Below are 230,686 nucleotides of genomic sequence, written 5' to 3' on the forward strand. Positions count from 1 at the left end.
ACGGCCTCCTTGGAAATAGTTTTTTTCGACGGCAATCAAAAAATAGCTATTAACTCGGAGGCCGTCCAAGGCCACTTAGGCTAGATGATTATCAGTGACATTGATTTTTAACATGCCGGGGTTACCTTTAACTTCGGGATTTCAGAAAGTAGGTTCGGGGTCAGGCCCTGAATCTTGTCATTTTTAAATATTTAAGGCCTGACCCTGAGATGTATCCAACTGCCTGAAATACTCCTGGAAGAGCTGCAGGCAAGCTACAAGTAAGCTGTGAGACAGGAAATAATTCATTTGTATGAGTATTGCGATGAAAATAGAAGTGTTAGATCACCCCGAGCAAGCATTAATTGACCTGCTGGATCTGAAAATAGCTGAATTTAACTGGGCGAACTGGGAGGTGAAGGAAAGGCTGCCGATAGCGGTGCAAATTAAAGACGATAACGGTGAAGTTATCGCCGGATCGGCTGGCAGGACATTTGGCAATTGGTTGCAAATTAATACGTTGTGGGTATCGGAGACCTTAAGAGGCCAGGATATTGGCAGCAAAATATTGCAGGCGATAGAGCTGGCTGCTAAACAGAGAGGCTGTGTAAATTGCCTGTTAGATACCTTAAATTTTCAAGCCATGCCATTTTATAAAAAGCACGGTTACCACGTGCAGTGGGTGCAGGAAAACTACCCTAAGACCGGTTGTAAATACTTTATGGTAAAACGGCTGTAAGTGATCAAAAGGGTCAGTGACATTAATTTTTAACCAGCTTCAGCCTGCTTGAGTCATTCTGACTCTAGCAGGCTGGGATGGGCCTTGCGGCCAGAAATTAAATTAACGGCTAGCGCTGATACCTATAAGCGTGCCGTTTTCTATTTCTAGCCAAACTTAATCGAACGACTGCTTTGCCCAATATAACGCTCATAGCTATTTCCTTACGCTAGTATTTTTATCGCGCATCACCGTGTCAGTATTTTTTGCATCACTATATAGTAAAAATGAATGCATGGACTTAAATTATTGTTTTAAAGATACAAAAACTATTGGTGTTAATTTTGCTTTCAAAATGTTCTTTAGCCAATTTCCATCACCGCTGCAGACTCCGGCAATAAAACGCCATTAGTTTTGGCTTAACTGCCCTAGGTGGCTATTTGCTCTACCTTGTTTTGTTTAGGTAAGCATTGCAGCCTTAATATCGACGGCAACAAGCACTCCGCTGTGTTTATTTGAAGCTATTTAATTTACTGGACTAAATAAAATGCTTTTTAAGTTGAAACAATGGATTGTCAATACGAATGAAAACACACTGCATGATTCGCAAAACTCGAACACCCACCAGCTTGAACCACAAACAATGGCAGTTCTTAAACTGCTTTTGGAAAATGCCGAAGAAATAGTGCTGCGGGAATCTTTTTTCGAGCAGGTCTGGGGCAAGAAAGTCGTGTTAGACGAAAATCTGTCACGTTGCATCTCGCAACTTCGCAAAGCCTTTGGCGATAATGCCAGGTCGCCGGTATTCATTAAAACCGTACATAAAACAGGCTACAAATTTTTAATCACGCCCTCACCACTGGTGCCTGGTATCAAACCGCAAAACAAAGCTGAAGCTGAACCTATACCTGTTAGTGACTCGCAGCACCTGCCTTCAAAATATGGCTCATCCGCTTTCACTTCATTTGTTTTTGTTTTTATTATTGTTTGTGTGTTTCTGTTCGGCTTTTTTGAATCAAACATCAAAGTGGACAATGAGTCTTCTACTTCTGGTTATTTAGATGGCGTAGAAAGCGCGCGAATACGACAGCTGCTGCTCGATAGTCAGAACAATGAGATATTCATTACCTTGGCCTCGCCGCTGGATGGAAACCAACAATTCGAAGTGAGTCTTAAAGGTATTGAAACTGGAACAGAAAATAGCGCCACTACGTTCGTTATACAGGACCATAATCAACAGACGTTATGGGAATTAAGCCGTCGTCTCAATACCTCTGAAGAGCGCATGTCTGGTGTCAATGATGTAATGCTAATTTTGAATGCTATCGCTATGTCTTATCAACATAGTGCGCCGGGTTCGACATCACTGGCTTCGTTTAAAAAGTATCAACAAGCAATGTATCGCCTGGATAAAAGGGGGGCAGATAATTTAAAAATCGCGATTACATTATTCGATGAGGTATTAAACGATTCCCCCGACTTTGTTGAAGCCACTATATACAAAGCAGTTGCGATAAGAACGCTGAATTACTATCAGCTGGATTTGGAAAATCGAGACCAGAGAATGCTCCAGTATGACCTGTTGCTTAAACAAGCCCTAGCGCTAGATCCAGAGCATCCTGTCGTCAGGGCATTAACCGCTAACTTTGATATAAAACGCAAAAACTGGATTGAATATGAGTCGACCTTGGTTGCCGCTGTGGAAGGTGCACCCGATTGCGCCGTGTGCGTGCGCTTTCTGGCCGATTTTTATGTCAATATTGGTTTATTTCAACGCGCCGCGCAAGCAATCGAAAGTCACATAAATAATTTCCCGTTATCACGTCAAATGCATACGCTACTTGGCGAAATATATACTCGACAAGGAAACCTTCTGGGCGCTAAACGACAGGCTGGTATATTGAAAGCCCTGGGTTCAGAAGAGGCTAGTGATTTGCTGGCGTTAAATTTCAATATTTATTCTCAGCAAGGTGATGTTGATAAGGTAACCGCATTGTTGAATCGATTTCTTGAGCTCTATCCTAATTTTGATTCGCTTAAAGTCGTGCACGATGCGCTGTTAGCCCAAGATTTGGAAGCGGCAACAGCCGCTGTAGAAAAGCTCCCCCGTTTACATTTCAATTTCGCTCTGTCAGTAGGTAAAGTCGACGTCGTGTTTCAGCGTTTAGTTGACAATGTATCATCAGGTAATTTGCGAGACTTAGGTTTGATGCATGGCTGGTTAAATGAACCAACGGAACTAAATCGCTATTACGCTGTACAATTGGTTGCATTGAAAAATCATCCCGATATGCCAAAGTTTTTAGACCGAATTGGATTAATCGATTATTGGATAACAACTGAACGCTGGCCTGATTATTGTGTCGATAACCAATACATAAACCTACGTGCTGACTTCTGCGAATTGTCTTTCCTGGCTGAGAATTTGGCGAAGACCAAAAGCTAACAGAGCTGACGGTATTCGCCATTATGTGAGGCTCGCTTAATTCACCCTTTTTCTATTCTTCAGTCTAAAACCTGCAATTCCTAGTAACGCAGAGGAAAAAAGTAGAAAAGTCGCAGGCTCAGGCACTTCGGTCATCTGTGCCAACGAAGCTGTGCGTTGAACAGAGGGAACAGTCAAGTCAGGCGCTAAAGAGTGGAGTATTCCGCACGGTGCCCCGTTTGAACATGAATTAAGGCTTCCCGAATTGGTTAACATGGTTTCTGTTATTGTCGGAATACCAAAAGGACTGGTTAAAAGTTGACCGAACCCCAAAAAGATAGTTGTTGTACCCATAAATAACGTCTCAAACTCATCGTCCCCTAAGATACCGGGTGAATTGATGTTATAGTTTAATGCAAAAAAGGTGTTGGTAGGTAAAGTACTGCCTGGGGCAGGCGGCGGAGGATTATCTATATCGTGTGTCACCGTGTGAGTGATTAAAGGATCATCCAAATATCCTTCTACGCCCTCAATGAAGGCACCCGTCAGAGTAAAGCTAGCCCACCTGACTTCATTGGCACCAACAAAATTACCAAAGGTGTCAAATATCCCAAAACCTGCATCAACAAGTAATTGCTGGTCTGGATTACTTGCCGAAAAACTATCGGGCGTTAAAAATGAGCTTATATAACCATCTCCGTTTAAGTCCTCACCCACAAAGCTGCCAGTTATTGTAGTGGTAACATCGTTAGTAATGCCGCTGTCGCAAATAGATACAGAACCATACAAGGGATCATTGTTAACACTATCTAAAAATGCTGGATCAGAACATGCATCAGTAAAGCCACCTATGTTGAAATTAAATTTCATCAAACCTGCGCTGGCGGGTGAAGCGGTCGCAGCTAAAATGCATGAGGCCAAAATTAAGGCTGTCTGTTTTTTAAACATGTTTATCTCCATTACTTAATAGAATGGTTGCTGCTTGCTGGTGTACGCTGGCCAGCTAAACCATGTGTGTTTTTCGTACACTTCTAATTGAGCTTTTTGGTTCTCAAAGATCCTTCGGATTTCCTGATTTTTTTATTCGGATTAGTCTCACAAAATATAGAATATAAAAAAAACAATGAGTTGCAGCTAACAAAAAACATGCTGTCAAACGGTCTGCTGACTCGCTTTCACTATCACAAGGGTAAACTTATATTTTCATGGCATTTGGTTGGCAATCAGCTCACAAGCATCAATGGCTGGATCATTAGGGTCAGTGACATTGATTTTTAACCAGCTTCAGGCTACCGGAGACAATCTGACTCTGGCAGCCTGTGATAGCCTTGCGTCCAGTGGTTAAATGTCAGCTCTGTGGTTTGATTAAGAATTTCTCTCCGGTAGCCTGTTTGCCGTAAATCGCTATCGCATCCAGTTGTAAAGCACCGGCCAGCGATACTTCGTGCGTGTAGTGGCTGGCGAAGGTAGTTTTGATCTCGGCGGCTATCCGTTTGCGCATGGCGATGCTGGTTTCCTTACTTAGTTTCCCCAACGCATTAAACAATAAAAAGCCGTTCACACCCCAGGCAAAACCAAAGTTACGATTTAGCGTGATGGGACCGCGATCAAGCCCGCCATAAATATACACCTGTTTATAGATGTCAGAACCATACACGCTGTATTCAGTGATGTTGCGGGAGACGGCGGCTTCCATGCAGGTGAGAATATCACTCGCCAATTTGCCGCCACCGATAGGGTCGAACGCGATGGTCGCGCCGGTTTCGATTAGCGCCCGGGTCAGGTCTGCCATAAAGCTGTCGCTACTGGAGTTAACCACGTATTTGGCTCCCTGGTCGCGCAGCAATGCTTCCTGTTCTGGCTTGCGGACGATATTGACCAGGTCGATACCGTCGGCGATGCAGATGCGGTTAAGCATTTGTCCGAGGTTAGAGGCGGCGGCCGCGTGAACGATAGCCTTGTGACCTTCAGCGCGCATGGTTTCTACCATGGTCAGTGCCGTCAGCGGGTTAACAAAGCTTGAAGCGCCTTCGGCTGCAGTCGTACCGGGCTCCAGTTCAAGACAGCTTTTAACATTGGCACAGAGATATTTGCGGTAGCTACCACCGCCAATTACCGCAACGGTTTTGCCCATCAAGCTTTGTGCAGCGGCTGATGAGCCCGCAGCGACGACGATACCTGCCCCTTCGTTGCCTACGGGTACAGGCTTGCCAACCCGCTTTTTAACGGCAGCCATGAATCTGGCCGGGACATCGGCACTGATGACCGGGCGATCGGCGCTACCGGATTGGCTGGCTGTGGCCATATCGGCCGCGCTGAACATCACACCCAGGTCAGACGGGTTAATAGGGGCTGCTTCAATCCGGATAACTACGTCGTTTTCGCCGGGCTGGGGGATCTCAATCTCGCGCAGAGCAAGTTCCAGTTTGTTGTCTTCGCTAATGGTGGAAATAAGTTCGATGTTAGTGTTCGACATGTTTTTCTCCGTAAAAAGTTAGGTGGTCTGGCACTTTGCTAACCGGTGTTAGCTCATAAAATGAGGGGCAAGGCCTTAGCGCCTGCGTGAACCGGGTCACTGTACTGACTGATCGTATTAGTAAACTGGGGGCAGAAGGGCATTTAACCAAGCATTAAGGTTCATCTGACCCTGGTTACTTATCTGCTGTTCCCGCAACCAGCGCTTTGCCAAACTCCTGATAGAGCTGTTTGTGGACTGTTCCGAGTAATTGCGGATCAATACGGGTATAAAAAGTCAGGGCTTGCGCAGGCTGCTGTTGTTGCAGGCAGATTTCTGTCAGCCGGACAAGATGGATAGCGTGTTGTACCTGATACTCAGGGTGTGAGGTATAAGCCAGCGACTGCTCGTAAAGCTCAAAGGCCGCTTGCAGTTGCCCCAGTAATTGTTGGGTCCGTGCCAGATTACCCATGGCTACAATAATTTTGTTGTTATGCCCCATTGCAATTGCGGCATTCAGAGCCTCGGCGCGATACTGTGCCGCTTCATCAAGCTTATCGCGCTGATGGCTGATAAGCGCTTTATTCGAGTACAGTTCAAACAGATATAGTGAGTCTTTACTTTTTTGATATTTCAGCTGAACCTGGTTAAGCAGTTGCTCGGCCTGCTCCAGCTCGCCCAACGAATATTGTAAGTTCGCTAATTCGATTATTCGAAGCGGATTACCAAAGACGGCATACACTTCCTGTAGCATCAGCATCGCCTTGTCGGCATAGTGCTTTGCGGTCTCGGCTTCGCCGGTGATTAATAGCGTTTTAGCGTAGTAAAAATACACTTGCACTTTTAACATATCGGGTAACGTTTGCTGCTGCAGCAACAATTCAGCTTCCACTTGCAATGCCAGAAACTGATGTTGATCATACATATAATCAAGCTGAAACCCTTTAACCCGATACCAACCGTAGCTAAAGGTGGGGAAGGCAGAGAGTTGTTGCTCCAGATAATATGCACAACTTTTGCTGGCCGCTTGTTGGCATAATTGCTCATGATCGCTTAGATTCTCCGAAGCGCTCAGGTTAAAAGCCAGTAACATAATAAAAACAGCAGCACTACGCATAGCAACACAACTACCGGAAGCAATACAAACGTATCAGCTAAATACTATGCCAATCCGCCACGTCGCCGTCAATTGACAAGTTTCTCATCTATTAACCTGTTTCAACATTGAGTTCTGTGACATTAAACCCAAGATAATAATACGATGTTAAATAAAGCAGGTATGTAATCTCACGAAGCAGGTGCGTGATCTATTCTTTGTATTACTTTATTTCTCAGGGCCATTGAGCCACCAGCAAGGGGTTTGACAATGTTTGCAACGCGGTAGTGTTGGCAAGCGAACAGATAAATCCCTGCAACTGACGGATAATCTTCCAGAGCTAATGCCAACGGCGTTGGCCTGTAACACCCGGAAGGAGCAACCATGTCGACAATCACCACTATTAATCCCGCAACCGAAAAAGAAATCCATACTTACAACCTCATGACCGAAAAGCAGGCGATAGATCGGCTTGAGTCCTGTCATGCGGCGTTTCTTAAATGGCGCGAACTGACCCATAAGCAACGGGCGCCCTACTTGATGAAAATGGGTCAAAAGCTGCGCGACAACGCCGATGAACTGGCGGCGTTGATGACAGCCGAAACCGGCAAACTGCTAAAGGATGGACACACTGAGGTCGAACTTTGTGCAGCGATCTTTGATTACACCGCTGAAAATGGACCCGACGTGCTGGCTGATGAGGATCGTAAGCAAGCAGTTAACGATAAACGCGGCGTTATCAGTTATCAGCCCATCGGCGTTATCTACTCTATACAGCCCTGGAACTTCCCCCTTTATCAGCCGGTTCGTGTGCTGGCAGCTAATCTGATAGCAGGTAATGGCTGTGTTCTGAAGCACGCCAGCATCTGCACCGGGTCTGGTCTTCGTTTGCGTGAATTGTGCATTGAGGCCGGCTTGCCCGAGGACCTGTTCCAGGTGCTGGTGATTGACCACGACACCAGCGACAAGCTGATAGCCCACCCTAAAGTCCGTGGTGTCACGATGACCGGAAGCGACAAGGCAGGGCGACATATCGGTGCCTTAGCCGCCAGGGAGTTAAAGAAAACGGTACTCGAACTGGGGTCGAATGATGCTTACCTGGTGCTTGAAGATGCCGATATTGAAACGGCCGTAAAGTTTTCGGTTATGGGCCGACTTTACAACAACGGAGAAACCTGTGTTTCTGCCAAGCGGTTTATCGTGACCAACAAGGTCTATGATGCCTTTGTCGGGGCTTTTGTCGCTCAAATGCAAAACATCAAGCTGGGCGACCCCACTGATAAGGACACGCAGCTTGGCCCGCTTTCAAGTCAGGCGCAGTTTGACACGGTTAAAAAGCAGGTTGAGGCCAGCGTTGCCAGGGGGGCAAAAATCCTCTGCGGTGGCGAGGTGCCAGAGCGCACGGGTGCTTATTATCCCGCGACAGTGCTGGCAAATCTAACACCCGGCATGCCTGCTTACGACGATGAAATTTTCGGACCCGTCGCGTCGATCATACGTGCTATTGATGATGAGGACGCCATGCGGTTGGCTAACGAAAGTCGCTATGGACTGGGCGGGGGGATCTTTTCAAAGGATGAGGACCGGGCCTTTAAGCTTGCCCGCGATTACTTTGACACCGGCATGATCAGGATCAATTCATTCGGGGCTGCTGATCCGAATATGCCATTTGGCGGCGTCAAAAACTCCGGCTACGGACGTGAACACGGTGGCTTTGGCATGAAAGAGTTCGTCAACATAAAGTCGATTTTATTGCCCTGATCTGGCGTTAAACCCAACATTTTATTCAACATTAAGGATTTCTTTATGAGCATGAACATACTTGTCGCTGGTGCTACCGGCAAAACGGGCCAGCTTCTGGTCCAAAACCTGATAGAACAGGGACACAAGCCCACAGCACTGGTTCGCGAAAGTTCGGATACCGGCTCGCTGCCTCAGGGCACAGAGCTGCGCCATGGTGACCTGACCGATCTGGAAACCGGGGTATGCAACGGCATGGACGCGGTGATCTTTGCCGCAGGCTCTGGCGGAAAAACCGGCCCTGAAATGACCAAAAAAGTGGATCGGGACGGTGCCATGAGACTGATTGATCTGGCGAAAGAGTCGGGCGTGAAACGTTTCGTGATGCTCAGCTCGATAGGCGCAGATCAATCTAACCCCAGTGGCGACCTGGCTCCTTATCTGAGCGCCAAACACGACGCTGACGAATACCTCAAGGTGTCCGGTGTAACTTACTCTATCCTACGGCCCGTAGCATTGACCAACAAGGAGCGCGGCACGGATGTTATTCTGGGCGGAGCCGTCGACAAATCGGCAACGGCATCCAGAGCGGATGTGGCCTATGTGCTGGCGGAGGCTGCCACTACAGGCCGTTACGACGGTATGTCGCAAGATATGCAGTCTGCCTGACCGTCGAGTCGCTGGCTAAGGCGGCGAAGGTAGCGGATGGTCGCATCGACGTACTGGCTAACAACGCTGTTGTAGCTTGACAATCACAAAATTGAGCCATAAAAAAACCCAGCAGCGCTGGGTTTTTACAAAATTAAAATGACTTAAACAATACGGCGGCGACGGATCAGTAATCCACCCATTGCCAGAGTAAACAACGCTATAGTAGAAGGCGCTGATACCACCTGAGCAGCGCCGAGAGTAAATTCAGTTTCAAAAATTGCGTTGCCGCTAAGGTCAAATATTTCTAAATAGCTTAACCCAAACGCATCGTATGTCATATAGTAGCTCCACGTTTCTAGACCAAAGCCGACGTCATCGGCGTCGAATTCGAAAAATTCAATGCCGGCATAGATATTGTCGCTATCGATAACTGCTCCAAAGTCGAAAATATCAAACACGTCACCCCATGACAGTAGATCGCTAAGGTTAATATTTATCAGGGTAATTTCATCGCCAAATGCGGTATCCAGGAAGCCAGTGTTTAACAGGCTTTCGTCTATCTGAACTTGAATAGAACCCAGCTTGAAGCCGTCAAGATCATTGATATCGTGTGTGATATTGATAAGACCGGCATTGGCTGCGAACGAGGTGGCAAACATTAATGTGATAGCCAGCAACGATTTACTAATTAATTTTTTGAGAGATTTCATTATCTTCTTCCTTATTTTTTAAAAATGCCGGGATAGTGCGGCTATCCCGGCGTTCCCCTTATTACGGCTGAACGACTTCCAGCGCTGTTGTGCCTTGTACTTCGCCATTGCCATCAGTAAAGGTAACGGTACCCATGTATAAACCTGAGGCTAAGCCACGTGTTCTGAGGCTGATATTTTGCAGGCGATTTTCAACAGCGCGTGGTGACGCTGAGACGACGGTTGAACTTTCAGCACCCTCTACAATCCAGGTAGGCATTGTGTAATCAACTGAAGCATTACCCAGGGTGTCGACGCCCTGAACAAATACAACGTAAATGTTGCCTGCTCCCGGTGCATTTGGTTCTGGATTCACAAGAACTAAATCTTCATTTGCATCAGGACCAGTAGCAGAATCTACGAAACTACAGCTAAACGCGACACAACGATAAACTAGAATGTCTAAGTTTGTGCCAGGTACGCTTACTAATTCATCACGCAGGCTGAAACGCATTAGCGATACGCCTTCAGGAATCGTCAGGAAAGTAGAGGTAGGTACGTTTGCTCCAAAGTCAAAGGCACCAGGGTTAGAGATTGCTGAGCTTTCAATACCAAAGGCTGGTGTCAGACCCGCATAATCAAAGCTGAAGCTGCCAGAGTATAACGTTTCAACAAAGAACAAAGCGCGTCCTCTGTTTAACTCTAACGACAGCGTTTCAGGTACAACGATAGTGGTTGTTGGTACCTGATTCACCGCAATTGGGCTGCGAACCGTTAAACCATCAGTACGCTCAAGTGTTACCGCACCAAATACCCATTCGTTAGCCGGGAAGCCAGGAGCTGAGTTAAAGGTTAAGCTGTAGCTTGCAGTTCCACCTGGTGCAACTTCCAATAGTCCACTTGGGATAAGGTTGCCACCAGCATCAAAAGTTTCAACTGTAACGGTTGTTCCTTCTGGTGCCTCAACGACGACATTATAAGTACCACCATTACCTGATACGTCAGTGACCGTGCGAGAGATAGTTTCAGTACCAGCCAGTTGGTCAATTGCAATTGAAGGGTAGTTCAACTGACTTGCATCAGTTGCAAAACCCGCGTTAACGATGTCGGTACAATCCGCACCAAACCTGGCAGACGACACTAAGCCCGCTTCGCCCTGGCCGCATAAGAACCCAAGGTAATCACCTAAGTTTGCGCTATAGACTAAGCCCGGATTTAATGACGGAGCAGGCGCAACATGGCCGGCACCAAAATCAAACGGATCAGCAGGCGTTACGTTGTCCTCTTTAACAAGGTCTTGACGCGCTGTGGTCATAATGGCTGATTTGATTTGTGCTGGCGTCCAGGTCGGATACTGACCTGCTAACAGTGCCGCCATACCAGCAATGTGCGGGCTGGACATAGACGTACCTTGCAGGTAGGCAAAGTTTTCACCCTGTGGGTTGCCACCGAACTGCAACTGCTGTGGGCTGGACGCTGCTAAAATACGAACACCAGGCGCAGTAATATCAGGCTTCAGGATGTCGGCAGTTTGGGTATTTACGCCGCGTGACGAGAAAGTCGCCATGATATTACCCACTTCAGTCGCTTCAATTGCAGAACCATTAAGTGACATAGTCACGTTTGTAGTGCCTGCATTTACGCTATCTGCCAAGGCCAGACCGTCAGCATTGAATACCATTACACCCGGAATGTTAATGCCCGGGTCTGTTCCACCCATGGCGATAGGCGTGCCACTTAAGGTGTATACTACTGCACCAATGGCGCCGGCTGCTTCTGCATTCAATAACTTATCAACGAATGGACAACCGCCACGTGCGATAAGTGCAATTTGGCCGGTTAAATCATTACTTAAGGGGCCACAGGCTTCAACTGGACTAGCAAGACCTAAATCTGCTGTCACACCACCTTCAGGAACCGGTGTACCAATTACCGCAGGAACGGAGAAAATTTCGCCCGGCGCTAATGTACCGCTATTTATTGTTAGCTCGTTACCTATAACTGCTGAAGTACCGTCATAAGTAGACGCCGCAACCGTTGCAATCCACGGCGCAATGTTACTGACCGTCGCTGCTGTAGGACCACTGTTACCAGCAGAGGCAGAGAAGAATACACCTGCATTAGCAGCACTAAGTGAAGCGTTATATACCGGAGTGTTAATCGCTTGCGAGTTACCGATTGAGTAGTTTAATACGTCTACACCATCAATAACCGCCTGGTCTATAGCGGCCAGGCTATCTCCAAAGAAACACCCTCTTTCTTCAGCACCTTCCGGAGTAACATAGTTTGCATTCCAGCAAACCTTGTAAGCCGCAACCCGTGCGCGCGGCGCAATACCCGATACAGTACCTACTTCAGCGCCGCTCAACGAAGCGGTTACACCCGCGTTGCCTGCTGCAGTTGACGCTGTGTGGCTGCCGTGACCATCAGCATCTCTTGGCGAAGCAAATTCACCTAAACCAAACTGCATCTCATATACGCTTGAGAAGGTGCTACCGAAATAGCGAGCGCCTATTAATTTATTATTACAGGTAAATTCGTCTGCAGGAGCGGTGGAGTCGTCATAAATCACCACGCCATCTTGCACAAACGAACCAACGCTACCCACGTTACATTCACCAGCCCATCCTTCAGGCGCCGGGCCATAGTTTTGCTCGGTGATTGATGGGTCTGCGCCAAAGGAGGGGTTTTCAGGCCAAATGCCAGAGTCTAGTATGCCAACGATTACGTCTTCGCCGACAATACCGTTATCGTGTAAACCATCACCTGCATTGCTAACTAAACCCAAAAATGTTGGGGTATTAGCGGTTTGGAGTTGATGTACTTCGTCTGGGTAAACGGCTGCAACATCGGGGTGACTGCTTATGGCTTTCAATTGGGTTGGTGATAAACGGGCAGAGAACCCGTTAAAGGTATGTGCGTAATTGTGCAACACATCTACTGCACCAATTTCAGCGGCAACTGCAGCTTGTTTGGCTTTTACTGCCGCAACGTAAGCTTTAATTTTTGGCGAACTGGCATTGTAATTATTGCCTACTACGGCAACCATCTGGTTACTGGGAATAAGTTCACCCAATTGGGTGGCCATGTTAATAGCCGTAGCGCCTTTCAGCTCAACTATGTACATTCCGGACGCTGCGACAGCAGGGGCAGAATTTGTTGCGGTAAGCTTGTCAGCATCAACCTGGACGATATATGGCGATGCATTTGCATATCCATATGTACTCGCCAATGCCGCTGATAACGCAACACCTAGAAGGTATTTATTTGTTTTCATTTGCTTCTCCCGGTTACATCATTTTTGGACTTTAGACTACGCAGCCAAATTATCTTTAAATTCTAACTATACAACGCGGGTTAGCTAGTAATTAGAAGCAGCAAGTTCTGCATACCTAAAGCTTTCTATGAATGTTAATATTTATTTAATTTTATTGTGTTGTTTTTTATTAAGATTAGGGGGGTTGCTGATGGCCAGTGACGCAATAATTGCGCCACATAGTTAAGTGGCTGTTTTTTTTGATTTGTTTAAAATTTTACTATGATTAATATTTAAAACTGTAAAAAAAGCCGACAAATTATTTACCGGAGAATAAGCATGGCACCTTTATTAAACCGGCAATAAGAAGAGTAAAGAAAGAAGATAATATTGCAATTGTGATTTTTTATGAATTATTGGTAAATATATGGTTATTTAAATGATTTGTGTTTCGGTGCTCTTTATATGCTTGGGCTTCCAGGTAATGCTTTCAGGTAATATTGAACAGGCAATTACTGTTTAAATTTAGTTGCAATAAACAGCGCTTCGGTTTTTTCGCGGGCCCAGGGAGTGCGGCGTAAAAACTTCAGGCTGCTTTTTACTGAGGGGGCGGTTTTAAAACAGTTGATATCTATCCGCCTGGCCAGTTCCGGCCAGCCGTAATGGTCGACCAGCGCAGTAACAATTTGCTCCAGCTTAATGCCATGTAGCGGGTTATTTTGTTGTTCGCTCATATTTACTCCTGCGCGACGACAGTTATAAGTTTTGTAACAGCTAAAAAAATAGCCACCAAAAGGCGGCTATTGCTTCCCAAAGAACGATTATAACCGTTCTAACACCGCTGCGGTAAAATCAGTGGTACCAAAGCTGCCACCTAAGTCGCGGGTGGTGCGATCGCCACTGGCAATGACATCGGCCAGTGCTGAGCGGATTTTTTCTGCTTTGTCCTGCATTTGCAGGTATTCCAGCATTTGAATCGACGCCAGAATAACCGAGCTGGGGTTAGCCAGGTTTTTGCCGGCAATATCAGGCGCACTGCCGTGTACAGCCTCGAAAATGGCGCAGTCTTTGCCGATGTTGGCGCCTGGCGCCATACCTAAGCCGCCGACTAAACCCGCACATAAGTCTGACAAAATATCACCAAACAAGTTGGTGGTGACGATCACGTCGAACTGCTGTGGGTTCATCACCAACTGCATGCAAGTGTTATCGACAATCATTTCCTGGGCTTCAATATCCGGGTAACGGGCCGCAACTTCCCGGGCGGTTTTCAGAAATAAACCTGAAGTAGACTTCAGAATATTCGCCTTGTGAACAATGGTCACTTTTTTACGATTTTCGCGCCGGGCAGTTTCAAAGGCAAATACCGCAATACGCTCAGCGCCCTCGCGGGTAATGATGCTGCTGGCTTCGGCTACCAGGCCGTCTTCCGATAATAGCTGGCGGTGGCCGGAGTACATACCTTCAGTATTTTCGCGGATGGTAATAATATCGATATTCTCGTAGCGGGCCTTGGTTCCTTTGAAGGAGATAACCGGCCGCACGTTTGCATATAAACTGAATTGCTTGCGCAGGGTAACGTTAATTGAGGTAAAGCCATCGCCAACCGGTGTGGTTAACGGGCCTTTTAAAGTGATTTTATTGCGGGCAATCGCATCTAAAGTAGCTTGCGGCAACAGCTCACCGGTTTTTTCCAGCGCAGTCAGGCCAGCGTCAACATATTCGTAGTCAAAATCACAACCGGCTTTCGCTAGTACTTCAATGGCAGCCTCGACAATGCTCGGGCCGATGCCATCACCTTTAATCACAGTAATGGTTTGCTTACTCATGTGGAACCTCAGGATTTAAAAGGGGGAATATGGGCAGACGCTAACCGTCTGGAACCGTGGGAATATAGCATTTTCAGGGCCATTTCGCCAGTTTGGAGGAAACTTACAGTAGAAGTAACGCTTATACTGACTATAAGCGGCCTGAATGATGTAATTAAACTACATTTCTGGCAACGGATAGTAACATTGGCTAGCGGCCATCAACTGATTTTGCCAGTATGTTTTGGAGTGCTCGGGCAATTTCAGCCGGACTGCGGCAGCCGCCAGCATTGTACCAAGCCGTTGCTCGTTGGCTGAACCGGCACAGAATACCGCCAGGGTCAGCTGCCAGCTTAGTTTCAGTAATAAAGTCAGTTGAACTGGTTGCTGGCTATGCCAGCTTTGCATGGCGTCATCCCAGCCGGCTTGCTGATAGTGCTGCAGCAGCTGCTGTGCTTGCTCCGGGTAGCGCTGAGCTTGCCAGACATGCTGCTGAATATAAATGCCCAGCAAAAGTTGCTGCTGAGTTTGTCGGGCCAGGCCAGTTTGAGGTAACGCAGAGTGCTGCCATAAACTTGCGGTCGCACAGCGGGCAATAATGCCAGCGCTACCCGCTGCCAGAGGCTGGTTGGCGGCATCACAAAACAGCTGCAATGCATGCTCCAGGCATTGTTGCAGTTGCTGCAGCCATTGCTGATGTGGATGCGACTGCAGCAGGCAATACTGATGCAGTTCAGCCTGGGCAACCCAGTTACTTAATGCGTCTTGCCCCAGCATACTAATGGCATGACGAAGCCGGTTGACCGGCAATTGCTGACGACTGATACTGCCTGCTGCCTGCTGCAAAAAATGGCTTAGCAGCGGCTGGGACTCCAGCATTTGCACTTGTTTATTGATACTGAGCTGACCGAGTTTGTGAAATTGCGACTGACTAAGACACATATCCAGCGAATATTCCGATGGTACCGGCAATAAATCGTCGTCCTGCTCTAATATTGTCAGCCAGCTCAGGTCACGATAATATTGTGGGTTTAATAACGACAGCGCTGCCAGTGCTACCTGTTGCACGTCATTGCCAACTGTCTTGCTGACCGGGTCAAACGGGCGGACGTACACAGCTAAAGCGTGATCCTGCGCCGGCGCAACACCACTGATAAACCAGTAGTGCCGGCTGTTACTATCGCTCTGAGTTTCTTTGGCAAACCGGCCTGGCAGGGCCTGCAGGTCAACCAGTTTTTGTAATTGGCAAAACCATATTGAATTAACGACATCAGGTTGATTGGCCTGGTATTGTGTCAATACTTTTTCAAGGCCTGGCAGGCTGCCTGTTGCCGGTAGCAGCTGCTGCGCCAGGTCGCTAATCAGGCTAAGTAGTGGCGCGTCAGGATGAAGTTGCCACGCAGGTTGCCGTTGTATGTTGCAGGTAGCAATGAGTAACGGTAGCAGTGGATGTTGCTTGTTATGTTGCTGCAATGCCTTTGCTGCATGTACTTTAGCGTGGTGCGCGTTTGCCGCAACTAGCGTATAGGCAGCCGATAACACAATGGTCTGCAGAAATTGCTTACTACGCTGCGGTTGCCAGCCATAATTTCTACTCAGGATCAGGCCCAGCGCCATTGCTTTAACGACCGGGGCAACATTGATCGGCAGGTGTTTCGGGGTCAGATTAAGTTGGGCGATAACGCTGGCAAAATTATCATCTGCCAACTCAAAAAACAGTGCCGTCAGATAGTCGCTCTGCAATAATGCATTGGCAATATCAGGCGCCGTTGTCGTTCCGGATGCTTGCTGGTAAAGCTGCCGGAGGCCCTGATAGAACAGCGACCATCGGTTGTCAGCTATCGCCATTGCTGACATGTTGCTGATACTGATTTACCGCCACGTCGCCTATTGCTACCAGCTGCCGGTCAATAAACAGCAAAGCAGTACATTCATCTTCGGTCGTAATACCATCGGGTAATTTACGATGTGTCCGATAATACATTAATTGCAATATCTGACCATTTAGTTGTACTGCCTGGGTAATATCTGGCCCTCCAAGGCGGCCTGTTACGTCATCCTGCGAGTATTTTCCGCTGAGTTTATAACGGCTGATAACTTTAGCATTAAAATTTTCGCGGTGTTGCCAGCTCATCTGAGCAGGATCATCCTTGTAAAACACTAATACTGCCAGGGTAAGCAGTGCATAAACGACAAAGCCACCAATAAACAGCGCAACAGGCTTTAGTCTCATGAGGGTTCCTGCTCCGGTTCTGGCAGCCTTAATTCTTGTAAATTCAGACCCAGTTCTAGTGTTGTTTGCAGGCTCAGCACCTGCATATAATTGATGATAGCCTCTTTGTGATTAATTATCTTGTCACGGATTTTTTTGGGGCAATCAGGGTGGGCCAGTGCTTCGGTCAGGGTATCTCCCAGAGCCATCAGTTCTAAAGCGGTTTTCGGACCCACCCCGTTAACGCCTGCGATATTATTAGTGCTGTCGCCGGTAAGGCTCCAAAGTCTGACCAGTTGCGCCGGCGCCACGCCAAATTTACTTTCGACGTAGTCTGGATTTAGCTGCTGACGGGCAAAAGGGTCATAAATGTTAATGCCCTGATTTAGCAAAGGCAGAAATCCTTTATCGGTAGAAATAATAGTAACTTGTTGCCGATGCTGACTGAGCTTGCTGGCAATACTGGCAATAACATCATCTGCTTCCAACTTATTATCGACGAAGCAGCGAAAGCCAAGTTGTTGGGCAGCTTGCTCCAGCACTGGCAGCGCTTCTGCCAGTATGGTAGGCATTGGCTTACGGTTTGCTTTGTACTCTGGACAGCGTTGCTGGCGCCACTGGCTGTCGCGGCCATCAAAAACCAGCAATGCATGGCTCGGTGCCAGTTCATGACGCAGCCGCTGCAGTGCTTGCAACAGCATGTTTTGCGTATTATTTATTATTTGTTGCCGGGTACCATCTGTTACTTGTTCTGGTAATGGCAGATAGGGCCTTTCCTGCACCGCATAAAGGCGTCTGATCAGGTTAAGCGCATCAATCAGAACCAGGTGCATCATGTTAACGAATTATCCTGTAGCAAGGCTCATAAGCTGTGCCCGGCAGCTTCATGCGTCCCTGATCAACAAAAGCCTGTAACAAGGTATCCATCATTTGCATCAGTACTGGTTCTCCAGTTAGTTGGAAAGGTCCATGCTGGCGAATTGCCCTGATCCCTTCGTCCTTCACGTTGCCGGCAACAATACCTGAAAATGCCCGCCTTAAATTAGCTGCAAGTTTCGCTTTGTCTTGCTCCAGGTGCAAGTCAAGTGCGGCCATATTCTGATGATTCGGGATAAAAGGCTGCTGAAACTGGGGGTCAATGTCCAAGGTCCAGTTAAAGTGATAAGCATCGCCAACCGATTTCCGATATTGTCTTACGTCAGCGCAGCCTTGTTTTAATTTTCGTGCCACGCCTGCCGGATCATCAATAATGATCTCAACCAATTGCAGTGCTTCGTCACCCAGGGTGTTCTGGATAAAATTAGCAATTTCATTGAAGTAGGCTGCCGACTGCCGGGGGCCAGTAAGGATAATGGGTAATTGTTGTTCAACATTGCTTTTTTTAAGCATAATTCCCAGCAAATACAGCAGTTCTTCTGCTGTGCCTGCGCCACCCGGAAAAACAATAATGCCATGAGCAACCCGGACAAAGGCCTCCAGCCGCTTTTCAATATCTGGCAGGATGACCAGCTCATTGACGATTGGGTTTGGCGGCTCGGCAGCAATAATACTGGGCTCAGTTAACCCCAGATAACGACCACTGCGGATCCGTTGTTTATTATGACCGATGGTTGCGCCCTTCATGGGCCCTTTCATGGCGCCTGGTCCACAACCAGTGCAGATATCCAGACCACGTAAACCTAGCTGGTAACCCACCTCTTTAGTGTAATCGTATTCAACTTCGTTAATAGAATGACCACCCCAGCACACGATCATACTGGGGACATAGGTAGCATCAATAACCCTGGCGTTACGCAGAATATCAAATACGGTATGGGTCAGCTGCCGTGGTTCCTGTTGTTCCCGTGCCTTTGTTTCGGCAGAGCGGCGGGTATGGTAAAACAAAATATCTCTGAGTACCGCAAACAGATGCTCGTGGATCCCTTTAATAATGACGCCATCCACAAATGCACTGGCGGGCGGATTAGTCAGTTCTATTTTAATGCCACGTTCGCGCGCCAGTAGGTTAACGCTAAAGTCTTTATATTGGTCGTATATTTCAGCTGAGCTATCTGTGTGACTACCGACATTAAGTACCGCGAGACAGCAATTGCGAAATAAGGCGAAGGCCTCTGATTCAGTGTTATTTTTTAAACGTTCAACTTCAAGCTGAGACAGTAAATCCATGGCGCCTAACGGGTTTAAATGCACCTGCATCTGTAACTCCAAAACTGATTGTGTGCTGTACCGGGGGTCAGGTTTTTAAAATGACGCGATCGCGGCCGGCCTTTTTAGCTTCATAGAGCGCTTCATCTGCCCGATCAAACACCTGACGGCTGGTATCTTCAGCGGTTAATTGGCTAGCCCCAAAGGAAATGGTGATAGGGACTTTCTGACTTTTAAAAGTAAAGACAATACTCTTAATTTTTTCTCTTAATTTGTTTAATGGTGCGCTAAGTTCTTCCAGTGCTGTTTCCGGAAACAGGATAACAAATTCTTCACCACCGTAACGGGCGATAAAGTCTGTTTCCCGCAAACCTTGCTGCAATGCTTTAGCAATAACTTTCAACGTTTTGTCACCGGCACTATGACCATAATTGTCATTGATGCTTTTAAAGTTATCAACATCGGCCAGTGCAATACATAACGGTTTTTTGTAGCGTTGCCAGCGTTTAATTTCCAGTGCCAGGCGCTCGTCAAACGCGGCCCGGTTAGGAATTTCTGTCAAGGAGTCCTGCAAGCTCCGGAAATTTTGCTCTGCCAGTTTGGTTCTGAAGGTCTGCGCTTCAGCTTCCAGTTCCTTTAAGCGCAGCTCCATACCACTGAGTGTTACCAACATCGCCTGACGTTCTTCAGTTTCCAATTGCTCTTTTGATTTCAGGGCATCGCTGATACTGCCAAGTCGCTGGGTGACTAACTCTTTTAACTGCTCCAGTGAGGTAGCACTTTTGGTGCTTTGTCCCAGTTGGGTAATTTGCTGTTCAATCTGCTGATTAAGGATATCCAGCTTTAAGTGAAGTTTATCAGCATTTTTTAGCGACAGGCTTACCGCTTGCTGCACTGATGACAATGCATCATTCAGTTTCAGCAAAAAGTGTTCTGCTGACAGACGTTCTTCATTAATACTGGCGACGATTATGGTGATAGTCTGCAGGCAAGCGTCCAGCAATGCTTCAATAGACAGGTTACCCAGCAAGCTCTGGCGGATTATTGCAATTTGTGGCGCGCTTTTCTCAGCAAAGGCCAGTTCGCTCAATAAGTTAGTAAGCTCTACGCTAATCTGGCGGCAAATATGGCCATATCTTTCTTCGTCGCTTCCCTGACTGTTTTCAATCTGCTGCTTCGATTGCAAAGCGTTTTGATAAAGGTTAGTCAGGTTGGTTAAATGAGGTAAAAATGCCTGTACCGTTGAGGGGGGCTCGGCAACATTGGTCAGTAATTGCCTCAGGTCCCGGCGTAACTGATCGGGTAACCCTTTTTGTTGCTGTAATAACTTACCTGCCTGATTAAGTTGCTGCTGTATTTCTTTAATATCACGTTGCTGTTTGGCGTCCAGCAGCTGCAGACTTTGATTAGTATCAGATATGAAAGGTATCAGCTTTTCGAGATCGGTACCCTTAGCTAACTCGTTGCGTAATTTGGCCAGCCGGTTATCCAGCTCCAGGTCGACACCTTTGCAGACCAGTGATAAACGTAGAACAAACTGGGCCAAAATCTTGAACTGACTTTCGTAGGCATCTTCTAACGTTTTGCGCGCTTTAATCGCATTGGCCAGTTGCTGCTTGAGATCATCTTGCAAAGGCTGCACCTTAAACATTTAAATGTTAAAAAAGCTGTTTAGATTTAAGTATATCCGTAAACAACGGAAATGCGATCACTGTTTTAAACATTTTAGTACAGGAACTTAAGACAGGTAAAAAAACAGCGAGCCGGAGCTCGCTGGAGGTAGGGGACTTTTTATTGTACCGGGTTAACTTATTTGTACAGGTAATAAGGCAGCCAGGACGTTTCTTCTTCAGTGGTAAGATAAAACATAATTGGCGATCCTTCTTCTGCTACCGCTGCGGGTTAGTCCGTCCAACCCACCGTGATATTAAAGCAGAATCCGCCTGCTATTGAAAGTGTGGTTGTAATAATCCGGGTTAACTTTCATATTTATTAGCTGTATTTGCTTTTTTACGGCAAAAAATCATCGATATGCCCTCATTTTATGAAAGTCATGATGAAAGGTTACAGCTTTATTGCCGGCTTAATCTTAGATTTGGTAGCTTATAGCTGGCACTGGCGCGCACCGGATTAATATCAAGGCCGCCCCTTCTGGTGTAGCGGGCATAAACCAGTAAATACTCTGGGTTGCAACGTTGCCATATATCAAGAAAAATACGCTCGATACATTGTTCATGAAATTCATTATGACTGCGAAAGCTGATCAAATAACGCAGTAAAGCCGCGTGATCAATAGCAGGCCCCCGATAATGAATGTAGACACTGGCCCAGTCTGGTTGCGAGGTGATCAGACAGTTTGATTTCAACAGGTGTGAGTGAACTTTCTCGTCGATTGCCTCAGCAGCGTCAGCCAGTTGCAACAGGCTGGGATCGTATTGGTAGCTATCGATACTGATATCCAGATCATCTATGCAGTGGCCCGGGATCCAGGTTGGTTGAAACGCCATAATTTCATTTACGTTATGCAAGGTCACCTGCACCGGACTGCCTGCACAGCCGGATAGATCCCGCTGCAGCGCCTGATACACCTGGCGTAAGTCAGCAAAACGGCTTTGATTAAAGCTGTTTAAATAGAGTTTGAACGACTTAGACTCAATCAGGTTGGCAGAGGTAACCGGTACCACAAAGGTGGCTAATGCAACCATGGGCTTACCTTTGGCATTAAGCCACGACAGCTCATAGCCGTGCCAGATATCTTCGCCGATAAAAGGCAGAGTAGCCGAATGCTCCAGGCCCAGGCTATCTCTGCCGAGGATGCGGGGTACTGGCTGCAACAGGCTGGGATCATACTGTTCGGCATAAGCTGTGGTTTTGCCGAGGCTTAACCCAGCCATAATTTCTGAGTGGCTTTTTGTCATCTGGCTACTATTCCGGTTAGAATGCGCCCGATCTTAGCATAACTTCATGTCAGAGTAGAGAGGGTGTCCGTGTTGTCATTAGCAGAAAGCTATCAGAATTTTATTACCCAGACCTTAAGCTGGCACCAGCAACATAACCTTACATTGCAGGCTTGGGCGGCAGAGCCTGCCAGGCCGGCACCCGGTCAGTTGGCAGTGTTGGACGATAATACGGTTAGCTGGCAACCGGTCAGACAGCAGCCTGCAGCTGATTTCAGCAATGTCGAACAGGCGCTGGAGCTGGAGTTGCATCCCGATATTAAACAGTTCTACAGTTTATTTTACGGCGCAGGATTAGGTGCCAGCCATAGCCGTGGGCAGTTGCAATTACTGATGATTTGGGATCAGGCAGATCTGGCGCGGTTGCAGGAAAATGTCATTGGCCATATTTTAATGAAACGACGATTGAAACAGCCAGAGACAGTATTTTTTGCACTGACTGATGATGACAGCATAGTACTCTCGGTGTTAAACCGCACCGGTGAAGTCTATCTGGAGTCCGTGGGTAAGGATGTTGGTGAAAAGCTGGCTGATTCATTAGCTGATTTTTTTAGTCAGATTACGCCAGCGGCTTATCAGGGAGTCTGACACTCCCAGGCGATATTGCTGAGTAAATGGCAGTTATCACATTTAAAATCAAATAATGCCAATAACGGTGTATCCAGACGCCAGCTGCCGCCGCAGCCGGGGCAGGGCTTCGATGCCTCGGCCGCACAGTTTTTGCTGCTGCCGCTGTACAAGGCATAATATACGGGCAGCTGATTCCGGCGGCTGATACGGCCGGCCAACTGCCGTCCTTGCTGGTTCAGCACACTCTGGTATTGTTGCAGGCTGTTTTCTGCAGACTTTTTTAATACGCGCTTTTGTTGTTGCTGCACTTCATCCAGTGCCTGAAACTGAATTTGCCAGCGGATCAGGCTTTCATGGTCGACGCCTGAAGCGGGTTGGAACTGGTATAGTGGCAACGGGGCCAAATCGGCCAGATTACGCAGTGGTGAGCAATTATCACTGAAAGTAGTGAACAACACTAAGGCTTCTGCCGCGCTGTTGCTGCTGTGCTGTGACATAATATCCATTCCCAGCACCTGCAGCTTTGGATATGCCAGACCGGCAGCCATTAACTGTTGTTCAGCCTGCAGTGCCCTGGTGCTTAAATGACTTCTGTGCAAGGCATTCTCTGTTGGAATAACCAGCCTGCTGCTAAACCTATCCTGCTGCCAGGCGGTGGGAAATTCCCGGCCAAGCACATTACCATTAAAAATAAGGGCTTCTGTATACAGACGAATTGTGGCTTCAGCACGGCTGAAACTGGTGTCAGCGACGACTTTATAGCTAAGTTCAGCCAGATACATTCTGTTGTTCCAGCAAGGCAAGAATTTTGTCCAGTTTGGTTTCGATTCGTTGCAGTTGACTTGCAACATCAACAGGCCTTGTGATGTCGGGCGCGATATCTGGTGCCTGCAGTTCAACATCTGCAGGTGTTTGTTGGCGCCATTGCTGGTAAGCCGAAAAAAGCGCCGGTGCGGTGAGCTGGCCACCAAGGCGGGCTTTAAATAATGCCAGGCTGGGGGTTTTACCTTCCTGACGTAACCGGGCTGCAGTCTGGTGTAACAGTTCGATTGTCGAGCTCATTAATTGTTGCTCAGTTTTGACTATTATTTGGTTAAATTTAGCATCAGGCTAAGTTGATAGATAGTGCTCTATTACTAATTAATTGATTTTTATATAAAATAAAGTTGGTATCGAATTTGCTAAATTTGATAATGTAGCAGGCAACTCAGCCTGAGCTATGCAAACAAAATTTGTACTAATAGAAAATAAAAATTAACGGAGTAATAAGATGATAATCAGAACCCTGAGCTTGCTGGCTTTAACCGGCTTACTAACTGGTTGTGTTGTGGCGATTGGCGATAAAGATTATGAAGGTTCAGATGGTACTGACAACGAGTGGCGAAAAACTCAGCGTGAAAATCTGAATCAGATTAATCAGTTGCAGCCCGGCGTGGCATTTAATGATGTGGTATCACTACTGGGGAATCCGGACTTTACTGAGTTTCTGGTAAAGGATGAACAGCAAGTTCAGGTGTTGTTTTACCGCACCCAGCACAAGCGCAGTGATGGCAAAACCACTAAAGATGAGTGCACACCGTTGGTGTTTATCAATAGTCAGCTGCATAGCTGGGGTGACAAAGCCTACCAGCAGTTATAACAAATTTTGCCCGGATAAACCGCCCGGCTGGCGCTGAACCTTACTAGCGCAGCTGGGTGCTTAACTCATCAATAATTTCTGCCCAGTCGGCATCTTCTTTAAGTGACTCCCGGATGAAACTGGCCTGAGCCTGACTCCAGAAAGGGGCATCAGCCAGAGCAACATGACCTGGTAATTTGTGTCGGCTGATAAAACGCTCAATAGCATCAGGTTCATTATCCAGGCCCAATTGCATAAATAAATTAGTCATATTGTGCTGCGAGGTATCCATCACTCTCTCCTTATCTTATCTGGCCAACCGGCAATGCTGTTGTTAACTATAAGCATAGACAGTGGTGGCTGAAAAACCTAACAGACAGTTAAGCGGGGCCTGAAAAGTCACTTGGCAACAACTGAGGCGGCTGCTATTGTGGTTGAAAAAACAACAATAAGAGAAAAGTGATGACCGCAATTCTGAATACCTTTAATCCGGATCAATTAAAAGCCGCTTTGCTAAATGGCGAAGAACTGAAGCTTGCAGCCTCACTTTTGTATCAGTCCTACCATGATGACCCACTTTTTTTAACCATTTTTCGTGGCGATTCGCCTGATTATGAACAACGTTTGCGCTCTGCTATCCGCGAAGAGCTTAATACATTCTGGCAGGCACAGCAGCCGCTGGTAGGATTGTTTCATGGTGAGCAGTTGCTGGGCGTAGCCTGTGTTGTTGGCCCGGATTCGGGTATCGGTAGTAACAGACTCTGGCACTGGCGATTAAAGATGTTGTTAACTGCGGGCTTTGTTTCTACCCGGCAAATGCTGGAAAAAGAGCAGCGTATCCACGCTGCCATGCCCTATGATCGTTACCACATGCTGGCTTTTATTGCGGTGTCGCCGAAATATCAGCATCTCGGCCTTGGCCACTACTTAATTCATGCTGTTGATAGCATTGTGGATGAAGATAGCAGCTCCAGTGGTATTGGGGTCTTTGTTACGCTTGCTAAGTATCAGCCATTTTTTGCGGACGATCAGTACCAGAAAGTGACAGAGCTGGCGTTTGGTACCGTCAGTGGCAGTCTGATGTTCAGGCCCCGGCAAAGTCAGGCTGTGCCAGCATAGCGAAAGAAGGCAGCTAATATGGCGCGTTTCAACAGTTTTCAGGAGTTTTACCCATACTACCTCAGCGAGCATCGCCATCCGGTATGCCGGACATTGCATTACATCGGCAGTAGTCTGGTTATTGCCGTACTGCTGTTTTCGCTGCTTACTCAACAATGGCGGTGGTTGTGGCTGCTACCCTTTATTGGCTACGGCTTTGCCTGGCTGGGCCATTTTCTGTTTGAACATAATAAACCTGCTACCTTCAAATATCCGTTTTACAGCCTGGTGGCTGACTGGGTTATGTTGAAAGACTTTTTAACCGGTCAGCTTAAACGTAAAATACCACCGGCTTAGATCCGGTGGGTGGGTAAGTTGAACGCAGCCAGACGCATGCCATTTAACAACAGCTCTGCTGGATAACGGCTCTCACCATCAGCACTGAAATCGACCTGATACTGGGTTATAAAGCGCAGCCGACCATTAATTTTGCGAAAACTGTGACCATTACGGCCACAATCCAGCAGTTGCAGCTGTTGTTGCTGACAAAGCTGTTTCGCCAACAGCCGTGCACGCTCGTCCTGCTTACGCTGCATCCAGAACAAATAACAAATCGTGCTGATCAACAGCAATAGTAAAACGGGACCCATAACACACTCCTGAGGCTATTGGCTGATAATGCTGACTAAATCGCTTTTTTACAAGGGCTGGCTGGCGTTAAAGCTTGTGGTAAACTGCGCACCTTACAATGAGGTCGTTATGTCAGATACAGTTAACTCTCTGCTTATTCAGCTAGAGGCCGAATTAAAACTGCAACAGTTGTGGAGTAAAGAATCTCCCGGCACTTGTGCCCTGGCCAGTAAATTGCCTTTTTGCTGTGATACCTTGCGTCTTGAGCAATGGTTACAATTTGTATTTTTGCCAAGGCTGTGGCAATTGCTGGATACAAGGCAGCCGCTGCCCGCTAAAGTCAGTGTGCTGCCCTATGCGGAAGAAGCGTTTAAAGGGCGGGGAGCCAGCTTGCAGCCGCTATTGCAATTGATTAAACGCCTTGATATCACCCTGACGGGTGCGCCATGAGTTCAGCCCCGCCTTTTGAGCTTAATGCACCACTTAACATTCTGTATCAGGATCAGTACATTGTTGCCGTAGACAAACCCAGTGGTATGCTGGTGCACCGCTCATTTCTGGATAAACACGAAACCGTATTTGTCATGCAAACATTGCGCGATATGCTGGGGCAGCATGTATTCCCGGTGCACCGGCTGGACAGGCCTACCTCGGGTATATTGTTGTTTGCGCTGTCCTCTGAGGTGGCAAGGTTGCTTGGCGAGCAACAGCAGCAACAACTGTGGCGCAAGTATTACCTGGCAGTAGTCCGCGGATTTTTGCCGGCAGGCGGCCAGTTAGATTATCCGTTGAAGGAAGAGCTGGACAAAATCGCTGATAAGTTCAGCCGCACCGATAAAGCACCACAACAAGCAATAACGCGCTATCAGCCGTTGCAACAGATTGAGCTGGCTATTCCGGTCAGTAAATATCCGGCGGCCCGCTATTCACTGGTGGCATTGCAGCCACTGACCGGCCGTAAACATCAGCTTAGACGGCATCTGGCCCATTTACGCTATCCCATTGTTGGCGATACCAGCCATGGTGACGGTAAGCATAATGCGTTATTTAAACAGCATTTTAATTGCCGGCGTTTGCTACTGTTAGCAAAGCAGTTGCAGCTGCCGCATCCGGTATCTGGCGAAACTTTACTATTTTCTGCCGGTCTGAACGAACTTGAACCGCTGTTTGACCACTTTGGTTGGCCGGTGAATGAAGGTTATTATCAGCAGCAATTTGCTGCGCACTTTCTGGAGGAAAAATGGCAAAAATCGCCCTGATTGTGGGTTCTGTTTACGGTGGTGCTCAATATGTTGCCGAGCAGGCTCAGGCGCTGTTAACTGGTATGGGCCATGAGCTGATGTTATACGAAGAGCCGGTGTTAGATGACGTACTGACATTTGGTCCACAGCTGTGGCTGGTTATCACTTCCACTACTGGCCAGGGCGATATTCCTGACAATTTATTGCCATTCTATCTGGACGTTAAAAATCGCTTTCCGCTGTTAACCGGCAAACAGTTTGCGGTGATTGCGTTGGGGGATAGCAGTTACGAAACCTTTTGTGGTGCGGGAGAGCAGCTGCGTGAGCTTCTGTTAGAAATTCAGGGCACAGAACTGGCGCCAATGCTACGGATTGACGCCTGTGAAACACTGGAGCCGGAAAATGTAGCCCTGCCCTGGTTGGAACAGCAGCTTAGAGAAATCTGAGTAAAGCAATACTCACGCCGCCTGTCAGACAAATGAGTACTGTGGCAATAATCAGGCTTCTGGCCAGCGGCTTACTGCCTAAAAACACCACCATTCCGCACTTCACCAGCGTATTGGATAATGCTGCTACGGTCACGGCACCTGCAGCGAGGGTAAGACTCGCAGTGGCGGAGCGGGCATAATCTGCCATTGACAGGGTAATAGCATCGACATCGGTCAGGCCAGCAACCGCTGCTAATAAATATAAGGTTTCACTGGGTGTGTACAGTTGGACAAATTTTACCAGAAGCAGGATGACGGCAAAGAAAAGGCCAAACTTGATTGCTGCAATCAGGCTGAAAGGGTTTTTGACAGTCACTTCACTTTGTTCCGGACGGGCCATTTGCTGTTTACTGCCCCGCCAGTAGTAAATGCCTGCCAACGCAGCCGTAGTAGTGGCCATTGCCCCAAAAGGGATAAGCAGTAAGGGTAACAACGGCTTGAATACGATGGCAATTGTGACCAGCACTCTGATAAACATCACCAGCCAGGCCAGCAAAATTCCGGTTGCCTGAGTGTCAGCAGAGGTGCTGTTGCCCAGGGCCTTACTGTTGCGGGCAAAGCTCAGGGTGGTGGCGGTAGATGATGCCAGACCGCCGGTAATGCCGGTAACCACAGTGCCGTGTGCTTCGCCAAGCCAGCGGACTGCGACATAGCCCAGCAGTGACATCGCTGAAATTAATACCACCAATAACCACAGACGATACAGATTTAAAGCCTGCCAGGGATCAACGGGTTCATTGGGCAGTAACGGCAGGACAATAAAACTGGCGATCAATAACTTCATAATCGCATATAAGTCATCATTGCCAACTTTATCTACCAGGCCGTGCAGTGGCTGCTTAAACGTCAGAATAGCTGAGGTTAAAATGCCCAGCATCACCGCCAGTTCGGTATAACCATACATAACAGCGCCGCCCAGTAAGCATACGGTAATGGCGCTAATCTCACTGGTTAAACCGCTGAATTCGTTGCGGCGCCGGTTTTCCATAATAAATGCTACACTGGCGACGATACCAACAATAAGGACGACCATAATAAACAGCCAGGCAGATTGCAGATGTAACGATAACCAGGCAGATACTGCACCAGCCTGTGCCACCAGAATAAAGGTACGTAAGCCACCAAAACTGCCAGGCTGCTCATTGCGCCGGTGCTTTTCCCGCTCCATTCCCACCAGCGCCCCAAGCAATAGCGCAATCAGAAACTTTTGAACCAGCTCAAAGTCAAATGCATTCATGTCAGAGGGTACTCTTAGCAGTATTTATCCAGTTTACGGTACTGCGCCTGGCCAGGGCGTTGCTGCTCCGGATCATTTTGCAGGGCCAGCTTATCAACCCACATCGCGGTAGCGCCACAAACAGCAATGGGCATAACGAATAAGTTAAACAGTGGTATCATACACGCAATATTTACCATAATGCCAAAGCTATAACTGCTGGCAGGCTGGCGTCGTAATTGCGCCCGCATCGTTTCAAAGTCAATTTTGTGGTTATCAAAGGGGTAGTCAAGATACTGAATGGCCAGTAACCAGCTGGTAAACAGAAACCATAAAATCGGGCCTATTACCGGTATAAACAACAGTAATACAAATAATATGATGGCCCGCGGCAACGAGTATTTCAATTTCTGCCATTCACGGCCAAGCATCCGGGGCATGTCTTTAATAAAACTGCTGATGCTAACGTTGGGTAATGGCTTGCCGGTTAGGTAAGCTTCGACTTTTTCACTGAGCAGACCGTTAAAGGGAGCGGCAATAAAATTGGCAAGCATGGTAAAACTGTAAGCCAGGCCGATGACCAGCGATAACACACCAAGTGGAATAAGCAGGTACTCCAGCCAGTGCAGCCAGGCGGGCAGATACTGTTGTGCTGCCTCTATCATGGCTCTGACTTGTTGCAGCAATACATAAAAAGCCAGAGAGAACAGCAGCAAGTTAATTAGCAATGGAATAAGGGCAAAGCGCTTTAACCCTTTGCTCGCCATTAACGTTACTCCCTGAAAGAAATAATGCATTTATCCTCCATCTGATATAAAAAATCTGTTTCAGGCAGTATAAGGGCTTGTCAGCGAATTAGCGCAGAATGATCGGTTTATTTCGTAACAGAATATAATGGCTGACCCGACAACATTAATGCAGAGAAAGACTGCTGGCCTAACCGCTGGTTTTTTATGCTAGAATGCGCGCTGTTTTTGGTCGCATCGCGGCACAACAGGTTGGCTGATATTTGGTTGTTGGCTGATATTTGGGTGATAGTTTGAGTAATAGTTGGCTGATAAACTAAGGGTGAAAAATGGCAATGTTAGGCTCGGCACTGGTATTTGGGTTAACCACACTTTTTTTACTGACAGGACTAACCTGTCTGATTTCGGCATTGCTGGTGCCGGCTGACAATGGGGCCGAAAAACGTTTTGAAAAACGGCTGGAGTACAGCATTTTTGCTGTCGCCGGGATGGTTGGCTTTACTGTGCTAATGATTTTTGGTTAAACATCAGTTTAGCTAAACATCAGTATTGAATTGTTGCGATAACAAAGGCAGCTTGCGCTGCCTTTGTTTATGTTTCTGACTTTATTCCGTAATGTGCGGCGCTATTCTACGCTGCGTAGCAGGGCATTAATACCCACTTTAGCACGGGTTTGTGTATCTACTTTTTTAACGATAATAGCGGCATATAAGTTGTGGCTGCCGTCTTTAGACGGCAAGGTGCCTGGTACTACCACCGCGCCGGCCGGGACCCGGCCATAGCTTATTTCACCTGTTTCCCGGTCGTAAATCCGGGTGCTCTGGCTGATATACACGCCCATCGACAGCACAGCACCTTCTTCGACAATAACGCCTTCTACCACCTCTGAGCGGGCGCCGATAAAGCAGTTATCTTCAATAATGGTCGGGTTTGCCTGCAAGGGTTCCAATACGCCGCCGATGCCGACACCGCCTGATAAATGGACATTTTTACCAATCTGGGCGCAACTGCCTACTGTAGCCCAGGTATCCACCATAGTACCTTCACCAACATAGGCACCAATATTGACATAACTTGGCATTAAGACGACGTTTCTGCCAATAAAACTGCCCTGACGGGCGGCAGCGGGGGGCACCACCCGCACGCCATCAGCACGGAATTGGGCATCCGTGTAATTAGCATATTTCATTGGTACTTTATCAAAAAAACGATTTTCAGCGCCGTCCATTACCGCGTTGTCGTTGATCCGGAATGACAGTAACACGGCTTTTTTCAACCATTGGTGCACTACCCATTCGCCAGCAATTTTTTCGGCAACCCGCGCCTGGCCGCTGTCAAGCAGCGCTATTACCTGTTGTACCGCTTGTTTGACGTCAGCTGCAACAGTGCTTGGGGTAATATCGGCACGAAGCTCGAACGCATTTTCGATAATGCTTTTTAATTCAGACATGGTGTTAGTTTAGCCTTCTGTTTCCTGTGAGAGTTGTGAAATCAGGACCCGTCTAAGCTGGCTTTGCTCGTCGCTGCTTAACGCCTGGTCCTGTGCATTAGATAACATAAAAAAGTCTTCAGCCCGCTCGCCGATAGTGGTGATTTTTGCCGCATGAATATTGACGCCACAACGCTGAAATACCTGGCCAATGTCAGCCAGTAACCCCGGGGTATCCAGCGCAGCAATTTCAACCATGGTCCGCTGTTTAATGTTGCCGGGTAAAAATACCACCTTGGGCGGCACATTAAACTGGCGCATCTGGCGCGACAGCCGCGGTTTTTGCCGCGATAAGTCTGGCTTGCCAGCAATGTAAAGCTCCAGAGCCCGTTTAATGCTGCTTAAGCGTGATGGTGAGCTGACGGGCTCACCATTTTGTTCCAGAATGACAAAAGTATCCATGGCGAAGCCATCTTTATTGGTCATGATCTGGGCGTCGAAAATATTGACCTTTTTACTGTCGAGCGCCGCAACGAGGCGGGCGAATAAGCCAGCTTGATCCGGGGTATAAATAAAAACCTGAGTCCCGCCACGAATTGGTGTTTTACTGATCAGCACCAAGGGTTCGTTGCGGTTCTTGTGGCGTAAAATATGCTCACAATGCCAGGCAATTTGTTTTGGGCTGTAGCGGGCAAAATAGTCGGCTTTAATCCGGCTCCACAGCTGCTGAATTTCAGATTCAGTAAAGGTTTGTTTCAACAGCAGCGGCATCGCTTCGCTTTGGTTTTCGCGAATTAAGTCGCGCAAATCCATTGGTTTTTCCAGACCACGGCGAAACGCCTTTTGGGTGGCCAGAAATAATTCACGCAGTAGTGACCCTTTCCAGTCATTCCACAGGTTATCATTCGTGGCGCGGATATCGGCCAGGGTTAAGCAATACAGGTAATTAAGCCGGGTTTCATCACGGACTTTCTCGGCAAACTCGGTAACAACAGCCGGGTCGTGGATGTCACGACGCTGAGCCGTAACGGACATCAGTAAATGGCTTTCCACCAGCCAGGCCACCAGTTTACTGTCGAACTCACTTAACTTGTGCAATTTAGCAAATTCGCGCACATCCATGGCACCCAGTTCGGAGTGATCGCCACCGCGACCTTTGGCAATATCATGAAAAATACCGGCCAGGTATAACAACTCTGGCTTCTCCATCCGTTTAACGATATCGGTGCAAAGTGGGAACTCACTCTCGTGCTCCGGCTGGGTGTATTTGTACAGGTTTTTCAGCAAGCGGTGGGTATGTTCATCTACCGTGTAAGCATGAAATAAGTCAAATTGCATCTGGCCGACAATATTGCGCCACTGTGGCAGATAGGCGGCAAGTACGCCGTAACGATGCATCAGGGTAATGGCTTTGTCCATGCCGCGCGGGTGGCGCAGCAGCGCCAGAAATAACTGGCGGCACGCTTCATAATCCTGTAAGTCACCCATTAAACGGCGGCGCACCTGGCGCAGTAAACGTAAAGTAGTGGAGTGAATGCCGGTAATGTTTGAATTGTTAGCAATGTGCCAGAACAAACGCAGCAAGTTGTCACGTCGGGCAAAAATGGCATTATCGCGCGCTTTAATTAAATGACCGCTTAGTTCAAAGTAGTCGTCCAGCTGTTGTATTTTAACCTTACTACCCTGATTCAGAATGCTGCCTTCAAAATGCTGCAGCAACATTTCGTTCAATTCACTTACCCGCTGCACGGTGCGGAAAAAACGCTTCATCATCCGTTCAACCGACGCCTTGCCATCAGCGCCAAAACCCAGACGTGCGGCGGCGGCGGGTTGGTAGTCAAATAATATCCGGTTTTCGTTGCGGCCTGCTTCAATATGCAAGGCAAAACGCATTTGCCACAAGTAAGCCTCGCACTCCATCAGTTCCTGATATTCATCTTCGGTCAGGTACTGGTAAGCCACCAGTTCGCGCATAGTGCGGGTATTAAAGTGCTTCTTGGCAACCCAGCCGATGGTTTGAATATCACGCAGGCCACCCGGGTTGGCTTTAAGGTTAGGCTCCAAATTGTAGGCGGTGCCATGATATTGAGCGTGGCGCTGTTGTTGTTCGTGTCGTTTGGCTTGAAAAAACTGCTGGCTACTCCAGAAGTTGTCACCGCTGATTTGCTGCTGCAGCTGTTCAAATAGCGGCTTATTACCGGTTAGCAGACGCATTTCCAGTAAATTGGTGGCAATAGTAATGTCGTCTTTACCCAGCTTAATGGTTTCTTTTAAGGTGCGGACGCTATGGCCGACTTCCAGACGTAAATCCCACAAACTGGTAATAAAGCTGGCAATAGCTTGCTGCTGCCCGCTGCTTAAGCGCTGGTCAGATAATATTAGTAAGTCTATGTCTGAGTAGGGGTGTAGTTCACCCCGACCGTAGCCACCTACGGCAATTAAACTGAGATTGTGCTCTTTAGCCAGCTCAAAATGATGCCAGAGTTCGCTAAGCACGGTGTCAATGAAGCGGGCGCGGGCTTTAACCAGGCCATTGATAGGTTGATGCTCAAAACTTCGTACCAGCCAGTCATGAAATTCGCTGAAATGTTTTTTATAGCTTTCCAGCGAAAAACTGCTGGGCAGTGACCGGTTAAATTGCAATGCTTGCGTCATGCGACTCCTTGCTGAGCGATAGGTATGCGGTTACTCTGCTATTAAATGTCGTTCCAGTGTTTCATCACTGCGCAACGTCAGGATTTCACAGCCGTCATCGGTTACCAGCAGGGTATGCTCAAACTGGGCCGATAAACTGCGGTCTTTAGTCACCACTGTCCAGCCATCTTTTAACATTTTACTGTGACGGCCACCGGCGTTAATCATTGGCTCAATCGTTAAACACATGCCGGTCTTTAACACTTCGCCGGTGCCAGGCTTACCGTAATGCAGCACTTGCGGGTCCTCATGAAACACCGCACCAATGCCGTGGCCGCAGTATTCGCGTACGACTGAGTAGCTATGTTTTTCAGCATGTTGCTGAATGGCGTGGCCAATGTCGCCCAGCCGTACACCGTTTTTAACCAGCTTTAACGCCAGGTACAGACACTCCTGAGTCACCCTGATCAGGCGGTCAGCCATGATGCTGGGCTTACCCACTACAAACATCTTTGAAGTGTCGCCGTGGTAACCATCTTTGATCACGGTAATATCAATATTAACAATATCGCCGTCTTTTAATGCTTTATCGTTCGGAATGCCATGGCATATAACCTGATTTACCGAGGTGCAAATTGACTTGGGGAAACCATGATAATTCAGTGGTGCCGGGACGGCCTGTTGCTCGTTTACAATGTAGTCGTGGCACAGGGTATTCAGCGTATCAGTGGTGACACCGGCTCTGACATGTGGCCCAATCATTTCCAGCACTTCTGCGGCCAGGCGGCCGGCAATGCGCATTTTTTCAATTTCGGCGGCGGTTTTAATAGTTGCTGTCATCAACACTCTCTCGGTTACTGCAGTTACGGACATTATGACTGCTGGAAAAATACACATTTCGTTGTGTTTGGCAGCTTACTATGGTATAAAGCGCGCCGCAAATTAGCAAATTGCATTGTACTTTTCTTTTCCGGGCACCGAAGCTTATTTTTGATAACTTCTGGTTCTTAGTTATAAAAAAGCCGATGCGCCGGTTTGCGATAACCTAACTTAAATTTTAAATAACACACATGCATCGACACATGTACCGGGGTGCCAGCGCGTAAGCAAAGGTCGGGATATGGGATGCATGGAGGCCTAACCCCTAAACAGGAAATTATAATCATGGCAAAAGTTTCTATGCGCGACATGCTCCAGGCGGGCGTGCACTTCGGTCACCAAACCCGTTACTGGAACCCAAAGATGAAGCCGTTCATTTTTGGTGCCCGTAATAAAGTTCATATCATTAACCTTGAGCAAACCGTACCGATGATGAATGACGCTTTAGCGTTTATTCAACAGGTATCTGCCAAGAAAGGTAAAATTTTATTCGTTGGTACCAAGCGTGCCGCGTCTGAAGCCATCAAAGAAGCGGCAGCTAAAGTTGACCAATTCTATGTTAACCACCGCTGGTTAGGTGGCATGCTGACTAACTGGAAAACCGTTCGTCAGTCAATCAAGCGTTTAAAAGACCTGGAAGCGCAAAGCCAGGATGGTACTTTCGACAAGCTGACCAAGAAAGAAGCTTTAGACCGTACCCGTGAAATGGACAAGCTGGAAAAAAGCTTAGGCGGTATCAAGGACATGGGCGGCTTACCAGACGTACTGTTCGTGATCGACGCTGACCATGAACACATCGCGATCAAAGAAGCCAACAACCTGGGTATCCCGGTAGTATCAGTTGTTGATACTAACTCTGATCCTAAAGGTGTTGACTATGTGATCCCAGGTAACGACGACGCTATCCGCGCCATCCAGTTATATCTGGCAGCGGTAGGTCAGGCTATCCAGGAAGGTCGTGACAAAAACATCGAAGTTCAGGCGGAAGCTGAAAGCTTCGTTGAAGCAGAATAATTTTTCTGTCATTTAAGCCTGTCAGGCTTAATTCAGAAGACCTTTGCAACAGGGGCAACTTTGCCCCTGTTTGTCCAACCGGAATTAACACGAGGAAGCTCCCATGGCTGTAACTGCGGCTCTAGTAAAAGAACTTCGCGAGCGCACTGGCGCTGGCATGATGGATTGTAAAAAAGCATTGGAAGAAACTGGCGGCGATATCGAAGCGGCCATTGATGCGATGCGTAAAAGTGGTTTAGCGAAAGCGGCCAAAAAAGCCGGCCGTATTGCTGCTGAAGGTGTCATCATTACCCGCGTTGCCAATGGTTACGGTTTAGCAGTTGAATTTAACTGTGAAACTGATTTCGTTGCCCGCGATGCCAACTTCCTGGCTTTTGCTAACAGCGTTGCTGATTTAGCCCACGCAAACAAGTTATTTACTGCTGAAGCCATCTTAGCTGCTGATTTAAACGGTACTTCGGTTGAAGATACCCGCGCTACGCTGGTTGCTAAAATTGGTGAAAACATTAATGTCCGCCGTGCAGCTGTAGTTGAAGGCGACGTTATTGGTCAGTATGTTCACTCTGGTCGTATCGGTGTATTAGCGGTGCTGGAAGGTGGTAACGAAGACGTGGCAAAAGATGTTGCTATGCACGTTGCTGCAAACAACCCAAGCTATGTAAACCCGGAAGACGTATCTGCTGAAGTGGTAGAACGTGAACGCCAAATCCAGATCGATATCGCGATTAACAGCGGCAAGCCGAAAGAAATCGCTGAGAAAATGGTAGCCGGCCGGATGAGCAAGTTCACTGGCGAAGTCAGCTTAACTGGCCAGCCTTTTGTTAAAGATCCGTCAATGAATACTGGCGAATTCTTAAAGCAAAATAGTGCCAAAGCAATCTCTTTTATCCGCTTAGAAGTGGGTGAAGGTATTGAAAAGAAAGAAGAAGATTTCGCTGCTGAAGTAGCTGCGCAGATCGCTGCGGCGAAAAAGTAATTTGCGCTTTAGCAAATTGCCAAAACCCGCTAGAATAACCGCGACCTAAGGTCGCGGTTTTTTTATGTCTTTTATCCAGCACGTTTTTCAGCACTAGGGGCACCCATGAGTATCAATCCAAAACCAACCTACCGACGCATCCTGTTAAAATTAAGCGGTGAGGCCCTGATGGGCGACGAAGGCTTTGGTATCGACCCGAAAGTACTGGATCGGATGGCACAGGAAATAAAAGAACTGGTTGAGCTGGGGGTGCAGGTTGGCATCGTGATTGGCGGTGGCAATATTTTCCGCGGTGAGGGTCTGGCAAAAGCCGGTATGAACCGGGTAGTCGGGGACCATATGGGTATGCTGGCGACGGTAATGAATGGCCTGGCGATGCGGGATGCGCTGCACCGTGCTTATGTCAACGCCAGAATGATGAGTGCTATTCCGCTAAATGGCGTCTGTGATAACTACAGCTGGGCAGAAGCAATCAGCTATTTAAAATCGGGCCGGGTGGTTATTTTTTCTGCCGGAACCGGTAATCCGTTTTTTACCACCGACTCCGCAGCGTGTTTGCGAGGTATTGAAATTGAAGCTGACGCCGTATTAAAAGCCACCAAAGTAGAAGGTGTTTATTCAGCCGACCCGGTAAAAGACCCTGCTGCCACGCTTTATAGCCAGTTGACCTATAACGAGGTACTGGATAAAGAATTAAAAGTAATGGATTTAGCGGCTTTTACCCTGGCCCGCGATCATAATTTACAAATTCGGGTATTTAATATGAATAAGCCAGGTGCGTTAAAACGGGTGATAATGGGCGAGCAGGAAGGCACCGTTATCGACCACGCAGAAAATTTACAGTAAACTGGCGGCTATTCTGGCCGTTGCGACATGATATAAAAGGATAACGATCGTGATAAACGACATTATTAAAGACAGTAAAGTAAGAATGGAAAAAAGCGTTGAAGCGCTGAAATCACAATTAAACAAAGTGCGCACCGGTCGCGCGCATCCCAGCTTACTGGATGGAATTCAGGTTTCTTATTACGGAGCTGACACACCGCTGCGTCAGGTGGCCAACGTCTCTATCGAAGACTCCCGCACGTTAAGTATCAGTGTGTTCGATAAGAGTCTGGTGCAGGCTGTTGAGAAGGCCATTATGGCATCGGATTTGGGTTTGAACCCGATGTCTGCCGGCACCAGTATTCGGGTACCATTACCATCACTAACAGAAGAGCGTCGGCGTGACCTGGTCAAAGTGGTTCGGGCCGAAGCTGAAGGCGGCCGGGTTGCTGTGCGTAATATTCGCCGCGATGCCAATGCCGAATTAAAAGCCTTGTTAAAAGATAAAGACATCAGCGAAGATGATGAACGCCGCGCGGCTGATGAAGTACAAAAAGTCACCGATACTTATGTGAAAAAAATCGACGAAGTACTGGCCGATAAAGAAAAGGAACTGATGGAGGTTTAACGTAGTCAACCACTATCAGATAATAGCGCCGTATCGGTTAAGCTGTGCGGCGCTTTTTATTATGGGTTGAGCACATTAATGCAAACCGTACAGCAGTATTAAAGCAATACTAAAGGACAGGTCTTATTCTATGACTGCAGAGTCGCAGATCGGGCAGCAGACGTTACCACGCCATGTCGCCATAATAATGGATGGCAATGGCAGGTGGGCACAACGTCAAGGGAAGCCAAGAGTTTGGGGGCATAAAAAAGGAGCGGAGGCAGTGCGTCGGGCAGTCAGTTTCTGCCGGCAATTAGGCATTCCTTCGCTGACGTTGTTCGCTTTTAGCAGTGAAAACTGGCGTCGTCCGCAAGCGGAAGTTGATACTCTGATGCAGCTGTTTATGCTGGTGCTAAAAAAAGAAGTTAAAAGCTTGCACAAGCATAACGTTAAGTTGCAAATAGTTGGCGATTTGTCGGCATTTGATCAAAAACTCCGGGCAAGCATTACCGCTGCTGAAGAGTTGACCGCTGACAACACCGCTATGACATTAAATATTGCAGCAAACTATGGTGGTCGCTGGGATATGCTGAATGCCGCACGCCAGTTGGCTGTTAAAGTGCAGGCAAATGAGCTGTTACCTGAGGCCATTACCGAGCAGATGCTGGCCGGGCATATACAATTGCACGACCAGCCGGAACTGGATTTACTTATTCGTACCGGTGGTGATTTGCGGATCAGCAACTTTTTATTGTGGCAGGCTGCTTATGCAGAGCTGTGGTTTACCGAAACCCTGTGGCCTGACTTTGATAAAAGCGTGTTTGCTGATGCCATAGCCGCTTTCGTTAACCGGGAGCGACGCTTCGGCTGTACCGGTGAGCAAATTCAGGCAATGCTGCACAATAAAGGATAACGAGTTTGTTTAAACAACGAGTACTAACAGCTTTACTGCTGGCACCTCTGGCTTTACTGGCGGTGTTTTATTTGCCGCTTGGCAGCTTTGCGTTGTTTGTGTCTGTAGCTTTTACGCTTGGTGCCTGGGAGTGGAGTGGTTTTTGTGGCCTGGCCAATCGCACTATGCGGGCGGTATATACGGGTTTAACGGCAGCCATACTCTGCCTGCTTTATTACCTGCAACCGATAGCGCTGCAATACTTATTTGCCGACACCTTTACCCTTACCCTGGTAATGGCCGGGGTGATCTGGTGGCTGCTGGCAGTCGTGCTGGTATTAACTTTCCCTCGTAGCCAGGGTTTCTGGGCAGGCCGAGACTGGTTAAAAGCCTTAATGGGCTGGTTAACATTGTTGCCTGCCTGGAGTGCTATCGTATTTGTCCGCGGTATCGATTACCCGCAGGCCGAGTTTACCGGTGCCTGGCTGTTATTTGGCTTACTTGGTCTGGTTTGGGCTGCGGATATCGGTGGCTATGTTATCGGCAAGCCATTTGGTAAAAATAAACTGTTGCCAAAAGTCAGCCCCGGCAAAACGCTGGAAGGCATGCTGGGCGGCATGCTGTTGGTGCTATTGCTGGTTAGTGCGGTGGGTTACTGGAAAAACTGGCCAGCCCAAATGCCTTACTGGTATTTGGCTGCCATAGTGTTAACCGCATTGTCGGTATTTGGTGATTTAACGGAAAGCATGTTTAAACGCGCCGCCGGCAAGAAAGACAGCGGGGCCTTTTTACCGGGCCATGGTGGCATTCTGGACAGGATTGACAGCCTGACTGCCACCGCGCCGCTGTACGCGTTAATTCTGGCATTATTTGGTGGCTTGAATTGATGCGGCAGGTCGTTATTCTTGGCGCGACCGGCTCTATTGGTTGCAGCACCTTGTCTGTGCTGGCAATGCACCCTCAGCAATTTAAGGTGCTGGCACTGACTGCTGCCACTCAGGTTGATAAGTTATTAGCCCAGTGCCTGGAGTTTCAGCCACGTTTTGCAGCGATGTTGTGTCCAAAAGCCGCCGCAGAGCTAAAAGCAGCATTGGCAAGCCATGCAAGTGCCACCGAAGTTCTGGCAGGTCCTGATGCGCTGGCAGAGCTTGCTGCGCATCCTGATGCTGATATCGTGATGGCGGCTATTGTTGGTGCCGCGGGCTTACTGCCTACTCTGGCCGCAGTGGAGCAGGGCAAAACGGTATTGCTGGCTAATAAAGAAGCGTTGGTCATGTCTGGCGAGTTGTTTATGGATAAAGTACAACGCCATGGTGCGACGTTGCTACCAATAGACAGTGAGCATAATGCTATTTTTCAATGTTTACCTGCAGCATTTCAGCAGGCGAAACAACGCCCTGCGCTCAGTGAAATGGGTATCGCCAAATTACTGCTGACCGGCAGTGGCGGGCCTTTTCTGAGCAGAGATATCAATACTTTTGCAACAGTAACTGTTGCTGAAGCTGTTGCGCATCCGAACTGGAGTATGGGCCAGAAAATATCGGTCGACAGCGCTACCATGATGAACAAAGGCCTGGAGTTTATTGAAGCTCGCTGGTTATTTAATTGTGCCCCGGCTGATATCGAAGTGGTTATTCATCCGCAGAGTATTATCCACTCCATGGTGCAATATACCGACGGGTCAGTGTTGGCGCAGCTTGGCCAGCCGGATATGCGAACGCCAATTGCGCATGCTCTGGCATTCCCAGACCGGATAAGCAGTCCGGTACAACCTCTGGATTTCAGTCAGCTGGCTAATTTCAGCTTCAGCAAGCCTGAGCCTGAACGTTACCCCAATTTGTATCTGGCTATTGCTGCCTGTGCAGCGGGCCAGGGGGCTACCACGGCGCTAAACGCAGCGAATGAAGTGGCGGTGGCCGCTTTTATTACTGAACAGATTCGTTTTACTGACATAACTCGTCTTAATGAAAAATGTCTGGCACATTTCCTTAACTATGCTGCCCGCTCGCTGGATGATATAGTAGCGCTCGATTTTGAAGCCCGCGCCTATGCGCAACAGTTGGTAAGGACCTTAAATTAATGGCGGTATTTTTATGGAATGCCTTTACCTTCGTGGTTGCGCTGGGGTTATTGGTTACCGTACATGAGTTTGGCCATTTCTGGGTTGCCCGAAAAAATGGTGTGCTGGTAAAGCGTTTTTCTATTGGTTTTGGTAAAGCACTGTTCAGCTGGCGCGACAGGCAAGGTACTGAGTTTGTTATTGCGGCTATTCCATTGGGTGGCTACGTGCGGATGTTAGACGAGCGAATTGACCCGGTGTTACCGCAGTTTGCCGATCTGGCCTTTAACCATAAAACAGTGTGGCAGCGCATGGCTATCATTGCTGCTGGCCCTGCGGCTAATTTTATCTTTGCCATTTTCATTTTATGGCTGATGTATTTAATTGGAGTGCAGGAAGCAAAACCGGTTATTGCTGCTGTGCAACCGCAGTCCATTGTTGCCGACGCCGGCGTGCAGGGCAACGAGCAAATAATAAGTATTAATGGTCACACGGCCAGAGACTTGCGCAGCACTAATTTATTGCTGGTTGAACAGCTGGGCCGCGCGCAACTGACGATGGGTTTAGAGGATATTAACTCAGGGCAGCAGCGCCAGGTGCAGCTTAATCTGGCTGACTGGCAGTTTGATCCTGAGCGGCAAACCGTATTTGCCAGTTTGGGTATTGAGCTGATGCAGCCGCAAAGAACTACTGAGCTGGCAGTGGTGGTTCCAGAGTCAGCAGCAGAGCGGGCAGGGTTGCAAAAAGGTGACATTATCAAACGGATTGATGACGAGCTGATAAACGACTGGCCAACGTTAGAGCGGGTTATTCAGCAAAATGCAGAACAAACGCTGCAGCTGGAAATCAGTAGAGCCGGGCAAAACTTACAGCTTACTGCTACTCCTGAGTTACTGACCCGGGACGATGGCTTTAGTCAGGGCATGTTAGGTATTCAACCCGTTGTTACGCCCTGGCCTGAAGGCATTATCTATACGCAGCGATACGGCGTGTTTGGTGCCATTGGTGAAGGGGTAGGCCAAACCTGGCAACTCACCCGGTTAAGTTTTGCGATGGTGGCAAAACTGCTTACCGGTGATGTGTCGGTTAAGCATTTAAGCGGGCCTATCTCGATTGCTCAGGGAGCGGGTGATACGGCCAGCATGGGCCTGATTGCCTTTTTAGCGTTTCTGGCGCTGATTAGCGTCAATCTGGCCGTTATTAATTTATTGCCATTACCCATTTTGGATGGTGGCCATTTAATGTATCTTGTGGTGGAACTAATACGCGGTAAACCTGTCTCTGAAAAGGCGCAGGAAATAGGTTTTCGCTTTGGAGCTTTAGTCCTGCTGATGTTAATGGGAATTGCGCTGCTCAACGATATTTCTCGTTTGTAATAAACTAATCATAAGTAGTTCAAATAATGACAATTAAACGATTAGTAGCTGCGATGTTACTTGCCACTGGTAGTAGCTCGTTGCTAGCTGAAGAATCATTTACCGTTCAGGATATTCAGGTTGAAGGCTTGCAGCGCGTTGCGCTCGGTGCCGCCCTGAATAACCTGCCGTTTACTGTGGGCGACACTGTCACAGAGTACAGTTTGTCTCGTAGTATTAAAACCTTGTATGGTGCTGGCCACTTTGACGATATCAGAGTATTTCGTGATGGTAATACTATTATTTATCGGCTAAAAGAGCGGCCGACTATCAATAGTATTGAATTTGATGGCAATAAAGACATTAAAGAAGAGCAGTTGAACGAAAGCCTTGCCGGAAACCGGGTTCAGGTAGGTGAGCCGTTAGATAAAACGATTCTGAAAAGTATCGAAACCGGTTTAACTGAGTTTTACCACGGTGTCGGTAAATACCAGGCAAAAGTTGAAGCTCAGGTAACGTATCTGCCGCGTAATCGGGTTAACCTGAAACTGGAATTCGATGAAGGCGATGCGGCATCAGTCCGTCAGATCAATATCGTTGGTAATACTATTTTTTCTAATGAAGAGCTGCTGAATCAAATTGAATCAAAACAGGATTTACCCTGGTGGCGCTTTTTAGCCTCTGACCGTTACCAGAAGCAGACGCTGCAAGGCGATTTTGAGACGATCAACAGTTATTATCTTGACCGCGGCTATTTGCGTTTTGATATCGAATCGTCGCAAGTGTCGGTAAGCCCGGACAAAACGGCGGTTTATGTCACCCTCAATGTGGATGAAGGTGAACAATATAACATTCGCGATGTCAGTTTCGTCGGTGATCTGATTGGTCAGGACGCAATAATTGAAGCAATTTTGCCGTTAAAAGAAGGCCAGCTATATAATGGTGCGCTGGTCACTTATACCGAGGAAAGTATTGCCAAGCTGCTGGCCCGTTTTGGCTATGCTAATTCGAAAATCCGGACTATTCCGAAAATTGACGAAGAAAGCAAAGAAGTAGATCTGACAATAAGCGTCGACCCGGGTAAACGGGTATACGTGCGCCGGATTGATGTTAAAGGTAACAGCAATACCCGGGATGAGGTTATCCGCCGCGAACTGCGCCAGATGGAAGGTGCATGGTTATCAAACGATTACCTTGAATTGTCTAAAAACCGGGTCCAGCGTCTGCCTTATATTGAAGATATCAGCTTTGAAACCATGCCGGTTACCGGCAGTGATGACCAGGTTGACGTTCTTTTTACTATGAAAGAACAGCCATCGGGCAGTTTTAATGCTGGTATTTCATATGGTAGCTATCAGGGTTTGTCTTTTGAAGTCGGTGTACAGCAGTCTAACTTTTTCGGTACCGGTAATAGTGCGGGAATCAGTTTAAGCACCAACAAATATCAGAAAAGCGTCAACCTGAGTTATACCGATCCTTATTACACGCTGGACGGGGTCAGTCTCGGTGGTCAGCTGTTTTATTCAGATATCGATTACAGTAGTGCCTCATCTAACCTCGAAGCATACAACCAGCGCCGCTATGGCTTTGGCGCTAATGTGGGGTACCCGATAAATGAGTTCAACAGGCTGAATTTTGGTGCTAACTATGTCGTAAACAAAATTAACTCTATTCAGGAGTATGATCAGCTGCGGCATTTCAGGGCCGTATTGCTGGATGCGCAGAACCCGGACGGCGGTTACAACTTTACCAACTATGAATTCAGCGCGGGCTGGTCGCAAAGTACACTGAACCGGGGCTTGTTCCCGACAGCAGGCCGGATGTTCAATCTGGTGTTAAGAGCGACTACGCCAAACTCAGATTTACAGTATTACAAAGTGCAGTTTGAAGCCCAAAACTATATTCCACTGAGTAATGACCACCGCTGGTCGTTCCGGAGTAAACTGGAGTTGGGTTATGGCAACGGTTATGGTGATAAAGACGGCTATGATTACACTTTACCATTTACCGAAAACTTCTATGCCGGCGGGTCGAATTTGCGTGGTTTTGAAAACCGGATTATCGGGCCACACGCTATTTTCCGCTATCCAGGACAAGTGCCTGGCATTCCCGATCCGATAAATGGTGGCATTACTTATCCACAAAATCCGGATGGTGACAATTATATTGTTTCTGCACGGTCTATTGGTGGTAACGCGATGGGGGTTGTGACATTAGAGCTGATCACCCCAACGCCATTTTTAAGTGATGAATACCGTAACTCAGTTCGAACCAGTCTGTTTGTTGATGCTGGTAATGTCTGGGATACTGAATTTGATATAGACCGTTATGCTAACTTAATTCAGGATAGGACAGCGTCTTCAGGGCGCGGTGTGCAGCCTTTCCTGATTGATTATGCAGACCCTGGTTTGATTCGCGCTTCGGCTGGTGTATCTTTACAATGGATATCGCCGATGGGCCCATTAACGTTTAGTCTTGCCAAGATCATCAAAAAGCAGGAAGGTGATTTGCAGGAAAACTTTAGTTTTAATATTGGTACAACTTTCTAACAAAGGTATAGGGAAAATGATGTTTAAAAATACAGTAACTAAATCCGCAATAGTATTAGTCGCCGCATTGTTCATGGCTGGCACCGCAGTGGCGAAAGAAATGAAAATTGCTTTTGTTGATATCCAGGCGGTTGCTGCTCAGATCCCACAATCTGCAACCATTCAGGAAAATATCCGCACTGAATTTGCGACTAAAATTGACGCAATGAGCCAGTTAGAAAAAGATATCAATTTTAACATCGAAAAATTGCGCCGCGATGGTCCGACGATGAGTGAGCAGCAACAGCAGGAACTCGCTGCAAAAGTACAAGAACAACGCCAGCAATATGAAGCGACGGCACGGCCGTTAGATGAGGAGATTCGTGCCCGTCAGAACGAAGAGCGGAACAAAATTTTAACGATGATTAAAAGCGCTATCGATGTGGTAGCTGAGCGTGAAAAGTTTGATGTAGTGTTAAATGCTGGTGCGGCTGTGTACGCCAAACCAGAGTATGACATTTCTGATGCCGTTGCGGCACAGGTTAGCAAAGCGAAGTAAGTTGGTGAAATTATTAGCTGAACTTGCCGAGCACCTTAATGCTCAGCTAATCGGAGACGCCGCTTGCGGCGTTTCTGCCGTTGCAACGCTTGAAAATGCTGGTAATGGCACTATTAGTTTTCTGGCAAATAGTAAATATCGGAAGTTTCTCAGTCAGACTCAGGCCAGCGCGGTCTTAGTTAAAGCTGACGATCTCGCTTTTGTCGCGCCTGGTGTCAATGCTTTAGTGGTCGCTGACCCTTATGTCGCCTTTGCCCAGATTGCCCGAATGTTAGATAGTACGCCTGATGTTGCCAGCGGTATTCATCCGTCTGCTATAATTGATGCCACTGCGGTGCTTGGTGAGAACTGTGCTATCGGGCCTAACGCAGTGATCAGCGCCGGAGCGGTACTTGGCGCCGGCGTACAGCTTGGCGCGGGGACGGTGATAGGCCAGGGGGCTGAAATTGGAGCAGATAGCAGGCTATGGGCAAACGTCACGGTTTATCACAATGTCATTATTGGTGAAAATTGCTTAATTCATAGTGGTGCCGTGATAGGTTCAGATGGGTTTGGTTTTGCGAATAAAGCTGGTAACTGGCTAAAGATTCCGCAAACAGGTATCGTCAAAATCGGCGATAACTGTGAGATTGGTGCTAATACCACCATCGATCGTGGCGCTATTGACGATACGGTAATTGGTAATAATGTCATAATCGATAACCAGTGTCAGATAGCACATAACGTCCATATTGGTGACCACAGTGCTCTGGCGGGTGCAACTATTGTTGCAGGCAGCACCAAAATTGGCCGTTATTGTATTTTTGGTGGCGGGGCAGTGATTAATGGTCATATCGAAATCTGTGACGGTGCTCAGGTTACGGGCATGGCGATGGTAATGAAGCCGATTACAGAAAAAGGCGTATACTCTTCAGGTATACCGGCAACCACTAATCTTGAGTGGCGGAAAAATACAGCAAAACTACGTCAGATTGAGCATCTCTTTGCGCGGGTTAAGCAATTGGAGCAACAATTACAGCAATTAAGTAGCGGTGGACTGCAACCATCGACAGAGGATTAATTTTGGCCAATCAACTTAATAGCCTGCAAGTGCAGGAAATTATGGCGTTGTTACCGCACCGTTATCCGTTTTTATTAATTGATCGGGTGCTGGACTATACGCCAGGTGAGTCGTTAACTGCGTTAAAAAACGTCACGATTAACGAACCTATTTTTACCGGCCATTTCCCCGGCATGCCTATTTTCCCCGGGGTATTGATTCTGGAGGCGTTAGCGCAGGCAACCGGCATCCTGGGTTTTAAAACAGTGACTGAACGCTCAGAAAACGAGCTTTACCTGTTCGCCGCTATTGATGATGCCCGTTTTAAAAAGCCGGTAGTGCCGGGCGATACCATGATCCTGGAAGTTAAGTTTTTAAAAGAGCGCCGTAATATGTGGAAATTTTACGGAGAAGCCAAAGTGGACGGCGTTATAGTGTGCTCGGCTGAATTAATGTGTGCCAGAAGAGAGTTATAACGTGATCCATCCATCAGCAGTAATAGAAAGCAGTGCCAAACTTGGCCAGAATGTGAAAGTGGGCCCTTTTAGTTATATCGGCCATGACGTGGTACTGGGCGATGATTGTGTGGTTGAACCTCACGTAGTCATTAAAGGCCCCGCGACAATTGGTAAAGGCAACCACTTCTTTCAATTCTGCAGTATTGGTGAAGCCTGCCAGGATAAAAAATACAAAGGCGAAGCGACAGAACTGATCATTGGCGACTACAACGTTTTCCGGGAAGGTTGCTCAGTCCATCGTGGTACGGTGCAGGACCAGGGTAAAACCATTATTGGTAACCATAACCTGTTTATGAATACCACCCATATTGCCCATGATTGTGTGATCGGCAGCCATACTATTTTTGCCAGTGGGGCTCAGGCTGCCGGCCATGTGCATATTGGTGACTGGGCTATTCTCGGTGGTATGACGGGTGTCCATCAGTTTGTCCATATTGGTGCGCATAGCTTCTGTGGCGGTGGCTCTATCGTGTTAAAAGATGTGCCACCTTACGTAATGGTACATGGCGCACCTTGTCAGCCCGCCGGTATCAACGTTGAAGGGTTAAAACGTCGTGGTTTTGGCAGTGATGCGCTGTTAGAAATACGCCGGGCATATAAAGAGGTGTATCGCAAAGGTCAGACAGTCGCCGAAGCATTAGCAGCACTCGAGACAAAAGCAATGGAGTATCCGGAGCTGAAAGCCTTCACAGACTTTATTGCCGGCGCCAGCCGCGGCATAGTCCGCTAAGCTTTAGTCAACATGATTAAGTTAAAACGGAGCCCGCTGGCTCCTTTTTTATGCCACAAAATTCACTTTCACTGGTAAGGCGTCTGGCAACACACATTTGATTGTTTTAAAGGCTTGAAGTATGCGCTATGCCCTGTGATAGAATCCATAAATTATAAAAGATCTTAGCCAATGAATGAGACCTGCTTTGTCAAAGCTTAATATCGCAATCATTGCCGGTGAACATTCCGGCGATATCCTGGGTGCCGATTTAATTGAAGCGTTACGCCAGCGCCATCCTGATGCACATTTTTATGGTATAGGTGGGCCGCGGATGCAGGCGCTGGGCTTTAATGCATTATTCGATATGGAAGAGCTGGCAGTAATGGGCCTGGTTGAAGTACTGGGCAGGCTGCCGCGGCTAATGCAGGTAAAGCGGGAAATCGTTGCTAACCTGTTAAAAGACCGGCCAGATGTGTTTGTTGGTATAGACGCCCCGGATTTTAATTTGCGGGTAGAGCGGGATTTGAAGCAAGCCGGGATTAAAACAGTGCATTATGTCAGCCCGTCGGTCTGGGCCTGGCGCCATAAACGAATTTTTAAGATTGCCAAAGCCACCAATCTGGTGCTGTCGCTGTTACCTTTTGAAAAAGCGTTTTACGACAAATATCAGGTGCCCTGTACTTTTGTTGGCCATACCATGGCCGATAAAATGCCGCTGGTTGTTGATAAAGCAGAGCAGAAAACTGTGCTGGAGCTGGACCCCTCCCGACCGGTACTGGCGTTGATGCCGGGCAGTCGTAGTAATGAAATAAAATTACTGGCGCCGGATTTTCTGGCCGCCGCCAGTTTGTTGCAGCAGCAACAACCAGAACTGCAACTTATTGCCAATATGGTTACAGCGCAAAAAGCAGCGCAATTTGCCGCAATAAAAGCGCAGTATGCGCCACATCTGAACATCACGGTATTTACCGGTCAGGCGCGGCAGGTACTGCTGGCTGCTGATGCAACCTTTATCACTTCGGGTACCGCAACGCTGGAAGCGATGTTAGCTAAGTGTTTAATGGTGGTGGCGTACCGGGCAAACTGGTTAACCTATCAGATAGGCCGTCGCCTGGTTAAGCTGGAACATTTCAGTTTGCCCAATTTACTGGCCGGGCGGGCCATGGTGCCGGAGTTGTTGCAACATCAGGTGACACCAGAGGCGCTGGTCGCAGCGATGGCACCGATGCTGCAAACGGATAACAGTAAGTTGCTTGCCGACTACCGGACTATTCATCAACAAATAAAATGTGACGCCAGCGCCCAGGCTGCTGAAGCGATACTGGAGGTAGTACGTTCTGATGCTATGGCATAGACCTGAAGTACAACTATTGTGCGGTGTCGATGAAGTGGGCCGTGGGCCATTGATTGGCGCCGTGGTCACTGCTGCGGTTATTCTTGACCCGGCAAGGCCAATTGCCGGTCTGACTGACTCGAAAAAGCTCAGTGCTGCTAAACGTGAAGCGCTTGCACAGCAAATAAAAGAGCGGGCGCTGTGCTGGGCGCTTGGCCGCGCTGAGCCGGCAGAAATAGACCAGCTCAACATCTTGCATGCCACCATGCTGGCCATGCAGCGCGCTGTGGCAACCTTAACAATTCAGCCTGAATGGGTGATGATTGATGGTAACCGCTGCCCCGAACTGCCCATGCCGGCAACCGCCGTAGTGAAAGGTGATAGTCTGGTGCCGGAGATCAGTGCCGCATCTATTCTGGCGAAAGTAGCCAGGGATGCAGAAATGTTAGAATTAGCAGCGCGTTACCCGCAATTTGGCTTTGCTGCGCACAAAGGTTATCCGACAGCACAACATCTGGCCGCGATCAGCGAGCATGGTATTCTGGCTGAGCACAGGCGCAGTTTTAAACCGGTGCGCTTAATCGCCGGGCAACTTACCTGATGAATACGCCTGCTTTTATTCACCTGCGGGTACACAGCGATTTCTCGATGATCGACGGTGTGGCCAAGGTCAAGCCTATTGTTAAAGCGGCCGCCGCAGCACAGATGCCGGCGCTGGCGCTAACTGATCAGATGAACTTTTGTGGGCTGGTCCGGTTTTACAGTGCCGCCCATGATGCCGGCATTAAACCACTTATTGGCGTTGACTGCTGGGTGCAGCATCCGCTGCTGGGTAACGAAAGTGCCCGTTTACTGTTGCTGGCTATGGACAATGTTGGTTATCAGAACCTGACCATGTTAATTTCCAAAGCTTATCTACGCGGCCATGTTGCCGGCAGGCCGCAGCTTGATCATCAATGGCTGGCCGAGCACAACAGTGGCCTGATTGTACTGTCAGGTGGCAAGGATGGCCCGCTTGGCAAAGCACTGGTAAAGGAAAACCCGCAGTCGGTAACTGAGTTAGTTAGTTTTTATCAGCAGTATTTCCCTGACCGCTTTTATCTGGAGCTGATTCGTACCAACCGGCCGGATGAAGAGCGTTATATTCAAAAAGCCGTGCTGTTAGCCGAGCAACAGCAATTGCCGGTTGTCGCCACCAATGAAGTAGTGTTTTTGCAGGCCAGTGATTATCCGGCTCACGAAATCCGGGTGGCGATTCATGACGGCTTTACCCTCGACGACAAACGCCGGCCAAAGTACTACTCTGAACAGCAGTACCTGCGTACCGAGCAGGAAATGCTGGAATTATTTGCCGATATTCCGGAGGCGCTGGAAAACAGCGTCGAAATCGCCCGGCGCTGCAACGTGACTATCCGCCTCGGTGAATACTTTTTACCAGCGTTTCCGACCGGCGGCATGACCGACGGCGATTTTCTGGTACTGAAGTCACAGGAGGGCCTGGAGCAGCGGCTGCTCCAGTTATTCCCGGACGAAGCAGAACGTAAAGCTAAACGGCCACCCTATGATGAGCGCTTACAGATAGAACTGGATGTAATTAACCAGATGGGTTTCCCGGGCTACTTTCTGGTGGTAATGGAGTTTATTCAGTGGAGTAAAGATAACGATATTCCGGTTGGCCCTGGCCGGGGGTCGGGTGCCGGCTCGCTGGTAGCTTATGCGCTGAAAATTACCGATTTAGATCCGCTGGAATTTGATTTACTGTTTGAACGGTTTCTGAATCCGGAGCGGGTATCGATGCCCGATTTTGATGTCGATTTCTGTATGGATCGGCGCGACGAGGTAATAGACCACGTTGCAGAGATGTATGGCCGCGAAGCAGTATCGCAGATTATTACATTCGGTACCATGGCCGCCAAGGCGGTTATCCGCGATGTGGGCCGGGTGCTCGGCCACCCTTATGGCTTTGTCGACCGTATTTCCAAGTTAATTCCACCTACCCCGGGCATGACCCTGGAGCAAGCCTTTAAAGAAGAGCCACGCTTACCCGAGCTGTACGCGCAGGACCAGGAAGTTAAAGACTTAATTGATATGGCGCGGCAGCTGGAAGGCGTTACCCGTAATGCCGGTAAGCACGCCGGTGGCGTGGTGATAGCCCCAACTAAAATTACTGACTTTTCACCGTTATATTGCGATGACGAGGGCAATAATCCGGTTACTCAGTTTGATAAGAACGATGTTGAATATGCAGGCTTAGTTAAATTCGACTTCCTTGGTTTACGTACTCTGACTATATTGCAGTGGGCGGTCAATATGGCCAACAGCCGGTTGCAGAAAGAGGGGCGCAAACCGGTTGATATTAACAGTATTCCACTGGTTGATAAGCGCAGTTTCGATTTACTGCAGCGCGCCGATACCACTGCGGTATTTCAGCTGGAATCGCGCGGCATGAAAGACTTGATCCGCCGCCTGCAACCAGACTGTTTCGAAGATATGATCGCCCTGGTGGCGCTGTTCCGGCCAGGCCCGCTGCAATCGGGCATGGTTGATAACTTTATTGACCGTAAACGTGGTCGCGAAGAAATCTCCTACCCGGACGCCACCTGGCAGCATGATTCATTAAAGCCTATTTTGGACCCTACTTACGGCATTATTCTGTATCAGGAACAGGTAATGCAGATTGCTCAGGTGCTGTCGGGCTATTCGCTCGGCGGCGCTGACTTATTACGCCGCGCCATGGGTAAGAAAAAGCCGGAAGAAATGGCTAAGCAACGCGACGCCTTTCAGGAAGGTGCTGCTAAAAATGGTATTGACCCTGAGCTGGCGATTAAAATATTCGATCTGGTAGAGAAGTTTGCCGGTTACGGCTTTAACAAGTCGCACTCTGCAGCCTATGCGCTGGTGTCGTATCAGACGTTATGGATGAAAGCACACTTTCCGGCCGAGTTTATGGCAGCGGTAATGTCAGCTGACATGGATAACACCGATAAAATCGTGACCCTGGTGGATGAGTGCGAGCGAATGAAGCTAAAGCTGAACCCGCCAGATGTGAACAGTGGTCAGTATAAGTTTACCGTTAACGAGCAGGGCCATATTGTCTATGGTATTGGCGCAATTAAAGGCGTGGGTGAAAGCCCGATTGACGCTATTATTGAGGCGCGCAGCGAATACGGCAGCTTTAATGATCTGTTCGACTTTTGCGCTAAAGTCGATTTAAAACGCTTAAATCGCCGGGTAATGGAAAAACTGATTTTGTCCGGTGCGATGGATCGACTGGGGCCACACCGGGCGGCATTAATGGCCAGCCTGGAAGAGGCCATGAAAAAGGCCGAGCAGCACGCGAAAGCACAGGCCGTCGGCCAGGATGATTTATTTGGCTTACTAAGCCCGGAGCCCGAGACATCGGCAGCCGCCTTTAAGCAGGTACCACAATGGCCGGATGAAGTCTGGCTGGATGGTGAGCGGGAGACATTGGGGCTGTATTTAACCGGTCACCCGATTAACCGTTACGCAGATGAAATTCGCCATTATGTCTCGTGTCGCTTAGTGGAATTGCAACCCACTAAAAAAGATCAGAGCGTGCAGGTTGCAGGTTTAGTAGTGTCAGTGCGGGTCATGATCAACAAAAAGGGCCGGCGCTGGGCCATAGTCACCCTGGATGATAAATCAGCCCGTTTGGATGTGCGCTTTTTCCCGGAACAGCTGGAAACCTTTGAGGAATTGCTGCAAAAAGACCGTATTCTGGTTATCACCGGACAGGTCAGCTTTGATGATTTTAATGGTGGCCTTACAATGTCGGGCCGCGATGTCAGCGAAATAACGGCGGTACGTGAAAAATCGCTGAAATCTTTGAATATCACTGTACAATCGCCGCAAATAGACCACAATTACCTGCAAAGATTGCAGCAGGTACTGGATGAATTCAAAGCCGGTACGGTACCCGTTACTATCAGGTACCAACGACAGGAAGGGCAGGTAACACTGCAGTTAGGGACAGCCTGGTGGGTGACGCCCGCCGACGCTTTGTTGCATCAGTTAAAACAATTAGCAACAATAGAACTGGAATTTAATTAATTAGGTAGTGATAGTCGATGATGCTGAATTATTTAGAGTTTGAGCAGCCGATTGCTGAACTTGAAGCAAAAATAGACGAATTGCGTAACGTCAGTCGCAATGGCGACTACGATCTTGGTTTAGAAGAAGAGATCAACAAACTAAAAGAAAAAAGTCTGGGTTTAACCAAGAAAATATTTTCTGAACTGGGTGCCTGGCAGGTCGCGCAAATGGCCCGCCATCCCCGCCGCCCTTATACACTGGACTACCTGAAACACATTTTCACTGATTTTGATGAGCTGGCTGGCGATCGCACCTATGCTAATGACAGTGCTATTGTCGCGGGTACTGCCCGGATTGGCGATCATGCCGTGATGGTTATTGGTCACCAGAAAGGCCGTGATACCCGCGAAAAAATCCGCCGTAACTTCGGTATGCCACGGCCGGAAGGCTATCGCAAAGCGCTACGCCTGATGGAAATGGCTGAACGTTTCAAGATGCCAATAATTACGTTTATTGATACGCCTGGTGCCTATCCGGGCATAGGCGCGGAAGAACGTGGTCAGTCAGAAGCCATAGCCCGTAACCTGAAAGTGATGGCGGGTTTAAAAGTACCGGTAATTTGCACTGTTATAGGTGAGGGCGGTTCAGGTGGTGCCCTGGCAATTGGTGTTGGCGATCGGGTTAACATGCTGCAGTTCAGTACCTATTCGGTTATCTCACCGGAAGGCTGTGCATCCATTCTGTGGAAAAGTGCTGAAAAAGCACCGCTGGCCGCTGATGCGATGGGAATTACTGCTGAGCGTTTAAAAGAACTGGATTTAATTGACGCTGTTATTCCGGAACCGCTTGGCGGAGCCCATCGTGCGCCGGAGCAAATGGCCCAAACCCTGAAAAAGACCTTACTAAAAGATCTGGATAAACTGCAGCAACTGGACACCAAAACGCTGCTGGATAACCGCTATAAACGACTGATGTCATTTGGTTATTGCTAATTTATTACCCAGCATCAGAAAACCAGCGCTTGTCGCTGGTTTTTTTATCCGGATAATAGCCCGGCGGGCAATTAATACTGTTGATCAATTCACCACAATTACCATGGTAACAAACAATGGCAATGCTTAACGCTACTGATCTTGCAGCAACGCTTGAGACCGAAGGTGTCAGCACGGTAGTTTTAGCGCTCAGTGGCGGCCTGGATTCAATGGTGCTGCTGGAGCTGCTGCATCAGGCCCGGCAATTAAAAACGTTCCGGCTGCAGGCTGTGTATATTAATCATGGCCTGAGCCCGGATGCAACGCTTTGGGCTGAGCATTGTGCCCGCGCCTGTGCCGAGCGCAACATTGAGTTTACTAGCCGGCAAATTATGGTAAATAGCTCTGCTAATATTGAGGCGGCTGCCCGTGATGGTCGTTACCAGGCTCTGACGCATTTTATTGATTCTGAAAATTGTGCATTGCTGACTGCGCACCATGCTGACGATCAGCTGGAAACCTTAATGCTGGCTTTAAAACGCGGCGCTGGCGTGGCCGGGCTGAGTGGTATGGCGCTGAAACGTCCGTTTGCTAAAGGAAAGTTGTTACGGCCCCTGTTGAATTGTAGCCGGCAGCATATTCTGGCGTTTGCCCGCCAGCATCAGTTGCGTTGGGTGGAAGATAGCAGCAATACAGACAACCGGTTTGATCGCAATTATATACGCAATGTCATTACACCTTTGCTAACCGGACGCTGGCCGGCTTTTACCGATACAGCGCTTCGCAGCATGCAACATCTGGCTGAGCAGCAGCAACTGTCAGATTTCTACACAGAACAGGCGATGGCCCTTTGTCGCTGCGATACAGAGTGGCAGTTGAATTTAACGGTGTTGCAACAGCAAATACCATTGCAGCAAGATTTAGTTATTCGCCGCTGGCTGGCCCGGTTTCAGTTAAACCCGTCCAGCCAATGGCTGCAAACATTAAGACAGCAGGTAATTAACGCTCGTCAGGATGCCATGCCACTGTTGGTATTAGGGGGGTATCAGCTACGACGATACAACCAGCGGTTGTACCTTGAACAGCATGACACGCAACCGGCAATTTCTTGCCGTCTGTGCTGGAGTATGCAAAGTAATCTGACATTGCCTGGCGGGCTTGGCACGCTTAGGGTGTTTAATGAACAGGGACCAGGACGTCTGGCAATGGTTCGTTCAGAGGTAAGCGTCGTCTTCGGCCAACTGAGTTTGCCTTTCAAGCCTGCAGACCAGCTTCAGCACAAGCCGCTTAAACAATGGTTTAAGCTGTGGCATTTACCGCCATGGCAACGTGGTAAGGTGCCACTGTTGTTACATGACGATAAACTGATTGCTGTTGCGGGTTATGCTTCTGCCGTTAGCACGAAACTGGCGGACTGCTGGCTTGACTGGTCGCAAAACTGACTTTTGCAGCGCTGCTGAGAGCTTCGCGGCCTGTCTGGCGTAAATTGGCTTTACCGGAGGCTTTCGCTTCATACAGAGCCCGGTCAGCGGCAGCAAAGAATTGCTCAGCCGTCTGCAGCGGTTGCATGTAGGCCAAGCCAGCACTGGCACTGATCCCGTACTGGCTGCACTTATGATGCTGATTAATGGCTTTTAACAAGCGGCGGGCAACCAAATCTGCGCTGTCCGCATCATCGTCAGCCAGAATGACCGCAAATTCGTCACCACCAAACCGAAACAGGCTGTCGGTTTGTCTTAATGCTTCACGCATACAGTCAGCGACAACTATCAGCAACTCATCACCCGTAGCATGGCCGTAATTATCATTGAGTTGTTTAAAATTATCCAAATCTAATAGCAACAGAGCACAGGGCTGTTGCCGGCGGCGGGATAACTGAATAGCTTTGGCAAAGCTGTCGTCAAAAAATCGACGATTACCAAGCGCTGTCAGCGGATCTTTCAGGGCCATTTGTTGCAGGCGGGCCACCACTAGGGCGTTGCGCAGGGCAAATAGCCATTCGCTCTCCAGCAACACCAGGTCTCGTTGTTGCATCGGACTGAATGGTTGGTCGCTGTGGTAATGCACTTCAGCCAGGCACTGTTGATTAAGCACCAACAGACTTTTATAGCTGTGAATACTATTGACCGAGCCGGCTGCACTATGCTCCCCAAAAGCAGTATTAAGCCGGATGCCGGTAATGCTGAGCAATCGGCCGACGTACATGGAGAAGATATCCAGCTGTTGCTGAATATCCAGGCTGGTTTGCAGCTGGCTGGTCAGGGTCTGTTCGCTACAGTCAGGCAAGCTGTCAGCCTGCTGACAACGGTTTAACGCCGCATAGCTGGGAGCGACATCAAGTGCTAACTCCCGGGTCATAATACAGTCCATTACCAGTCCTTCTTAAACGGTTATGACTGGTTAAAGCAAAAATCAAGCCAAATGTTAAATTTATTATATTTCAATGTGTTATGGTCATGCTAAGCGATGAGGTCAAGCTTTTGACGTGGTCTAATCATTATCGGCGGCAAGAAACTGCACAATTTGGTCCATTTGTTTACAGCCATCGTCAAAACCCAGCTCAATTAAACGGCGGGTATACTTCTGTTCAAACAGTAAATAACTGGCCAGGCTGGAGTCGGAATGCTGACGGATCCCCAGGCCGCGAAGTAACGTCCGGACCGCCAGCGGTAAACACAGGTAATACTCACTGGCCAGTAAGTTGAAGTTCTGGCTGGGGTTTATCAGCAGGCTTTGTACGGGTTTAAGTTCGGTCTCAATGTTGTTGGCGTGTAGCGTCTCTACCGTTTTATTTATGCGTTGCATTCGCTCCAGATCAGAGTTCAACGTATCGGTAAAAATGGTATCAAGCAAGTGGCCGGCCACGGTCGCTAAATCCGGGTGGTGCAGGCTACGCCGGCTGGACTCCTCTTTGCGGGGGTCTTCAACGCCGATAATCAGAATTCTATCTGCGCCCAGATGAATCGGCGCACTCAATGGTGCCAACTGGTTAACTGAACCGTCGCCAAAATACTGCTGATGGATCCGGACCGATGGAAATATTATTGGAATAGCAGCGGAGGCCATTAAATGATGAACACCAAGCAGAGTGCGTTGGCCACAGCGTTTCGCCCGGCGCCATTCTTCAGCATGATCTGACTGAAAAAACGTGATGGAGTCACCATTATTATAGCAGGACGAGGTAACCGAAAAGCTGGACAGGTAACCGCCCATAATATTGCGATCAATCCGTTGCAGATCAAGGATCCGGCCCAGCAATTGCTTTAACGGTTTATTATCAAATACACTGACGGGCTTCTTATTGGCGTAATCTGCCTGAAAGGCGCCAAACACATTTTGCATTAAATGCCAGAATACCCTCGGATAATCAGAATAGTACACCTGGTTGGTATGAAAATGACGCCAGACCGATTCAATTTTTTTAACACCTAAGTGGAAACATGAGGCATAACAGGCAATACCCGCGCCATTAATAGCGCCAGCAGAAGTACCGCTGATTATGTCAAAGGGAGCGGGGCTGGTTCTGGGGTAATGCTGGGCAATCGCTTTGAGCACGCCGACCTGATAAGCAGCGCGGGCACCACCACCGGTCAGCAACAGGGCCGTTTTTTTTCCATTAAGGGGTCGTTGTCGTACCATAGTAATATTGAACTTTTCTGCAATTCAGCGCTCTCTGTTGCTATATTGCAGTATATCTTTGCCACTAACAAGGAGACACTTATGACCGCGCAACCATCAGGCAGCGGGCAACAGCTTTTTTATGCAGGTATAGCCGCAGTCGTCATTGTCATTTTACTGGCGCTGTGGATGTTATTTAAGCCGGGTGCTGAACCCGAGCAGGACACTGCTTCGTCAACCCCACTTCCAGCGCGGGCAGAAATTATCGAAGAGCAGCCTTTACCGCCGCCGGTAACAGAACAGGAGTCGGAACCAGAACCAGAACTTACCCCTGATCCGGAGATGGCGCCGGAAGCAGAGTTAGCCGTTGAGGAGGCTGCTGTGGAGCCCTTACCTGCTTTGGAAAAATCCGATCCGGTGTTAAAGCAGGAAGTACTTAAGTTTGACTGGCAGCCCGGACTCGCGGGTTTAATTAATACCGAGCAAATGGTCCGTAATCTGGTTGTAACCGTTGATAATCTGGCACAGCGACAACTGGTCGCTAATCATCCGGTGGTTGCCCCACTTGATCAGCCGTTTATTGCTACTCCGGAGGAAGGGGATGATCAGCGGTATCAGATAGACCCAGCCAGTTATCAGCGGTACGAGCCTTATGTGCGTTTGCTTGAAAATGCAGAGCCTGAGCAAATGCTGCAAGTGCTGGAGCGTTACCAACCGCTGTTTGAACAAGCTTTTGGCGAGCTGGGCTATCCTGAACTTAGCTTCAACCAAAGGTTGCAGCAAGCGTTGCAGCAGTTTTTAGCTATTGAGCCGAATACAGCAGATACTACCCTGGTGCGTAAGTCAGTTGCTTACACTTATGCTGATCCTGCCGTAGAGGGGCGCAGCGACCTTGAGAAACAGGTTATCCGTCTGGGCCCGGATAACCACCAGCGGATACGGGCAGTAGCGCAGCAGTATCTGGCTTTACTGGAAGAGCGGACTGACTAAGTTATGCATTGCTGCCGACACTCACGGAAGTGAGCATTGCTTAAAGTTTAGGCAGTAGCGCATTGTTGGGGCTAAATCACTTGAAACCTGGCAGGCCATTGCGCATAATGCGGGCCTGCCGCTCTGGTGCAACCGGTCCGGCACTCAATGGTAACTCCATTGGTCCTCTCGCAATGCTAGTAGGTTAACCTGGTCAGGTCCGGAAGGAAGCAGCCACAGCTTATGATGCAGGTGCCGGGATGTGGCTGGTGGAGTTGCCACCCACTCTACATTTTTTCCGATAATCCGCTCTGACAATCTCCAGTGCCGCTAGCACGTCGCGGTCAGCAAGTTGCTGCTGTTCAAGTAGCATAATGAGATCAACGGCCAGCTTGACATGAACAGGGGCACTGGCCAAACCGGCACTGATATGTTGCTTAGTGTTCAACTCTGAGGTCACTTGTTGTCATCCAGAAATTGCCTGGCCCGGCTGACGGCTTCTTTCACTTTCATCTGCATTTCAAAACGTTCGCTTTGCGGCAGATAAAACGACATATCTACTTCATAACGAATATAACGTGGTGGCAGCAGGTTCAGCGAGATGCAGCATAAATCTGCCAGATACTCGCTATCTTTACTGTTGTCGAGTTCTAATTCAACAATATGATCCAGTAACAGTTTTTCATAATAGTTATGAATGTCATCGTCCAGTTTCATTGTTGCCTCGTCAGTTTGAGAATGTTGGTATTCAGCATAATCAGCTTAGCAGTAAAAGGCCATAGAAAGATTGAGTTAAAGATGGTGGCTGTTACAATGCCGTGGTCAGAATAAGCGGAAATCTCTTATGCAAAAAAATACCACACCCTGTTATTACGGCGATTATCTGCAACTGGATAAAATACTCACTGCCCAGGCACCGGAAAGCGCCAAATATGCCAATGAAGCCCATGATGAAACCTTATTTATTGTGGTGCACCAGGTGTATGAGTTGTGGTTTAAGCAAATTCTGCATGAACTAAAAGCAGTTATGGCGGTGTTTGCTGAGGCAGAAGTTAAAGATCAGCAGTTAACCGGCATAGTCCATAAGCTGAAAAGAGTGATCAGTATTCAGCAATTGCTGAATCAGCAAATTGCGGTGATAGAAACCATGACCCCGCAGGATTTTATGTCGTTCCGCGATTATCTGGTGCCGGCCTCAGGTTTTCAGAGTGTCCAGTTTAAAATGCTGGAAATCGGCCTGGGCCTGAAAAGTGAATATCGCATCGACTTTGATAAAAACTCATTTTACAGCCGGTTAAACGAGAAGGATCGCCATTTTTTAGAGGCGCTGGAGACGGAACCCAGTTTATTTGAACGAATAGAGAAATGGCTGGAGCGGATGCCATTCTTACAGCTGGATGATTTCAGCTTCTGGCAGATGTATCAAAATGCCACTGAACAAATGCTGGATGAAGATGCCAGCACCGTCTCGGGCATTGAGCAGATTGCCGAGCAGGAACGGCAATTACAACTGGCAGAGATTGAACGGACCCGGGCTAAATTTGCCGCCCTGCTTGATAAAGATAAATATCAGGAGCTGCAAACTGACGGCAGTTTCCGGTTAAGTCAGCGTGCCATGCTATCTGCCTTATTTATTAGTCTGTACCAGGAAGAGCCGGTATTTAACTTACCGTTTCAGTTGCTGACCTGCTTGACAGAGATTGATGAAAACCTGACGATCTGGCGCTACAAGCACGCCATGATGGTACAACGGATGCTTGGAACTAAAATTGGCACGGGTGGCTCGTCTGGCCACGATTATTTAAAACGCACAACGGAGAAGAACCGGATTTTTACTGATCTGTTTAATATGGCAACTTTTCTGCTACCAAAATCCGACTTGCCGGTACTGCCGGAGCAGATTAAACGCAAGCTAGGTTTTTATTTCGGCCCTGAGCGATAAACCAGCAACGCTAAACGCAGCCTTAAATAACTGCAAATGCAATTGGGTTAAGGCTGTCACATCACGTTGATACCCACCGCCAATCACCGCGGCAACCGGGATATCACGGTTACGGCAGGCAGTTAGTACCAGCAAATCCCGTTGATAAAGTGCCTTGGTTGAAATATCCAGCAGCCCCAACTCATCTTGCTGGTGAATATCCACCCCGGCATCGTACAGCACCAGTTCCGGCTGATGCCAGTTCAGCAAACTTTCCAGGCTCTGACTTACCGTCTCTAAATACTCTGCATCGCTGCACTGTTTGGCCAGGCCAATATCCCAGTCAGAGCTGATTTTACGGGCCGGAAAGTTTTTCTCGCAATGCACAGACGCGGTAACAATGGCCGGTTCGGCGGCAAAAATACCAGCAGTACCGTCGCCCTGGTGTACATCAAGATCAAAAATCAGAATTTTGCTAACACCACGGCTTAACATACTTTGGGCAGTAAACGCCAAATCGTTAAATACACAAAAACCAGCACCTTCAGTGCGTCTGGCATGATGATAGCCGCCACTTAAATGCAACCCTATGCCATGGCTTAGCGCCAGCTCGGCAGCTAACCGGGTGCCGGCCACGGAGACCAGAGAACGATTAACCAGCGCCTGTGACCACGGAAAACCTATCCGCCGCATGGCTTGGGCCGTTATCGAGCCGTTGCAAATGCTGTTGATATAGTCGTTATCGTGGATGTTTGTCAGTTCAGTGGCGGCGATGGGCTCAGGCGTACTGAAAGCCTCAGGGGGTATTCCTGAGGACAACAATGCCCGGTATAAGGCCTGATATTTGGTAATAGGGTAACGATGCCGCTCTGGCAGGCTGAGCGCGCTATAGCATGGGTGATAAACCAGGCCTGGTGTCACAGTCACCATCAGGGTACCTGACGCTCGTGCTGCAAAATAGCCTGCTCCACTTCGCTGATGGCTTTGCGGCAGCGACCCAGCCTGGCATGTAGCGCCAGTATACGGTTGGCATTACCGTCACCGCGGTAACGTTCGGCTTGTTCTATCATGTCCAGTAACCGGCGCTCAAATTGCTGAAACTCGCTTAATTGCTGGTATAAATCGACGGTGCCAGGCTTGCTGGCAACTGGTTTTTCTGTCTTAGCATGGCTTACTTTAATACTGCGCTGAAACTTGCTGCGGGTTTGCTGGTTACTGAAGGCCCGGGTCAGTGCATCAACCTGAGCGGCTAAATGTTCAGCTAAGCGCTGCTGGCCAGCCGCTGACAGCGGTGGCTGATTGTCTGTCAGCCGCTGCAGGTTGCGCCTGGCATCGGCAACGTAGTCAGCCAAATCGGGTGAGTGACAACTAAACAGGCCACTTTCAAACCAGTCTTGTGGTTTACCGCTCTGGCGCATACTGTCAATTGTGCAGGCCCGCTGATATAACTCATTCAGCTGGCTGGCCAGTAACTGCAGGGCACTCATGTATTACTCCAGGCCTGCCAGGCTAAGCGCAGGGCAATGGCTATTACCACACTGATAAACACCGGCCGGATAAACTTGCTACCAAAGCGGATAGCGCTGTGAGCACCAAGAAACGCGCCCAGCATCAGACACAAGCCCATGGCAATACCCAGCACATAGTTAACATGACCAAGTGCCATAAACGCCACCAAAGAAAAGCCATTACTGATAAAATTCATCGTTCTGGCTACGCCACTGGTCAGCAGCAGATTAATTTTGTACATGGCCATGCTCGACACCATCCAGAAGGCGCCGGTACCTGGCCCGGCGACACCATCATAAAAACCCAGGGTTAGCCCCTGTAGACGTTGCTGCCAATAGAGCTTACTGTTTTCCGGGGGCAGCTGCAGCCGGTCATCTGGCTGGATGCGGTTGAACAGCGTATAAATGGCCGCCAGCAAAACCAAGAGCGGCAATAGCTTTTCCAGCAGCGCCGTGCTGAGCTGGTCAACTACCAGGGTGCCGAGTAAGGCGCCGATGGCGGTGTAACCCAGACTGCGCCGCCAGTAACGTGGGTTAAACAGCCGTTTGCGGTAGTAGGTCACTGACGCGGTAAGCGAGCCAAAGGTGGCGGCCAGTTTATTGGTACCCAGCACCAGATGGGGCGGTAAACCCGCGGTCAGTAGTGCCGGTACCGTCAGTAGTCCGCCGCCACCAGCAATAGCGTCGATATAGCCAGCGATAAAAGCCACCGCACAGAGGATCAGCAGCAAATCAGTTGTAGGCAGCAGTTCAGTTAACACCTGGCGTTATCCTGTTAATACGTAAATGTGTCAGTAATCAATCTGGCGTCGAAATGGCGGCAGGGTGTCCAGCATTGCTTTACCGTATGACTTTGTAACCAGACGCCGGTCCAGAATAACAATCCGGCCCTGATCCTGTTCCTGGCGCAGCAGTCTACCACAAGCCTGCACCAGTTTCCTGGCGGTGGCAGGGATAGCCAATTGTACAAACGGATTGCCGCCTTTGCGGGTGACTGCCTCACTCATTGCTGCTTCCAGTGGTGAGGTCGGTACCGCAAAAGGCAGCTTGGTTATAACCAGGTTAGTCAGCAGCTTGCCGGGTAAATCCAGCCCTTCTGAAAAACTTTGGGTGCCAAATAAAATACTGGTTTTATTGTGCTGGCAGTTTTCATTATGCAGGCTGAGCAACGCCTGACGCGAGGCTTCACCCTGCACCAGCAATGACAAGCCTTTTTTTCTCAGTGCCTCGGCCACCTGTTGCATCTGCCAGTAAGACGCAAACAGCACCAGACTGCCTTGCTGATTGGGTAGATAGTCAGGCAGCAGGCTAATCAGTTCGTCGGTATAGGCACTGGCTGTTGGTTCGTTTTGCATTTTTGGTAAAATAATGACCCCGTTTTGCTGATAGGCAAACGGCGAGTCAACTCTGACAGTTTGTAACCCGGGGTGGGCAGTTAGACCCAGCTCATATTTTATATGGTCGAACGAATTTAATACGGTAAGGGTGGCAGAACATAAAATGCAGGCATATGCCTGAGAGAATAACAATTGTTCCAGGGTATTGGCCACACTGAGCGGGCAGGCATGGGCCGTTAACTGTTGCTGTTCGTCTTTAACCACCCAGCGCGCCTGGTAAGCCGGTTCAGTCTGCGGCTGCGCATACAATTGCCATAATGCTTGCTGCTGCTCCAGCTTTTGTGCCAGCTGACTGAGCTCCTGCAGCAGTTTACTCTGGCTTTTTCGTTTAGCCGGGCTTAGGGCAACCTCAGCAACCTCGGTACTTATTTTATCCAGCAATGTCAGGGTTTTCTGGGCACAACTGGCTATCGGTTCAGCTTGTTGTTGCCACAACGTTGGCAGGGCGGCATGTTCAAACCGGTAGTCTGTCTGGTTGGTGTCAGTAAACCAGCGGCTTTGCCATTCGTTCAGACTGCGTTCGACCGGTTTTAACAGACTCAGCAATTCATTGCGGCTGTCGTCCAGCTTTAACAGATCTTTTAAGCTGGTTTCCGGCAGGGTCTGGATCAACTGATTAGCAAGCACACCCAGTTTCTCCAGCCATAGCTGAGGCTGGCTTAACTGGGCAAAAGCCGCAAAGTAGTCCCTGCCGCAAGCCGGCAGGTGATGTGCCTCATCAATAACATAAATACAGTCTTCCGGGGCTGGCAGAATAGCATTGCCGCCAGCAAGGTCAGCCAGCAGCAGGCTGTGATTAACCACAAGCAACCGGGCATCACTGATTTCTGCCCGGGCCAGATGAAACGGGCAATGCTGATGGCGTTTATCATGTTTACTGCAGTGATAAGGATCTGCACTGATACTGTGCCACAGTGCATCGTCCACTGCCGTGGGCAGGGTGTCTCTATCGCCCAGCCAGCTGCGCTGCTGCCAGGCCTGAGACAGGGTGTCCAGCAGGGCAACCTGACTACGCTCAGCACTGGTCAGTAAATCTGGCTGTATCAGCTGCTGTTTTAAGCGTTCTATACAGGCATAGCGCGAGCGACCTTTAACCAGATTGTATTCAAACTCGATACCACTGTGCTGCCGGAAAAAGGGAATATCTTTATTAACAAGCTGCTCTTGCAGGGCAACCGTCGCGGTGGCAATGACCAGTTTCTTGTTTTGGGCAAGGGCAAGTGGCAGTGTCGCCAGTAAATAAGCCAGAGACTTACCGGTACCTGTGCCGGCTTCAACTAATCCTATACGGTCATGCCGATGATACTGCCCGGCAACAATATTGGCCATTTCTGCAATCAGCTTATTCTGCCCGGGCCGGTTATGGTAATTTGGTAAGGCGGTTTTCAGCTGTTGCTGGGCGTCGCGAATTTGTTGTTTTAGTTTTTCAGAGAGCATCTGTTCAGTGGACATAAGTTGGTCAGGTTGCCTGTATGAATGTACAGTTTGCTAATTCTAACCAGCTAAATGCGATTAAGCAAAGCGCATCTGATCCAGCAAAACCTGTATTTATGCCAAAAAAGTACCAGCGCAATATTATTTAAACTAATTTAGTTCGGTTCGGCTTAAAAATGACCACATAATAAAAACACGATAGTGTAAATAATAAATTACGAATTTATCCGGTGTTTAGCGGCTCAGTGGGGTCCAAAACGTTATTTTATGGCTGTTCAGGGGGTAATTAGCCAGTCAAACAGGCTATTTATGGTGGATTGGTGCCATTTTGGGGCAACTCTGCCCTGTTTGCGGGATTGCCTGAATTTTGTGCAAAACCTGCTACTGACAGCCCGCAGATGAAATTGTTCAATAAAAGCTGTTGACCCTACCGAAAAATACCGTTTATTATCAGGACGCGACAAATCGGAGTATATCCGAGATGAATGGAGTGCCAATTGCCTTTAAAGATTGGTAACTGTTTAAAAATAGAATCACTAGCGAGATAGTGGTCCAGGGAGAAATACATGTATACAAATAATAAATTAAATAAAGCTGTGCGCTTAGCTATCGCCTTCGGCGCGGCTTCAGCAACCGCTTTCACTGCATCAGTAACTGCAGCGGAAGAAGATGAATCGGCCAAAGTTGAACGTATCGAAGTTACCGGTTCGCGCATCAAGCGTACCGATTTAGAAGGTGCTCTGCCTGTAACCGTTATTGACCGTGAGGCAATTGAGTTATCAGGTGAAATTTCTGTAGCTGATTTAATTCGGAACACCACCTTCAACAGCGCCGGTTCTTTCCGTCCGCAGTCAGGTAGTTCTGCACAGGGCGTAAGCCAGGTTAACATGCGTGGCCTGGGTGCCAGCCGTACTCTGGTTCTGGTAGATGGTCGTCGTTTAACCATGTCACCATCAACTGGTTCATCGCAGGATTTGAACTCAATCCCGATGGCAGCAGTAGAGCGTATCGAAATTCTGTCTGATGGTGCATCAGCAGTATACGGTTCTGACGCAATCGGTGGTGTAATCAACGTTATTACCCGTAAAGACTTCAGCGGTGTTGAGCTGAGTGTTGGCGCTGGTGAAGTTAGTGTGCCTTCAGAAGGCGGCGACCGTGAAAACGGTTCAGTGGTATTTGGTTCTGCTAACGATACCACCCAGGTAATCGGTGGTGTTTCATGGAACAAGCGCGCAATTATTTTCGAAAACGCGTTCCCTTGGGTACAGCCAGGTAGTTCAATTTATGGTAACAACTGGCGCGGTGCAGCTTTCGACGGCTTCAGAACTGTACCTGGTGGTTGTAACGAAGAAAACTTCATCCCGACAGTAATTGCTGATCTGGATCGTTGTCAGTTTAACTTTAACGCAACCAATGCCAACGAAGCATCAACAGGTAACGAATCACTGTTCGTTAAACTGAATCACCAGATTAATGATGACTGGTCAGTATACGCTAACGCCAGTGTTGCTAAGACAACCTCGTTTGGTCGTTACGCGCCGGCTCCGGATTCAAACATTTTTTACGACGGTTTAGCGACTCCGGTAGACAGCTATAACAACCCGACTAATCCAGATGCCTGGATGTATGATGCGAATAACCCAAATGCAGTAGCCTATGATGCCGCAGAAGTTGGCGCAAACCAGGAAGTGTTCTTCTATCACCGTTTTGCTGCCATGGGTAACCGTGACAACACTATCGATAACGAAAACGTTGATTTCCTGATTGGTTCAATGGGCCGGGTTGGCGAATTTGATCTTGATTTCGGTGCCCGTCGTGTTCGCAATCAGACTGTTGGTTTAGGTGATGGTTACCTGGCGGCATCTACTGCCTGGGGTAACGTAAATAACTTTAACCCAGGTTACTGCGCAGATGGCTCTTTTGACCCTGCTGCTTGTCGTTTCGGTTACGACATTCAGAACCCAGGTTCAAACCCGTCAAACGTATTACAAGCTGGTGTAGTAACTACCGCACGTAAATCACAATTCGACATCAACGAGTATTATGCCAGTGTCGCTTTTGACATGTTTGAAATGGCTGGTGGTATTTCTCAGGGGTCAGTAGGTGTTGAGCGTCGTGAAGAAGTTTACTCTGATAAGTACGATTCACAATCTGCTGCTGGTTTAGTAGGTGGTTCTTCAGGTAGTTCAGCTGGCGGTGACCGTTCAGTTAACGCTGCTTATTTCGAAGCATTGTTACCAGCAACTGATGACTTAGAAGTGTCATTAGCAGGTCGTTTCGATAACTATTCAGACTACGGTTCAGACTTCTCACCAAAAGTGGGTTTACGTTATGAAGCGGCTGAAGGCTTATTGTTACGTGCTTCTTACGGTTTAGGTTTCCGTGCACCGTCACTGGATATCTTAACTCAGGCCACGTCATTCTCTGCTGACTCAGTCGCTGATGCGGTAACCTGTGAAGCGCTGACCGGTGACCCGGAAGAGCCATGCCAAATCAACGCTTACTACATTGCTAACCCAGACTTAGCGTCTGAGTCATCAACTCAGTATGCGTTTGGTGCAGCTTATCAGTATGAAGATTGGTTATTTGTTAAGGCTGATTACTACAACATCGAAATTGAAGACCGGATCCGTCAGTTCGATTCACAAACTCTGATTAACCGTGAAGCGTCTGGTGATCCAATTCCAGCCGGTTTAGGTGTGACTCGTGATGCTACTGGTTTAATTACCCGTATCGATGCTGGTTACGGTAACGAAGGTACTCTGGAAACTTCAGGTATCGATTTCAACATCCGTACTAACTTTGATTTCGGCAATGCCGGTCGTTTAATCAATAACCTGTATGTGTCTCACATCCTTGATTATTCAGTTGATGGTGGCCGTAACAACGTTGAAGATCCAGGTTTACCACAACAGCGGATTAACCTGAACAACCAATATGTGTTTGGTGATTTCGACTTCGCGTGGAACATCAACATGATCGGTTCTCAGTATAACGACGTGCTGGCTGGTGGTGTACAGGATGGTCACATTGCAACCTGGACTACCCATGACTTGCAGGTAACGTACAATGCACCTTGGAATGCCCGTATTTCTGTCGGCGCCCAGAATGCATTCGAGAAGTTACCACAGTTCGGTACTTCAGCTGCAGCACGTGGCTCACGTGATTACAACTTCAACTTATATAACGCCTTTGGCCGTGTTACCTACATCCGGTACACTCAAAGCTTCTGATAAGTTAGAGAGTTAATACAAAAGGCAGGCTAACCCCTGCCTTTTTCTTTGGAATAAAAACATGAGTTCTACAGCCCATTGGGACAATTACTGGCAAAGTAGCAGCAGTCTGAATAGCTTTGGTGAGGGTGAGGCGGCTAAGGGCTATGAAGGCGAATTGTTAGCAGTATGGCATAGCTGCTTTAAGCAGTTATCAGAAAATGCCACTGTGGTGGATGTGGGTACAGGTAATGGCGCTATTGCAGTTGCTGCCAGAAAGTACTCAGACAGCCAGCAGTTAAACTTTAGCGTATATGGTACCGACGCGGCGAACATAGAACCATTGCAGGCATTTGCTAACAACCCTGAAATAGCAGGGTTACTGCGGACGATTACGTTTTATCCACAATGTAAAACAGAACAACTGCCGTTTGCAGATGGAACGGTAGATTTAGTGACCAGTCAGTTTGCTTTTGAATATGCTGAGCGTGCAGCTGCGTTGCAGGAGTGCATAAGAGTTCTGAAACCAGCTGGGCATTTTACGGCCATTATGCACCATGCTGAGTCAGAAATTGCCAGAGACAGCGCAGCAGGTCTGAGGATATTAACGGCATTTTTAAGTGAAACTGCATTTTTTCAGCGAGCCCGCTTGTTACTGACATGCATGGCAGAGCAAACCCAACGGCCTGACAAGCCAGAAATTGTGCAACGAACTCAGCAGGCAAATCAGCAGCTGTTGCAGATTAGCCAACAAATAAAGCTGGAAGTGCCAGCGGCTTACAGCCATTGGTACAACGATGTGATGGCCCGGGTGGCGAAACTTATTATTAGTTTTTCAGCAGCCAGCATCGTTAAGCTGGAGGCTGAACAACAAGGTTTAACACTGTATTGTCAGCGCTTAAGTGATCAGCAACAGGCATCAATGTCGGCAGAGGGCGCGGCAGTGTTCAGGCAGCAATTAACAGCCGCTGGCTATTCTTATAAGCTATCTGAATTAAATATTGAAAATCAATTATTTGGCTGGTTATTAAAAATTCAGAAATAATTTGTAATAACTTTTAATAACTATACAGTTATGGTCAGATCAACAATGTAGTATTATGCAGTAAAATATATACAGGGGTGTAATGTGAAAAAGTTTTTGGCTGTGTTAATTGTTTTGGCGCTGACCGGTTGGTCTGTTGCCGCTAATGAGTTAATTCCGGTGCGACATTTTTTTGAGCATGCAAAGTTCAATAATATGAAGGTGTCACCAGATGGTAAGCATATTGCGTTCACGTTTCAGGAAGATACTGAAGTTAAACTGGCAGTAATGAAATTAAGTAATATGGCCGTCACCGCCAGTTTTGCCTTTGGTGAAAATATGCATGTTGTTAATTTTCACTGGGGTAATAAAAGCCGGGTACTACTCGAGGTTGCTAAAAGAACGGGTAATCTGGACACTATGAACGGAAGCCGCGTCAAGTTATATGCGGCAAATATTGATGGTACCCGCCGCTTAGAGTTGTTCGGCTCGGGCATGTCAGGTTACACAATTTTGCATTTACTGCCAGACCAGCCAGATAAAATCTTGATTGGCAAAATGCATTTCTCTGAAGTTGAACGAAATGGCTGGCGCGCTTTTACCATTGACATTAACCGGGCGAAAGAGCGTTATCTGGACGACCAGCCGCAAGGTTTGATAGCCGGGTTAATTGCTGATAACAGCGGCGCCATCCGGATTGGCATTGAGTACATTGAAGGTGAAACCTTTGATGATAATAAAACTGTTATTCACTATAAGAAAAATGATAGCTGGCAGCAGCTCGATTTACCCTCCAAGCGCGCTAATCCCAATGTAAGACCGCTGGGGTTTTCAGCTGATAATAGCCGGGCTTATTTTTCGTCTAACCATGATATGGCTGAAGGTGATGTGGCCGGCGTATTTGTATACGACTTTAACACTTCTGAAGTTAGCCTGATTGCCCGCCATGCCTATTCTGATGTAGGGCGAGCCTTTTACAGCCATCAGGGTGACGTGCTTGCCGTTGACTATATGGCAACCAATAACGAAGTTGAATTTATTAATCGGGAACACCGGGATGCAAAATTATTAGCCGGCTTACAAGCTGCATTTCCTGGCCAGGCGGTGGCGATTACCTCTTTCGATCGGGCAGGTAAAACCGCGTTATTTCGGGTAAGCAGTGATGTTAATCCAGGTGAATTCTATTTGTATGACACGGAGAATGGACAGGCTCGCTATCTGGCTTCTGCCCTGGGTAAACTGAAAAAAGAGCAATTACAGCCAATGCAGCAAATTAGCTTTACTGCGCGTGATGGTAAAATGATCCGTGGTTTACTAACCTTACCAGACAATGCTGATAAAAATTTACCGCTTATTGTTAATGTGCACGGTGGTCCTTTTGGTCCGTTCGACAGTTGGGGCTTTAACAATGAAGTTCAGTATCTGGCCAACAGAGGCTACGCGGTGTTACAAATAAATTTCCGCGGTTCAGGTGGTTACGGTGACGATTTCCAACGCGCCGGTCGTCTGCAATGGGGGCATGCCATGCAGGATGATGTTACCGACGGTACTTTATGGGCTATAGAACAAGGCATTGCTGACAAAGAAAGAATTTGCATTTATGGCGGTAGTTATGGTGGTTATGCGGCTTTATGGGGTGTAATTAAAGAGCCTGATTTATACAAGTGCAGTGTGGGTTATGTTGGTGTTTATGATATGCCTTTATTTTTCGACGGCGATGGGTCTGATGCAAGTCGTTCCAGTAGTATAGAGCAGTATATCAGTTCGCACGTTGGTGAGGGCGATGAATATATGCGTTCAATTTCACCGGTGCATCATGTGGATAAAATAAAAGCCGAGCTGTTTATTGTGCATGGTTCAAAAGACGTCCGGGTGCCAATTGTGCATGCTAACAATTTGAAAAAGGCATTAGACGATATCGGTAAGCCCTATGAGTGGCTGGTAAAAGAAGATGGCCATGGCTTTTTTAAAGTGGATCATCGGGTAGAGCTGTATACTCAAATGGCGGCGTTTTTTGATAAGCATATCGGCAAAGCTGAATAAGTCGAGATGGTGTTTAACTGCTTAGTTAATTGCTTACGTGTGCATTACAATTATTAACATTAAAGGATTGCAAGTTGTAATGCGTTCCTATAATGTTTAACAGGAACATAGCAAAGGCTTGGGAGAGATAATGTTGAAAATGAAATTGTTGGCAGTCGGTCTTGCCAGCGTAATGGCAGTGGGTTGTGCCAGTACCAGTACAACAGATACCGCGGATAACCGTGCCTCACGTAACTTCGAATTTGAAGTAGTGGATGATAACGACAAAGTGACTCATATTTGTCGGAATGAACGGGCTACTGGCAGCAACATTGGCCGCCGTACCTGTCGCACCACAGAGCAAATTGAGTCTGACAGGGCTGAGGCGCGGTTGGAACTTGAACGTGCGCAGGGTTCACTGGTTGAGCCGCCACCGGGTGGCTAACCTCCGGTTATAACGAGAAACCACTGCTGCAGTGGTTTTTTTATGTCTGAAATAAAGTTGTGGCTAAACCAGATGAAGTTTAATGAAGTTTAATGAAGTTTAATATTACCAGATGAAAGTAATACTGCTGAAACGAACAGCGTTAAGTGCTAAATTATCAAGCAAGCCTGAACAATGCGATAAAAAATTCCGGAGCCAATCGATTTGTATCTTAATAGCCAATTTATAATTATGCAGCGAGGCGGTCAGCTGATGCTGAGCCAGATTTCCGGCGTAGCAAAACCATTTCTGGTGCATGAACTGGACTTGCTGTTATTGTCATTTTTTATTGAGCAGCACGACAAAACAACAGTTTGTCATACCTTTGTCGCTAATGCTTTGGTCAGGCAACTGGCACCGCAAATAAAAGCCGAAGCAGTATTAAACCGGATCCAGCAGTTGCAACAGGCTGGCATATTAGTAACCGACCAGGCTTCGGCTAACGTAACGGTGGGTAATATGCTGACCAGCGCGGCAGAGATGATGCCTGAAATCGTCGAGCCAATTCACCTTGCAGCCATTAACAATGAACAGATACCAGAGGCACTGTGTGTCAGTATTCACTTTGCTGCGGTAATTACAGCGGAAGGATTTGCCGCCTGGTCGGCGCTGCAACAACAATATATAACGTTGCCTGTTGACAGGCTATTGCTGTTACTGGCTTTTGCAGATGGCAAAAAGCAAACCGACGTCATTGCCGATAAAACAGCGTTGTTTGACGATACCCAACAGGCCAGCCAGATAATTGCTGAGCTTTATGCTCAGGGTTTATTGATCAGGCAAAAACGCATTGTTCACAGTAATGTAGATGATATTCCGGTTTTTAAGCCAGTAGTAACAAAGCCTGATGTAGCAACACACTGGCAGGAAATTAAGCCGGATGGCCGGATCCCGGTATATTTTGTGCCACATATGGAGAACCACCTGCCATTAGCATTAGGTGTGTTGTTCAGTGCGCTGCAACATTATCAGAATGGTGCGCTGCTCGAGCGTTTTGTGCTGATTCCAATAAACTTTTTAAACCCGAATGACCTTTTAAATGGTCCATACCGCCAGTTTGGTCCGGGTGTCTGGTTGTTCTCAAACTATATGTGGTCGGTGGATTTAAACCTGCAAATCAGCCAGGCAGTCAAGCAACATAATAGTACCAATCTCACGATTCATGGCGGCCCCAGTACACCGGACTACCCTCAGGCCTGTAAAGATTTTATGCAAACTAATCGTTCGGTTGATATTGCAGTGCATGGCGAAGGGGAAGTGGCGATTGCCGAGATTTTTGAAACAATCTCAAAAAACCCGCAAGAGATACTGGGTTTTGATGATTTTGCCCTGACCGAGGTTACCGGCATCAGTTTCAGAAATCAGTTAAGTCAGGGCATAGTGCATACGGCTGGCCGCACCCGGATGAAGGAAGTTGATGTTATTCCTTCACCTTACTTGTCCGGTTATTTTGATGGCTATGGTGGCAGGGTAGAGGCGGCCATCATTGAAACCAATCGCGGCTGCCCTTACGGTTGTACTTTCTGTGACTGGGGCTCTGCTACCAACCAGAAAGTGCGTAAATTTGATATGGAGCGGGTTAAGCAGGAAATTGACTGGATAGGCCAGAATAAAATTAAGGTGATGTGGATAGCGGATGCCAATTTTGGCATGTACGAACGGGATATTGATATTGCCCGCCATATTGTGGCGGTAAAACAACAATTTGGTTACCCGCATGAAGTAGTCGTTAATTACACCAAAAATTCAACGCTGAAGTTAGTGGAAATTATTAAAATATTCACCGAGGGCGATATCATCAGCCAGGGTATCATTTCCATTCAGACCACCGATGAAGGCACCCTTGATGTTATTAACCGTAAAAATATTCGGACCGAGCGTTATGATGAGCTGACCCAGATTTTTGATGACCTGAAGCTACCGTTGTCGACCGATCTGATGATTGGTTTGCCGGGTATTACCGTGGCGGCGTTTGACAACGATTTACAGCGCTATATTGATATGGATGTGTCAGTAAAAGCCTATCCAACCCAGTTATTACCAAACAGCCCGATGGCTGACCCCGCCTATATTGAGAAATACCAGATAAAAGTCGATGCCCATAATTTTCTGATTGGCAGTTTTAGTTACACCGAGCAGGATTTAGCCCAGATGAAAGCCATGTACCAGATGTATGTAATGGCTGATGGTTACTCTTTGCTGCGCTATGTCATGCGTTTCTTGCAATGGGAGCATGGTATTCCCGCCATAACCTTGTTACGCGATATTTTGCAGCAGGTTAATGACGACCCAAGCCGTTATCCGCAGATAAGCTGGGCCGTGCGGTTTTTTAATCAGGATAAAACCATGCCCGGAGGCTGGGCAGGCTTTTATCAGCAAATAGCCATGTTTATAAAGCAGCATTACCAGTTGTCAGACAGCGCAGCGCTAAGCACAGTATTAAAAGTGAATTTGTTATGCATGCCAGATGACACCCAGAGCTACCCGTTGACTGCGCAACTGCCGCACGATTTTAAACGTTATTTTAAAGAGTTTAAGCAGCTGCAAAAACCATTGGCGAGTTATCCGCCGGCGACGTTCGAGGTTACCGATCCTAATTCAATGGTCAGTGTTGATATGAATTACCTGCAATACGATACCCATCAGTTTTTCTGGGAGTTACATTCTGACGTATCCCGGCCGAAATCTGTATCAGACTTTGCTGCCGCGTGATGCCCTTTTTGTATCACTTGATTAACTACGTTTTTACGATAAATTAGATAATTGCCCTGAATTTGCGACGAACGGCAGGGTAAGTTATTGAACCATCAGCAAACAATAAGCATAGTAGTCTCTGTTATTTTCAGGTTTTACTGAAAATACATAAAGGTTCGGCCTGGTTAAGCGCCGAAACAATAAAAACTAAAGTCATTATCAAAAAAGTGACCCAGGGAGATTAATATGTTCACAAATAGCAAACTTAGCAAAGCCATGCGCCTGGCTTTTGCTTTTGGTGCCGCATCGAGCATGCTGCTAGCGGGAGCCGTTTCAGCGCAAACCGAAACCGAAGATACAGCAGAGAACGAAGCAGTTGAGCGGATACAGGTTACCGGTTCACGTATTCTTCGTGAGGGTGCAATCGCGCCTTCGCCAGTAACAGTAATTAGTGGTGAAGACTTAGTGAACACCGGTGCCATGAATATAGGCGAAGTGTTGAATAAGTTACCTGCGTTAGCAACGACTTTTTCGCTTGCAAACTCAGGCCGTTTCATCGGTACTGCTGGCGTAAGCTTATTAGACTTAAGAGGCATGGGTACCGACCGTACTCTGGTGTTGGTAGATGGAAAACGCCATGTTGCCAGCTCTCCGGGTACCTCTTCAGTTGACACCAATACTATCCCAAGTGCGTGGATAGACAGAGTCGAGATCATAACAGGTGGTGCTTCAGCTGTTTATGGTGCTGATGCTGTAACTGGTGTAGTTAACTTTGTTTTAAAGAAAGATATTACCGGATTGAATGTTAGTGCCATCAAAGGCTTTGCTGACAATAGCTCATACCAAAATGAAAAATATACTTTTTCTTATGGTCAGGACTTTGCAGAGGGCCGTGGTAACGCCGCGTTTTCCTTGGAGTATAACTCTCAGAACTCTTTAAATTCGCTGGATAACCCCTGGACTGCAACGTCTTATGCTGCTTTTCCTTACGCTGTTGCAACGGGCCAGGCGCGCCCTGCTGATCAGGTTGATAGTGAAGCTTTCCCAGATCGTATCACCTTGCCAAATGCAGGCTACTATTTGATTTCTAATCAGGGAACTGTCTGGGACCCGTTTACAGGTGACATCTTGGGCCTGTTTAACTCTGATAGTTCAATGCGCGATGTTTACGCCGGCCCTATTGACGATGGTCAGTTTTGTGCGAGCCCGGGCTGCGACTTCCTAAACCTTCGTCAATATTCAGAGATTCAGCCTAAGTTTGAGCGTTTTAACTATAATTTCAAAGTAAACTATGATGTTACCGATGATTTAAATGCATACTTTGAGGCAAAGTATTCGAAAACAGAAGGCGAAAATATTGGCCAGCCTTTCTTCCGTTTTTACAGTGGTGCCAACGTCATTCAGCGGGATAATGCGTTCTTAGACCCGGCAGTCGGTGCTTTGATGGATGAAATGGACTTGCCTTTTATCGGTGTAAACAAAATGTACAACGATATTGGCCGCCGTCTGGAGGAAAATACTCGGGAGACAACGCGTTTTGTTGTGGGTTTAACCGGTGATATTTCTGATGATTGGAGCATGGATTTATCTTTCGTTTACGGTAAGTCTGAAATTGAGCGGGTAAACGCTGCTAACGTCATTCTGGCAAATTATGCCAATGCAATAGATGCTGTATTTGATGATGCCGGCAATATTGTTTGTCGTAGCGAAGCCGCCCGGGCCGATGGTTGTGTCGCAGCCAATATCATGGGCGATGGTGCTATTAGCCAGCAAGCGATTGATTATGTAACAACAACCTCAATTGGTACGTCTGAAATTGAACAAACAGTTTTCAATGCGACCTTTACGAACTCAGCTATTTATGAGTTACCGGCTGGTATGGTGGGTTTCGCTGGTGGTTTGGAATACCGTGATGAGAGTAGCGTTACAATAGAAGATCCGTTCGCCAAAACCGGTGCGACCTTTTTCAATGCGCTGGGTGAAACAGACGGTAGCTACGATGTGACGGAAGCTTTCTTCGAATTATCTGTGCCACTTTTAGCAGATGTTTTCCTAATCGATACTTTAGTGTTCGATACTGCAGTTCGCTACGCTGATTACTCAACTATTGGTGATGCCACTAGCTGGAAGCTGGGTTTGGACTGGACCATTACGCCAGAGCTTCGTGCACGTTTTACACTGTCTGAAGCAATTCGTGCGCCAAACATTGACGAGCTATTCTCTGGTCAGAGCCAGTCTTTTGCGGGTGTAGACGACAAGTGTAAAGTATCTGAGCTTGACTTGTTAGCACCTGAAGGTCGGGCAATTCGTGCAGCAAACTGCGCTGCTTTAGGCGTTCCGGCTGATTTCGACTCTAACTACGATGCTGCCACATTAGAAACGCTTGTTGGTGGTAACCCGGGTTTGCTGCCAGAAGAATCTAAATCTATTACTGCTGGTATCGTTTATCAGCCAGAATGGTTAGAGGGTTTCAGTTTTACCGCAGATTACTGGGAAATTGACATTGAAGATACCATCAGCGGCATTGGCTTTCAGACAATTATTGACCGTTGTGTCGATTCGCCAACAGGTGTCAATAATCAGTTCTGTGCTTTAATCACCCGTGACCCGGCTACCAGCGAGATAACCTTGATAAGAGGGTTTGCATTAAATATTGCCCGTAGTTTGAACTCAGGTGTCGACTTCGAATTTGGTTACGATTTTGATGCGTTAGGTGGCCGTTTTAACACAAGCTTTATTGGTACTTATCTTATTGAATCTAAAGATTATCCTTTCCAGGATGAGCCTGATAACTTTACTGATTTCCAAGGTGTATTAGGCGATGAGACGTGGCAGGGTAGTATTTCAATCGATTATAAATATAACGATTGGGTAGTGGCCTGGAACACACGCTTTATCAATGGTGTTGAGCTTTATTCACCGACGTCGCTGGCAGCTAACCCTAACCCAAGTAACGAAATGCGCTATGGTTCTTACTTCATTACCGATGCGTCAGTAGGCTATAACTTTGAGAATGGTGTTGGTCTTAAGTTAGGCATCGATAATTTGTTTAACCGCGAGTTACCTGGTACCACCACAGGAACGGGTGCCGGTTCGGCAATTTACGATAACATTGGCCGCTTTGCTTATGTTCAGGCGTCTTATAAATTCTAACTATATATACTGTTTAGCAACGAGTTATGTGCGATTCAGTTCTTTGAAGAAACTTTCATGTAGTTAGTGTTAGTAGTTAGTGTTATAAGAAATGAAGCAACCCGCTATCAGTTATCTGACAGCGGGTTTTTTTATTACAGGCTTTCTATTAAGCTGAAAATTCATTACCATTAGCGCCCTTAAAAATGTTGATCAATAGCAAAGAGTGGGTAGCATGGCGGACGAAAATTTTAAAGATTCATTTAATTTTTGGCAGTTTCTGGCTTTTGTAGCCGTTTTCGTTTCTTTGCTTTGTCTGGTGCCAATAGTGCGCTGGGTACAAATTTTATTCTGATAAAACGTCGCCAGCCTATATTTACCGGTCTTAAAAGGTAGAACCATGAATTTGCAACAACTTGCCACTGAGTTAAAACAAGTGATAAAAACGGTACCGGATTATCCAAAACCGGGTATTACCTTTCGTGATGTAACCAGTCTGATGCAGGACGGCCCGGCATTTAAAAAAGTGATTGATGCTTTTGCTGCTTTCTATGCTGACAAAGGCATAGAAAAAATTATCGGCACTGAATCGCGGGGCTTTATCTTTGGTGCACCGTTATCTTATGCGCTGGGTATTCCGTTTGTACCGGTACGCAAGCCCGGTAAGTTGCCTCGCGAGCGTATTTCACAAAGTTATACCCTGGAATATGGCGAAGATGCGCTTGAACTGCATGCTGATGCCATAGAAGCGGGTGACAAAGTTCTGTTGGTTGATGACTTACTGGCAACCGGTGGAACCATTGATGCAACCGTGCAGCTGGTGCGTCGTCTGGGTGGGTCGGTCGATCATGCAGCGTTTGTGATTACCTTGCCAGAGCTGGGTGGCGTCAAGCGATTAGAGGCTCTGGGTTTAAATATCCTGAGTCTGGTTGAGTATAGCGGCGAATAAGTTTAGGCTGATACCAGAACATCTCTTTAAGCATCAGGCTGTGGCATGAGTTATCAGGTTTTAGCAAGAAAATGGCGGCCAAAGCAGTTTACCGAACTGGTTGGCCAGGGGCACATAAAAACAGCGCTGAGCAATGCCCTGACCAGCAGCCGGCTGCATCATGCTTACTTATTTACCGGTACCCGCGGTGTGGGTAAAACCACCATCGCCCGGATTTTCGCCAAAAGTTTAAACTGTGAAACCGGTATTACTGCCACGCCTTGCGGCGTTTGCAGTGCCTGTCAGGAAATTGATGCCGGCAATTTTGTTGACCTGCTGGAAATTGATGCCGCCTCGCGCACCAAGGTAGAAGATACCCGCGACTTGCTCGACAACGTGCAATATGCGCCCAGCCGCGGTCGCTTTAAAGTGTATCTGATAGATGAAGTGCACATGCTGTCCCGCCACAGTTTTAATGCCTTGCTGAAAACCCTGGAAGAGCCGCCACCCCATGTAAAGTTTCTGCTGGCAACCACCGATCCGCAAAAATTGCCGGTAACGGTATTGTCGCGCTGTCTGCAGTTTAGTTTAAAAGCGCTGAGCCGGGACCAGATTGCGGCGCATCTGGCGCACGTGCTGACTAGCGAACAAATTCATTTTGAGCCTGCTGCGTTGGCGCTACTGGCAAGAGCCGCCAATGGCAGTCTGCGTGACTCACTCAGCTTGACCGACCAGGCAATCGCGCAAAGCAACAGCCAGCTTACCCTGGATGCGGTGCGCGATATGTTAGGGTTTTTAGACCAGCAATTCGCCAGCGCGATACTCGGGGCCATTCTGAATAAAGATTACCAGGCAATGCAGACTGAATTGCAAGCCTTAATCAGCCAGCATAGCGATTACAGCAGAGTGTTGGATGACATGCTGACCCTGTTGCATCAGGGCGCGTTGGCTCAGTTAGAGCCTGCGGCAGCGCAGTTGTCTGAGCAGCCTGAATTTGTCGGGCATATCGCAACCAGTCAAAGCCCGGAAGCATTGCAGCTTTATTATCAATTGCTGATAAGTGGCAAGCGTGAGCTAAGCTACGCACCGGATGAGCGTACTGGCCTGGAAATGGCGTTATTGCGGGCACTGGCTTTTGTGCCTGCGCCTGCTGGCGCACAGCCCACAGCAGCGCAGGGCGGCTCAGGACGAGCTGCAGCACCAACCCAACCGGCAGCAGCACCTGCGCCGGTAACTGCTGATAAAACCGTTGCTGAGCATGCTGTGGCGGCTGCGCCAGCGCCACCAGCTGAGCAACCAGCGCAGCCACAATTTGAGCAACAATCTGAGCAACAAACTGAAAAACAGCCAGCGCAGCCTGCGGCCGCCCCGCAGCAAGTTGCGCCCGCAGAGCAAGTAGCGCATGCAGAGCCAGTTGCGCCGGAAGATAGTATTGACCCACTGACTGCCAGTATCATCAAACGTCGCGGTCTGGCGCTGGAAGCCGGAGCGACACCGCCAAAAAAGCCTGAGCACCGGCCAGCGCCGGTGCCTTCAGCTGCGGCGGCGCCACTGGCTGAAAAGAAAAGTGATCCTAACACCTTAAGCAAAGCGGAGACCGGCGGCATCATGTCAGCGCCTGCAGCGTCGGTAGCGGTTGAGCCATCAGCTGCAAGGCAGTCTATGACTGAGTATCCCGATGAGGCTGAAGCCGAAACGGAGCAGCTTTACCCTGAAGATCCGGCCAACCAGGCGATGCTGGATTCATTATGGCAGCAATCTCACCAGCAGGCTGAGCCTGGTAAAGTGTTTGACGGCGAAATTAACGAGCAGAATTTCTCAATTCGTTTTGCTGCTGAAGTTGATAGCTGGGCGGCACTGATCGAAAAGATGCCGGTAGGTGGCCTGATGAGGTTGTTCCTGTTAAATAGTGCTATGCAGTTAACAGAGCAACAACTGACGCTTTGTGTTCATCAAAGCCAGCAGCATTTGGATAGCAGTGATTTTCGCGCGCAGTTATTGAGTTTGTTGTCTGAAGCAATTGGCCAGCCATTGCAAATGCAGATAAGCTATAGCAACGATGTACCGCAATGTCCGCTGGTTATTCAGCAGCGGATAGAGCAGGAGCGCCTTAGCTATGTTAGCCGGTTGATGCAGCAAGATCCGAAAGTACAAGAGTTACAACAGCAATTTGATGCCAGTTTGTTATTGGACACCCTGCAGGTAAACTAACACAGAGTCAGCGTTGCAGGTTAACTTGTAATTTAAGGCGCAACTGATTATCTTGGCGCCAGCAATCTTAACAGAGAGAAATAACTATGTTTAAAGGCGGTATGGGCAACATAATGAAGCAGGCGCAAGCCATGCAGGAAAAAATGCAAAAGGTGCAAGCCGAAATTGCCAACATGGAAGTAACAGGTGAGTCGGGCGCAGGCCTGGTTAAAATTACTATGACCGGCAGCCATAATGTACGCCGGGTTGAAATTGACGATAGTTTACTGGCTGACGATAAAGAAATGCTGGAAGACTTAGTTGCTGCGGCGTTAAATGACGCAGTACGCCGGGTTGAAGACAACAACAAAGAGCAGATGGCCAAAGTAACCGGCGGTATGCAGTTGCCACCAGGTATGAAGTTACCGTTCTGATACAGGTAGTACGACAGTATGAGTAAACTGGCCCCTTTGGTTCAGCAGTTAATAGAAGCGCTGCGGGTACTACCCGGCGTTGGCCCTAAATCGGCACAGCGTATGGCATTTAATTTGCTGGAACGAAACCGTGAAGGTGGCGAGCGGCTGGGCGCGGCCTTAACTCTGGCGATGGACAAGGTTGGTCATTGCCAATGCTGCCGCACTTTTTGTGAAACCGATATTTGTGCGCTATGTGCTGACCCGCTGCGCCAGCAGGCCGGCACACTCTGTGTGGTAGGGTCAGCCTCCGACCAACTGGCGATTGAGCATACCGGCCAGTTCAGTGGTTTATACTTCGTGCTGATGGGCTATATTTCACCGCTGGATGGCATTGGCCCCGCGGAGCTCGGGCTCGACCGGCTGGATAAGCAGCTGGCAAAAGGTCATATCAGCGAGGTTATTCTGGCAACTAACCCAACAGTAGAAGGCGATGCTACCGCTTTTTATCTGGCTGAGTTGTGTCATAAGTATCAGATCCCGGTAACCCGCTTAGCGCAGGGCGTACCAGTTGGTGGTGAGCTGGAATATATCGATGGTACCACCTTGTCCCATGCCTTTAGTGGCCGCAAAACCTTCTGAATCGTTATTCCTTAGCCATTTTTTAACTTGAATTCCGCTAGCCACTCCCCCATATAACAGGCAACTGTCGGGCGCAATTGCGTCTTATTATTCCTGTAAAAACTACGTTCGAGGACCCTATAATGAGTGATAATACTGCCACTAACCCTGGACAGAAGCAGACTCATGGCTTTCAGGCAGAAGTAAAACAACTGCTTAACCTGATGATCCATTCACTGTATTCCAACAAAGAAATATTCCTGCGTGAATTGGTCTCTAATGCCTCTGATGCGGCCGATAAGCTGCGTTTTCTGGCCCTGTCTGATTCCAGCCTGTATGGCGATGATGGAGAGTTAAAAGTCCGGATCAGCTTGGATGAAACGAACCGGACGCTGACCGTCAGCGACAACGGCATTGGTATGACCGAGCAGGAAGTTATATCGCATTTAGGTACTATCGCTAAATCAGGTACCAAAGAGTTTTTCTCGCAGTTGTCGGGCGATCAAAGTAAAGATTCAAAATTAATCGGCCAGTTTGGTGTCGGTTTCTATTCTGCCTTTATCGTAGCCGACAAGGTTACCGTTCGCACCCGTAAAGCAGGTGCTACTGAAGCGGTAGAGTGGGAGTCGTCAGGCGAAGGTGAATATACCCTGGCGCCGATTGATAAAGAAAGCCGTGGTACCGACATTATTCTGCACTTACGTGAAGGTGAAGAAGAGTTTTTAAGCCGCTGGAAAGTTGAGAGTATTATCACCAAATACTCAGATCATATCAGTATTCCGGTGGAAATGTGGCAGGAAGGCACCCCGGAGCGGGAAGAAGACGGTGAGAAGATACCGGCTACCGAAGGCAGCTGGCAGGCGGTAAATAAAGCGACAGCACTGTGGACCCGCGATAAGTCGGAAATAACTGAGCCGGAATATCAGGAATTTTATAAGCATATTTCACACGACTGGAGTGAGCCGCTGAGCTGGAGCCATAATAAAGTTGAAGGTAGTAGTAACTACACCAGCTTATTATATGTGCCGAAAAAAGCCCCTTTTGATATGTGGAACCGCGAAGCGAAGCACGGTTTAAAACTATATGTGCAGCGTGTATTTATTATGGATGACGCTGAACAGTTTATGCCAAGCTACCTGCGCTTTATTAAAGGTGTGCTGGATTCGAGCGATCTACCGTTAAACGTATCGCGTGAAATTTTGCAGGATACCAAGGTTACCCAAAGCCTGCGTAAAGGCTGTACCAGCCGGACCCTGAAAATGCTGGATAAGCTGGCGAAAGATCCTGAACAGTTTCAGCTGTTCTGGGACGAATTTGGCCAGGTGTTAAAAGAAGGCCCGGCAGAAGATATGACGAACAAAGAGCAGATCGCCGGTTTACTGCGTTTTGCTTCAACCCATAATGACGATGCTACCCAGAATGTTTCGCTGGCTGATTACCTTAGCCGGATGAAAGAAGGCCAGGACGAAATTTATTACGTGGTTGCCGACAGTTATCAGGCTGCCAAGCACAGCCCGCATCTGGAAGTGTTCCGTAAAAAAGGCCTGGAAGTGCTGTTGTTATCAGACCGGATTGACGAGTGGCTGATCCAGCATTTACCAGAGTTCAGTGAGAAGAAGCTGCGCTCGGTAGCTAAAGGCGGCTTAGATTTATCAAAACTTGATGATGAAGAAACTAAAAAAGCCCAGCAGGAAACGGCTGAAGCTTTTGCCAGCGTGCTGGAGCGCTTTAAAACCGCCCTGGGTGATGAAGTAAAAGAAGTGAAGGTTAGTCACCGTTTAACCGACAGTCCGGCTTGCGTCGTGACTGATGAGCACGATATGAGCACCCAGATGATGAAGTTGATGGAGTCCGTTGGCCAGAAAGTGCCTGATGTGAAGCCAATATTTGAGCTGAACCCGGAGCATCAGCTGGTAAAACATATTGCTGATGAAACTGATGATGCTCGCTTTAACGAATGGGCTCAGGTGTTATTTGAGCAGGCTTTGCTGGCTGAACGTGGTAGTTTGAAAAACCCTGCCAGTTATGTCACGCGTTTAAATAACTTATTGTTGTCACTGGCAAAGTAACTTACTGCTGTTAATTAAAGCCCGCCTGGTACACAAGTATCAGGCGGGCTTTTCTATTTGGTAATCCCGCCTCGCATCTTACTGATTGCAAACTATACTCAGTCCAGTATCCGTTTTTGTATTAGGAGAACAGAATGGCGTCGAGTTGGAAAAGCCTTAGCCTGGGTGTCAGGCTGACTGTCAGTATGGTGGGGCTGATTTTATTGTCGATTGTGGTGCTGACCAGCCTGGTGTTTGTTGAATATAAAAACGCCCGCACAGAGGCTGTTCTTAGCAACTTACAAAATAACGGTAGCGCTAATGCAGAGGCATTTACTAACTGGTTGCTGGTGCGGCAGGAAGAAATGCGCTATCTGGCCGCGTTGCCTCAGGTGCAGCAAGCTGATCTGGCTTTGAGTAGCAGCTTAATGCAGGCTATGGCGCAAAGTCAGGGCTATTATGACACTATTTTTGTGGTGGGCCCGGACGGCCGGGGCCAGGCAGGCGTAAGCTATGCCAATGGTCAGGCGCGGGTGCTGTCTTCGGCTGAGGCACAGGACTTTAATGTTGCTGACCGGGCCTGGTTTAAACAGGCAATCGCCGGGCAAGATACGTTTTCGCAGCCGATTGTGTCCCGGGCAACCGGGGCCAGAGTGAGTACGGTGGCTATTCCTATTCGACAGAATGGTCAAGTTGTCGGGGTAATGCGGGGCGCGGTTCAGCTAAGTACAATTTTCGATATGGTGAATGAGCTTAGCCGTGACAGCTACACTGAAATTTATCTGCTGGACAGTGACGGTGCAGCTATTACAGAAGCTGGCTCATTGCAGGGGGTAAGCGGTCAGCTAAATACGGTTGCAGCCGATGCGGTCAGGGCGAAGCAAAGCGGGGTGGGGCAATATCAGAATGCCGCTGACACAGCGGTGTTTGGTAGTTACAACTTTATACCAATGCTCGGCTGGTCACTGGTACTGGAAAGTCGTCAGGCAGACGCACTGACTGATGTAAAAACCATGTTCTGGACATTGTTTGTTATTTCGCTGGCAGTACTGATTATCGCTGCGCTGGTATGTATTATGCTGGTGCGCAGTGTCACCAAATTACTTGGTGGTGAGCCGGAATATGCTGCAGCTGCTGTGCATCAGGTGGCAGAGGGCGACCTGACTGCCCGGATAATCCTCAGACCAGGTGATAGCACTAGTCTGCTGGCATCGATTTCCAGTATGCAGCAAAACCTGCGCAAGATGATAGGTCAGGTTGGCGATTACTCTGATCAGGTTGCGTCAGCGTCAACAGAACTGGCAAAAATTAATGAGCATACCCGCAGCGGTATTGAGCAGCAGAACAGCGAAATAAATAATTCTGCAGTCGCGATGAACCAGATGACCAGTTCGCTGGAGGAGGTATCGCGTAATACTCAGCAGGCAGCACAGGCGGCGACCGCAGCTGAAAGCGAAACAGCGCATGGCCAGCAAATCGTCAGTACTACTTTGACTGATCTGAATAAATTGTCAGCAGAGGTTAGCAAAGCGTCTGAAATTATTAATTTACTAAAACAAGACAGTGACCATATTGGCAGTATTTTGCAGGTAATTGAAAGCATTGCTGAACAAACAAATTTGCTGGCACTAAATGCGGCAATTGAAGCAGCGCGGGCAGGTGAGAGCGGCCGGGGCTTTGCAGTGGTCGCTGATGAAGTGCGTACCCTGGCCAGCCGGACGAAAGATTCAACAACAGAAATAAAGCAAATGATAGAAAAATTGCAAACAGGTACCGAAAGGGCAGTTAAGGCTAACCAGAGTAGTGAGCTCTCGGCTAAAGCTACTGCTGACAGCGCCAGTAGTGCAGGCCAGGCACTGTTTGCAATAAGTGAAGCTGTTGAGCTGATAAGCAGTACTGCGCACCAGATTGCCAGTGCAACCGAGCAACAAACTACAGTGTCGCGCGATATCAACCAGAATATTCACCGGATAAGTGATGTTGCTGTGCAGAATAGTGAAAACGTGGTGCAGTCCGCCCGGGCAAGTGATGCGCTGTCTGAGCTGGCAGAGCAATTACAAGAACTGGTGCGTCGTTTCAGACTTTAGTCGGTATCCGTTGTTAATGCCTGCAGAAAAGCACCACTTTCTGCCATTTTAACGCATAAACAGGGTCAGAGCCTGTTGTTATCAAGGCTATCGACTAAAGGCTAGTAAATACGCCACTTCAGGTAGCACCAGTGGACAAAATTCTTGTCTCAGCAGGCGCATTGTGTAAAGATTCGGTTTTATAAATATTTGAATAATCCCAGAACACGAGGGTGTTGCTATGCGTATCATTTTGTTGGGGGCCCCGGGTGCCGGAAAAGGAACCCAGGCTCAGTTTTTAATGAATAAATATGGGATCCCGCAAATTTCAACCGGCGATATGTTGCGCTCAGCAATTAAAGAAGGGTCGGAACTGGGGTTGGCAGCAAAACAGGTAATGGATGCCGGCCAGCTGGTATCAGATGATATTATTATTGGCTTGGTAAAAGAACGGATAGCCAAAGACGATTGCAGCAAAGGTTTTTTACTGGATGGCTTTCCCCGGACGATTCCGCAAGCCAATGCCATGAAGGACAACGGCGTTGTGGTTGATCATGTTATTGAATTCGACGTACCGGATGATGTAATTGTAGAGCGAATGAGCGGTCGCCGGGTACATCCCGCATCTGGTCGTGTTTATCATATTAAGTATAACCCCCCAAAAGTTGCCGGCAAAGATGATGAAACCGGTGAAGAGCTGGTTATTCGTGCAGATGATGTTGAAGCAACCGTACGCAAGCGTTTGGCTATTTATCATGAACAAACTGAGCTTTTAGTAGGTTACTATCGGAAAGCTGCCGAAGCGGGCGAAACACAATATCATTACGTGGATGGTACCCAGCAGGTAGATGATATAAGTGCTATCCTGGTTAAGTTATTAGGCTAAGTTATATCCAGGTATGTCTATAACGCGGGTTAAGGTTACATCGTGAATTAACAGCTCCGGCAGATAAACCCGTTTCGCAGAAATAAAAAGCCCTCGACCGAGGGCTTTTTAATAAGGTTAAACCTACAGGCTTGCAGCCATTTAGATCTTAGCCGTTTACAGCGGTTTTTACCTTACTGTTTTCATTGTTACCGCTACTGTCATCAGTGACCAGTTGCGGCTGCTTAATATTGCCAATTGCAATTTTTCTCGGTTTTAGCGCCTCAGGTACTTCCCGCACCAGCGCAATATGCAACAAGCCGTTTTCCAACGATGCACCGGTTACTTTTACGTAATCAGACAGCTGAAATTTCCGCTCGAAATTGCGCTCAGCAATGCCTTGATGGACAAAGTGACGACCCTCATCCTTGCTGTCTTTCTGACCTTGTACAACCAGGGTATTGTTTTCAGTTTCAATCGACAATTCCTGCTCGTTAAAGCCGGCGACAGCCATAGTAATGCAGTACTGATCCTCACCGGTAACTTCAATGTTGTATGGAGGATACGCCGGTTGCTTTTCGCTGCGGGCAGCGGCATTCATCAGGTTTGCCAAATGGTCGAAACCAATAAAAGAACGGTAAAACGGAGTAAAATCTAAATTGTTCATAGCCAAATCCTCTGTAGATAGCAAAATGGTTAGGTTATACCCTTCAGATGAACGGGTAATCAGCTTGTAAGCAGCGACACAGCTGACTTACTGCAACAGGTGCCTTATCAGGCCACCTGCTACATAAGTAAGGTTCGCTAACCGTTTTTCAAGAGAGGAAATTAAAATTTTTATCTGAATTATTATGATTTTTTCAGTAAGTCAGCCAATGCAGTCAATGCGGCATCATAGTCGGGCTCCTGAGCAAGTTCAGGCACCAGCTGCTGATAACGTATATCTCCCGCGCTATCAATTAGCAGAATTGCCCGGGTTAGCAGTCCCATATCTTTGATCAGTAAGCCGTAGTTGCTACCGAAGTCCCGCCAAACTGCGTCTGACAATACTGCCATATCGGCAACTTGCTCCTGTTGGCAGTAACGTTTCTGGGCAAATGGTAAGTCGGTACTGATTGTCAGTAACACCACACCTTGCGGCAAATTTGCTACTTCACTGTTAAAGCGCTTAGTTTGCAACGAGCATATTCCGGTATCAATGCTTGGTACCACACTGATTAGAATGGTTTTACCACTAAAATCACTTAACTGAACTGTTTTAAAATTATTATCGACTACCTTAAAGTCTGGCGCCGGCTGACCCTTTTTCAATTCCTTACCCAATAATATAACTTGCTGATTACCCGCTTTTACGTCACTGACCCTGCTCGGTAATTCAGCGGTGAGATCAATAGCAGTTGCTGGTAGACTACAGAGAGTTGCACAAAACAGTGTGCTCAGGAACAAAGATTTTCTAAACTGAGTTAACATAGTGAGTGTCCTAATTATCTGGAATTTAATGGTATTTAAACCGCAAACGTAATTTATTTACTGCTACTGCTGTCATCAAAAGTAGTTTTGCGTCTATTATAAACAGACTGAGTATTAAAGTGAGTGCCCAATGACCACCGCAGTACTGATATGTGATGACTCGAATCTGGCACGCAAGCAACTTGCCCGGATCTTACCACATGACTGGCAGGACAGTGTCCATTTTGCTGGCCATGGTGCTGATGCCTTGGCGACCCTGGAGAAAGAGTCGATTGACTGGCTGTTTCTCGATTTAAATATGCCCATTATGGATGGCTATCAGGTGTTGGCAGAGCTGAAGAAGCGGCAGCTTAGTGTTAATGTTGTGGTGGTGTCAGGGGATGTACAGCCTGAGGCTTACCAAAGAGTTATGGAGTTAGGCGCTCTCGATTTCATTCGCAAGCCTGTCGATGCCGAAAAGTTGCAGGTTATTTTGAAAAATGACATCTTGCGCCAGCCGGTAAACACTCAGCCGCCTAATAAACGCAATACTGATACTGAACTAAACGCAGAAATGCGGGATGTGTTTCAGGAAATTACCAATGTGGCTATGGGCCAGGCTGGCGATTTACTGGCTCGTCTGCTGAATGTGTTTGTAAAGCTACCTATTCCTAACGTCAATGTTATTGAAGTCAGCGAGTTGCATATGGCGTTAGCATCGGTAGAGCAGCATTCATCCACATCAGCGGTTTGTCAGGGATTTATCGGTGGCGGCGTCGCTGGCGAAGCGTTATTGATCCTGACCGATTCCAGTTTTAAGGATATTGCCAGTCTGCTTAATTTTCAGGGCAAATTAACCCCGTCAACCGAACTTGAATTGCTGATGGATGTGGCCAATATCCTTATTGGCGCGGTGCTCAAAGGCATTGCTGAGCAGTTAGATATGAGCTTTAGCCAGGGCCATCCTGTGGTGCTTGGCCAGCATGCACCCGTCAGCGAGTTAATTAAAGCGAATGCCAGGCGTTGGCGTAAAACGCTGGCAATAGAGCTGAGTTACGGTATCGAAAACTATAATATTAACTGTGATTTACTGCTGTTATTTACCGAAGACAGTGTAAAGACAATGAAGCACAAAGTTGCTTTCTTACTGGAAGAATAGTTATGAGTTTAACCAATGCCGAGTTCGATGTTTCTGAAATTCATTGGTTAATGGATATGTTCCAGACAGTGGATGTCGGGCTGGTGGTATTAAACAGCGATTACCGGATCCAGGTCTGGAATGGCTTTATGGAAAGCCATAGTGGGTTGACGCCCCGGCACGTAAGAGAGCGCTATTTATTTGATTTATTCCCTGAAATTGATGAAGAGTGGTTACGTCGCAAATGTGACCCGGTCATTTTACTGAAGAACCGCGCATTTACTATCTGGGAGCAACGACCTTATATATTTAAGTTTAAAAACTATCGGCCTATTACCGGCAGTGCCGAATACATGTACCAGAACAGCACTATTTTTCCGCTGACGGACACCCGCGGCCAGGTTACCCACCTGTGTATCATTATTTATGATGTCACCGATGCGGCGGTCAGTCGCACGGAGCTCGAGTCAATGAATGGGCGCTTACAGCAACTATCAAAAACGGATTTTCTGACTCAGCTAAGTACGCGCGGCCACTGGGAAGACGCGCTTATTCAGGAGTTCAACCGGCTTCAGCGTTACAGCCAGCATCATAGCACCTTGCTAATGTGTGACATTGACCATTTTAAGCGGGTTAATGATACCTATGGCCACACTGCAGGCGACGAAGTTATTCGTAAAGTTGCTGATGTAATTAAAGCCAATATTCGTACTACCGATCTTGCTGGCCGGTATGGCGGTGAGGAGTTTGCGATACTGTTGGTTGACACGTCGATGGAGCAGGCACAGTGCCTGGCAGAGCGGATCCGGCAACAAGTGGCAACGATGCCAGTGCAATATAATCAGACGTCACTTAATGTCACCATTAGCCTGGGGCTGGCCGAGCGTGATGTCAGCATGCAGGAACATCGCCACTGGATAGAGGCAGCAGACAAGGCTTTATATCAGTCAAAAGTAGACGGTCGCAATAAAGTAACCTGCTACATTTCTGACGATGAATGAAATTTAAACAAATTTTGGTCTGGTGCCCGGGCTCAGCTGGCGTTGGCAGCCTGTTCCGGACAACGCGCCAGCCGTTCGTTGCTGCCATCCTGATTAAGTTGCTCTAATATCACGTCAAACCCCCACAAACGGTGTAAATGCTTCAGTACTTCCGGTGCATTTTTTGCCAATGGCACCCGTTGTTGTGGAATATAGCGTAAGGTCAGGGCGCGGTCGGTATTAATATTGACATTGTATACCTGAATATTGGGTTCAATCTGGCTTAAATTGTATTGCGCCGACAACATTTGCCGAATGCGTTGGTAACCTTGTGCATTATGAATAGCGCCGACTTCCAGGCTATTTGCTTCATCGTCATCAATAATAGCGAATAAATGAAAATCGCGGATGACTTTCGGCGACAGATACTGGCTGATAAAACTTTCATCTTTAAAGTTTTGCATTGCAAAGTGCAATGTTTGCAACCAGTCACTGCCAGCAATATCCGGAAACCATTCTTTGTCTTCAGCTGTCGGTTGTTCACAAATACGGCGAATATCAGTAAACATGGCAAAGCCCAGCGCATAGGGGTTGATGCCGGAATAATACTTACTGTTGTATTCCGGTTGCGCCACAACATTGGTGTGGCTGTGCAGCACTTCCAGCATAAAACGATCGCTGACTTTTCCCTCGTCGTACAGGTGCTGCAAAATAGTATAATGCCAGAACGTCGCCCAGCCTTCGTTCATCACCTGGGTTTGTTTCTGAGGATAAAAGTACTGTGAGATTTTCCGGACAATCCGCACTATCTCCCGTTGCCAGGGTTTAAGTAATGGTGCATTTTTTTCAATAAAATACAGCAAGTTTTCCTGTGGTTCTGCCGGGAATCGGGTTAGACGTTGTTCTTCAGTGGGGGCTTTTAACGGGATAGTCCGCCATAGATCGTTGACCTGACTTTGCAGGTAAGCTTCGCGTTCTTCCTGGCGTTTTTGCTCTATTTCCAGCGATATTTTTTGTGGTCGTTTATAGCGGTCGACGCCATAATTCATCAGCGCGTGGCAGGAGTCCAGCATATCTTCTACATCAGTTATGCCATATTTTTCTTCGCACTGGCTGATATAGTTTTTAGCGAAAACCAGATAATCAATTATTGAGTCGGCGTCGGTCCATGTTTTAAATAAATAATTGTTTTTAAAAAAAGAATTATGGCCATAACTGGCGTGGGCCATTACCAGTGCCTGCATGGTAATGGTATTTTCTTCCATCAGGTAGGCGATACACGGGTTAGAGTTGATAACAATCTCATAAGCCAGTCCCATGTAGCCACGTTTATAATTTTGTTCGGTCTGAATAAACTTTTTACCATACGACCAATGATGATAACCCAGTGGCATGCCGACACTGGAGTAAGCGTCCATCATTTGTTCTGCGGTAATCACTTCTATCTGATTCGGATAAGTATCGAGCTGGTAGAAAGCCGCCACCCGGGCAATTTCCTGGTGATACTCCTCCAGCAGATCGAAAGTCCAGTCGGGGCCGTCGGCCAGACATTGCGGCCGGGCTTTTGCTTTTGCCATATGACCTCCTCAGGCCGCTTGCTTTTTAAACAGCTGGCGGAATACCGGGTAAATATCTGCCAGCTCCCTGATATGCTCTATTGCTATATTGTCATGCTGCGCTAATAGTTTTTCATATTCGTGCCACAGGCTTTGGTGTGCTCTGGGAGTGATCTCTATGTAAGCATAGTAGCGCACAAGCGGTAGTAGTTTGTTTGCCAGGAGCGCCGCACAAGGCGCACTGTCATCAGTCCAGTTATCACCGTCAGATGCCTGTGCGGCATAAATATTCCACTGTGCCGGGTCGAAGCGGTCCAGGATAATCTCATGCATCAGTTTTAATGCCGACGAGACAATGGTGCCACCTGTTTCCTGGGAGTAAAAAAACTCCTGCTCATCTACTTCTTTGGCCTGTGTATGATGGCGTATATAAACGACTTCGACATTTTTATAGCTGCGGCTTAAAAACAGATACAGCAGAATATAAAATCGTTTTGCCATATCTTTGGTAGCCTGATCCATTGACCCTGAAACATCCATCAGGCAAAACATCACGGCTTTGCTGGTGGGCTCTGGTTTTTTCTGGTAATTACGAAAGCGTAAATCAAAACTGTCGATAAAAGGCACAGCTGCAATGCTGGCTTTAAGCGCCGCAATTTGTTCCTGCAGTTGCAGCCGTTGCTGCTGATCAGGCACCGGTTCCTGGTCAAGCGTTTGCAGTTGTTGTTCCAGTTCGGCCAGGCTACGCTTTTTACCTGCTGTCATCGCTACCCGTCTGGCCAGTGAACCACGTAGCGAACGCACTATGTCAATGTTACTCGGCACGCCTTCAGCGCGGTAACCGGCTCTGACACTCTTATATTGTACTAATTTATCCAGCTGGTTTTTTCTGAGGTTTGGCAGCGCCAGGTCCTCAAATAGTAAGTCCAGATATTCATCTTTAGAAATTGAAAAAACAAAGTCATCGTTACCTTCGCCATCTGCACTGGCATCGCCCTGACCGCTGCCACCAGAACCTCCTTGTGGTTTTGGAATCCGGTCTCCTTCACTGAACTGGTCATTTCCCGGATGAATAATCTGGCGACGACCGCCTTTACCCTGGTGAAAAAAAGGTTCACTAATGTCTTTGTTTGGAATAGTAACGTTTTCGCCACTGCTGATATCGGTGACACTGCGCTCGCTGATAGCATCTGCCACCGCTTTCTTTATTTGCTGTTTATAGCGCCGGATAAAGCGCTGCCTGTTGACAGCGCTTTTGTTTTTGCCATTGAGTCGACGGTCAATAAAATGCGCCATACTGCCTCCGGCGTTATTGTGATTTGCGAACCCGCAAATACCATTCCGACAGCAGCCTGACTTGCTTACGGGTGTAGCCTTTCTCCATCATCCTATTTACGAAGTCATCGTGCTTTTTCTGATCATCAGTTGAGGTTTTGGTATTAAAGGAAATGACCGGCAGTAACTCCTCTGTACTGGAAAACATTTTCTTCTCAATGACTGTGCGCAGTTTTTCATAGCTGGTCCACAAAGGATTTTTGCCATTATTTTTCGCTTTGGCCCGCAGTACAAAATTAACGATCTCATTGCGAAAATCTTTAGGGTTGCTGATCCCAGCTGGTTTCTCTATTTTCTCAAGTTCAGCATTCAACGCTGCCCGGTCAAACAGCTGACCGGTTTCCGGGTCCCGGTATTCCTGATCCTGGATCCAGAAATCAGCATAAATGACATAACGATCGAAGATATTCTGGCCATACTCCGAGTAAGACTCCAGATAGGCTGTTTGAATTTCCTTACCAATAAACTCGATATATTTTGGCGTCAGGTAGCCTTTTAGGTGCTCCAGGTAACGCTCTGCAACATCAGCAGCAAATTGCTCACGTTCTATTTGCTGTTCCAGCACGTAAAACAGATGGACCGGATTGGCCGCGACCTCGGTACTGTCAAAATTAAATACCCGCGACAATATTTTAAAAGCGAAACGGGTAGACAGACCGGTCATGCCTTCGTCTACTCCGGCATAATCGCGATATTCCTGATACGATTTTGCTTTCGGATCAGTATCTTTTAAGCTTTCACCGTCATATACCCGCATTTTTGAGTAGATGCTGGAATTCTCGGGCTGCTTAAGCCTGGACAGTACCGCGAATTGGGCAAGCGAGCTTAGGGTACCGGGTGCGCAGGGTGCAGCGTTTAGTTCGCTGTGCTCGAGTAATTTCTGGTATATTTTTTTCTCTTCACTCACCCGCAGACAATAAGGTACTTTTACAATATATACCCGGTCCAGAAAGGCTTCGTTATTTTTGTTGTTACGAAAAGTCTGCCATTCTGACTCGTTGCTGTGCGCTAAAATTATGCCATCAAATGGCAGCGCCGCCAGGCCTTCTGTGCCATTGTAATTGCCCTCCTGGGTGGCGGTCAGCAGCGGGTGCAACACTTTTATCGGGGCTTTGAACATTTCGACAAATTCCATCAGGCCCTGATTTGCCCGGCACAGCGCGCCGGAGTAACTGTAAGCATCAGGGTCATTCTGAGCAAAATGTTCTAATTTGCGAATATCAACCTTCCCTACTAAAGCGGCAATATCCTGATTATTTTCATCACCCGGCTCGGTTTTGGCAATGGCAATTTGATCGAGAATTGACGGGTATTTTTTAACGACCCGGAACTGGCTGATATCTCCGTTGTATTCGTGCAACCGTTTAGTTGCCCAAGGCGACAGAATGTTGCGTAAATAACGCGGTGGAATGCCATATTCCTGTTGTAGTAAACGGCCATCTTCATTGCTGTCAAACAGCGACAGTGGGTGGTCACAAACCGGAGAGCCCTTTAAATAATAGATGGGGATCTGTTGCATTAAGTGTTTAAGCTTTTCTGCGAGTGACGATTTACCGCCCCCGACGGGGCCTAGCAAATACAAAATTTGTTTGCGCTCTTCCAGCCCTTGTGCTGAATGTTTTAAATAAGAAACAATTTGTTCTATGGCATCTTCCATGCCGTAGAATTCAGAAAATGCCGGGTAACGGGCAATAACTCTGTTGGAAAATAACCTGCTTAAGTGTGGATCCTGAGCAGTATCAATCAGTTCAGGCTCACCAATAGCCAGTAATAAGCGCTCGGCTGCGGTGGCATAACAACTTTTGTCTTCTTTACAAAGCGCCAGATACTCCTGAATGCTAAATTCTTCTTCTCGGGTGGCCTCATATCGTGATTTGTAGTGCTCAAAAATGCTCATATGCACCTCCAGCCATTGCTCGTGGGAAACCTGATATCGCTGCTGTTGCTTTTAAGGTTAGACAGTAAAAATCATCTTCGCCTGTCTAATTCACCGAAAATAATCATATTTTTTGTTTGCTTTTTCATCATTACGTAACGCAGGCGTGCCGGGTTTAGCGCAAAGGAAGGAAAAATTTCAAGGTTGTAAACATCGGCAGCAAGCTGGAGGAAGAGAAAAAAATACCCGGCAGATGCCGGGTATTAGAAATAACAAATGTGCTGGTGTGGGCAGCCGTTACTTAGCGAAATTGTCGGCGGCAAACTGCCAGTTTACCAGGGCCCAGAATGCGTCAAGGTATTTAGGACGGGCATTGCGATAGTCGATGTAGTAGGCATGTTCCCATAAATCTACAGTCAGTATTGGAGTAACAGTTGCATCCTGAACAGGGGTGGCGGCATTGCTGGTATTAACAATATCCAGACTGCCATCGGCTTTTTTGACTAACCAGGTCCAGCTTGAACCAAAATTATTTACCGCTTTATCATTCAGTGCTTTTTGAAATTCCGCAAATGAACCCCACTTGGCATTGATAGCATCTGCTAACGCGCCGGTCGGTTCACCGCCGCCGTTAGGTGATAAACAGTGCCAGTAAAATGTGTGATTCCAGACCTGAGCTGCGTTATTAAATAAGCCACCGTCAGAACTGCGGATGATTTCTTCCAGTGATTTGCTGGCGTGTGGGGTATCTTTCACTAAACCGTTTAATTTTTCTACGTAAGTATTGTGGTGCTTGCCGTAGTGATACTCCAGCGTTTCTGCTGAAATATGCGGGGCTAAAGCGTCTTTCGGATAAGGTAATGCTGGTAATTCAAAGGCCATTGTTATGCTCCGTTATCGTTGTTAAAAATGTCTGCATCGCGTAGACTACAAAACTTGACTAAATTACTCAAGTTTTAGACTATGTCAGCTTTTACGCTTAGCAAGCTGCGCCGGTTCGTTACCTAAACCGACGATTATTTTAAGTAATAATTATGATAGTTAAGCAGATATTGGGTTTTTTTTTGTGAACTCAAGTGGCAGCTGTGAAAGATAAGCGTAAAATGGTTCAAATTATTAAGTTTCTGTCGAGGTGAAAATGGAGACGTTGGATAAAATTAAACAGCAAATCGCTGAAAACCCTATTTTGTTATTTATGAAAGGCTCGCCTAAGTTTCCCAGTTGCGGTTTTTCTGCGCAGGCATCTCAGGCAGTGATCGCTTGTGGCGAGCAGTTTGCCTTTGTTGATATTTTGCAACATCCTGACATTCGGGCAGAGTTACCCAAATATGCCAACTGGCCGACTTTTCCGCAATTATGGGTTGATGGTGAGTTAGTTGGTGGTTGCGATATTATTCTGGAAATGTTTCAGCGTGGTGAGTTGCAACCGTTAATTAAAGAAACAGCTGCAAAAACAACAAGTACTGATGATACGGCTGACGCTGAATAAACAGCAGCTTACTACCAGGTAAAAAAACGGGGAGCATGCTCCCCGTTTTTTGTGGCTTACTCAGCATCGTCAGCTTCAGAAAGTGGCCAGCCGCCTAACTGCTGCCACTTATTGACGATGTAGCAAAACAACTCTGCTGTGCGCTCGGTATCATAGAGCGCGCTGTGCGCTTCTTTATTGTCAAAGGCAATGCCAGCCTGTTGGCAAGCTTTTGCAAGTACGGTCTGGCCTAATGCTAATGCTGCCAGACTGGTGGTATCGAATGACACGAAAGCATGAAAAGGCGATCGTTTATAGTTGGTGCGGGCAATGGCCGCATTAACAAAACCCTGATCGAATGCGGAATTGTGGGCCACAATCACTGTACGTTGGCACCCGGCAGCTTTTTGCGCTTTGCGAACTGCTTTACAAATTTCAGTTAACGCTTCCCGCTCCGGAACTGCACCGCGCAGTGGGTTGAAGGGGTCTATGCCGTTAAAGGCCAGTGAACTGGCATCGAGGTTTGCGCCTGCAAATGGTTCTACATGGAAATGCAGGGTCTCGCCCGGGAACAGCTTACCTTCGTCGTCCATTTGCAGCAGGTTTACCGCAATTTCCAGCAATGCATCAGTCTGAGCATTAAAGCCTGCGGTTTCAACGTCGATAACCACAGGATAGTAGCCACGAAACCGTTGAGCGAGCGGGGAGGTTTTTTCTGTCATAAGCCAACCATTAAAAAATGCAGAGCGCATTATGCCAAAAAAAACAGTCAACGTCTTGTATTCGGCACAGTGTTTGCTTATTAATCCTTAGTAATCTGGCTTACGTAAATGGTTTGCCTAAGCCTAAACCGGCCAGTTAATGTGTTATTTTGTAGCAAGGTAGAGTAAATGCATAAATATGTTTTAATATTCATATTGTTAGCTTGCGCGCTGGCGACTGATTACAGTTATGCTGTTGCCAAGCAGTTGCGTCAATATTCTGCCAGCATTGAAGATTCAGCGTGGCAGGTAACTGAGAAAACACCACTAGTCTGTCAGTTAGAACATACTATTCCTAATTTCGGTCTTGCTGTCTTTCAAAGTAAGGCGAGTAAAGCGCTTAATTTAAACTTTGAACTGAAGATGCTCAGGCTGCCTGATGCTTACGGTTTAGCGGAAGTACTATCGATGCCACCAGCCTGGAGGCCGGGTGAGCCAGGTAAAAACCTGGCCAGCATGGCATTGTTAAAGCAATTTAATGGCGAATTGCCGAAAAAAACCGCCTGGACGTTGCTGACTGAGCTGGAGCAGGGCTTCAGCCCGACATTTTATTATGCAGATTGGTACAGCCCTTATGATCAAGTCGCGGCCAGACTTAACCCTGTGCAGTTTCCATCTGGTTACCATGCTTTTAATGAATGTATTGCTGCGTTGCTTCCCTATAGTTTTGAGGATATTGCTTTTACGGTATTAAGCTACGAATCTGGTAGCGACCAGCTAACGCGGGAGTCACAACGACGGTTGCGTCAGATTGCTGCATATATACAGCACGACCCGCAAATTGAAACTATTGAATTACAGGGTTATACCGACAGTTACGGTGGGCGCTGGATGAATGAGCAGCTGTCTCTGAAACGGGCTGAAAAGATAAAGCAATTTTTAGCCGAGGCCGGTGTGGCCGATGACAAGGTCAGGGTGGATGGTTATGGAGAGCGCCGCCATGTCGCGTCAAACCAAACTACGCTGGGGCGTGCCACTAACCGCCGGGTAGTGTTACAAATGGCCAGACCTTAATATTTAGATAACTGGCCAGCGGTTGTGGTTCAGATTATTGCACCATAATATCCACCTGGCGCCAGTCATTTTGTTCAGAAATTAATATTCTGACCTGCTGCTGATTTACCCGGTAGTACAGGTTTAACCGGCCATCCACCATAGCGCTGTTGTCCGGCTCGCCCAGTTGCTGGCGGTAGAAATCCTGTAACTCGGCAAGTGACTGGCGACTAAAATAACTCAGCACTGCGGGTAGTTTATTTTCGAGCCGGGCAAATTCGCGGGCGTCGTTTGTCAGGGGAACCTGATAAAAGCTGTCCGCTTTAACATCAAGTGATACTGAAGCAAACAGAGCACAGGCCATTAACAAAGAAAAAGATCGCATTTTAGTTCCTTTTGTACAGTGCGATAGGACAGCTTAACCATAGCAAACTTCAACAGACTTTGACCAGCAAAAACAACCCGCTAACGCCAGTATATCTTACGCAGCACAACCGCAAATATACACAATTTTTCAGGTTTTGGCCGCTACCCGGTTAAGTCGCTCCGGGTCGATGGCTGCCAGATAGTCTGAGGTCATTGCCATGGGCTGACCAGCGATCTGACAAGCCAGTGTTTCTGCCAGTAATGGTGCCAGTAAAATTCCGCGGGCGCCCAGCCCACCGAAAGCGTACAAGCCAGGCCTGTTAGCAACGCCGCCAAGTAATGGCAGATGATCGGGCACTGTCGCCCGGAATGCCGCCCGTGACCCCGTGACCACTGCGTCTGAAAACCACGCTGGCTGTTGCAACTGGCTGTTAACCAAAGCTAGGTTTTCGTCGTCATCAGCGGAAGAAATAAAGGCCGTATCAGCCTGGCGGTCAAAAGTTGCGCCTACCGCATGATTCCCAGCCAGTGCTGGTGTGATATAGCCTTTATGACAAAGCACTGTGTTAAGTGCGCTCATGCCACTGCTCATGACATGGCTGACCTGGCCACGAACCCGATTAACGGCTAAGTGCTGACTGACTGCAAAACGTGTTATATCTGCGCCATTGGCCAGTACGACCCTGGAGTAAACGGCAGAAGGCGTTTTTGTATCAAACTTAATTTGCCACCTTACGGGTGTCTGTTGCTCTTGCACAGAAGCAACGTGACCAGCAGTATCATCGCTAGTAGGGATTATAGCGCTAACCTTACTGTTAAATTGCACCTGAAACAGATCGGATTGCTCTAAAAGAGCCAACGCTGCCTGGCAGAATTGTTTCGGACTGAGCCAGCCGGCTTGCGGCAAAAAAATGCCGCTGTGGCATAGTGACACCCCGGCCAGTTGAGTTGCCTGCTCCGCTGTAACCGGATATACCAGCTCTGCAGGCCAATTTGCCCGTGCTGCAATTTTTTGCTGGCGTTGTGCTAATCCCGGGTTGGTCGCCAGATGCAGCACGCCACACCACTGCATAGCGAAAGAAACACCCTGAGCTGACAACTGCTGATAGAAATGCCTGGCAAAATAAAATGCCTGACAATGCAGCAGGCTGGCAAGGGTTGGAGTCGGGTGCAGGTTCGGGTAAACCGCGCCTTGCAGATTGTGGGAGGCGCCTTGGGCAATCTCGCTGTCAGCACAAATTAACTCAACAGCAATGCCTTTTTCGGTCAATTGCAATGCCAGGCAAACGGATGCTATACCGCCACCAATAATGCATACTCTTTCTGCTGTGCCGGTATTGCCGGACACCCGGACTGGCGCTATTGGATCTGCATCCGGGCTCAAAGTAGCGGTAAGCATTTCCCGCTTACGGCCAAAACCTTTTATTTTTTTAATGGTAAAGCCGCTCTGTTGCAGGCCGCGTTTAACCAGTCCGGCACAGGTAAAGGTGGCGACAGTTGTCCCGTTGTGGCTAAGCCGGGCCATTTGCTCAAATAAGGTTGGTTGCCACATATCGGGGTTTTTACCGGGGGCAAAGCCATCCAGAAAGAAGGCGTCAGCCTGGTTACTGGCGGGCAACTGCGGCATTAGCTCGTTAACATCACCCAGCCATAAATCGAGAATAATATCGCCGTTATCAAACGTCAGCCTGTGGCATCCGGCAATAGCGGGTGGGTATTGCGCCAGCAACTGGCGGCAAAGCTCGCTTAGCTCAGGGTGCGCCTGAAGTGCAGTGGTTAAATCAGATAAGCTGAGAGGGTATTTTTCAAAGCTTGAAAAGTATAACTTGCGGCACGTTACCTCTGGCCATTGCTGGCGGGACTGTCGGAATCGTTGCCAGCTTAGTAAAAAATTGGCGCCGGTACCAAAGCCTGTTTCTATAATGTGGAAAAATGCAGCGTTAGTTTGCTGCCAGCGTGCGGGTAACCCATTTTGCAGTAAAAAAACATATTCTGTTTCTGCCAGGCCACCCTCATTTGAAAAATAAATGTCATCAAAATCAGTGGCAACTGGGGTACCCTGTTGGTTAAAGTGAATATTAGCGTTTTTTAGCGATGACATCTTGGCATCCGGCAGGAAATTCGGCTTGTAGTTTACCCGAAGCTGAAGCAAAATTAAAAAAGAGTACAACTGTACGCTGAAAGCTGACCAGTTTTTGCTGCAAAGTCCGTACAATAGACTATAACGTAATTATTTTTCTCTGCCGCCAGGCAGACATGGGAGTAAGCATGAAAAGAGCCGTTATCACGGGCATGGGTATTGTTTCAAGTATTGGCAATAATCAGGCGGAAGTGCTGGATTCATTGAAAGCTGGCCGGTCTGGCATTACTGCTTCACCGGAGTTTGTTGAGTTTGGTTTACGCTCACAGGTTTGGGGCAATATTAAAATGAACCCGGCTGAGCACATTGACCGTAAAGCCATGCGCTTTATGGGTGATGCGGCCGCTTACTCCTACATTGCCATGCAGGAAGCGATGACAGATGCCGGTTTAACTGCTGAGCAAATTTCAGATCCGCGGGTTGGCTTAGTTGTTGGTTCCGGTGGTGCCTCGTCGAAGACGCAGATAGAAGCGGCTGACACGCTGCGTGAAAAAGGCGTGAAGCGGGTTGGTCCTTATGCTGTGCCAAAAACCATGTCCAGTACCTGTTCAGCATGTCTTGCCACACCCTTTAAAATTAAAGGGGTTAACTACTCGATCAGTTCAGCCTGTGCTACCAGCGCCCATTGTATTGGCCATGCGGTAGAACTTATTCAACTGGGTAAACAAGATGTAGTATTCGCCGGTGGTGGTGAAGAAGTGCACTGGACCCTGGCAATGGAATTCGATGCGATGGGCGCCTTGTCCAGCCGCTATAACGAGACACCGGAACTGGCTTCGCGTACCTATGATGCCGGGCGCGATGGTTTTGTAATCAGCGGCGGTGGCGGTATTGTGGTGGTTGAGGAGCTGGAGCATGCGCTGGCTCGTGGCGCCACTATTTATGCTGAAATAGTGGGCTATGGCGCCACGTCTGATGGTTTTGATATGGTGGCGCCCAGTGGCGAGGGCGCGGTACGTTGTATGGAAATGGCCATGCAGGGCGTGTCAGCTCCGGTTGACTACGTAAATACCCACGGTACCAGTACACCGGTTGGCGATGTTAAAGAGCTGGCAGCTATTCAGCAAGTGTTTGCCGGTAAATCACCGGCAATCAGTGCCACTAAAGCGATGACTGGCCATGCGCTTGGCGCAGCTGGCGTGCACGAGGCCATTTATTCACTGCTGATGATGAAACATAACTTTATTGCGCCGTCGATCAACATTAGTGAGTTGGACGAAGCGGCGGCTGGCTTAAATATTGTCCGCCAGGCGCAGGACGCAACCTTAAATACCATTATGTCGAACAGTTTTGGTTTTGGTGGTACTAATGCAACTTTAGTTATGCAGCGCTATCGTCCATAAGTTTTGTAACAACCTTTGTTGAAAAAGCCAGACGAAAAACCGTCTGGCTTTTTGTTTTTTTTGCTAGACTGCGCCAAGAGTGCGATAACGGCAATGCCTGAAAAATTTACGGAATATCACCCCCTGTTGATGAAAAAAGTATGCCGATGAAAATATACGCAGATGAAAATATGCCACTGGTAGCGGAGTTTTTTGGCCATTTAGGGCCGGTAACTTTATTTAATGGTCGTGCGGTAACCGCCAGTGCGCTTGCTGACGCTGAGGTATTGTTGGTGCGTTCGGTCACGCCGGTTAATCAGGCATTGCTGGCCGCTAACAAGACGCTGCAGTTTGTTGGTACCGCCACTATTGGTATGGACCACATTGACAAGCTGTACCTGGCAGAGCGTGGTATCAGTTTCAGCTCAGCACCGGGGTGTAACGCGCAGTCTGTTGTTGAATATGTCCTAAGTGCCTTGTGGTATCTGGCAGAAAAGTATCAATGGCAGCTTAGCAGCAAAACCCTTGGTATTGTTGGGGTTGGCCATATTGGTCAGCGCCTGGCAGATGCGGCGGCGGCGTTAGATATGCAGTTGTTACTTTGCGATCCACCACGGGCGGCGACTGAGGCTGATTTTAACCACACTTCTTTTACCGAGCTATGCCGTCAGGCCGATATTATTAGTTTTCATACCCCCATGGTTAAAACCGGGCCGGCGCCAAGCTGGCATTTGTTAAATGCGCAAACGTTGGCAATGTTAAAACCAGAGTGTGCGCTGATCAATGCGTCACGCGGTGCGGTAATTGATAACGATGCCCTGTTGCAGGCACTAAAACAGCAGCTAAGACCGGTCGTGCTCGATGTGTGGGAGCAGGAGCCTGACATTCTGCAACCATTGTTACCCTATCTGGATATCGCCACGGCGCATATTGCCGGCCACAGCATTGAGGGTAAAGCACGGGGCACCGCAATGCTGTACCAGCGACTGTGTCAGAAGCTGGATCAAGCCCCGCTGATGCAGCTTACTGACTTACTTGCTGTACCAGCTGTGGAAAAAGTGCATATATCTGATAATTTTGGGCTTCCAGATGTCCAAAATTTGGCGCGGATGTTATATGATGTGCGACGGGATGATGCATTATTCCGTTTTCATATTCAACGTGAGGGGTTTGACTGGCTGCGAAAGTCTTATCCGCCGCGACGAGAGTTCAGTTCATTGCAGCTAACCGGTAGTAAGGTACCGCTCTGGATGGCGCAGTTAGGCTTTACAAGTCAGCAAAAAGGGGTTTAGGCATGGCATCGCAATACAATGTGGCGATTTTAGGCGCAACAGGTTTGGTTGGGCAACATCTGATAGAAATTCTGGAGCAGCGCGATTTCCCGGTAGCCCAGTTATTTCCGCTGGCCAGCAGTCGTTCTGCCGGTGGCACTATTACCTTTAAGGGTAATAAAATAACAGTGCAGGATGCGGACAACTTCGACTGGAGCCAGGCGCAAATTGGCTTGTTTTCAGCCGGTGGCAGTGTCTCAGCAATTTATGCACCTAAAGCGGCCGAGGCCGGCTGTGTGGTTATTGATAACACCTCACACTACCGTTACGATGCCGATATTCCGCTGGTGGTACCGGAAGTCAATGCTGCAGCCATTGCAGATTTTCGTAACCGCAACATTATTGCTAACCCAAACTGCTCTACTATTCAGATGTTGGTCGCGTTAAAACCCATTTATGATGCGGTAGGGATCAGCCGGATTAATGTTGCTACCTATCAGTCGGTCAGTGGCGCCGGGCAGTCCGCATTAGATGCACTGGCGCAGGAAACAGTGCAGCTGATGAACGGCCGGCCATTAGAAGGTGAGGGTCAGTTCGCCCGCCAGATTGCATTTAATGTTATCCCGCAAATCGACGTTTTTATGGATAACGGTTACACCAAAGAAGAAATGAAAATGCATTGGGAAACCCAGAAGATTTTTGCTGACAGCAGTATTGCGGTAAATGCTACCGCGGTGCGGGTACCGGTGTTTTACGGTCATGCTGAAGCTGTACATATTGAAACCCGGATGCCCATTACAGTAGAGCAGGCCAAAGCGCTGCTGGCAGACGCACCAGGCGTGGTATTACTGGAGGATAACGCTGATTTCCCAACTCAGGTTTGCAGTGCCACCGGCAAGGATGAGGTATATGTGGGCCGGGTCCGTCAGGATATCTCTCATGAAAATGGCTTAAACCTATGGGTGGTGGCAGATAATATCCGTAAAGGGGCTGCCACAAACAGCATCCAGATTGCTGAACACCTTATTCGCGACTATCTATAACAGTTTAACACTGTAATTAAAGGCTCCTGAGGGAGCCTTTTTTCTGGATTAGGTTTATGCTGGTAACAAGGTCGTTACTGTTTTATATTTTGCGGGACACGCTTTGTTGTTTGTAAAACTATTAATATTGGAACAGTGTTTGCATTCGTTTTGCTATCAAACAGTGTTTACTGTGAAATAAAGCATAAATCAGCTTAAGTTGCCCGGGTAAGGAAAGTTAATGCCACTTCGTCTCTTGTCTTTATTGTTGGTTGTCAATTTCTCGACGCTGCTTGCGGGCGTTGCGCTGGCTGATGAACCTGCGTCGACTCCGTTACGCGGGCCAAAAAATACTGATACCGCATTGATGCAGCGCCAATTGGGACCGCTTAGTGCGTCTGATACGTTGTGGCGAATCGCCGAGCGGATAAAACCTGATGCTGCTGATGTCAGTACCTACCAGGTGATGTACGCTATTTATCTGAAAAACCCTGGTTCTTTTATCGATGGCAACCTTAACCATTTGCGTCCTGGAGCGACGTTGCAGTTGCCTAATCTGCGGGAAATCAGGGAAATTGATAATAATGTCGCACGCGCCAAGTCAGATTCAGATGACAAAGCCTGGGCCGCGCGGGCCAGAGCTGCCACTCAGGCAAGCAACCAACAAAATGGCAATCAACAGCCTGAAGTTTCTGCGGTGTCGAACGAGCAATTACAACAACTTACCGAATTAAAAGACCAGTTTGGCAATTCATTGTTAATGATAGAAACGATTGCCAGAGAGAACAACCAACTCAAAACTACATTGTCGCAGGTACAAACAGAGCTTTTAGCCCTGCAGCAGCAACTGGGTGAAGACAGTAGCTTGCAGCAGCAGTTAAATATGCTGTTACAGCAACAAGCTGACATTTTGGCTGCTCAGCAAGCACAGGAACAGCAGGCCGCAGAAGCAGCCAAAGCATTGGCTGCAGAAGAGGAACAAAGCGCAGCTATTTTTAACAACCCGATCGTATGGGTGCTGGCAGCGTCAATTCCGGCGTTATTAATTTTGTTTGGTGTCGTGTTGTGGCTGAAACGCCGGGGCCAGCAAACTGAAGCCGCAGTAGTTGCTGCCAACAATACGGCAGAGCCACCAGCTGATTATAAATCACCTTTACCACCGCTCGATGATAATAACGATTTAGACGACAGTGGCTTATTCGATATTGACGAAAGCCTGTTGGACGATGCGTTTGCAGATAATGGTGATTTTGCCGGTACTGAAGTGCTGGACGATAGCCTGCCTGATTTTAACGATGATGCTTTGCTGGATGATGATGCACTGCTGGACGACGATATTTTGCTGGATGACGATAGTTTACTGGCGAATGGTAGCTCTGCCGCTGTAACGTCGGAGGACGATTTACTGGACGATGTACTGGGGACGCCAGACGAAGAGAGCGAGCCGGCTAAAGCGGAGTTTGATGCGAATAATATTCTGTCAGACAGTGATTTAAACGCATTACTATCAGCAGAAGATGACGACGATGCCATTATTGAGCTTGATGATGAGTTTGATGTCGATTTAGCAGAGTCGGAGCAACTCGGCGCTGAATTGCAGCCGGATGACGTTGATGATGCGGCTGAGCAGCGTGGAACGGCAGCTGAAACTGACGAAGAGATAATTGATTTAGATGAGACTGAGCTGCCGTCAGATGTTCCAACTCCAACGCCATCTGCTGAAGCAGAAGAGGCCGCTGAGCCAGATGTTGAAGATGATTTACTGGAAGAAATTGAGCTTGATGTTCTCGAGGAGCCGGAGGAGCCCGAGTTATTAACAGAGCCAGAGCAGAAGCCGCAGCCGGATGCCGCACCATCAGCCGAGCCAGATCTGGCAATAAACGACGATGAAGACATTCTGGTAGAAACTGACAACAGCAGTGAGCAGTTAGTCAGTGAACAATTTAGCAATGAATTGAGTAATGATGAGTTAACCGATACTCAGATTGCCAGTCTGGTTGAAGATGAAAGTTTCGACCGTACCGAGCTTGATGCATTTGCAGAGGCTCTGGCACTGGAAGGGCGAGAGCAGACTGAAACCGCAGAGGCAACGGACGATGATGAGGCTTCTGAGTTACTCAGTGCTGAGCTGGATGAATTGTTGCAACAGGTTGAAGCAGTAGATCCGGAGCAGGCTGAAACCGATGCGGAAGCGAAAGCTGAAACTGAAGCCGCGACAATTACGGAAACAGATACTGTTACTGATATCGATGCCGTTGTCACAACGACTGATGCAGACGCAGATTTGGATAGTAACGTTGATGAGTTAGCTGACGACAATGATACTGCGGTTGACAGCGATGGCCCGGATTTACAGAGCAATGAGGATGACTCAGTTACTAAGCCTTCCGAAGCAGCATTATCCGTCGAAAACCCCAGTAAAATGCTGGAAAGCTACCCTGAGTTAGAGCTGAGCGACGAAGACTTTAATGATGAAGAAGTGGTAGTGGACGACGACGCTGTCAGTGTTGACATATCCCCGGCAGATCCGGATGCTGACCAAAGTCTGGCAAAGCTGGATGACAGTCAGTTTGATAATCTGCTAACCGAGCTGGAAGCGATGGCACAAACCACTGCCAGTGACAGCGAAGAGTTAAATCTGGATGTTGATGCCGTATTCAGTCCGTCCCTGGACGAAGAAGAAACTATTGCGTTGTCTGATGCTGACTTTGTTGAAATTGACAATTTGCTTGCCAGCAGTGAGCAGACGCAGGAAGATGATGGCCGGTTCGAGCAGTTGAATGTTGATGTTGGCCTGGATGAATTCGCTGATGTCATTGGCAATAATAACCCGCAGGACGTTGACGCAGAAGATAATGGTTTTGCCGCAAAACTTGACCTGGTTCGGGCTTACATTGAAATAGACGACCTTGATAGCGCCAACCAAATTATCACAGAGGTTCTCGACTCTGACGCTCCCGAGCACGTTAAAACTGAAGCACAAGCACTGCAGAAAAAAGCTGAATGACATGTTGGTTCGGCCCAACCGATCAGCAGGCTGTTATCCGGGGAACTCTGCGGTATAATCGCGCCGGTTTATCAGAGGGAACCCCATGCGAATAGCCTTAGGTATTGAGTATGATGGCACTGGTTTCTTTGGTTGGCAGCGCCAGCGTGAAGTGAACAGTGTGCAACAAGAGCTGGAAACAGCGCTGTCTAAAGTAGCGAACCGTCCGGTTGAAGTGTTTTGTGCCGGGCGCACTGATGCCGGCGTACACGCCACCGGTCAGGTGGTCCATTTTGATACTGAGGCCATACGCGACCCTAAAGCCTGGATAATGGGAACTAACAGCCAGTTACCTGATCAAATAGCAGTGCGTTGGGCAAAGCCGGTAGCAGACGATTTTCATGCCCGTTTCAGTGCTACTGCCCGCCGTTACCGGTACATTATTTACAATCAAAAGTTCAGGCCCGCTATTTTGCGCTCCGGGCTTAGTCATTATCATCAGCAACTGGATATCAGTTTGATGCAGCAAGCGGCGCCGGTGTTAATTGGCGAACACGACTTCAGTGCGTTCAGGGCTATACAGTGTCAGTCCAAAACGCCTTTTCGTAATATCCACCATTTATGTTTAAGCCGGGTGGGTGACTATCTGGTGCTGGACATCAAAGCTAACGCTTTCTTACATCATATGGTGCGTAATATTACCGGTAGCTTGCTGGAAATTGGTATGGGGCGTAAGCCTGTTTCCTGGCTTGGCGAGCTTTTACAAAGCCGCAATCGCAACCTGGCGGCGGCCACAGCAAAACCGGGTGGTCTTTATCTGGTCGAAGTCGATTACCCTGAGCACTATGCAATACCCAAAGCTGCGCCGGGGCCATTATTCTTATAACGGCTGCTAAGACCAGTTTTTTATATTCTGTTTGTGGGTGTTTATGCTTTAATAGCGCCCGTTTAGTTTTATTTCGGCGTTTTTTGACGTATTTTGTCTACTCTTAGGTCTAACGTCTGATACCTTTTAATAGGAATGCATTATGAGTTGGTTAGAAAAAATCCTGCCCAGAACCTCAACCTCGGCGCGTCGTAATATTCCCGAGGGTGTCTGGACCAAATGCAGCTCGTGTGATGCTGTGTTATACAAAGCCGATCTCGATCGTAATTTAGGGGTTTGCCCCAAGTGTGATCATCATATGCGGGTAAACGCCCGGACTCGTCTGACCCACTTTTTTGACAGCCATTCCACCACAGAACTGGCAGCCGAACTTGAACCACAGGATTTACTGAAGTTTAAAGACAGCAAGCGCTATAAAGACCGGCTTGCCGCAGCCCAGAAACAGACCAACGAGAAAGATGCCATGATTGTGATGCATGGTACCTTGCACGGCATGCCGATGGTTGCAGCGTCGTTTGAGTTCGAATTTATGGGGGGCTCAATGGCATCTGTGGTCGGCGCCAAGTTTGTTGCGGGTGTCGAGTATGCGCTAACTCATAAAGTGCCTTTCGTCTGTTTTTCTGCCAGTGGTGGCGCAAGGATGCAAGAAGCGCTGTTTTCACTTATGCAGATGGCGAAAACCAGTGCAGCGTTGGCCAAACTCAGTGAACAGGGACTACCCTATATTTCTGTCTTGACTGACCCTACTATGGGTGGGGTATCGGCCAGTTTAGCGATGCTGGGTGATATTAATATTGGCGAGCCTAAAGCGTTGATCGGTTTTGCCGGCCCCCGGGTTATAGAGCAAACCGTTCGGGAAAAGCTGCCGGAAGGGTTCCAGCGTAGTGAATTTTTACTGGATCACGGTGCGATTGATATGATTGTTGACCGTCGGAAAATGCGCGATACAATTGCCCGTCTTGTTGCCAAGTTTATGCAGCTACCCGCGCCGGTATCCGAGCACGACGCCGCTTAGGAATTTATGTCAGACACGCTAACGTCAAGCCAATCGCGTCATACTCTGGCCGATTGGCTTTGTTATATTGAGCAAAGCCATCCCATTGACAAAATTGAACTGGGCCTGGAGCGGGTAAGCCGGGTTGCTGATCGTGCTGGATTGGCACAGTTGCCTGGTAAAGTTATTCTGATTGCCGGCACGAATGGCAAGGGCTCTACCGCCCGTACCCTTGAGCAATTATTATTGGCTCAGGGCTTCAGTGTAGGTGTTTATAGCTCTCCACATCTATTGCGCTTCAATGAACGACTGCGGCTGAATAACCGTGATGTTGCTGACACGCATTGGGTTGATGCCCTGGCACAAATAGAAACGTTGCGGGGCGACACGGCACTGACTTATTTTGAATTTACGACACTGGCCGCATTCTCAATTCTGAAACGTCAGCCAGTCGACTTTTGCCTGATAGAAGTGGGACTGGGTGGCAGGCTGGATGCAACGAATATTGTCAGCCCTGATCTTAGTGTGATTACCACCATCGATTTAGACCATCAGGACTGGCTGGGTGATGACCGGGAGGCGATAGGCCGCGAAAAGGCAGGGGTGTTCCGACCCGGTAGACCGGTGGTTATTGGTGAGTTACTACCACCTGCCAGTGTAATGACCCGGGCTGCAGAGTTAGATTGCCCGAAACTGACCGTTGACCAGGATTACTTTTATCAGCAGCACGCAGATACCTGGATCTGGCATTGTGGAGCAGCGGTGTATAAAGATCTGCCACTGCCTGCGCTACCGGTGCAAAACGTGGCGACCAGCCTCGCGGTACTTTACCAGTTGGCATTATTACCTGAAGAGACAGTACTCAAAAAAGTTTTAGCCGAACTTAATTTGGCTGGCCGGATGCAGTTTTTGCAACAGCGGCCAGCAATAGTAATAGATGTTGCGCATAATCCACAGTCGACCCGTTACCTGGCAACAAAGCTGGCAGAGCTAAAGCCCGGTTACAGTAGAGTGCTTGCTTTAGTCGGCATGCTAAAAGACAAAGACATCGCCCAGGCGTTGGCGCCCTTGACCTCTGTAATTGATCAATGGCATCTTAGCAGCCTGCCTGGGAGGCGGGGAGCGTCAGCTGCACAGTTAGCCGCGGCGTTATCTCAGGCTGAATATCAACAGTATCCAGATGTGACAACGACATTTAATCAATTGTTTTCTAAGTTGCAACAAGATGATTTACTGGTTATTTTTGGTTCATTTGTCACGGTTTCATTAGTGCTGGCAAGCTATCATCAGGAGGCAACATGACCGCGGGATTTAAGCACAGATTACTCGGTGCTACTATTTTGATATTAGCCGGTATCATTTTTCTGCCTGATTTACTGGATGGCGAGAAACAAGTGGTGAAAGACGATTTTAAGGTTATCCCCGACCGACCTGAATTTCAGGGAGTGCAGCAGCCAGAGCCTTTTGATCAGGCTGCATTTGACAGTGCCAGTAGTGCAGCGACGGCCACGCAGGTTAATGAAAAAGCACTTGATGCTGAGACCGCTGACAGCGCTACAGCCAATGAACGTGGCGCAGACGAGTTGCCATCTCAGCAGTATGCCCAGGTTACTATTAATGGTGAAAGCCCTGCAGAGCCCACTGCTAAGCAGGCGACTGAAGGCGCAAAAGCATCCAGCGCCGTTGCAGAAAACGCCTGGGTAGTTAGGGTAGGGAGCTTTAGTAACCCACAAAATGCCAATGCGCTGGTGGCGAAACTCCGGCAGGAAGGCTATGTTACCTTTACCCGGGAGATTACCAACAGTAATGGCCAAAAGTTAACTAGCGTGCTGGTGGGGCCTGAGCTTCGAAAAGCCATTCTGGAACAGCAAGTTGAGCAACTTCAGGAGCTGACAGGAATTGCCAGGTTAGTGGTAAGTCGTTATCAGGTTACCGAAAATAATTAGCCAAGCATCAGCCGGTTTGATAGAATGCGCGCCGTCATCAGGCATCCTTTGGTAGCAAATGGTTTGGGTTGATTTTGTTATACTGGCAATTATTGCCTTATCGGCTGTCATCAGTCTGATCCGCGGTTTCGTCAAAGAAGCTATCTCGCTGGTAGTGTGGTTTCTGGCCTTCTTTATTGCCAGCCAGTATTATCCAAAACTTGCGTCACTTTTTACTAATATCACCGACCCCACAATCCGCAATGCGTCGGCCATTGCTATTTTATTTATCTGTACACTAATCCTTGGCGCCTTAATCAACTTTGTTATTGCTAAGTTAGTGCAAGGAACGGGACTGTCAGGCACTGACCGGGTACTGGGTCTGGTATTTGGTGCGTTGCGGGGCGTGCTGGTAGTAAGTGCTGTATTGTTTTTTATGGATGCTTTTACCCCGGCAGCGCAAGCGCTCTGGTGGCAACAATCGGTGTTGATCCCCGAATTTGGTTTTATTATCGAATGGTTTTTTGAGTATCTGGAAAACCATTCCAGTTTTATGCAAAAGCCCTAGGGCTGGCGAGGAAATAATCAATGTGTGGTATCGTTGGAATCGTAGGTAAGTATCCGGTCAATCAGGCGCTGTATGATGGTCTGACAGTGTTACAACATCGGGGCCAGGACGCCGCAGGCATTGTTACCGTGGATAACAATACCCTCAGATTACGCAAAGCCAATGGCCTTGTTAAAGACGTATTTGAAACCCGCCATATGCAACGGTTGTCGGGCAATATTGGCATTGGCCATGTCCGTTACCCAACAGCTGGTTCATCCAGTACTGCTGAAGCCCAGCCGTTTTACGTTAACAGCCCTTTTGGAATTGCGTTGGCGCACAACGGTAATTTAACTAATTCGCACGAATTAAAAGAAGACATGTTCCGGCTGGCGCGTCGCCATATTAATACCACGTCCGATTCAGAGATCTTACTGAACATTCTGGCGCATGAACTGCAGGCGAAATCGACTATGCAGCTGGAACCTGAGCAGGTTTTTAATGCGGTTGCCAGTGCCCACCGGAAAATCCGGGGGGGGTATGCGGCGGTAGCACTGATCATTGGCCATGGCCTGGTGGCATTTCGCGATCCTAACGGTATCCGGCCGCTGGTGATGGGCAAGCGGGAAACTGCTGCCGGCACCGAATACATGGTGGCGTCGGAAAGTGTGGCACTGGATGCAGATGGCTTTACCGTGCTGCGGGATGTATCGCCGGGTGAGGCGGTATACATTACTGAGCAGGGCGAGTTATTCAGCCAGCAGTGTGCTGAAAACCCAAATTATACGCCGTGTATTTTTGAATATGTTTATTTTGCCAGGCCTGACTCAACTATCGATAATATTTCGGTATATGCGTCAAGAGTCGCTATGGGCAAGGTGCTGGGTCAGAAAATTAAGCGGGAATGGGCGCATCTGGATATCGATGTGGTTATTCCAATCCCGGAAACCAGTAACGATGCAGCGTTGGAAATTGCCAATGAGCTGCAATTGCCGTTCCGTCAGGGGTTTGTGAAAAACCGCTATATAGGCCGTACCTTTATTATGCCAGGTCAGGTTCAGCGCAAAAAATCTGTTAGACGCAAACTGAATGCTATCTGGCAGGAGTTTAAGGGTAAGAATGTGTTGCTGGTTGATGACTCGATAGTCCGCGGCACCACATCTGGTCAGATTATTGAAATGGCGCGGGAGGCTGGCGCAAAAAAAGTTTATTTTGCTTCTGCAGCTCCTGAAGTTCGTTTTCCTAACGTGTATGGTATTGATATGCCATCAGCTAATGAATTAATTGCTCACGGCCACGACGTTGAAAGTATTTGCGACACCATTGGCGCTGATGGTCTTATTTTCCAGTCGCTGCCCGATTTAATCGAAGCAGTGCGCTCACAAAACCCCGATATTAAGCGGTTTGAAACCTCGGTATTTGATGGCCACTATGTCACTAATGATATCGATCAGGACTATTTAAACCGACTGGATCAAACGCGCAGTGATGACGCCAAAGCCCACACGGCAATGTCGATGGCAACGAACCTGGAAACCTATAACGAAGGTTGAACCTGGTTTAATCACTAAATGTAATGAAAAAACAGGCGCCCTCAGGCGCCTGTTTTTTTACCTCACTGAATATGTTCAGACCGTCAGTGGGTGTATGTTGGGCCGAAACCTGACATCCATAAAATTACGGTTGTTGCCATCAGCACGGCCAGTAGGGTTAAACCGCCAGTAACGACTGAGCTGGCATAAATAAAACCGCGCTCTTCCGGGATGTGCATTAAAATGGGAACGCCGACGTAAAGTAAATATACTGAATAGGCAAGACCTACCAGCCCGACACTGACCACGAACCAAAGCTCCGGGTAAAGTGCCGCAAAACCTACCATAAATAATGGAGTAGAGGTATAAGAGCATAATTCTACGGTCTGAGTATAGGTGGGTTCTGCGCCAAAGGTATGCGCCATCCAGTGTGCCAGCCACGCCAGCGCAAACACGCCAATGATTAAGCCACAATACATTGCTACGGACATAATCAAGGCGCTTTGTGACGTAAGTTTAATCGGATCGCCAACGCCGATGCTCCAGCCTAAATGAACTGCAGAATAATAGGCACAAATGGCTGGGATCAGCGCCACAATCAAAATGTGGGCCATGCTATAGCGGAAACTTTCATGTCTGGCATCAATGGTATGCCATTCTTCTTTCGGGTGGGCATAAATGCCCCATAAATGGTTTAGTATCATAATTATTATCCTTATTACTACGCCCCTCAACTCGGGTAACCATGTTACTAAGCCACCCTTAACTCAGTTATGACTAAAACTTAGCCGTTCGTCAAGCAACTTGCACTAATTTTCAACAATGCAGCAGTCCAGATCAAACTTGGTGCTGGACTGCCCTTTGGGTATAATACAGTCACTTTTTAGAAGACAGTTCCCATTATGCAACGTAGTGAATGGCAACAACTATTACAACCTGTCAGCGACTTTTTAGGCTGTGCGACGCCAACCGGCTGGCTTGAGCAGGCGGCTCGACCTGAAAGTCTGCCAACGTTACTGCGGGATCATCTTATCTGTGAGTTAAAAGCAGCTCAGAGTGCCATGTACCTGATCCGTCGTTATGCAGTGGATGACAACAGTGCCGATGCGCTATTGCAATGGTTGAAACCTTTTGAAGACTTTACCTACCGGCAGCAGGGTGACTGGCGGGCGCTGGCCGGGCTAACGCTGAAAAAATCAATGATCCCAAAAGCCAGCAGCCGCTATGCTCAGGATTTAATCGATAAGATGGTGTTGCTGATTAAAGAGGAGTTGCATCATTTTTATCAGGTGCTTGAGGTCATGGCAGCAAATGGCATTGCCTATGAAAAAACCACATCCAGTCGCTATGCCAAAGGTTTACTGCGCCATGTCCGTACTTTTGAGCCAGCAGCTATAGTGGATAAACTTATTTGCGGTGCTTATATAGAAGCACGGTCGTGTGAGCGGTTTGCTAAACTGGCGCCGTTATTACCAGAGCAGATTACTGATTTTTATATCTCATTGTTGCGCTCTGAAGCACGCCATTATCAGGATTATCTAACCCTGGCGCAGCAGGTTACCGACACTGATATCAGTGAGCGGGTTGCGTTTTTTGGTGAGATCGAAGCGGGGCTTATATTAACGCCCGATCCGGACTTCAAATTTCACAGCGGCTGCCCAGCGGCACTTGTTAGTGCCCAGTCAGCGGCGTAAAAACCAAATCCCAGCTGTTGGCAGACACGGTTAAATAGCTACTTTGGCTGTACCAGTCGCCCAAGACATAACGCGCTGCAGGCTTGCCATTCACCTCTAGTTGATGCACTGCCGGGCGGTGGGTATGGCCATGAATCAGTCTGGCAACCCCATACTCTGCCATCACTTTTGGCACTTCAGTTGGTGTAACATCCATAATTTGCGGTTGATTTTGTTGGCTGTAGTGTTTTTTATGTTCAGCACTTTTGCGCCGTGCTTTAGCGGCCAAGCGCTGGCGGAAGGCTATTGGGGTTTTTAACAACAACCACTGCCACCATGGCTGGTTCCACCATTTGCGAAACTTCTGATAAGCAATATCCAGCGTGCATAAGCTGTCGCCATGCATAATAAGGGTAGGGGTGCCGTATAAGTCTATAACCTGCTGCTGCGGTAACAACTGCATACCGGCGCGGTCGGCATAGCCCTGGCGCAACACAAAATCACGATTGCCGTGAATAAAGTAAACCGGCACTTTGGCGCTAAGGGCGGCTAATGTCACCGCTACGGTATCCAGCAGTGGCTCGGGGTTGTCATCGCCAATCCAGACTTCAAATAAATCGCCGAGAATATACAACGCTTCTGCCTTTACGGCTTGCTGTTGTAAAAAACGCAGAAAGGCAGCCGTGATATCGGGCCGATCTGCAGACAAATGCAGATCGGCAATAAACAGCGTGTGCGGGTTTTGCATCAACGGCGCTTAAGCAAGCAGCTCGGCTTTTTCGATGACGACCGGCTCAACTGGCACATCGCTGTGGCCAGCGAAGCGACCTGTTTTAACCTGGCGAATTTTTTCGACCACTTCCATGCCGTCAGTCACTTCACCAAATACACAATAACCCCAGCCCTGGCTTGACTCAGCGCTGTGGTTTAAAAAGCTGTTATCGGCAATATTAATAAAAAACTGGCAGGTAGCAGAGTGCGGGTCGTTAGTACGGGCCATCGCAATAGTGCCTTTGCTATTAGCCACTTTATTGTTGGCTTCGTTTTTAATTGGGGCCTTGGTTTCTTTCTGATCCATATCGGGAGTAAAACCGCCGCCCTGGATCATAAAGCCATCGATTACCCGATGAAAAATGGTGCCATCAAAAAAACCGTCTTTCACATAGCTGATAAAGTTTTCCACGGTAACCGGTGCTTTATCGGCAAACAGGTTAAGGGTGATAACGCCATAATTGGTATGTAAATTAATCATTGAATCGTGTCCTCTGTTTGAATGGCTTTATTGTAACTCAGCCTGGGCATTTCATAAAGCAACGATAGCGGCTACCCAATGCTGGTGGTACACTAGCGGGCTGAATTATGAGCCTGTATACCGATGTTTTAGCTCTTTATTTATAAGTTAATATTTGTAAGTCAATTTTTTGGGGACGCCAATGCTACAGATCTACAATACCTTAAGCCGTAAAAAAGAAGAGTTCACCCCTATTGAGCCTGGCAAAGTGGGTTTGTATGTCTGTGGAATTACCATTTACGATTATTGCCACGTCGGCCACGCCCGCACTTATGTGGCTTTTGATGTGATTAATCGTTACCTGCGTTTCTGCGGTTATGACGTCACTTATGTACGTAATATTACTGATGTTGACGATAAAATTATCAAGCGCGCCGCTGAAAACAATGAAAGCTGCGATGCCCTGACAGCACGTTTTACCGACGCAATGCATGCAGACTTTGACGCTTTGGGTTTATTGCCGGCTGATATCGAGCCACGGGTTACCACCCATATGGCCGAAATTATCGCGCTGATTGAAACGCTGATAGCCAAAGGCTTTGCCTATGTTGCTGCAGATGGTGATGTATTGTTTGATGTCAGTAAATACGACGCCTATGGCGAGTTAAGCCAGCAAAACCTCGAAATGCTGCAATCGGGCTCGCGGGTAGAAGTGGCAGGAAATAAAGATGATCCGCTGGACTTCGTCTTATGGAAAGGCGCCAAGCCGGGCGAGCCGTTCTGGCAATCGCCGTGGGGCAATGGCCGGCCGGGCTGGCATATTGAATGTTCAGCGATGAGTGCCAAGCACTTAGGCGAGCATTTTGATATTCACGGCGGCGGTTCAGACTTACAATTCCCGCACCACGAGAACGAAATTGCCCAGTCTACCTGTGCCCACGGTCATAAGTACGTTAATACCTGGATCCACACCGGTATGGTGCAGGTAGATAAAGAAAAAATGTCGAAATCTTTAGGCAACTTCTTTACCGTGAAAGACGTGCTGGCGGAATACAACGCCGAGGCGGTACGCTACTTTTTATTATCCAGCCATTATCGCAGCCAGTTAAATTACTCTGCTGAGAATTTAACTCAGGCTCATGCTGCACTAGGGCGCTTATACACGGCACTGCGTAATGTTACGCCAAGCCACAGTATTGATTTAAAAAGCCCGTACATCGCCCAGTTTAAAGCCGCGATGGACGATGATTTCAATACCCCGGAAGCCTTGCCGGTGTTGTTTGAACTGGCCCGCGAAGTAAACCGCTTTAAAGAAACGGAGCCGGCCAAAGCGGCTGAGTTAGCCGCTTTATTAACCCTGTTAGCGGGTGCCTTAGGCTTGCTGCAAGGTGATGCTGAGCAGTTTTTACAAAGCGGTGCATCAGATGATGATGTTGCTGAGATTGAAGCACTAATCGCCCAGCGTAACACCGCCCGAGCGAACAAAGACTGGGCAGCAGCAGACGCCGCCCGCGATGCGTTAACGGCCAAAGGGATTATTGTCGAAGATAAAAACGGCGTAACCAGCTGGCGTAAAGGCTGATTACGTTAAAGTATTAAAAAAACCGCCTGTTGGCGGTTTTTTTAATACTTTAATCTACCATCGCCACTAAGTCTGAGCGAATAAACTTAGACAACACAGCTTGATGTTGCTGGGCCCATAAGCTTATTGCCTGGCTGTCATCAGTGGTTATTTGTTCAAGAAAAGCACTGGATAATGCCTGGGTGGCGGCTTTGATCACCTGCTGCTGTGGCTTAGTATCTTTACTGCCACGCCAGCCTGAAAAAATATTGTGGCTACCTGAGCTAAACACCGCCAGCACTTTGTAGCTGCTGGCCATGGCGTAATATAATTCAAACCTGTCTTGTGGTGATGAATAATAACCCGGCACCCGAATTTCATCTTCGGTGGTAGTGATATGCAAAGTGGGAATGTTCACGTCAGCCAGCACTTTATCCAGCGGTTGATCATTATAAAAAGGAGGGGCTGAAATTAAAATAGCCGCTTTGATGCGATCATCTTTCAGGCTGACCAGGCTGCCGTTTTGCTCAACTTGTGCACCGCTTAATAACATTGAGGTATTGGCACCATACGAGTGGCCGGCCATTACAATATTCTGGTTATCAAAATCAGCGGCATGGCCAGACGCTAATATCTGGTCCAAAGCAAACTTCACATCCTGAACTCTGGCTAAGGCTTCTGCTGTGTCCGCCGCGTCCATCAATCGAAAAGCTAGCGTTAGTCTGCTGCCTCGCCAGACTTTTCGGTCACTGCCGTCATGCTGCACATGTAAGCTGGCATAGCCCTGACTGGCCCAATACTGACCGAGATAAGCGTAACGCTCTTTCGAACCGCCTAAGCCATGAGAAAACACAATTAATGCTTTGGCTTTTTGCTGACGTGCGGGTTTAAACAACAACGCTGGCACAACCCGATCTCTGCTTTGGTCCAGCCAGTCGAAACTGGTTTCTTCAATATTCAGCCACAAGCGCTTAGCGACTTCAGCCGAGTATTTTACAGAGGGCAGATTCAGTTGCTGTTGCCAGACAACATTATCTGTTGCCTGCTTTTGAGCGCATCCGGTTAAAGATATCAGCAAAGCAGCAATAAACGCGGTGGCGCCGAATGCTTTAATCATGATATGAGATCGCATAAAAGTCCTCTTTGCTGAAACTAACACATTTAGTACGCTGAAAAGTGGTTTGGGGTTTGGTTGGGTCAGTATACGCTAACGGTCGTCTCTATTTGACACCCTTGCTAAATGAGTAAAAAAGGAATAATTTATACTCATGCATGTGTTTGAATTTGATAACGACAAAAGTCAGTCGAACCTCGTTAAGCATGGGATCGACTTTTACGATGCCCAAGCTTTATGGCAGGATCAGGATTTACTTGAAGTTCAGGCGATATCAAGTGATGAACCTCGATACGTTGTCATTGGGCTGATTGGGGCGAAGCACTGGTCAGCTGTTATCACTTACCGCGGCCAGAACATTCGTATTATTTCGGTAAGACGTTCGCGTAAGAGAGAGGTAGAGTTGTATGAAAGCTAAAGATTTTGATACCAAGTTTGATGAAGGTACTAAAGACATTATTGATGATCTGGTTGTTAAGTCTGCACGGCGGGTAAATCAGGAAGCAAAGCGCATTAATGTTGATTTTCCCGCGTGGGTGGTTGAATCACTGGACCGCGAAGCTGCACGCATTGGCGTTACTCGTCAGTCAATTATCAAGGTGTGGTTAGTGGAGCGTCTGCGCGCTGAAGCTGCTAACAATTCGCTGAAAAGTGACACCGCAAGTGGCGCGCATTAACAGAGCATTGACGGGTATGAAGGCCTCTTTTCAGCGGTTCCAGTTTGTAGTCTCTTACTTGTGACGGCTTGACACGGCGCATTCGCATGAAAACAATCTATCAACATTTATTAACTGGAATAATTTTGGAATGAGTTGGTTTGGCGGTAAGAAAACAAGCCACCATAGAACATGGATATTTATTGGGCTAGTGCTCACTTTGGTCGCGGTTATTAAATTTGGGGTTCGATCCGCGAACGAACGGCCTGAGAGGGCAAGCAATTCGTACGTGCAGTCTAACCTGCCTGAGCAAAGTATAGTTAAAACGCAAAAAAACTCCGCTTCAGAACACAACGTTTCTGATGCAGCAGTAAAATTCGATACGCCCGATTATGCTCAGTGTGAGCAGTTTATCCAGGAGTTTCACTCAGAGAGTTTTAGTTGGAGCCGCAAATATCACCGGGATTGGGCGAGCTACCTGGAACAAGGATACTCACTGGATGAAATTACATTGGCGGTAGAGCGCTTCGCTAACTCAAACTTTGCAGCGAGTTTCCGGGTTAAGCAACTGCGCAAGGGCACTGAATTCGCGTTTTCGAATCAACAGTTAAATGAGCAACTTCGTCAGCAATTTCCAGAGCTGGCAGATTCTGGTCTTTCAATTGAACTGAAAGTTCCACTTACTGCGTTGGCCTCATTTGCGACGATGACTGACGAGGAAAAAAGGCAGGTTCTTGCTGAACACCAGGTCGGTGTGAACGATGTTGCTTATTTTATTAATTCGGGACTGTCCGACGAGGATATTCTGATGATGCTTAGCGACATAACTATCCCTGCTGCGATAGTCAGCTATGAAGGGATTGAAGCGATTTCTTTACTTGATTTTGCCGTAGCGGCTTCCCGGCCAGTGTTGGTAGAAAACTTATTGCTAATGGGTTTGTCACCGACCTCAGATGCTTATCTGGGTTCGTCTATGGAGTGGGCTTTAAGTCGTCTGACCTTTGCAAACGAAAATACCGAGGCTAACGCTGTCGAAGTAGTTAAATTACTCAAGCTGCACGGAGCGCAAGCGCGGTTTAAAGTGAAACGTCCAGAAACCATCGAGGGCTCTTCTCCACGCCACTTCTACAGTTTTAGTGAAGAGAAAATTGTATCTCTATCACAGAATTATCAGTTAGATCTTACGCAAATAGAACAGCGTGAAGTGCCCGCATTGGATGGACAGCATCCTCTGATTGATACTCTTGAAGCCGAGCGAGATGTTTACCTGGCTGCAAAGCTTGGCAATCCAAACCATCGTGAATTGCAAGGCTCCTGTCAGCGAATACTTCATGCAGTGGATAAACAGTGGCAGCCGAAATCGGCGCACGAAGTTGTAAACAGCATTGAGAAGTTGTATGGCGAGTCAGCAACGCGAATTATCAGTGAGTTGGCCAGAATTGATCCCTTGCTGGTGGATATATACCGGGAACGGCGGGACAGGCCAATTGCGGGCGTGCGAATACCGCCGGAAGCCATTAAACAAGTGCAACAAGGCGATATAAAGCAAGCGATGAGTTATTTGGAGGGGCACTCATATAGTGACAACGAAAAGCGAATGCTCATAATCCAGCTTCTGGGATTCAATGTTGAGTACTTTTCAGAGTTAAATCAGAGTTCATTATGGGTCGATGATCTTCAGTTTTTTGATCTTATGTTGCTACAGCCCAATGTCGCTTTGGTTCAGGCGCTTGAGCAAGCAGGAGCAAATTTACGCGGGGTGGACAGCAGAGAGAAAACCTTGATGTATTATGCTACCGAGCGATTTAACGTAAGTTTGGTATCGTTTCTACAGAGCGAGGGGTATCCATTTTCATTCGATGACCAAGGGCAGGACCCACTTCATGTCGTGCTGAGATCTAACCAATCTGGAGTCTCACGGCAGGATATAGAAACACTTGTCAATGTCCTGATGGCATACCACCCTGACATTGATGCTTTTCACCGAAGCAGAATGGCCGTTATTCAACTGAAATACCCCAGGCTTTATGAGTCGTTGATAAGTAGGCACCCTGAGCTTGCGATAACTGGTGATACCCCACTACCGTATGTTCGATAGCTAAATGTTCGAAAGCTGATAGTGCAACTTGGACAATATGATTAAATCGTGTGGTTTCTATTAACAGGCAGCGACAGTAATCGCTGCCTATTATTGTTTAGTGTTTATCATGATAAAGCTCGCAGGCTTCCAGAGTGTTTTCAATTAAACTGGCCACGGTCATCGGGCCAACGCCGCCTGGTACCGGAGTAATATAGCGGGCGTGTTTTACTGCGGCAGCGTATTCGACATCACCTACCAGCTTGCCACTGTCGAGCCGGTTTATGCCGACATCGATAACCAGCGCGCCCGGTTTTACCCAGTCACCGGGAATAAACTCGGGCCGGCCAACCGCGACCACCAGTAAATCGGCGCGGCGCACCTGGGCTTCCAGGTTTTTAGTGAATTTATGACATACGGTGGTAGTACAACCGGCCAGTAACAACTCCAGCGCCATCGGCCGGCCGACGATATTAGACGCGCCAACCACCACGGCATCCATACCTTTGACATTAACACCAGTGCTTTGCAGCAGTGTCATAATGCCTTTGGGTGTACAGGAGCGCAGCGATGGCATACGCTGGGCGAGGCGGCCAATATTGTATGGGTGGAAGCCGTCGACGTCTTTATGCGGGGTTATCCGCTCTAAGATGGCTGACGAGTCTAAACCTGCTGGTAACGGCAGCTGCACCAGAATGCCATCTACCGTATTGTCTTGATTAAGTTTGTCGATTAAATCTACCAGTTGCTGTTCAGTAGTATCTGAGGGCAGGTCGTAAGACACCGAGTGAAAACCCACTTCTTCGCAAGCCTTGCGTTTACTGCCAACATAAACCTGGGAAGCGGGGTCAACACCTACCAGCACGACCGCTAAACCCGGTGCTCTTTTTCCTGCCTTTACCCGGGCTCTTACCTGAGCGGCAACTTTATCTTTGGTTGCCTGAGCTACTGCTTTGCCGTCTATAATTTGTGCTGTCATGCTGGTGGGGTCTCTGTCACGTTTTAATGCCGCTATTTTCGCACAGCCGCTGCCAGAACTCCATCCTGAGCTGTTAAAGCTAATAAAGGTTCAAATAATCAGCAATCGACTGATTATTGCAAAAAAAGGTTTGACGCCTTAGGTGGCGAGCGTTAATATTCCGCCCCGTTGCAGCAGTGCAGCAAAGTCGGTGATTGGCGCAGCTTGGTAGCGCACTTGGTTTGGGTCCAAGGGGTCGCAGGTTCAAATCCTGCATCACCGACCAATTTTAAAAAGGTTTGGTATACACGTGGTTTGGGTACTCTTAATCCACGGGGCGCAGGTTTAAAGTCTGCATTACCGACTAATATTTTTTAAGCTTGGTAGGGCTATCGATATTGCGCCCGTAGCTCAGCTGGATAGAGCAACGCCCTTCTAAGGCGTGGGTCATAGGTTCGAATCCTATCGGGCGCGCCATAACAAGCGCAGTACAGTTTCAGTGGTGGTTGTAGCTCAGTTGGTAGAGCCCCGGATTGTGATTCCGGTTGTCGTGGGTTCGAACCCCATCATCCACCCCATCTTTCCCAGAGTTCTTATAGTCGGTGATTGGCGCAGCTTGGTAGCGCACTTGGTTTGGGTCCAAGGGGTCGCAGGTTCAAATCCTGCATCACCGACCATTCTCCCTGAAGTTTCAATTAGCGCACCTGATTTTGGTGTTTTTCTGCTTAAATTTATTCATTTCTAAATATCATCCCGCTTATACCAGGTATTCATCAAATCTATAATGGGTTGCGTTATGCACTCTCTGGTGTTGCGGTATTAACCTGAAAGATATTGGCTAAAACTGTAATTTAATTACAGTTTTACTGGTTGAAAAGTAACCAGGAGCCTGGTTGCATTTGGCATTTTTAATGCTAAATTAATGAATATTAATGCTTATTTCCTTTGTGAAAATGCTTCTCATGCAGTAGCGGCGGTGGTACCAGGGTAGCCTTTTTGCTATACTGCCGGCGGTCAAAATAACGGAGGAGTTATGATAAACCCAAGCTGGCGTCGGGTCGTATTGAAGGTGGGCAGTGCCCTGATTGCGCCAGATAACGAAGGATGTAGCGAACAGTACTTACGTCCAATCGCTGAATTTATCCACCAATGCAGACAACAAGGTCGTGAAGTTATCTTAGTGTCTTCTGGTAGTGTAGCGGCAGGCCGTCATCACTTTAATTTTTCGCATCAACGGGTGCCTATTGCTTTAAAACGGGCAATGGCTGCGGTGGGGCAAAACCAGATGATGAATTTCTGGACTAATTGTTTTGATTTTCCCTGTGCTCAGGTGCTCCTGACACACGGCGATTTAAGTGACCGGGTGCGGCACGTCAATATTCAAAATACCCTGAGGCGACTACTGGATCATCAGGTGCTGCCAATCGTTAACGAAAACGACACTATTGCTACTGATGAACTTAAAGTTGGCGACAACGACAATCTGGCGGCAATGGTAGCGACGGTAGTTAATGCTGATGCGCTGATTATTTGTTCAGACGTGAAAGGCTTATATACCGCAGATCCAAGCAAAGACCCGATGGCAACGCTGATCCCGGAAGTAAGCAAGATTGACGCGGCTATTTATAGTCTGGCTGGCGGTGCCGCATCGGCAGTGGGTACTGGCGGTATGCGTACTAAAGTTGAAGCAGCTGAAAAGGCAACCGCACAGGGCATTGATACCCTGATTGTTGATGGCCATCAGCAGACAACTTTTGAGTGTCTTTTAGCGGGTGAAAATCCTGGCACAGTATTCTTTGGCCAGCACAAACCGTTACCGGCTAAAAAACATTGGGTACGTCACACCTTGCGTGCCAAAGGTGAAATCTGGGTTGATGATGGCTGTATTGAAGCCTTGAGTCAGCATGGTGCGTCATTATTGAGCAGTGGCATTGTCCAGATAAAAGGTGAGTTTGATTCAGGCGATGCAGTAATTATTCGCTGTGCCAAAGGCACACGCCGCATTGCCAAGGGCGTAAGCCGTTTTAGTGCTACGGAGCTATTTTCAATTAAAGGCCAGCAAAGCCGGGATATACCAAAATGTTTGGGATACTGCCCAGCCGGCAGTGATGCTGTAATTCACCGTAGTGAAATGATGTTATTGGAGAAATTATGATTTCTGATGTTGCAGCCAAGCTGGCTGCCCAGGCAGCAAAAGCTGCCAAAGCTGTTGCTGTATTATCTACAGAACAAAAAAACTTTGTATTACAAAGCTTTGCCAACCGCATTCGTGAGGCCACTCCGGCTATTATTGCGGCAAACAAAGACGAAGTCGCTCAGGCTGACAGTAATGGCACCAGCCCGGCGATGATAGACCGGCTTACCCTCAACTCTGAGCGGATTGAAGCGATGGCCCAGGCCATTGAGCAAATTATTCAGCTAGCGGATCCAGTGGGTTTGACCCGACAGATTGAGCAACGCCCAAACGGCATCAATATTGCAAAAACCCGCATCCCGCTTGGTGTTATCTGCATGATTTATGAAGCGCGGCCTAATGTGACTGCTGACGCTGGTGCACTATGTTTTAAATCAGGAAATGCTGTTATTTTACGTTGCGGCCGGGAAGCGATTAATACCAGTCTGGCAATAGCAGCTGCTATGCGTCAGGCATTGCGCGACCATGATTTGCCAGAAGAAGTGATTACCATAGTACCTGACCCGGATCGGGAATTATTACTTGCCTTGTTAAAGCAAGACCAGTTTATTGATTTAGTCATTCCCCGGGGTGGCGAAGGGCTTATCCGTTTTGTTACGGAGCATAGCCGTATTCCGGTTATTCAGCACTTTAAAGGGGTTTGCCACCTGTACGTTGACCAGACAGCCGATTTAAACATGGCACTGAATTTACTGATAAACGGTAAGGTGCAGCGGCCCGGTGTGTGTAACGCGCTGGAAGGCTTGCTGGTCAATAAACATCAGGCAGCAGACTTTTTGCCAATGGTAGCTAACGCTCTGGCTGAGCATCAGGTAAAAGTGCATGCGTGTGGCCAAAGTATCGGTTATTTCAAAGGCGCGTCGCCTATTGCCGATAATGAGTATGGTCAGGAATATCTGGCACCTGAAATTGCCATTAAAGTAGTAGCTGATATGGATGAAGCCATTGATCATATTGACCGGTTTGGCAGCCAGCATACCGAAGTCATTTGCACGGCTGACCAGGCCAACGCCGATCGTTTTATTCGCACAGTAGATACTGCGGTAGTAATGCACAATACCTCGTCACGTTTCTCCGATGGCGGTGAGCTGGGTTTAGGCGCTGAAATTGGCATATCAACCAGTAAGCTGCATGCATATGGTCCAATGGGGCTGGAAGCGTTGACCACAGAGAAATATGTGGTAACCGGCAGCGGCCAGATCCGTAACTGATACTTTTAGTTGTTTACAGTTGGCTAAACTGGCTGTGATATATAGTAAGTAGTCGGCTAACTTATTGAACAGACTTAGCTTTACAGGGTTAAGTCTGTTTTTTATTTTTTGTCAAGATAAACGGGGAAAACAAGCAGGGCTAAAGGCTCGACTATGTTGATTTAGCCCGCTATAATGCCGCGTCCAATTTTATAACAGGTCAGGTTCAGCTTAAGTTTTTCGAGTCCAGACCATACAAGCACGGCGTAATTCAGACGCCTGATTTTGATTTCGAGGTAGCAAGATGCAAGTTTCTGTGGAAACCACCCAGGGTTTAGAGCGCCGTTTAACTATTACTGTGCCGGCTGACAAAATTGATTCAGAAGTTAAAAACCGTTTACGTGATCTGGCTAAGCGCCAGCGTATCGATGGTTTCCGTCCGGGTAAAGCGCCGGTATCGATCATTCAGAAACGTTTCGGTCAGGCAGTGCTGCAGGAAGTGGCATCTGAGCAAATGCAACGCTCATTTTATGAGGCCGTTATTGAGAACAAATTAACACCTGCTGGCGCGCCAACTTTCGCACCAGGCACCTTAGCGGCAGGTAAAGATTTAGAGTTCGCTGCGACGTTTGAAGTATATCCGGAAGTTAAAGTAGCCAATCTGGAGAAAATCGAAGTAAACAAACCTTCGGTTGAAATCAGTGACGATGATCTGGCAAAAATGCTGGAAACGTTGCGCAAACAACACGCTAAATGGCAGGCTAAAAAAGGCGCAGCAGTGTCAGGCGATCGGGTAACAATGGATTTTGTTGGCTCAATCGATGGTGAAGAGTTTGAAGGCGGTAAAGCCAGTGACTTCCAGCTGGAATTAGGCGCAGGTCGGATGATCCCGGGCTTTGAAGATGGCGTAATTGGTAAAAAAGCAGGCCAGAAAGCTACCGTCGAGGTAACCTTCCCGGAGGATTACCACGCTGAAAATCTGAAAGGTAAAGCTGCCAGCTTCGCTGTTAAAGTAAATACTGTGGAAGAGCAGGTACTGCCAGAATTAAATGACGAGTTTGCTACCTTGTTTGGCTTAACAGAAGCCAGTGTTGACGCTCTGAAAACTGAAGTGCGTAAAAACATGGAACGTGAACTGAAGCAAACCATCAAAGGTAAGGTAAAAGAGCAGGTAATTAAAGGCTTGCTGGCAAATAATGTAGTGGAAGTTCCACAGTCATTAATTGGTGGTGAAGTTGAGGTACTGCGTAAGCAAGCGTTGCAGCGTTTTGGTAACAACGTTGATCCTAAGCAATTACCAGAATTACCGGCCTCGCTGTTTGAAGAACAGGCAAAAGACCGGGTGAAAGTAGGCTTGTTGCTGGGTGAAGTGATTAAAACCAACGAGCTGAAAGTTGACAATGCCAAAGTAGAAGAATTGATTGCCAACGTAGCCTCTGCCTATGAAGATCCGGCTGAAGTTGTGCAGTATTACCATAGCAACAATGAGTTAATGCAAAGCATGCGCAATGTAGCGTTGGAAGAGCAGGCTATTGAGTTGATCCTGACTAAAGCTAAAGTCACTGAGCAGGCTGCTGCCTTTGACGAGATAATGAACCCGCAAGCCACTAACTAAGATTGACTTATCGTGGTATGACGGTTTTAATGGCTCGAACAGTAGTTCGGGCCATTTTATTTTCCGGCCGCGCTTTTATTTTCCGGCAAAACTATACCGAGTTTATTTTAAGGGACCCCATTTTATGCCAATGTCACGCGATATGACTGACATCATGAACGCTTTAGTACCTATGGTTGTTGAGCAAACTGCCAAAGGTGAACGCTCATATGACATTTTTTCCCGGCTGTTAAAAGAACGGGTAATATTCTTAACCGGCCAGGTTGAAGATCATATGGCCAACCTGATTGTGGCGCAGTTGTTGTTTCTTGAATCGGAAAATCCGGAAAAAGATATCTACATTTATATTAACTCGCCCGGTGGGTCAGTTACTGCTGGCTTATCAATTTATGACACTATGCGCTATATTAAACCTGATATCGCTACTGTTTGTGTTGGCCAGGCAGCCAGTATGGGAGCATTCTTGCTTTCAGGCGGCACTAAAGGTAAGCGCTACTGCTTGCCAAATGCCCGGGTGATGATCCATCAGCCTCTGGGCGGGTTCCAGGGCCAGGCGACTGATTTTGAAATACATGCCCGGGAAATTCTGGGCATCAAAGAAAAATTAAACCGGTTGATGGCTGATCATACCGGTAAGACGTACGAAGAAATTGTTAATGATACTGAACGTGACCGGTTCTTAAGTGCACAACAGGCCTTGGATTATGGTCTGATCGATACCATATTAAGCAAAAGAGATGCGAAGTAATTAAAGCAGGGTGACCATTATTGCGGTCACCAGCGACGTTATAAGAGGTAGTTACATGTCTGATCACCGCACTGACGGCGATAAAAGCGGCAAGTTATTATATTGCTCGTTTTGTGGCAAATCACAGCATGAAGTGCGTAAGTTGATCGCAGGCCCACAAGTCTATATTTGTGATGAATGCGTTGATTTATGCAACGACATTATCCGTGAAGAAATTAAAGATATTTCGCCCAAACGCGAGTCTGATACGTTGCCCACACCGCGGGAAATTCGTGCCCACCTGGATGACTACGTTATCGGCCAGGAGCATGCTAAGAAAGTACTGGCGGTAGCCGTATACAACCACTACAAACGGTTGCGCAGCGCTCAGCACAAGCAAGAAGTTGAACTTAGTAAAAGTAATATTTTGCTAATCGGCCCCACCGGTAGCGGTAAAACCCTGCTGGCAGAAACGCTGGCACGGTTGTTAGATGTTCCTTTCACTATGGCCGATGCAACAACCCTGACTGAAGCCGGTTATGTCGGTGAAGATGTCGAGAATATTATTCAGAAGCTGCTGCAAAAATGTGATTACGATGTGGAAAAAGCCCAGCGTGGCATTGTTTATATCGATGAAATAGACAAAATTTCCCGTAAGTCTGATAACCCGTCTATTACTCGTGATGTATCAGGTGAGGGTGTACAGCAGGCATTGTTGAAACTGATTGAAGGCACTATTGCTTCAGTACCACCGCAGGGTGGGCGTAAGCATCCGCAGCAGGAGTTTTTGCAGGTAGATACCTCAAAAATTCTGTTTATTTGTGGTGGTGCCTTTGCTGGGCTGGATAAAGTGATTGAACAGCGCAGTGCTAAAGGTGCGGGTATTGGCTTTGGCGCAACAGTGAAGAGCAAGGAGAGCACCCGTAGTCTGAGTGAGTCGTTCCGGGATGTAGAGCCGGAAGATTTAGTGAAATACGGTTTAATTCCTGAATTTATCGGCCGGCTGCCAGTAGTTGCAACCCTGACCGAATTAGATTTAGATGCGCTGGTACAAATTCTGAGTCAGCCTAAAAATGCGCTGGTGAAACAGTTTGCAGCTTTGTTTAAAATGGAAAATGTTGAACTGGAATTCCGGGAAGACGCATTAAAAGCCATTGGTCAGAAAGCAATGGAACGTAAAACCGGTGCCCGTGGCCTAAGGTCAATAGTTGAGGGGGTGTTGCTTGATACCATGTATGAGTTGCCTTCAATGGAAGATGTCAGCAAAGTGGTTATTGATGAAACAGTGATCCGTGGCGAGACTCAGCCCATATTGATATATGAGAACAGCGAGCCGGAAGTGGCGCAGTCACACTAACAAAAAGGAGCTGATTCAGCTCCTTTTTTGTTTTCACAATTGAAGTTTGCCGTTTTAACCCCATATACTGGCTATCAGGTGTCGCCCGCAGTATTAATTCGAGAGATAATCAATGACAGTAGAACAAACTGAACGTTTGCATATGCCGGTATTGGCGTTGCGTGACGTCGTCGTTTACCCCCACATGGTGATCCCACTGTTTGTTGGTCGGGCTAAATCTATTAAATGTTTAGATGCGGCGATGGACAACGACAAACAGATTTTTCTGGTTGCGCAGAAAGACGCCACCCTGGATGACCCAAGTGCTGACGATTTATACCAAATTGGTACCGTCGCAACTATTTTGCAATTACTGAAACTCCCAGACGGGACGGTTAAGGTGTTGGTTGAAGGCTCAAAACGCGCCAAGCTGGCGGAGTTTACTGAAACCGAAGATGCCTTCGCAGCCCATGTTGAGCTGATCCCTTCTATTGATATCGACAGCAGTGAGCAGGAAGTGTTTCTGCGCTCTGCTATTAACCAGTTTGAAGGCTACATCAAACTCAATAAAAAGATCCCGCCAGAAGTGCTTACGGCCCTGAGCGGTATTGATGATGCAGCCCGGCTGGCCGATACGATGGCAGCGCATATGCCATTAAAGGTGGAAGATAAGCAGAAAGTCCTGGAGCTGGTTGATGTAACTGAGCGTCTGGAATACCTGATGGCGATGATGGAAAGTGAAATCGACATATTGCAGGTTGAACGCCGTATTCGCAGCCGGGTTAAGAAGCAAATGGAAAAAAGCCAGCGCGAGTATTACCTGAATGAGCAAATGAAGGCTATTCAGCGTGAGCTTGGTGATCTGGAAGATGCACCTGATGAATTTGAAGCGCTGGCTGCGAAAATTGAAAATGCTAAAATGCCAGTGGAAGTGGCAAACAAAGCCAGGGCTGAGCTGCAAAAATTGAAAATGATGTCGCCGATGTCAGCGGAAGCGACCGTGGTGCGCAGTTATATTGACTGGTTGTCGACAGTACCGTGGAAAGCTCGCAGTAAGGTAAAGAAAAACCTGGCTGCCGCCGAACAAGTGCTGAATGCCGATCATTATGGTCTGGAGAAGGTCAAAGAGCGGATTATTGAATATTTAGCGGTGCAACAACGCGTCAATAAATTAAAAGGCCCGATATTGTGTCTGGTTGGCCCGCCTGGTGTCGGTAAAACGTCGCTTGGTCAGTCGGTTGCCAAGGCTACCGGTCGTAAATATGTACGGATGGCGCTTGGCGGCGTGCGTGATGAAGCGGAAATTCGCGGCCACCGCCGCACTTACATTGGCTCTATGCCGGGTAAGATCATCCAGAAAATGGCTAAGGTTGGGGTGCGTAACCCGTTGTTCCTGCTGGACGAAATAGACAAAATGGCTTCAGACTTCCGTGGTGATCCGGCTGCGGCCTTGCTGGAGGTGCTGGATCCGGAACAGAACGCTGCATTCAGTGATCATTATCTTGAAGTTGATTACGATTTATCGGATGTAATGTTTTTTGCCACATCGAACAGCCTGAACATTCCGGCGGCATTGCTGGATCGGATGGAAGTTATCCGCCTGTCAGGCTACACCGAAGATGAAAAGCTGAATATCGCCAAGCAACATTTAATTGCCAAACAAATTAGTCGAAATGGTTTAAAACCGCATGAGTTAAGTATTGAAGACAGTGCAATTATTGGCATTATTCGCTACTACACCCGGGAAGCCGGGGTGCGAAGTTTAGAACGGGAAATTTCTAAATTATGCCGTAAAGCTGTGAAAGAAATCTTATTAAACGCTGATACTAAGAAAGTGGTAATCAACGCCGACAACCTGGAAGACTACCTTGGTGTGCAGCGGCATGATTATGGTAAGGCTGAGGATAGTAACCGGATTGGTCAGGTTACAGGTCTGGCCTGGACTGAAGTGGGCGGCGATTTGCTGACTATCGAAGCGGCTTCGGTTGTCGGTAAAGGTAAGCTGACTTTCACCGGCTCACTGGGCGATGTGATGAAAGAGTCTATTCAGGCCGCGATGACTGTAGTACGCAGCCGGGCTGAAGTACTGCGAATCAATGAAGACTTCTATGAGAAGCGCGATATCCATGTTCACGTGCCTGAAGGTGCGACACCGAAAGACGGACCAAGTGCTGGTATTGCCATGGTGACGGCGTTGGTATCGAGCTTAACCGGCAATCCGGTGCGCGCCGATGTGGCAATGACTGGCGAGATCACGCTGCGTGGTGAGGTATTACCAATCGGCGGGCTGAAAGAAAAACTGCTGGCGGCACACCGTGGGGGAATTAAGCGGGTGCTGATACCTCACGACAATATCCGGGATTTAAAAGAAATACCAGATAACGTAAAAGGTGACATTGAAATTATGCCGGTCAAATGGATTGAAGATGTGCTGGAATATGCTTTACAAGAGCCTACAGACCGCGTCAGCGTGGTAAATACGGCAAAAAATGCAGCAAAAAGCAAAAAAACTACAAAAAATCCGGCTTAGGGGCTTTTCATTCCCGTTGGCTGTGCTAAGTTATGGTCAGTTTCGACCCAGCCCTTGTGGAACAAGGGCTGCGGTTAAAGCGAAAAATTATTAGCTTGAAAGCGTCTTCTGCTTGCAAGACAACAAGATGCTTGTTATAACGAAGCGCAGTCTAGAAAAGCTAATAACTGCTGGTTGTAGAAAATAATAACAATTGAAGGGGATGATATTGTGAACAAGTCTCAACTTATCGACAAAATTGCTGCTAATGCAGATATCTCAAAAGCGGCAGCTGGTCGTGCATTGGACGCGTTCATTGACGCTGTTACTGATGCTCTTAAAGAAGGCGACTCTGTAGCTTTGGTTGGTTTTGGTACTTACAGCGTACGCGAGCGTGCTGCCCGTACAGGCCGTAACCCACAAACTGGTGCTACTATTCAAATCGCTTCTGCGAAAATTCCTTCTTTCAAGCCAGGTAAAGCGTTAAAAGACGCCGTAAACTAACTGGTTGCTAACCCCGGCGCGCCGGGGCGGCCTGTAAAGCACGGGTAAGTTACCGGGCTTCATTAAAAAAGGCGCATCTGTTAAGATGCGCTTTTTTTTTAAGACAACTTACCGTCAAGTTGAAAATAGAGATATCGCGAAGATGTTAGAGAAAATCAGAGAAGGCTCCCAGGGTATTGTTGCCAAAACCATTTTAGGTTTGGTCATTCTTACTTTTGCCCTGGCAGGCGTAGGCAGTTATTTAAGCTCACCTACCGAGGTTGCGGTGGCAGTCGTAAATGGTGAGGAAATTAATCAAACCCAGTTTGACCAAGCGCTGCAACGCGACCGGGCCCGCATGCAAGAGCAGTTTGGTGAGATGTACGACACTATTGCTGCAGACCCTGCGTACAACAGTCGTTTCCGGGCTGAGGTACTTGAACGGCTTATTGACGAAACCTTACAGCAACAATTTGTTCGTAAACTGGGGATCCGGGTAGGTGACGATCAGGTGCGGGATACCATCAGAAGTCTTGGCGAATTCCAGGTAGACGGTACCTTTAACAATGACCGTTACATCGCTTTGTTGCGGCAGATGGGCTATCAAAGCGCAGATTTCCGCGAAATGGTACGGGAAGACATGGCTGCCAGTCAGTTCCGGGCCGGTGTGTTTGCCAGTGAATTTTACTTGCCGTCAGAAATTCAGCAAATTCGTCAGCTTGAGCAACAAAGCCGTGACATCGCCTACTTTGTCGTCAAAGCCGAAGATTTTGCAGACCAGGTGACAATCAGCGAACAGATGATAGAAGACTATTATCAGATGCAACTTCCGCGCTTTGAGACTGAGCCAAAAGTAGCTGCAGAGTATGTCGAGTTGTCAGCAGCAGCGTTGGCCGAAGAAATAGAAATTACCGATCAACAGATTCAAACCTATTATGATGCCAATCAGGCACGCTTCAGCAGCGCTGAGCAGCGTCAGGTTGCGCACATTATGCTCGAGTCTGATGGTACTGACGAAGCCGTTGCTGCTGAAGCTGCTGCCTTACTGAGTGAGCTGCAGCAAGGTGCAGATTTTGCAGAATTAGCAAAAGCGCGTTCAGCCGATACCTTTTCTGCAGAAAATGGTGGTGTGCTGGATAGCCTGGAACCTGGTCAGATGGATCCAGACTTTGAACAAGCAGCTTTTGCCCTGACTGAGGCAGGTCAGTTAACTGAGGTTGTGCAAAGTGAATATGGTTACCACATCATTAAACTGGTGAGTCTGACCCCGGGCCAGCAGCAACCGTTAGCCGACGTGCGTGACGACATCGTTGAACGCCTGAAGCAGGAGCAAGCTACCGAGCAATTCTATCAATTGCAGACCAGAATGGCCGAGGTGGCATTTGAAGTGCCGGATAATCTGGAAGAAACGGCTACTGTGCTGGGTGAGCGTGTGCGCTCTACCCCGTTATTCAGTAAAGAACAGGCAACTGCGCCACTGGATTTTCCAGCTGTGATCAATAAACTTTTCGACCAGCAATTTGTTGATGATGGATTAAACAGTGATCCAATTGAAATTGGCAATCAACACCTGGTAGTAGTAAGAGTAAAAGAGTATCAGCCAGCCCGTACCTTGCCACTTGAGGAGGTAACTGAGCAAATTACCGCGTCTTTGAAAGTAGAGCAGCAGGCCCGTCTGGCTCAGGAACAGGTAACTGCGTTGCTGGCAGAGCAGGCTGACCTTGCCAGTCTGGCGGAGCAGGCAGGCGTAAGCTTGCAAACCGCACCAGCGACTCCGCGCTTTGGCGGCAGCATTGACCCGGAAATCCGTACTAAGGCATTTAAATTGCCACGACCCGTAGCAGGCAAGCCAAGTGTTGACTCGGTAACATTGGCGAGTGGTGATGTTGCTGTTGTTTCAGTATCAGCAGTGCAGGACGTTGAAGTAACGGCTGTGCCTGCAGAGGAAGAGCTGGATAACATGGCACAACGCCAGGCTGAACAAGGTTACCTGGCACTCGTTGCGGCATTAAAAGCCAACGCGGAAATAAGCCGTAATTTACGAGCTGCTACCCCGGAACAAAACTAACAGCGTAGATGCTCCATTTAGTAATAAAAAAACCGTGCACTTAGCACGGTTTTTATTTTTAAGCAGCTTCTCTTGCCAGCAAGCTAGCGGCTAACCGCCAGAGCTGTTAATGAGCTTTCTGGTATATTCGTGCTCTGGCGCTGCAAACACTTCAGCTGTAGTGCCATAGTCGACCGCGTTGCCCTGATGTAATACCAGAATGCTATCGCTGATATGACGGACCAGGCGCAATTGATTGCTGATCAGCAAATAGGCCAGTCCTGACTTTTGCTGCAGTTCCAGCAGTAAATTAACAATTTGTGCCCGTAAAGTCGGGTCAAGCGCCGTCAGCGCTTCGTCGAGGATAAGTAGCTTAGGGTCTAGTATAAGTGCCCTGGCCAGGGCTACCCGCTGCAGCTGGCCACCTGAAAACATATGCGGATAATATTCAGCATGTTCATCCAGTAAGCCAAGCAATTTTAATGTCTGAGCAATTTTGTAACGCCGCTGTTGCTGATCCAGTACAGTACTGAAGCATAAAACGTCCTCCAGCATCTGACCGACTTTTTGTGAAGGATTTAATGAACGGCCCGCATCCTGAAAGATAAAGCGGATAACATGATTATATTTTTTATAGTGACTTATTTGCACTGGCTGGCCAGCCAGCAGGATTTGGCCACTATCTGGCTTTTCAATACCAACCAGTAACTTAGCCAGAGTACTTTTACCCGAGCCTGTTTCACCAACAATTGCCAGGGTTTTGCCTTCTGCCAGGGTAAAACTGACGTTATCAAGTGCAGTGATCTGCTGCCGGCCAAACCAGCCCCGCTGTTTACTGTAGCCTTTGCTTAGTGCCTGTACTTCGAGTAAGTCGCTCATCAGCTGCCCTTAGTCGTTAATGGAAAATGACAGCTGAAATAGTGGCTTTGTTGACGTTCCAGTGCTGGTGTTTTCACACATTCTTTACGGGCATTGGGACAACGTGGACCCAGCCTGCAGCCTATCGGCACATGCTGTAAGGTAGGAATACTGCCAGGCAACGCATAAAGCGGCGTTTTGGGCGCTAAGTCCGGCTGAAATTCCGGCACACTTTTAATCAGGGCGTCAGTATAGGGGTGTAATGGTGTTTGCAGTACCTGACTGGTTTCACCGGCTTCAACCAGTTGTCCGCAATACAGAACGCTAAGTTTCTGAGTATAACGCGCCACACTTTCAAGCTCATGGCTGATAAGTAATATTGACATGCCTTTTAGCTGGTTAAAGCTGGCAAGTAAGCGAAACAGCTGGGCTTGGGTTGTGCTTTCCAATGCTGTAGTGGGTTCGTCGGCAATCAGTAGTTTTGGATTTTTGGCAATTGCCATTGCTATCATAACTTTCTGACAAATGCCCTCTGACAATTGATAAGGGTAACTTTGCAAAACCCGTTGATGATCGCGTACCCCGACCTTATGCAGCAGACCAATGGCTTTTTTACGTCGCAAGGCATTGCGACGCCACCACGGGCCAGTTAGCAGATGATCCGGAATCGCCTCTTCAAGCTGATCACCAATTACTGCAGTGGGGTCCAGGCTGCGGCTCGGTTCCTGATATATCATCGCGATATCCCGACCAATAACCTGCCGTCTCTGTTCCGGGGTTAGTCGCAACAAGTCTTTGCCTAACCAATGAAAACGGTCAGCCGTTACCAGCCAGCGGCGATTAAGCACCCCTACGATGGCTTTCGCTATCAGACTTTTACCAGAGCCTGATTCACCTACCAGACCACGGGTTTCGCCTTCCCGCAGACTGAGGCTAACTCTGTCAACCGCTCTGACCAGACCATCGGCGGTTTCCAGCTCAATGGTCAGATTCTTAATATCGAGCAATAACATTTAACTTTGCCGCCTTTTTAATATTGCGGTTTTTAAACCATCACCTACCAGATTAACGGATAGCACTGCAGTAAAAATAAGTAAGCCGGGAATGGCCACGCTGCTTGGTGCCAGATAGATCAGGTCAAGAGAATCGCTAATCATGGCACCCCATTCAGAAAGTGGCGCCTGAGCCCCAAAACCGAGAAAGCCCAGCGCTGCAATATCTAAAATAGCAGTAGAAATAGCCATAGTGGCCATAATGGTCAGTTTCTCCCAGATATTAGGTAAAATAAGCCTGCTGAATACGTGCCAGTCATTGGCGCCATCTAAGCGGTAGGCAACGACATAATCCTGTTTTAACTCTTCATCAATCGCATTGCGAATACCATGTACAAATTGTGGTAACAGCGCCAGCATAATAGCCCAGGTGGTATTCATTAAACCCGGGCCAATGATAGCAACGATAATGATCGCCAGCAGCAACGACGGAATTGTTAATGCTAAGTCGAGGATATGGTTAAATATGCTGGACTTAACACCTTTACTCATGCCGGCCAGGGCGCCGAGTAACAGCCCCATTAGCAGGGCACCGGCGACGGTGATAAGCGCAAATCCAAAGGTATAGCTTGTGCCTTTAATCATCCGCGACAGTAAATCACGGCCAAGGTCATCGGTGCCAAACGGATATTGTACCAGGCCTGCTGCACTCCAGGAGGGCGGTAACAGTAACAACTCATCAACTTGTAAATATGGATCATGTGGTGTAACAAAAGGGGCCAGCAAGCTGATAACAAAGAAGCTGATAAACAAAATCAACCCGGTCATTGCAGAATGTTGTCGTCTGAACTCACGCCAGAGTTGTTTAAGCGGAGAGCGGTTGTTTTCTTCGAGGTATAACCTGAACTTGCTCATCCTAACCTCGCCGGGCTAACGGGTTAAAAAAGGCATGCAAAATTTCTGTTAGCATGTTGATGGTGATCACCATGGTAGATATAACTAACAGGCCGGCCTGAATCGCCGGATAATTGCGTTGGTAAATACTATCAATCAGCCAGCGACCGATACCTGGCCAGGAGAAAATGACTTCAGTCAGCATTGCCAGGGTAATCAGCGTACTGAATTGTAGTCCGATTTGGCGAATTACAGGTAGTAGAGCATTGCGCAGGCCATGGCGATAAAGTACCTGACCGCGGTTTAACCCTTTTGCTCTGGCGGTTTTAATGTAGTTTTGTTCCCAGACATTTAGCATGGCGTCGCGGACAAAGCTGATCATTACCGTGGTTGGGAATGTTGCCAGCACAATAGTTGGCAGCAGCAAATGTTGCAGTGCGTTGTAAAGCGCTTCACTGCGATAGTCAATGTCTGCCAGTAAAATGTCATACAGCATAAAGCCACTGCTATGGGGGATTTCGTACAACACACCAATGCGGCCGGCGGATGGCAACAAACCCAGAGCAAGCGAGAAAAACATAATTAATAATAAACCCCACCAGAATATTGGTAGCGAATAGCCGACCATCGCAATGGCAGAAATGGATTTTCCAACAAAACTGTCCGGTTTAAACGCTGCTACGATCCCCAGTGGAATGCCAATCACAAAAGATAGCAATAAGGCATAGGAAGCCAGCTCCAGCGTCGCGGGTAAGAGTAGTTGTATTTCTTGCAGTAGAGGTTGCTGACTGGCAAAAGACTGGCCCCAATCGCCATGGGCAATCCTGGTTAAAAAAGCCAGATATTGCTGCAGAATATTGTGGTCCAGCTGATAGTAGCTAATCAGTTGCTGGCGCTGGCTGTCGTCAATTTGCCGCAATCCACTGAGATTTTGCACAATATCGCCGGGAAATAAATAACTAAGACTAAACGCCAGCAAACTGAGCGCCAGAAAAACAAATGCCATCAAAAATAGGCGTCGGAGCAGATAGCGGGTCATGGTTCAACCCTTGCTGCGTGCTGCAGGGAAATTCCACCATAAGGGTTAATAGTTACACCGCTCACTGAGCTACTTATCGCCTGAAAGCGCTGGGAATGGGCAATGGCGACCAAAGGCTGTTGTTGATGCAAATATTGTTGTGCAGTTAAATACAGGGCGCGACGCTGTTGCTGATTGGCCGTTAACAAGGCCTTACTGATAATTTCATCAAACAGCGGATCGCACCAGTTAGCCCGGTTACTGCCACTATCTCTTGCCGCGCAGCTAAGCAGCGGGCGGAAAAAATTATCGGGGTCGGGGTTATCTGCTGCCCAGCCAATTAATACCGAGTCATGTTCAAAGTTGCCTAATTTCTGCCGGAAGCTGTTCCATTCATACGAAACAATATTGGCTTTAACGCCAATCTGGGCCAAATCGGCCTGCATTAACTCAGCCATTTTAAGCGCATTGGGATTGTATAAACGCTGCACCGGCATAGCCCAGATATCCATCGTAAAGCCATTTGGATAACCCGCTTCTGCCAGCAATGTCCTTGCTTTCGCTGGTGAGTAAACCGGCGCTGGCAGACCATCATTGTAGGCCCAGGATGTCGGCGGTAAGATACCGTAAGCTGGCGTTGCCTGGCCATAATATACCGCCTGCAAAATAGCAGCCCGGTTGATCGCCATTGCCAGTGCTTGTCGCACTGCGAGTTGATCAAAAGGCGGCTTCTGAGTGTTAAACGCCCAGAAGCCGACATTCATGCTGGTGCTTTCCTGTACTGTTACATCTGGTCGGGCAGCAATCAGTTCTAACTCCGCAACCCGGGGATAGGAAACGATATCACATTCGTGGGTGAACAACTTAGCCATCCGTCTGGCGTTGTTTGGCACAATATCAAATACCAATTGCTCAGGTTGGGTATCACCACGCCAATAGTCATTGTTACGGTATAGCCTGACCAGAATATCTTTCTGGTACTCTCTGAAACGGAACGGGCCGGTACCAATGGGTAAGCGATCAATCTGGCCCGGCTGTTTGTCAGCCAGTAGTTGCTGACCATACTCTGCCGACAGAATTGCCGCAAAATCAGTTGTCAGATTTGATAAAAACGAACTATCAGGCCGTTGCAATTCAAAAACAACAGTACTGCTATCGATCGCCTCTACCTGTTTTACCAGGCCGGCCCAATCGACACTTTGAAAGTATGGGTAAACCCCGCCACCTTGCAAATGAAACGGATGCAGTGGGTCGGTGATCCGGTTAAAAGTAAACACCACATCGTCGGCGTTAAAGTTACGGCCTGGCGAAAAGTAGCGGGTGGTGTGAAAGCTGACATCATCCCGCAAGGTAAATTGATAACTGGTACCGTCCGTACTGACCTGCCAGTCGGTGGCCAGGCCAGCAATAATATCGCCGTTGTCGGGGTTAATATCGACCAACCTGTCGTATAACTGCTGGCTGATAATATCGATAGTGGTGCCGGAGGTGACAAGCTGTGGATTAAAACTCTCCGGAGAACCTTCAGAGCAATATACCAGGCCACTGCGTGCTGTTTCAGGCAACTGTGGCTGACAGCCGGCAATCAGCAGCAAAGCTGCCAGTACTGCACCGCGGGACATCGGGTAGTGAAAATTATTGATAGTCAAATTCATCCCTGCTGACTTTCCAGCAACTGATACTTTTTCATATAACCACGTAACTGATGATAGGTCAGGTTAAGTAAGTCTGCGGTTTTTTTCTGATTGTACTGGCTGGCACTGAGTGCATCTTTAATTAATTTCACTTCAAAATCCTGCGACAGGGTTTTGAAATCGACGCCGCTACTGAAATCAATATGGTCATTTGCAGGAGTACCGGTAGTCGTCAGCTGACTATTATCCGGAGAATTAATTGCAGGTGCCAGCGGTTCCGATGCTTTCTGTGTCGTTTGTGGCCGGGTTTTGATACGTTGGGTTGGCCTGTATGCCGATTCAAAAGGGTTTAACTGGATATGGTGCACTGGTACATAAGGATTGTTGGTACGGTATACGCTACGTTCTACCACATTTTTTAATTCCCGTACGTTACCAGGCCAGTGATAGTCAAGCAGGGTGTTTTTCGCCTTTTCGCTAAAGCCACTGAACAGTTCAAAGCCAAGTTCTCTGGCCATATTCATTGCAAAATGTTCGGCCAGCAGCAAAATATCTTCCCGGCGTTCGCGCATGGGCGGCAGGGTAATAACATCAAAGGCCAGCCTGTCGAGTAAGTCTGCCCTGAATTCACCGTTTTCGGCCATCGAGGGTAAATCTTCGTTAGTGGCACACACTAACCGGACGTCAACCCGCACCGGCCTGCTGCCACCAACCCTTTCAAATTCACCGTATTCAATGACCCGTAGTAACTTTTCCTGCACCAGTGCCGGGGTATTAGCCAGTTCATCCAGAAATAAAGTGCCGCCGTTTGCCCGTTCAAACCGGCCTTCATGCCGTTTACCTGCGCCGGTAAAAGCACCTGCTTCGTGACCAAATAATTCACTCTCCAGCAGGTTTTCATTGAGTGCGGCACAGTTCAGAGTCAGGTATTGCTGATCCCAACGCTGAGAAAGAAAGTGCAAGCGGGCGGCAATCAGCTCTTTACCGGTGCCCCGTTCGCCGATAATTAACACCGGTTTATCCAGTGGTGCCAGTTGCGACACCTGATCCAGCACATTGAGAAAACTATTGGCCTGGCCAATCAGGTTATCTTGTTGGTATTTTCTATTCATTGGCAGCTACTAAGTAGTTAATTTGGCTAATAAGTAGTGTATTTCATAAACCGCAGGAGCTAAAGCTTTTGTTTGAAATAAATAAAATTATTAAAAATTAATACGTTATGATAATTTACAAAGTTGGCAAGAAACCTGAATAAGCAATAGCGTAATAACATCAACAGACAGAGGTAACTAAGATGGGTATTTTTTCACGCTTTTCAGACATTGTGAACTCAAACATCAATTCGTTGCTGGATAAAGCCGAAGATCCGGAAAAAATGGTACGGCTGATTATTCAGGAGATGGAAGATACGCTGGTAGAAGTACGTTCTTCTTCTGCCAAGACAATTGCCGAGAAAAAGGATTTGCAACGGGTCGTCAACAGACTGCAGGGTGAAGCGGAAGACTGGCAGGCGAAAGCTGAGCTGGCACTAAGTAAAGATCGCGATGATCTGGCCCGCGCTGCCTTGATTGAAAAACAAAAAGCCGCTGAACAGGCTGAGGCATTACTGCGTGATATTGCAGTACTGGACGAACATATCAGTAAATTGCAGGATGAAGTGTCTCAGCTGCAGGAAAAGCTGGCCGATGCTAAAGCCCGCCAGAAATCTATGCTGATGCGTCGCACCACGGTTGAGAACCGGCTGGAAGTGAAAAAGTCACTTGATAGCAACCGGATCAATGATGCGATGTATAAGTTTGAACGCTATGAGCAGAAAATTGATTCGCTGGAAGCGCAGGTCGAGTCTTATGATTTGGGCAAGAAAAGCCTGAAAGACGAGTTTGCAGAACTGGCGGCGCAAGATAAAATAGATGGCGAACTTGCTGAGTTAAAAGCCAAAGTCACCAAAAAAACCAGTAAAGGAGACGCCTGATTTCAGGCGTCGCAGGAGCAGCTAAATGGATATTCATGAGTTAATTTTTGTGCCACTGATCCTGTTCATGATCTTTGTGGCACCCTTATGGGTAATTATGCATTATCGCAGCAAGGGTAAAATTCAGCAGGGCTTAACCGATGTTGAGCTACAACAGTTGAACAGTCTGGCGGCCCGGGCAGAGAAAATGGCCGAGCGCATTCATACCCTGGAAGCGATTCTAGATGCCGAAAGCCCGCAGTGGAGAAACCAACATGACTAAGCCAAAACGGGAATTACTACGTGATGACGTGAATGGTAAAGTAGCCGGGGTGTGTGCCGGGGTAGCTGACTACTTTGGCTGGGAAACCTGGTTGGTACGGTTAGTCACCGTATCTGCCGTTTTTCTTGGTGTAGGCTGGTTTGTGCCGGCGTTGTATATTGCCGGCTGGATGGTGCTTGAAAAAAAGTCAGTCGTTGCAGCTAAGCGGTCGTCCAGCGGCGTTGCAGCGGCGGAAGAGCCCAGTGTTGAGGTTAAAACCCGGGTATGGCAGCGCGGTGAGCCACCAAAACAAGCCTTGCAACATCTGGCGAATCGCTATAATAGTCTGGAACTGAGGCTGCAGGATATGGAACGCCATGTAACATCAAGCCGCTTTCAGTTGAACCGGGAATTTAATAACTTATAAACGGAGCTTTATGAGCTGGCTTGATAAGCTGCAGCATCAAAGTCGTCAATTACGCCACCGCGCCCTGGACCGGCATGTCCGGCTGGGTGTTACAGGCTTAAGTGGGGCAGGTAAAACTGCCTTTATTACCTCGCTGGTTCATCAACTTACTCAGGGCGATAGCCCGCAAAATCTGCCTTTTTTTGGCGTGGTGCAGCAAGGTCGGTATCTGGGAGGCAGACTGGCTGCAGAACAGGCTTTGACCATACCGCGCTTTCCGTTTGAACATAACCTGAGCTTTTTACAGCAACAACAGCCACAGTGGCCACCTTCCACCACGGGCTGGAGCCAACTCAGCCTGGCACTGCGCTATAAAGCAGGCCAGGGGCTGCGTTCTCACTTGCAATCATACAGCGAACTGGAGCTGGATATTGTTGATTACCCGGGTGAATGGCTGCTGGATTTGCCGCTGTTGCAGCTTGATTATCAGCAGTGGTGCGAGTTCAGCTGGCAATTATTTGCTAAGCCGCATCGCCAGGCACTGGCGGCTGAATTTAAGCACCTGCTTGTTGATACCGACCTGACTGATGCCAGTGAAAGTCAGCTGCAAGCGTTAACTGACGCCTATAAAAAACTGTTACAGCAATTCAGTAGTACAGCCGGAACCTATTTAAACCAGCCTGGCCGTTTATTAGTGCCAGGTGAGCTGGCAGGTGCGCCTATGTTGCAGTTAGTGCCGCTACTGCCTGAACAGCTGGCAGAACACACTGCCCTGACATCAAAACTGACCAGCCATTATCAAAGTTATCGTGACTATGTAGTGAAACCCTTTTATAAGCAGCACTTTTCGCAGCTGGATCGCCAGGTCGTGCTGGTAGATTGCTTAAGTGCCCTGAATGCCGGGGCTGCTGCGACAGAGGAGCTAAGTCAGGCGCTGCAGCTGATTATGCAGAGTTTCAATTATGGGCCATCCAGTCTGTTACGACGTTTGTTTAAACCACAAATCAGCAAGGTGTTATTTGCCGCCAGTAAGGCTGATCACGTTACACCTGAGCAGCACCAGGCATTGACTCTGTTGCTGCAGAATTTGCTGCGCCAGCCGCTGAAGCAGACGACTTATCAGCTGGCAAAGACCGAAGCGATGGCGTTGGCAGCGCTAAGCGCCAGTCAGACAGGTTATATTGAACAAAGTGGCCAGAAACAGGTTTGTTTGTCGGGGATAGATAGTGAATCCGGTAACAAAATCAGTTTATTCCCCGGTGATGTTCCGGCCGAGGTGCCGGATGACACTGTCTTTGCCAGTCATAAGTTCAGCTTCCCATCATTTTTGCCGTTGTCACTGGCTGCGAACGCCAACCTGCCGCATATCCGGATGGATCATGCCTTACAGTTTTTGTTGGGAGATAAGTTACGATGAAGCCGTTAAAGCCCGCTCAGTTTTTTAGCTCCGGCGAGCAAGGCCCTCAGCAGGCAAAGCCTGTGTTAAAAGCCCGGGCTGAGTTTGATTATGCCGACTGGCAAAGTGAGCCTGAAGCTGTTGCAGAGCCGCTGACAGCAAAACCTGCAGTATTAAGTAAGTTAATTTGGCTGGCATTGTTCAGCCTGGTGGTGCTTGCTTGCTGGCAATGGGTAGATACGTTAGTCATCAGTTGGCAGCAAAACACGCTAAAGGGCGTGATTTTTAGTCTGTTGAGTACAGCAGTGCTTGTTGTGGCGCTCTGGCTGCTATGGCGGGAATGGCGGTTATGGCGACGGCTGCAGCAAAACAGCTATTGGCAGCGCAGCGCAGCGCGCATTGCGCAAAGCGTTCAGTATGGCGAGGCCGATGTGTTATGTCAGGACATTATCAGGCAATTACCTGCCACACCGACCTTACACATTACTGCTCAGCAATGGCAGGAGGCGGCCCAACCCCAACATAGTGATCTGGAAAAGCTACAGTTGCTTGACAAGATAGTACTTGAACCACTGGACACCCAGGCAAAAGCAATAGTCTGGCGGGCAGGCACTGATACCAGTCTGGCCGTGGCAGTAATTCCGTTTGCATTGATAGATATGTTAATGGTGGTCTGGCGCAGCAGCCGGATGGTTCGTCAGCTTGCCGCCCTGTATGGCGCACCGGTGGGCCAGTTGCGTAGCCTGGTTATGTTAAAACGTGCCTTAGCGGCAATACTCTGGGCAGGTGGCAGCGAATTAGCACTGGATATGGCATCAGATGTCATGAGTAGCGAACTGACCGCCAAATTATCGGCCAGAGCAGGGCATGGGGTTATTGCCGGTATGCTTGTTGCGCGGCTGGGTAATATGGCTATGCAACAGTTACGGCCGCTGCCGCTGGCTGAAAAACAGCGGATTAATGTTGCTAAACTGAGTCAGAGTTTAATTCAGCGCTTGCGTGGACAAAACACTGCCAGCGAAAGTTGACAAATTTTATAAGAAAATTTGTAACGGCCAGACTGCAAGATGTCTGGCATGCTTCCAAAAATTGAGATTTCTGCTAAACCTGTGCGGGTCTTTAATTACCTTACGCAGTTATCTCATGCATACTAAAAATGTTCACCCGCATACCTTGTGTATTCACGCGGGTAAAGAAAAGAATCAACATGGCACCTTGGCCACACCTTTGTACCAGACCTCAACTTTTGTATTTGATAATGCCGAGCAGGGGGCTGCCCGTTTTGCCGGCGAACAGGAAGGGTATATTTACACCCGGTTGGGCAACCCGACCACTCGCGAGTTGGAGCAAAAAATTGCTGCTCTGGAAGGGATGGACGATGCCGCTGCAACTGCGACCGGCATGGGCGCAGTCGCCGCCAGTACCATGGCATTTTTACAGCATGGCGATCACCTGATTGCCAGTAAAGCGATTTATGGTTGTAGCTTTGCCTTGTTTAATCATATGTTTGCCCGTTATGGTATTGAGGTCAGTTTTGTCGATATGACTGACCATGCTGCAGTAGCCGCGGCGCTTAAAACCAATACCAAAATGTTATTTGCTGAAACACCAATAAACCCCAATCTGGTCGTGCTCGACCTGGCGTTTTTAGGCCAGTTCTGCCAGCAACATAAGCTGATCTCGGTTGTCGACAATACCTTTTTAACCCCACTGCTGCAGCAGCCAGGCCGGTTTGGTATAGATATTATTATCCACAGCGCCACCAAGTACCTGAATGGCCATGGCGATGTAGTCGCCGGGATTATTGTGGCTGACAGTGAAAAAATTGCCACGATAAAGATGACCACGTTAAAAGATATGGGTGCGACCATCAGTCCACACGATGCCTGGCTGATCATCCGGGGTTTAAAAACCCTGGCAGTGAGAATGGAGCGTCATTGTCAGAATGCGCAACAGGTCGCTGAGTTTTTACAGGCGCACCCGGCTGTGAAAGAGGTATATTACCCTGGCCTGCCCAGCCATCCCGGCTATCGTTTTTTAGGAGAGCAAATGCAAGGGGCGGGCGGCGTACTGGCGTTTGAACTGAATGCCAGCCTTGAACAAAGCCGTTTTTTTATTAATCAGTGCCGGTTATTAAGTTTGGCGGTAAGTCTTGGCGATGCTGAATCCCTTATTCAACATCCTGCTTCTATGACACATAGCCCTTATACGCCGGAAGAACGGCAAATGGCAGGGATCAGTGATGGCCTTATCCGGGTGTCGGTAGGCTTAGAACATGTTGCTGATATTATCGCTGATTTAGAGCAGGCACTTGAAAAGATGCAGCAACAGGCCTGAACCCCTGCAATGCTGCGGCCTTGCCAGTGGTTGTAACTTTAACTTTACGACAGTAGCCGCAGCTTTACAGGGCTTTTCGTGAGCTCACGATACACAGTCATAGTCTTATCCTCTAGTATCCGGTCTACCAATAAAGCGGCCTGAGCCGCTAAGCTATTTGCAACAGGTTGTATAATGAGCAAGACAAGTCAGTATGTATCCAAACAGTCGGATGACAATGGTATTATTGCCTGGTCAGACGAAGATAATCAGATTTGGCACGAACTGATTACCCGCCAGCTCGGTGTGATTGAGGGCAAAGCGTGTAATGAGTTTCTGGCCGGACTGGAAAAGTTGCAGTTGCCAACCGACCGTATTCCGCAGTTGGAAGAAGTGAGTAAAGTATTACGTGCGACTACTGGCTGGGAATGTGCAGAAGTCCCGGCGTTGATAAGTTTCGATAAATTTTTTGAGTTGCTGGCCAATAAGCGCTTTCCGGTAGCGACGTTCATTCGCTCCCGCGAAGAGTTTGATTATCTGCAGGAACCGGATATTTTCCATGAAATTTTCGGTCATTGCGCTATGCTGACTAATCCGGCTTTTGCTGAATTTACCCATATGTACGGCAAAATAGGCTTGGCCGCCAGCAAGCAGGATCGGGTATTTCTGGCCAGGTTGTACTGGTTCACCATTGAGTTTGGTTTATTAAAAACGGCTGATGGCTTACGGATCTACGGTGGGGGGATTTTATCCTCTCCGGGCGAAACAATTTATGCCCTGGAATCTGACACGCCAGAGCGTAAACCCTTCGATGCTGTTGATATTCTGCGAACCCCATACCGGATAGATATCATGCAGCCGATTTACTTTTTACTGAACGACATCGACGATTTATTTGATGTCGCTCATTTAGACATGATGACACTGGTTGAACAAGCCAAGGCTCTGGGGCTGCATGCACCGCGATTTGAACCTAAACAAAAACAAGCAAGTTAGGAACTGGAATGACTGAATTAACTGCAATGAAATGCGAAGCCTGTAAGGCAGACGCCCCAAAAGTCTCTGATGCTGAATTGCCGGAATTGATGCGGCAAATCCCGGACTGGACCCCGGTATCCCGTGACGGTATCTTGCAACTTGAGCGGTTATATAAATTTAAAAATTTTAAGCAAGCCTGGGCGTTCCACAACAAAGTTGCGCAACTGGCTGAAGATGAAGGCCATCATCCTGCCTTGTTACTTGAGTGGGGCAAGCTGACGGTGACCTGGTGGTCACATTCGATCAAAGGTCTGCACAAAAACGATTTTATCTGTGCAGCAAAAACTGATAGTTTACTGGCTGATTAACCCTGATATTCTGATTCTGCGCCAATAACCTTCTGTTATTGGCGCTCCCTTTCTGTTGGTTTGCCTTCCCTGAAAATACGCCGTTTAACCCGCGTCCTGCCGTGCCTCAGGCTGCTTCTGACGTATTTGTTCACATATCTTTACAAAATTGCTGGTCTGACGATGGTTTGATACCGTATTATGTAGCCATTAACTGGTCTCGGAGTATGTCGCTGTTATGCGTTTAGAAATTCAATGTCAGAACCGCCTGGGGTTGGCTCAGGAGGTACTCAATATTCTGGTGGGTTATCAGCTCGACTTACGCGGGATTGAGGTGGACCCGTCGCTCAACCGGATGTATGTATCCTTTCCAACAGTTAACTTTGAGAAGTTTCAGGAACTGATGGCAAAAATGCGCCGGATTGCTGGCGTAGAAGATGTTAAAACAACGGCTTTTTTACCCTCCGAACGTGAGCATAATGAGCTGACAACCTTACTGAAGACCCTGCCAGATGGCCTGATTGCCATTGATATTAAAGCCAATGTTACTGTGATAAATGATGCTGCACTGGAAGCGTTATCGGTGGCCCAGCAGGATATTCAGGGCCAGTCACTGCAAGGTATGGTGAAGGGCTTCAATTTTCAGCGCTGGCTGGAAAGCGACGAAGTACTGGCGCAAACCCGCCGTTTTGAAATACATGGCAAACGTTTTATCGCTGATATTTTACCGGTAATGGTCCCGGATGAAACGGGCCATGAAATATTGGCCGGGGCGGTTATAAATTTAAAATCTGAAAGCCGTTTAGGTCAGCATATGGTCGCGTTTAAGAAAGGCGATCAGGAGAGCTTTAATACTTTGCAGGCTAACAGCAACCTGATGCGCAAAGTAGTGCGGGAAGCCAAAAAAATGGCACAGCTGGACGCTCCTATTCTGATTATGGGGGAAACCGGTACCGGTAAAGAGCTGTTGGCCAGGGCATGTCACGCCGCTGGCAGTCGCGCTGCCAAGCCATTTTTGGCAGTAAACTGCGCCTCTCTGCCAGATAACGTTGCTGAATCTGAGTTATTTGGTTACGGCTCCAATGCGTTTGCCGGCAGTAGCGAAGGCAAAAAAGGTATTTTTGAACAGGCCAATGGCGGTAGCGTGTTTCTGGATGAAGTGGGCGAGATGTCCACCCAGCTGCAAACGAAGTTAATCCGCTTTTTACAGGACGGCAGCTTCCGGCGCGTTGCTGATGAGAACGAAGTAAAAGTAGATGTAAGGGTCATTTGTACCACCCAGAAAGATTTACCCGGCATGGTACAGGAAGGACGTTTTCGGGAAGACTTATTTTACCGGTTGAATGTACTAACCCTGACGTTACCGCCGCTGCGGGAACGTCGGCAAGACGTTGTGCCACTGGCAGAATTCTTTATTGCCCGTTTTGCGGCGAGGTTGGGCCGTAAAGCACCACGGCTAACCGAGAGTTGCAGCCAGTTTTTGCAGCAATATCCGTGGCCGGGTAATGTGCGTCAGCTGGAAAACGCCTTGTATCGGGCGGTTACACTGCTGGATGGCTATGAACTGGAAAAAGACCATTTGCAGTTACCCAGCTACACCAGCGACTTTGGTTATCTGGAACAGGACTTTGATGGCACCCTGGATGAAGCCGTTAAAAGGTTTGAAGCAAATCTGCTGCGTAAGTTATATCCTGCTTACCCGAGCTCCCGCCAGCTGGCGAAAAAACTTGGCCTTAGTCATACCGCGGTCGCCAACAAGTTGCGTGATTACGGCATAAACCGCAAGACTGTAAAAATATAATTACATCTTTGTCTGAAAATGTTTACTTTTGTGAGGCTGGCAGGCTTATCTGTCGGCCCTTTTGTTAGGGTAAACTGCTAATTTGCCTATTCGTACTTATTTCTGTACGAATTTAGCTGTTAAGCATCTCATTACCGCAGCAACTCCGCCTCTTCCTTTTTTCGTTGTTAAGCGCATGATAGCGCCCACATTCGTTGTTCGGAGAATCTCTTCATGCCACATACAAAAAATACAATTAATCCGCTGGGTACCGATGGTTTTGAGTTTGTTGAATATACTGCCGCTGATGCTGATGGCATTCAGAAACTAAAAGATTTGTTTTATTCACTTGGCTTTACCGAAGTCGCGAAGCATCGTTCAAAACAGGCCTGGCTATACAAACAGGGCGATATCAATTTTATTATCAATGCTGAACCAAATTCACAAGCAGAGGAGTTTGCAAGACTGCATGGCCCGTCAGTTTGTGCCATGGCCTTTCGCGTAACTGATGCCGCGGCTGCGCTGAAACATGCGCTGGCCAATGGCGCTAAAGAGTATAAAAACCAGGTCGGACCGATGGAGCTGAATATTCCAGCTGTCTATGGTATCGGCAGCAGCTTGTTGTATTTTGTTGACCGTTATGGTGCCAGTTCGGTATATGACATTGACTTCAAATACTATGACAACTGGCAGGTTGAGATGGCGAAGCATGGTGTTGGCCTGGAAGTGCTGGATCATTTAACTCATAACGTGATGCGCGGCAATATGAACCTCTGGGCCGGTTTTTATGAAAATATCGGTAATTTTCGTGAAATCCGCTATTTTGATATCGAGGGCAAGCTGACCGGGCTGGTATCCAAAGCCATGACTGCCCCTTGCGGTAAAATCCGTATTCCAATTAACGAATCGTCTGATGATAAGTCACAGATTGAAGAGTTTATTCGTGAATACAAAGGTGAAGGTATTCAGCATATTGCCCTGACCTCAGACAATATCTATGAAACAGTGCGTACTTTACGTAACCGTGGCATGGAATTTATGCCTACTCCGGAAACTTATTACAATAAAGTTAATGAGCGGGTAGAAGGCCACGAAGAAGATCTGGACCAGATGCGTGAGCTGCGGATCCTGATTGATGGCGCACCGATGAAAGACGGTATTTTGTTGCAGATTTTCACCAAAACCGTGATCGGTCCGGTATTTTTTGAAATTATTCAGCGCAAAGGCAACGAGGGCTTCGGTGAGGGCAACTTTAAAGCCTTGTTCGAGTCTATCGAAGAAGATCAAATTCAGCGCGGAGTATTAAGCGATGCGTAAATGGGCATCTTTTCCGATAAAGGAAGGTGATGTATCACGCCAGGCCCATGCCGATTTCCCGGAGCAGGCTATTTATGAGCGGGAAATTGGTCGCAGTGGCTTTTTTGGCCCGGCAACACACTTTCACCATACTCATGCGCCAACCGGTTGGAGTGACTGGCAGGGGCCGCTGCGGCCTCACCTTTTTAACTTTAACGAAATTGGCCGTGATAAGGCTCAATCCCCCTGGGCGGTGCCGGATTTACTGTTTAACAGCCACTGCAAAATGCGCACCTGGCGTTTGACAGACAGCATGAGCAAGCTGGCCCGCAATGCCGATGGTGATGAGCTGCTGTTTATCCATGAGGGCAGTGCCGAGCTGTATTGCGATTATGGCCATTTAAGTGTACGCGATGGCGATTACATCGTCATTCCGCGATCCACCATGTGGCGTTTAGTGCCAAATGAGCCGATGTTTATTCTGCTGATTGAAGCAACTAACGACAGCTATCAGTTACCAGAAAAAGGCCTGGTGGGTAATCATGCCATTTTTGACCCGGCCATGCTTGATACGCCGAAAATAAACGACGACTTTAAGGCGCAGTACAGCGAAGACAGCTGGCAGGTTGAAGTAAAACGCCATGGTCAGGTGTCTGTGATCACCTACCCCTATAATCCGCTGGATGCGATTGGCTGGCATGGCGATTTGGCGGTAATGCGGATTAACTGGCGTGATATCCGGCCGCTCATGAGCCACCGCTATCACTTACCCCCGTCGGCCCATACTACCTTTGTGGCCCAGCGTTTTGTGGTATGTACTTTTGTGCCACGGCCAATTGAAAGTGACCCTGGCGCGTTAAAAGTACCGTTTTATCATAACAATGACGATTATGATGAAGTGCTGTTTTACCATGCCGGTGACTTTTTTAGCCGCGACAATATTGAAAAGGGCATGGTAACTTTCCATCCGGCCGGTTTTACCCATGGTCCGCACCCGAAAGCCTTTGCTGCCGGGCGCGAGTATAAAAAGAAATTTACCGATGAGGTAGCGGTAATGCTTGATACCCGGGATGCGCTGGAAATGGGCGAGGCGGCACTGGCTACCGAAAACCCTGAGTACGTTAACAGCTGGAAAACCAAGCCACAGGTTTAAGCCGCAGAAACAGATTCAGTTAAGGAATAGTATGAAGTTAGCTAGTTTAAAAAATAATACCCGGGATGGCCAGTTAGTCGTGGTCAGCCGTGATTTAAGCCGTTGTATTGCTATCAGTGATATTGCCAACACCATGCAGCAGTTACTGGATAACTGGGCCGAATTATCTGTCAAAGCGGACACAGTATATCAGGCACTTAATGCCGGTAAGCTGGATGGCGAAATGGCGTTTGACCAGGCACAGTGCGAGTCACCCTTACCGCGGGCTTACCAATGGGCAGATGGCAGCGCTTATGTAAATCATGTTGAACTGGTGCGCAAAGCGCGCAACTCAGAGATGCCGCCAAGCTTCTGGACCGACCCGCTGATGTATCAGGGCGGTTCTGATGATTTTATTGGCCCACGTGATCCTATTGCCGCGGTGAGCACTGATCATGGTATCGATTTTGAAGGTGAAGTGGCGGTCATTACCGATGACGTCCCGATGGCGGTGAGCCCGGAGCAGGCGCTGGACAAAATACGGTTGCTGATGCTGGTCAACGACGTCTCGCTACGTGGCTTAATTCCAAACGAGCTGGCCAAAGGCTTTGGCTTTTTTCAGTCGAAGCCATCGTCAAGCTTCAGCCCGGTGGCCATTACGCCGGATGAACTTGGTGACAAGTGGCTGGACGGCCGGGTACACTTGCCCCTGCTGTCGACGTACAACGGTAAACCATTTGGTAAACCCAATGCCGGTATCGACATGACCTTTAACTTCGGCCAGCTGATTGCTCATGCTGCCAGAACTCGTAACCTGGGTGCCGGCGCCGTCATTGGTTCGGGAACCGTCTCAAATAAGCAGGGTACTGAGTATGGTACTGCTATTAACGAAGGTGGCGTAGGTTACAGCTGCATTGCCGAGATCCGGATGATTGAAACTATTCGCGATGGCAAACCAAGCACTGTTTTTATGCAATTTGGTGATACCATTAAAATAGAAATGCTGGATAGCGATGGCCAGAGTATTTTTGGTGCTATCGACCAGCAAGTGGTGCAATATAAAGCTTAACTATGTTCCTAGCGGATGCGGATGTACTTTTTTCTGCGACCGTTGAAGCCCTGGACGGGCTGACAAATTCGTCAGGAACGAATTTGAACAGCTCCGCTGGCCCGACGGGTGAACTTCATGGAGGAAGTTCATAAACGCCCCCAGGGATGGGTTTACGGCGTGTCGCAGGAAAAATGTACGTAGTAGCAGCGGGTTCGAAGCGCTAAAGGTAACAGTTTATGAAACTCTATAGCTACTGGCGCTCTTCAGCTGCCTATCGGGTGCGCATAGCACTGAATTTAAAACAACTTAGTTTTGAGACAATACCGGTACACCTGCTAAAAGACGGCGGCCAGCAACATAGCGCTGAGTATCAGCAGCTTAACCCTAACCAGTTAGTGCCGACTTATGTTGATGCTGAGTTTAGCCTGAACCAGTCGCTGGCCATTATTGAATATCTGGATGAGATGTATCCTGAACCGGCGTTACTGCCAGAAGACCCTGCTGCTAAAGCGCAGGTGCGCTCACTGGCGCTTGATATTGCCTGTGATATTCACCCGCTGAATAACTTGCGGGTACTGCAATATCTAACCGGACCGCTGGCCCTGAACGACGATCAGAAAACAGAGTGGATCCACCACTGGCTGCATACCGGTTTCAGTGCACTGGAACAGCGGCTGCAAACGACAGCCGGCGAGTTTTGCTACGGTGATAACATAACCCTGGCTGACTTGTGTCTGGTGCCGCAAATGTACAATGCGCTACGTTTTAAGCTCGACACCCTGGAGTACCCGACCATCAGCCGGATATATCACCATTGCCAGCAGTTGGCGGGCTTTGCCCTGGCGGCACCTGAGCAGCAAAGTGACGCCCAGGTTTAGTGATGGCAGAATTTAAACCTGCGACAAGTAGTAAACCGAAGAAGCGAGTTGCTATGCCTAAACGGCTTATAAACCGGGCACTGGTATATGTAGGGTTGTTTGGCATCGTATTTCAGCTAACGGCGGCATTGTATGCGCTGTGGCACGGGGTGCAATTACAAAGCTTTTGGTTTTTTATGTTGCTGGCACCACTGCTTTGTGTCGCTTCCGGATTATTGCCCGCGCTGCAACCGCAGCGCGAGCCGGATGAAAGTTGTTAGTTATTCTTGCGGTTTAGTATTAGGCAGCTTAAACATTCCTTTAATTTCTACCCGGGCAATGCCTTCATCATTAAAAATAAAATTCACTTGCCCGGGGCCGCGATTAAAACGATAGCGGCCGCCATCATAATGTAAAACGAAATTACCACGGCCATCCTTCAGCTCAGGTTCCTGGGTTAACTTTATTTCAAAACCACTTATTTCATAGTCGAAGCTGCTAATCGGCGCATTGACGAAGTCAGGTATCCAAACTTCGTCTTCATTTTGCAGAATAAGTGCTAAAGAGTATTTTTGCGGCAGGCTGCTTACTACGAGACTTTGCTTTCCAGCGCTGAAATGAAACTGACCTTCTTTTCTGGTATAGCCAAAGCCATACTGAAAAGGAATCGTCTCCCCGTCCTGTAGTGTGTAACTTCCGTTGCCTGTTAACTGGAACTGAGCAACGGCAGACAAGCTAAACAATAAACTGACTACGCCAAACAACATTTTCATTTCGTTACTCCGCAAACGGCAGTTAGTAAGCTATAGCAAACAAATAGTACGTTAAACCTGGGTGACATCAACAATCAGTTTCAGTTGCTGCCCGGGTTGCAGGTATCGTTCAGTATTTATATTATTCCATTTTACTATTTCAGCCACTGATACACTGAAACGTTGGGCAATACGGGCCAATGAATCACCTTTTCGGACCTTGTAGCGAACGGTGCGGGTAATGGCGGTGCTCGGGTTACTGCTGCTGTTATGCCACATCACCAGCTTCTGACCAGGCTTTAACGGGTCACGCTGCACCATGCCATTCCATTTTGCCAGCTCGGCAACGGTTACTTTGTGTTCCCGGCTAATGTCCCATAAGGTATCGCCACTTTGCACAATGTATTCGGTTTTGACATTACCGCCGCTACGACCCTGTGCTTTGGCAATACGGTTTTGCTGACTTAGCTCATACTTATCGGCTGCTTTCGCTGACATCGGAATAAGTAAGTGCTGACCAATCCGGATAGTGTTGCCGCTTAGTTCATTCAGGCGGATAATAGCATCTACCGAGGTTTTATACTGGCGGGCAATTTTCCCCAGAGTATCACCAGAACTCACAGTATAACTTTGCCATTGTAAGCGCTCTGTTGCCGGAGTCTGTGCCAGTAAGCGCTTAAAATTCTCCGCCTTTGCCAGCGGAAGTACCAGATGGTGCGGGCCGTCCGGATCGGTGGCCCATTGATTAAACCCCGGGTTCAGGGCCTGGAGCTCAGCAACACTTAACTCAGCCAGCTCTGCGGCTATGGCTAAATCAATCTGGCCATCGGTGGGTACCACAGCAATTCTGGGCTCATTAGCAATAAATTTCCAGACGATGTCGAAGTCATCTGGTCGCTTCAAAATATCCACCAATGCTAATAATTTGGGTACATAGACAGTTGTTTCAGCAGGCAAGTCCAGTGACCAGAAATCGGTTGGCAGCCGCCGCTTCTTGTTTGCTCTGATAGCCCGGCCAATCCGGCCTTCGCCAGCATTGTAAGCAGCAATGGCATTTAACCAGTCATGCTCCAGTGTATTATATAAATATTGCAGATAATCCAGAGCTGCCCGGGTTGATTCGATCACGTCACGCCGGCCGTCGTACCAAAAGTTTTGTTTCAGGCCAAAGCGGGTGCCTGTTGCAGGCATAAACTGCCACATTCCGGACGCCCTGGCATGCGAGTATGCAAAAGGATCGAACGCGCTTTCGACGATGGGTAGTAGCGCCAGCTCAAGCGGCATGTTACGTTTTTCCAGCTCCTGGACAATATGGTACAAAAAGGGCTGAGCGCGGTTGGCTACCCGATCCAAATAGCTCTGGTGCTGGCTATAGAAGTTGCGTTGTTCAACAATCGGCCGGGTTTGCGGTACGTTAAAGGTAAGTTGGAGCTGAATTCGTTGCCATAAATCTTCCAGCTCAGTGGCGTCAAGCGGCACCAGCTGCTCAGCGGGTACTTCGCCATACCACAGCCGGCTAGCTATTTGTTCGGCACTGGCACCTTGTACCTGCACCAATGCTGGGGTATTAACTGACTTGTCGGTATCCTGACTATTTGATTCTGTCATGCTGACACAGCCGCTAAGCAGTGCAACTAACATGACGGCAGAGATTTTCAAATACATAGCGTAATTCCGCGGAAAAAAATTCATGTTACCTGTTCAAAGCCTGATTGCAAGTCAGGATTTAAACTGATCTTTCATTGCCCTGAGCTGACTGAACAGGCCAACAGCAGAGTCTTGCTGATAGCGCTGTTGCAAACTATTGTTTTCACATCGCAAAAAAGGGTTAATTTGTTGCTCGGTTGCCAAATTAGTGGGTAATGTCGGTTTATTTTGCTGACGTAATTGCTGGCAATGTTGCTGATAGTCCGCCAATAGCTGGTTATCAGGTTCAACCGTTAACGCAAAACGCAGGTTTGCCAGGGTATACTCATGCGTACAATACACCTCGGTGTCAGCGGGCAATGCAGTAAGCTTTTGCAGTGAGTTGTGTAATTGTGCCGGAGTACCTTCGAACAAGCGGCCACAGCCAGCACTAAACAAGGTATCACCACAAAATAAGTACGGTTCGCTGTAAAAACCAATATGACCATGCGTATGGCCAGGCAAGTCGATTACCTGAAACTGAGTGTTAAAAGGTGTCAGCTCAACCATATCGCCTTGTTGCACCTGTTCGGTTAACAGCGGTATTTTGGCTTTTTCGGCAGCGGGGCCAATTATCCGTACATCCGGCCAGGCTTGTTGCAATTCAGCAAGACCACCAGTATGGTCAGGGTGATGATGGGTAATCAGAATGGCGTATAAAGATTTCTGCTTTCGTTGTAAAAATGCCAACACTGGTTTGGCATCTCCCGGGTCAACTACAACACAAAATGGGTTGGCGGGCTGACACAGGCACCAAATGTAGTTATCCTCAAAGGCAGCCAGCGGGCTAATAGTTAGCATTAGGTTTTCTCTTAATATTTTCTCTTAACATTAAAGGTCTCTCAACATTAAAGCGGGTATAACCTTATCATGAAACCGGCATTGAACGAAAACGAACCGCAGGTCCCCGACAGCTGGCAGGCGTTTTTGCAGGGGCCAGCGTTAGCCCGGGCAATAACCGCGCAGCTGCAGCCATGGTGGCAACAAATATTTGGTTATTATTTGCTTAAAGTGGGCGATTTAAGCAGTGATTTAGACTTACCAGGCTGCAAAATAAAGCATCAGATCCATTTAGGTAGTGCTGACAATGGCAAAAGCCATCTGATAGCTTTGCCTGATACCCTGCCAATCGACAGCCACAGTATTGATGCAGTGCTGCTTAGCCAATGTCTGGAATATCAAACCGACCCGCACCATATTGTCAGGGAAGCCCACCGAGTGCTGCTACCCGATGGTTATTTGTTGTTAACCGGCTTTAATCCGTTCAGTATCCTGGGGCTGGCAGGTGTCGCACCATGGCTGAAGCAGCGCTATCCGTGGCAAGGCCGGTTTTTTTCGCCGGGACGGGTGAAAGACTGGTTGCATCTGATTGGTTTTGAGGTGTTGTCGGAGCAACGCTTTTTTTATGGCAGCATGTTGGTTAGTGACTATGCCGACAACAGCTTGCAACGCTTTGCTGAAAAGTATTTGAATTATTTCGCCGGTTGTTATCTGCTGGTTGCCCGCAAGCGCGAGCTACCACTAACCCCCATAAGGCCTCGCTGGCAGCTTGCACCAGCTTTTAGCGACGGGGTAAAAGGGGTTAGCGCTCGCCAGGGCTGCCGTTAATTACTCGGACCCTGGCGCGCTGAGTTTAATTTGCGGATTAAACGTTACCCGGTAAGCGTTACTCGGTAAGCTGGGTTAACGAGTAGCCTTGTTGTTGTAACAGCATTAATAAGCCATCTTCGCCAGCCAGGTGTAAGGCGCCCACCAAAACCATGGTCGTGTGCTCATTGCTGCTAAGCGCTTGCAATTGTGTTAGCCAGGCGTGGTTGCGCTTTACCAGTAAAATCTCATACAACTGCGGTATTTGCTGCAAGTCGCCAATAAATAGCTGTTCCAGTTTAGCCACATCACCACTGCGCCAGGCCTGCTTCATCTCAGTCAGCTGGCCTTCAACCTTATGCATATCTTCAAGGGTAGAACTGATGGTCAGATCAGGGTCGAGTTGATTCATGCCATCCAGCACTGCCAAGTGTTCATCCAGGGTTTCCAGGCCGGCAATGCTTTTATTTTGTTGCTGCCCCAATTGCATATAATGCATATCAACGCCGGTTTCTGCGGTGCCTAAACGTTGCATTTCAGCGGCGGCCAGCATCATCGCCGCAAAACCGGGCTTAAACCGGCTGATTGCAGCGATAGGCATATTACGTTCAGTGGCGTACGTCTTTAGCTGTTGATACACCCCGGGCGACAGTACCTGTTCTAACGTTTTACCGTCGCTGTAGGTATTTTGCTGCATCATTTTAGTTAAACCAGCGGGACTGGTTAATACGTTTAAATCGGTTTCGAACAGCAGACGAGTGCTGGCATTAAACGCCGTGTTGTAGGCGGCTGGCAGCGGATAATCACTTTTACTCAGCAGGTGTACTGTACCCGCCAGATAAAATTGTTGATCTTCTTTACTGACTTTCCAGACACTGGCAGCCCAAACAGAGCTGCTAAGCAGCAAAGACAAGCATAAAAACTGAGTTAAGAAACGCATGGTGTCTCCCGATAAATAATAATGGTTAGCAAAAATCTACCACATTAAATCATCCGGGATCTGATAATCGGCATAAGGATCATCTTCGTCCGGTTGTTGTTGTTTGGTATTCAGCAACACAATGCTGCTGGCATCGCGCTGCATTACTTTCTCCGCAACTTGCGCAGGGACTAAAATATATTGTTCTGCCAGCCGGGCAATAGCGACCAGACCGCGGCTGAGCTCGTCATGCAGTTTGCTGCTTACGTACAGCTTTTTGACTAACTTGCCATCAACAAAATTAAAGCCAACCTCACCTTTATTGCTGATTGCATTAGTTTCAATTATTTGTTTTACCTGAGCCGCGAGTGCTTTTTGGGTTAATTCAGCTTGCTTTTGCCGGTTGAGTTCACGATCACGCGCCACCTGCTCAGCTTTAGCTTGTTGCGCCAGTGTTGTTGTCTGCTCCCCGGGCACCGCATTTTTGCCAGCCTGAGTTTTAAGTTGGTGCTTCTCTTTTTTAACTTTTTTAACTTTTTTGGCATCAGCCACGCCAGCTTTCAGCAGCTGGTCACGTAACGCATTGCTCATAATGGGGCTACTCAGGTTGCAAAATAAATTAGTGCTTAGTGTACCTTAAGCAATCTTACTAACTCAAATGAGCCAGTTCGGTTATCATATACCAGTACTCCAAGCTCATGAGGTCAATTTTGCCATTTAAAGATTTAGCGTTAGATCCACGCTTACTCAGGTCCATCCAGCATCTGGGCTTTGATAAGCCGACTGAGATCCAGCAAGAAGCTATACCAGCGGTGATGGTAGGCCGCGATTTAATTGTATCGTCGCAAACCGGTTCGGGGAAAACCCTCGCGTACTTACTGCCAATGATGCAACGGCTATTGAAAAGCCGGGCATTGTCGAAACAGGACGCCCGGGCGCTGATCCTGGCACCGACCCGTGAACTGGCAAAGCAGGTTTACGCCCAGTTGCGCTTGTTGGTGGCTAATACCCCGGTTACTGCTGCATTGATTGTCGGCGGTGAAAACTTCAATGATCAGGAAAAAATTCTGAAGCGTCAACCGGCCATCGTGGTGGCGACACCGGGGCGGTTTGTCGATCATCTGGAACATAAAACCCTGTTTTTGCATGGCTTGGAAATGTTAATTCTGGATGAGGCCGACCGGATGCTTGATTTAGGTTTCCTGCCACAACTTACTTTTATTAATAAAGCTGCTGATCATCGTTTACGCCAGACCATGTTATTTTCTGCCACGCTCGATCATGCTGAAGTAGACAATCTGGCACTGGCGCTGCTGAAGAACCCCTACCGGGTAGCTGTAGGGGCAGGTTACCAGCAACATCAGGATATTGAGCAGCGGTTCTTTCTTGCTGATAATTTAAGCCACAAGGAAGCGCTACTGAGTTACTTCTTGCAGCAGCAGGATATTAATCAACTTATTATGTTTACTGCTACCCGGGCCGATGCAGAACGCTTGACCGGTGTTTGTGAAGCGGCGGGCTTTACGGCAGTGGGGTTAAGCGGCAAATTAAGTCAGCAACAACGCAATAGTGTCATGCAGCAATTTGCCACTGGTAAATTTCAGGTGCTGGTTACCACCGATTTAGCATCGCGTGGCCTTGATCTATTGCAGGTATCGCACGTTATTAATTTTGATTTACCCAAGCATCCGGAAGAATATGTGCATCGGATTGGCCGTACCGGCCGGGCTGGCGCTAAAGGCCAGGCGATATCTCTGGTAGGGCCAAAAGACTGGCCCAGTCTACAAAATATCGAAGCCTTCTTACGCCATGCCATTGAGTTTTCAGTGGTCGAGTCATTACCTGCACGCTTTAGCGGGGTTGTTGCCCCGATGCAGCAGCCTAAGGCGAAAAAGAAAGCCAGCACATCAGCTAAAAGCAGCAAACCACGGCCGGCAAAGCCTGACACTGCTAAAATCAAGGCACCAAGCTATTTTGAAGGTGGTGACGATGGCAGTGGCCCGGTCCGTCGGAAAAAATAATTTGTTGCTGGTTAAATGTTCAGCGTTTTTACTGCTACACTGAAAAAGTTAACTTGTTTCTGCTGCCGCTAACCCGCTCTGGCAGATACAATTTAGCCGGTGCGGCCTGTAAAAGAATATATTTTCTGCTCGTCTGGTATTTATGTTGACCGCATGATCAGCTTCACTGATAATGCAGTTGAATATCTACCTGCTTGATTACCTGGCCGGTAATATTTAAGTCGCCGAAATTTCGGCAAATTTAGTTAAAGTAAGAGAGTGTTATGTCACAGTTAATTTCCGGTACAGTTAAGTGGTTCAACGAAGATAAAGGTTTTGGTTTCATTGAGCGCGAAGGCGGCAAAGACGTATTCGTTCATTTCCGCGCTATCAATGGAACAGGCCGTAAAACTTTAGTTGAAGGTCAACGCGTAACTTTCGAAGTTACCGAAGGTCAGAAAGGTCCACAGGCTGAAAACGTCACTGTAACCGGTTAATCTGATAGCTTTTGTAAAGAGCCAGCCAATGAGCTGGCTTTTTTATGCCTGCAAATCAAACGGCAAGCAAAGTTGCCCGGGGTTTGGTGTGTTAAAACCAAGCTGTAAACCCACCAGCCGCACCCCTTGTTGTTGCCGGCGTTGCCAGGCTTGTTGCAGTAGTGGCAAAAATTGCTCCAGGCTAGCGGTTTGCGCCTGACACTCGACCGTAGTTTGCCGAAAGTCACTGAACTTAAGTTTTACCCCAATTTTCTGTAGGCCTTTGTCGCCCTGATTAGCCAGGCGCAGTTGGAGCTTGGGCCATAATGAACTTAACGCCTCAACACAATTCTGATAAACATCAATATCCACCGCCAGGGTTTGCTCCACACCGACCGATTTGGCCTGGCGCTCGACGCGCACGGGCCGCTCATCAATGCCCTGACTTCGTTTTATCAGGCTATCTGCCATGGCACCAAAATGTTTTACCAGCACTGCCAGCTCGCAATTGGCGATATCTTTGCAATGGGTTAAGCCCAGCCGGGCCAGGCGCTCTGCTGTTTTACTGCCCACTCCGGGTATTTTAGCCAGTGGTAGCTTTTCTACAAAAGCGCTGACTTCACCCGGGGTAATAACAAATAAACCATCAGGTTTATTTTCATCGCTGGCAATTTTTGCCAGGAATTTATTCGGCGCCACCCCCGCTGAGGCTGTTAAGCCTGTCTCAGCCAGAATAACCCGTCGGATATCTGCGGCAATCCGGGTCGCGCTGCCACCAAAATGGCTGCTGTCGCTGACATCAATAAAGGCCTCGTCCAGCGACAACGGTTCGACCAGATCACTATAACGCTGGAAAATAGCCCGTATTTGCCGGCTAACTGTTTTATATTTTTCCATATTGCCGGCCATCAGATGCAGCTGCGGGCATAATTTCAGCGCCTGGCCGGTGGGCATTGCCGAGCGCACACCAAAAGCACGGGCCGGATAATTACAGGTGGCAATAACGCCACGACTGCTGCGGCTGCCGCCAATAGCCAGGGGAATATTAGCCAGCGTCGGATTATCCCGCATTTCCACCGCGGCAAAAAAGCAATCCATGTCTATATGAATAATTTTACGCTGACTGACCATAGCGATTATTAAGCTGTATTGATATACAGTATACTAGTGTGCTGCGCCGAGCTTGTAAAGCACAGCCAGCTGTAAAGCATGTTGTGCAGTTTGGCAGCTTATTCAATAGCTGCATCAATAGCTGCGAAAGGTGGACGGCCGGATGGCTATATTTTCGGTGCATCATTTATTAATTCAGGGTAGAATATGCGCCAGTTCATACCCCCGTATTTTAAACCAGTTAGCGTAACCCGCGCCCAGGAGAAAGCATGTTAAAGCGTGAAATGAATATTGCCGATTTTGATCCGGAATTATGGCAGGCAATAACCGATGAAACCGCCAGACAGGAAGCGCATATCGAGCTGATTGCTTCTGAGAACTATGCCAGTCCACGGGTGTTGCAGGCACAAGGTTCGCAGCTTACCAATAAATATGCTGAAGGTTATCCGCACAAGCGTTATTACGGCGGTTGTGAGTTCGTTGATATTGCTGAAGATTTAGCTATCGCCCGCGCCAAGCAGTTGTTTGCTGCTGATTATGCTAACGTGCAGCCTCACGCTGGTTCACAGGCTAACGCTGCAGTATTTTTAGCCTTGTTAGAAGCAGGCGACACTATTTTAGGGATGAGCCTGGCACATGGTGGCCATTTAACCCATGGCTCGCATGTCAGCTCTTCAGGCAAATTGTATAAAGCTGTGCAGTATGGTTTACATCCCCAAACGGGTGTGATCGATTATGACCAGGCCGAAGCACTGGCAATTGAGCATAAACCAAAATTAATTATTGCTGGTTTTTCAGCTTATTCTGGCATTGTCGACTGGCAGCGTTTTCGTGATATCGCCGATAAAGTGGGTGCTTACTTATTGGTTGATATGGCACATGTTGCTGGTTTGGTCGCCGCGGGCTTGTATCCAAATCCGGTGCCGGTAGCAGATGTCGTTACGACGACTACCCATAAAACGCTGGCAGGACCACGCGGTGGGTTAATTCTGGCTCGTAAAAACGAAGTCATTGAAAAGAAACTAAATTCTGCGGTGTTCCCGGGAAGTCAGGGTGGCCCGTTAATGCATGTAATCGCGGCAAAAGCTGTCGCTTTTAAAGAAGCATTAGAGCCAGAATTTAAAGTGTATCAGCAGCAGGTGTTGAATAACGCCAAAGCCATGTGCGATGAAATGATTAAACGTGGCTATAAAATTGTTTCTGGCGGCACGGAAAATCATTTGTTTTTGATGGATTTAATTGACAAAGACATTACCGGTAAAGACGCTGATGCCGCGTTAGGCAAGGCGCATATTACCGTTAATAAAAATTCAGTGCCGAATGATCCGCGCTCGCCTTTTGTTACCAGTGGCTTACGTATTGGCACGCCAGCGATTACCCGTCGCGGTTTTAAAGAAGAGCAGGCACGTCAGGTTGCGGGTTTTATCTGTGATGTGCTGGACAATATTAACGACGAAGCGGTAATTGAACGGGTGAAAGCCGACGTCGGCGAGCTGTGCAGTCGTTTCCCGGTTTATGCGTAACCGATAATTTAGTGCTATTATGGCCGCATTTGCGGCCATTTTTATCTCTGAGAACTGCCCATGTATTGTCCTTTTTGTAATGCTGATGACACCAAGGTAATTGATTCACGTTTAGTTGCTGATGGTCATCAGGTTCGCCGGCGTCGGGAGTGTCTCGCTTGTCATGAGCGCTATACTACGTTTGAAGCAGCGGAATTAGTGATGCCGCGAATTATTAAACGGGATGGCTCCCGCGAGCCGTTTAACGAGGACAAGCTGCGCAATGGCTTGTTGCGTTCGCTTGAGAAACGGCCGGTATCAACTGAGCAGATTGAACAGCTTATTCAAAAGATTAAATCACAGTTGCGGGCAACCGGTGAGCGGGAACTGGCCAGTAATATGCTGGGGAATCTGATTATGGATGAGCTGGTTAAGGTGGATAAAGTAGCCTATGTCCGGTTTGCTTCTGTCTACCGTTCTTTTAAAGATATTCGTGAATTTGGTGAAGAAATTGCCCGCTTAGGAGAGCAATAGTGGCTTTTACGCCGGCTGACCACGACTTTATGACGCGGGCGCTGCAGTTAGCCGCTAAGGGGCGTTTTACCACCGATCCTAACCCGAATGTTGGGGCAGTAATAGTGCAAGATGGCGACGTGGTCGGAGAGGGCTATCATCATCAGGCAGGCGAAAGCCATGCCGAAGTCTATGCGTTGGCAGAGGCTGGCGGGCAGGCCCATGGTGCAACCTGTTATGTAACGCTCGAGCCATGCAGTCATTTTGGCCGCACGCCACCTTGCGCTGAGGCGTTGATTGCCGCTGGCGTAAGTCGGGTCGTGATAGCAATGCTTGACCCTAATCCATTGGTCGCAGGCAAGGGCGTGGCAATCTTAGAGCAGGCCGGGGTAACGGTCGAAAGTGGTTTAATGGAGACCGAGGCAATAGCATTAAACCGCGGCTTTCTAAGTGCCATGGAGCGACAAAGACCCTGGCTAAGGCTGAAGCTGGCAGCGAGTATTGATGGTCGTACAGCGCTGGCTAATGGCCAGAGTAAGTGGATAACGGGCCCGCTAGCCAGAGCCGATGTGCAGGGGTACCGGGCACAAAGCAGCGCTGTATTGTCCACTGCCAGCACAGTACTGGCCGATAGCGCCCGCTTGACGGTGCGCCAGCCTGCCGATGGCACGCCAATAACGACATTAAATAACGGTGAGTTGCGTCAGCCATTACGAATTATTCTTGACCGGCGGCAGCAATTAACCAGCAGTGAGCCACTGTTCAGTTTAGCCGGCCCCATTTTGTTGTGTATTGCTCCAGATAAGCCACTGCGGCAGATGCCAGCGCAGGTGGAGCAGCAAGTAGTACCGCTTGGTGGCAATGGCTACTTTGATTTAGAGGCTTTGCTAAAGCTGCTGACTGCCCGCCAGGTACGCAGTATCTGGGTGGAAGCGGGCGCTACGCTTGCAGGAAGCTTGTTGCAACAACAATTAGTCGATGAATTTATTCTATACCAGGCGCCGGTGTTATTAGGGCCACAAGCAAGAGCTATGGCGGTACTACCAGAAATAACGGAGTTGAGCGAGGCGGCGCGGTTTGACTTCAACGATATTTGCCAGCTTGGGCCAGATATACGGCTGACTGCACTACTGAGTAAAGCCAACTGACCCGGAAGCGGATTAATAACACTTTAAGAACCGGTGAAGCACAGTATTAATTATACCGGTATTATTGAAGCTACATTTAACAAGGGTTTTTATGCAACTGAATACACCTGCTGAAATTATTGAAGACATTCGTCAGGGCAAGATGGTCGTACTGATGGATGATGAAGATCGCGAGAACGAAGGTGATCTGGTGATGGCAGCTGATTATGTTACGCCCGAAGCGATAAACTTTATGGCTAAGCATGGCCGTGGTCTTATTTGCCTGACTCTTAGTAAAAAGCGCTGCAAACAGCTGAATTTGCCGTTGATGGTAGATGCTAATAAATCTCCCTTTGCCACTAACTTTACGGTTTCTATTGAAGCAGCTGAAGGGGTTACTACCGGCATTTCGGCTGCGGACCGGGCCAGGACCGTTAAAGCAGCGGTAGCGCGTGATGCCAGCCCGGCAGATATTGTCCAGCCAGGGCATATATTTCCGTTGATGGCGCAGGATGGCGGTGTCCTGGTACGGGCAGGCCATACCGAGGCAGGTTGCGATTTGGCGAGGTTGGCGGGGCTAGAGCCTGCTGCAGTAATAGTCGAGATTTTGAATGACGACGGTACCATGGCCAGACGGCCGGATTTAGAAATTTTCGCTCGCGAGCACAATATTAAAATTGGCACCATTGCCGATTTAATTGAATACCGTAATTTAAACGAAACCACTATTGAAAAAGTAGCAACCTGCCAGTTGCCGACCGAAGTAGGTGATTTTCAACTGGTGACCTTTAAAGATACCATCGATAATCAGCTGCATTTTGCCCTGGTAAAAGGTGAAATTAAGCCGGAAGAGGCAACACTGGTGCGGGTCCATTTACATAATACCTTTTCTGACTTGCTGTTAGCAGACCGGGCAGCCAATCGCAGTTTTCCATTGCATACTGCAATGAAGCGGATTGCTGACGAAGGCGGTGTGCTGGTACTGCTGGGTAAACATGAATCGACAGCTGAGCTGGTGCGGATGGTGCAGGCTTTTGAAGCTGAAGATAAAGGTGAGCAACCTAAAACGGTGCCGTGGAAAGGGACCTCACGCAATGTTGGGGTAGGCTCACAAATTCTGGCCAGTCTAGGTGTAAAGAAAATGCGCTTGCTGAGTCAGCCGAAAAAATACCATGCGTTATCTGGTTTTGGGCTGGAAGTAGTCGACTACGTATCCGAATAACAGCAATGCCGCATTTGTGGTTTTTGTGATATTATGCGCGGCTGATTTTTGCAGCCCTGATTCGAGAGGATTTACCATGCAAGTGATTGAAGCCGGCTATGTAGCCAAGGGCAAAAAGTTCGCGTTAGTGGTGGCACGGTTTAACGGTTTTATTGTTGAAAGTCTGTTAGAGGGCGCCGTTGACACGTTAAAGCGGGTGGGTAACGTAGCCGAGCAGGATATTACCGTCGTGCGGATCCCCGGTGCTTTTGAGATGCCTTTGGCCTTGCAACGGGTTGCTGCCAGCAAAAAATATGATGCGATCATCGCTTTAGGTGCAGTGATCCGTGGTGGTACACCACATTTTGAATATGTTTCTGGCGAATGTACCAAAGGTATTGGCCAGGTAGCATTGACCCATGATTTGCCGGTCGCTTTTGGCGTATTAACCGTTGACAGTATTGAGCAGGCAATAGAACGTGCGGGTACCAAAGCAGGTAATAAAGGTGCTGAGGCGGCAATGTCAGTGCTGGAAATGGTCAACGTGTTGGATCAGCTGTAACAGGAAAATTTATGAAACCAAATGTGCGTCGTCAGTCGCGATCACTGGCAGTACAGGGTATCTACAGCTGGCAGGTTAGCCACAACCCGATAGCCGATATTGAACAGCAATTATTGCTGGAAAATAATGTTAAGCAACTTGATGTCGCTTACTTTCAGGATATTTTGCGCGGTGTTGTGTTGCACCACAGCAAACTGGATGAAGCGCTAAAGCCTTATCTGGAGCGGCCATTTGAAGATGTCGATCTGGTCGAAAAAGCAGTGTTACGGGTGTCTGCGTACGAGCTGAAATACCGGCTTGATGTGCCTTATAAAGTCATTATCAATGAAGCAATTGAGCTGGCGAAGGCTTTTGCTGCTGATGACAGCCATAAATTCGTCAATGGTATTCTTGATAAAGCGGTCCGGGTATTGCGGACCAACTAAAGGAGAGCCGGCATTTGTCGGCTTTTTTACATACTATGGGTGAATTTGAACTTATTGCCAGCTTCTTTGCTGACGCTGGAATTGCGCGTCAGGATGTGGTTGTTGGGGTGGGCGACGACGGTGCGGTACTGCAAATGCGCGATGGCTATGATTTAGTCGTCACGACCGATACTATGGTGTGTGGTACTCATTTTTTCCCTGATGTCGATCCAAGAGCATTAGGCCATAAGCTGGTTACAGTTAATGTCAGTGATTTAGCGGCAATGGGCGCTGAGCCTGCCTGGTTATCGCTGGCCCTGACGTTACCCGATGTCGATCAAACCTGGTTGCGCCAGTTTGCTGCCGGCCTTGCTGAAACGGCTGACTATTATAATTGTCGCCTGATAGGCGGCGATACCACTCGAGGCCCGCTCAGTCTGACCATGATTGCCAAGGGCCAGGTACCACATGGCAGAGCCATTACCCGTTCTGGTGCAAAAGTAGGTGACTACATCTATGTTACCGGTACCCTGGGTGACGCTGCGTTGGGGCTAAAAGTATGTCAGGGCCATGCAGAAGCCAGTAAAAAGCATCAGGCTCATTTGTTACAACGTTTTCATTTCCCTTCCGCCCGGGTTGCCCTCGGGCAGGCGCTGCGTAATGTTGCCAGTAGTGCTATGGACATTTCTGATGGTTTGTGTGGCGATTTACCCCATATCTTACGCAGATCTGCAGTAGGAGCTTACATAGACGTCAATAAACTTCCTCTGTCGCAGGCATTAAAAGACAGCTGTGATCAGTCCACCGCACTGAAAATGGCATTGTCGGGTGGTGAGGATTACGAGCTGTTGTTTACCGTACCCGAAAGTAAGCGAGGCAGCCTTGATGTTTTATTGTCACCCTATGGTGTGCCGGTCAGTTGTATTGGCAGGATTACTGGCGTGGCTGGAAAATTGGAGCTGAAAGCGGGTGAGCAATCATTCGAATACCAACATCAGGGGTTTGTTCATTTTCCATGACCCATACTAAATTTCATTTGAGCCGCTGGCAGCACTTACTGGCATTGGGTTTTGGCGCCGGTCTGGCACCAAAAGCACCCGGTACTTTTGGTACCCTGGTTGCCATTCCGTTTATTATTGGTTTTGCAACGCTTGGCCTTGTTTGGTATCTGGCGTTTCTGGTTGTGGGCACTGCGCTGGGAATTTATATCTGTGGCAAGACAGCACGTGATGTTGGTGAGCATGATCATGGTGCTATTGTCTGGGATGAAGTAATTGGCTATGCGTTAACGATGTTGCTGGTGCCACTCAGTGTGCAAAGCCTGCTGGCAGGTTTTTTATTGTTCCGCTTTTTTGATATTGTTAAACCCTGGCCAATTCGCTGGTTTGATAAACGGGTGCACGGTGGCTTAGGAATTATGCTGGACGATTTACTGGCCGCGGTGCCAGCCTGGTTGGTATTACAATTGCTTTTCTATTATCAGCTTCTGAATTAACGGCTAGCAAGGATTGGAGCGCAGGGCGAGGGAATGAAAAAGGTTATATTACTGAGTTTGGTGTTGCTGCTAGGTGTCTTTGCCCCAGCCGGCGCAGCAGATCTCAGTGCAGAAGATACCAGCGCAGATGGCAGCGGTGCAGACCAGAGTATTTCAGTGCAAACTGAAACGACAGCAACGAATGCGCCGGTTAAAACTAAAAAATCAGTGTATGATTTTGATATCAGGCACTGGACCAGCAACGATGGGCTCTCCAGCAATTCTGTTCGTGCCGTTATCCAGGATGATCTGGGTTATATGTGGTTGGGTACGTTATACGGGCTGAACCGTTTTGATGGCTTGCAGTTTGAGCATTTTACCACTGAAAATACCCGCCATCTGGCCAGTAATACCATTACCCGATTATTGCGTGATAACACCGGTTTTATCTGGGTTGGTACTAAAGCCGGCCTGTCAGGCTTTGATCCAGCTACTCTGAAGTTTGAACGTTATCCAATAGTGGCAGAGGTTACTGCTATGATTGCGGTGGCTGACGATGAAATCTGGGTAGCTGCAGACAATTTATTCCGGATCAAAAACGGCAAAATCAGCCGGATCGAAGCGGTGCGCAGTCAGGTTCATCAGCTTGAAAGGGCTGCTGACAGTATCTGGGTGAGCAGTGCAGAGCATATTTACCAGCTAAAGCCTGACGGTAGCGAGCAATTGCAGATTTATCCGCTACCGTTAGAGCTTGCTCAGACCCCGGTTTATGATTTAACCGTCACTGAGCAAGGTCTGCATCTTGCCAGCGAGAGCGGTTTTTACCACCTGACAGCGGCTGGCGAGATCCAAAAATGCCAGTTGCCCGATCGTGAGCACAGCCCCGTTTATAGACTCTTTAAAGACAGCCAGCAAGGTAGCTGGATTTCAACCTATCGTAAGCTGTTTTATCGCCAACATCAGCAAGACTGGCAAACGGTGACCACAACAGAACTTGGCACCACCCCCTGGTTCAGTGACATTTTTGAAGATCAGCAGCAGAATATCTGGCTGGCGAGCTATAGCGATGGTATATACCGCGCTGCAGCCGGGAATATCAGGAGGCTGGTTGACGGGCTGATTGATCCGGTAGTACGAAGTGTTGGTTTAACGCCTGATGATAAATTGCTTATCGCTGGTCAGTCGGCGCTGCAAATTCTTGACAGTTCAGGCAAATTCACTACGTTACTCGACGCTGACGCTCTGGGCAGTCAGACGATTCATGATTTTTACTGGCCAGAAACACAGCTGCTTTGGTTTGGTGCTGATAGTGGCTTATTGCAATATAATCTGAAAAGTCATGAACTCAGCGTACCTTTCCCCAGCTTGCAAGGGAATACTATCAAAGTCGTACAGCCTGCTGCTGAGGGCGGTGTCTGGCTTGGTGGGGTAAGAGGTTTATACCATACCAAAGATAAGCAGCTGACGATGTCGCCGCTGAATGAGCAATTTGAATCCCGCAATATTACTGCATTACAGCAAACGGCAGACCAGCTATTTGTTGGCACTACCCGGGGCTTGTATCAGTATCAGCAAGATAAACTACTACGGCTTGGGGTCGGTACAGCATTGTATAACAGCTATATTCTGGCATTGATTCAGTTACCTGAAGGCAGCTTGTTGGTCAGCACTATTGATGACGGTATTTTTATCAGGCGCCCGGATCAGCAATGGCTGCAATTGCACAGTGGTAATGGTATGCCTCACGGACCTGCAGTCAGTTTTAGTTACGACGCTGAACAACAACAGGTGTGGATCAGCAGCCATAAAGGAATTTACCGGCTGGCGCTGGCGACATTGCCAACTAACAGTAACCAGCCTTTTGTCATTGATGAGGTTCTAACGCCATTCGACCGGCAGTTAGGCAGCGGCCCCAATCGTTGTTGTAATGGCGCAGGGCATGCAAAAATAGTGCGGTGGCAGGGAGAATATTGGTTCCCGACTCTGAAGGGAGTAATTGCAGTACAGGCAGATTTAAAGCAAATGTCAGAGCAGGCTTTAAAGCCCCAAATAAAACAGGTAACCACCAGTCAGCAGTATCAACTTACCAAGGGCCAGCAGCGGTTGGTACTGGAAATGGATGAGCGCAATGTGACCTTGCATTATTCTGCGCTGGAATTTATTAAACCTGACGCGTTGCAGTTTCGCTATCGGCTGGATGGCTTTGACAGCCGCTGGCACGAGGTAGGGCAGCGACGCGAAGCGGTTTATACCAACTTGCCGCCTGGCAATTTTGTTTTTCAGCTGCAGGTACGCCAGAGTGGTCATAGCTGGCAATCTGCTACCCAGACCAGTCTTGCCCTGATAGTGCCTGAGCGCTTTGATGAAACCTTACTATACCGCTCGTTGTGGCTACTGTTGCTGCTGTGTTGCTTATATGGTGTGTTATGGCTGGTAAGGCGCAATACCCTGCACAAGCAGCTGGAGCTGGAACGGCTGGTGAAACAGCGGACCCAGGAGCTGGAAAACAGCAATGTCAGGTTAAACGAGCTAAATGAGCAACTAAGCCAGTTAACTCATAAGGATAACCTGACGGGTTTGCGCAACCGGCGGTTTATGTTTGAACAGCTGCCAAAAGATATTGAACATTTTCAGCGTAACCGGGAATCGATGCAGGATCAGGGTAAATGTCTGGCGTTGCTGCATGTCGATTTAGATAATTTTAAACAAATTAATGATCAGTATGGCAATAGTGCAGGTGACAGCCTGATCCAGCAAGTCAGCGGCTTGTTAATCCGGGAAACCCGGGGCTCAGATTACGTTGTACGGTTTAGCGGCGCCGCTTTTGTGCTGGTGCTACGCGATATTCAGACCGATCTGGTTCGTCAGTTCAGTTACCGTTTGAACGAACAGGTTGCCAAAGCGGCGTTTAATTTACCTGATGGCCAGATTGTCCGGTTGGCGTGTTCTATTGGTTATGCGCATTATCCGTTACCCCTGCTGGGCGGTCAGTTAATTAACTGGGAAGTATCGCTGCAGCTGGCTGAACTGGCGTTGTATCACGTTAAACATAACGGCAAGAACGCGGTAGCAACCCTGGCTTTTGATTCACAACTGGATGCGTTTGAATTTGAAGACTCCGCGCATATTGAAGCGCAAATCGAAAAGCTGCTGGCGGAAGGGCTGGTGTGGTTTGAACAGGGTGACAGCCAGGCACTGTAGGGTACCTGGCTGAGTTGGTTACCTAACTGAGTTGATTAGGTGTTACAAAAAGCGGTTACCTGCTGGCTGATGCCGTTGCTGTCTAACCCCAGTTCTGCATAAATCTCCGGCTGACTGCCATGTTTAATAAACTGGTCTGGCAGGCCAAGGTTTAATACCTTAACCGCATGACCATGCTGCAGGATAAAATCGTTAACGGCTGAACCGGCGCCACCAATCAGCGCGTTGTCTTCTACCGTAACGAGATGGCTGTGCTCAGCGACCAGTTGCTGCAGCAGGGCTTCATCCAGTGGTTTAATAAAGCGCATATCAACCAGGGTGGCATTAAGCTCAGTTGCTACCTGCTGGCACGCGTTTAGCAAAGGACCAAATGCCAGAATTGCTAACTTTGCTCCCTTTTTAACAATTCTGGCTTTACCCAGCGGCAACAACTGCATCTGCTGATCTGCGGCGATGCCTGTGCCGACGCCACGTGGATAGCGAACTGCAGCCGGTCCCGGATGTTGATAGCCGGTATACAGCATTTGCCGGCATTCATTTTCATCGGAAGGAACCATCAGCAGCATATTCGGAATGCAGCGCATAAAACTGATATCAAATGCGCCCTGATGGGTTGGGCCATCCGCGCCAACAATACCGGCCCGGTCAATGGCAAATAATACATCGAGATTTTGCAACGCGACATCATGGATCAGTTGGTCATAGCCACGCTGTAAAAAGCTGGAGTAGATAGCTACGACCGGTTTTAAGCCTTCAATTGCCATACCTGCTGCCAGAGTGACAGCATGTTGCTCGGCGATGGCAACGTCGAAGTAGCGCCTGGGGAAACTTTTAGAAAACTGCACCATATCGGAGCCTTCACGCATGGCCGGTGTAATACCCTGCAGCCGTTCGTCCTGCGCAGCCATATCGCAAAGCCAGTGCCCGAAAACATTTGAAAACGTGGGTTTGCCGGGCTTTTTAACCGGCTGAGTGCTGGCATCAGGGTCAAACTTGGCGACAGCATGGTAGCCAATAGGGTCCGCCTCAGCAGGCGCATAACCTTTACCCTTTTTGGTTACGATGTGCAGTAATTGCGGCCCCTTTAAGTTGCGCATATTACGAATGGTATCAGCCAGGGTTATTACATCATGGCCATCGATTGGACCAATATAGTTAAAACCCAGTTCTTCGAAAAAGGTGCCCGGGGTAACCATGCCTTTAAAGTGTTCTTCGGCGCGGCTGGCAAGCTCATGCAGTGGTGGCACGCCTTGTAGAATCTTTTTCCCACCCTCGCGCAGGCTGGTATAAAAACTGCCAGATAAAATTCTGGCAAAATATTGATTTAATGCACCAACATTTTCTGAAATCGACATTTCATTGTCATTCAGAATAACCAGCATATCAGGGCGTACTTCACCAGCATGGTTCAGCGCTTCAAATGCCATACCAGCAGTGATAGCGCCATCACCAATAACCGCAACCACTTTGCGTTTTGACCTGGCCTGGCTGGCGGCAATGGCCATACCTAGCGCAGCGCTTATTGAGGTACTGGAATGACCAACGGTCAGCGTATCGTATTCGCTTTCTTCCCTGCATGGGAAAGGGTGCAGGCCTTCTTTTTGGCGGATACTGTGCATTTTTTCACGTCGGCCGGTTAAAATCTTGTGTGGATAAGCCTGATGGCCAACATCCCAGATAAGCCGGTCAAAGGGGGTGTTATAGACGTAATGCAGGGCGACAGTCAGTTCAACGGTTCCCAGGCCCGAAGCAAAATGACCACTACTCTGGCTAACGGTTTTTAGTAGAAAACGTCGCAGTTCAGCACTGAGCGCTGGTAATTTATCCTGAGGTAACTTACGCAGTTGCTCAGGCACATCGGCTGTGGCTAACAACGGGAAATCGGTCATATCTAATGCCATCTTCAATGCCTTTATTAAAACTTGCGGGCAATAATGTAATGTGCGAAGGCTTTTAGCTCATCGGTATCATATGCAAGGCTGCTAAGCGCGGCCAATGCGTCCTGATACAATTGCTTTGCTTTTACCTTGGCTTCCTCCAGCCCTAACAGGGCCGGGTAAGTGAGTTTATTTGCCTTGCAATCTGACCCCTGAGGTTTGCCAAGGACAATAGTGTCACTTTCAATATCCAGAATATCGTCCTGCACCTGAAAAGCCAGGCCAAGTGCACTGGCAAAGCTTGTCAACGCATGCAGTGTAGCAGGGCAATCAAGCTCACTGCTGTAATAGGCTAGTTGCACCGCGCACTCGATTAATGCGCCGGTTTTCAAGCGGTGCATCTGCTCCAGTGTCGCTAAATCAGTGCGCTGATTAGTGTGGGCTAAATCTATTGCCTGACCGGCACACATACCAGTAATGCCACTTGCTTTGGCCAGTAATGATATGCGTTTCAGCTTACGCTCTGCACTTAAGTTACCCTCCGCCGTGGCAAGAATGTCAAAAGCCAGGGTTTGCAGGGCATCGCCGGCCAGAATAGCGGTGGCTTCATCGAATGCTTTATGGCAGGTTGGCTTGCCCCGCCGTAAATCATCGTTATCCATAGCGGGTAAATCGTCATGGATCAGCGAGTAACTGTGCAGGCACTCAATGGCGCATGCCGCGCTGTCAAGCTGTGTGAGTGGCACGCCTAACATGCTACCACAGGCATATACAAAAAATGGCCGTATCCGTTTGCCGCCATTTGTCAGGCTATATGCCATCGCCTGATGCAGGCGTTCAGCAGTCTGTGGCAGGGCTGCCATTCGCAGTTCTAATTGTTGCTCAATCCGATGTTGATACAACGTCAGGCTTTCAGGTGCCAAGCTACTCTCCTGGCGGTGGCGTGAAGGTTTGCAGACTTTCCTGCTGTTGTTGCTGCAACAGTAACTGGACTTTCTGCTCGGCGCTTTGCAATTGTTGCTGGCTCTGTTTGACCAGGCTGATACCCCGTTCAAACTGGCTTAATGACGCATCCAACGATAAGTCGCCTTGCTCTAATTGCTGCACTATACCCTCGAGTTCTGCCATAGCCTGCTCAAACTGGCTCAGGTCGGCTTTCTTTTTAGTCATGACGATCCCCAAAAAAACTGTGCGCAACGTTACCTTAGCAGGCTATTATGGTCAATCATAACGAATAAGTGAAAGCCTAAATTACTTCTTTTCTGTAATTCAGTGCTCAATGTTTACGAAGTTTTGTCGATAACCGACTATAAGTTAATATAAAATAATCATTATTGCCGTTTGGGCGTGTGTTAAGGAGTAAACAGTGGATATAGCAACCCTGGTTGGCATGATCGGCGCGATTGGTTTTGTAATAATGGCGATGATTATTGGTAGTAGCGGCGACCCGGCTATGTTTGCTGATTTAGTATCAGTACTGATTGTGGTTGGCGGTTCTATTTTTGTGGTTATTGCCAAATTTACTCTGGGCCAGTTTCTGGGTGCAGGCAAAGTCGCCGTCAAAGCGTTTATGTTTAAAATTGAAGCACCGGAGGAACTGATTGAGAAAGCAGTACAATTAGGTGATTCTGCCCGTAAAGGTGGCTTTTTAGCATTGGAAGAAGCTGAAATACCAAACGCCTTTATGCAAAAGGGCGTCAATATGCTGGTTGATGGCCATGATGCAGATGTGGTTAGAGCAACCTTGCTGAAAGACATCAGCCTGACTGAGAAGCGTCATGAAACAGGTATTGCTATTTTTCGCAGTTTAGGTGATGTCGCACCGGCTATGGGGATGATAGGTACGCTGATTGGTCTGGTGGCGATGTTATCTAATATGGATGATCCCAAGGCAATTGGCCCGGCGATGGCAGTTGCGCTGTTAACAACTTTGTATGGTGCCTTTATTGCGAACGTTATTGCAATACCGCTGGCAGACAAGCTAGCTATTCGCAACCAGCAGGAAAAACAGAATAATCAGTTGATCCTCGATGCGATTCTGGGCATTCAGGACGGCCAGAACCCGAAAGTGATTGAAGGCATTTTACGCAATTACCTGGCTCAGGGTAAACGCGAGGTCGCTGCCGGAGAGCCCGCATGAACGACGAAGAAGAACAGGAATGTAAATGCCCCCCTCCGGGGCTACCGCAGTATATGGGCACCTTTGCTGACTTGATGGCCCTGTTGATGTGCTTCTTCGTGCTGTTACTGGCATTTTCCGAAATGGATGTGTTGAAGTTTAAACAAATTGCCGGCTCAATGAAGTTTGCATTTGGGGTGCAGAACAAAATTGAAGTAGAAGATATCCCGAAAGGCACCAGTGTGATCGCGATGGAGTTCAGGCCCGGCCGGCCCGACCCAACGCCTATTGAAACGCTGCAACAGCAAACCATGGAAATTACCCAACAGGTAATAGAGTTCCAGGCTGGTGAGGAAGACTCTGCCGGTGGCCGGCAAGAACAGCGGGATGATATGACGGGCGGCCAGTCGGCAGCGAATGCCGAGGAAACCGCTGATGCCGAAGCCGCCGCAGCCGACGCAGCAGCTGAGGAAATGCAGCAGCAAACTAATGAGATGGTAAAGAAGCTGGCAGAGCAGCTGGAGCAACAAATTGTTGACGGCGCGATAGAGCTGGAGTCACTGGGGCAGCAAATAATTATCCGGATCCGCGAAAATGGCTCTTTCCCGTCTGGTTCCTCCTTTTTGCAACCGCGGTTTCGGCCGATTATTCAGCAAATTGGTACCTTGCTAAATGAGGTGCCTGGCGAGATAACCGTAAGTGGCCATACCGATGATATTCAGGTGTCAGATGAGCTACATAGTAATAACTGGGAGTTATCTGCCAAACGGGCCGTGTCGGTGGCAACTGAATTGATCCGGGCACCTGAATTTGATCGGCAACGGGTAGTCGTAATGGGTCATGCCGATACAAGGCCCCTGGTTGAAAACGACTCAGAGCTAAATCGCCGGCGCAACCGGCGGGTCGAAATTTCGATAATGCAAGGTAAGCCGAAGGAGTCTGAGCCTATCAGCTTTGAACCCGCGGCTAATTAAGCCCGCTGAGGTTAACCTTACTGAGATAATAACCACGACATCATAATCAGAGCCAGAGCGTAGCACGATGTTAGGTGTTCCTCTGGCTTTGCGCTATAATCCGCGCCACTTTTTAGCGCTGTCACTGTCATGTTTGAATGCTATGCTTGAATTTATTATAAAACTGCACCCTGAAATATCGATTAAGAGTAAGTCGGTCCGTAAACGTCAGACTAAATTACTGGAACGTAACCTTAAAACGATCCTGACCCAGGTTGACCCGGATGTTGTGGTGACTAACTTGTTTGATCATCTCACTGTCAGTTGTGTTAATGACACGCCAGCTATTCGCAGCAAACTGATTGAACGGTTAAGCTGCATCCCGGGTATCGTCACCTTCTCAGAGATGCGTACTGCATCGTTTAACGATTTACACGATATCTATTTGCAAGTGCTGGCGGTGTATCAGTCGCAACTGCCAGGTAAAACGTTTTGTGTGCGGGTAAGACGGCAGGGCAAGCATAGTTTTAGTTCAATCGAAGCCGAGCGCTATATCGGCGGTGGTCTGAATCAGCAGGTTAGCTCAGCGAAAGTCCAGCTAAAGCAACCGGATATTACCATTAAGCTGGAAATTAAGCAGGATAAGTTGTTGCTGTTAAGTGAGAGCTTCCGGGGTATGGGTGGCTTTCCTTTGCCATCACAGTCTGACGTGTTATCGCTTATTTCCGGCGGCTATGATTCTGCTGTGGCCAGTTATCTGATGATCCGCAAAGGTTTGCGCACGCATTATTTATTTTTTAACCTGGGCGGTGCTGCACACGAAGCCGGTGTAAGGGAGATGGCATTTTACCTCTGGCAAAAATACAGCCTGTCGCACCGGGTTAAGTTTGTCAGTGTCGATTTTGCACCAGTGGTCGATAATATTTTGCAGCAGGTTGATAACGGCGTCATGGGCGTTATTCTGAAGCGGATGATGTTGCGTGCCGCGGGCAAAGTAGCACATGATCTGGGTATTAAAGCCGTTGTTACCGGTGAGAGCATTGGTCAGGTCTCCAGCCAGACCATCGCTAACCTGGCGGTAATTGACCGGGTTATTCCGGATTTAGTGCTCCGTCCCCTTATTTATCATGATAAACAGGATATTATTGATATTGCCCGGCAAATTGGCGTGGAAGAACTGGCGAAGAGCATGCCCGAATACTGTGGGGTAATTTCCAAAAAGCCCACTGTGAATGCCGTGCTGACAGAGGTTGAGCAGAACGAAAGTAAGTTAGATATGGCATTGCTGGAACAGGTGGTCAGAGCAGCCAAAGTGCTTGATATCCGCACCATTGATTATCAGGCCGAACAGGAAGCGCATGTCGTCAGCGAACTGGCTGAGTTGGCAGACAACGCGGTAGTTTTAGATATTCGCAGCCCGGAAGAAACCGAACATTCACCGTTTAATGATGTTGGGGTGCCGGTGATTGAGCTGCCCTTTTTCCGGCTGGCCAGTCAGTTTGCAACGCTTGATCCCAGCCGTCACTATTACTGCTATTGCAGCAAAGGGGTAATGAGCAGGTTGCAGGCGGTGCTGTTACACGAGCAGGGCCATAGTAATGTCTCAGTATACCGGCCTGCTAAATAACAGCGGTTAATGCTTTAATCTGCAGTAACATTTGTTGGTTAGCCGGCACAGTAATGTGCAGCTGTGCGGCTTGCTGACAGACATAGCCACAAATAGCGTCAATTTCCGTTTGCCTTCCGGCTTGCACATCCTGCTGCATCGAAGAAAAATTGTTAGCGGTCGCAGTGATGACCTGATACACCTTAGCCAGGCTACTGGCGACATCCATCGGATGGCCTGATGCTGTGGCGACCAGACATACTTCGCGGACCAGCGCCTCAATCTGTGGTTGATAGCGCGGCGCCGCCAGCTGGCCATTCTGGCAATTCTCAATCGCTGACAATGGGTTTATTGCCACATTTATCGCCAGCTTTTGCCAAAGCACCGGGTAAATATCAGCAACCAGGCTCAGCGGTCCCAGTGCGGCAGTCATCGCAGCAACAATATTATCATCGTCACGACTGGCAGCCGTCAGTTTTGCCAGAAAGCTCACGCCTGCACCACTGTGGATAACCTGAGCCGGCGTGGGTTTGTACGCTGCCTGACTAGTTGATAAAAACCATAGTCCTTGTTCAGGTTTTAATTTGTCCAGCAATGGCTGAAACGGAATAATGCCGTTGTGGCTGATAATAAGTTGCGCATTGTCGGCCAGGTAGGGCAGTAATTGTGCCACGGCATTTTCGACATCGTTCGCTTTTACCGGCACGAGCAAATGCCTTACCGGGATATCAGTTTGCTGCGGCAGCAGTAACAATTGTTGATTATGCTGTTTAAGATCAGTAAAGGTCAGCAGGAGTTTTTCAGGTTGGCGAAGCCAGAGCGTCACTGTGTAGCCAGCAAGCTGCAGCCTGGCGCCGGCCAGCAAGCCAATAGCGCCCCGGCCAACTATGGTCCAGCTTAGCGCTGGCTGCGCGGACGGATGTAGTGCCACAAAGCACGTGCCAGATAAAAACTTACCACACCAGCAATGTCTGCCAGCCAGTCCCACCAGTCGCCGCTGCGACGGGTAAAGTAGTGCTGCGCCAGCTCGACTGCGCCACCATATATGCCCAACAACATAAATGCGGGTAGTGGTGCAAGCTTAAAACCTTTCCATAACAAGGCAGTAAGCACTGCAAAAATACCAAAATGGGCCAGTTTGTCGACATGTGCAAAGCCGCCACCGATCCGGTGACCACTTAATTCAGCCAGAAAGCCAGCGGTTGCCAGCATAAAACACAATACACATATCCAACGATAAACTATCTGTGGCACAGCAATCCCCAAATCCCCAGTCAGAAACGACGCTCGGATTGTAGCAGTTTTCTGGTTATAATCACCAGCAGACAGAATGGCTTATGTTAAGGAGATTTAAATGCCCTCATTCGATATCGTGTCAGAAGTAGATCAGCAAGAAGTGCTGAATGCTGTTGAAAATGCTAACCGTGAATTAACCACCCGTTTTGATTTTCGTGGCGTGCAGGCAGATTTCACCCTGAAAGAGAAAGTGATTACCATGAAAGCTGAAGCCGAATTTCAGCTGCAACAAATGCTGGAAATTTTTCTGGCAAAAGCGGTAAAACGCGGCCTGGATGTCCGTTCATTTAAAGAGGGTGATGTCGTGCATTCCGGCAAAACCTACAGTCTGAGTGTCAGCCTGCTACAAGGAATAGAGCAGGATATGGCAAAAAAGCTGGTTAAGTTGATTAAAGATAACAAGCTTAAAGTGCAGGCGGCCATTCAGGGCGATCAAGTGCGGGTAACCGGCAAAAAGCGCGATGACTTACAGGACGCCATGGCGCTGGTGCGAGCTAGTGAGTTAGAACAGGCTTTCCAATTTACTAATTTTCGTGATTAAGCTTACAGATCGGCCTTTTTAGCCGTCTGGATATCTATTGACATTTTCCGCTTCAGCGGTACACTGCACGCGGCCTTCATTAAGGCCGCTTTTTTTCAGGTGCTGCAGCATGCTGCAGTTAAACGGGAATCTGGTACAAGCCAGAGCTGCCCCCGCAACGGTAAACAACTATCAAAGCTTTGAACACCACTGTCAGCTGATGGGAAGGTAAAGCTTTGGCGCAAGCAGGTTGTCAGCCCGGAGACCGGCCTGAAAAGTCCATTAATTAACTAAGATGTGCGGTGGGCACATTGTAGGAGCTTTGATGTTTAAACCTGCTTTTGCAGCCATGCTGGCTGCATCCTGCTGTCCGGCAATTGCCAATATTGTTGCTGCCGGTAGCCCGGACGACACCTCTGTTACAGACAATTCCATTGATGCTAAGACCATAGAGCATATCAGTATCTACGCTAACCGCACTGCTACCTTGCAGCAAGATGTGCTGGCCAGCATTACGGTGCTGGAGCGAGCTGATATTGTGGCGCGCCAGGCCAATGATTTACCAGAGCTACTTGCTCAGCTACCCGGAATTAATTTAAGCCGGGATGGTGGTCGTGGTCAGAACAGCAGTATCTATGTGCGTGGCGGCAATACCGGCCATACCCTGGTGCTGGTTGATGGCGTACGCAGTGGCTCAGCTACCTTAGGGTACAAAGCGTTATCGATGGTACCGCTGGAGTTGATTGAAAGGATTGAAGTTATCCGTGGCCCCCGCGCAGCCTGGTATGGCTCTGATGCCTTAGCCGGTGTTATCGCGATTACCACCCGACGTAGCAGTGCATTAGAATTACATGCCAGTGTTGGTAGTTATGGTCAGGCTGGGGCTGATATCAGCGTCAGTCAGCAACTTGAACAGCTAACTCTGCGGGCCAGCGCGGGTGCCAGTCAGGCAGATGGTTTTAATGCGCAGCCGGCGCAAGACCCAGATAGTGACGGTTATCAGCAACAATATTTGAAAGTTGCCGCTGATTACCGCTCAGATTTCGGGCTGTGGACGGCGCAGGCCGATGTTAATTCGGGATTCAATCAGTTTGATACCAGTTTTGGCAGTGAAGACGAGTCTGATACCCTCAGTCGCGCCTATCTGCTTGGCTGGCAACAACAACTGAACAACTGGCAACATCAGGCTCAGCTTAGTCATAACCTGGACAGCGATACGACGTTTGGTCCTGACTCACGCAGCCCCTTTGTTACTGAGCGGGACGAATTCAGCTATCAGGCTGCATCAGACATCAGTGCCGGCCTGCAGTTTGTTGGTGGGGTAAACTGGTACCAGGAGCAGGTAGCAAAGTCAGCTACGGCATACGAGCAGACCAGCAGAGTTAATCGGGCAATCTTTGCAGGTGTTAATTATCAGCAGAATGCCTTACAGCTCGAAGCGGCAGCCAGACACGATGCGATTAATCAATATGGTGCTGAGACGACCTGGCAACTGGCTGCGGGGTATCAATTAACCAAGCGTTGGCAACTGCGTGCGAGTCGGGGTACAGCCTTTAAAGTGCCGTCGTTTAATCAATTGTACTTTCCGGGCTTTGCTAATCCGGATCTTAAACCAGAGCAATCGGTATCGGATGAAGTCGCGCTAAGCTATCTGGGTAGTGGCTTACAGCTGCAGCTTGCCTGGTTTGACCGCGAGGTGACAAACCTGATTCAGGGGGTGGAGCTGGCTGAGAATGTGGTATTGGCGACAGTTAAGGGTATCGAAGTCAGCCTGTTGCAACATTGGCAGCAATGGTCCAGTAATTTCAGCTACAGTTATCTGGATACCGAAAACCGTAGTAACGGCCTGCAACTGGAGCGCCGGCCAGAAAATACCATTAACTGGCGCGGCAGTTATACCGCAGACAACTGGTCGGCTTTTATTACCGCAGATTATCAGAGTGCCAGCTATCAGGGAGCCGACTGGTTCAGCGGTGATGCCTACCCTGATGCGCCGGCTCATACATTGTGGGGACTTGGACTTAGTTACACCATTTCGCCGCAGCTTTCATTAAGAGCCAGATTGGCAAATGTTACCGATAAAGATTATTACACCAGCCGGGGCTATGCCACCGCAGGTGCCAATTTTCGGCTGTCGGTCAGTTACATTCTGCAATAATCAGAGCCAGGCCTTGATCAGCCTGGCGACGTCGCTGGCGGCGGTCATATGGCAATGATGACCGCCCGTTGTTTGTTCAACCGTCAATTGTTGATACCAGCTTTGTGTGTCAGTCAGCTTTTTAACAAAAGGTCCATCACTGGCTAAAACTGCCAGCACCGGAGCCTGAACTGCCTGGCACAATTCTCTGGCCTGGGGCAGCGTAAGCCGGTGTACTGATTTAAACCGCAAGCGATAGTCGTTGCGCCAGCTGATACCCTGTTGGTCTGCTACTGTGCCACGCTCTGCCAGTAACAGTGCTTCCGGCAAACCAAAGTCACTTTGCATCAGCCTGGCTTTGGCTGCCGCAATCAGGTCCGGGTAGTATGGTTTGCGCTTAGGCGGGGCTTTTAATCGCGAGGTTATTCCCTGGCGCAACTGTTCGCTGCTGCTGGCCTCTGCAGTAACAAAGCCCAGGCTGTCAATCAGTACCAACCGTGCCACCAGTTCAGGAAAGGCTGCCGCCAGCGCGGTTGCTACCATGCCACCCATTGAATGGCCTATGATAGTCAGTTGCTGCCAGCCCTGCTGCTGACACAATGCGACAATATCTTCCACCCAGTCAAAAAAATAATAGTGGGCATCGCTGCTCCGACAGGGCGAATGGCCATGGCCTGGAAAGTCCAGTGCCAGCATAGTTACGCCTGTTAATGCTTTTGCCAGGGGAACAAAGCTGGCAGCGTTATCCTGCCAGCCATGCAGGCATAACACCGGAGGCTGGCCATGATTAAAATCCGGCTGGGTGGCCAGGGCAGCCAACTGCATGCTATTTTTATAACCAGTTAAGCTAAAGTGTAGTGAGTGATCCATAACAGGTTCTTTCAGCGTTAATTATCTGACAGATAAAAACTATTCTTTTCATTACTGGTCATTGTGCCAGTCTGCGGCTGCAATTGACAGGGGAGCTGTTAACAGGCTATACCCTGCTGCACCGCGCGCCATAATACAGGTTTATGCTATGCCTTATACCCACAATACCATCGTTAAGTTACAAAAGAGCAGCCCGGCACAGACCGAGTTTTATCAGGCCGTTGAAGAGGTGCTGGACTCCCTTGCCCCTGTGCTTGATGAAGACAGTCGTTTTTGTAAGCATTCTATTATTGAGCGGATGGTGGAGCCTGAGCGACAAATCATGTTCCGGGTAGCCTGGGTTGATGACAATGGTGACGTCCAGGTAAATAAGGGATACCGGGTTGAGTTTAATTCTGCTCTTGGACCTTATAAAGGTGGTATTCGTTTTCATCCCAGCGTTAACGCCAGCATTATAAAGTTTCTGGGGTTTGAACAGGTTCTGAAAAATGCCCTGACCGGTCTGCCACTGGGCGGCGGTAAAGGCGGTGCCAATTTCGACCCGAAGGGTAAATCTGATGGCGAAATTATGCGTTTTTGTCAGGCTTTTATGAGCGAGTTGTACCGGCATATTGGCCCGACAACTGACGTGCCCGCTGGTGATATTGGGGTGGGGGCCAGGGAAATTGGCTATATGTTTGGCCAGTATAAAAAACTGACTAATCGTTTTGATGGGGTACTTACCGGAAAAGATTTATTATGGGGTGGTTCATTGGTCCGCAAGGAAGCCACCGGCTATGGCTGTGTGTATTTTGCTGAGCATATGCTTGAAGGTAACAATGATTCGTTGGAAGGAAAGGAGTGCCTGGTATCCGGCTCTGGCAATGTGGCGATTTATACCATTGAAAAGTTACTGGAGCTGGGTGCTAAGCCGGTAACCTGTTCTGATTCCAGCGGTACCATTTATCAGAAGAGCGGCATCGATGTTAAAAGTTTAAAGCAGGTAAAAGAAGTCGAGCAGGGCAGACTGAGTGACTATGCGAAGCGTCACCCTGACGCTGAGTATATCAGCCGTGATAGTTACCCTGATGATGGGCATGCTGTATGGCGTGTTGCCGGGCAGTTAGCGTTCCCCTGTGCTACTCAGAACGAATTAACCTCGGCAGATGCTAAAGCGCTGTTGGACAATGGCTGTATAGCGGTTTGTGAAGGTGCCAATATGCCTTGTACTGCTGACGCTGCCGATGTGTTGCTTAAAGCAAAAATTGCATATGCGCCGGGCAAAGCCGCTAACGCCGGGGGCGTGGCAACCAGCCAGCTGGAAATGGCTCAGAACGCCAGCATGCAGCGCTGGACGTTTCAGGAAGTTGATCACAAGCTGAAAGATATTATGCAAGGCATATATCAGCGTACCCGGGATACCGCGGCGGAACTCGAGCAACCGACTAATTTTATTCTGGGTGCAAATGTAGCTGGTTTTCGACGGGTGGCCGATGCCATGATTCAGCAAGGTGTGGTGTAACAGGCCAAACACTGCTGGTTAGCTTAACGTTGCTCAGCGGTCTGGTGACAAATATTCGTTGTCATAAAAGGTTCTGAGCCAGTGAGGGCGATAAACGCTCATCAGGGTAATAGCCATGCCGTTTAACAATGCTTCGGCAAACCAGATAAGTAAGGCCAGTTGCAGATAATTTTGATAAACACTATTCCAGCTGTAAAGGCCTTGCCAGTAAAACCAGAGTGCAGTCAGCAACATCTTGAAAGTAATGGTGAGGGCAGCGTTGGCAAAACAGGCAACAAAAATATAGATGAATAAGTGTCGCGGTAAATACTGATAAGACATCACAAAAATCAGATAGCTGAATAATGCCGGTAACAAAACCGTTAGCAGAGCCATGCTACCGGCCTCTGCCAGACTTACTTTACCGACGGCAACGAGCACAGCCACGGCAAGGGTTCCAATCAACCAGGCAATACGCAAACCGTGGCATAGCACCAACGTTGTAACCCCAAGCAGATGTAGCTCGAGGCCGGGTTTAATGCCGGCCTGAGCTAACCATAGCAGGGCAATAATCAGTATTGAGCTAAACCACAGATGCTGATAACCGCTTTCAGTTTTTAACTTAGTAATGCCATCACGCGGAAAAAACCGCACTAAAACTAAAAGCCAAAGCAGCCAGGCTGCACCTTGCCAGAATGTCATCGGCTTCTCCGCTTTAACACCTGTTTACAACAGTATACCTGGCTTGTTGCTTTGGATCAGCCGGTAGATTATTTAACCAGGGTGGTTGCGGTTTCCAGATAGCGTTTGGCTTGCTGTTTAACTTTGGTAAAATCCATATTCTCAGAACCGAGGTGTACCTCCTCAAGGACCTCTTTCAAGCCAGTGGTTTCGAGGTGAATTTTCTCCAATGCATTTTCCAGGGTATAGGTAAGTTGATGAATTTCTACCATGGCTTCCGGGGTAAGTTCGCCTTGCATCAGTTGCTGTAATTTCTGGTTGTTGGAACGGAATAATTCAACTGCTTCGGCTAAGGTAGCCGCTTTCTGGCCTTTAAAGTGGTCAGGTCGTTGCTCATCCGCTGCGCTGCTGAGCGCGAAAGTTGCCAGTAAAAAAGTGGTGACGAGGGTAGTAGCCGTTTTCATAAAACCTCTTAATGCAGATGATAATAGTTATCAGTTACAGTATCACAGCTTGGCAGAGTTGCAATAACATTTTAGCCCGGCATTTAAGGTTTTTGCCGCACAACTTATACCCGGCAGCAGTTATTTAGCTTGCAGATAGTCGATCAGCGCCAGATAAGCATCCAGGCTGTTAATATCGGCATTAGGGGTAATTAAGTAGCGACCATTTACCACCAATGCCGGCACGCCATTGATATCGTTGTTTTGCATTTCGCTGGCACTGCGGCGCATTTTATCAACCACCTGCTCGCTGTTTTCAGCAATCTCAAAAAACCGTGTTTGATCGACCTGATGGGTGGTTAAAAATTGTTGTAAATCTACCGGGCTCAGCTGACGTTTCTCCTCATAAAGCTTAAACAGCGGGTCGGTTAAGTGCTCCAGCCCCATTTGTTGTAAGCTATAAAAAATCCGGGCGTCGGTTTGCCAATGCGGCACGGCAGCAGCATGTTTGCGCACCAGGCTAAGCTCAGGCCTGCGCAGCATAATAGCTTCCAATACCGGTTCAAATTGCTGACAATGCTGGCAACCAAACCAGAAATATTGCACCAGATAAGGCGGCTTGGTGTTTTCAGCGTCGATATTGTCAACCAGCTTATAATGGATGTCCTGTTCAAAATGCAATGGCGCCGGCTTGGTTTGTTGTGCGTCAGCAGCTTGCGTGCTGGTGTTGTCCGGTTTGGTTGGCTCTGAGCACGCTGCAAGCAACCAACTTACGCTGGCAATAATCAGTAATTTAACGACATTAATTGAAGAGGCGTTAGCTGTCATAGAAGTCTGTTGTATTATGAATAAAGTGGCGTTATAACAACAGGGCCGCTGATACTTGTCAACTGCACAAATTTAAGTGCAATGCTATCAGGGTTAAAATAAGTAACCGCTAAACAGAGGATTTAACATGGCATTGGTTAGTCGGTGGCTGGTTTTTGTTGGGTTGTTACTGACTGCAAGCGAGTGTAAGGCCCAAGATGTCGGTCATGTCCAGGTAGTCACTGAGCTTTCCCCCCCGCACCAGACTATGGTAGCCGGCCAGATTGGCGGCTATAGCACCCAATTGGTTAAAGCGATATTGCAGCAGGCTGGTGTTAGCGCCAGTATCGAGATGTACCCCTGGGCCCGCGCTTATAAGATGGCGTTACAACAACCTGATACTCTGATTTACAACATGGCGCGAACGGCACAGCGCGAGCAGTTATTTCAATGGATAGGGCCGGTAGCCTCTTACCGGCTTGGTTTTGTAAAACTGGCTCATCGGCAGGATATTCAGTTAAAAGCTCTGGCCGATGCCCGGCGATACAGCATTGCAGTGCAACGCCATGATGTTGCGGAAAATTTTTTAAAGAAAAATGGTTTTGGTCAGCCGGGTCAGCTAGTGCTGGCTGCAGATATTTCAGAGTCCTGGCAGTTGTTATTGCATGGCAAGGTAGATTTAATTATTGATGATCCGATGGCACTGACCGCTATGGCCGGCCACTTCAACGTTGAACCAGAGTATGTGGAGTTTGCTTTTGCTATTGCGCCGCTGCAGCAGCAAACTTATCTGGCGGCCAACAAGGCGATGTCAGCCCAACTGATTGACGCCTTGCAACAGGCGCATAAACAGGTTGCAGAGAGTGCTCTGTATCAGCAAGTAATGCGCTCAGCATTTGATGAGATAATGCCAACCAAACAATAGCCTGAAAAAAATCAGGCCGCGTTTGCGGCCTGATTAGTAAGCGACTAAACAAACTGCTTAAATTTTCTTATATTTTATCCGGTGTGGTTCCAGTGCTGCGGCGCCATATGTGGCTTTGAGCCAGGCTTCGTAGTCTGAGTAGTTTCCTTCAAAGAAATTAACCTGACCTTCATCCCGGTAATCCAGAATATGAGTGGCTATCCGGTCCAGAAACCAGCGGTCATGCGAGATAACCATGGCACAGCCGGGGAAGTCGAGCAGGGCGTTTTCAAGCGCCCGCAGTGTTTCCACATCTAAGTCGTTGGTCGGTTCATCCAGTAACAACATATTGCCACCGGCTTTTAACAACGCGGCTAAATGCACCCGGTTACGCTCACCACCCGACAACTCGCCAATAAACTTCTGCTGGTCGTTACCTTTGAAGTTAAAACGGCCGACATAAGCCCGGCTGGGGATCTGAAAATTGCCAATTTGCAGCATATCCTGGCCGTTAGAGATCTCCTGCCATACCGTATTTTTCGGGTCCATGCTGTCGCGGAACTGATCGACACTGGCCACCTGCACCGTGTCACCAATTTCAATGCTGCCGCTGTCAGGCTGTTCGCTGCCGGTAATCATTTTAAACAGGGTGGATTTACCGGCGCCGTTCGGGCCAATAATACCGACAATGGCCCCTTTAGGTACACTGAAGCTCAAATCGTTAATCAGCAGGCGATCGGCAAAGGATTTACGCAGATGATTAACTTCCAGCACCTTGTCACCAAGACGAGGTCCCGGTGGAATAAACAGCTCGTTGGTTTCATTACGTTTCTGAAATTCCTGGCTTTGTAATTCTTCAAAGCGGGCCATCCTGGCTTTACTTTTAGCATGGCGGCCTTTGGGGTTAGTGCGTACCCACTCCAGTTCCTGTTTGATAGACCGCTGCCGGGCATTTTCGGTTTTCTCTTCCTGTTGTAAGCGAGCGTCTTTTTGTTCCAGCCAGGATGAGTAGTTGCCTTCCCACGGAATACCATAGCCGCGGTCCAGCTCTAAAATCCAGCCTGCTACGTTGTCCAGGAAATAGCGGTCATGGGTAATGGCGACCACGGTACCGGGGTAATCGTGCAGGAAGCGCTCTAACCAGGCAACAGACTCTGCATCAAGGTGGTTGGTCGGCTCATCCAGCAATAACATATCCGGCCTTTCCAGTAACAGCCTGCATATTGCTACCCGACGCCGCTCACCTCCGGACAAATGGCCGATATTGGCATCCCAGGGCGGCAAGCGCAGCGCATCTGCTGCCCGTTCCAGCGTGTTTTCCAGGTTATGACCATCTTTTGCCTGAATAAGTGCTTCCAGTTCGCCTTGCTCACGGGCCAGCGCATCAAAGTCCGCGTTCTCTTCTGCGTAAGCGGCATATACCTGATCCAGCCGGCCAAAAGCGTCTTTAACATCAGAAACGGCTTCTTCAACAATTTCCCGTACTGTTTTGCTGGTATCCAGCACCGGTTCCTGCGGCAGATAGCCAATTTTTGTGCCGGCTAGCGGCCGCGCTTCACCTTCAAACTCGTTATCAACCCCGGCCATAATACGCAGCAGGGTTGATTTACCAGCACCGTTTAAACCCAGTACGCCAATTTTGGCGCCGGGGAAAAACGACAGTGAGATATCTTTTAAAATGGTTTTTTTCGGCGGGACAACTTTTGACACCCGATGCATGGAATAAATATATTGCGCCATAGTGCTCTTGCTACCAGTTATTAAGGATGACGCAAATTGTACGTCATTTTCAGGCATCAGGGAAAGCCACAGGCCGGCGCAACGATAATGATGGCTTTTTACCCGCTAAATCTGTTCTAATAGCAGTCATTATTAGCCACTGAAATGCAGGTACGTTATGGCCGAGTTTGAACACGATCCGAGTTATCAGAAATTTGTTGAAGAAGCCAAAACCAATGGCGTTGTCTGGACCTTAGCCGATGGCGAGGATTTACTGGTGGTTGAGTCTGTCGAATTTGAAGAGACAGACGTCATGCCATTCTGGTCGAACAAAGCTGATGCTCAGGCGCACTGTTCAGATGAATGGGCAGCTTATAAGCCAGAAGCGATCCCGCTTGATGTGTTTTGCGATGGTTGGTTAAAAGAAATGTATGATGATGGTGTATTAATTGGCACCAACTGGGATGAGTCGTTAAACGGTCCGGAAGTTGAGCCTCGCGAGTTGCTTGAATCGCTGGCGCGTGTTCAGTAGTTTTACCGGCAAAACCGGCACTGCAGGAAATTTCATATAAAGTTGAGTTAATTACTAAACTAATGGTTTTGTTGTGCCGTAAAAGTATCACATTACCCTTAGTTGGATTTAAAGTATGTTGTCAGAAGAAGCCATCTTAGTGCGCAGCGCACTTGAAGCACAGGGTCTGGAGACCCCAATGCTGGACAATGGCCTGTCCAGAGATGAAAAATATCAGAAAATCTCGCAGTTAATGACAGAGGTTGTCAGTACGCTTGGCCTGGATTTAACCGATGACAGTTTAAGTGAAACACCACATCGCATTGCTAAAATGTATGTTGATGAAATTTTTGGTGGCCTTAATTATCAGCATTTTCCGAAAATCGCCCTGATTGAAAATAAAATGCAGGTCCGGGAAATGGTAAAAGTGAAAGACATCAGCTTTACCAGCACCTGCGAACATCACTTCGTAACCATTGACGGCAGTGCCACTGTGGCCTATATCCCGCAGGGCAGAATTATTGGCTTATCGAAAATAAACCGGATTGTCCGCTTTTTTGCCCAGCGCCCGCAGGTGCAGGAAAGGCTGACTCAGCAGATTTTACTGGCACTGCAAACATTACTGCAAACAAAAGACGTAGCGGTAACGATGGAAGCGGTGCATTACTGTGTAAAATCGCGTGGGGTAATGGATATGAACTCGAAAACCCAGACCACAGCGCTTGGCGGTATTTTTAAAGATGATGGCCGGACCCGGGCTGAGTTTTTAGCCCGCTACTAGCCGTGGCCCGCAGCAAGCAATGGGAAAACGCCCGCAACAACAGAAAGGTGCCTTGGCACCTATTTTATTGACCAGACGTCAACAAACGCAGCTGCAACCGCAACAAAATTCTGATTAAATCCGGGCTATCCCTACAACGCTTGCTGAATAAACTGACTCGCCTGGTCAGCAAGCAGCGGTTTGCTGTAATAATAGCCCTGCATCTCATCGCACCCCAGATGTTTTAACAGGTCACGTTGTGCTGCTGTCTCGACGCCTTCAGCGATGGTTTTCAGCCCCAGATTAGATGCCATATTAATAATGGCGTTAACAATAGCTTTGTCCTGACTGTCGGTAAGCAAATCACGAACAAACGATTGATCGATTTTCAGTTTGGTCAGCGCAAAACGTTTCAGATAACTGAGTGACGAGTAGCCGGTGCCAAAGTCATCGATGGCGATATTAAGCCCTTTGGCTTTTAACTCGGCAATAAGCGCAATCGCTCGCTCGGGTTGTTCAGCCATCGCGCTCTCGGTAATTTCCAGTTCCACTTTAGCTGCAGGTACGCCACTGAACTCGATCGCATTTGTTACAAACTGCAGTAAGTTCTCCTGGCGAAACTGAATGCTGGATAAGTTTATCGCCATATTCAACTGACGGTAGCCGGCACGATGCCATTCGGCCAGTTGTTGCAAAGCGGTAACAATAACCCATTCACCAATAGCAACAATTAAACCATTGCGCTCTGCCAGCGGAATAAATTCAGCCGGTGATACCTGACCAAAATCATCGTGATACCAGCGCAGCAAGGCTTCAAAGCCAATAAGCTGGTTGTTAACCATTGAGTATTGCGGCTGGTATACCAGACTTAGCTGATCACGTTCAATGGCACGGCGCAGAGCATTTTCTAACAGTAAATTGCGGGTATGAAATTGCTGCATATCTGCGGTGAAAAAGGAATAACGGTTGCGGCCACTTTCTTTAGCTTTATACATCGCAATATCCGCATGTTTATATAGCTGATGAAACTGCTGACCATCTTCCGGATACATCGCTATACCAACTGACATTGATAATGTCAGTTCCTGCTCTGCCAGATAATAAGGTTGTAAAATTAACGGTAACATCCGTTCAGCTAAGTGAGCCGCACCATTGGCGTCAGCATCGGGTAATACCAGCACAAACTCGTCTCCGCCAAGCCGGCACAGGGTATCTTCAGCCCGGCAAAGCTTACGCAGGCGCTGCGCCACCTGAATTAACAATTCATCGCCAATCTCATGACCCAGACTTTCGTTTATTTGTTTAAAGCGATCTAAATCCATCAACAGCATGGCCAGCGGCTGACTATTGCGTTCGGCGTGCAATAGCGCCTGTTCAGTGCGGTCTATCAATAAGCTGCGGTTGGGCAACTGGGTTAGTGGGTCGTAGTTTGCCAGAAATTTTATCTGGGCTTCGTCTTCTTTATACTGGCTAATGTCACTAAACAGCGCGACATAATGGCTTACCTGGTCATTATCGTCGATGATCTGGCTGATAGAAAGCCACTCAGGGTAAGTTCTGCCATCTTTCCTGCGGTTCCAGATTTCGCCCTGCCAGTTACCTTGCTTGGCAATGGTTAGCCACATATTGCTGTAAAAAGCCTTGTCCTGTCGTCCGGATGCCAGCATTTTCGGGTTTTTGCCCAGAACTTCGTCAGCGCTGTAACCACTGATTTTAGTAAAAGCTTCATTTACCATGACAATTTGCTGCTCGGCGTTGGTAATAAGAACCCCCTCCGAGCTTTGTTCAAACATCCGTGCTAACAACTGTAATTTAAGTTCTGCTTCTTTTCGGGCAGTAATATCCAGATGAATACCCATACTTAGTGCCGTTTTCTGGCCATTTTCATCCAGCAGAGTTTTCCCACGCGATAATATCCAGCGCCAGCTGCCGTCGGCGTGGCGCATCCGAAACGTGTTTTCGTAAATACTATCCGGCTCGCTGAACTGCAAATACTGCTGAAAAGTCGCACATGCCTGGGCTTTATCTGCAGGATGCAACAACGCGGTCCAGCAGGCGTGCAGGTTGTCAGGCTGATTATTTGCAAATTCTGCTTTGTCATAACCGAGCAGCGCGTAATATTCAGGAGTACCATAAAGTTGATTGGTAAGATGTTTGAATTCCCAGCTGCCGGCATTGGACGCTGAAATAAAGGATTTCTGACGCTGTAACTCGGTATGCAATGCTGCCGTGCGTTTATTGACCAGTGCTTCAAGCTGATGTTTGTGGATCCGGGTCTGAATCAGCTGCGCCACTAACGCAGCTAACATAACACTGAATAGAATGGCTAAGGCCAGTTGCCGATAGAAAGTAACATTGTCACCCCAGCCTTTGATAGGGACCAACTGCAGCTGCCACTGCGCATCTCCCAGATTGATTAGCTGAACAATGGGCTGATTGAAAATGCCGGGATCTGACTGGCGAATAAGCTCTGGCTCATTGTCTCTGGCATTCAGTCGGGTCAACCGATACAGCAGCCCTTGTTGCTGCATGTTTTCGAGTCGCTCGAGACTATTCAAATCAGCCAGACGCAGCGTGACGTTAACCAGCCCCCACCAATCCTGCAACGCGGGATCTAAATATACCGCCAGCCGGCCGATGATACCCTCACCTCCTTGTTTTAACTGGTAAGGCCCTGTAACACTGACTGTATTGCGTACCAGACTGGCGATGGCGTCAGCAGCCTGGGTTGCGTCAGTCATTATCTGATGGCCCAGTAAACCCTGATTACTATTAAGCGGATAGACGGCAGTGATGGTGCCCTGTGGTGCTAACGATAAAGCAGTAACGTTTTCATAATAGGGGAAGAGGTGTTGGGCGAATTTATCAAACTGACTGGTATCACCGTCTTGTTGCCGCACAAACGCCGCCAGAGCATTGGCAGCACTAAGCTCCCGGCTGAATTCCTGCTGCAGAGCGTATGCAAAATCACTGGCGTTTGCAGCAACCTGGCGTTGCTTTTGTAGCTGTCCCTGCTCAGCCAGATACAAAACCAGACTGATACTAAGCAAAGCACTCAGCACAAATACCAGTGAAGTAACCACAAAGATTAGACGGCGCTGTTTACGAATAAGTTGCGGCATAACTGAATAGAAAAACGACTATTTAATAAAACTCAGGTTGAACAGTGTAGCAGTTTAGTATCGGAAAGAGTGACTTAATGGAAAATAAGCTGAGTTTTGCAATAAGTAGTATCTCATTGCATTAATTAACTTAAATACAGTGAGTTACTATCAATTGGCTGACACTCAGCAAGTTGACGGCGGCAGTACCTGAGCTCCCGCAGGGCACTGCCTTAACATCAAGGTAATAACTGATTGCCATAGTACCGCCCAGCAGTACCGGTGAGGAATTGTTAATCGTCAAGCTCCCAGTCGTCTAACAGTTTGCGCAGGCGCTTCTGCTCCAGCAGGTCATCGATCCGCCGGCGCGCTTCATACTTTTGTTTTGCTTTACTGTCTTTGCTGACTTCTTTGCGCAGCTCAATGTCAGTGGCCAGATCGTCTTCTTCTACTTCCGGGTTAACAGCTAACAACATAGACAATACCTCCGTTTTTTTGCCTATTTACCGTTATTCCGGCTGATAAAACAGTGAATTATTTTTTAGTTAACGATAAAAATATTTTACTCAAGGGCAATTTGCAGTTCAGCAGCGGCCAACAGTGGCTGGAATACCTGTTTACGCGGCGATACACTTTGCTTATTGGTGACAATATTCTCTATAAATTCAATAACCTTTTCTTGAAGCCGTACTTTGTTCAGCCGATTTATCCGGGCAATGCCACCGGGGCTCATTACGTTAACTTCAATCAGCTTGCCGTTGATAACATCAATGCCGGCAAAAAATAACCCGTCTCGGGCTAATTTCGGGCCGATATGGGCGCAGAGTTTTTTCTCCTGCTCGGTTAACTGATGCTTCACCACAGTGCCACCGGCATGGACATTAGAGCGCATATCATCCGGGGGCGGAATGCGTCGCATCGCGCCAATGGCTTTACCGTTTAACATTAATATCCGGATATCGCCCTGCTCGGCACCTTCGACATATTCCTGCAAAATAACGTAATTGCCCTTGTCGCCATCACCGATGTAAAAATCCAGCAGGGAACGCGCGCTTTGTACTGCTGATTTTTCCATTACAATCACACCCTTGCCACCGTAGCCATTCAGCGGCTTTAAAATCATTTTATCGTTGGCTGACTCCGCCAGTACCCGCGCCAGATAATCTTTGTTTTTGGACACGTGGGTAACCGGAATAAATTCGTTAGCCGGGTCGTGCAAGGATGCGGTATACATTTTATTATTGGCAATTCGAATGCCATCTAAGTCGTTCATAATAAAAGTATCCTCCCGCACTGAATCGAGAAAATTTAACACTATCGGATCCAGCGGTGGGTTTAAGCGGATAAAAATAGCGTCAAAGGCGGCCAGCGGTAATTTTTGCTGGTTAAATTCTACCTTCTGGTAAAAGCTGGCGATATTGCTGGACACTTTCTGACCTTTTACCACCACTTTACAAAACGCCTGAGCAATGCTGTCGCGCACCGTCAGGTTGTTGGCATGGGTAATCGCCACACTATGGCCACGGCTCACAGCTTCATGGATCATCCGGATGGTGCTGTCGCCATCGGGCATGACTTTTTCCCACGGATACATCAGAAAACAAATACGCATAGGATACTCAATTAATTAATAGGGTATTTTATTGATAGTGTGCTAAGCATAATGGGCTTAAGCAAAAATGAAAGAGGATGATAGCGCAGGTGTCAGAATTTACTGCTGCTTTATAAAATAATATGGTTGGCAAAAATGGATGTGTTGTTGCATCCAGTTGACGAGCCTTGTCGTAACTTGGCTAAAACAACAAGGAACCAGACATGGAAACATCGCAACAACAGCTGCTTGAATGGCTTTATGCCACTGCCAATGGCAACCGTTCGGCATTTGAAAAGCTGTATCAGGCTTGTTCAGGCAAGTTATTTTCAGTATCACTGCATCTGCTGCGCCGCCACGATTGGGCCGAGGATGTGCTGCAAGATGCTTTTGTCAGGATCTGGCACAACGCGGCAGATTATCATGCCGAGAAGGGCACAGTAATGACCTGGATGATTAGCATTACCCGCTACCGGGCACTCGATTTACTGAAATCACGCCGGATTAAGGCCGAGCATATCGATGTCACTGATGACTTAGTCGCAGAGATAAAGCCGGGGGAGGTGCTGGGCTTAACCAGGGAAAAGGTTAAGTTAGACGAATGTATGGACGCCCTGGTACCAGAGCAACGTCAGTCTATTCAGTTGGCCTATTTAAATGGCTTAAGTCATCACGAAATTACCGAGCATACCGGTTCGCCGCTTGGCACGGTTAAAAGCTGGATCCGGCGTGGTTTAACCCAGTTAAAGAGGTGTCTTGAAGGATGAATTATCAACTACAACAGAGACTGGACGCCCTTGCAGTTAACTACGTGCTGGGTGGTATGCATGGCCGCGCCAGAATGCGTTTTCAAAAATTAATTGCTACCGACAGTATAGTGCGCACGACAGTGTGGCGTTGGGAGCAGCATTTAAATCCATTGGCAGCATCGTTACCTGCTACCGCGCCCCGGTCAGAAGTATGGCAAAAGATTCAGCGCCGCTTAGGCTGGTTGCCACAAGAGCAGGTGATTAACCGCAATACCCGGCCACTATGGTTTAGCCTGGCTGCAGCAGCTTGTGTGTTGCTGGCCGTGGTGTTTATCCAACCGATGTTAACAACGCCGGTTAAAACCGAAGTGGCTGTTATTCAGACGACTGAAGCCAAAGCGCTGTGGCTGGTATCACGTCAGGAACAGCAGCTGGTGTTGAAAGCCACGTCAGCGGTAACTGCGGCAACTGAAAATGATTATCAGCTATGGATGCTACCTGCTGATGGCCAGCCGCCGGTGTCACTGGGGATTTTACCGCAACAGGGTGAAACCACAGTACAGTGGCCTGTCGCAGCCTTAGGAGTTGATATTGCTGCACTGGCGGTCAGTTTTGAACCGTTAGGCGGCTCGCCAACCGGTCAGCCTACCGGGCCAGTGTTATTTACTGCCGAGATTATCGCCATCTGACTTTTGACGAATGTCTTAAATCTTAAAAACCGCTGCGGCGGTTTTTTTTTGCATTTTTTTGTTTAGCTGCATCCACTAAGGCAAGTATGTCGTTACTTGGTGGCAACTTAAATCAAAAAGGATCAAAGTCATGCAACGTTCAATACTTTTTTTAGCCGTAACATCGGCACTGAGTGCCGCCATAATTGTTGGCAATGCAGAGGCATCCAGCCATCGTGAAGCGCCCAGCATTACCAGAATGCCCACCATTGATGCTACTGATTTTTACGTTTTTAACAGTTATGAAAGTGGCCGGGAAGGCTATGTCACGTTAATTGCAAACTACATTCCATTGCAGGATGCTTATGGTGGTCCAAATTATTTCGCACTTGATCCGGCCGCCGTTTACAGCATTCACATCGACAACGATGGCGACGCTATGCCCAATATGAGTTTTAATTTCCGCTTTAGCCAAAGCCTGGCAAATGAAGGAGATGGGGTGCAACTGGCTATTGGCCCTGAGGGTAATCAGCGGATGGTTGGCGTGCCGCTGAAAAATGTTGGCGGAATTAGTAGTGACAGCAATGCTACATTGAACTTTAACGAAAATTATACTGTTGAAATGGTAAGTGGTACTGACGTAAGCACGCTGATGCCTGCTGATGGCGCAATGCAATTTACCAAACCGTATGACTATGTCGGGAATAAGACCTTCAGCAGCAGCGCTGCTTATCAGGCTTATGCAGATCAATATGTTTATGATGTCGCGATGCCTGGATGTGATGGGCAAAGCCGGATATTTGTTGGACAGCGTAAAGACCCGTTCGTGGTCAATCTGGGCGAAACTTTCGATTTAGTTAACTACGTACCGGTTGAGGGAGATAGTGCCCCTGGTGCTGGCGATGGTGGCGGCTTTCCGGGTGGTATTACCCAAACGAGTGCCAATGACGATTTGACTGACAAAAACGTCACAACCCTGGCGATTGAAGTCCCTACCAGCTGTGTCACTGGCTCAGGCAATGGCGTTATCGGTGCCTGGACCACAGCCAGTTTGCCACAGGCGCGTATTTTAAATCCGAATGCAACCTTTAGCCGGCCTGAAGTAAATGGTGGTGCTTTGGTGCAGGTATCGCGTTTAAGTAATCCACTGGTCAATGAGCTGGTTATTGGTCTGGCTGATAAAGACAAATTTAACAGTAGCAAACCGGCGGATGACGGTCAGTTTGCCGATTATGTCACGCATCCTACTTTGCCTGCGCTGTTAAACATTTTGTTTAAAGATGCCGTGAATACCACTCTGGGCACTGATATCGAAGATTTAGCGCCTGCTAACTTCCCACGAACAGACTTAGTCACTGCATTTTTAACCGGTTTCCCCGGTGTAAATCAGTTGTCGACGGTCACCCCTTCCGAAATGCTGCGGTTAAATACCGCGATACCTGCAACACCCGCCGCGATGCAATCTGCATTTGGGGTGGCCGGAGATGACCTGGCAGGCTTCCCGAATGGTCGCCGCCCGGGTGACGATGTGGTTGATATTGCACTGAGAGTGGTGATGGGAGCATTGTGTCATGACATTCCCATTGCCGGCGAGCCAACTAATTTAGGCCTGTGTGAGCCCGCTGACGCACCTGTAGGCAACGTACCTTTTACCGATGGCGCGCCGCTGGATGCCTCTATGCTGGATAGCCAGTTTCCGTATTTATTAACGCCTCTGGCGGGCTCACCTAACTAAGGAGGTTGTGATGAAAAACTTAGTATTAAAAACGGTACTACTGCTGGCAACAGTTGCCGGGCTTGCCGCCTGCAACGGCAGTAGTGACAAGCCCAATAAACCGCCGCAGCTTACCAGCAGCAGCTTTGTCACCGAAACCGACGTAGTCATTATGGATAGGTTGGTCGCTACTGATCCGGAAAACGATCGTCTTCGCTTCAGTTTAACTATGGAGGCAGCAAGCGGCAGTGTGGCGATTCAAAGCGATGGCCGCTTTGTTTACACCCCGGCCAGTGAGTTTACCGGTGATGACAGTTTTGTGGTGCAAATTACCGATGGTGAAAACTTTACTGAAGCTACCGTTGGCATAGATGTTCAGGTAGCCGTTGTCTCGTTTCTTAGTTACAGCCGCGAGGCTTTTGCTGCTGATGGCACCGCTACGCCATTAGCGGTAAACGGTCGGGAGTTTACTATGGACGCGATGGCCGAGGCAGATTATGCCGATTTGCTGGATGGTCTGTAAGTTGTAAAAAAACGGGGCGAATAGTCGCCCCGCTCTTTATAAGGCTTGCCTATGAAATACGTAATTTTTGTATTGTTTGCTGTAATTTGCACTGCGTCTCATGCTGACAGATACAAACCATTAGCAGACGAAACGATAGCTTTGGCGGAGCCTTTGCCGTTAACAGGGCAGATGAGCAAACTATCCGCACGAGTTGCTACCGAACCGAACGACGTCGATGTTCTGAAGCTGGCCACTCTGTATTTGCATGGCGCGCGTCAGCCGGGATATGACGCCTGGTTTCATCAGGCTGAATATTGGCTCAGTCAGGTAAGTGCAGCAAATCATAGCAGCACTGAATACCAGCTATTGCGGGCTGATATTCTGCAGCAGCAACATCAGTTTGACGCGGCATTAGCCAGTCTTGAGCAGGTGCTTGCAGCAGAGCCGCAGCATTTGTCCGCCAGCCTGATGGCCGCCCGAATTTATCTGGCTACGGCACAGCATCAGGCGGCTCAAAAAGCCTGCAATCGGCTATGGCAGCAAGACTTGTTTCTGTTTTCAGTCTGCAGCTATGAAGTGGCCGGACGCAATGGTGACTGGCAACAAAGCTATCAGGCATTACTGGTGCTTTATAAGCGCCAGCAGAGTTTACCGACCACGATTGACTTGTGGCTGCGGGGCATTCTGGCCGAACAAGCAGAGCAGTCAGGTGAGCAGGAAGTGGCAAGAGCGTGGTTAACACCGATATTGGCCGATGCACCGACCAGCTTATGGTTAAAATGGGCTGATTTAAGTCTGGCGTTAGCGGAACATCGTCAGGTGTATCAACAATTGTTATCCAGACATCAGCAATTTGGTCTGGCTGACAGCCTGCTGGTCAGGCTGGCCGCGGCCGAACAACAGCTTGACGTTGACAGCAACGTCAGCGCTGAACTGGCAGAGCGGATACAGTTAAGGCTTGCCCGGGGCGATACCGAGCATGCTGCCGATTTGGCGCATTATTTTTTAACGGTTGCCCCCAATCCTCAAGCTGCGCTGCACTGGGCTGAACTGAATTATAAAAGCGCCAAAGAGCCGGACGATATTGCCTTACTGCGGCAAAGCGAGCGGGCGTTAAGTGGTCAATTAGGAACAACCCCATGAATACACGTTTTAAGTTGGTTTTTTGTTTACTTGTTACTGGCCTTCTGGCACCCGCAGCACTGGCACATAAATTCAGCACCGCATATATGGATGTGACTGAGAAGTCTGGTCAACCTGCATTGCTCTGGAAAGTTGCGTTACACGATTTAGCTCAGGCCAAATTAATAGCGGCTGACAATAACCATCAGGTGTCATGGCAACAGGTTATGGATAGTGCCACCACGCTAAATACCTATTTGACCAGCCATATCGGGTTCAGCAGCGCTGGTCAGCGTTGCCAGCTCAAAGCCGCCGTCGCGGCTGATTGGCAGTTACAGCGACTGCAACGTGATCTCTACGTGTTACTACCAATAGCTGTTAGCTGTGCCACAAGCGACAGTTGGCAATTGACGTACCAGGCGTTATTTACAAGCGAACCCAGCCACAAGCTGCTGCTGTCTTGGCAAGTACCCGGTGCTGAGGCTAATGCCGTACTGGCCGCAGATTCTGTGAAATTCCCTGATAACTAGCTCTTTTTCGGAATAAATAATGAGAAACTATCCAAATACTGTGGTGCTTGCTGCATTAATCTTAAGTGTGCAGCCCGCAGAGCTTGCTGCCGATCCCTTGTCTTCTCATATGATGGAGCAAATCATCATTAAGGGCCGGCAGACCGATTTGCTGGGGCAGGCCAGTTCGGCATCTGAAGGCATAATAGGCAATGCGGAAATAAACGACAGACCACTGTTACGAACCGGAGAGGTACTGGAGTTTATCCCGGGCATGGTGGTAACGCAACACAGTGGCAGTGGCAAGGCAAACCAGTATTTCCTGCGGGGCTTTAACCTTGACCATGGCACCGACTTCAGCACAGCAATCGATGGCATGCCACTGAATATGCGCAGCCATGGTCACGGTCAGGGTTATACTGATCTGAGTTTTATTATGCCTGAGCTGATCAGCCAGATCGAATATCAGAAAGGGGCATATCATGCAGACGATGGTGATTTTTCGGCGGCAGGATCTGCCCGCTTCAGTCTGCAAAATCGCACCAAAGATGAAGTGGTAATGTCGATTGGTCAGAATAATTACCAGCGGCTGCTGGCAAAAGGCAGCAGCGCTCAGGGCATTGGCAGCTTGCTGTTGGCGGGCGAGGTGCAGCGATATGATGGTCCATGGACTGATATTAATGAAGACGTTGATAAATTCAATGCTATAGCCCGTTATAGTCAGCCGCTGGCCAGTGGCCAGTTTACGGTTACGACTATGGCCTATAACAACAGCTGGAATGCCGCCGATCAGATCCCAAACCGTGCGGCAACAGCAGGCCTGATAGACCGGTTGGGATCGCTTGACCCGACCGTTGGTGGTAATAGCAGCCGTTACAGTCTGTCAGCTGGCTGGTATAGCGATGCCTGGCAAGCAAATGCCTATTTAATTGATTCAGATATGGATTTATGGTCCAACTTTACATACTTTTTGGCCGACCCACTGAACGGTGACCAGTTTCAGCAGGTTGATAAAAGAAAGATAGTGGGTGGTGCGCTTAGCCATCACTGGCATCACCGTGTCGGTCAGTTTGCAGTCGAGCATGTGGTCGGTGTGCAGTTACGTTACGACGATATTGCCGAGGTAGGTTTGTATAACACACGGGCACGACAGCGACTAAATACTGTGCGCAGCGATAAGGTGAAGCAAAGCTCTGTCGGGCTTTACAGTCAGTCCGATATTCAGCTGAACGCTGACTGGACTACTCATATCGGCCTGCGTTACGACTACATGAACGCGTCGGTATACAGTGCCCTTACCACCGCCAATTCCGGTAATGCTGCTGATGATATAGTCTCGCTGAAAGCCGGCGTTAGCTATCAGTTTGCTCCTAACTGGCAGGCTTATTTTAATACCGGCCAGGGTTTTCATTCTAATGATGCCCGTGGTGCCACTACGGTGGCAGATCCGTTATCACTAGCTGCAGTAACACCCGTTGATTTACTGGTTAAATCTGATGGTGCTGAACTGGGGCTGCGCTTTTTTGATTACACGGCATTTAATGCTTCTGTTGCTTTTTGGTACCTGCAGCTCGATTCTGAACTGTTGTATGTTGGTGATGCAGGTACCAATGAGCCAAATCGGGGCAGCGAGCGCTACGGTGTTGAACTGGCTGCGTACTACTGGCTTGGCTCAAACTGGAGTCTGGATGCCGAGCTGGCACTAACCCGCTCGCGTTTTTCCGGGCAGGCGGAGGGTGAGGGCAACTATGTTGACGGCTCCTTACCGCTGGTTGCCAGCATGGGGCTGATCTACAAAGCTGATAGGCCCTGGCAGGCTAGTTTACGGTTGCGTCATTTTGGTAAACGTACCTTAGATAGCTTTAATCAGCAGCGCTCTGCTGCGACGACAGTAGTCAATGCCGGCTATCAGTATGGCTGGCAGCAGTGGCAAATAAATCTGGAATTATTAAATCTGCTGGACAGTAATCAGAATGATATTGACTATTTTTACAGCTCGCGCTTACCGGGTGAGCCGGCTGATGGTGTGGAAGACCGGCATTCCCATCCGCTGGAGCCGAGAACCTTCAGGATTTTGGCAAGCTATCAATTTTAATCTGCTGCTATCGCTAAGTGACAGATCGGTTTAAGCTTAACTAACGTAATCGCTGACAGTGCAAGCCAACAGCATAACTGGAGATTAAAAATGAAAACATGGTTAAACGCCGCGGTGTTAGCAACATCAGTGATATCAACCTCAGCCATCGCCAATCAGTGCGGCGAAATACTGGGGCATGCTATGCAGCAACTGAACACCCGGGAAACGGTTGATTTGTGCGAGCAGTATCAGGGCAAAACCGTACTGGTGGTTAACACTGCCAGTAAATGTGGTTTTACCAAGCAGTTCGAAGGTTTAGAAGCGTTATACCAGAAGTACCAGGATAAAGGGCTGGTAGTATTAGGCTTTCCTTCTGACAGCTTTAAACAGGAATATGACGACGCTGAAAAAACCGCTGAAGTGTGTTATCTGACTTATGGCGTGAAATTCCCAATGTTTACCACCACCAAAGTAAAGGGTGATGAAGCTAACCCGGTGTTTAAAGCGTTAATTGCCAAAACCGGTGAAACGCCGTCATGGAATTTTAATAAGTACCTGATAAGTAGCGACGAGCAGATCGTTAAGCATTTTGGTAGCCGTACCGCACCAGATGATAAAGATTTTATTGCTGAACTGGAAAAAATGCTGGCAGCTAGCAGCGGTGCTGAAGCTACGACTAAATCTGGCGAGTAATTGCGGCGATTAAGTTCGGCGCAGGTCAACTGCTTTTGCTACAACACTCGCTTCGGCTCATCACAGCAACTCGTTCGCACTTACGTGCTCGCTCAGACACTCTGTGATGACCGAATCGAGGTTCTAGCCGCAGTTGACTAGTCTGAGTTTATTGTTGCTAATTAAATAGCTAGCATGTTTTTGCTTACTGTTGACTCTGTTCAAAAGCTTTATCAGCAGTAGTCGGTTTCGCTTCAGCGGCTGTGCGAGCCAATATATCGCAGCGCTCATTTTCCGGGTGGCCGGCATGGCCTTTAACCCAGTGCCAATTTACCTTGTGTCTGGCTGCGGCAGTATCAAGCCGCTGCCATAAATCCTGATTTTTAACCGGCTGTTTCTGGCTGGTTTTCCAGTTGTTGCGTTTCCAACCGGCCAGCCATTGCATTATTCCCAGCCGTACATATTGGCTGTCAGTGGTCAAATCGACCTGACAGGCAGATTTTAAGCTTTCCAGGGCGATAATAGCGGCCAGCAGTTCCATCCGGTTATTGGTGGTAAGGCGAAAGCCACCGCTTAGTTCTTTGCGATGCTGGTTATACACTAAAATAGCGCCGTAACCGCCGGGGCCCGGGTTACCCAGGCAGGAACCATCGGTATAGATCGCAACACTTTTCTGCATAAAGCCTTTCCTCGAAGCAAAACGGCGTATAATCTAACGTAATTGCAGTAAAAAGCGAAATCTATCATGTTAAAGCGTCAAATTATTCTCGATACCGAAACCACTGGTATTAATCCCCGGGAAGGCCACCGAATTATTGAAATTGGTTGTGTTGAATTAGTTAATCGCCGTTTTACCGGTAATAACTATCATGTCTATATTAACCCGGAGCGGGAGATTGAAGCTGAAGCAATAGCGGTGCATGGTATTACCAATGAGCGTCTGGCTAATGAGCCAAAATTTCGCGATATTGCTAAAAGCTTTTTTGACTATATTCAGGGAGCCGAGCTGGTTATTCATAATGCGGCGTTTGACGTTGGGTTTATTGACCATGAGTTTGCCAGGCTGCGACCAGTCTTACCGCCGGTACATGAATACTGTGCGGTGCTAGATACCCTGAAATTGGCGCGTGAGCTGCACCCTGGCCAGAAAAACAACCTCGACGCACTGTGCCGACGATACGACATTAATAACAGCCACCGTACTTTACACGGCGCCTTACTCGATGCTGAAATTCTGGCCGACGTTTATCTACTGATGACCGGAGGTCAGGTCAGTTTAAATCTGGCGGCTGAACAGCAACAGGGCGATTCAGACGATAACGGCCAGACAGTTATTATTCGTAACAGCAAGCTAAAGGTTATTAAGGCGTCAGCCGATGAACTACAAGCTCATGAAAGCCGGCTGGATTTAGTCCAGAAAAAAGGGGGAAGTTGCTTGTGGCGAAATTAAGGGACCATTGGTGGTTATTACTGCTGTTGCCAGCCTTGCTCTTGCCAGCGATGGTGCAGGCGCTGCAGGATACTGTTGTAACAGCGGAGCAGCCGCTGACCGACGAGCAAGCCAGCGCCCAGGCTGAAGGCTTTGCGTTATTAGCCGACTTACCAACAAAAAACCAGATCCCTTTTTTTGAAAATCGTTTCCGGATTGACAGCGAAGTTGAAACCATCACCCTGTTAATGTTCCGCCGGCCCGGCAGTGCTTCGGTGGTATTGGTCAGGCCTGACGGCAGTAAGTTGCATTTTAATACCGCGGAGGAAAATCAGATCCGTTGGCATGATGCCGCCACCTACGACTTAATAGAAATTAAAAACCCAATGCCCGGTCCCTGGCAGGCTATCGGCCGGATTTTGCCTGAAAGCAGGATCATGGTGCTAACCGATATTAAGCTGGACGTTGACCCTCTGCCAGACAACCTGATGGTAGGTGAAACAGTAAAAGTAACGGCCCGGCTGTTGAATGGCGGGGCAACAGTAAACGCCCGTGATTTTCGTGAAGTGCTGACTCTGGAAGTTATTTTTATCAGTACTAATAACGCTGAGTTTGACAACTTTGGTCGCGGTATTATTCAGGTCGCGACATTTCGGGATGACGGCCGCGGTTTTGATGAACGGGCCCGTGATGGTCTTTTCACCGGGGAATTTAAACTGGATTTCGTCGCTGGTGAGTGGACACCAAAATATATTGTCCGGACCGCGCTGTATACCCGGGAACTGGAGCAGGCGCCTGTTATTTTAAAACCGGCACCGATAAATCCGGAAGTGGTATTGGCGAGCATTGAAACAGATAGTCATCAGGTTAAATTCAATGTCACAGAGCCCGGAGTGGAAGCAGCAAGTTTACTGATCCAGGGGCGGGTGCGTTATCCGGACGGCAGTGTCGACCAGTACGCCCTGAACGCCGAGGATAACCCTGATAATACATTAAATGTGCTAAACAAAGGGTTTGGTAGCTATATTCTGGAAACCGCGGTATTTGGCAACTGGCAGGATGGCCGTGAGTTTATGTTGACGATGCCGGAGCTGAGCTTTGTGGTAAACCAGCAAACCTTTGCTGCCCCCGAGCTGGAGCAACTGCCAGAACAAAAATTAGCTGAGCTTGAGACAAAACAATCTGAACCCGAACCTGAACCTGATTTCCCTTGGGGTCTGGTAATCGGCATCAACTTATTTATTTTGATTGCCGGTAGTATTGCGATTTGGTTGGTAATGAGTGGTAGCAAGCTTAGCGCGTTGATGTTTTGGCGTAAGTCGGCTGACGCAAGCAAAAATGTAAGCAAGACATCAAAAGCTACTGACAACAGTACAAAAAATGCGACGTCACAGACAAAAGCACAAAAAAACAACGATCTGGATGATATTCTGGATCTTTCCCTGCCGGATGATTAAGGAATAGCCAAAAGCGACAAAAAAGGAGTTGACGGGCTTTGGCCTTATCCGTATCATTCCCGCCGCACCAGACGATACCCAAATGAAATTGTCTGGTGCAATTAGCGCGGAGCGGTAGTTCAGTCGGTTAGAATACCGGCCTGTCACGCCGGGGGTCGCGGGTTCGAGTCCCGTCCGCTCCGCCAATTTTTTGCTTCTTCGGAGCGGTAGTTCAGTCGGTTAGAATACCGGCCTGTCACGCCGGGGGTCGCGGGTTCGAGTCCCGTCCGCTCCGCCATAGCAGCAAAAACGCTTTCTGATTCCGGAGCGGTAGTTCAGTCGGTTAGAATACCGGCCTGTCACGCCGGGGGTCGCGGGTTCGAGTCCCGTCCGCTCCGCCATTTCAGTCAGTTTCCAAAGAGCGTATGCTCACTTCAGCGCGGAGCGGTAGTTCAGTCGGTTGCTCTCTGTTAAGAGCTTAGCCGGCCTGTCACGCCCCAAGCCAGAATGCTCGCGGGTTCGAGTCCCGGCAGCGAAGCCATTTCAGTCAGTTTCCAAAGAGCGTATGCTCACTTCAGCGCGGAGCGGTAGTTCAGTCGGTTGCTCTCTGTTAAGAGCTTAGCCGGCCTGTCACGCCCCAAGCCAGAATGCTCGCGGGTTCGAGTCCCGGCAGCGAAGCCATTTCAGTCAGTTTCCAAAGAGCGTATGCTCACTTCAGCGCGGAGCGGTAGTTCAGTCGGTTGCTCTCTGTTAAGAGCTTAGCCGGCCTGTCACGCCCAAGCCAGAATGCTCGCGGGTTCGAGTCCCGGCAGCGAAGCCATTTTAATTAGCTTCAAGTTCGAGTCCCGGTAGCGAAGCCATTTTATTTTATATTTAAGTTTGAGCTTACTTTAAATGCAGCGATACTTAGCCGTTTACTAAGAGCTCTCCATCTTTTTAATAGGGTTGCTCGCCGTCGGACATTTCACCGGCAAGGTGAGCCTAAAACTTGTTCCGTTCCCTAATGTTGACTCAACACTGATGGTACCACCGAGCGTACTGGCAACCAGGTTGTAAACAATTGCCAGTCCAAGGCCACTACCACCGTTACTTCTCTTTGTTGTGTAAAAAGGCTCGAAAATTCGTTTTTGATCAACCTTCGCAATACCTTTGCCTGTATCCTGAACTGTTAGCTCCACTTTATCTTTATCTTTATGTTTTTGCTCAATCAAAAAGACAATCTGATTGTCATTGTTATCTTGTTCAAAGGCATGAATACAGGCGTTAATTACCAGGTTGGTGATCACCTGAGCTATAGCGCCGGGATAAGTTGTAATATTTACTGGCGTTGGACACTGGATAATATGACTTACATTATACGATTTAGTGTATGGCTTCAGAGTCGATACCAATGTGAGAATATAGTCTGCCAGGTCGATAGTCTGAATATCGTAGCTGGATTGATCCACCGCGGTTTTTTTAAAATTAACAACCAGTTCCGCCGAGCGGTTAAGTGTCCGTTCTATGACGCCATGACTATCGCGCAAAGCCATGATGGTGGCCTCGAGTTTACTGCGACTTAATGTATTACTTTCTAATAGCTTTTGAAGTTTATCTGTCAGCTCAACACAATGAGAGTTAGCGGTAATGGCAATACCCAAAGGGGTGTTAACCTCATGGGCCACGCCGGCGACCAGCGTGCCTAAAGATGCCATTTTCTCTGATTCAACTAATTGCGCCTGGGTATGCTGTAGTTCATGAATATGTTTTTCCAGCTGTTCTGTGCGCTCAGCAACGCGACGTTCGAGTTGTTGATTCAACTGCTCAAGCTGTTGCTGGTACTGTTTTTTCTGACTGGCCGTCAATGCCCGGCCGTACAGGTCGGCTAATGCTGCTACAAAATGAGTTTCATCGTCTGTCCAGTGCTTTATCGTCTTTTTTTGTTCACAACAAATGATGCCGATCATTTCACCTCCAAACCGGATTGGCACATCCAGCATAGAAAAAATATTGGATGGGATAAGATAATCTTCGGTGAATTCAGCGGTAGCAGGATGGTTGCGGGCATCAGTGGCACGGATAACCCGTTGATGATCGAGTGCGCTGAAATAAGCAGGCAAATCGCGGCGGTTAAAGGTTGATTTTTCGCTGCTTAACGGCAAATCTTTATCAATAAGTTGCTCGCAAGTGATGACATCTTTGTTATCATCAAAGCACCATAAGCTAACCCGGGCTATTTTTAAACCATTTAAACAAGCTTGCAGCAACAGCAATTCCGCTGCCTGACTGTCGCCGCTATCAAGCACCGGGCTTAGCGATACATGCAATAGAATATTTTCAAGCGTTGTATCCACATCAACCAACTTTCTGGTTATGGCAGAGCAGACTGCCTGCTATAATTGCTGCGATTAGGTTATTGTTTACTATAGCAATGAATTTAGCAGTAGACGAACGATGAACATAATAATCTGTACCTTTACCTATTATTTTTTAATTGGAATTTTGCCAGCAATAAACCAGCCCAGGATCATTGTAATAACAAAACCGGTTGTACCGCTGCTGGCTGCTGGTAATGCAGCGATAGCTGGGCCCGGACAATAACCTGCTAAACCCCAGCCAATACCAAAGATAGCGGCACCAGCCAGCAGCGATCTGTCTAAATGTTGCTTTGATGGCAAAATTAATTGTTTGTTGAGAAGTGGCGCGTCCCTTTTTAACAATAATTTGTAGCCGAGGGTATATACCACTAGCGCTGCGGCCATCACTAATGCCAGGCTGGGATCCCAGTTACCGGTTACATCTAAAAAGCTCAGAACTTTTTGCGGGTCAATCATTTTTGATACAGCGATACCGGCTGAGATTAGTAAGCCGGAGATCAGTGCAAATAAAAGTTGCATAAAAACCTCACTAATTAAAAGAAACTGGCGACAACGACACCGGTAGCCATAAACATCAGAGTTGCAGCAATTGAGCGGGGCGAAAAGCGACCGATACCGCAAATGCCGTGACCAGAGGTACAACCGCTGCCCCAGGCTGTGCCAAGGCCAACTAGCAAGCCGGCAACCAGAGTTCTGCTGTTAAGATCAGGTGTGCTGAAACTAAAATCGTTGATTACCAAGCCGACTAATATGGGCCCCAGCAGCAGTCCGGCAACAAATGCCAGTCGCCAGCTACGGCCATCACGCTGAAACAGAGCCAGGCTGGCGATACCTGAAATGCCGGCTATCCGGCCTAAAGTTGCCAGCAGTAGCAGAGTGCCCAGCCCAATAAGGCTGCCGCCAATTAAAGCTGCAACAGGGGTGAAATTATTCATGCTGCTCCTTTAACTCTGCTGATTGCTTTGCGTTGCCAAATTGGCGTTAAGCCAGCCTTGCATGCCTCCGGCTACCGAGTAGACGTCGGTGAACCCCATCCGCTGCAATGATTCTGCTGCCAGAGCGGAGCGGCCACCAGAGCGGCAAATTAAATATAGGGGCTGACTTGCTAATTGCGTCAACGCAATATCGGCAGCACAGCCACTGGCTGCTACTGCCGGGTGATTAGCCAGTTGCATTTCTAAAACGCCTCTCGGGTAATTAACGGCCCCAGCAATATGGCCCTGGGCAAATTCTGCAGGCTCACGCACATCGATTAGTCGTGGCTCAGGTTGTTTTTGCAGATAGTCCTCCAGCTCAGCAATGGTAACTTCTTTAATATTGGCTGTTGCTTCAGCAATCAGTTGTTGTGATGTTTTCATAGGTTGCTCCTGAACTTACATTAAACTGAATTAAATAACGGATTGGGTAATAACGACTACTGCCATAACGGCTAGAAATACAGCAAAGCCACGCTGTAGTTTTTCTTTGGGTAATCGTCGGCCAATCCATCCTCCTATGTAACTGCCTGCAATACCGGCTATTATCATTAAAGCAATAACTGACCAGTCAAACTGCAGCCCCTTGGCACTGAACACCATATAATATTTAGCAAAGCCAACGAAAGATTTCATAGCAATAATTAGCAAGCTGGTGGCGACGCTGATCGCAATAGGTAAGCCCCCCATCAATACTAACGCAGGGACGATTAAGAAACCGCCTCCGACACCAACAAAGCCGGTAACGGCGCCAACAACCAAGCCATCGGCAATAACTTTGGGTTTGTTGAAAGTATGGTGGTTTACTACATCTTTTAACTTGCTGCGCCACATAAATACTGCTGCGACAATCATCAGTAGTGCAAATACTAATAGTTGCCAACGACTGTCAATAAGTGTTCCTAACCAGGCACCACCATAAGTACCCACCATACCCGGCAGACCAAACCACAGCACATGTCGCCAGCTGATCAGCCTGTTCATGCCATTGTGCACAGATCCAAATAAGCTGATGCCTGCAACAATCAGTAAAGAAGACGCAATGGCGAGCTCTGCCGGCATACCGATAAGGTATAGCAGGACAGGCACCGTCAGAATAGAGCCACCTGAGCCAAACAGGCCGAGACTTAAGCCAATGATCACTGCTCCAATTAATGCCAGCACATCGCCTCCATATATCAAAATTGAATAAGCTTATAACTAATATCTATTCTAGAGTGCTTTAAGCCGGGTGGCAATTAAAATTTAGTATATTCTAATTTATATGACCGAAAAACTGACATCAGATTAGGGAGACTGACATTGAACAGAGAAACCCACACTGTGTTAGTGCTGATTGCCTTAACACAGTCTGGATATTGTAGAGTTAATTAGCAGGTAAGTTTTTGCTGGATTTCAGTGACAACAGTGGCAATATCAAGCATCACTTTTTCGCCAGTACGACGGTTTTTATATTCAACCTGTTGGTTGTCAAGATTACGCTCACCGACCACGATAGTGTGAGGTACGCCAATCAGCTCCATGTCGGCGAACATTACGCCGGGACGTTCGCGGCGGTCATCAAATAATACATCAACGCCAGCCGCAGTTAGCTGTTGGTAAAGCTGTTCAGTTACTTCGGCAATACGAACCGATTTATGCATATTCATCGGAATAAGAGCAACCTGAAAGGGCGCTATTGCATCTGGCCAGATAATGCCGTATTCGTCATGGTTTTGCTCAATAGCGGCGGCGACAATGCGCGATACTCCAACACCATAGCAGCCCATGGTCATGGTTTGATGTTTGCCTTCTTCATTCAATACACCCGCTTTCAGCGCCTTTGAATACTTTTCACCGAGTTGAAAAATATGGCCTACCTCAATACCGCGTTTAATGATCAGGTTGCCAAAGCCACAGGGACTCGGGTCGCCGGCAACAATGTTACGAATATCCGCTACCTGATACTGTGGAATATCACGCTCCCAGTTGACACCAGTTAAGTGATAGCCGTCTTTATTGGCACCGACGACAAAGTCGGCCATGTGAACAGCACTGCGGTCAGCAATAATTTTTATGTTTAAACCAACAGGGCCAACTGAACCTGCGCCCGCACCGCATAATGCGCGGATTTGTTCATCATTCGCAAATTGGAGTGGGCTGGCAATGCCATCAAGTTTTTCAGCTTTCAGTTCGTTTAAATCATGATCGCCGCGAAGTACCAGTGCGACAAGTTGCTGCTTACCTTGTTCATCAGCTTCAGCCAGCACAAACAGCGTTTTGGCTATAGTGCTGTTGGATACCTGCAGTAGCGCCGCTACCTCACTAACGGTGCCTGCATCAGGCGTTGCCACTTCGCAAAGTGCCTTAGTCGCCGCTGGTCTTTCACCCTTTGGTTCCAGGGCTTCAGCCATTTCAATATTTGCGGCGTAGTCACTGCTGTCAGAAAAGGCAATAGCATCTTCGCCAGACTCAGCCAGTACATGAAACTCATGCGAGACACTGCCGCCAATCGCGCCACTGTCAGCTTGTACCGGCCGGTAATCCAGTCCCAACCGGTTAAAGATATTGCAATAGGCGCTATACATCGCATCATAAGTTTGTTGCAAGCTGGCCTGACCGAGATGGAAAGAATAGGCATCTTTCATAATAAACTCACGGGCGCGCATAACGCCGAAACGCGGCCGGCGTTCATCCCGGAATTTGGTTTGTACTTGGTATAAATTCAATGGTAGCTGTTTATAACTGGTAATTTCCCGGCGAACTAAATCAGTAATTACTTCTTCATGAGTTGGGCCCAGAATATAATCGCGCTGGTGGCGATCTTTAAAACGTAACAGTTCGGCATCCATAGTGTGCCAACGACCAGACTCCTGCCATAACTCAGCGGGTTGTACCATAGGAAGCAGTACTTCTATTGCGCCGGCTTTGTTCATTTCCTGGCGAACAATTTCTTCAACTTTACGCAGTACCCGAACGCCAGTTGGCAGATAGCTGAACATACCGGTGCCCAGCCGGCGGATCATTCCGGCTCTTAACATCAGTTTGTGGCTGATAATTTCAGCGTCGGACGGTGTTTCCTTTACCGTAGATAATAAATACTGGCTGGTGCGCATACTGCTCTCAAAAAAGTAGTCAAAAAATTGCCATCATTCTAGCAAGTCATTTAGTCTGGCAGAAGTTGAATCTGGTGTTTTATTGGCTTATTTGTTACCTGCTGGCCGGAAATCATGCCGCCAAGGGTGTAAAGCTCGCCTTTAACCTCCAGCAACGTCCGGGCATCCATTACCGGAGTGCTGTCTGCTGCCGTTCGCCATTGCTGTCTGGCAACCGAATATACCCAGACTTCGCTACTGGGATTAGCAGCTTGCCCATCAAAACCAATTCCGCTGTAATTGTATGGAGTTTGACTGCCACCAACAAAAACGATCACCTGCTCACCATTAAGTTCAGTGCCGGTAGCGGCCATTCTGAAGCGGGCTTTACCGGATGGATGCGGTACTTGCTGCCAACCAATCTCATTTGGTTGGCTGCCAATTGTGCCTTGCCAGCAAGCAGGTTCACTGACAAAGTTGCGCGGCTTCGCCGTAGGGTACTCGAGCGCTACACCATCACATAACAGTAAGGTGTTGCCGACAATGCCGCCCGCCAGACCAAATACCGGTTTACCCGGGAACGGTGTAGCCTGCGACCAGCGCTGAGTAAAGTTATCGAATAATTGCACCAGATTCACGTTGCCGTGATCACTCCAGCCGCTGGCCAGATAAATATAGCGATTCTGATAGGGCAGAGCCACGGCATCATCTACTGGCACCGGTATGTCATTCAGGCGGGTATAACGCCTGGTTACCGGATCAAGCCGGTAACTGTCGGTAGCAGTTTGTTTATTGCCATCATTGTTAATAGTATAACCACCGAACAGAAAAAAATTGTTGTTAAGGGCAACAGTGCTGGCTGCGGCCCGGCCAGTCAGGCGTTGCTGGCTGGGTACCTCGGGTAGCGCTGACCAGCCGAATTCACCCAGGGTATGCATCCAGACTTTATTATGTAAGTCGCTGCTTTGCTTGCCAGGGCCCATTCCCATGGCACTGATAATGTAGGTTTTACCCCGTACCGTGGTGCTGGCAACACTGTTGTTGCTGACTGGCTCGGGTAACTCCGGTATCGCGATGCTACTGGCTGCAGCCGTCAGCAAACTAAGGTAGCTGAGAGATTTCAGTAACATGGTTTTGTTCTCCATTGACTGTCCATTTAATATTAAAGTGGTACAAGGTCATACCGTAATGTTGCTCGGCATCGCGTTGTTTTTTATATGATGGCCTTGGGTCTTGTTTTAATACTTTTTCAATTAGCAATGCCAGCTCAGGATGAGCCGTCTGAGCCAGGCAAAATTCTCTGGCTTGCTCACTAAAACTTACTGCCATAAGTGTTTCAGGAGCGCTGTCAGCAAAGCCACCCGTTGCATCCGGCAGGGCATCAGCATAGGGTAAATAAGGTTTAATGTCTAAGATGGGAGTACCATCCAGCAAATCGATACCGCTTAATTCCAACACCAGCTTATTGCGTTGCCGGTAAACCTTCTCTAGTTTTACGACAGAAAGACCAATTGGATTAGGTCGGAAGGTCGCCCGGGTAGCAAAAACACCTTTTCTGGCATTGCCACCAAGCCGTGGTGGTCTGACTAAAGGCGACCAGCCTTTGCTGGCGGTTTCATGAAATATAAATACCAGCCATAAATGACTGAAACTTTCAATACCCCGGACAATGTCATCATCAGCGAAGGGCGGGCTAAGGATTAATTTGCCCCTTGCCTCAGCGATAAGACCAGGCTGGCGCGGAATGGCAAACTTTTGCTTATAGGGCGACTCTATGGTGCCAACAACATTGAACTGAAAAGAACTCATTATTAATGATACGCAACCAGCATGATTAAACGGGCATTATGCAATTGCAATGACGAAACAACAAGCGATAGCATAGACGTCTGAATATCTTTGACGCTATACGGTTATTAAGGTAAAAATAGCGCTGCCAATGTTAATTTAAGAGTAGATGATGGAACGAAAGACCCTGTTAACTGAATGCCCTGATTCGAAGGGCCTGATCGCGCAAATTACCAACATTTGTTACAAGCACCAACTTAATATTATCCGCAATACCGAATATGTAGATCCGGTAACAGGCCAGTTTTACATGCGCACCGTGCTGGAGGGGGTGTTTAATGACACCACTTTGCTGTTCGACTTAGACCGGGCGTTGCCATCAGGCAGTCGTCGCAGCTTGTTAAGCGACAGCGCAAAACGGGTAGTTGTGCTGGTTACCCGGGAAGCGCATTGCCTGGGTGATATTTTAATGAAAGTGTTTGATGGCTCTCTGGCGTTAGACATTGCTGCTATCGTTGGTAATTACGCTGAACTTAGCAACCTTGCTGAAAAATTTGCCATTCCATATCATTACCTCAGCCATCAGGGAATAAGCCGGGCAGAGCACGAACAGCAAATTCTTGCAACGATAGCGCCTTACCAACCAGATTATCTGGTGCTGGCAAAATTCATGCGTATTTTAAGTGCAGATTTCGTGGCGCAATACCGCAACCGGATTATTAATATTCATCATAGTTTTTTACCGGCATTTATTGGTGCCAACCCCTATCAGCAAGCGTTCGAACGTGGGGTCAAGATAATTGGTGCTACGGCTCATTTTGTTAATGAGCAGCTGGATGAAGGTCCGATTATCGAGCAGATGGTGCGAACCGTCGATCACAACTTCAGCGCCAACGATATGGCCAAAGCCGGCCGCGATGTCGAAAAAGCGGCACTTAGCCGGGCGTTACAACTGGTGGTAGAAAACCGGGTACTGGTGCATGGTAACAAAACGGTCGTGTTATAAGTGCCGTTTTACTTTTAGCCGGCTATCTTTAATACTTCAGCCATATTTGTAAGTCGGTGGTAAGAGGTATTCGTTATGAAATTTTTTTTTATGTTGTGTTGCTTGTTCGCTGGTATTGCCGCCGCAGTGGAACCGCCAAAACTTCACCCGCAGTTGGAAGTCTTCCGCCCATACCTGGGCCAGTATTGGCAGGGTGATCTTGCTCAGCCAGGCAGTGAAAAGCCAGCGATTGATCTGTCTCACTGGTCGCGGGCTCTTAACGGTCAGGCTATAAAAACGGTGCATTCCATAAATGATGGCGAATATGGTGGTGAGTCCTTTATTTTCTGGGACGACACTAAAAAAAGCCTGGCATATTATTACTTTACTACAGCTGGTTTTTATACTCATGGCACCATGCAAGTTAACCCGCAAAGTGGTGAAATTACCGCACTGGAGAATGTCGAAAACAATCAGAACGGTATTACACAGGTGAAATCACACAGTAAACTTATGCCTGACGGCAGTTTACAGGTTCGGTCCAGCTACTTACAAAACGAGCAATGGGTTGACGGTCACAGCGCCTTATATCAACCCGTCGCCCCGCAGGAAATAATCTTTAAATAGCGGGTGGTAACGTATTAATTTTCGAGCGGGTCCATGGCATAAATATCATCGATTTTATCACCACATGAATGGCTGACCCGCAAATCTTTTACTCTGCCGTTACGCAAGCTGTATACCCAGCCGTGAATAGCTAATGGCTGGCCGCGTTCCCAGGCTTCCTGTACAAAACTGGTGTGGCACAAATTACGAACCTGCTCCATAACATTCAGTTCAATTAACCGGTTAAGTCGCTCGTTGTCATCATTGTAACTGTCAACTTCCTGCCGGTGCATGGCATAAACATCTTTAACGTTACGCAACCAGTTATCGACGAAGCCAACCCGTTGTTTCATCATGGCCGCTTTTACGCCGCCACAACCATAATGACCTACCACTAAAATGTGCTTTACCTTAAGAATATCGATAGCATACTGCAGTACTGACAGACAATTCATATCAGAGTGCAGCACCAGATTTGCCACGTTTCGATGGACAAAAAGCTCGCCAGGTAACAGCCCTACAATTTCGTTTGCCGGCACCCGGCTATCAGAGCAGCCAATCCATAAATACTCTGGTGCTTGTTGTTCTGACAGCTGCTTAAAAAAACCAGGCTGCTCACGCTCAATTCGATCTGCCCAGTTTTTATTATTAATAAATAAATCTTTAAATTTTGGCATAACACTAGTCCTGAAAAATATCGCGTTAAGATAGCTGATTCTACCGCAATTAAGAGCACCGACCAGCCTGAATTAGCACCGGTATTCCATTTCGTGGTGGCGACTACCAAAAATATTCCGGGTGACGTTCGCCCGAAAAGCTGGCTATACTAAGCTTAGCTAACCCACTTATTTTATGGAAAGTACCGCAAGGAGTTGCAATGATCCCGGTTATTTTATCTGGAGGGTCGGGTACCCGGCTCTGGCCCTTATCCCGCGCAAAAAAACCGAAGCAATTTTTGTCTTTGGTTAACGAAAAAAGCATGCTGCAAAATACCTTACTCCGACTAAAAGGCATAGAGCACCTTGCGCCGCCAATCGTTGTTTGCAACGAAGATCATCGCTTTATGGTAGCCGAGCAGCTGCGCGAACTCGCTATTAATGATGCCTGCATAATGCTTGAGCCGGTTGGTCGTAACACCGCACCAGCAATAGCTATTGCTGCTATCCAGGCCTTGCAGACACACCAGGACCCGGTGCTGCTGGTGCTGGCTGCTGATCATGTTATTCAGGATATTCCTGCCTTTCAGCAAGCTGTTGCGGAAGCAGATATCGCAGCAGAAGCCGGTAAGTTGGTTACCTTTGGCGTTGTGCCGGTAACGGCTCACACCGGCTACGGTTATATCCGGCGCAGCAAGCAAAGTGTTGCAAGTATGGCCAATACCTTCCAGGTAACTGAATTTAAAGAAAAACCAGATAAAAGCACTGCGGAGCACTATCTGACATCGGGTGACTACTGCTGGAACAGCGGCATGTTTATGTTCAAAGCCAGTACTTTACTGGCAGAACTTGAAAGATTTGCACCTGAGGTGGTGCACGCCTGCCGGATGGCAGTTACTGCTGCCGCTCAGGATTTGGATTTTGTCCGGGTTGATAAAGATGCGTTTAGCGCCAGTCCGGCAGACTCGCTGGATTATGCTGTACTCGAGAAGTCTGACAATACGGTAATGGTGCCGCTGAATGCGGGTTGGAGTGATGTAGGCAGTTATGATGCGCTATGGGACGTTATGGCAAAAGACGCCCAGGGCAACGCCTGTCGGGGCGATGTGATGCTGGAGTCAACCCGCAATAGTTACATTAACGCCGAAGAGAAACTGGTGGCTGTTATCGGTCTGGATAATGTGATCGTAGTAGAAACCAAAGACGCGGTTCTGGTGGCTGATAAAAACGACATTCAACAAGTAAAAAGTATTGTGCAACGTTTACAAAGTTACGGCCGAACTGAAGTTGATTTACACCGGGAAGTGTTCCGGCCATGGGGTAAATATGATTCTGTCGACCAGGGGAATCGATACCAGGTTAAACATATTACGGTAAAACCTGGCGCGAAATTATCAGTCCAGAAACATCACCATCGGGCCGAGCATTGGGTAGTGGTCAGTGGTACCGCTCTGGTAAGAAATGGTGACAACGAATTTTTGGTTACTGAAAACGAGTCGACCTTTATCCCAATTGGTGTGGTTCATTCGCTGGAAAATCCCGGCAAAATCCCGTTGGAATTAATTGAAGTTCAGTCGGGTAGTTACCTCGGAGAAGATGACATCGTCCGGTTTGCTGATAAATATGGTCGGGGATAATATGAAGCCCTTATCCTGCTTTAAAGCTTATGATATTCGCGGCAAACTGGGTGATGAACTTAACGAGCAGATTGCCTACTGTATTGGCCGGGCTTATGCCAGGATCATTAAGCCGGATAGTGTGGCGGTAGGCGGTGACATCCGCCTTAGTTCTGAGTCCCTGAAGCTGGCGTTAACGCTGGGGCTGTTGACCGAAGGTGTTGAAGTGCTGGATTTAGGCATGACGGGTACTGAGGAGGTGTATTTTGCCGCCCAGTATCTGGCAATTGACGGGGCTATTGAAGTTACGGCCAGTCACAACCCAATCGACTACAATGGCATGAAATTGGTTCGTGCGCAGTCAAGGCCAATAAGTGGTGACTCAGGTCTTTTTGCTATTCGCGATGAAGCACAACGATTGCAGGCAGACTTATTTGAGCCAGCAGCATTAAAAGACCTGACAGAACAAAGCAAAAAAATGGCAGGTAATGCGACATGGCAATTTGGCAACGGCAGCTATAAAAAACACAGCATACTAAAACCCTACGTCGATCATCTGCTTACCTACATTAACGGAGCCAATATTAAACCACTAAACCTGGTGGTTAACTCAGGCAATGGGGCTGCCGGTCACGTTGTCGATGCGTTAGAGCAGGCCTTTATTCAGCATAAAATACCCGTGCATTTCATCAAAGTTAATCATCAGCCCGATGGCAACTTCCCTAACGGAATTCCCAATCCGTTACTGGTAGAAAATCGTCAGGCAACTGCTGAGGCCGTACGTCATTTTCAGGCCGACTTTGGCATTGCCTGGGATGGCGATTTTGACCGCTGTTTTTTATTTGATGAGCAAGGGGATTTCATAGAAGGTTATTATATTGTCGGCATTCTGGCGGCCGCATTTTTGAAGAAAGAACCCGGAGCGAAGATTATTCATGATCCTCGTTTGTACTGGAACACTGATGCCGTTGTTAAGCAGTATAATGGCAAGGCGATTTGCAGTAAAACAGGTCATGCATTTATTAAAGAGCGTATGCGGGCTGAAGATGCGGTGTATGGTGGCGAGATGAGTGCCCACCATTATTTTCGTGATTTTTCGTACTGTGATAGCGGTATGATTCCCTGGCTGCTGGTAGCAGAGTTATTATCTTTATCAGGGGAAAAGTTATCTCAATTGGTACGGCAAATGATTGCGGATTATCCTTCCTCTGGTGAAATAAACTTTAAAATTGCCAACCCTCAACGGGTTATTACTAAATTAGCAGAGAATTATGAATCTTTGGCCATTGAAACCGATGATATAGACGGTTTAAGTATGAGTTTTGATAATTGGCGTTTTAATTTGCGTGTTTCTAATACAGAAAATGTTGTCAGATTAAATGTCGAAACCAAAGGTGACTATAAATTAATGGAACAAAAAACAGCTGAAATAAAGCTTTTCTTAACAGAGGCTGAATAAAATTATATTTTTTATTCTATATCTAAGTATTAAAAAGGCTCTGTAGCTTTATTTAAATGCTCAAATTGCTTATCCTTTATTAAATTTTTATATAAAGGAGCAAATCGTGTCTTTATTGTTAGATAAAAAAGAACTCAAGAAAGCAGCTAAAGAGTTAACGCTGGTTAAACTGACCGATGTTATTGAAACACTGAATGGTGTACTGGCTGAGCGGCAGCAGGAAGTTGAATTAATTGCTAAGCTCGAACAATTAGCCAAAGCTCAGGGTTACACTCTGGAGCAACTTGGTTACAGACAAAGCAGCGATGTTGTGGTGGCTGAGCGCAGTGACAGCGACAGTGCAAAGCGACCGGTTAAACCAAAATTTAAAACCATTAATAAAGAAAGTCAGTTTTTCTACGTTGAGAATGGCCAGCTTCAGCTGTTGCGCACGCATACCATGAAAAAAGGGTTGCAGCAACGCGGTATTCAGGTTGTGCCGCTGGCAAAAGTAGATAAAAAGTTTACTAAAGACATCGATAAACTTATTGCAGATGCTACCGCCCAGGCGATTGAGAATTTTAATAGTAAAGTCACAATCTGGAATGAGTGGGCAGTGGCCAATGGTGGCGAGATTCTTGAAAAACGTTAATAGGCATAAAATTTAAAAAAAACCGGCAACGCTGCCGGTTTTTTTATTTCGTTATTTGTAAAGACCTTCGCTATTTTGGTTGCGCATCCAGCGACTTACCATTTTCAGCGATACTGTCATCAGCCATTAAATACAAATATAACCACATCAGGTCTTCCGGCGTTTTTAAACGCATAGGGTCTTCTCCAGGATAAGCTTTAGCGCGCATCGCGGTGCGGGTGGCGCCCGGGTTGATACAATTTACCCGAATTGAACTGCCAGCGTACTCGTCAGCCATAACCTGCATCAGCCCCTCAGTGGCAAATTTTGATACTGCATAAGGCCCCCAATATGCGCGACCGGTGCGGCCAACGCCAGATGATGTAAAGATAACCGAGGCTGTTGGTGATTTTTTCAAAACCGGAATCAGTGCCTGAGTCATCAGCATGGCGCCGGTGACATTAATCTGCATAATGTCTTGCCAGCTCGCCAGATTGATGTGCTCAAAAGGGCTAAGTACACCGAGTAAGCCAGCGTTATGCAGCAGGCCGTCCAGTTTGCCGAATTCACGCTCAATAGTCGTCGCCATATCTTTGTAATGGCTGGCGGTTGCGCCTTTTAAATCCAGTGGAATAATCGCAGGCTCAGCGCCACCAGCGGCAACAATTTCATCGTACACGGCCTCAAGCTTGTTAACAGTTCTTCCCAGCAAGATAACCGTTGCCCCATATCGGGCGTAGGTCAGTGCGGCACAGCGACCAATACCATCACCAGCGCCGGTTACTAAAATAACTTTACTCTGCAGCGCCCCTGCAGGTGCGGTGTAGTTATCCATAAAATCTAACCTGTTAGCGTTAAAAAACGGCGCAAGCATACGCTTAAAACAAATATTTTGCATCTTTCTTGCTGCCAACCGTATTTTTACGCTAGCGATCTGGCAGACTTTGAGTTAACTTTAACTGGTCGTAGCTGTTCAGTATCGGCAGCCACTCTAAACTAAAAAGAATTCGTAATAAGTAAAGCAAGGTTTTGCTTTGCAATAAAAAAAAAGCGTTAAGGACGGGGAGAGATTATGAAAAAGCTTGCTATTAGTATCGCTGTTGCGGCAGCGATCGGCCTGGCTGGTTGCGGTGATTCATTAGAAGATATTCAACAGGATGTTGCTGACCAGGGTACAGTGACACCTGCTTCGAGAGTTATATTTGACCCGACTGCGGGTCGGGTTTCAGTGCCGAACGACTTATTATTCCAAGGCACCACAGATGGTACCTTAACCCTTGATAGTGGGGATAACCCGGATTACACCGACCCGCAAACTGCGCTTGGTGCACTTGATGGCTGGTCAACCCAGAACCCGTTTGCCATTGACCTCAGCTTTGCGCCAGGCGTTAGCTTAAATGCAGATAGCGCTCAAACGCCTGGGGCAGTTCGGGTATTTAAAGCGTTAATGGGTGATCCTATGTCGCCTGAAGCAGCGTGCACAGAAGTACCGCGCGGTGCTGCTTGTCAGATTACTGAAGAGCTGGTGTTTGGTCAGGACTTTGTAACCGCTGGTCGTGGTAACAGCGTTGCGGTTATTCCGTTGAAACCTCTGGACAATGCAACGACCTACTTACTTGCACTGACTAATGTGTTGCAGGACAGCAATGGTGAATCGGTTAAACCCTCAACCACCTATGAACTGGTGAAGCAGGATATTGCGACATTACCTCTGGCAAGTGATTCTCAGCGGGCATTGCAGGGGGTGATTAACAGCTTTGAAAATGTCATGGTAAGCGATCAGGGACTGAACAAAGATAATATTATTTATACTGCGGCTATCACTACGCAGTCAGCTGGGGCAGTGCTTTCAACCTTAAAGCAATTGATGGCATCACCCACCCCAACAGGTTATGGCCCGTCACCTTTAGTTGTAAATGATACTGGCTTAACTGTTTCACAATTAAACCCAAACTTTGCCGGCAACCCCGCTTTTGCGATTACCCGTTACTACACCGGGACAATGAACCTGGCTTATTATCTGGGGTTACCAACGGAAGCTAATCCAACCGCACCATTAAATACCCGCTGGATGGCACGTTGTGACAGCGGCGCAATCATTGCTGCTTTACCACCGGAAATGAAACCGGAAACCCCGGTTTCTGAAAACGATGGCGCTTGCCAGGCGTTTAGTGGTGGCGCTTTGCGTGATTTAGGTGTTGATCAGGCGCGGCATCTTACCAAGTTTAATACCATTCCTAAAATTAATGGTTATCAGACTGTCGATGTTCAGATGACAGTGCCCGACGCCAATGTCATTGATATGCCCGCGGCCGGCTGGCCGGTGGTTATTTTACAACATGGTATTACTTCACGTCGCTCCGATATGTTGGCGATTACCGGTACTTTGGCATCTCAGGGCTTCGCCACTGTTGCCATTGACCATCCTTTACATGGTGACCGTGGGTTTGGTCAGTTAAATGCCAGCGGTGGTAATGCAACGGTGTACATGAACCTGAGCAATTTATTAGTGACCCGCGACAATTTGCGGCAAAGTATCGCTGATATGCTGGCACTTCGTCTGGCGCTGAATTTTGCTCAGGGTGTAGATCTGGACACCAGCCGGGTACAGTTTTTAGGGCACTCACTGGGCGGGATTACCGGTACCTCTATGGTGGCATTGGCAAATACCAGCACAGGTAATGCGGACTTAGATGCGTTGTATAGCGTTGAAACCGCTGCGCTGGCGATGCCCGGTGGTGCTGTAGCCAATTTCCTGCTTGATTCTGCAGCATTTGGTCCACTGATTAAAGCCAGTGTGATGCTGGGTGCCGGCGGTGAGTTAACCAGTGACTTTGTAACTTACGTTGCAGCGAATACTGACTGTGGCGCGCCAACAGCAGAGACTGCGCAAACTTATCCTGCCTGTGCTGCACCGGTGGTTAATGACTATCTGGTGACGTTAGCGGAGCCGGCTAATGCTGCGCAGCAGGCACGTGTGTCAGCAACATTAACTCAGTTTGCTTTTGCAGCACAGACAGTAACGGATGCCGGCGACCCTAATAATTATGCTGAGCGTCTTGTTAACAGTGAAACACCGGTATATATGATTGAAGTCGTTGGCAATAGTGATGGCAATCTGCCAGATCAGGTTATTCCAAACGGTTATTTTAACCCGCTGGTAGCACTGGCTGCAGGTAAGATGCCATTAGCCGGAACTGAACCGCTGGCCCGCCTGTTGGAAACAGTTAGTGTGCCGGCAGCGGCTGGCGGTGTTACTCTGAATGGTAATAATGCTATCTCCAGGTTCAGTGAGGGTGACCACGGCTCAATTTTGAGTCCGGCTGCCAGCCTGGCAGCAACGCAGGAAATGCAAACTCAAAGCGTAACCTTTTTCTTAAACAGAGGTCAGGGCTTGTTGGTTTCAAACCCTGCAGTATTAGCAAGCGGCAACTAAACCTGATGGTTTACACAAAGCCCGGCGGCTTTAGGCGCCGGGCTTTTTCTTTTGGAAAATCAGGATAGAATACGTCTAAACAATTAAACAGGAGTGTTACTTTGGCATTTTTAATGGAATATGGCATGTTTTTGGCAAAGGCCGCGACTATCGTATTTGCGATAGCAATGGTGGCTGGCATCATAGTGAACGCCAGTCATAAACCCAAAGCGAAGAAAGGCCAGCTGGAGTTTACTGATCTGAGTAAACATTACCGACAGCAGACTGAAGACTTACAACAGCGTTTACTGGACAAAAAGGCTTTTAAACAATGGCAGAAAACCCGGCAAAAAAACCAAAAACTGCAGGGCGATGACCAACCATGCCTGTTTTTGCTCGAATTTACTGGCTCTATGGACGCCAGAGAGACCGAGTCTCTGCGGGAGGAAGTCTCAGCCTTGCTTGCTATCGCAAAGCCTGAGGACGAAGTTTTGCTGCGTCTGGAAAGTGGTGGTGGCGTGGTCCATGGTTATGGATTAGCTGCATCTCAGCTGGATAGGATCCGCAAGCAGGGCATTGCGCTTACGGTAGCGGTGGATAAGGTCGCAGCAAGCGGTGGCTATATGATGGCTTGCATTGGTAATAAAATTATAGCCGCGCCCTTCGCCATCTTAGGTTCAATAGGGGTAATTGCTCAACTGCCCAACTTTCACAAATTGCTGCAGAAAAATCATGTCGACTTTGAACAATTTACCGCAGGTGAATTTAAGCGGACCGTAACCTTGTTTGGTGAAAACACCGAGAAGGGCAGGCAGAAGTTTCAACAGGAGCTGGAGGAAACTCATGTTTTATTTAAAAACTTTGTCCAGCAACACCGGCCACAGCTGGATGTAGCGCGTGTGGCAACCGGAGAGCATTGGTTTGGATATCAGGCGCTGGAGTTACAACTGGTTGACACTATTCAGACCAGTGACGACTATCTGCTGAATAAGTTGCCTAGTCACCGGCTATTTAAGGTGAGTTATCAACTGAAAAAAGGTTTAGCCGAGAAAGTCGGAATGGGCTCAGCTAACGTGGTATCACAATGGTGGCAAAGGCTGGTACAACATAACTGGCAGCGTTAGCAACAGGGTGAAGTTAGCAGCAGTGTTAAACTAACAACAGGCTGAACTCCGCCTGTTGTTAGCATTGGCGTTTGCTATGGCTCGCGCTAGCGTAAGTGATGAAAATCTACACTCTCATCTTTCACCCCTGCACTCGCATCGTCAAATACGGCCTGGTCAAATTGCTTTTCACTTTTGCCAACGATACAGGACACCATGGCATCCCCGGTAACATTCACTGCAGTCCGGGTCATATCAAGCAGCCTGTCTACACCTATTATCAACGCTATACCTTCAACCGGCAGGCCAACTTGTTGTAACACCATGGCAAGCATAATTAAGCCGACACCAGGCACGCCAGCAGTTCCGATTGATGCCAATGTCGCGGTCAGGATTACCATCAGGTAATCAGCGATTGTCAAATCGACCAGATAGACCTGAGCAATAAATACCGTAGCCACACCCTGCATAATAGCGGTGCCATCCATATTAATGGTCGCGCCCAACGGCACGGTAAAGGATGCAATACTGTTTTTAACACCAAGCTTTTTAGTTACGGTTTCCATCGTAACCGGCATGGTAGCGTTACTACTGGAGGTGCTGAATCCAAATAAGGCGGCGTCACGCATTTTGCGTAGGAATATTAGTGGGTTTAACCCTGTAAGCAGCTTAAGTATAACGCTGTAACTTATCAGACCATGGAAAATCAGCACCGCAAGCACGACGCCGAAATACTTTGCCAGACTGACAATGGTTTCAAAGCCCAGTGTAGTAAATAACTTAGCCATCAGAAAAAATACGCCGTACGGCGCCAGGTTCATCAAAATGGTCACCAGCTTCATGATGACTTCACTGAGATCACTAAATACCGCAGCCAGTCGCTCACCGGGTTTACCACTTAACGCCATGGAGATACCAAACAAAACGGCAAATACAATTATTTGCAGCATATTACCCTGCGCCATTGACTCAATCGGGTTGCTTGGGAAAATATTAATAAACACCTGCGCCAGCGATGGTGCTTCAGAAATATCAAAGCTGGCATCAGATTGCCGGTCGACTCCCTGGCCCGGGGCAACTAATATGGCGGCTGTCATGGCCAGAGTAATCGCAACAGCCGTCGTAATAAGGTATAAGCCAATGGTTTTGCCACCAAGCCGACCCAGGGTAGAGGTGTCTGACAACGAGCAGGTACCGCAAACCAGTGAGACAAACACCAGTGGCACAACCAGCATTTTCAAACTGGCAATAAAGATTTCGCCGCCAACATGAAAAATACCATCAACGAAAAAGGCTTTAAGTGGTATGGCAAGGCTAAACAGAGAGAGGACACGCTCTTCCTGGCCTGCTAAGATAGCTTTGAAAAAGAAACCAACTAAAATGCCGGCTACCATGCCGATAACGATGCGGGCAGTTAATCCTAATTTACGATTTTTGCTCATTGTTTTAGTGATATATCAGTGCGGAATTTGCTTAAGACTATCAGTTTGCAGCGCTATTTGGCAGGCTTGACAAAAATTTTTTTGAAAATTGCTGTGACGTAGTGATAATTAATGGTTTAAGATGCAATTAACAAAAACTATATATAAAAAACAGCTTGGGAGAGTTTTCATGCGAAACATCCGGCAACTACTTGTTGCATTAATGATTACATCGCTGGCCGCTTGTGGTGGCGGCGGTACCTTGGGCAGTGGCGGCGGTGATAGCGGCGGTGGAACAGGTGGCAGCGCTCCGGTGTTTACGCTGGCACTCACTATCACTAATACAGCGGGCACTGAAACCAATAACCTGTCGCAAGATACCCCTCTGGTTGTTACGGCAACTTTAACTGCGACAAATGATGGCAACGTTGCCAACCAGCTTATCAATTTTGAAGTTTCCGGCGAGGGCCTGGCAGCGTTGGGTAACGACGCAGGGGCTGCCTCTACCAACGCTGAGGGTGTAGCAACAATTCCTCTGCTTGTTGGTAATCGCTCTGGCGCAGGACAGATCAACGCCAGTTTTGGTGAAGTATCTGCCAGCGCAGTATTTAATTCTGCCGGTGATGGTGGCGATCAGGTTGACATTACCATCGGTAGCGTCAGGTTAATTGCTGATAAGTTATTGCTAGGCTCTGGTGCGACAGATAAAGTCGAACTCAGTGCTCTGGTCAGGGACGTTAACAATGTTACGTTATCGGAAGTTCCGGTGACCTTTTCTGCTGACTCAGGTGAAATAAACATTGTCGATACTGTTACTGGCCCCAATGGCATCGCTAAAGCTACTCTGACGACCTTATCTGATAGTAACAACCGAGAAATATCAATAGTTGCCCGGGTTCAGCAGCAAACCGCTGAACTCATTATTGATGTGGTTGGTACTAACCTGGAGATCGCGGCACCATCAGCCGTGGTATTGAACGACAGTGCCACCATCGATGTGTTTGTCACCGATTCCAGCGGTAATGGTATTCAGGGTGTTGTATTAGATGTCAGTTCAGCGCTCGGTAATACATTAAATGAGACTAATCCCGAAACGGTAGGGTCTGGCGGTAAGGCTTCATTCACTTACACTGGTGTAAACAGTGGTGTTGATACCCTGACGGTGTCAGCTCTTGGTATCTCCAGCAACGTTGAATTGAACGTGAGCCCTGACACTTTTGTGTTCGAGCAAGTCAATGGTGAAGAGGACGGGGTGGTAGAAATACCATTAAATACAGCACAGGGCCTTGGCGTTCAGTGGTTAATTGATGAATCTCCAAATGCTGGTGAAGCCATTAGTTTTGCAACCTCTCGTGGTTTTATTGCTACGTCAGCAGCAGGACTGGTTGATGAACATGTAACGGTGTCCCAGAATACTGATGCAGATGGTGAGGCTCAGGTGTTTGTGCAGTCTGGTTTTGCCGGTCTGGCCACTATTGCCGCTCAGGGCGGAGATGCCGGAAGTAGTGTAAATGCGCAGAAGATAGTTGAGTTTGTTGCCACTACACCAACCAAAGTTGAAGTTCAGGCATTTCCGGCTCAGGTAGGTTTAGGTGAGACCAGTGCAGTGCGGGCCATCGTTCGTGATGCGAGCAACAACCCTGTGAAAAACCAGAATGTGGTGTTTACGCTGGATAATTCGGCGGGTGGTCAACTCAGCGCAGTGCTGGCACGCACTAATTCCCAGGGTGTGGCATCAACTGTGTTTTCTGCCGATAGCACCACTGGTGGTGGTGTGGAAGGTTTAAATCTGGTTGTGAAAGGTGCCCTGGCAGCGAATGATGCAATTGTCGGCCAGACTGATATAGCTGTGGGCCGCAGGACGTTATTCTTCCGGTTCGGTACCGGTAACGTAATAACCAAACCAAACGATAGTACTTATTCAAAAGAGTTTTCAGTTATTGTTACCGACAGTTCGGGTAATCCGGTGCCAAACCAACAGCTCAATGTTGCTGTAGTACCGGTTTCTTATTCCAAAGGGATTTGGGTTAAGTCACCGCCAGCGCCGGCGACCTTCAAAAACTGGGCTGCCCAGGTATCTGCTACCTGCCTGAACGAAGACGTAAATTTGGATGGTATTTTAGAGATATCGGAAGATACAAATGGCGACGGCCAGATAACGCCAGGCAACCGGGCGACTGTGCCAGTCACTGTCACAGCTGACGAGAGTGGCATAGCCGTGTTTAACGTACAATACCCACAAGATGTAGGCGCCTGGATGGATGTGCGTTTACAAGTATCTGGAACGGCGTCGGGTACTGAAAATGTGTCTTCTCGTGAGTATGGCTTGCCTGTATCGAGTGAAGATGTGACAGTTGAAACCTCACCACCACCAAGCAATCCATTTGGTGTTGTAGGTGATTGTACCGTTGTTGATTAACGATATACAGCCCGCCTGACAGCGGGCAAAATAAAACCGCCAACTGGCGGTTTTATTATTTGTGCAGGTTTGTTAGCGCTGGAACTGATAAACAGAACCCAGGTTTAAGATTTGAGTCAGCTCATCAAGTGCTGCCCGGGATTCTTTTAATAGCAGCGGATCAGCCAAATCTGCTTCCGAAATCTGATCGCGGTAATGTTTATCTACCCAGTTGTTTAACGTGGCAAATAACTGGTCATTCATCAGTACGTGTGGGTTTACCGCCTGACGTTCCTGCTCACTTAACGCCACCCGCAACCGCAAACACGCCGGGCCGCCGCCATTGCGCATGCTTTGTTTTACATCATAATAATGCACATGTTTTATGGGTGTGCCACGGCCGGTTAGTTCTGCCAGATAGCGGCTAACAGTTGGGCTGTCCTGACATTCCGTCGGCGCGATGATAGCCATTTCGCCATTGGCCAGGGTAATAACCTGAGTATTGAATAAATACGTGTTAATCGCTACCTGTACTGACACATCTTTATCGTTCACTTCAATCAGAAATAAGTCGCTCTCATTACCAAATTTACGTTTTAGCTCATCAAGTTTACTTTGGGTATCCACAAAGGCCTGCTGATGGTAAAACAGCACATTCTGATTGCCGACAGCGATAACATCGTTATGGAATACGCCCTGATCAATCACATCGGGGTTTTGTTGCATATAAACTACATGATCGTTACTTAAGCCATGCAAACGGGCTACGGCCTCACAGGCTTCCAGTGTGTGCCTGGCCGGAAAACGTTTCGGTGCTGCCTTGGACTGATCGAACGCATAACGACCAAACACAAACAGTTCAACACCTTTTTTGCCGTAATCACTGCACAATCTGGTATGATTCGCCGCACCTTCATCACCAAAATGGTCGTTGTCTGGCAAATGTTGATGATGAGCAAAGTGGCCAGGGTCAGCAAACATTGCCTGTAATATTCTGCCGGTAGTCTGTGGTTCCAGTGACCGGTGAAATTTGTTGGTTAAGTTTGCCGGAGTAAAATGTACCTTGTTGTCACTGGTATCTGCACTTGGCGAGATTGTTGCGGCGTTTGCGGTCCACATACTGGATGCTGAACATACTGCCCGAAACACAGCCGGTGCTTGTTTGGCCGCGGTGGCAATGATGTCACTGTCTGAACCGGTAAAGCCAAGCCGGCGTAACGTGTATACATCCGGGCGCTCTTGCGGAGCAAGCACGCCTTGCACTAAACCTAAATCGTGCAATGCCTTCATTTTCTGCAAACCTTGCTTGGCTGCTTGTTTTGGGCTGGAAGTGTTGTTAGCGTTAGATAAAGAGGCAACGTTGCCGACTGACAAGCCGGCATAGTTATGGGTTGGTCCTACCAGACCATCGAAATTTGCTTCAAAGTACTTCATTTTTGCTTTATATCCTTCTGTTGGAAGGGGCACTGTTTTTATTATTATTGCGGCCGCTTATGTTTTTTTATGCTTCATTTTGGAGTTGGCTATCAAATAGCCGCTGGGTCTGTAAAATGGCCCGGATTGCATAATAATGAGTTTATTCACTTGTCACAACTGCGGTTTGCGGATATATGTTAAAAAAGGGCGGCCAAAAGGCGGCTAAAGTTAGGGAATTCAGGTTTTAAGATGGCGAAATCACTGGTAATAGTCGAATCACCGGCA

General features: G+C 48.1%; 207 protein-coding genes, 7 tRNA genes, 1 other RNA gene, 1 pseudogene and 1 riboswitch (1 of these 217 cut by a window edge). Of the genes and pseudogenes, 134 read left to right on the forward strand and 82 right to left on the reverse strand.

The window, feature by feature from the left end; genetic code table 11:
* The first annotated feature begins 292 nt into the window (after positions 1-292).
* Both CRO03_RS12555 and CRO03_RS12560 read left to right on the forward strand, forming a co-directional pair.
* Positions 293-718 carry a GNAT family N-acetyltransferase gene (locus CRO03_RS12555; RefSeq protein WP_212682417.1) on the forward strand — a complete coding sequence of 142 codons (426 nt, stop codon included), beginning with the start codon at positions 293-295 and terminating at the stop codon, positions 716-718.
* Between the two features lie 526 nt (positions 719-1,244).
* Entirely contained in the window at positions 1,245-3,143 is a 1,899-nt protein-coding gene (locus tag CRO03_RS12560) for a winged helix-turn-helix domain-containing protein (RefSeq protein WP_097111992.1), read from the forward strand.
* A 36-nt stretch (positions 3,144-3,179) separates the two neighbouring features.
* On the opposite strand, the gene CRO03_RS12565 is transcribed toward CRO03_RS12560, so the two are convergent.
* The 3 genes from CRO03_RS12565 to CRO03_RS12580 all read right to left on the reverse strand — a co-directional run bounded on the left by CRO03_RS12565 (position 3,180) and on the right by CRO03_RS12580 (position 6,694).
* Positions 3,180-4,070, reverse strand: coding sequence for a PEP-CTERM sorting domain-containing protein (locus CRO03_RS12565; protein ID WP_170949013.1), 891 nt, complete (start codon positions 4,068-4,070; stop codon positions 3,180-3,182).
* A gap of 400 nt (positions 4,071-4,470) precedes the next feature.
* A complete protein-coding gene (locus CRO03_RS12575; protein WP_097111995.1) occupies positions 4,471-5,598 on the reverse strand; it encodes a zinc-binding dehydrogenase in 1,128 nt (375 codons plus the stop codon).
* A gap of 175 nt (positions 5,599-5,773) precedes the next feature.
* On the reverse strand, positions 5,774-6,694 hold the full coding sequence (locus CRO03_RS12580; protein ID WP_097111996.1) for a tetratricopeptide repeat protein: 921 nt from the start codon (positions 6,692-6,694) through the stop codon (positions 5,774-5,776).
* Positions 6,695-7,057: 363 nt separating this feature from the next.
* On the opposite strand from CRO03_RS12580, the gene CRO03_RS12585 reads away from it, so the two are divergent.
* Together CRO03_RS12585 and CRO03_RS12590 are read left to right on the forward strand one after the other, a co-directional pair.
* Complete coding sequence (locus CRO03_RS12585) at positions 7,058-8,434, forward strand: NAD-dependent succinate-semialdehyde dehydrogenase (protein ID WP_097111997.1); 1,377 nt, start codon at positions 7,058-7,060, stop codon at positions 8,432-8,434.
* Between the two features lie 45 nt (positions 8,435-8,479).
* Positions 8,480-9,082 carry an SDR family oxidoreductase gene (locus CRO03_RS12590; protein WP_212682418.1) on the forward strand — a complete coding sequence of 201 codons (603 nt, stop codon included), beginning with the start codon at positions 8,480-8,482 and terminating at the stop codon, positions 9,080-9,082.
* A gap of 143 nt (positions 9,083-9,225) precedes the next feature.
* Here the strand turns inward: CRO03_RS12590 and CRO03_RS12595 are convergent, their stop codons facing one another.
* From CRO03_RS12595 to queF, 10 genes are all read right to left on the reverse strand, one after another.
* Positions 9,226-9,774 carry a PEP-CTERM sorting domain-containing protein gene (locus CRO03_RS12595; RefSeq protein WP_097111998.1) on the reverse strand — a complete coding sequence of 183 codons (549 nt, stop codon included), beginning with the start codon at positions 9,772-9,774 and terminating at the stop codon, positions 9,226-9,228.
* 61 nt (positions 9,775-9,835) lie between these two features.
* Positions 9,836-13,030 carry a S8 family serine peptidase gene (locus CRO03_RS12600; protein WP_097111999.1) on the reverse strand — a complete coding sequence of 1,065 codons (3,195 nt, stop codon included), beginning with the start codon at positions 13,028-13,030 and terminating at the stop codon, positions 9,836-9,838.
* A gap of 491 nt (positions 13,031-13,521) precedes the next feature.
* Complete coding sequence (locus tag CRO03_RS12605) at positions 13,522-13,743, reverse strand: VF530 family protein (RefSeq protein WP_097112000.1); 222 nt, start codon at positions 13,741-13,743, stop codon at positions 13,522-13,524.
* A gap of 87 nt (positions 13,744-13,830) precedes the next feature.
* Positions 13,831-14,838: an isocitrate dehydrogenase gene (locus tag CRO03_RS12610; protein WP_097112001.1), complete on the reverse strand. Its 1,008-nt coding sequence runs from the start codon at positions 14,836-14,838 to the stop codon at positions 13,831-13,833.
* A gap of 159 nt (positions 14,839-14,997) precedes the next feature.
* Positions 14,998-16,665, reverse strand: a complete 1,668-nt coding sequence (locus tag CRO03_RS12615; protein ID WP_097112002.1) for a hypothetical protein — start codon at positions 16,663-16,665, stop codon at positions 14,998-15,000.
* Positions 16,652-17,050 (reverse strand): DUF3192 domain-containing protein, encoded by a 399-nt coding sequence (locus CRO03_RS12620; RefSeq protein WP_097112003.1) that lies wholly within the window; start codon positions 17,048-17,050, stop codon positions 16,652-16,654. Before CRO03_RS12620 ends, CRO03_RS12615 begins: the two co-directional genes overlap by 14 nt.
* The gene (xni, locus tag CRO03_RS12625; RefSeq protein WP_097112004.1) at positions 17,047-17,865 is read right to left on the reverse strand and encodes a flap endonuclease Xni; all 819 of its coding nucleotides are present in this window, start codon (positions 17,863-17,865) and stop codon (positions 17,047-17,049) included. Before xni ends, CRO03_RS12620 begins: the two co-directional genes overlap by 4 nt.
* A 1-nt stretch (position 17,866) precedes the next feature.
* Positions 17,867-19,225 carry a nucleotide 5'-monophosphate nucleosidase PpnN gene (gene ppnN, locus CRO03_RS12630; protein WP_097112005.1) on the reverse strand — a complete coding sequence of 453 codons (1,359 nt, stop codon included), beginning with the start codon at positions 19,223-19,225 and terminating at the stop codon, positions 17,867-17,869.
* A gap of 37 nt (positions 19,226-19,262) precedes the next feature.
* The gene (locus CRO03_RS12635; RefSeq protein WP_245861655.1) at positions 19,263-20,816 is read right to left on the reverse strand and encodes a GGDEF domain-containing protein; all 1,554 of its coding nucleotides are present in this window, start codon (positions 20,814-20,816) and stop codon (positions 19,263-19,265) included.
* 430 nt (positions 20,817-21,246) lie between these two features.
* On the reverse strand, positions 21,247-22,092 hold the full coding sequence (queF, locus tag CRO03_RS12640; protein ID WP_097112007.1) for an NADPH-dependent 7-cyano-7-deazaguanine reductase QueF: 846 nt from the start codon (positions 22,090-22,092) through the stop codon (positions 21,247-21,249).
* 69 nt (positions 22,093-22,161) lie between these two features.
* Between queF and syd the strand changes: the two genes are divergently transcribed.
* A complete protein-coding gene (gene syd / locus CRO03_RS12645; protein WP_212682419.1) occupies positions 22,162-22,719 on the forward strand; it encodes a SecY-interacting protein in 558 nt (185 codons plus the stop codon).
* On the opposite strand, the gene CRO03_RS12650 is transcribed toward syd, so the two are convergent.
* Positions 22,707-23,483, reverse strand: coding sequence for a DUF2310 family Zn-ribbon-containing protein (locus CRO03_RS12650; RefSeq protein ID WP_097112008.1), 777 nt, complete (start codon positions 23,481-23,483; stop codon positions 22,707-22,709). The two genes, syd and CRO03_RS12650, sit on opposite strands and share 13 nt — an antisense overlap.
* The gene (locus CRO03_RS12655; RefSeq protein ID WP_097112009.1) at positions 23,470-23,763 is read right to left on the reverse strand and encodes a hypothetical protein; all 294 of its coding nucleotides are present in this window, start codon (positions 23,761-23,763) and stop codon (positions 23,470-23,472) included. Before CRO03_RS12655 ends, CRO03_RS12650 begins: the two co-directional genes overlap by 14 nt.
* A 208-nt stretch (positions 23,764-23,971) precedes the next feature.
* Here CRO03_RS12655 and CRO03_RS12660 point away from each other — a divergent pair, with 208 nt between their 5' ends.
* Positions 23,972-24,340: a DUF3192 domain-containing protein gene (locus CRO03_RS12660; protein WP_097112010.1), complete on the forward strand. Its 369-nt coding sequence runs from the start codon at positions 23,972-23,974 to the stop codon at positions 24,338-24,340.
* A 43-nt stretch (positions 24,341-24,383) separates the two neighbouring features.
* Here the strand turns inward: CRO03_RS12660 and CRO03_RS12665 are convergent, their stop codons facing one another.
* Positions 24,384-24,611, reverse strand: coding sequence for a DUF2789 domain-containing protein (locus CRO03_RS12665; RefSeq protein WP_097112011.1), 228 nt, complete (start codon positions 24,609-24,611; stop codon positions 24,384-24,386).
* 170 nt (positions 24,612-24,781) lie between these two features.
* On the opposite strand from CRO03_RS12665, the gene CRO03_RS12670 reads away from it, so the two are divergent.
* Complete coding sequence (locus tag CRO03_RS12670) at positions 24,782-25,438, forward strand: GNAT family N-acetyltransferase (protein ID WP_097112012.1); 657 nt, start codon at positions 24,782-24,784, stop codon at positions 25,436-25,438.
* Positions 25,439-25,456: 18 nt separating this feature from the next.
* Positions 25,457-25,774, forward strand: a complete 318-nt coding sequence (locus CRO03_RS12675) for an Mpo1-like protein (protein ID WP_097112013.1) — start codon at positions 25,457-25,459, stop codon at positions 25,772-25,774.
* On the opposite strand, the gene CRO03_RS12680 is transcribed toward CRO03_RS12675, so the two are convergent.
* Entirely contained in the window at positions 25,771-26,067 is a 297-nt protein-coding gene (locus tag CRO03_RS12680) for a DUF3301 domain-containing protein (protein ID WP_097112014.1), read from the reverse strand. The genes CRO03_RS12675 and CRO03_RS12680 overlap by 4 nt on opposite strands.
* Before the next feature lie 109 nt (positions 26,068-26,176).
* On the opposite strand from CRO03_RS12680, the gene CRO03_RS12685 reads away from it, so the two are divergent.
* From CRO03_RS12685 to CRO03_RS12695, 3 genes are read left to right on the forward strand one after another with little or no spacing between them, the layout of a single operon-like run.
* Positions 26,177-26,497, forward strand: coding sequence for a YqcC family protein (locus CRO03_RS12685; protein ID WP_097112273.1), 321 nt, complete (start codon positions 26,177-26,179; stop codon positions 26,495-26,497).
* Complete coding sequence (gene truC, locus CRO03_RS12690; RefSeq protein ID WP_097112015.1) at positions 26,494-27,306, forward strand: tRNA pseudouridine(65) synthase TruC; 813 nt, start codon at positions 26,494-26,496, stop codon at positions 27,304-27,306. The genes CRO03_RS12685 and truC overlap by 4 nt, the downstream gene beginning before the upstream one ends.
* Entirely contained in the window at positions 27,288-27,734 is a 447-nt protein-coding gene (locus CRO03_RS12695) for a flavodoxin (RefSeq protein ID WP_097112016.1), read from the forward strand. The genes truC and CRO03_RS12695 overlap by 19 nt, the downstream gene beginning before the upstream one ends.
* On the opposite strand, the gene CRO03_RS12700 is transcribed toward CRO03_RS12695, so the two are convergent.
* Together CRO03_RS12700 and cysZ are read right to left on the reverse strand one after the other, a co-directional pair.
* Positions 27,721-29,013 (reverse strand): MgtC/SapB family protein, encoded by a 1,293-nt coding sequence (locus tag CRO03_RS12700; RefSeq protein ID WP_097112017.1) that lies wholly within the window; start codon positions 29,011-29,013, stop codon positions 27,721-27,723. The genes CRO03_RS12695 and CRO03_RS12700 overlap by 14 nt on opposite strands.
* A gap of 14 nt (positions 29,014-29,027) precedes the next feature.
* Positions 29,028-29,789 (reverse strand): sulfate transporter CysZ, encoded by a 762-nt coding sequence (cysZ, locus tag CRO03_RS12705; protein ID WP_097112018.1) that lies wholly within the window; start codon positions 29,787-29,789, stop codon positions 29,028-29,030.
* A gap of 278 nt (positions 29,790-30,067) precedes the next feature.
* Here cysZ and CRO03_RS12710 point away from each other — a divergent pair, with 278 nt between their 5' ends.
* Positions 30,068-30,262 carry a hypothetical protein gene (locus CRO03_RS12710; protein WP_097112019.1) on the forward strand — a complete coding sequence of 65 codons (195 nt, stop codon included), beginning with the start codon at positions 30,068-30,070 and terminating at the stop codon, positions 30,260-30,262.
* Positions 30,263-30,363: 101 nt separating this feature from the next.
* On the opposite strand, the gene dapD is transcribed toward CRO03_RS12710, so the two are convergent.
* From dapD to map, 3 genes are read right to left on the reverse strand one after another with little or no spacing between them, the layout of a single operon-like run.
* Positions 30,364-31,188 carry a 2,3,4,5-tetrahydropyridine-2,6-dicarboxylate N-succinyltransferase gene (gene dapD / locus CRO03_RS12715; RefSeq protein ID WP_097112020.1) on the reverse strand — a complete coding sequence of 275 codons (825 nt, stop codon included), beginning with the start codon at positions 31,186-31,188 and terminating at the stop codon, positions 30,364-30,366.
* Positions 31,189-31,197: 9 nt separating this feature from the next.
* Entirely contained in the window at positions 31,198-33,822 is a 2,625-nt protein-coding gene (glnD, locus tag CRO03_RS12720; RefSeq protein WP_097112021.1) for a bifunctional uridylyltransferase/uridylyl-removing protein GlnD, read from the reverse strand.
* Positions 33,823-33,852: 30 nt separating this feature from the next.
* The gene (map, locus tag CRO03_RS12725; RefSeq protein WP_097112274.1) at positions 33,853-34,641 is read right to left on the reverse strand and encodes a type I methionyl aminopeptidase; all 789 of its coding nucleotides are present in this window, start codon (positions 34,639-34,641) and stop codon (positions 33,853-33,855) included.
* Between the two features lie 324 nt (positions 34,642-34,965).
* On the opposite strand from map, the gene rpsB reads away from it, so the two are divergent.
* The 18 genes from rpsB (at position 34,966) to tilS (ending at position 55,563) form a co-directional block, all read left to right on the forward strand.
* Positions 34,966-35,694, forward strand: coding sequence for a 30S ribosomal protein S2 (gene rpsB / locus CRO03_RS12730; RefSeq protein ID WP_097112022.1), 729 nt, complete (start codon positions 34,966-34,968; stop codon positions 35,692-35,694).
* Between the two features lie 103 nt (positions 35,695-35,797).
* Positions 35,798-36,670, forward strand: a complete 873-nt coding sequence (gene tsf / locus CRO03_RS12735) for a translation elongation factor Ts (RefSeq protein WP_097112023.1) — start codon at positions 35,798-35,800, stop codon at positions 36,668-36,670.
* A gap of 105 nt (positions 36,671-36,775) precedes the next feature.
* The gene (pyrH, locus tag CRO03_RS12740; RefSeq protein ID WP_019674883.1) at positions 36,776-37,516 is read left to right on the forward strand and encodes a UMP kinase; all 741 of its coding nucleotides are present in this window, start codon (positions 36,776-36,778) and stop codon (positions 37,514-37,516) included.
* A 49-nt stretch (positions 37,517-37,565) separates the two neighbouring features.
* The gene (frr, locus tag CRO03_RS12745; RefSeq protein ID WP_097112024.1) at positions 37,566-38,123 is read left to right on the forward strand and encodes a ribosome recycling factor; all 558 of its coding nucleotides are present in this window, start codon (positions 37,566-37,568) and stop codon (positions 38,121-38,123) included.
* 130 nt (positions 38,124-38,253) lie between these two features.
* Positions 38,254-39,015 carry a polyprenyl diphosphate synthase gene (gene uppS, locus CRO03_RS12750; RefSeq protein ID WP_097112025.1) on the forward strand — a complete coding sequence of 254 codons (762 nt, stop codon included), beginning with the start codon at positions 38,254-38,256 and terminating at the stop codon, positions 39,013-39,015.
* A 5-nt stretch (positions 39,016-39,020) separates the two neighbouring features.
* Positions 39,021-39,881, forward strand: a complete 861-nt coding sequence (locus CRO03_RS12755) for a phosphatidate cytidylyltransferase (protein WP_097112026.1) — start codon at positions 39,021-39,023, stop codon at positions 39,879-39,881.
* Entirely contained in the window at positions 39,881-41,074 is a 1,194-nt protein-coding gene (gene ispC, locus CRO03_RS12760) for a 1-deoxy-D-xylulose-5-phosphate reductoisomerase (protein WP_097112027.1), read from the forward strand. Before CRO03_RS12755 ends, ispC begins: the two co-directional genes overlap by 1 nt.
* Positions 41,074-42,429 (forward strand): sigma E protease regulator RseP, encoded by a 1,356-nt coding sequence (rseP, locus tag CRO03_RS12765; RefSeq protein ID WP_097112028.1) that lies wholly within the window; start codon positions 41,074-41,076, stop codon positions 42,427-42,429. Before ispC ends, rseP begins: the two co-directional genes overlap by 1 nt.
* 26 nt (positions 42,430-42,455) lie before the next feature.
* Positions 42,456-44,957: an outer membrane protein assembly factor BamA gene (gene bamA / locus CRO03_RS12770; protein ID WP_097112029.1), complete on the forward strand. Its 2,502-nt coding sequence runs from the start codon at positions 42,456-42,458 to the stop codon at positions 44,955-44,957.
* Between the two features lie 16 nt (positions 44,958-44,973).
* Complete coding sequence (locus tag CRO03_RS12775) at positions 44,974-45,495, forward strand: OmpH/Skp family outer membrane protein (RefSeq protein WP_097112030.1); 522 nt, start codon at positions 44,974-44,976, stop codon at positions 45,493-45,495.
* A gap of 4 nt (positions 45,496-45,499) precedes the next feature.
* Positions 45,500-46,555 carry a UDP-3-O-(3-hydroxymyristoyl)glucosamine N-acyltransferase gene (gene lpxD, locus CRO03_RS12780; RefSeq protein ID WP_097112275.1) on the forward strand — a complete coding sequence of 352 codons (1,056 nt, stop codon included), beginning with the start codon at positions 45,500-45,502 and terminating at the stop codon, positions 46,553-46,555.
* 2 nt (positions 46,556-46,557) lie between these two features.
* The gene (fabZ, locus tag CRO03_RS12785; protein ID WP_097112031.1) at positions 46,558-47,010 is read left to right on the forward strand and encodes a 3-hydroxyacyl-ACP dehydratase FabZ; all 453 of its coding nucleotides are present in this window, start codon (positions 46,558-46,560) and stop codon (positions 47,008-47,010) included.
* A complete protein-coding gene (lpxA, locus tag CRO03_RS12790; RefSeq protein ID WP_245861658.1) occupies positions 46,991-47,782 on the forward strand; it encodes an acyl-ACP--UDP-N-acetylglucosamine O-acyltransferase in 792 nt (263 codons plus the stop codon). The genes fabZ and lpxA overlap by 20 nt, the downstream gene beginning before the upstream one ends.
* A 187-nt stretch (positions 47,783-47,969) precedes the next feature.
* A complete protein-coding gene (lpxB, locus tag CRO03_RS12795; RefSeq protein ID WP_245861659.1) occupies positions 47,970-49,118 on the forward strand; it encodes a lipid-A-disaccharide synthase in 1,149 nt (382 codons plus the stop codon).
* Positions 49,105-49,698, forward strand: coding sequence for a ribonuclease HII (gene rnhB / locus CRO03_RS12800; protein WP_097112034.1), 594 nt, complete (start codon positions 49,105-49,107; stop codon positions 49,696-49,698). Before lpxB ends, rnhB begins: the two co-directional genes overlap by 14 nt.
* Positions 49,698-53,168 (forward strand): DNA polymerase III subunit alpha, encoded by a 3,471-nt coding sequence (dnaE, locus tag CRO03_RS12805; protein ID WP_097112035.1) that lies wholly within the window; start codon positions 49,698-49,700, stop codon positions 53,166-53,168. Before rnhB ends, dnaE begins: the two co-directional genes overlap by 1 nt.
* Positions 53,169-53,185: 17 nt before the next feature.
* The gene (accA, locus tag CRO03_RS12810) at positions 53,186-54,142 is read left to right on the forward strand and encodes an acetyl-CoA carboxylase carboxyl transferase subunit alpha (protein ID WP_097112036.1); all 957 of its coding nucleotides are present in this window, start codon (positions 53,186-53,188) and stop codon (positions 54,140-54,142) included.
* 116 nt (positions 54,143-54,258) lie between these two features.
* On the forward strand, positions 54,259-55,563 hold the full coding sequence (gene tilS / locus CRO03_RS12815) for a tRNA lysidine(34) synthetase TilS (protein WP_097112037.1): 1,305 nt from the start codon (positions 54,259-54,261) through the stop codon (positions 55,561-55,563).
* Here the strand turns inward: tilS and CRO03_RS12820 are convergent.
* Both CRO03_RS12820 and CRO03_RS12825 read right to left on the reverse strand, forming a co-directional pair.
* Positions 55,517-56,491 (reverse strand): GGDEF domain-containing protein, encoded by a 975-nt coding sequence (locus CRO03_RS12820; RefSeq protein WP_097112038.1) that lies wholly within the window; start codon positions 56,489-56,491, stop codon positions 55,517-55,519. The genes tilS and CRO03_RS12820 overlap by 47 nt on opposite strands.
* Before the next feature lie 120 nt (positions 56,492-56,611).
* The gene (locus CRO03_RS12825; RefSeq protein WP_097112276.1) at positions 56,612-57,760 is read right to left on the reverse strand and encodes a patatin-like phospholipase family protein; all 1,149 of its coding nucleotides are present in this window, start codon (positions 57,758-57,760) and stop codon (positions 56,612-56,614) included.
* 81 nt (positions 57,761-57,841) lie between these two features.
* Between CRO03_RS12825 and CRO03_RS12830 the strand changes: the two genes are divergently transcribed.
* Both CRO03_RS12830 and ffs read left to right on the forward strand, forming a co-directional pair.
* Entirely contained in the window at positions 57,842-58,729 is an 888-nt protein-coding gene (locus CRO03_RS12830; protein WP_170949014.1) for a DUF3014 domain-containing protein, read from the forward strand.
* 157 nt (positions 58,730-58,886) lie between these two features.
* An RNA gene (ffs, locus tag CRO03_RS12835) (signal recognition particle sRNA small type) lies at positions 58,887-58,983 on the forward strand.
* Positions 58,984-59,012: 29 nt separating this feature from the next.
* On the opposite strand, the pseudogene CRO03_RS18685 reads toward ffs, so the two are convergent.
* Together CRO03_RS18685 and CRO03_RS12845 are read right to left on the reverse strand one after the other, a co-directional pair.
* A pseudogene (locus CRO03_RS18685) lies at positions 59,013-59,168 on the reverse strand (DUF2496 domain-containing protein); the annotation flags it as partial.
* Positions 59,165-59,425 (reverse strand): late competence development ComFB family protein, encoded by a 261-nt coding sequence (locus CRO03_RS12845; protein ID WP_097112040.1) that lies wholly within the window; start codon positions 59,423-59,425, stop codon positions 59,165-59,167. The pseudogene CRO03_RS18685 and the gene CRO03_RS12845, both read right to left, overlap by 4 nt.
* 127 nt (positions 59,426-59,552) lie before the next feature.
* On the opposite strand from CRO03_RS12845, the gene CRO03_RS12850 reads away from it, so the two are divergent.
* Positions 59,553-60,650: a tryptophan 2,3-dioxygenase family protein gene (locus CRO03_RS12850; RefSeq protein ID WP_097112041.1), complete on the forward strand. Its 1,098-nt coding sequence runs from the start codon at positions 59,553-59,555 to the stop codon at positions 60,648-60,650.
* Here CRO03_RS12850 and CRO03_RS12855 read toward each other — a convergent pair.
* The 4 genes from CRO03_RS12855 to dinG are packed head-to-tail and all read right to left on the reverse strand — an operon-like array spanning position 60,621 to position 64,986.
* Positions 60,621-61,559: a histone deacetylase family protein gene (locus CRO03_RS12855; protein WP_097112042.1), complete on the reverse strand. Its 939-nt coding sequence runs from the start codon at positions 61,557-61,559 to the stop codon at positions 60,621-60,623. The genes CRO03_RS12850 and CRO03_RS12855 overlap by 30 nt on opposite strands.
* The gene (gene priC / locus CRO03_RS12860) at positions 61,559-62,116 is read right to left on the reverse strand and encodes a primosomal replication protein PriC (RefSeq protein ID WP_097112043.1); all 558 of its coding nucleotides are present in this window, start codon (positions 62,114-62,116) and stop codon (positions 61,559-61,561) included. Before priC ends, CRO03_RS12855 begins: the two co-directional genes overlap by 1 nt.
* Complete coding sequence (locus tag CRO03_RS12865; RefSeq protein WP_097112044.1) at positions 62,113-62,898, reverse strand: sulfite exporter TauE/SafE family protein; 786 nt, start codon at positions 62,896-62,898, stop codon at positions 62,113-62,115. Before CRO03_RS12865 ends, priC begins: the two co-directional genes overlap by 4 nt.
* Before the next feature lie 30 nt (positions 62,899-62,928).
* Entirely contained in the window at positions 62,929-64,986 is a 2,058-nt protein-coding gene (gene dinG, locus CRO03_RS12870; RefSeq protein WP_212682420.1) for an ATP-dependent DNA helicase DinG, read from the reverse strand.
* A 548-nt stretch (positions 64,987-65,534) separates the two neighbouring features.
* Between dinG and CRO03_RS12875 the strand changes: the two genes are divergently transcribed.
* From CRO03_RS12875 to adk, 13 genes are all read left to right on the forward strand, one after another.
* Complete coding sequence (locus tag CRO03_RS12875) at positions 65,535-68,201, forward strand: TonB-dependent receptor plug domain-containing protein (protein ID WP_097112045.1); 2,667 nt, start codon at positions 65,535-65,537, stop codon at positions 68,199-68,201.
* A gap of 61 nt (positions 68,202-68,262) precedes the next feature.
* Complete coding sequence (locus CRO03_RS12880) at positions 68,263-69,225, forward strand: class I SAM-dependent methyltransferase (protein WP_097112046.1); 963 nt, start codon at positions 68,263-68,265, stop codon at positions 69,223-69,225.
* Between the two features lie 84 nt (positions 69,226-69,309).
* Positions 69,310-71,247, forward strand: coding sequence for an alpha/beta hydrolase family protein (locus CRO03_RS12885; RefSeq protein WP_212682421.1), 1,938 nt, complete (start codon positions 69,310-69,312; stop codon positions 71,245-71,247).
* 130 nt (positions 71,248-71,377) lie between these two features.
* A complete protein-coding gene (locus CRO03_RS12890; RefSeq protein ID WP_097112047.1) occupies positions 71,378-71,671 on the forward strand; it encodes a hypothetical protein in 294 nt (97 codons plus the stop codon).
* A 252-nt stretch (positions 71,672-71,923) separates the two neighbouring features.
* Positions 71,924-74,422 carry a B12-binding domain-containing radical SAM protein gene (locus tag CRO03_RS12895; RefSeq protein ID WP_170949015.1) on the forward strand — a complete coding sequence of 833 codons (2,499 nt, stop codon included), beginning with the start codon at positions 71,924-71,926 and terminating at the stop codon, positions 74,420-74,422.
* A gap of 258 nt (positions 74,423-74,680) precedes the next feature.
* Positions 74,681-77,557: a TonB-dependent receptor plug domain-containing protein gene (locus tag CRO03_RS12900; RefSeq protein WP_212682422.1), complete on the forward strand. Its 2,877-nt coding sequence runs from the start codon at positions 74,681-74,683 to the stop codon at positions 77,555-77,557.
* Between the two features lie 379 nt (positions 77,558-77,936).
* Positions 77,937-78,485: an adenine phosphoribosyltransferase gene (apt, locus tag CRO03_RS12905; RefSeq protein ID WP_097112050.1), complete on the forward strand. Its 549-nt coding sequence runs from the start codon at positions 77,937-77,939 to the stop codon at positions 78,483-78,485.
* Between the two features lie 45 nt (positions 78,486-78,530).
* Positions 78,531-80,675 (forward strand): DNA polymerase III subunit gamma/tau, encoded by a 2,145-nt coding sequence (gene dnaX / locus CRO03_RS12910; protein WP_097112051.1) that lies wholly within the window; start codon positions 78,531-78,533, stop codon positions 80,673-80,675.
* A gap of 86 nt (positions 80,676-80,761) precedes the next feature.
* Positions 80,762-81,088 (forward strand): YbaB/EbfC family nucleoid-associated protein, encoded by a 327-nt coding sequence (locus tag CRO03_RS12915; RefSeq protein ID WP_019674843.1) that lies wholly within the window; start codon positions 80,762-80,764, stop codon positions 81,086-81,088.
* An 18-nt stretch (positions 81,089-81,106) separates the two neighbouring features.
* Entirely contained in the window at positions 81,107-81,709 is a 603-nt protein-coding gene (gene recR, locus CRO03_RS12920) for a recombination mediator RecR (RefSeq protein ID WP_097112052.1), read from the forward strand.
* A 122-nt stretch (positions 81,710-81,831) separates the two neighbouring features.
* Complete coding sequence (htpG, locus tag CRO03_RS12925) at positions 81,832-83,757, forward strand: molecular chaperone HtpG (protein ID WP_097112053.1); 1,926 nt, start codon at positions 81,832-81,834, stop codon at positions 83,755-83,757.
* Positions 83,758-83,891: 134 nt separating this feature from the next.
* Positions 83,892-85,823, forward strand: coding sequence for a methyl-accepting chemotaxis protein (locus CRO03_RS12930; protein WP_097112054.1), 1,932 nt, complete (start codon positions 83,892-83,894; stop codon positions 85,821-85,823).
* Positions 85,824-86,043: 220 nt separating this feature from the next.
* A complete protein-coding gene (gene adk / locus CRO03_RS12935) occupies positions 86,044-86,688 on the forward strand; it encodes an adenylate kinase (RefSeq protein ID WP_097112055.1) in 645 nt (214 codons plus the stop codon).
* A 148-nt stretch (positions 86,689-86,836) separates the two neighbouring features.
* Here the strand turns inward: adk and CRO03_RS12940 are convergent, their stop codons facing one another.
* Together CRO03_RS12940 and tpx are read right to left on the reverse strand one after the other, a co-directional pair.
* Positions 86,837-87,334 carry an Hsp20 family protein gene (locus CRO03_RS12940; RefSeq protein WP_097112056.1) on the reverse strand — a complete coding sequence of 166 codons (498 nt, stop codon included), beginning with the start codon at positions 87,332-87,334 and terminating at the stop codon, positions 86,837-86,839.
* 182 nt (positions 87,335-87,516) lie between these two features.
* On the reverse strand, positions 87,517-88,137 hold the full coding sequence (gene tpx, locus CRO03_RS12945; RefSeq protein ID WP_097112057.1) for a thiol peroxidase: 621 nt from the start codon (positions 88,135-88,137) through the stop codon (positions 87,517-87,519).
* Between the two features lie 130 nt (positions 88,138-88,267).
* On the opposite strand from tpx, the gene CRO03_RS12950 reads away from it, so the two are divergent.
* Together CRO03_RS12950 and CRO03_RS12955 are read left to right on the forward strand one after the other, a co-directional pair.
* Positions 88,268-89,275, forward strand: a complete 1,008-nt coding sequence (locus tag CRO03_RS12950; RefSeq protein WP_097112058.1) for a response regulator — start codon at positions 88,268-88,270, stop codon at positions 89,273-89,275.
* A gap of 2 nt (positions 89,276-89,277) precedes the next feature.
* Positions 89,278-90,255: a sensor domain-containing diguanylate cyclase gene (locus CRO03_RS12955; protein ID WP_097112059.1), complete on the forward strand. Its 978-nt coding sequence runs from the start codon at positions 89,278-89,280 to the stop codon at positions 90,253-90,255.
* Between the two features lie 32 nt (positions 90,256-90,287).
* Here the strand turns inward: CRO03_RS12955 and CRO03_RS12960 are convergent, their stop codons facing one another.
* The 4 genes from CRO03_RS12960 to sodB all read right to left on the reverse strand — a co-directional run bounded on the left by CRO03_RS12960 (position 90,288) and on the right by sodB (position 95,883).
* On the reverse strand, positions 90,288-91,811 hold the full coding sequence (locus CRO03_RS12960; RefSeq protein ID WP_097112060.1) for a SpoVR family protein: 1,524 nt from the start codon (positions 91,809-91,811) through the stop codon (positions 90,288-90,290).
* 9 nt (positions 91,812-91,820) lie between these two features.
* Positions 91,821-93,086 carry a YeaH/YhbH family protein gene (locus CRO03_RS12965; RefSeq protein WP_097112061.1) on the reverse strand — a complete coding sequence of 422 codons (1,266 nt, stop codon included), beginning with the start codon at positions 93,084-93,086 and terminating at the stop codon, positions 91,821-91,823.
* A gap of 13 nt (positions 93,087-93,099) precedes the next feature.
* Entirely contained in the window at positions 93,100-95,022 is a 1,923-nt protein-coding gene (locus CRO03_RS12970) for a PrkA family serine protein kinase (protein WP_097112062.1), read from the reverse strand.
* A 276-nt stretch (positions 95,023-95,298) separates the two neighbouring features.
* Positions 95,299-95,883, reverse strand: coding sequence for a superoxide dismutase [Fe] (gene sodB, locus CRO03_RS12975; protein WP_097112063.1), 585 nt, complete (start codon positions 95,881-95,883; stop codon positions 95,299-95,301).
* Between the two features lie 256 nt (positions 95,884-96,139).
* Between sodB and CRO03_RS12980 the strand changes: the two genes are divergently transcribed.
* Positions 96,140-96,490 (forward strand): Grx4 family monothiol glutaredoxin, encoded by a 351-nt coding sequence (locus CRO03_RS12980; RefSeq protein ID WP_097112064.1) that lies wholly within the window; start codon positions 96,140-96,142, stop codon positions 96,488-96,490.
* 56 nt (positions 96,491-96,546) lie between these two features.
* On the opposite strand, the gene rnt is transcribed toward CRO03_RS12980, so the two are convergent.
* Entirely contained in the window at positions 96,547-97,191 is a 645-nt protein-coding gene (gene rnt, locus CRO03_RS12985; RefSeq protein ID WP_170949016.1) for a ribonuclease T, read from the reverse strand.
* A 168-nt stretch (positions 97,192-97,359) separates the two neighbouring features.
* Here rnt and CRO03_RS12990 point away from each other — a divergent pair, with 168 nt between their 5' ends.
* Entirely contained in the window at positions 97,360-98,244 is an 885-nt protein-coding gene (locus CRO03_RS12990) for a flagellar protein MotY (RefSeq protein ID WP_097112065.1), read from the forward strand.
* A gap of 34 nt (positions 98,245-98,278) precedes the next feature.
* Here the strand turns inward: CRO03_RS12990 and CRO03_RS12995 are convergent, their stop codons facing one another.
* A complete protein-coding gene (locus tag CRO03_RS12995) occupies positions 98,279-98,608 on the reverse strand; it encodes a hypothetical protein (RefSeq protein WP_097112066.1) in 330 nt (109 codons plus the stop codon).
* Positions 98,609-98,737: 129 nt separating this feature from the next.
* Positions 98,738-100,690 (reverse strand): bifunctional tRNA (5-methylaminomethyl-2-thiouridine)(34)-methyltransferase MnmC2/FAD-dependent 5-carboxymethylaminomethyl-2-thiouridine(34) oxidoreductase MnmC1, encoded by a 1,953-nt coding sequence (gene mnmC / locus CRO03_RS13000; RefSeq protein WP_097112067.1) that lies wholly within the window; start codon positions 100,688-100,690, stop codon positions 98,738-98,740.
* Positions 100,691-100,857: 167 nt separating this feature from the next.
* On the opposite strand from mnmC, the gene fabB reads away from it, so the two are divergent.
* The 10 genes from fabB (at position 100,858) to purF (ending at position 113,235) form a co-directional block, all read left to right on the forward strand.
* The gene (fabB, locus tag CRO03_RS13005; protein ID WP_097112068.1) at positions 100,858-102,072 is read left to right on the forward strand and encodes a beta-ketoacyl-ACP synthase I; all 1,215 of its coding nucleotides are present in this window, start codon (positions 100,858-100,860) and stop codon (positions 102,070-102,072) included.
* 146 nt (positions 102,073-102,218) lie between these two features.
* On the forward strand, positions 102,219-103,343 hold the full coding sequence (locus CRO03_RS13010) for a 4-phosphoerythronate dehydrogenase (RefSeq protein WP_097112069.1): 1,125 nt from the start codon (positions 102,219-102,221) through the stop codon (positions 103,341-103,343).
* A 2-nt stretch (positions 103,344-103,345) separates the two neighbouring features.
* Complete coding sequence (locus tag CRO03_RS13015; RefSeq protein ID WP_097112070.1) at positions 103,346-104,365, forward strand: aspartate-semialdehyde dehydrogenase; 1,020 nt, start codon at positions 103,346-103,348, stop codon at positions 104,363-104,365.
* Between the two features lie 220 nt (positions 104,366-104,585).
* On the forward strand, positions 104,586-107,351 hold the full coding sequence (locus CRO03_RS13020; protein ID WP_097112071.1) for a FimV/HubP family polar landmark protein: 2,766 nt from the start codon (positions 104,586-104,588) through the stop codon (positions 107,349-107,351).
* 85 nt (positions 107,352-107,436) lie between these two features.
* Positions 107,437-108,216, forward strand: a complete 780-nt coding sequence (truA, locus tag CRO03_RS13025; protein ID WP_097112072.1) for a tRNA pseudouridine(38-40) synthase TruA — start codon at positions 107,437-107,439, stop codon at positions 108,214-108,216.
* A 142-nt stretch (positions 108,217-108,358) separates the two neighbouring features.
* A complete protein-coding gene (accD, locus tag CRO03_RS13030) occupies positions 108,359-109,231 on the forward strand; it encodes an acetyl-CoA carboxylase, carboxyltransferase subunit beta (RefSeq protein WP_097112073.1) in 873 nt (290 codons plus the stop codon).
* Positions 109,232-109,237: 6 nt separating this feature from the next.
* Positions 109,238-110,512: a bifunctional tetrahydrofolate synthase/dihydrofolate synthase gene (gene folC, locus CRO03_RS13035; protein WP_097112074.1), complete on the forward strand. Its 1,275-nt coding sequence runs from the start codon at positions 109,238-109,240 to the stop codon at positions 110,510-110,512.
* Complete coding sequence (locus CRO03_RS13040; RefSeq protein ID WP_097112075.1) at positions 110,509-111,156, forward strand: SPOR domain-containing protein; 648 nt, start codon at positions 110,509-110,511, stop codon at positions 111,154-111,156. The genes folC and CRO03_RS13040 overlap by 4 nt, the downstream gene beginning before the upstream one ends.
* Before the next feature lie 58 nt (positions 111,157-111,214).
* Positions 111,215-111,703 carry a CvpA family protein gene (locus tag CRO03_RS13045; protein WP_097112076.1) on the forward strand — a complete coding sequence of 163 codons (489 nt, stop codon included), beginning with the start codon at positions 111,215-111,217 and terminating at the stop codon, positions 111,701-111,703.
* A 20-nt stretch (positions 111,704-111,723) separates the two neighbouring features.
* The gene (gene purF / locus CRO03_RS13050) at positions 111,724-113,235 is read left to right on the forward strand and encodes an amidophosphoribosyltransferase (protein ID WP_097112077.1); all 1,512 of its coding nucleotides are present in this window, start codon (positions 111,724-111,726) and stop codon (positions 113,233-113,235) included.
* Positions 113,236-113,318: 83 nt separating this feature from the next.
* On the opposite strand, the gene CRO03_RS13055 is transcribed toward purF, so the two are convergent.
* The gene (locus tag CRO03_RS13055) at positions 113,319-113,918 is read right to left on the reverse strand and encodes a Yip1 family protein (RefSeq protein WP_097112078.1); all 600 of its coding nucleotides are present in this window, start codon (positions 113,916-113,918) and stop codon (positions 113,319-113,321) included.
* Positions 113,919-114,116: 198 nt separating this feature from the next.
* On the opposite strand from CRO03_RS13055, the gene miaE reads away from it, so the two are divergent.
* On the forward strand, positions 114,117-114,908 hold the full coding sequence (gene miaE / locus CRO03_RS13060) for a tRNA isopentenyl-2-thiomethyl-A-37 hydroxylase MiaE (RefSeq protein ID WP_097112079.1): 792 nt from the start codon (positions 114,117-114,119) through the stop codon (positions 114,906-114,908).
* Here miaE and CRO03_RS13065 read toward each other — a convergent pair.
* On the reverse strand, positions 114,886-115,635 hold the full coding sequence (locus CRO03_RS13065) for a UDP-2,3-diacylglucosamine diphosphatase (RefSeq protein WP_097112080.1): 750 nt from the start codon (positions 115,633-115,635) through the stop codon (positions 114,886-114,888). The two genes, miaE and CRO03_RS13065, sit on opposite strands and share 23 nt — an antisense overlap.
* A gap of 9 nt (positions 115,636-115,644) precedes the next feature.
* A complete protein-coding gene (locus tag CRO03_RS13070; RefSeq protein ID WP_097112081.1) occupies positions 115,645-116,139 on the reverse strand; it encodes a peptidylprolyl isomerase in 495 nt (164 codons plus the stop codon).
* Between the two features lie 181 nt (positions 116,140-116,320).
* Here CRO03_RS13070 and cysS point away from each other — a divergent pair, with 181 nt between their 5' ends.
* Positions 116,321-117,700, forward strand: a complete 1,380-nt coding sequence (cysS, locus tag CRO03_RS13075; protein WP_097112082.1) for a cysteine--tRNA ligase — start codon at positions 116,321-116,323, stop codon at positions 117,698-117,700.
* Positions 117,701-117,749: 49 nt separating this feature from the next.
* Here the strand turns inward: cysS and CRO03_RS13080 are convergent, their stop codons facing one another.
* Complete coding sequence (locus CRO03_RS13080) at positions 117,750-118,811, reverse strand: alpha/beta hydrolase family protein (RefSeq protein ID WP_097112083.1); 1,062 nt, start codon at positions 118,809-118,811, stop codon at positions 117,750-117,752.
* Positions 118,812-118,947: 136 nt separating this feature from the next.
* On the opposite strand from CRO03_RS13080, the gene CRO03_RS13085 reads away from it, so the two are divergent.
* From CRO03_RS13085 to CRO03_RS13095, 3 genes are all read left to right on the forward strand, one after another.
* Positions 118,948-119,211, forward strand: a complete 264-nt coding sequence (locus CRO03_RS13085) for a BrnT family toxin (RefSeq protein ID WP_097112084.1) — start codon at positions 118,948-118,950, stop codon at positions 119,209-119,211.
* The gene (brnA, locus tag CRO03_RS13090) at positions 119,201-119,470 is read left to right on the forward strand and encodes a type II toxin-antitoxin system BrnA family antitoxin (protein WP_097112085.1); all 270 of its coding nucleotides are present in this window, start codon (positions 119,201-119,203) and stop codon (positions 119,468-119,470) included. The genes CRO03_RS13085 and brnA overlap by 11 nt, the downstream gene beginning before the upstream one ends.
* Positions 119,471-119,600: 130 nt before the next feature.
* A complete protein-coding gene (locus tag CRO03_RS13095; protein WP_097112086.1) occupies positions 119,601-121,547 on the forward strand; it encodes an ankyrin repeat domain-containing protein in 1,947 nt (648 codons plus the stop codon).
* A gap of 97 nt (positions 121,548-121,644) precedes the next feature.
* On the opposite strand, the gene folD is transcribed toward CRO03_RS13095, so the two are convergent.
* The gene (folD, locus tag CRO03_RS13100; RefSeq protein ID WP_097112087.1) at positions 121,645-122,505 is read right to left on the reverse strand and encodes a bifunctional methylenetetrahydrofolate dehydrogenase/methenyltetrahydrofolate cyclohydrolase FolD; all 861 of its coding nucleotides are present in this window, start codon (positions 122,503-122,505) and stop codon (positions 121,645-121,647) included.
* A 188-nt stretch (positions 122,506-122,693) separates the two neighbouring features.
* Here folD and CRO03_RS13105 point away from each other — a divergent pair.
* The 12 genes from CRO03_RS13105 to CRO03_RS13160 all read left to right on the forward strand — a co-directional run bounded on the left by CRO03_RS13105 (position 122,694) and on the right by CRO03_RS13160 (position 134,606).
* Positions 122,694-122,770 (forward strand) — tRNA-Pro (locus CRO03_RS13105).
* Between the two features lie 114 nt (positions 122,771-122,884).
* Positions 122,885-122,961, forward strand: a tRNA-Arg gene (locus tag CRO03_RS13110).
* Between the two features lie 25 nt (positions 122,962-122,986).
* Positions 122,987-123,062 (forward strand) — tRNA-His (locus tag CRO03_RS13115).
* Between the two features lie 22 nt (positions 123,063-123,084).
* A tRNA-Pro gene (locus CRO03_RS13120) sits at positions 123,085-123,161 on the forward strand.
* Between the two features lie 356 nt (positions 123,162-123,517).
* Positions 123,518-124,639: a glutamate 5-kinase gene (gene proB, locus CRO03_RS13125; protein WP_097112088.1), complete on the forward strand. Its 1,122-nt coding sequence runs from the start codon at positions 123,518-123,520 to the stop codon at positions 124,637-124,639.
* Entirely contained in the window at positions 124,636-125,889 is a 1,254-nt protein-coding gene (locus tag CRO03_RS13130; RefSeq protein WP_097112089.1) for a glutamate-5-semialdehyde dehydrogenase, read from the forward strand. The genes proB and CRO03_RS13130 overlap by 4 nt, the downstream gene beginning before the upstream one ends.
* Before the next feature lie 283 nt (positions 125,890-126,172).
* Positions 126,173-127,483, forward strand: a complete 1,311-nt coding sequence (gene tig, locus CRO03_RS13135) for a trigger factor (RefSeq protein ID WP_097112090.1) — start codon at positions 126,173-126,175, stop codon at positions 127,481-127,483.
* Positions 127,484-127,625: 142 nt separating this feature from the next.
* Positions 127,626-128,231, forward strand: a complete 606-nt coding sequence (gene clpP, locus CRO03_RS13140; protein WP_097112280.1) for an ATP-dependent Clp endopeptidase proteolytic subunit ClpP — start codon at positions 127,626-127,628, stop codon at positions 128,229-128,231.
* Positions 128,232-128,286: 55 nt separating this feature from the next.
* A complete protein-coding gene (clpX, locus tag CRO03_RS13145; RefSeq protein ID WP_097112091.1) occupies positions 128,287-129,567 on the forward strand; it encodes an ATP-dependent protease ATP-binding subunit ClpX in 1,281 nt (426 codons plus the stop codon).
* 112 nt (positions 129,568-129,679) lie between these two features.
* A complete protein-coding gene (lon, locus tag CRO03_RS13150; protein WP_097112092.1) occupies positions 129,680-132,076 on the forward strand; it encodes an endopeptidase La in 2,397 nt (798 codons plus the stop codon).
* Between the two features lie 210 nt (positions 132,077-132,286).
* A complete protein-coding gene (gene hupB / locus CRO03_RS13155; RefSeq protein WP_019674802.1) occupies positions 132,287-132,559 on the forward strand; it encodes a nucleoid-associated protein HU-beta in 273 nt (90 codons plus the stop codon).
* A gap of 142 nt (positions 132,560-132,701) precedes the next feature.
* A complete protein-coding gene (locus tag CRO03_RS13160; RefSeq protein WP_097112281.1) occupies positions 132,702-134,606 on the forward strand; it encodes a SurA N-terminal domain-containing protein in 1,905 nt (634 codons plus the stop codon).
* Positions 134,607-134,696: 90 nt separating this feature from the next.
* Here CRO03_RS13160 and CRO03_RS13165 read toward each other — a convergent pair whose 3' ends face one another.
* Genes CRO03_RS13165 through pspF form a run of 6 tightly spaced genes read right to left on the reverse strand, consistent with a single transcriptional unit; the run spans position 134,697 to position 141,093 of the window.
* Positions 134,697-135,464, reverse strand: coding sequence for an ATP-binding cassette domain-containing protein (locus tag CRO03_RS13165; protein WP_097112093.1), 768 nt, complete (start codon positions 135,462-135,464; stop codon positions 134,697-134,699).
* Positions 135,464-136,456 (reverse strand): peptide ABC transporter ATP-binding protein, encoded by a 993-nt coding sequence (locus CRO03_RS13170; RefSeq protein WP_097112094.1) that lies wholly within the window; start codon positions 136,454-136,456, stop codon positions 135,464-135,466. Before CRO03_RS13170 ends, CRO03_RS13165 begins: the two co-directional genes overlap by 1 nt.
* The gene (locus CRO03_RS13175; protein ID WP_097112095.1) at positions 136,457-137,350 is read right to left on the reverse strand and encodes an ABC transporter permease subunit; all 894 of its coding nucleotides are present in this window, start codon (positions 137,348-137,350) and stop codon (positions 136,457-136,459) included. It abuts the gene before it with no gap.
* A 1-nt stretch (position 137,351) separates the two neighbouring features.
* Complete coding sequence (locus CRO03_RS13180; protein ID WP_097112096.1) at positions 137,352-138,368, reverse strand: ABC transporter permease; 1,017 nt, start codon at positions 138,366-138,368, stop codon at positions 137,352-137,354.
* On the reverse strand, positions 138,365-140,002 hold the full coding sequence (locus CRO03_RS13185; protein ID WP_097112097.1) for an ABC transporter substrate-binding protein: 1,638 nt from the start codon (positions 140,000-140,002) through the stop codon (positions 138,365-138,367). The genes CRO03_RS13180 and CRO03_RS13185 overlap by 4 nt, the downstream gene beginning before the upstream one ends.
* On the reverse strand, positions 139,999-141,093 hold the full coding sequence (gene pspF, locus CRO03_RS13190; RefSeq protein WP_097112098.1) for a phage shock protein operon transcriptional activator: 1,095 nt from the start codon (positions 141,091-141,093) through the stop codon (positions 139,999-140,001). Before pspF ends, CRO03_RS13185 begins: the two co-directional genes overlap by 4 nt.
* A 182-nt stretch (positions 141,094-141,275) precedes the next feature.
* Here pspF and pspA point away from each other — a divergent pair, with 182 nt between their 5' ends.
* The 14 genes from pspA to CRO03_RS13260 all read left to right on the forward strand — a co-directional run bounded on the left by pspA (position 141,276) and on the right by CRO03_RS13260 (position 154,034).
* A complete protein-coding gene (gene pspA / locus CRO03_RS13195; RefSeq protein ID WP_097112099.1) occupies positions 141,276-141,953 on the forward strand; it encodes a phage shock protein PspA in 678 nt (225 codons plus the stop codon).
* A gap of 25 nt (positions 141,954-141,978) precedes the next feature.
* Complete coding sequence (gene pspB, locus CRO03_RS13200; RefSeq protein ID WP_097112100.1) at positions 141,979-142,215, forward strand: envelope stress response membrane protein PspB; 237 nt, start codon at positions 141,979-141,981, stop codon at positions 142,213-142,215.
* Positions 142,208-142,621, forward strand: a complete 414-nt coding sequence (pspC, locus tag CRO03_RS13205; protein ID WP_097112101.1) for an envelope stress response membrane protein PspC — start codon at positions 142,208-142,210, stop codon at positions 142,619-142,621. The genes pspB and pspC overlap by 8 nt, the downstream gene beginning before the upstream one ends.
* 10 nt (positions 142,622-142,631) lie before the next feature.
* The gene (locus CRO03_RS13210; RefSeq protein ID WP_097112102.1) at positions 142,632-144,017 is read left to right on the forward strand and encodes a YcjX family protein; all 1,386 of its coding nucleotides are present in this window, start codon (positions 142,632-142,634) and stop codon (positions 144,015-144,017) included.
* On the forward strand, positions 144,014-145,024 hold the full coding sequence (locus CRO03_RS13215) for a TIGR01620 family protein (protein ID WP_097112103.1): 1,011 nt from the start codon (positions 144,014-144,016) through the stop codon (positions 145,022-145,024). The genes CRO03_RS13210 and CRO03_RS13215 overlap by 4 nt, the downstream gene beginning before the upstream one ends.
* A 115-nt stretch (positions 145,025-145,139) precedes the next feature.
* Positions 145,140-146,333: a trans-sulfuration enzyme family protein gene (locus CRO03_RS13220; protein WP_097112104.1), complete on the forward strand. Its 1,194-nt coding sequence runs from the start codon at positions 145,140-145,142 to the stop codon at positions 146,331-146,333.
* 174 nt (positions 146,334-146,507) lie between these two features.
* The gene (gene phhA / locus CRO03_RS13225) at positions 146,508-147,308 is read left to right on the forward strand and encodes a phenylalanine 4-monooxygenase (RefSeq protein ID WP_097112105.1); all 801 of its coding nucleotides are present in this window, start codon (positions 146,508-146,510) and stop codon (positions 147,306-147,308) included.
* An 8-nt stretch (positions 147,309-147,316) separates the two neighbouring features.
* Positions 147,317-147,658 (forward strand): 4a-hydroxytetrahydrobiopterin dehydratase, encoded by a 342-nt coding sequence (locus CRO03_RS13230; RefSeq protein WP_097112106.1) that lies wholly within the window; start codon positions 147,317-147,319, stop codon positions 147,656-147,658.
* 217 nt (positions 147,659-147,875) lie between these two features.
* Positions 147,876-149,438, forward strand: coding sequence for a transcriptional regulator TyrR (gene tyrR / locus CRO03_RS13235; RefSeq protein ID WP_097112107.1), 1,563 nt, complete (start codon positions 147,876-147,878; stop codon positions 149,436-149,438).
* A 213-nt stretch (positions 149,439-149,651) separates the two neighbouring features.
* Positions 149,652-150,734 (forward strand): 4-hydroxyphenylpyruvate dioxygenase, encoded by a 1,083-nt coding sequence (hppD, locus tag CRO03_RS13240; RefSeq protein ID WP_097112108.1) that lies wholly within the window; start codon positions 149,652-149,654, stop codon positions 150,732-150,734.
* Positions 150,727-151,866, forward strand: coding sequence for a homogentisate 1,2-dioxygenase (locus CRO03_RS13245; RefSeq protein ID WP_097112109.1), 1,140 nt, complete (start codon positions 150,727-150,729; stop codon positions 151,864-151,866). The genes hppD and CRO03_RS13245 overlap by 8 nt, the downstream gene beginning before the upstream one ends.
* A gap of 31 nt (positions 151,867-151,897) precedes the next feature.
* Positions 151,898-152,914, forward strand: a complete 1,017-nt coding sequence (locus CRO03_RS13250; protein WP_097112110.1) for a fumarylacetoacetate hydrolase family protein — start codon at positions 151,898-151,900, stop codon at positions 152,912-152,914.
* 218 nt (positions 152,915-153,132) lie between these two features.
* Positions 153,133-153,774, forward strand: coding sequence for a maleylacetoacetate isomerase (maiA, locus tag CRO03_RS13255; protein WP_097112111.1), 642 nt, complete (start codon positions 153,133-153,135; stop codon positions 153,772-153,774).
* A 2-nt stretch (positions 153,775-153,776) separates the two neighbouring features.
* Entirely contained in the window at positions 153,777-154,034 is a 258-nt protein-coding gene (locus tag CRO03_RS13260; protein WP_097112112.1) for a hypothetical protein, read from the forward strand.
* On the opposite strand, the gene CRO03_RS13265 is transcribed toward CRO03_RS13260, so the two are convergent.
* Genes CRO03_RS13265 through gloB form a run of 3 tightly spaced genes read right to left on the reverse strand, consistent with a single transcriptional unit; the run spans position 154,035 to position 156,992 of the window.
* Entirely contained in the window at positions 154,035-154,526 is a 492-nt protein-coding gene (locus tag CRO03_RS13265) for a hypothetical protein (protein ID WP_097112113.1), read from the reverse strand.
* 51 nt (positions 154,527-154,577) lie between these two features.
* Positions 154,578-156,170: a lytic transglycosylase gene (locus CRO03_RS13270; protein ID WP_097112282.1), complete on the reverse strand. Its 1,593-nt coding sequence runs from the start codon at positions 156,168-156,170 to the stop codon at positions 154,578-154,580.
* A gap of 54 nt (positions 156,171-156,224) precedes the next feature.
* Entirely contained in the window at positions 156,225-156,992 is a 768-nt protein-coding gene (gene gloB / locus CRO03_RS13275; RefSeq protein ID WP_097112114.1) for a hydroxyacylglutathione hydrolase, read from the reverse strand.
* A gap of 69 nt (positions 156,993-157,061) precedes the next feature.
* Here gloB and CRO03_RS13280 point away from each other — a divergent pair, with 69 nt between their 5' ends.
* Complete coding sequence (locus CRO03_RS13280; protein WP_097112115.1) at positions 157,062-157,799, forward strand: methyltransferase domain-containing protein; 738 nt, start codon at positions 157,062-157,064, stop codon at positions 157,797-157,799.
* Between the two features lie 58 nt (positions 157,800-157,857).
* Here CRO03_RS13280 and CRO03_RS13285 read toward each other — a convergent pair whose 3' ends face one another.
* Positions 157,858-158,718: a TraB/GumN family protein gene (locus tag CRO03_RS13285; protein ID WP_097112116.1), complete on the reverse strand. Its 861-nt coding sequence runs from the start codon at positions 158,716-158,718 to the stop codon at positions 157,858-157,860.
* Between the two features lie 36 nt (positions 158,719-158,754).
* Positions 158,755-159,288 (reverse strand): DUF2058 domain-containing protein, encoded by a 534-nt coding sequence (locus CRO03_RS13290; protein WP_097112117.1) that lies wholly within the window; start codon positions 159,286-159,288, stop codon positions 158,755-158,757.
* Between the two features lie 119 nt (positions 159,289-159,407).
* Between CRO03_RS13290 and CRO03_RS13295 the strand changes: the two genes are divergently transcribed.
* Both CRO03_RS13295 and CRO03_RS13300 read left to right on the forward strand, forming a co-directional pair.
* Positions 159,408-160,718 carry a DEAD/DEAH box helicase gene (locus CRO03_RS13295; RefSeq protein ID WP_097112283.1) on the forward strand — a complete coding sequence of 437 codons (1,311 nt, stop codon included), beginning with the start codon at positions 159,408-159,410 and terminating at the stop codon, positions 160,716-160,718.
* A 263-nt stretch (positions 160,719-160,981) separates the two neighbouring features.
* Positions 160,982-161,194, forward strand: coding sequence for a cold-shock protein (locus tag CRO03_RS13300; protein ID WP_019674773.1), 213 nt, complete (start codon positions 160,982-160,984; stop codon positions 161,192-161,194).
* 42 nt (positions 161,195-161,236) lie between these two features.
* Here CRO03_RS13300 and dinB read toward each other — a convergent pair whose 3' ends face one another.
* Positions 161,237-162,304, reverse strand: coding sequence for a DNA polymerase IV (gene dinB / locus CRO03_RS13305; protein WP_097112118.1), 1,068 nt, complete (start codon positions 162,302-162,304; stop codon positions 161,237-161,239).
* Positions 162,305-162,552: 248 nt separating this feature from the next.
* Between dinB and glyA the strand changes: the two genes are divergently transcribed.
* The 9 genes from glyA (at position 162,553) to CRO03_RS13350 (ending at position 172,267) form a co-directional block, all read left to right on the forward strand.
* Entirely contained in the window at positions 162,553-163,806 is a 1,254-nt protein-coding gene (glyA, locus tag CRO03_RS13310) for a serine hydroxymethyltransferase (protein WP_097112119.1), read from the forward strand.
* 60 nt (positions 163,807-163,866) lie between these two features.
* Positions 163,867-164,319 carry a transcriptional regulator NrdR gene (gene nrdR, locus CRO03_RS13315; RefSeq protein WP_097112120.1) on the forward strand — a complete coding sequence of 151 codons (453 nt, stop codon included), beginning with the start codon at positions 163,867-163,869 and terminating at the stop codon, positions 164,317-164,319.
* A complete protein-coding gene (gene ribD / locus CRO03_RS13320; protein ID WP_097112121.1) occupies positions 164,319-165,446 on the forward strand; it encodes a bifunctional diaminohydroxyphosphoribosylaminopyrimidine deaminase/5-amino-6-(5-phosphoribosylamino)uracil reductase RibD in 1,128 nt (375 codons plus the stop codon). The genes nrdR and ribD overlap by 1 nt, the downstream gene beginning before the upstream one ends.
* Before the next feature lie 91 nt (positions 165,447-165,537).
* Positions 165,538-166,647, forward strand: a complete 1,110-nt coding sequence (gene ribBA, locus CRO03_RS13325; protein ID WP_097112122.1) for a bifunctional 3,4-dihydroxy-2-butanone-4-phosphate synthase/GTP cyclohydrolase II — start codon at positions 165,538-165,540, stop codon at positions 166,645-166,647.
* Between the two features lie 76 nt (positions 166,648-166,723).
* A complete protein-coding gene (ribH, locus tag CRO03_RS13330; protein WP_097112123.1) occupies positions 166,724-167,188 on the forward strand; it encodes a 6,7-dimethyl-8-ribityllumazine synthase in 465 nt (154 codons plus the stop codon).
* A gap of 11 nt (positions 167,189-167,199) precedes the next feature.
* Positions 167,200-167,613, forward strand: coding sequence for a transcription antitermination factor NusB (gene nusB / locus CRO03_RS13335; RefSeq protein ID WP_097112124.1), 414 nt, complete (start codon positions 167,200-167,202; stop codon positions 167,611-167,613).
* A 14-nt stretch (positions 167,614-167,627) separates the two neighbouring features.
* Entirely contained in the window at positions 167,628-168,611 is a 984-nt protein-coding gene (thiL, locus tag CRO03_RS13340) for a thiamine-phosphate kinase (RefSeq protein WP_245861663.1), read from the forward strand.
* Complete coding sequence (locus CRO03_RS13345) at positions 168,608-169,087, forward strand: phosphatidylglycerophosphatase A family protein (protein WP_097112126.1); 480 nt, start codon at positions 168,608-168,610, stop codon at positions 169,085-169,087. The genes thiL and CRO03_RS13345 overlap by 4 nt, the downstream gene beginning before the upstream one ends.
* Before the next feature lie 33 nt (positions 169,088-169,120).
* Positions 169,121-172,267 (forward strand): ligand-binding sensor domain-containing diguanylate cyclase, encoded by a 3,147-nt coding sequence (locus CRO03_RS13350; RefSeq protein WP_097112127.1) that lies wholly within the window; start codon positions 169,121-169,123, stop codon positions 172,265-172,267.
* Between the two features lie 35 nt (positions 172,268-172,302).
* Here CRO03_RS13350 and dxs read toward each other — a convergent pair whose 3' ends face one another.
* The 3 genes from dxs to CRO03_RS13365 are packed head-to-tail and all read right to left on the reverse strand — an operon-like array spanning position 172,303 to position 175,314.
* The gene (dxs, locus tag CRO03_RS13355; protein ID WP_097112128.1) at positions 172,303-174,168 is read right to left on the reverse strand and encodes a 1-deoxy-D-xylulose-5-phosphate synthase; all 1,866 of its coding nucleotides are present in this window, start codon (positions 174,166-174,168) and stop codon (positions 172,303-172,305) included.
* Between the two features lie 14 nt (positions 174,169-174,182).
* On the reverse strand, positions 174,183-175,067 hold the full coding sequence (gene ispA, locus CRO03_RS13360; RefSeq protein ID WP_097112129.1) for a (2E,6E)-farnesyl diphosphate synthase: 885 nt from the start codon (positions 175,065-175,067) through the stop codon (positions 174,183-174,185).
* Position 175,068: 1 nt separating this feature from the next.
* Positions 175,069-175,314: an exodeoxyribonuclease VII small subunit gene (locus tag CRO03_RS13365; RefSeq protein WP_097112130.1), complete on the reverse strand. Its 246-nt coding sequence runs from the start codon at positions 175,312-175,314 to the stop codon at positions 175,069-175,071.
* Between the two features lie 196 nt (positions 175,315-175,510).
* On the opposite strand from CRO03_RS13365, the gene pomA reads away from it, so the two are divergent.
* The 3 genes from pomA (at position 175,511) to thiI (ending at position 178,843) form a co-directional block, all read left to right on the forward strand.
* Positions 175,511-176,284 carry a flagellar motor protein PomA gene (gene pomA / locus CRO03_RS13370; protein ID WP_097112131.1) on the forward strand — a complete coding sequence of 258 codons (774 nt, stop codon included), beginning with the start codon at positions 175,511-175,513 and terminating at the stop codon, positions 176,282-176,284.
* Positions 176,281-177,237, forward strand: a complete 957-nt coding sequence (locus CRO03_RS13375) for a flagellar motor protein MotB (protein ID WP_097112132.1) — start codon at positions 176,281-176,283, stop codon at positions 177,235-177,237. Before pomA ends, CRO03_RS13375 begins: the two co-directional genes overlap by 4 nt.
* A 142-nt stretch (positions 177,238-177,379) precedes the next feature.
* Positions 177,380-178,843, forward strand: coding sequence for a tRNA uracil 4-sulfurtransferase ThiI (gene thiI / locus CRO03_RS13380; protein WP_097112284.1), 1,464 nt, complete (start codon positions 177,380-177,382; stop codon positions 178,841-178,843).
* Here the strand turns inward: thiI and CRO03_RS13385 are convergent.
* Together CRO03_RS13385 and CRO03_RS13390 are read right to left on the reverse strand one after the other, a co-directional pair.
* Positions 178,836-179,753, reverse strand: a complete 918-nt coding sequence (locus tag CRO03_RS13385; RefSeq protein WP_097112133.1) for a ketopantoate reductase family protein — start codon at positions 179,751-179,753, stop codon at positions 178,836-178,838. The genes thiI and CRO03_RS13385 overlap by 8 nt on opposite strands.
* On the reverse strand, positions 179,720-180,076 hold the full coding sequence (locus CRO03_RS13390; RefSeq protein ID WP_097112285.1) for a VanZ family protein: 357 nt from the start codon (positions 180,074-180,076) through the stop codon (positions 179,720-179,722). The genes CRO03_RS13385 and CRO03_RS13390 overlap by 34 nt, the downstream gene beginning before the upstream one ends.
* A gap of 100 nt (positions 180,077-180,176) precedes the next feature.
* Here CRO03_RS13390 and CRO03_RS13395 point away from each other — a divergent pair, with 100 nt between their 5' ends.
* Positions 180,177-180,659, forward strand: coding sequence for a YajQ family cyclic di-GMP-binding protein (locus CRO03_RS13395; RefSeq protein WP_097112134.1), 483 nt, complete (start codon positions 180,177-180,179; stop codon positions 180,657-180,659).
* An 80-nt stretch (positions 180,660-180,739) separates the two neighbouring features.
* A riboswitch (cobalamin riboswitch) is annotated at positions 180,740-180,926 on the forward strand.
* Between the two features lie 37 nt (positions 180,927-180,963).
* A complete protein-coding gene (locus CRO03_RS13400) occupies positions 180,964-182,796 on the forward strand; it encodes a TonB-dependent receptor domain-containing protein (RefSeq protein WP_097112135.1) in 1,833 nt (610 codons plus the stop codon).
* On the opposite strand, the gene CRO03_RS13405 is transcribed toward CRO03_RS13400, so the two are convergent.
* Positions 182,797-183,645 carry an alpha/beta fold hydrolase gene (locus CRO03_RS13405; RefSeq protein WP_097112136.1) on the reverse strand — a complete coding sequence of 283 codons (849 nt, stop codon included), beginning with the start codon at positions 183,643-183,645 and terminating at the stop codon, positions 182,797-182,799. It lies immediately after the preceding gene.
* 148 nt (positions 183,646-183,793) lie between these two features.
* Here CRO03_RS13405 and gdhA point away from each other — a divergent pair, with 148 nt between their 5' ends.
* Complete coding sequence (gene gdhA, locus CRO03_RS13410) at positions 183,794-185,146, forward strand: NADP-specific glutamate dehydrogenase (RefSeq protein WP_097112137.1); 1,353 nt, start codon at positions 183,794-183,796, stop codon at positions 185,144-185,146.
* Positions 185,147-185,179: 33 nt separating this feature from the next.
* On the opposite strand, the gene CRO03_RS13415 is transcribed toward gdhA, so the two are convergent.
* The 3 genes from CRO03_RS13415 to CRO03_RS13425 form a co-directional block, all read right to left on the reverse strand.
* A complete protein-coding gene (locus CRO03_RS13415) occupies positions 185,180-185,827 on the reverse strand; it encodes an energy-coupling factor ABC transporter permease (protein WP_097112138.1) in 648 nt (215 codons plus the stop codon).
* Between the two features lie 68 nt (positions 185,828-185,895).
* Positions 185,896-186,270, reverse strand: a complete 375-nt coding sequence (locus tag CRO03_RS13420) for a DUF6746 family protein (RefSeq protein ID WP_097112139.1) — start codon at positions 186,268-186,270, stop codon at positions 185,896-185,898.
* Positions 186,271-186,390: 120 nt separating this feature from the next.
* Positions 186,391-187,077: a DsbA family protein gene (locus CRO03_RS13425; RefSeq protein ID WP_097112140.1), complete on the reverse strand. Its 687-nt coding sequence runs from the start codon at positions 187,075-187,077 to the stop codon at positions 186,391-186,393.
* Positions 187,078-187,204: 127 nt separating this feature from the next.
* Here CRO03_RS13425 and CRO03_RS13430 point away from each other — a divergent pair, with 127 nt between their 5' ends.
* Positions 187,205-187,981: a substrate-binding periplasmic protein gene (locus CRO03_RS13430; RefSeq protein WP_097112141.1), complete on the forward strand. Its 777-nt coding sequence runs from the start codon at positions 187,205-187,207 to the stop codon at positions 187,979-187,981.
* Positions 187,982-188,038: 57 nt separating this feature from the next.
* Here CRO03_RS13430 and ettA read toward each other — a convergent pair whose 3' ends face one another.
* Complete coding sequence (gene ettA, locus CRO03_RS13435) at positions 188,039-189,700, reverse strand: energy-dependent translational throttle protein EttA (protein ID WP_097112142.1); 1,662 nt, start codon at positions 189,698-189,700, stop codon at positions 188,039-188,041.
* A 157-nt stretch (positions 189,701-189,857) separates the two neighbouring features.
* On the opposite strand from ettA, the gene CRO03_RS13440 reads away from it, so the two are divergent.
* Both CRO03_RS13440 and folE read left to right on the forward strand, forming a co-directional pair.
* Complete coding sequence (locus CRO03_RS13440) at positions 189,858-190,211, forward strand: DUF2750 domain-containing protein (protein WP_097112143.1); 354 nt, start codon at positions 189,858-189,860, stop codon at positions 190,209-190,211.
* A 115-nt stretch (positions 190,212-190,326) separates the two neighbouring features.
* Positions 190,327-190,971, forward strand: coding sequence for a GTP cyclohydrolase I FolE (gene folE / locus CRO03_RS13445; protein ID WP_097112144.1), 645 nt, complete (start codon positions 190,327-190,329; stop codon positions 190,969-190,971).
* A 131-nt stretch (positions 190,972-191,102) separates the two neighbouring features.
* Here folE and CRO03_RS13450 read toward each other — a convergent pair whose 3' ends face one another.
* The 3 genes from CRO03_RS13450 to CRO03_RS13460 all read right to left on the reverse strand — a co-directional run bounded on the left by CRO03_RS13450 (position 191,103) and on the right by CRO03_RS13460 (position 195,663).
* The gene (locus CRO03_RS13450; RefSeq protein ID WP_097112145.1) at positions 191,103-194,072 is read right to left on the reverse strand and encodes a bifunctional diguanylate cyclase/phosphodiesterase; all 2,970 of its coding nucleotides are present in this window, start codon (positions 194,070-194,072) and stop codon (positions 191,103-191,105) included.
* A gap of 272 nt (positions 194,073-194,344) precedes the next feature.
* Positions 194,345-194,527: a PA3496 family putative envelope integrity protein gene (locus CRO03_RS13455; RefSeq protein WP_170949017.1), complete on the reverse strand. Its 183-nt coding sequence runs from the start codon at positions 194,525-194,527 to the stop codon at positions 194,345-194,347.
* 86 nt (positions 194,528-194,613) lie between these two features.
* Positions 194,614-195,663, reverse strand: coding sequence for a glutathione synthetase (locus tag CRO03_RS13460; RefSeq protein WP_097112146.1), 1,050 nt, complete (start codon positions 195,661-195,663; stop codon positions 194,614-194,616).
* Between the two features lie 203 nt (positions 195,664-195,866).
* On the opposite strand from CRO03_RS13460, the gene CRO03_RS13465 reads away from it, so the two are divergent.
* From CRO03_RS13465 to CRO03_RS13500, 8 genes are all read left to right on the forward strand, one after another.
* The gene (locus CRO03_RS13465) at positions 195,867-196,409 is read left to right on the forward strand and encodes a sigma-70 family RNA polymerase sigma factor (RefSeq protein ID WP_097112147.1); all 543 of its coding nucleotides are present in this window, start codon (positions 195,867-195,869) and stop codon (positions 196,407-196,409) included.
* Positions 196,406-197,080: an anti-sigma factor gene (locus CRO03_RS13470; RefSeq protein ID WP_097112148.1), complete on the forward strand. Its 675-nt coding sequence runs from the start codon at positions 196,406-196,408 to the stop codon at positions 197,078-197,080. Before CRO03_RS13465 ends, CRO03_RS13470 begins: the two co-directional genes overlap by 4 nt.
* A gap of 130 nt (positions 197,081-197,210) precedes the next feature.
* Complete coding sequence (locus tag CRO03_RS13475; protein WP_097112149.1) at positions 197,211-198,794, forward strand: DUF4331 domain-containing protein; 1,584 nt, start codon at positions 197,211-197,213, stop codon at positions 198,792-198,794.
* Positions 198,795-198,804: 10 nt separating this feature from the next.
* Positions 198,805-199,296: an Ig-like domain-containing protein gene (locus CRO03_RS13480; RefSeq protein WP_097112150.1), complete on the forward strand. Its 492-nt coding sequence runs from the start codon at positions 198,805-198,807 to the stop codon at positions 199,294-199,296.
* 171 nt (positions 199,297-199,467) lie between these two features.
* Positions 199,468-200,421, forward strand: a complete 954-nt coding sequence (locus CRO03_RS13485; RefSeq protein WP_170949018.1) for a tetratricopeptide repeat protein — start codon at positions 199,468-199,470, stop codon at positions 200,419-200,421.
* Positions 200,418-200,930: a hypothetical protein gene (locus CRO03_RS13490; RefSeq protein ID WP_097112152.1), complete on the forward strand. Its 513-nt coding sequence runs from the start codon at positions 200,418-200,420 to the stop codon at positions 200,928-200,930. Before CRO03_RS13485 ends, CRO03_RS13490 begins: the two co-directional genes overlap by 4 nt.
* Positions 200,931-200,949: 19 nt before the next feature.
* Entirely contained in the window at positions 200,950-203,004 is a 2,055-nt protein-coding gene (locus tag CRO03_RS13495; RefSeq protein ID WP_097112153.1) for a TonB-dependent receptor, read from the forward strand.
* 90 nt (positions 203,005-203,094) lie between these two features.
* Complete coding sequence (locus CRO03_RS13500; RefSeq protein WP_097112154.1) at positions 203,095-203,679, forward strand: glutathione peroxidase; 585 nt, start codon at positions 203,095-203,097, stop codon at positions 203,677-203,679.
* 184 nt (positions 203,680-203,863) lie between these two features.
* Here CRO03_RS13500 and rnhA read toward each other — a convergent pair whose 3' ends face one another.
* Positions 203,864-204,337 (reverse strand): ribonuclease HI, encoded by a 474-nt coding sequence (gene rnhA, locus CRO03_RS13505; protein ID WP_097112155.1) that lies wholly within the window; start codon positions 204,335-204,337, stop codon positions 203,864-203,866.
* 66 nt (positions 204,338-204,403) lie between these two features.
* Here rnhA and dnaQ point away from each other — a divergent pair, with 66 nt between their 5' ends.
* The 5 genes from dnaQ (at position 204,404) to CRO03_RS13530 (ending at position 206,924) form a co-directional block, all read left to right on the forward strand.
* Positions 204,404-205,108: a DNA polymerase III subunit epsilon gene (gene dnaQ / locus CRO03_RS13510; RefSeq protein ID WP_097112156.1), complete on the forward strand. Its 705-nt coding sequence runs from the start codon at positions 204,404-204,406 to the stop codon at positions 205,106-205,108.
* Positions 205,096-206,544 carry a TIGR03503 family protein gene (locus tag CRO03_RS13515; RefSeq protein ID WP_097112157.1) on the forward strand — a complete coding sequence of 483 codons (1,449 nt, stop codon included), beginning with the start codon at positions 205,096-205,098 and terminating at the stop codon, positions 206,542-206,544. The genes dnaQ and CRO03_RS13515 overlap by 13 nt, the downstream gene beginning before the upstream one ends.
* 108 nt (positions 206,545-206,652) lie before the next feature.
* Positions 206,653-206,729, forward strand: a tRNA-Asp gene (locus tag CRO03_RS13520).
* 15 nt (positions 206,730-206,744) lie between these two features.
* Positions 206,745-206,821, forward strand: a tRNA-Asp gene (locus tag CRO03_RS13525).
* Between the two features lie 26 nt (positions 206,822-206,847).
* Positions 206,848-206,924 (forward strand) — tRNA-Asp (locus tag CRO03_RS13530).
* 516 nt (positions 206,925-207,440) lie between these two features.
* On the opposite strand, the gene CRO03_RS13535 is transcribed toward CRO03_RS13530, so the two are convergent.
* The 8 genes from CRO03_RS13535 to tsaA form a co-directional block, all read right to left on the reverse strand.
* Entirely contained in the window at positions 207,441-208,856 is a 1,416-nt protein-coding gene (locus CRO03_RS13535; RefSeq protein ID WP_141397750.1) for a sensor histidine kinase, read from the reverse strand.
* Positions 208,857-208,985: 129 nt separating this feature from the next.
* Entirely contained in the window at positions 208,986-209,399 is a 414-nt protein-coding gene (locus CRO03_RS13540) for a DUF6691 family protein (RefSeq protein WP_097112159.1), read from the reverse strand.
* A 14-nt stretch (positions 209,400-209,413) separates the two neighbouring features.
* The gene (locus CRO03_RS13545; RefSeq protein WP_097112160.1) at positions 209,414-209,815 is read right to left on the reverse strand and encodes a YeeE/YedE family protein; all 402 of its coding nucleotides are present in this window, start codon (positions 209,813-209,815) and stop codon (positions 209,414-209,416) included.
* Positions 209,816-209,824: 9 nt separating this feature from the next.
* A complete protein-coding gene (locus CRO03_RS13550) occupies positions 209,825-210,238 on the reverse strand; it encodes a rhodanese-like domain-containing protein (RefSeq protein ID WP_097112161.1) in 414 nt (137 codons plus the stop codon).
* 30 nt (positions 210,239-210,268) lie between these two features.
* Entirely contained in the window at positions 210,269-211,018 is a 750-nt protein-coding gene (locus CRO03_RS13555) for a sulfite exporter TauE/SafE family protein (protein ID WP_097112162.1), read from the reverse strand.
* Positions 211,019-211,224: 206 nt separating this feature from the next.
* A complete protein-coding gene (locus CRO03_RS13560; RefSeq protein WP_097112163.1) occupies positions 211,225-212,949 on the reverse strand; it encodes a proline--tRNA ligase in 1,725 nt (574 codons plus the stop codon).
* A 50-nt stretch (positions 212,950-212,999) separates the two neighbouring features.
* On the reverse strand, positions 213,000-214,058 hold the full coding sequence (locus CRO03_RS13565) for a Kelch repeat-containing protein (protein ID WP_097112164.1): 1,059 nt from the start codon (positions 214,056-214,058) through the stop codon (positions 213,000-213,002).
* Positions 214,030-214,737, reverse strand: a complete 708-nt coding sequence (gene tsaA / locus CRO03_RS13570; protein WP_170949019.1) for a tRNA (N6-threonylcarbamoyladenosine(37)-N6)-methyltransferase TrmO — start codon at positions 214,735-214,737, stop codon at positions 214,030-214,032. Before tsaA ends, CRO03_RS13565 begins: the two co-directional genes overlap by 29 nt.
* A gap of 148 nt (positions 214,738-214,885) precedes the next feature.
* Between tsaA and purU the strand changes: the two genes are divergently transcribed.
* Positions 214,886-215,722, forward strand: a complete 837-nt coding sequence (gene purU, locus CRO03_RS13575) for a formyltetrahydrofolate deformylase (RefSeq protein ID WP_245861665.1) — start codon at positions 214,886-214,888, stop codon at positions 215,720-215,722.
* A 75-nt stretch (positions 215,723-215,797) separates the two neighbouring features.
* The gene (locus tag CRO03_RS13580) at positions 215,798-216,328 is read left to right on the forward strand and encodes a hypothetical protein (RefSeq protein ID WP_097112166.1); all 531 of its coding nucleotides are present in this window, start codon (positions 215,798-215,800) and stop codon (positions 216,326-216,328) included.
* 14 nt (positions 216,329-216,342) lie between these two features.
* Here the strand turns inward: CRO03_RS13580 and can are convergent, their stop codons facing one another.
* Positions 216,343-216,984, reverse strand: a complete 642-nt coding sequence (gene can / locus CRO03_RS13585) for a carbonate dehydratase (protein ID WP_097112167.1) — start codon at positions 216,982-216,984, stop codon at positions 216,343-216,345.
* 200 nt (positions 216,985-217,184) lie between these two features.
* Between can and CRO03_RS13590 the strand changes: the two genes are divergently transcribed.
* The 3 genes from CRO03_RS13590 (at position 217,185) to CRO03_RS13600 (ending at position 220,669) form a co-directional block, all read left to right on the forward strand.
* Positions 217,185-218,600 carry a mannose-1-phosphate guanylyltransferase/mannose-6-phosphate isomerase gene (locus CRO03_RS13590; RefSeq protein ID WP_097112168.1) on the forward strand — a complete coding sequence of 472 codons (1,416 nt, stop codon included), beginning with the start codon at positions 217,185-217,187 and terminating at the stop codon, positions 218,598-218,600.
* A 1-nt stretch (position 218,601) separates the two neighbouring features.
* Positions 218,602-220,038, forward strand: coding sequence for a phosphohexomutase domain-containing protein (locus CRO03_RS13595; protein WP_097112169.1), 1,437 nt, complete (start codon positions 218,602-218,604; stop codon positions 220,036-220,038).
* Between the two features lie 106 nt (positions 220,039-220,144).
* The gene (locus tag CRO03_RS13600; protein WP_097112170.1) at positions 220,145-220,669 is read left to right on the forward strand and encodes an H-NS family histone-like protein; all 525 of its coding nucleotides are present in this window, start codon (positions 220,145-220,147) and stop codon (positions 220,667-220,669) included.
* 70 nt (positions 220,670-220,739) lie between these two features.
* Here the strand turns inward: CRO03_RS13600 and CRO03_RS13605 are convergent, their stop codons facing one another.
* The gene (locus CRO03_RS13605; RefSeq protein WP_097112288.1) at positions 220,740-221,483 is read right to left on the reverse strand and encodes a YciK family oxidoreductase; all 744 of its coding nucleotides are present in this window, start codon (positions 221,481-221,483) and stop codon (positions 220,740-220,742) included.
* 237 nt (positions 221,484-221,720) lie between these two features.
* On the opposite strand from CRO03_RS13605, the gene CRO03_RS13610 reads away from it, so the two are divergent.
* Both CRO03_RS13610 and sohB read left to right on the forward strand, forming a co-directional pair.
* Positions 221,721-224,084, forward strand: a complete 2,364-nt coding sequence (locus CRO03_RS13610) for a VolA/Pla-1 family phospholipase (protein WP_097112171.1) — start codon at positions 221,721-221,723, stop codon at positions 224,082-224,084.
* Between the two features lie 101 nt (positions 224,085-224,185).
* Positions 224,186-225,187, forward strand: coding sequence for a protease SohB (gene sohB, locus CRO03_RS13615; RefSeq protein ID WP_097112172.1), 1,002 nt, complete (start codon positions 224,186-224,188; stop codon positions 225,185-225,187).
* 86 nt (positions 225,188-225,273) lie between these two features.
* Here sohB and CRO03_RS13620 read toward each other — a convergent pair whose 3' ends face one another.
* Positions 225,274-226,608: a dicarboxylate/amino acid:cation symporter gene (locus CRO03_RS13620; RefSeq protein WP_097112173.1), complete on the reverse strand. Its 1,335-nt coding sequence runs from the start codon at positions 226,606-226,608 to the stop codon at positions 225,274-225,276.
* Positions 226,609-226,777: 169 nt separating this feature from the next.
* Between CRO03_RS13620 and CRO03_RS13625 the strand changes: the two genes are divergently transcribed.
* Positions 226,778-229,006, forward strand: a complete 2,229-nt coding sequence (locus CRO03_RS13625) for an Ig-like domain-containing protein (RefSeq protein ID WP_097112174.1) — start codon at positions 226,778-226,780, stop codon at positions 229,004-229,006.
* A gap of 72 nt (positions 229,007-229,078) precedes the next feature.
* On the opposite strand, the gene astB is transcribed toward CRO03_RS13625, so the two are convergent.
* Positions 229,079-230,419 (reverse strand): N-succinylarginine dihydrolase, encoded by a 1,341-nt coding sequence (gene astB / locus CRO03_RS13630; protein ID WP_097112175.1) that lies wholly within the window; start codon positions 230,417-230,419, stop codon positions 229,079-229,081.
* A gap of 231 nt (positions 230,420-230,650) precedes the next feature.
* On the opposite strand from astB, the gene topA reads away from it, so the two are divergent.
* A protein-coding gene (gene topA / locus CRO03_RS13635) for a type I DNA topoisomerase (RefSeq protein ID WP_097112176.1) crosses the window boundary here: on the forward strand, positions 230,651-230,686 show its start. It continues 2,571 nt past the right edge of the window; 36 of the gene's 2,607 nt are visible here — the first part of the coding sequence; it begins with the start codon at positions 230,651-230,653; the stop codon falls past the right edge of the window.

Source organism: Arsukibacterium tuosuense (assembly GCF_900215315.1).
Taxonomy (GTDB): Bacteria; Pseudomonadota; Gammaproteobacteria; order Enterobacterales; family Alteromonadaceae; genus Alishewanella; species Alishewanella tuosuense.

Excerpts from the sequence above, each read along its gene's own strand:
- CRO03_RS13465 (WP_097112147.1), top strand. The coding sequence starts at position 195,867 with ATGGAAACATCGCAACAACAGCTGCTTGAATGGCTTTATGCCACTGCC.
- CRO03_RS12605 (WP_097112000.1), bottom strand. The coding sequence starts at position 13,743 with ATGAGCGAACAACAAAATAACCCGCTACATGGCATTAAGCTGGAGCAA.
- CRO03_RS13185 (WP_097112097.1), bottom strand. The coding sequence starts at position 140,002 with ATGAATTTGACTATCAATAATTTTCACTACCCGATGTCCCGCGGTGCA.
- CRO03_RS13400 (WP_097112135.1), top strand. The coding sequence starts at position 180,964 with ATGTTTAAACCTGCTTTTGCAGCCATGCTGGCTGCATCCTGCTGTCCG.
- CRO03_RS12895 (WP_170949015.1), top strand. The coding sequence starts at position 71,924 with ATGCTGAGCCAGATTTCCGGCGTAGCAAAACCATTTCTGGTGCATGAA.
- CRO03_RS13020 (WP_097112071.1), top strand. The coding sequence starts at position 104,586 with ATGCCACTTCGTCTCTTGTCTTTATTGTTGGTTGTCAATTTCTCGACG.
- rnt (WP_170949016.1), bottom strand. The coding sequence starts at position 97,191 with ATGACAGAAAAAACCTCCCCGCTCGCTCAACGGTTTCGTGGCTACTAT.
- accD (WP_097112073.1), top strand. The coding sequence starts at position 108,359 with ATGAGTTGGTTAGAAAAAATCCTGCCCAGAACCTCAACCTCGGCGCGT.
- dinB (WP_097112118.1), bottom strand. The coding sequence starts at position 162,304 with ATGGTCAGTCAGCGTAAAATTATTCATATAGACATGGATTGCTTTTTT.
- folE (WP_097112144.1), top strand. The coding sequence starts at position 190,327 with ATGTTGTCAGAAGAAGCCATCTTAGTGCGCAGCGCACTTGAAGCACAG.
- CRO03_RS12685 (WP_097112273.1), top strand. The coding sequence starts at position 26,177 with ATGTCAGATACAGTTAACTCTCTGCTTATTCAGCTAGAGGCCGAATTA.
- CRO03_RS13040 (WP_097112075.1), top strand. The coding sequence starts at position 110,509 with ATGACCGCGGGATTTAAGCACAGATTACTCGGTGCTACTATTTTGATA.
- CRO03_RS12600 (WP_097111999.1), bottom strand. The coding sequence starts at position 13,030 with ATGAAAACAAATAAATACCTTCTAGGTGTTGCGTTATCAGCGGCATTG.
- pspC (WP_097112101.1), top strand. The coding sequence starts at position 142,208 with ATGACTAAGCCAAAACGGGAATTACTACGTGATGACGTGAATGGTAAA.
- CRO03_RS13230 (WP_097112106.1), top strand. The coding sequence starts at position 147,317 with ATGACTGAATTAACTGCAATGAAATGCGAAGCCTGTAAGGCAGACGCC.
- CRO03_RS13010 (WP_097112069.1), top strand. The coding sequence starts at position 102,219 with ATGAAAATATACGCAGATGAAAATATGCCACTGGTAGCGGAGTTTTTT.
- CRO03_RS12710 (WP_097112019.1), top strand. The coding sequence starts at position 30,068 with ATGGCAATGTTAGGCTCGGCACTGGTATTTGGGTTAACCACACTTTTT.
- ettA (WP_097112142.1), bottom strand. The coding sequence starts at position 189,700 with ATGGCGCAATATATTTATTCCATGCATCGGGTGTCAAAAGTTGTCCCG.
- CRO03_RS13560 (WP_097112163.1), bottom strand. The coding sequence starts at position 212,949 with ATGCGCACCAGCCAGTATTTATTATCTACGGTAAAGGAAACACCGTCC.
- CRO03_RS13215 (WP_097112103.1), top strand. The coding sequence starts at position 144,014 with ATGAAGCCGTTAAAGCCCGCTCAGTTTTTTAGCTCCGGCGAGCAAGGC.
- CRO03_RS13220 (WP_097112104.1), top strand. The coding sequence starts at position 145,140 with ATGCATACTAAAAATGTTCACCCGCATACCTTGTGTATTCACGCGGGT.
- queF (WP_097112007.1), bottom strand. The coding sequence starts at position 22,092 with ATGACAAAAAGCCACTCAGAAATTATGGCTGGGTTAAGCCTCGGCAAA.
- CRO03_RS13455 (WP_170949017.1), bottom strand. The coding sequence starts at position 194,527 with ATGTTGTTAGCTGTTAACCCGGAAGTAGAAGAAGACGATCTGGCCACT.
- CRO03_RS12970 (WP_097112062.1), bottom strand. The coding sequence starts at position 95,022 with ATGAGCATTTTTGAGCACTACAAATCACGATATGAGGCCACCCGAGAA.
- CRO03_RS12940 (WP_097112056.1), bottom strand. The coding sequence starts at position 87,334 with ATGAACAATTTAGATTTTACTCCGTTTTACCGTTCTTTTATTGGTTTC.
- CRO03_RS13425 (WP_097112140.1), bottom strand. The coding sequence starts at position 187,077 with ATGACAGCTAACGCCTCTTCAATTAATGTCGTTAAATTACTGATTATT.
- gloB (WP_097112114.1), bottom strand. The coding sequence starts at position 156,992 with ATGCTAACTATTAGCCCGCTGGCTGCCTTTGAGGATAACTACATTTGG.
- CRO03_RS13250 (WP_097112110.1), top strand. The coding sequence starts at position 151,898 with ATGAAGTTAGCTAGTTTAAAAAATAATACCCGGGATGGCCAGTTAGTC.
- CRO03_RS12950 (WP_097112058.1), top strand. The coding sequence starts at position 88,268 with ATGACCACCGCAGTACTGATATGTGATGACTCGAATCTGGCACGCAAG.
- fabB (WP_097112068.1), top strand. The coding sequence starts at position 100,858 with ATGAAAAGAGCCGTTATCACGGGCATGGGTATTGTTTCAAGTATTGGC.
- CRO03_RS13130 (WP_097112089.1), top strand. The coding sequence starts at position 124,636 with ATGATTTCTGATGTTGCAGCCAAGCTGGCTGCCCAGGCAGCAAAAGCT.
- CRO03_RS13550 (WP_097112161.1), bottom strand. The coding sequence starts at position 210,238 with ATGAAAACATCACAACAACTGATTGCTGAAGCAACAGCCAATATTAAA.
- CRO03_RS12955 (WP_097112059.1), top strand. The coding sequence starts at position 89,278 with ATGAGTTTAACCAATGCCGAGTTCGATGTTTCTGAAATTCATTGGTTA.
- CRO03_RS13165 (WP_097112093.1), bottom strand. The coding sequence starts at position 135,464 with ATGAGCGACTTACTCGAAGTACAGGCACTAAGCAAAGGCTACAGTAAA.
- can (WP_097112167.1), bottom strand. The coding sequence starts at position 216,984 with ATGCCAAAATTTAAAGATTTATTTATTAATAATAAAAACTGGGCAGAT.
- CRO03_RS12845 (WP_097112040.1), bottom strand. The coding sequence starts at position 59,425 with ATGAAACTGGACGATGACATTCATAACTATTATGAAAAACTGTTACTG.
- CRO03_RS12980 (WP_097112064.1), top strand. The coding sequence starts at position 96,140 with ATGGAGACGTTGGATAAAATTAAACAGCAAATCGCTGAAAACCCTATT.
- CRO03_RS13415 (WP_097112138.1), bottom strand. The coding sequence starts at position 185,827 with ATGACATTCTGGCAAGGTGCAGCCTGGCTGCTTTGGCTTTTAGTTTTA.
- CRO03_RS13565 (WP_097112164.1), bottom strand. The coding sequence starts at position 214,058 with ATGTTACTGAAATCTCTCAGCTACCTTAGTTTGCTGACGGCTGCAGCC.
- CRO03_RS13345 (WP_097112126.1), top strand. The coding sequence starts at position 168,608 with ATGACCCATACTAAATTTCATTTGAGCCGCTGGCAGCACTTACTGGCA.
- CRO03_RS13210 (WP_097112102.1), top strand. The coding sequence starts at position 142,632 with ATGAGCTGGCTTGATAAGCTGCAGCATCAAAGTCGTCAATTACGCCAC.
- rseP (WP_097112028.1), top strand. The coding sequence starts at position 41,074 with ATGGCGGTATTTTTATGGAATGCCTTTACCTTCGTGGTTGCGCTGGGG.
- CRO03_RS12610 (WP_097112001.1), bottom strand. The coding sequence starts at position 14,838 with ATGAGTAAGCAAACCATTACTGTGATTAAAGGTGATGGCATCGGCCCG.
- CRO03_RS13285 (WP_097112116.1), bottom strand. The coding sequence starts at position 158,718 with ATGCGTTTCTTAACTCAGTTTTTATGCTTGTCTTTGCTGCTTAGCAGC.
- folC (WP_097112074.1), top strand. The coding sequence starts at position 109,238 with ATGTCAGACACGCTAACGTCAAGCCAATCGCGTCATACTCTGGCCGAT.
- CRO03_RS12585 (WP_097111997.1), top strand. The coding sequence starts at position 7,058 with ATGTCGACAATCACCACTATTAATCCCGCAACCGAAAAAGAAATCCAT.
- tilS (WP_097112037.1), top strand. The coding sequence starts at position 54,259 with ATGGCAATGCTTAACGCTACTGATCTTGCAGCAACGCTTGAGACCGAA.
- lon (WP_097112092.1), top strand. The coding sequence starts at position 129,680 with ATGACAGTAGAACAAACTGAACGTTTGCATATGCCGGTATTGGCGTTG.
- CRO03_RS13495 (WP_097112153.1), top strand. The coding sequence starts at position 200,950 with ATGAGAAACTATCCAAATACTGTGGTGCTTGCTGCATTAATCTTAAGT.
- CRO03_RS13055 (WP_097112078.1), bottom strand. The coding sequence starts at position 113,918 with ATGATACTAAACCATTTATGGGGCATTTATGCCCACCCGAAAGAAGAA.
- CRO03_RS13180 (WP_097112096.1), bottom strand. The coding sequence starts at position 138,368 with ATGACCCGCTATCTGCTCCGACGCCTATTTTTGATGGCATTTGTTTTT.
- ispC (WP_097112027.1), top strand. The coding sequence starts at position 39,881 with ATGCGGCAGGTCGTTATTCTTGGCGCGACCGGCTCTATTGGTTGCAGC.
- nusB (WP_097112124.1), top strand. The coding sequence starts at position 167,200 with ATGAAACCAAATGTGCGTCGTCAGTCGCGATCACTGGCAGTACAGGGT.
- CRO03_RS12595 (WP_097111998.1), bottom strand. The coding sequence starts at position 9,774 with ATGAAATCTCTCAAAAAATTAATTAGTAAATCGTTGCTGGCTATCACA.
- CRO03_RS12590 (WP_212682418.1), top strand. The coding sequence starts at position 8,480 with ATGAGCATGAACATACTTGTCGCTGGTGCTACCGGCAAAACGGGCCAG.
- glyA (WP_097112119.1), top strand. The coding sequence starts at position 162,553 with ATGTTAAAGCGTGAAATGAATATTGCCGATTTTGATCCGGAATTATGG.
- CRO03_RS13160 (WP_097112281.1), top strand. The coding sequence starts at position 132,702 with ATGTTAGAGAAAATCAGAGAAGGCTCCCAGGGTATTGTTGCCAAAACC.
- CRO03_RS13070 (WP_097112081.1), bottom strand. The coding sequence starts at position 116,139 with ATGATTAATTTACATACCAATTATGGCGTTATCACCCTTAACCTGTTT.
- glnD (WP_097112021.1), bottom strand. The coding sequence starts at position 33,822 with ATGACGCAAGCATTGCAATTTAACCGGTCACTGCCCAGCAGTTTTTCG.
- CRO03_RS12995 (WP_097112066.1), bottom strand. The coding sequence starts at position 98,608 with ATGCGATCTTTTTCTTTGTTAATGGCCTGTGCTCTGTTTGCTTCAGTA.
- CRO03_RS12695 (WP_097112016.1), top strand. The coding sequence starts at position 27,288 with ATGGCAAAAATCGCCCTGATTGTGGGTTCTGTTTACGGTGGTGCTCAA.
- CRO03_RS12575 (WP_097111995.1), bottom strand. The coding sequence starts at position 5,598 with ATGTCGAACACTAACATCGAACTTATTTCCACCATTAGCGAAGACAAC.
- CRO03_RS13095 (WP_097112086.1), top strand. The coding sequence starts at position 119,601 with ATGAGTTGGTTTGGCGGTAAGAAAACAAGCCACCATAGAACATGGATA.
- cysZ (WP_097112018.1), bottom strand. The coding sequence starts at position 29,789 with ATGCATTATTTCTTTCAGGGAGTAACGTTAATGGCGAGCAAAGGGTTA.
- rnhA (WP_097112155.1), bottom strand. The coding sequence starts at position 204,337 with ATGCAGAAAAGTGTTGCGATCTATACCGATGGTTCCTGCCTGGGTAAC.
- cysS (WP_097112082.1), top strand. The coding sequence starts at position 116,321 with ATGCTACAGATCTACAATACCTTAAGCCGTAAAAAAGAAGAGTTCACC.
- CRO03_RS13175 (WP_097112095.1), bottom strand. The coding sequence starts at position 137,350 with ATGAGCAAGTTCAGGTTATACCTCGAAGAAAACAACCGCTCTCCGCTT.
- pyrH (WP_019674883.1), top strand. The coding sequence starts at position 36,776 with ATGAGTATCAATCCAAAACCAACCTACCGACGCATCCTGTTAAAATTA.
- CRO03_RS13270 (WP_097112282.1), bottom strand. The coding sequence starts at position 156,170 with ATGTATTTGAAAATCTCTGCCGTCATGTTAGTTGCACTGCTTAGCGGC.
- CRO03_RS13595 (WP_097112169.1), top strand. The coding sequence starts at position 218,602 with ATGAAGCCCTTATCCTGCTTTAAAGCTTATGATATTCGCGGCAAACTG.
- CRO03_RS12670 (WP_097112012.1), top strand. The coding sequence starts at position 24,782 with ATGACCGCAATTCTGAATACCTTTAATCCGGATCAATTAAAAGCCGCT.
- CRO03_RS13045 (WP_097112076.1), top strand. The coding sequence starts at position 111,215 with ATGGTTTGGGTTGATTTTGTTATACTGGCAATTATTGCCTTATCGGCT.
- CRO03_RS13405 (WP_097112136.1), bottom strand. The coding sequence starts at position 183,645 with ATGGATCACTCACTACACTTTAGCTTAACTGGTTATAAAAATAGCATG.
- CRO03_RS12680 (WP_097112014.1), bottom strand. The coding sequence starts at position 26,067 with ATGGGTCCCGTTTTACTATTGCTGTTGATCAGCACGATTTGTTATTTG.
- dapD (WP_097112020.1), bottom strand. The coding sequence starts at position 31,188 with ATGTCTGAATTAAAAAGCATTATCGAAAATGCGTTCGAGCTTCGTGCC.
- clpP (WP_097112280.1), top strand. The coding sequence starts at position 127,626 with ATGACTGACATCATGAACGCTTTAGTACCTATGGTTGTTGAGCAAACT.
- CRO03_RS12825 (WP_097112276.1), bottom strand. The coding sequence starts at position 57,760 with ATGGTACGACAACGACCCCTTAATGGAAAAAAAACGGCCCTGTTGCTG.
- CRO03_RS12565 (WP_170949013.1), bottom strand. The coding sequence starts at position 4,070 with ATGTTTAAAAAACAGACAGCCTTAATTTTGGCCTCATGCATTTTAGCT.
- thiI (WP_097112284.1), top strand. The coding sequence starts at position 177,380 with ATGCTTGAATTTATTATAAAACTGCACCCTGAAATATCGATTAAGAGT.
- CRO03_RS13590 (WP_097112168.1), top strand. The coding sequence starts at position 217,185 with ATGATCCCGGTTATTTTATCTGGAGGGTCGGGTACCCGGCTCTGGCCC.
- uppS (WP_097112025.1), top strand. The coding sequence starts at position 38,254 with ATGACTGCAGAGTCGCAGATCGGGCAGCAGACGTTACCACGCCATGTC.
- purU (WP_245861665.1), top strand. The coding sequence starts at position 214,886 with ATGATGGAACGAAAGACCCTGTTAACTGAATGCCCTGATTCGAAGGGC.
- CRO03_RS12900 (WP_212682422.1), top strand. The coding sequence starts at position 74,681 with ATGCGCCTGGCTTTTGCTTTTGGTGCCGCATCGAGCATGCTGCTAGCG.
- CRO03_RS12620 (WP_097112003.1), bottom strand. The coding sequence starts at position 17,050 with ATGAGACTAAAGCCTGTTGCGCTGTTTATTGGTGGCTTTGTCGTTTAT.
- ribBA (WP_097112122.1), top strand. The coding sequence starts at position 165,538 with ATGCAACTGAATACACCTGCTGAAATTATTGAAGACATTCGTCAGGGC.
- CRO03_RS13540 (WP_097112159.1), bottom strand. The coding sequence starts at position 209,399 with ATGCAACTTTTATTTGCACTGATCTCCGGCTTACTAATCTCAGCCGGT.
- apt (WP_097112050.1), top strand. The coding sequence starts at position 77,937 with ATGAATTTGCAACAACTTGCCACTGAGTTAAAACAAGTGATAAAAACG.
- CRO03_RS12855 (WP_097112042.1), bottom strand. The coding sequence starts at position 61,559 with ATGGTGACTGTGACACCAGGCCTGGTTTATCACCCATGCTATAGCGCG.
- clpX (WP_097112091.1), top strand. The coding sequence starts at position 128,287 with ATGTCTGATCACCGCACTGACGGCGATAAAAGCGGCAAGTTATTATAT.
- truA (WP_097112072.1), top strand. The coding sequence starts at position 107,437 with ATGCGAATAGCCTTAGGTATTGAGTATGATGGCACTGGTTTCTTTGGT.
- CRO03_RS13485 (WP_170949018.1), top strand. The coding sequence starts at position 199,468 with ATGAGCAAACTATCCGCACGAGTTGCTACCGAACCGAACGACGTCGAT.
- dnaQ (WP_097112156.1), top strand. The coding sequence starts at position 204,404 with ATGTTAAAGCGTCAAATTATTCTCGATACCGAAACCACTGGTATTAAT.
- xni (WP_097112004.1), bottom strand. The coding sequence starts at position 17,865 with ATGATGCACCTGGTTCTGATTGATGCGCTTAACCTGATCAGACGCCTT.
- CRO03_RS12890 (WP_097112047.1), top strand. The coding sequence starts at position 71,378 with ATGTTGAAAATGAAATTGTTGGCAGTCGGTCTTGCCAGCGTAATGGCA.
- CRO03_RS12930 (WP_097112054.1), top strand. The coding sequence starts at position 83,892 with ATGGCGTCGAGTTGGAAAAGCCTTAGCCTGGGTGTCAGGCTGACTGTC.
- CRO03_RS12580 (WP_097111996.1), bottom strand. The coding sequence starts at position 6,694 with ATGCGTAGTGCTGCTGTTTTTATTATGTTACTGGCTTTTAACCTGAGC.
- CRO03_RS12875 (WP_097112045.1), top strand. The coding sequence starts at position 65,535 with ATGTATACAAATAATAAATTAAATAAAGCTGTGCGCTTAGCTATCGCC.
- CRO03_RS13620 (WP_097112173.1), bottom strand. The coding sequence starts at position 226,608 with ATGAGCAAAAATCGTAAATTAGGATTAACTGCCCGCATCGTTATCGGC.
- recR (WP_097112052.1), top strand. The coding sequence starts at position 81,107 with ATGAGTAAACTGGCCCCTTTGGTTCAGCAGTTAATAGAAGCGCTGCGG.
- proB (WP_097112088.1), top strand. The coding sequence starts at position 123,518 with ATGATAAACCCAAGCTGGCGTCGGGTCGTATTGAAGGTGGGCAGTGCC.
- tsaA (WP_170949019.1), bottom strand. The coding sequence starts at position 214,737 with ATGAGTTCTTTTCAGTTCAATGTTGTTGGCACCATAGAGTCGCCCTAT.
- CRO03_RS13265 (WP_097112113.1), bottom strand. The coding sequence starts at position 154,526 with ATGAAAATGTTGTTTGGCGTAGTCAGTTTATTGTTTAGCTTGTCTGCC.
- astB (WP_097112175.1), bottom strand. The coding sequence starts at position 230,419 with ATGAAGTACTTTGAAGCAAATTTCGATGGTCTGGTAGGACCAACCCAT.
- CRO03_RS13300 (WP_019674773.1), top strand. The coding sequence starts at position 160,982 with ATGTCACAGTTAATTTCCGGTACAGTTAAGTGGTTCAACGAAGATAAA.
- nrdR (WP_097112120.1), top strand. The coding sequence starts at position 163,867 with ATGTATTGTCCTTTTTGTAATGCTGATGACACCAAGGTAATTGATTCA.
- brnA (WP_097112085.1), top strand. The coding sequence starts at position 119,201 with ATGAAAGCTAAAGATTTTGATACCAAGTTTGATGAAGGTACTAAAGAC.
- maiA (WP_097112111.1), top strand. The coding sequence starts at position 153,133 with ATGAAACTCTATAGCTACTGGCGCTCTTCAGCTGCCTATCGGGTGCGC.
- CRO03_RS13450 (WP_097112145.1), bottom strand. The coding sequence starts at position 194,072 with ATGCCGCAACTTATTCGTAAACAGCGCCGTCTAATCTTTGTGGTTACT.
- phhA (WP_097112105.1), top strand. The coding sequence starts at position 146,508 with ATGAGCAAGACAAGTCAGTATGTATCCAAACAGTCGGATGACAATGGT.
- sodB (WP_097112063.1), bottom strand. The coding sequence starts at position 95,883 with ATGGCCTTTGAATTACCAGCATTACCTTATCCGAAAGACGCTTTAGCC.
- CRO03_RS13580 (WP_097112166.1), top strand. The coding sequence starts at position 215,798 with ATGAAATTTTTTTTTATGTTGTGTTGCTTGTTCGCTGGTATTGCCGCC.
- CRO03_RS13430 (WP_097112141.1), top strand. The coding sequence starts at position 187,205 with ATGGCATTGGTTAGTCGGTGGCTGGTTTTTGTTGGGTTGTTACTGACT.
- CRO03_RS12650 (WP_097112008.1), bottom strand. The coding sequence starts at position 23,483 with ATGTATCTGGCTGAACTTAGCTATAAAGTCGTCGCTGACACCAGTTTC.
- CRO03_RS12555 (WP_212682417.1), top strand. The coding sequence starts at position 293 with ATGAGTATTGCGATGAAAATAGAAGTGTTAGATCACCCCGAGCAAGCA.
- accA (WP_097112036.1), top strand. The coding sequence starts at position 53,186 with ATGATGCTGAATTATTTAGAGTTTGAGCAGCCGATTGCTGAACTTGAA.
- dxs (WP_097112128.1), bottom strand. The coding sequence starts at position 174,168 with ATGGCATTAGATATGACCGATTTCCCGTTGTTAGCCACAGCCGATGTG.
- CRO03_RS13470 (WP_097112148.1), top strand. The coding sequence starts at position 196,406 with ATGAATTATCAACTACAACAGAGACTGGACGCCCTTGCAGTTAACTAC.
- CRO03_RS12990 (WP_097112065.1), top strand. The coding sequence starts at position 97,360 with ATGCATAAATATGTTTTAATATTCATATTGTTAGCTTGCGCGCTGGCG.
- tsf (WP_097112023.1), top strand. The coding sequence starts at position 35,798 with ATGGCTGTAACTGCGGCTCTAGTAAAAGAACTTCGCGAGCGCACTGGC.
- adk (WP_097112055.1), top strand. The coding sequence starts at position 86,044 with ATGCGTATCATTTTGTTGGGGGCCCCGGGTGCCGGAAAAGGAACCCAG.
- CRO03_RS13085 (WP_097112084.1), top strand. The coding sequence starts at position 118,948 with ATGCATGTGTTTGAATTTGATAACGACAAAAGTCAGTCGAACCTCGTT.
- map (WP_097112274.1), bottom strand. The coding sequence starts at position 34,641 with ATGACAGCAACTATTAAAACCGCCGCCGAAATTGAAAAAATGCGCATT.
- mnmC (WP_097112067.1), bottom strand. The coding sequence starts at position 100,690 with ATGTCATCGCTAAAAAACGCTAATATTCACTTTAACCAACAGGGTACC.
- CRO03_RS13375 (WP_097112132.1), top strand. The coding sequence starts at position 176,281 with ATGAACGACGAAGAAGAACAGGAATGTAAATGCCCCCCTCCGGGGCTA.
- CRO03_RS12560 (WP_097111992.1), top strand. The coding sequence starts at position 1,245 with ATGCTTTTTAAGTTGAAACAATGGATTGTCAATACGAATGAAAACACA.
- CRO03_RS12665 (WP_097112011.1), bottom strand. The coding sequence starts at position 24,611 with ATGGATACCTCGCAGCACAATATGACTAATTTATTTATGCAATTGGGC.
- CRO03_RS12700 (WP_097112017.1), bottom strand. The coding sequence starts at position 29,013 with ATGAATGCATTTGACTTTGAGCTGGTTCAAAAGTTTCTGATTGCGCTA.
- CRO03_RS12960 (WP_097112060.1), bottom strand. The coding sequence starts at position 91,811 with ATGGCAAAAGCAAAAGCCCGGCCGCAATGTCTGGCCGACGGCCCCGAC.
- bamA (WP_097112029.1), top strand. The coding sequence starts at position 42,456 with ATGACAATTAAACGATTAGTAGCTGCGATGTTACTTGCCACTGGTAGT.
- CRO03_RS13490 (WP_097112152.1), top strand. The coding sequence starts at position 200,418 with ATGAATACACGTTTTAAGTTGGTTTTTTGTTTACTTGTTACTGGCCTT.
- rnhB (WP_097112034.1), top strand. The coding sequence starts at position 49,105 with ATGCTATGGCATAGACCTGAAGTACAACTATTGTGCGGTGTCGATGAA.
- CRO03_RS12775 (WP_097112030.1), top strand. The coding sequence starts at position 44,974 with ATGATGTTTAAAAATACAGTAACTAAATCCGCAATAGTATTAGTCGCC.
- CRO03_RS12880 (WP_097112046.1), top strand. The coding sequence starts at position 68,263 with ATGAGTTCTACAGCCCATTGGGACAATTACTGGCAAAGTAGCAGCAGT.
- CRO03_RS13065 (WP_097112080.1), bottom strand. The coding sequence starts at position 115,635 with ATGCAAAACCCGCACACGCTGTTTATTGCCGATCTGCATTTGTCTGCA.
- CRO03_RS13260 (WP_097112112.1), top strand. The coding sequence starts at position 153,777 with ATGGCAGAATTTAAACCTGCGACAAGTAGTAAACCGAAGAAGCGAGTT.
- CRO03_RS13625 (WP_097112174.1), top strand. The coding sequence starts at position 226,778 with ATGCGAAACATCCGGCAACTACTTGTTGCATTAATGATTACATCGCTG.
- CRO03_RS12655 (WP_097112009.1), bottom strand. The coding sequence starts at position 23,763 with ATGAGCTCGACAATCGAACTGTTACACCAGACTGCAGCCCGGTTACGT.
- miaE (WP_097112079.1), top strand. The coding sequence starts at position 114,117 with ATGCAACGTAGTGAATGGCAACAACTATTACAACCTGTCAGCGACTTT.
- CRO03_RS13420 (WP_097112139.1), bottom strand. The coding sequence starts at position 186,270 with ATGAAAACGGCTACTACCCTCGTCACCACTTTTTTACTGGCAACTTTC.
- CRO03_RS13480 (WP_097112150.1), top strand. The coding sequence starts at position 198,805 with ATGAAAAACTTAGTATTAAAAACGGTACTACTGCTGGCAACAGTTGCC.
- gdhA (WP_097112137.1), top strand. The coding sequence starts at position 183,794 with ATGCCTTATACCCACAATACCATCGTTAAGTTACAAAAGAGCAGCCCG.
- CRO03_RS13280 (WP_097112115.1), top strand. The coding sequence starts at position 157,062 with ATGAAACCGGCATTGAACGAAAACGAACCGCAGGTCCCCGACAGCTGG.
- CRO03_RS13015 (WP_097112070.1), top strand. The coding sequence starts at position 103,346 with ATGGCATCGCAATACAATGTGGCGATTTTAGGCGCAACAGGTTTGGTT.
- CRO03_RS12615 (WP_097112002.1), bottom strand. The coding sequence starts at position 16,665 with ATGGCGATAGCTGACAACCGATGGTCGCTGTTCTATCAGGGCCTCCGG.
- dinG (WP_212682420.1), bottom strand. The coding sequence starts at position 64,986 with ATGTCCACTGAACAGATGCTCTCTGAAAAACTAAAACAACAAATTCGC.
- truC (WP_097112015.1), top strand. The coding sequence starts at position 26,494 with ATGAGTTCAGCCCCGCCTTTTGAGCTTAATGCACCACTTAACATTCTG.
- pspF (WP_097112098.1), bottom strand. The coding sequence starts at position 141,093 with ATGAATAGAAAATACCAACAAGATAACCTGATTGGCCAGGCCAATAGT.
- folD (WP_097112087.1), bottom strand. The coding sequence starts at position 122,505 with ATGACAGCACAAATTATAGACGGCAAAGCAGTAGCTCAGGCAACCAAA.
- CRO03_RS13350 (WP_097112127.1), top strand. The coding sequence starts at position 169,121 with ATGAAAAAGGTTATATTACTGAGTTTGGTGTTGCTGCTAGGTGTCTTT.
- rpsB (WP_097112022.1), top strand. The coding sequence starts at position 34,966 with ATGGCAAAAGTTTCTATGCGCGACATGCTCCAGGCGGGCGTGCACTTC.
- CRO03_RS13365 (WP_097112130.1), bottom strand. The coding sequence starts at position 175,314 with ATGACTAAAAAGAAAGCCGACCTGAGCCAGTTTGAGCAGGCTATGGCA.
- CRO03_RS12675 (WP_097112013.1), top strand. The coding sequence starts at position 25,457 with ATGGCGCGTTTCAACAGTTTTCAGGAGTTTTACCCATACTACCTCAGC.
- CRO03_RS12660 (WP_097112010.1), top strand. The coding sequence starts at position 23,972 with ATGATAATCAGAACCCTGAGCTTGCTGGCTTTAACCGGCTTACTAACT.
- CRO03_RS13610 (WP_097112171.1), top strand. The coding sequence starts at position 221,721 with ATGAAAAAGCTTGCTATTAGTATCGCTGTTGCGGCAGCGATCGGCCTG.
- dnaX (WP_097112051.1), top strand. The coding sequence starts at position 78,531 with ATGAGTTATCAGGTTTTAGCAAGAAAATGGCGGCCAAAGCAGTTTACC.
- CRO03_RS13290 (WP_097112117.1), bottom strand. The coding sequence starts at position 159,288 with ATGAGCAATGCGTTACGTGACCAGCTGCTGAAAGCTGGCGTGGCTGAT.
- pspA (WP_097112099.1), top strand. The coding sequence starts at position 141,276 with ATGGGTATTTTTTCACGCTTTTCAGACATTGTGAACTCAAACATCAAT.
- htpG (WP_097112053.1), top strand. The coding sequence starts at position 81,832 with ATGAGTGATAATACTGCCACTAACCCTGGACAGAAGCAGACTCATGGC.
- CRO03_RS13545 (WP_097112160.1), bottom strand. The coding sequence starts at position 209,815 with ATGAATAATTTCACCCCTGTTGCAGCTTTAATTGGCGGCAGCCTTATT.
- pspB (WP_097112100.1), top strand. The coding sequence starts at position 141,979 with ATGGATATTCATGAGTTAATTTTTGTGCCACTGATCCTGTTCATGATC.
- ppnN (WP_097112005.1), bottom strand. The coding sequence starts at position 19,225 with ATGCAGGTGCATTTAAACCCGTTAGGCGCCATGGATTTACTGTCTCAG.
- CRO03_RS12915 (WP_019674843.1), top strand. The coding sequence starts at position 80,762 with ATGTTTAAAGGCGGTATGGGCAACATAATGAAGCAGGCGCAAGCCATG.
- dnaE (WP_097112035.1), top strand. The coding sequence starts at position 49,698 with ATGAATACGCCTGCTTTTATTCACCTGCGGGTACACAGCGATTTCTCG.
- purF (WP_097112077.1), top strand. The coding sequence starts at position 111,724 with ATGTGTGGTATCGTTGGAATCGTAGGTAAGTATCCGGTCAATCAGGCG.
- CRO03_RS13245 (WP_097112109.1), top strand. The coding sequence starts at position 150,727 with ATGCGTAAATGGGCATCTTTTCCGATAAAGGAAGGTGATGTATCACGC.
- CRO03_RS13395 (WP_097112134.1), top strand. The coding sequence starts at position 180,177 with ATGCCCTCATTCGATATCGTGTCAGAAGTAGATCAGCAAGAAGTGCTG.
- CRO03_RS13170 (WP_097112094.1), bottom strand. The coding sequence starts at position 136,456 with ATGTTATTGCTCGATATTAAGAATCTGACCATTGAGCTGGAAACCGCC.
- tpx (WP_097112057.1), bottom strand. The coding sequence starts at position 88,137 with ATGTTAACTCAGTTTAGAAAATCTTTGTTCCTGAGCACACTGTTTTGT.
- CRO03_RS12850 (WP_097112041.1), top strand. The coding sequence starts at position 59,553 with ATGCAAAAAAATACCACACCCTGTTATTACGGCGATTATCTGCAACTG.
- CRO03_RS13460 (WP_097112146.1), bottom strand. The coding sequence starts at position 195,663 with ATGCGTATTTGTTTTCTGATGTATCCGTGGGAAAAAGTCATGCCCGAT.
- CRO03_RS13605 (WP_097112288.1), bottom strand. The coding sequence starts at position 221,483 with ATGGATAACTACACCGCACCTGCAGGGGCGCTGCAGAGTAAAGTTATT.
- CRO03_RS13500 (WP_097112154.1), top strand. The coding sequence starts at position 203,095 with ATGAAAACATGGTTAAACGCCGCGGTGTTAGCAACATCAGTGATATCA.
- CRO03_RS13080 (WP_097112083.1), bottom strand. The coding sequence starts at position 118,811 with ATGCGATCTCATATCATGATTAAAGCATTCGGCGCCACCGCGTTTATT.
- priC (WP_097112043.1), bottom strand. The coding sequence starts at position 62,116 with ATGAGTGCCCTGCAGTTACTGGCCAGCCAGCTGAATGAGTTATATCAG.
- ribH (WP_097112123.1), top strand. The coding sequence starts at position 166,724 with ATGCAAGTGATTGAAGCCGGCTATGTAGCCAAGGGCAAAAAGTTCGCG.
- CRO03_RS13440 (WP_097112143.1), top strand. The coding sequence starts at position 189,858 with ATGGCCGAGTTTGAACACGATCCGAGTTATCAGAAATTTGTTGAAGAA.
- CRO03_RS12965 (WP_097112061.1), bottom strand. The coding sequence starts at position 93,086 with ATGGCGCATTTTATTGACCGTCGACTCAATGGCAAAAACAAAAGCGCT.
- tyrR (WP_097112107.1), top strand. The coding sequence starts at position 147,876 with ATGCGTTTAGAAATTCAATGTCAGAACCGCCTGGGGTTGGCTCAGGAG.
- CRO03_RS13475 (WP_097112149.1), top strand. The coding sequence starts at position 197,211 with ATGCAACGTTCAATACTTTTTTTAGCCGTAACATCGGCACTGAGTGCC.
- CRO03_RS12830 (WP_170949014.1), top strand. The coding sequence starts at position 57,842 with ATGACCGCGCAACCATCAGGCAGCGGGCAACAGCTTTTTTATGCAGGT.
- hppD (WP_097112108.1), top strand. The coding sequence starts at position 149,652 with ATGCCACATACAAAAAATACAATTAATCCGCTGGGTACCGATGGTTTT.
- CRO03_RS12820 (WP_097112038.1), bottom strand. The coding sequence starts at position 56,491 with ATGGACTGTATTATGACCCGGGAGTTAGCACTTGATGTCGCTCCCAGC.
- tig (WP_097112090.1), top strand. The coding sequence starts at position 126,173 with ATGCAAGTTTCTGTGGAAACCACCCAGGGTTTAGAGCGCCGTTTAACT.